General features: G+C 67.2%; 211 protein-coding genes, 1 tRNA gene and 2 riboswitches (2 of these 214 cut by a window edge). Of the genes, 119 read left to right on the top strand and 93 right to left on the bottom strand.

Annotated elements, in window-relative coordinates; genetic code table 11:
• A protein-coding gene (locus J2X58_RS11230; protein WP_310048252.1) for a TonB-dependent receptor crosses the window boundary here: on the bottom strand, positions 1–182 show its start. Its footprint begins 2839 nt before the window's first position; 182 of the gene's 3021 nt are visible here — the first part of the coding sequence; the start codon lies at positions 180–182; its stop codon lies off the left edge, out of view.
• A gap of 473 nt (positions 183–655) precedes the next feature.
• On the opposite strand from J2X58_RS11230, the gene xth reads away from it, so the two are divergent.
• From xth to J2X58_RS11210, 4 genes are all read left to right on the top strand, one after another.
• Positions 656–1522 carry an exodeoxyribonuclease III gene (gene xth / locus J2X58_RS11225; RefSeq protein WP_310048250.1) on the top strand — a complete coding sequence of 289 codons (867 nt, stop codon included), beginning with the start codon at positions 656–658 and terminating at the stop codon, positions 1520–1522.
• A 124-nt stretch (positions 1523–1646) separates the two neighbouring features.
• Positions 1647–3809: an ATP-binding protein gene (locus tag J2X58_RS11220; RefSeq protein WP_090056684.1), complete on the top strand. Its 2163-nt coding sequence runs from the start codon at positions 1647–1649 to the stop codon at positions 3807–3809.
• Positions 3806–4684: an alpha/beta fold hydrolase gene (locus J2X58_RS11215; protein WP_090056686.1), complete on the top strand. Its 879-nt coding sequence runs from the start codon at positions 3806–3808 to the stop codon at positions 4682–4684. Before J2X58_RS11220 ends, J2X58_RS11215 begins: the two co-directional genes overlap by 4 nt.
• A 66-nt stretch (positions 4685–4750) precedes the next feature.
• On the top strand, positions 4751–7789 hold the full coding sequence (locus J2X58_RS11210; RefSeq protein WP_310048246.1) for a two-component regulator propeller domain-containing protein: 3039 nt from the start codon (positions 4751–4753) through the stop codon (positions 7787–7789).
• On the opposite strand, the gene J2X58_RS11205 is transcribed toward J2X58_RS11210, so the two are convergent.
• Positions 7780–9567: a glycoside hydrolase family 97 catalytic domain-containing protein gene (locus tag J2X58_RS11205; RefSeq protein ID WP_310048244.1), complete on the bottom strand. Its 1788-nt coding sequence runs from the start codon at positions 9565–9567 to the stop codon at positions 7780–7782. The genes J2X58_RS11210 and J2X58_RS11205 overlap by 10 nt on opposite strands.
• 112 nt (positions 9568–9679) lie before the next feature.
• On the opposite strand from J2X58_RS11205, the gene J2X58_RS11200 reads away from it, so the two are divergent.
• Entirely contained in the window at positions 9680–10522 is an 843-nt protein-coding gene (locus J2X58_RS11200; protein WP_310048241.1) for a hypothetical protein, read from the top strand.
• Here the strand turns inward: J2X58_RS11200 and J2X58_RS11195 are convergent.
• From J2X58_RS11195 to J2X58_RS11185, 3 genes are all read right to left on the bottom strand, one after another.
• Positions 10472–11413: a hypothetical protein gene (locus J2X58_RS11195; protein ID WP_310048239.1), complete on the bottom strand. Its 942-nt coding sequence runs from the start codon at positions 11411–11413 to the stop codon at positions 10472–10474. The two genes, J2X58_RS11200 and J2X58_RS11195, sit on opposite strands and share 51 nt — an antisense overlap.
• Before the next feature lie 45 nt (positions 11414–11458).
• Positions 11459–11950, bottom strand: coding sequence for a hypothetical protein (locus J2X58_RS11190; RefSeq protein WP_310048238.1), 492 nt, complete (start codon positions 11948–11950; stop codon positions 11459–11461).
• Between the two features lie 102 nt (positions 11951–12052).
• Positions 12053–12883, bottom strand: a complete 831-nt coding sequence (locus tag J2X58_RS11185; protein ID WP_310048236.1) for a plasmid replication/partition related protein — start codon at positions 12881–12883, stop codon at positions 12053–12055.
• Positions 12884–13026: 143 nt separating this feature from the next.
• Between J2X58_RS11185 and J2X58_RS11180 the strand changes: the two genes are divergently transcribed.
• Positions 13027–14172, top strand: coding sequence for a beta-eliminating lyase-related protein (locus tag J2X58_RS11180; RefSeq protein WP_310048234.1), 1146 nt, complete (start codon positions 13027–13029; stop codon positions 14170–14172).
• 39 nt (positions 14173–14211) lie between these two features.
• Here the strand turns inward: J2X58_RS11180 and J2X58_RS11175 are convergent, their stop codons facing one another.
• Together J2X58_RS11175 and J2X58_RS11170 are read right to left on the bottom strand one after the other, a co-directional pair.
• The gene (locus J2X58_RS11175) at positions 14212–14961 is read right to left on the bottom strand and encodes an SDR family oxidoreductase (protein WP_310048232.1); all 750 of its coding nucleotides are present in this window, start codon (positions 14959–14961) and stop codon (positions 14212–14214) included.
• Positions 14962–15069: 108 nt separating this feature from the next.
• Positions 15070–15594, bottom strand: coding sequence for a hypothetical protein (locus J2X58_RS11170; RefSeq protein ID WP_310048230.1), 525 nt, complete (start codon positions 15592–15594; stop codon positions 15070–15072).
• Between the two features lie 100 nt (positions 15595–15694).
• Here J2X58_RS11170 and J2X58_RS11165 point away from each other — a divergent pair, with 100 nt between their 5' ends.
• Together J2X58_RS11165 and J2X58_RS11160 are read left to right on the top strand one after the other, a co-directional pair.
• Positions 15695–15958, top strand: coding sequence for a LysR substrate-binding domain-containing protein (locus J2X58_RS11165; RefSeq protein WP_310048228.1), 264 nt, complete (start codon positions 15695–15697; stop codon positions 15956–15958).
• Positions 15959–16044: 86 nt separating this feature from the next.
• Entirely contained in the window at positions 16045–16461 is a 417-nt protein-coding gene (locus J2X58_RS11160) for a DUF1801 domain-containing protein (RefSeq protein WP_090056706.1), read from the top strand.
• Between the two features lie 64 nt (positions 16462–16525).
• On the opposite strand, the gene J2X58_RS11155 is transcribed toward J2X58_RS11160, so the two are convergent.
• A complete protein-coding gene (locus J2X58_RS11155) occupies positions 16526–16795 on the bottom strand; it encodes a hypothetical protein (RefSeq protein ID WP_310048226.1) in 270 nt (89 codons plus the stop codon).
• A 175-nt stretch (positions 16796–16970) separates the two neighbouring features.
• Here J2X58_RS11155 and J2X58_RS11150 point away from each other — a divergent pair, with 175 nt between their 5' ends.
• On the top strand, positions 16971–17357 hold the full coding sequence (locus J2X58_RS11150; RefSeq protein WP_090056710.1) for a VOC family protein: 387 nt from the start codon (positions 16971–16973) through the stop codon (positions 17355–17357).
• Positions 17358–17367: 10 nt separating this feature from the next.
• On the opposite strand, the gene J2X58_RS11145 is transcribed toward J2X58_RS11150, so the two are convergent.
• Positions 17368–17781: a helix-turn-helix domain-containing protein gene (locus J2X58_RS11145; RefSeq protein ID WP_090056712.1), complete on the bottom strand. Its 414-nt coding sequence runs from the start codon at positions 17779–17781 to the stop codon at positions 17368–17370.
• A 105-nt stretch (positions 17782–17886) separates the two neighbouring features.
• Between J2X58_RS11145 and J2X58_RS11140 the strand changes: the two genes are divergently transcribed.
• A complete protein-coding gene (locus J2X58_RS11140) occupies positions 17887–18771 on the top strand; it encodes an SDR family oxidoreductase (RefSeq protein ID WP_310048223.1) in 885 nt (294 codons plus the stop codon).
• A 7-nt stretch (positions 18772–18778) separates the two neighbouring features.
• On the opposite strand, the gene J2X58_RS11135 is transcribed toward J2X58_RS11140, so the two are convergent.
• The 3 genes from J2X58_RS11135 to J2X58_RS11125 all read right to left on the bottom strand — a co-directional run bounded on the left by J2X58_RS11135 (position 18779) and on the right by J2X58_RS11125 (position 20830).
• Entirely contained in the window at positions 18779–19603 is an 825-nt protein-coding gene (locus J2X58_RS11135) for a DUF5694 domain-containing protein (protein WP_310048221.1), read from the bottom strand.
• Between the two features lie 118 nt (positions 19604–19721).
• Positions 19722–20504 carry an SDR family oxidoreductase gene (locus tag J2X58_RS11130; protein ID WP_310048220.1) on the bottom strand — a complete coding sequence of 261 codons (783 nt, stop codon included), beginning with the start codon at positions 20502–20504 and terminating at the stop codon, positions 19722–19724.
• Positions 20501–20830, bottom strand: a complete 330-nt coding sequence (locus J2X58_RS11125; RefSeq protein WP_310048219.1) for a nuclear transport factor 2 family protein — start codon at positions 20828–20830, stop codon at positions 20501–20503. The genes J2X58_RS11130 and J2X58_RS11125 overlap by 4 nt, the downstream gene beginning before the upstream one ends.
• 97 nt (positions 20831–20927) lie before the next feature.
• On the opposite strand from J2X58_RS11125, the gene J2X58_RS11120 reads away from it, so the two are divergent.
• From J2X58_RS11120 to J2X58_RS11090, 7 genes are all read left to right on the top strand, one after another.
• Positions 20928–21842: a LysR family transcriptional regulator gene (locus tag J2X58_RS11120; protein ID WP_310048217.1), complete on the top strand. Its 915-nt coding sequence runs from the start codon at positions 20928–20930 to the stop codon at positions 21840–21842.
• Between the two features lie 125 nt (positions 21843–21967).
• Positions 21968–22393, top strand: a complete 426-nt coding sequence (locus J2X58_RS11115) for a VOC family protein (RefSeq protein ID WP_310048215.1) — start codon at positions 21968–21970, stop codon at positions 22391–22393.
• A gap of 105 nt (positions 22394–22498) precedes the next feature.
• Positions 22499–23479 (top strand): tRNA dihydrouridine(20/20a) synthase DusA, encoded by a 981-nt coding sequence (gene dusA / locus J2X58_RS11110; RefSeq protein ID WP_310048213.1) that lies wholly within the window; start codon positions 22499–22501, stop codon positions 23477–23479.
• 33 nt (positions 23480–23512) lie between these two features.
• Positions 23513–24019 (top strand): GNAT family protein, encoded by a 507-nt coding sequence (locus J2X58_RS11105; RefSeq protein ID WP_310048212.1) that lies wholly within the window; start codon positions 23513–23515, stop codon positions 24017–24019.
• 192 nt (positions 24020–24211) lie between these two features.
• Positions 24212–24499, top strand: coding sequence for a hypothetical protein (locus tag J2X58_RS11100; RefSeq protein WP_310048211.1), 288 nt, complete (start codon positions 24212–24214; stop codon positions 24497–24499).
• Entirely contained in the window at positions 24499–25191 is a 693-nt protein-coding gene (locus J2X58_RS11095) for a response regulator transcription factor (protein ID WP_036115892.1), read from the top strand. The genes J2X58_RS11100 and J2X58_RS11095 overlap by 1 nt, the downstream gene beginning before the upstream one ends.
• Before the next feature lie 56 nt (positions 25192–25247).
• Entirely contained in the window at positions 25248–26633 is a 1386-nt protein-coding gene (locus J2X58_RS11090; RefSeq protein ID WP_090056734.1) for an ATP-binding protein, read from the top strand.
• On the opposite strand, the gene J2X58_RS11085 is transcribed toward J2X58_RS11090, so the two are convergent.
• The gene (locus J2X58_RS11085; RefSeq protein ID WP_310048210.1) at positions 26630–27403 is read right to left on the bottom strand and encodes a zinc-dependent peptidase; all 774 of its coding nucleotides are present in this window, start codon (positions 27401–27403) and stop codon (positions 26630–26632) included. The two genes, J2X58_RS11090 and J2X58_RS11085, sit on opposite strands and share 4 nt — an antisense overlap.
• Before the next feature lie 19 nt (positions 27404–27422).
• Positions 27423–27755 carry a hypothetical protein gene (locus J2X58_RS11080; RefSeq protein WP_090056738.1) on the bottom strand — a complete coding sequence of 111 codons (333 nt, stop codon included), beginning with the start codon at positions 27753–27755 and terminating at the stop codon, positions 27423–27425.
• A 202-nt stretch (positions 27756–27957) separates the two neighbouring features.
• Between J2X58_RS11080 and J2X58_RS11075 the strand changes: the two genes are divergently transcribed.
• The 4 genes from J2X58_RS11075 (at position 27958) to J2X58_RS11060 (ending at position 30658) form a co-directional block, all read left to right on the top strand.
• Positions 27958–28938, top strand: coding sequence for a biotin--[acetyl-CoA-carboxylase] ligase (locus J2X58_RS11075; RefSeq protein WP_310048208.1), 981 nt, complete (start codon positions 27958–27960; stop codon positions 28936–28938).
• The gene (locus J2X58_RS11070; protein ID WP_310048207.1) at positions 28935–29693 is read left to right on the top strand and encodes a type III pantothenate kinase; all 759 of its coding nucleotides are present in this window, start codon (positions 28935–28937) and stop codon (positions 29691–29693) included. Before J2X58_RS11075 ends, J2X58_RS11070 begins: the two co-directional genes overlap by 4 nt.
• 63 nt (positions 29694–29756) lie before the next feature.
• Positions 29757–30566 (top strand): SPOR domain-containing protein, encoded by an 810-nt coding sequence (locus J2X58_RS11065; protein ID WP_310048205.1) that lies wholly within the window; start codon positions 29757–29759, stop codon positions 30564–30566.
• A gap of 16 nt (positions 30567–30582) precedes the next feature.
• Positions 30583–30658, top strand: a tRNA-Thr gene (locus J2X58_RS11060).
• An 89-nt stretch (positions 30659–30747) separates the two neighbouring features.
• Here J2X58_RS11060 and J2X58_RS11055 read toward each other — a convergent pair.
• Positions 30748–31932, bottom strand: a complete 1185-nt coding sequence (locus tag J2X58_RS11055; protein WP_310048202.1) for a hypothetical protein — start codon at positions 31930–31932, stop codon at positions 30748–30750.
• A 196-nt stretch (positions 31933–32128) separates the two neighbouring features.
• On the bottom strand, positions 32129–33028 hold the full coding sequence (locus J2X58_RS11050) for a LysR family transcriptional regulator (protein WP_310048201.1): 900 nt from the start codon (positions 33026–33028) through the stop codon (positions 32129–32131).
• A gap of 95 nt (positions 33029–33123) precedes the next feature.
• Here J2X58_RS11050 and J2X58_RS11045 point away from each other — a divergent pair, with 95 nt between their 5' ends.
• The 4 genes from J2X58_RS11045 to J2X58_RS11030 all read left to right on the top strand — a co-directional run bounded on the left by J2X58_RS11045 (position 33124) and on the right by J2X58_RS11030 (position 37303).
• Positions 33124–34203 carry an L-dopachrome tautomerase-related protein gene (locus J2X58_RS11045; protein ID WP_310048200.1) on the top strand — a complete coding sequence of 360 codons (1080 nt, stop codon included), beginning with the start codon at positions 33124–33126 and terminating at the stop codon, positions 34201–34203.
• Positions 34204–34287: 84 nt separating this feature from the next.
• The gene (gene rocF / locus J2X58_RS11040) at positions 34288–35208 is read left to right on the top strand and encodes an arginase (protein WP_090180306.1); all 921 of its coding nucleotides are present in this window, start codon (positions 34288–34290) and stop codon (positions 35206–35208) included.
• Positions 35209–35574: 366 nt separating this feature from the next.
• Positions 35575–36975, top strand: a complete 1401-nt coding sequence (locus J2X58_RS11035; RefSeq protein WP_310048198.1) for a tryptophan--tRNA ligase — start codon at positions 35575–35577, stop codon at positions 36973–36975.
• A 1-nt stretch (position 36976) separates the two neighbouring features.
• Positions 36977–37303 carry a hypothetical protein gene (locus J2X58_RS11030; RefSeq protein ID WP_310048196.1) on the top strand — a complete coding sequence of 109 codons (327 nt, stop codon included), beginning with the start codon at positions 36977–36979 and terminating at the stop codon, positions 37301–37303.
• A 125-nt stretch (positions 37304–37428) separates the two neighbouring features.
• Here J2X58_RS11030 and J2X58_RS11025 read toward each other — a convergent pair whose 3' ends face one another.
• The 5 genes from J2X58_RS11025 to pdhA all read right to left on the bottom strand — a co-directional run bounded on the left by J2X58_RS11025 (position 37429) and on the right by pdhA (position 41974).
• On the bottom strand, positions 37429–37812 hold the full coding sequence (locus tag J2X58_RS11025) for a VOC family protein (RefSeq protein ID WP_310048193.1): 384 nt from the start codon (positions 37810–37812) through the stop codon (positions 37429–37431).
• Between the two features lie 64 nt (positions 37813–37876).
• Entirely contained in the window at positions 37877–38341 is a 465-nt protein-coding gene (locus tag J2X58_RS11020) for a DUF1456 family protein (protein WP_090056761.1), read from the bottom strand.
• Between the two features lie 173 nt (positions 38342–38514).
• Positions 38515–39891: a dihydrolipoamide acetyltransferase family protein gene (locus J2X58_RS11015; RefSeq protein ID WP_090180295.1), complete on the bottom strand. Its 1377-nt coding sequence runs from the start codon at positions 39889–39891 to the stop codon at positions 38515–38517.
• A gap of 13 nt (positions 39892–39904) precedes the next feature.
• Positions 39905–40885, bottom strand: a complete 981-nt coding sequence (locus J2X58_RS11010) for an alpha-ketoacid dehydrogenase subunit beta (protein WP_090056766.1) — start codon at positions 40883–40885, stop codon at positions 39905–39907.
• Positions 40886–40897: 12 nt separating this feature from the next.
• Positions 40898–41974 (bottom strand): pyruvate dehydrogenase (acetyl-transferring) E1 component subunit alpha, encoded by a 1077-nt coding sequence (gene pdhA / locus J2X58_RS11005; protein WP_090180293.1) that lies wholly within the window; start codon positions 41972–41974, stop codon positions 40898–40900.
• A 219-nt stretch (positions 41975–42193) separates the two neighbouring features.
• On the opposite strand from pdhA, the gene J2X58_RS11000 reads away from it, so the two are divergent.
• Together J2X58_RS11000 and J2X58_RS10995 are read left to right on the top strand one after the other, a co-directional pair.
• Positions 42194–43048: a tryptophan 2,3-dioxygenase family protein gene (locus tag J2X58_RS11000; protein WP_310048190.1), complete on the top strand. Its 855-nt coding sequence runs from the start codon at positions 42194–42196 to the stop codon at positions 43046–43048.
• 182 nt (positions 43049–43230) lie between these two features.
• Positions 43231–44736, top strand: a complete 1506-nt coding sequence (locus tag J2X58_RS10995) for a peptide MFS transporter (protein ID WP_090056770.1) — start codon at positions 43231–43233, stop codon at positions 44734–44736.
• A 115-nt stretch (positions 44737–44851) separates the two neighbouring features.
• On the opposite strand, the gene J2X58_RS10990 is transcribed toward J2X58_RS10995, so the two are convergent.
• Entirely contained in the window at positions 44852–45298 is a 447-nt protein-coding gene (locus J2X58_RS10990) for a MarR family winged helix-turn-helix transcriptional regulator (protein WP_090056773.1), read from the bottom strand.
• A gap of 88 nt (positions 45299–45386) precedes the next feature.
• Between J2X58_RS10990 and hppD the strand changes: the two genes are divergently transcribed.
• From hppD to J2X58_RS10975, 3 genes are all read left to right on the top strand, one after another.
• Positions 45387–46475: a 4-hydroxyphenylpyruvate dioxygenase gene (gene hppD, locus J2X58_RS10985; protein WP_310048188.1), complete on the top strand. Its 1089-nt coding sequence runs from the start codon at positions 45387–45389 to the stop codon at positions 46473–46475.
• Positions 46476–46580: 105 nt separating this feature from the next.
• Positions 46581–47891 (top strand): homogentisate 1,2-dioxygenase, encoded by a 1311-nt coding sequence (hmgA, locus tag J2X58_RS10980; RefSeq protein WP_310048186.1) that lies wholly within the window; start codon positions 46581–46583, stop codon positions 47889–47891.
• Positions 47892–47907: 16 nt separating this feature from the next.
• Entirely contained in the window at positions 47908–48888 is a 981-nt protein-coding gene (locus J2X58_RS10975; protein WP_310048185.1) for a fumarylacetoacetate hydrolase family protein, read from the top strand.
• A 119-nt stretch (positions 48889–49007) separates the two neighbouring features.
• Here the strand turns inward: J2X58_RS10975 and J2X58_RS10970 are convergent, their stop codons facing one another.
• Complete coding sequence (locus J2X58_RS10970; RefSeq protein ID WP_090056786.1) at positions 49008–49553, bottom strand: hypothetical protein; 546 nt, start codon at positions 49551–49553, stop codon at positions 49008–49010.
• 83 nt (positions 49554–49636) lie between these two features.
• A complete protein-coding gene (gene gap, locus J2X58_RS10965; RefSeq protein WP_090056788.1) occupies positions 49637–50653 on the bottom strand; it encodes a type I glyceraldehyde-3-phosphate dehydrogenase in 1017 nt (338 codons plus the stop codon).
• Positions 50654–50871: 218 nt separating this feature from the next.
• On the opposite strand from gap, the gene J2X58_RS10960 reads away from it, so the two are divergent.
• The 4 genes from J2X58_RS10960 to J2X58_RS10945 all read left to right on the top strand — a co-directional run bounded on the left by J2X58_RS10960 (position 50872) and on the right by J2X58_RS10945 (position 55004).
• Positions 50872–51696: a S1/P1 nuclease gene (locus tag J2X58_RS10960; protein WP_310048182.1), complete on the top strand. Its 825-nt coding sequence runs from the start codon at positions 50872–50874 to the stop codon at positions 51694–51696.
• 38 nt (positions 51697–51734) lie between these two features.
• Positions 51735–53204, top strand: coding sequence for a pyruvate kinase (gene pyk / locus J2X58_RS10955; protein WP_090056790.1), 1470 nt, complete (start codon positions 51735–51737; stop codon positions 53202–53204).
• Positions 53205–53434: 230 nt separating this feature from the next.
• On the top strand, positions 53435–53875 hold the full coding sequence (locus J2X58_RS10950; protein ID WP_090056793.1) for a hypothetical protein: 441 nt from the start codon (positions 53435–53437) through the stop codon (positions 53873–53875).
• 106 nt (positions 53876–53981) lie between these two features.
• Complete coding sequence (locus J2X58_RS10945) at positions 53982–55004, top strand: class I fructose-bisphosphate aldolase (protein WP_090056795.1); 1023 nt, start codon at positions 53982–53984, stop codon at positions 55002–55004.
• A 74-nt stretch (positions 55005–55078) separates the two neighbouring features.
• Here the strand turns inward: J2X58_RS10945 and J2X58_RS10940 are convergent, their stop codons facing one another.
• Together J2X58_RS10940 and J2X58_RS10935 are read right to left on the bottom strand one after the other, a co-directional pair.
• Complete coding sequence (locus J2X58_RS10940; RefSeq protein WP_090056797.1) at positions 55079–55660, bottom strand: porin family protein; 582 nt, start codon at positions 55658–55660, stop codon at positions 55079–55081.
• A gap of 219 nt (positions 55661–55879) precedes the next feature.
• Positions 55880–56608 carry a hypothetical protein gene (locus tag J2X58_RS10935; RefSeq protein ID WP_090056799.1) on the bottom strand — a complete coding sequence of 243 codons (729 nt, stop codon included), beginning with the start codon at positions 56606–56608 and terminating at the stop codon, positions 55880–55882.
• Between the two features lie 224 nt (positions 56609–56832).
• On the opposite strand from J2X58_RS10935, the gene tkt reads away from it, so the two are divergent.
• A complete protein-coding gene (gene tkt / locus J2X58_RS10930) occupies positions 56833–58845 on the top strand; it encodes a transketolase (protein ID WP_090056801.1) in 2013 nt (670 codons plus the stop codon).
• 193 nt (positions 58846–59038) lie between these two features.
• Here tkt and J2X58_RS10925 read toward each other — a convergent pair whose 3' ends face one another.
• Both J2X58_RS10925 and J2X58_RS10920 read right to left on the bottom strand, forming a co-directional pair.
• Complete coding sequence (locus tag J2X58_RS10925; protein ID WP_310048179.1) at positions 59039–59689, bottom strand: HAD hydrolase-like protein; 651 nt, start codon at positions 59687–59689, stop codon at positions 59039–59041.
• A complete protein-coding gene (locus J2X58_RS10920) occupies positions 59689–60870 on the bottom strand; it encodes a phosphoglycerate kinase (protein WP_310048177.1) in 1182 nt (393 codons plus the stop codon). Before J2X58_RS10920 ends, J2X58_RS10925 begins: the two co-directional genes overlap by 1 nt.
• A 174-nt stretch (positions 60871–61044) precedes the next feature.
• Here J2X58_RS10920 and maiA point away from each other — a divergent pair, with 174 nt between their 5' ends.
• Positions 61045–61698 (top strand): maleylacetoacetate isomerase, encoded by a 654-nt coding sequence (gene maiA / locus J2X58_RS10915; RefSeq protein ID WP_310048175.1) that lies wholly within the window; start codon positions 61045–61047, stop codon positions 61696–61698.
• Positions 61699–61825: 127 nt separating this feature from the next.
• On the opposite strand, the gene J2X58_RS10910 is transcribed toward maiA, so the two are convergent.
• A complete protein-coding gene (locus tag J2X58_RS10910) occupies positions 61826–62935 on the bottom strand; it encodes a PilT/PilU family type 4a pilus ATPase (RefSeq protein WP_175472867.1) in 1110 nt (369 codons plus the stop codon).
• A gap of 93 nt (positions 62936–63028) precedes the next feature.
• Between J2X58_RS10910 and J2X58_RS10905 the strand changes: the two genes are divergently transcribed.
• From J2X58_RS10905 to J2X58_RS10880, 6 genes are all read left to right on the top strand, one after another.
• Positions 63029–63550, top strand: a complete 522-nt coding sequence (locus tag J2X58_RS10905) for a DUF4398 domain-containing protein (protein ID WP_310048173.1) — start codon at positions 63029–63031, stop codon at positions 63548–63550.
• Positions 63550–64215: a DUF4398 domain-containing protein gene (locus J2X58_RS10900; protein ID WP_310048171.1), complete on the top strand. Its 666-nt coding sequence runs from the start codon at positions 63550–63552 to the stop codon at positions 64213–64215. Before J2X58_RS10905 ends, J2X58_RS10900 begins: the two co-directional genes overlap by 1 nt.
• A 356-nt stretch (positions 64216–64571) precedes the next feature.
• Complete coding sequence (locus tag J2X58_RS10895) at positions 64572–64799, top strand: YdcH family protein (RefSeq protein ID WP_090056810.1); 228 nt, start codon at positions 64572–64574, stop codon at positions 64797–64799.
• 184 nt (positions 64800–64983) lie between these two features.
• On the top strand, positions 64984–66354 hold the full coding sequence (locus J2X58_RS10890; protein ID WP_090056812.1) for a pyridoxal-phosphate dependent enzyme: 1371 nt from the start codon (positions 64984–64986) through the stop codon (positions 66352–66354).
• Positions 66355–66371: 17 nt separating this feature from the next.
• A complete protein-coding gene (gene glmS, locus J2X58_RS10885; RefSeq protein WP_310048169.1) occupies positions 66372–68201 on the top strand; it encodes a glutamine--fructose-6-phosphate transaminase (isomerizing) in 1830 nt (609 codons plus the stop codon).
• Positions 68202–68345: 144 nt separating this feature from the next.
• Positions 68346–69698: a phosphomannomutase gene (locus tag J2X58_RS10880; RefSeq protein ID WP_310048668.1), complete on the top strand. Its 1353-nt coding sequence runs from the start codon at positions 68346–68348 to the stop codon at positions 69696–69698.
• 25 nt (positions 69699–69723) lie between these two features.
• On the opposite strand, the gene J2X58_RS10875 is transcribed toward J2X58_RS10880, so the two are convergent.
• The 6 genes from J2X58_RS10875 to rfbB all read right to left on the bottom strand — a co-directional run bounded on the left by J2X58_RS10875 (position 69724) and on the right by rfbB (position 75419).
• The gene (locus tag J2X58_RS10875; protein WP_310048167.1) at positions 69724–70485 is read right to left on the bottom strand and encodes a class I SAM-dependent methyltransferase; all 762 of its coding nucleotides are present in this window, start codon (positions 70483–70485) and stop codon (positions 69724–69726) included.
• Positions 70486–70575: 90 nt separating this feature from the next.
• Entirely contained in the window at positions 70576–72000 is a 1425-nt protein-coding gene (locus tag J2X58_RS10870; RefSeq protein WP_310048166.1) for a mannose-1-phosphate guanylyltransferase/mannose-6-phosphate isomerase, read from the bottom strand.
• A gap of 5 nt (positions 72001–72005) precedes the next feature.
• Positions 72006–72938 carry a dTDP-4-dehydrorhamnose reductase gene (gene rfbD / locus J2X58_RS10865; protein WP_310048165.1) on the bottom strand — a complete coding sequence of 311 codons (933 nt, stop codon included), beginning with the start codon at positions 72936–72938 and terminating at the stop codon, positions 72006–72008.
• Positions 72935–73492: a dTDP-4-dehydrorhamnose 3,5-epimerase gene (gene rfbC, locus J2X58_RS10860; protein WP_310048164.1), complete on the bottom strand. Its 558-nt coding sequence runs from the start codon at positions 73490–73492 to the stop codon at positions 72935–72937. The genes rfbD and rfbC overlap by 4 nt, the downstream gene beginning before the upstream one ends.
• The gene (rfbA, locus tag J2X58_RS10855; protein ID WP_310048163.1) at positions 73489–74373 is read right to left on the bottom strand and encodes a glucose-1-phosphate thymidylyltransferase RfbA; all 885 of its coding nucleotides are present in this window, start codon (positions 74371–74373) and stop codon (positions 73489–73491) included. The genes rfbC and rfbA overlap by 4 nt, the downstream gene beginning before the upstream one ends.
• Positions 74370–75419 (bottom strand): dTDP-glucose 4,6-dehydratase, encoded by a 1050-nt coding sequence (rfbB, locus tag J2X58_RS10850; RefSeq protein ID WP_310048667.1) that lies wholly within the window; start codon positions 75417–75419, stop codon positions 74370–74372. Before rfbB ends, rfbA begins: the two co-directional genes overlap by 4 nt.
• Positions 75420–75607: 188 nt before the next feature.
• Here rfbB and J2X58_RS10845 point away from each other — a divergent pair, with 188 nt between their 5' ends.
• The 6 genes from J2X58_RS10845 to J2X58_RS10820 all read left to right on the top strand — a co-directional run bounded on the left by J2X58_RS10845 (position 75608) and on the right by J2X58_RS10820 (position 83865).
• Positions 75608–76792: a PLP-dependent aspartate aminotransferase family protein gene (locus tag J2X58_RS10845; RefSeq protein WP_310048161.1), complete on the top strand. Its 1185-nt coding sequence runs from the start codon at positions 75608–75610 to the stop codon at positions 76790–76792.
• 61 nt (positions 76793–76853) lie between these two features.
• Positions 76854–77678 carry an ABC transporter permease gene (locus J2X58_RS10840; RefSeq protein ID WP_310048160.1) on the top strand — a complete coding sequence of 275 codons (825 nt, stop codon included), beginning with the start codon at positions 76854–76856 and terminating at the stop codon, positions 77676–77678.
• A complete protein-coding gene (locus J2X58_RS10835; RefSeq protein WP_310048158.1) occupies positions 77668–79071 on the top strand; it encodes an ABC transporter ATP-binding protein in 1404 nt (467 codons plus the stop codon). Before J2X58_RS10840 ends, J2X58_RS10835 begins: the two co-directional genes overlap by 11 nt.
• A gap of 2 nt (positions 79072–79073) precedes the next feature.
• Entirely contained in the window at positions 79074–82424 is a 3351-nt protein-coding gene (locus J2X58_RS10830; protein WP_310048157.1) for a glycosyltransferase, read from the top strand.
• A complete protein-coding gene (locus J2X58_RS10825) occupies positions 82421–82843 on the top strand; it encodes a hypothetical protein (RefSeq protein WP_310048155.1) in 423 nt (140 codons plus the stop codon). The genes J2X58_RS10830 and J2X58_RS10825 overlap by 4 nt, the downstream gene beginning before the upstream one ends.
• Positions 82843–83865 carry an acyltransferase gene (locus J2X58_RS10820; protein WP_310048154.1) on the top strand — a complete coding sequence of 341 codons (1023 nt, stop codon included), beginning with the start codon at positions 82843–82845 and terminating at the stop codon, positions 83863–83865. The genes J2X58_RS10825 and J2X58_RS10820 overlap by 1 nt, the downstream gene beginning before the upstream one ends.
• Positions 83866–84359: 494 nt before the next feature.
• Here the strand turns inward: J2X58_RS10820 and J2X58_RS10815 are convergent, their stop codons facing one another.
• Genes J2X58_RS10815 through J2X58_RS10785 form a run of 7 tightly spaced genes read right to left on the bottom strand, consistent with a single transcriptional unit; the run spans position 84360 to position 90917 of the window.
• Positions 84360–85865 (bottom strand): hypothetical protein, encoded by a 1506-nt coding sequence (locus tag J2X58_RS10815; protein ID WP_310048153.1) that lies wholly within the window; start codon positions 85863–85865, stop codon positions 84360–84362.
• Positions 85865–87004 carry a dTDP-4-amino-4,6-dideoxygalactose transaminase gene (rffA, locus tag J2X58_RS10810; protein WP_310048152.1) on the bottom strand — a complete coding sequence of 380 codons (1140 nt, stop codon included), beginning with the start codon at positions 87002–87004 and terminating at the stop codon, positions 85865–85867. The genes J2X58_RS10815 and rffA overlap by 1 nt, the downstream gene beginning before the upstream one ends.
• Before the next feature lie 4 nt (positions 87005–87008).
• The gene (locus J2X58_RS10805; RefSeq protein ID WP_310048150.1) at positions 87009–87314 is read right to left on the bottom strand and encodes an EamA family transporter; all 306 of its coding nucleotides are present in this window, start codon (positions 87312–87314) and stop codon (positions 87009–87011) included.
• 53 nt (positions 87315–87367) lie between these two features.
• Complete coding sequence (locus J2X58_RS10800; RefSeq protein ID WP_310048149.1) at positions 87368–88348, bottom strand: glycosyltransferase family 2 protein; 981 nt, start codon at positions 88346–88348, stop codon at positions 87368–87370.
• Between the two features lie 33 nt (positions 88349–88381).
• Complete coding sequence (locus tag J2X58_RS10795; protein WP_310048146.1) at positions 88382–89149, bottom strand: GNAT family N-acetyltransferase; 768 nt, start codon at positions 89147–89149, stop codon at positions 88382–88384.
• Between the two features lie 57 nt (positions 89150–89206).
• The gene (locus J2X58_RS10790) at positions 89207–90148 is read right to left on the bottom strand and encodes an electron transfer flavoprotein subunit alpha/FixB family protein (protein WP_310048144.1); all 942 of its coding nucleotides are present in this window, start codon (positions 90146–90148) and stop codon (positions 89207–89209) included.
• A 22-nt stretch (positions 90149–90170) separates the two neighbouring features.
• Entirely contained in the window at positions 90171–90917 is a 747-nt protein-coding gene (locus J2X58_RS10785; RefSeq protein WP_310048142.1) for an electron transfer flavoprotein subunit beta/FixA family protein, read from the bottom strand.
• Positions 90918–91113: 196 nt separating this feature from the next.
• Here J2X58_RS10785 and J2X58_RS10780 point away from each other — a divergent pair, with 196 nt between their 5' ends.
• Positions 91114–92118: a glycosyltransferase family 2 protein gene (locus J2X58_RS10780; protein WP_310048139.1), complete on the top strand. Its 1005-nt coding sequence runs from the start codon at positions 91114–91116 to the stop codon at positions 92116–92118.
• Positions 92118–93050 carry a glycosyltransferase family 2 protein gene (locus J2X58_RS10775; protein WP_310048137.1) on the top strand — a complete coding sequence of 311 codons (933 nt, stop codon included), beginning with the start codon at positions 92118–92120 and terminating at the stop codon, positions 93048–93050. The genes J2X58_RS10780 and J2X58_RS10775 overlap by 1 nt, the downstream gene beginning before the upstream one ends.
• A 3-nt stretch (positions 93051–93053) precedes the next feature.
• Here J2X58_RS10775 and J2X58_RS10770 read toward each other — a convergent pair whose 3' ends face one another.
• Positions 93054–94661: an electron transfer flavoprotein-ubiquinone oxidoreductase gene (locus J2X58_RS10770; protein ID WP_310048135.1), complete on the bottom strand. Its 1608-nt coding sequence runs from the start codon at positions 94659–94661 to the stop codon at positions 93054–93056.
• Between the two features lie 146 nt (positions 94662–94807).
• On the opposite strand from J2X58_RS10770, the gene J2X58_RS10765 reads away from it, so the two are divergent.
• A complete protein-coding gene (locus J2X58_RS10765) occupies positions 94808–96208 on the top strand; it encodes an amidase (protein ID WP_310048134.1) in 1401 nt (466 codons plus the stop codon).
• A 17-nt stretch (positions 96209–96225) separates the two neighbouring features.
• Positions 96226–96840: an alpha-ketoglutarate-dependent dioxygenase AlkB gene (locus tag J2X58_RS10760; protein ID WP_310048666.1), complete on the top strand. Its 615-nt coding sequence runs from the start codon at positions 96226–96228 to the stop codon at positions 96838–96840.
• A 44-nt stretch (positions 96841–96884) separates the two neighbouring features.
• Here the strand turns inward: J2X58_RS10760 and J2X58_RS10755 are convergent, their stop codons facing one another.
• The 4 genes from J2X58_RS10755 to J2X58_RS10740 are packed head-to-tail and all read right to left on the bottom strand — an operon-like array spanning position 96885 to position 100384.
• Positions 96885–97499, bottom strand: a complete 615-nt coding sequence (locus J2X58_RS10755; RefSeq protein WP_310048133.1) for an ABC-type transport auxiliary lipoprotein family protein — start codon at positions 97497–97499, stop codon at positions 96885–96887.
• Positions 97496–98434 carry an MlaD family protein gene (locus J2X58_RS10750; protein ID WP_090180185.1) on the bottom strand — a complete coding sequence of 313 codons (939 nt, stop codon included), beginning with the start codon at positions 98432–98434 and terminating at the stop codon, positions 97496–97498. Before J2X58_RS10750 ends, J2X58_RS10755 begins: the two co-directional genes overlap by 4 nt.
• A 4-nt stretch (positions 98435–98438) precedes the next feature.
• Positions 98439–99248: an ATP-binding cassette domain-containing protein gene (locus J2X58_RS10745; RefSeq protein WP_310048665.1), complete on the bottom strand. Its 810-nt coding sequence runs from the start codon at positions 99246–99248 to the stop codon at positions 98439–98441.
• Positions 99242–100384, bottom strand: coding sequence for an ABC transporter permease (locus J2X58_RS10740; RefSeq protein WP_090056889.1), 1143 nt, complete (start codon positions 100382–100384; stop codon positions 99242–99244). Before J2X58_RS10740 ends, J2X58_RS10745 begins: the two co-directional genes overlap by 7 nt.
• A 169-nt stretch (positions 100385–100553) precedes the next feature.
• On the opposite strand from J2X58_RS10740, the gene gcvT reads away from it, so the two are divergent.
• Positions 100554–101660: a glycine cleavage system aminomethyltransferase GcvT gene (gene gcvT / locus J2X58_RS10735; protein WP_310048131.1), complete on the top strand. Its 1107-nt coding sequence runs from the start codon at positions 100554–100556 to the stop codon at positions 101658–101660.
• A gap of 67 nt (positions 101661–101727) precedes the next feature.
• Here the strand turns inward: gcvT and J2X58_RS10730 are convergent, their stop codons facing one another.
• Entirely contained in the window at positions 101728–102870 is a 1143-nt protein-coding gene (locus J2X58_RS10730; protein ID WP_310048129.1) for a DUF3103 family protein, read from the bottom strand.
• Positions 102871–103154: 284 nt separating this feature from the next.
• Between J2X58_RS10730 and gcvH the strand changes: the two genes are divergently transcribed.
• From gcvH to J2X58_RS10715, 3 genes are all read left to right on the top strand, one after another.
• A complete protein-coding gene (gcvH, locus tag J2X58_RS10725) occupies positions 103155–103556 on the top strand; it encodes a glycine cleavage system protein GcvH (protein ID WP_310048128.1) in 402 nt (133 codons plus the stop codon).
• A gap of 430 nt (positions 103557–103986) precedes the next feature.
• A complete protein-coding gene (metJ, locus tag J2X58_RS10720; protein ID WP_090056897.1) occupies positions 103987–104601 on the top strand; it encodes a met regulon transcriptional regulator MetJ in 615 nt (204 codons plus the stop codon).
• A 272-nt stretch (positions 104602–104873) separates the two neighbouring features.
• On the top strand, positions 104874–105905 hold the full coding sequence (locus J2X58_RS10715) for an energy transducer TonB (RefSeq protein ID WP_090056899.1): 1032 nt from the start codon (positions 104874–104876) through the stop codon (positions 105903–105905).
• A 53-nt stretch (positions 105906–105958) separates the two neighbouring features.
• Here the strand turns inward: J2X58_RS10715 and J2X58_RS10710 are convergent, their stop codons facing one another.
• Entirely contained in the window at positions 105959–107323 is a 1365-nt protein-coding gene (locus J2X58_RS10710; RefSeq protein WP_310048126.1) for a serine hydrolase domain-containing protein, read from the bottom strand.
• A gap of 204 nt (positions 107324–107527) precedes the next feature.
• Between J2X58_RS10710 and J2X58_RS10705 the strand changes: the two genes are divergently transcribed.
• A complete protein-coding gene (locus J2X58_RS10705) occupies positions 107528–108814 on the top strand; it encodes an MFS transporter (RefSeq protein WP_310048124.1) in 1287 nt (428 codons plus the stop codon).
• Here the strand turns inward: J2X58_RS10705 and J2X58_RS10700 are convergent.
• From J2X58_RS10700 to mtgA, 3 genes are read right to left on the bottom strand one after another with little or no spacing between them, the layout of a single operon-like run.
• Positions 108811–109239 carry a CBS domain-containing protein gene (locus tag J2X58_RS10700; RefSeq protein ID WP_090056906.1) on the bottom strand — a complete coding sequence of 143 codons (429 nt, stop codon included), beginning with the start codon at positions 109237–109239 and terminating at the stop codon, positions 108811–108813. The two genes, J2X58_RS10705 and J2X58_RS10700, sit on opposite strands and share 4 nt — an antisense overlap.
• 47 nt (positions 109240–109286) lie before the next feature.
• Entirely contained in the window at positions 109287–110258 is a 972-nt protein-coding gene (locus J2X58_RS10695; RefSeq protein ID WP_310048123.1) for a glycosyltransferase family 2 protein, read from the bottom strand.
• Between the two features lie 7 nt (positions 110259–110265).
• Complete coding sequence (mtgA, locus tag J2X58_RS10690; RefSeq protein ID WP_310048122.1) at positions 110266–111006, bottom strand: monofunctional biosynthetic peptidoglycan transglycosylase; 741 nt, start codon at positions 111004–111006, stop codon at positions 110266–110268.
• A gap of 110 nt (positions 111007–111116) precedes the next feature.
• Here mtgA and J2X58_RS10685 point away from each other — a divergent pair, with 110 nt between their 5' ends.
• The gene (locus J2X58_RS10685; RefSeq protein ID WP_256374593.1) at positions 111117–112079 is read left to right on the top strand and encodes an Hsp33 family molecular chaperone HslO; all 963 of its coding nucleotides are present in this window, start codon (positions 111117–111119) and stop codon (positions 112077–112079) included.
• 87 nt (positions 112080–112166) lie between these two features.
• Here the strand turns inward: J2X58_RS10685 and J2X58_RS10680 are convergent, their stop codons facing one another.
• Positions 112167–115055, bottom strand: a complete 2889-nt coding sequence (locus J2X58_RS10680; RefSeq protein WP_090056913.1) for an EAL domain-containing protein — start codon at positions 115053–115055, stop codon at positions 112167–112169.
• A 259-nt stretch (positions 115056–115314) separates the two neighbouring features.
• Here J2X58_RS10680 and J2X58_RS10675 point away from each other — a divergent pair, with 259 nt between their 5' ends.
• On the top strand, positions 115315–116253 hold the full coding sequence (locus J2X58_RS10675; RefSeq protein WP_310048120.1) for a hypothetical protein: 939 nt from the start codon (positions 115315–115317) through the stop codon (positions 116251–116253).
• A gap of 217 nt (positions 116254–116470) precedes the next feature.
• Here the strand turns inward: J2X58_RS10675 and J2X58_RS10670 are convergent, their stop codons facing one another.
• Both J2X58_RS10670 and J2X58_RS10665 read right to left on the bottom strand, forming a co-directional pair.
• Entirely contained in the window at positions 116471–116668 is a 198-nt protein-coding gene (locus J2X58_RS10670) for a YbdD/YjiX family protein (protein ID WP_217642661.1), read from the bottom strand.
• Between the two features lie 10 nt (positions 116669–116678).
• Positions 116679–118754: a carbon starvation CstA family protein gene (locus J2X58_RS10665; protein ID WP_090056919.1), complete on the bottom strand. Its 2076-nt coding sequence runs from the start codon at positions 118752–118754 to the stop codon at positions 116679–116681.
• 186 nt (positions 118755–118940) lie between these two features.
• On the opposite strand from J2X58_RS10665, the gene def reads away from it, so the two are divergent.
• Positions 118941–119477 (top strand): peptide deformylase, encoded by a 537-nt coding sequence (gene def, locus J2X58_RS10660; RefSeq protein WP_310048116.1) that lies wholly within the window; start codon positions 118941–118943, stop codon positions 119475–119477.
• A gap of 22 nt (positions 119478–119499) precedes the next feature.
• On the opposite strand, the gene J2X58_RS10655 is transcribed toward def, so the two are convergent.
• The 4 genes from J2X58_RS10655 to J2X58_RS10640 all read right to left on the bottom strand — a co-directional run bounded on the left by J2X58_RS10655 (position 119500) and on the right by J2X58_RS10640 (position 123738).
• Complete coding sequence (locus J2X58_RS10655; protein ID WP_139206108.1) at positions 119500–119883, bottom strand: DNA-binding protein; 384 nt, start codon at positions 119881–119883, stop codon at positions 119500–119502.
• A gap of 123 nt (positions 119884–120006) precedes the next feature.
• The gene (gene pyrF / locus J2X58_RS10650) at positions 120007–120819 is read right to left on the bottom strand and encodes an orotidine-5'-phosphate decarboxylase (RefSeq protein ID WP_310048113.1); all 813 of its coding nucleotides are present in this window, start codon (positions 120817–120819) and stop codon (positions 120007–120009) included.
• Positions 120820–120960: 141 nt separating this feature from the next.
• Positions 120961–122619, bottom strand: coding sequence for an energy-dependent translational throttle protein EttA (gene ettA, locus J2X58_RS10645; protein ID WP_090056927.1), 1659 nt, complete (start codon positions 122617–122619; stop codon positions 120961–120963).
• Positions 122620–122760: 141 nt separating this feature from the next.
• Positions 122761–123738 (bottom strand): hypothetical protein, encoded by a 978-nt coding sequence (locus J2X58_RS10640; RefSeq protein WP_310048112.1) that lies wholly within the window; start codon positions 123736–123738, stop codon positions 122761–122763.
• Positions 123739–123945: 207 nt separating this feature from the next.
• Here J2X58_RS10640 and glyA point away from each other — a divergent pair, with 207 nt between their 5' ends.
• The 12 genes from glyA (at position 123946) to J2X58_RS10580 (ending at position 134532) form a co-directional block, all read left to right on the top strand.
• Entirely contained in the window at positions 123946–125202 is a 1257-nt protein-coding gene (gene glyA, locus J2X58_RS10635; RefSeq protein WP_310048110.1) for a serine hydroxymethyltransferase, read from the top strand.
• A gap of 3 nt (positions 125203–125205) precedes the next feature.
• On the top strand, positions 125206–125721 hold the full coding sequence (gene nrdR, locus J2X58_RS10630; RefSeq protein WP_090056934.1) for a transcriptional regulator NrdR: 516 nt from the start codon (positions 125206–125208) through the stop codon (positions 125719–125721).
• Between the two features lie 38 nt (positions 125722–125759).
• Positions 125760–126827: a bifunctional diaminohydroxyphosphoribosylaminopyrimidine deaminase/5-amino-6-(5-phosphoribosylamino)uracil reductase RibD gene (gene ribD / locus J2X58_RS10625; protein WP_310048664.1), complete on the top strand. Its 1068-nt coding sequence runs from the start codon at positions 125760–125762 to the stop codon at positions 126825–126827.
• Entirely contained in the window at positions 126827–127819 is a 993-nt protein-coding gene (locus tag J2X58_RS10620; RefSeq protein WP_310048663.1) for a Gfo/Idh/MocA family oxidoreductase, read from the top strand. The genes ribD and J2X58_RS10620 overlap by 1 nt, the downstream gene beginning before the upstream one ends.
• Before the next feature lie 253 nt (positions 127820–128072).
• Positions 128073–128220: riboswitch (FMN riboswitch) on the top strand.
• 121 nt (positions 128221–128341) lie between these two features.
• Complete coding sequence (locus tag J2X58_RS10615) at positions 128342–128983, top strand: riboflavin synthase (protein ID WP_090056936.1); 642 nt, start codon at positions 128342–128344, stop codon at positions 128981–128983.
• Between the two features lie 13 nt (positions 128984–128996).
• Positions 128997–130088, top strand: a complete 1092-nt coding sequence (gene ribBA / locus J2X58_RS10610; protein WP_090180153.1) for a bifunctional 3,4-dihydroxy-2-butanone-4-phosphate synthase/GTP cyclohydrolase II — start codon at positions 128997–128999, stop codon at positions 130086–130088.
• Positions 130089–130163: 75 nt separating this feature from the next.
• The gene (ldcA, locus tag J2X58_RS10605; protein ID WP_310048106.1) at positions 130164–131096 is read left to right on the top strand and encodes a muramoyltetrapeptide carboxypeptidase; all 933 of its coding nucleotides are present in this window, start codon (positions 130164–130166) and stop codon (positions 131094–131096) included.
• 45 nt (positions 131097–131141) lie between these two features.
• Positions 131142–131609: a 6,7-dimethyl-8-ribityllumazine synthase gene (ribE, locus tag J2X58_RS10600; protein ID WP_310048105.1), complete on the top strand. Its 468-nt coding sequence runs from the start codon at positions 131142–131144 to the stop codon at positions 131607–131609.
• Entirely contained in the window at positions 131606–132055 is a 450-nt protein-coding gene (gene nusB, locus J2X58_RS10595; protein WP_090056944.1) for a transcription antitermination factor NusB, read from the top strand. Before ribE ends, nusB begins: the two co-directional genes overlap by 4 nt.
• Positions 132056–132101: 46 nt before the next feature.
• The gene (thiL, locus tag J2X58_RS10590) at positions 132102–133055 is read left to right on the top strand and encodes a thiamine-phosphate kinase (RefSeq protein WP_310048104.1); all 954 of its coding nucleotides are present in this window, start codon (positions 132102–132104) and stop codon (positions 133053–133055) included.
• Positions 133052–133552, top strand: a complete 501-nt coding sequence (locus J2X58_RS10585; RefSeq protein ID WP_310048103.1) for a phosphatidylglycerophosphatase A — start codon at positions 133052–133054, stop codon at positions 133550–133552. Before thiL ends, J2X58_RS10585 begins: the two co-directional genes overlap by 4 nt.
• An 11-nt stretch (positions 133553–133563) precedes the next feature.
• A complete protein-coding gene (locus J2X58_RS10580; RefSeq protein WP_310048102.1) occupies positions 133564–134532 on the top strand; it encodes an aldo/keto reductase in 969 nt (322 codons plus the stop codon).
• Positions 134533–134734: 202 nt separating this feature from the next.
• Here J2X58_RS10580 and J2X58_RS10575 read toward each other — a convergent pair whose 3' ends face one another.
• Complete coding sequence (locus tag J2X58_RS10575) at positions 134735–135469, bottom strand: 16S rRNA (uracil(1498)-N(3))-methyltransferase (RefSeq protein WP_310048101.1); 735 nt, start codon at positions 135467–135469, stop codon at positions 134735–134737.
• Between the two features lie 84 nt (positions 135470–135553).
• On the opposite strand from J2X58_RS10575, the gene J2X58_RS10570 reads away from it, so the two are divergent.
• On the top strand, positions 135554–136180 hold the full coding sequence (locus J2X58_RS10570; RefSeq protein WP_310048099.1) for a 2-hydroxychromene-2-carboxylate isomerase: 627 nt from the start codon (positions 135554–135556) through the stop codon (positions 136178–136180).
• Here the strand turns inward: J2X58_RS10570 and J2X58_RS10565 are convergent.
• Positions 136177–137547, bottom strand: coding sequence for an adenosylmethionine--8-amino-7-oxononanoate transaminase (locus tag J2X58_RS10565; RefSeq protein ID WP_310048098.1), 1371 nt, complete (start codon positions 137545–137547; stop codon positions 136177–136179). The two genes, J2X58_RS10570 and J2X58_RS10565, sit on opposite strands and share 4 nt — an antisense overlap.
• 56 nt (positions 137548–137603) lie before the next feature.
• Between J2X58_RS10565 and gspN the strand changes: the two genes are divergently transcribed.
• From gspN to mazG, 5 genes are read left to right on the top strand one after another with little or no spacing between them, the layout of a single operon-like run.
• Positions 137604–138377, top strand: a complete 774-nt coding sequence (gspN, locus tag J2X58_RS10560; RefSeq protein WP_090180130.1) for a type II secretion system protein N — start codon at positions 137604–137606, stop codon at positions 138375–138377.
• Complete coding sequence (locus J2X58_RS10555) at positions 138374–139162, top strand: inositol monophosphatase family protein (RefSeq protein WP_310048096.1); 789 nt, start codon at positions 138374–138376, stop codon at positions 139160–139162. The genes gspN and J2X58_RS10555 overlap by 4 nt, the downstream gene beginning before the upstream one ends.
• On the top strand, positions 139159–139716 hold the full coding sequence (gene nudE / locus J2X58_RS10550) for an ADP compounds hydrolase NudE (protein WP_090056962.1): 558 nt from the start codon (positions 139159–139161) through the stop codon (positions 139714–139716). Before J2X58_RS10555 ends, nudE begins: the two co-directional genes overlap by 4 nt.
• Entirely contained in the window at positions 139713–140531 is an 819-nt protein-coding gene (gene cysQ / locus J2X58_RS10545) for a 3'(2'),5'-bisphosphate nucleotidase CysQ (protein WP_310048093.1), read from the top strand. The genes nudE and cysQ overlap by 4 nt, the downstream gene beginning before the upstream one ends.
• Complete coding sequence (gene mazG, locus J2X58_RS10540; RefSeq protein WP_255364587.1) at positions 140528–141319, top strand: nucleoside triphosphate pyrophosphohydrolase; 792 nt, start codon at positions 140528–140530, stop codon at positions 141317–141319. Before cysQ ends, mazG begins: the two co-directional genes overlap by 4 nt.
• An 80-nt stretch (positions 141320–141399) precedes the next feature.
• On the opposite strand, the gene J2X58_RS10535 is transcribed toward mazG, so the two are convergent.
• A complete protein-coding gene (locus J2X58_RS10535; RefSeq protein ID WP_310048091.1) occupies positions 141400–141930 on the bottom strand; it encodes a hypothetical protein in 531 nt (176 codons plus the stop codon).
• A 167-nt stretch (positions 141931–142097) separates the two neighbouring features.
• Here J2X58_RS10535 and J2X58_RS10530 point away from each other — a divergent pair, with 167 nt between their 5' ends.
• Together J2X58_RS10530 and J2X58_RS10525 are read left to right on the top strand one after the other, a co-directional pair.
• Positions 142098–142868, top strand: a complete 771-nt coding sequence (locus tag J2X58_RS10530; RefSeq protein WP_310048090.1) for a hypothetical protein — start codon at positions 142098–142100, stop codon at positions 142866–142868.
• A gap of 73 nt (positions 142869–142941) precedes the next feature.
• Positions 142942–144045: an SLC13 family permease gene (locus J2X58_RS10525; protein ID WP_310048089.1), complete on the top strand. Its 1104-nt coding sequence runs from the start codon at positions 142942–142944 to the stop codon at positions 144043–144045.
• Positions 144046–144051: 6 nt separating this feature from the next.
• On the opposite strand, the gene phaZ is transcribed toward J2X58_RS10525, so the two are convergent.
• The 5 genes from phaZ to J2X58_RS10500 form a co-directional block, all read right to left on the bottom strand.
• Positions 144052–145335: a polyhydroxyalkanoate depolymerase gene (gene phaZ, locus J2X58_RS10520; protein WP_090056972.1), complete on the bottom strand. Its 1284-nt coding sequence runs from the start codon at positions 145333–145335 to the stop codon at positions 144052–144054.
• Positions 145336–145419: 84 nt separating this feature from the next.
• A complete protein-coding gene (locus J2X58_RS10515; RefSeq protein WP_310048088.1) occupies positions 145420–146184 on the bottom strand; it encodes a methyltransferase domain-containing protein in 765 nt (254 codons plus the stop codon).
• Between the two features lie 26 nt (positions 146185–146210).
• Positions 146211–148487 carry a molybdopterin cofactor-binding domain-containing protein gene (locus J2X58_RS10510; protein WP_310048086.1) on the bottom strand — a complete coding sequence of 759 codons (2277 nt, stop codon included), beginning with the start codon at positions 148485–148487 and terminating at the stop codon, positions 146211–146213.
• Positions 148484–149035 carry a (2Fe-2S)-binding protein gene (locus J2X58_RS10505; protein WP_090056979.1) on the bottom strand — a complete coding sequence of 184 codons (552 nt, stop codon included), beginning with the start codon at positions 149033–149035 and terminating at the stop codon, positions 148484–148486. Before J2X58_RS10505 ends, J2X58_RS10510 begins: the two co-directional genes overlap by 4 nt.
• Before the next feature lie 47 nt (positions 149036–149082).
• Entirely contained in the window at positions 149083–150396 is a 1314-nt protein-coding gene (locus J2X58_RS10500) for an amino acid permease (protein ID WP_090056981.1), read from the bottom strand.
• A gap of 377 nt (positions 150397–150773) precedes the next feature.
• Here J2X58_RS10500 and J2X58_RS10495 point away from each other — a divergent pair, with 377 nt between their 5' ends.
• The 6 genes from J2X58_RS10495 (at position 150774) to J2X58_RS10470 (ending at position 159722) form a co-directional block, all read left to right on the top strand.
• On the top strand, positions 150774–153386 hold the full coding sequence (locus J2X58_RS10495) for a bifunctional aspartate kinase/diaminopimelate decarboxylase (RefSeq protein WP_310048084.1): 2613 nt from the start codon (positions 150774–150776) through the stop codon (positions 153384–153386).
• A complete protein-coding gene (gene murL / locus J2X58_RS10490) occupies positions 153383–154732 on the top strand; it encodes a UDP-N-acetyl-alpha-D-muramoyl-L-alanyl-L-glutamate epimerase (RefSeq protein ID WP_310048083.1) in 1350 nt (449 codons plus the stop codon). Before J2X58_RS10495 ends, murL begins: the two co-directional genes overlap by 4 nt.
• Positions 154719–156071: a UDP-N-acetylmuramoyl-L-alanine--D-glutamate ligase gene (gene murD / locus J2X58_RS10485; protein WP_310048082.1), complete on the top strand. Its 1353-nt coding sequence runs from the start codon at positions 154719–154721 to the stop codon at positions 156069–156071. Before murL ends, murD begins: the two co-directional genes overlap by 14 nt.
• A 344-nt stretch (positions 156072–156415) precedes the next feature.
• On the top strand, positions 156416–158434 hold the full coding sequence (locus J2X58_RS10480) for a hypothetical protein (RefSeq protein WP_310048080.1): 2019 nt from the start codon (positions 156416–156418) through the stop codon (positions 158432–158434).
• Positions 158435–158760: 326 nt separating this feature from the next.
• Positions 158761–158958 carry a hypothetical protein gene (locus J2X58_RS10475; RefSeq protein WP_310048078.1) on the top strand — a complete coding sequence of 66 codons (198 nt, stop codon included), beginning with the start codon at positions 158761–158763 and terminating at the stop codon, positions 158956–158958.
• Positions 158955–159722 carry a hypothetical protein gene (locus tag J2X58_RS10470; RefSeq protein WP_310048076.1) on the top strand — a complete coding sequence of 256 codons (768 nt, stop codon included), beginning with the start codon at positions 158955–158957 and terminating at the stop codon, positions 159720–159722. The genes J2X58_RS10475 and J2X58_RS10470 overlap by 4 nt, the downstream gene beginning before the upstream one ends.
• Before the next feature lie 85 nt (positions 159723–159807).
• Here the strand turns inward: J2X58_RS10470 and J2X58_RS10465 are convergent, their stop codons facing one another.
• Positions 159808–160071, bottom strand: coding sequence for a hypothetical protein (locus tag J2X58_RS10465; protein ID WP_090056991.1), 264 nt, complete (start codon positions 160069–160071; stop codon positions 159808–159810).
• Positions 160068–161222, bottom strand: coding sequence for a flagellar hook-length control protein FliK (locus tag J2X58_RS10460; RefSeq protein WP_310048073.1), 1155 nt, complete (start codon positions 161220–161222; stop codon positions 160068–160070). The genes J2X58_RS10465 and J2X58_RS10460 overlap by 4 nt, the downstream gene beginning before the upstream one ends.
• A gap of 156 nt (positions 161223–161378) precedes the next feature.
• Here J2X58_RS10460 and tgt point away from each other — a divergent pair, with 156 nt between their 5' ends.
• The 4 genes from tgt to secF all read left to right on the top strand — a co-directional run bounded on the left by tgt (position 161379) and on the right by secF (position 165914).
• A complete protein-coding gene (gene tgt, locus J2X58_RS10455) occupies positions 161379–162509 on the top strand; it encodes a tRNA guanosine(34) transglycosylase Tgt (protein ID WP_090056995.1) in 1131 nt (376 codons plus the stop codon).
• Between the two features lie 143 nt (positions 162510–162652).
• On the top strand, positions 162653–163000 hold the full coding sequence (gene yajC, locus J2X58_RS10450; protein ID WP_089974384.1) for a preprotein translocase subunit YajC: 348 nt from the start codon (positions 162653–162655) through the stop codon (positions 162998–163000).
• 63 nt (positions 163001–163063) lie between these two features.
• Positions 163064–164938 carry a protein translocase subunit SecD gene (gene secD / locus J2X58_RS10445; protein WP_090056997.1) on the top strand — a complete coding sequence of 625 codons (1875 nt, stop codon included), beginning with the start codon at positions 163064–163066 and terminating at the stop codon, positions 164936–164938.
• 13 nt (positions 164939–164951) lie between these two features.
• Positions 164952–165914 carry a protein translocase subunit SecF gene (secF, locus tag J2X58_RS10440; RefSeq protein WP_090056999.1) on the top strand — a complete coding sequence of 321 codons (963 nt, stop codon included), beginning with the start codon at positions 164952–164954 and terminating at the stop codon, positions 165912–165914.
• 80 nt (positions 165915–165994) lie between these two features.
• On the opposite strand, the gene J2X58_RS10435 is transcribed toward secF, so the two are convergent.
• On the bottom strand, positions 165995–166234 hold the full coding sequence (locus J2X58_RS10435) for a hypothetical protein (protein ID WP_090057001.1): 240 nt from the start codon (positions 166232–166234) through the stop codon (positions 165995–165997).
• 204 nt (positions 166235–166438) lie between these two features.
• Between J2X58_RS10435 and J2X58_RS10430 the strand changes: the two genes are divergently transcribed.
• The 5 genes from J2X58_RS10430 (at position 166439) to J2X58_RS10410 (ending at position 170380) form a co-directional block, all read left to right on the top strand.
• Positions 166439–166717: a hypothetical protein gene (locus J2X58_RS10430; RefSeq protein ID WP_090180085.1), complete on the top strand. Its 279-nt coding sequence runs from the start codon at positions 166439–166441 to the stop codon at positions 166715–166717.
• 40 nt (positions 166718–166757) lie between these two features.
• Positions 166758–168122, top strand: a complete 1365-nt coding sequence (locus J2X58_RS10425; protein ID WP_310048067.1) for an ATP-binding protein — start codon at positions 166758–166760, stop codon at positions 168120–168122.
• Between the two features lie 81 nt (positions 168123–168203).
• Positions 168204–169058, top strand: a complete 855-nt coding sequence (gene motA, locus J2X58_RS10420; protein ID WP_090057007.1) for a flagellar motor stator protein MotA — start codon at positions 168204–168206, stop codon at positions 169056–169058.
• A gap of 6 nt (positions 169059–169064) precedes the next feature.
• Complete coding sequence (motB, locus tag J2X58_RS10415; RefSeq protein WP_310048064.1) at positions 169065–170075, top strand: flagellar motor protein MotB; 1011 nt, start codon at positions 169065–169067, stop codon at positions 170073–170075.
• A gap of 77 nt (positions 170076–170152) precedes the next feature.
• Positions 170153–170380 (top strand): hypothetical protein, encoded by a 228-nt coding sequence (locus tag J2X58_RS10410; protein WP_139206110.1) that lies wholly within the window; start codon positions 170153–170155, stop codon positions 170378–170380.
• A gap of 8 nt (positions 170381–170388) precedes the next feature.
• On the opposite strand, the gene murU is transcribed toward J2X58_RS10410, so the two are convergent.
• Both murU and J2X58_RS10400 read right to left on the bottom strand, forming a co-directional pair.
• Entirely contained in the window at positions 170389–171066 is a 678-nt protein-coding gene (gene murU / locus J2X58_RS10405) for an N-acetylmuramate alpha-1-phosphate uridylyltransferase MurU (RefSeq protein WP_310048063.1), read from the bottom strand.
• Positions 171063–172073 carry a phosphotransferase gene (locus J2X58_RS10400; protein WP_310048062.1) on the bottom strand — a complete coding sequence of 337 codons (1011 nt, stop codon included), beginning with the start codon at positions 172071–172073 and terminating at the stop codon, positions 171063–171065. The genes murU and J2X58_RS10400 overlap by 4 nt, the downstream gene beginning before the upstream one ends.
• Before the next feature lie 297 nt (positions 172074–172370).
• Between J2X58_RS10400 and J2X58_RS10395 the strand changes: the two genes are divergently transcribed.
• From J2X58_RS10395 to J2X58_RS10385, 3 genes are read left to right on the top strand one after another with little or no spacing between them, the layout of a single operon-like run.
• Positions 172371–173975, top strand: a complete 1605-nt coding sequence (locus J2X58_RS10395; RefSeq protein ID WP_310048060.1) for an FAD-dependent oxidoreductase — start codon at positions 172371–172373, stop codon at positions 173973–173975.
• On the top strand, positions 173972–174382 hold the full coding sequence (locus J2X58_RS10390; protein ID WP_310048059.1) for a cytochrome c: 411 nt from the start codon (positions 173972–173974) through the stop codon (positions 174380–174382). Before J2X58_RS10395 ends, J2X58_RS10390 begins: the two co-directional genes overlap by 4 nt.
• Before the next feature lie 2 nt (positions 174383–174384).
• The gene (locus J2X58_RS10385; protein ID WP_310048058.1) at positions 174385–174876 is read left to right on the top strand and encodes a RidA family protein; all 492 of its coding nucleotides are present in this window, start codon (positions 174385–174387) and stop codon (positions 174874–174876) included.
• A gap of 52 nt (positions 174877–174928) precedes the next feature.
• Here the strand turns inward: J2X58_RS10385 and J2X58_RS10380 are convergent, their stop codons facing one another.
• Together J2X58_RS10380 and J2X58_RS10375 are read right to left on the bottom strand one after the other, a co-directional pair.
• The gene (locus J2X58_RS10380) at positions 174929–176242 is read right to left on the bottom strand and encodes an ammonium transporter (RefSeq protein ID WP_090057024.1); all 1314 of its coding nucleotides are present in this window, start codon (positions 176240–176242) and stop codon (positions 174929–174931) included.
• The gene (locus tag J2X58_RS10375) at positions 176232–176570 is read right to left on the bottom strand and encodes a P-II family nitrogen regulator (RefSeq protein WP_090057026.1); all 339 of its coding nucleotides are present in this window, start codon (positions 176568–176570) and stop codon (positions 176232–176234) included. Before J2X58_RS10375 ends, J2X58_RS10380 begins: the two co-directional genes overlap by 11 nt.
• A 330-nt stretch (positions 176571–176900) precedes the next feature.
• Between J2X58_RS10375 and J2X58_RS10370 the strand changes: the two genes are divergently transcribed.
• The 7 genes from J2X58_RS10370 (at position 176901) to J2X58_RS10340 (ending at position 183163) form a co-directional block, all read left to right on the top strand.
• Complete coding sequence (locus J2X58_RS10370) at positions 176901–177353, top strand: SUF system Fe-S cluster assembly regulator (protein WP_090057028.1); 453 nt, start codon at positions 176901–176903, stop codon at positions 177351–177353.
• Between the two features lie 14 nt (positions 177354–177367).
• Positions 177368–178828 carry a Fe-S cluster assembly protein SufB gene (gene sufB, locus J2X58_RS10365; RefSeq protein ID WP_090057137.1) on the top strand — a complete coding sequence of 487 codons (1461 nt, stop codon included), beginning with the start codon at positions 177368–177370 and terminating at the stop codon, positions 178826–178828.
• 84 nt (positions 178829–178912) lie between these two features.
• Positions 178913–179698, top strand: coding sequence for a Fe-S cluster assembly ATPase SufC (sufC, locus tag J2X58_RS10360; protein ID WP_090057140.1), 786 nt, complete (start codon positions 178913–178915; stop codon positions 179696–179698).
• Positions 179695–181020: a Fe-S cluster assembly protein SufD gene (gene sufD / locus J2X58_RS10355; RefSeq protein ID WP_310048057.1), complete on the top strand. Its 1326-nt coding sequence runs from the start codon at positions 179695–179697 to the stop codon at positions 181018–181020. Before sufC ends, sufD begins: the two co-directional genes overlap by 4 nt.
• 17 nt (positions 181021–181037) lie before the next feature.
• A complete protein-coding gene (locus tag J2X58_RS10350; RefSeq protein ID WP_310048056.1) occupies positions 181038–182285 on the top strand; it encodes a cysteine desulfurase in 1248 nt (415 codons plus the stop codon).
• A 36-nt stretch (positions 182286–182321) separates the two neighbouring features.
• Positions 182322–182852 (top strand): GNAT family N-acetyltransferase, encoded by a 531-nt coding sequence (locus J2X58_RS10345; RefSeq protein WP_310048054.1) that lies wholly within the window; start codon positions 182322–182324, stop codon positions 182850–182852.
• Positions 182849–183163 (top strand): non-heme iron oxygenase ferredoxin subunit, encoded by a 315-nt coding sequence (locus J2X58_RS10340; RefSeq protein WP_310048052.1) that lies wholly within the window; start codon positions 182849–182851, stop codon positions 183161–183163. The genes J2X58_RS10345 and J2X58_RS10340 overlap by 4 nt, the downstream gene beginning before the upstream one ends.
• 7 nt (positions 183164–183170) lie before the next feature.
• On the opposite strand, the gene J2X58_RS10335 is transcribed toward J2X58_RS10340, so the two are convergent.
• Positions 183171–183935 (bottom strand): MipA/OmpV family protein, encoded by a 765-nt coding sequence (locus J2X58_RS10335; RefSeq protein ID WP_310048051.1) that lies wholly within the window; start codon positions 183933–183935, stop codon positions 183171–183173.
• A gap of 134 nt (positions 183936–184069) precedes the next feature.
• Between J2X58_RS10335 and J2X58_RS10330 the strand changes: the two genes are divergently transcribed.
• The 4 genes from J2X58_RS10330 to J2X58_RS10315 are packed head-to-tail and all read left to right on the top strand — an operon-like array spanning position 184070 to position 188103.
• The gene (locus J2X58_RS10330) at positions 184070–184786 is read left to right on the top strand and encodes an MtnX-like HAD-IB family phosphatase (protein ID WP_310048050.1); all 717 of its coding nucleotides are present in this window, start codon (positions 184070–184072) and stop codon (positions 184784–184786) included.
• Complete coding sequence (locus J2X58_RS10325; protein ID WP_310048048.1) at positions 184783–186186, top strand: aminotransferase class III-fold pyridoxal phosphate-dependent enzyme; 1404 nt, start codon at positions 184783–184785, stop codon at positions 186184–186186. Before J2X58_RS10330 ends, J2X58_RS10325 begins: the two co-directional genes overlap by 4 nt.
• Before the next feature lie 17 nt (positions 186187–186203).
• Positions 186204–187268, top strand: coding sequence for a GNAT family N-acetyltransferase (locus J2X58_RS10320; protein ID WP_310048047.1), 1065 nt, complete (start codon positions 186204–186206; stop codon positions 187266–187268).
• Positions 187246–188103, top strand: coding sequence for an arginase family protein (locus J2X58_RS10315; RefSeq protein WP_310048044.1), 858 nt, complete (start codon positions 187246–187248; stop codon positions 188101–188103). The genes J2X58_RS10320 and J2X58_RS10315 overlap by 23 nt, the downstream gene beginning before the upstream one ends.
• A 327-nt stretch (positions 188104–188430) precedes the next feature.
• Here J2X58_RS10315 and J2X58_RS10310 read toward each other — a convergent pair whose 3' ends face one another.
• Positions 188431–189444: a putative sulfate exporter family transporter gene (locus J2X58_RS10310; RefSeq protein WP_310048042.1), complete on the bottom strand. Its 1014-nt coding sequence runs from the start codon at positions 189442–189444 to the stop codon at positions 188431–188433.
• Between the two features lie 94 nt (positions 189445–189538).
• On the opposite strand from J2X58_RS10310, the gene J2X58_RS10305 reads away from it, so the two are divergent.
• On the top strand, positions 189539–190414 hold the full coding sequence (locus J2X58_RS10305) for a LysR substrate-binding domain-containing protein (RefSeq protein ID WP_310048040.1): 876 nt from the start codon (positions 189539–189541) through the stop codon (positions 190412–190414).
• A gap of 16 nt (positions 190415–190430) precedes the next feature.
• Here the strand turns inward: J2X58_RS10305 and J2X58_RS10300 are convergent, their stop codons facing one another.
• The 5 genes from J2X58_RS10300 to J2X58_RS10280 all read right to left on the bottom strand — a co-directional run bounded on the left by J2X58_RS10300 (position 190431) and on the right by J2X58_RS10280 (position 197485).
• Positions 190431–191411: a diguanylate cyclase gene (locus J2X58_RS10300; RefSeq protein WP_090051922.1), complete on the bottom strand. Its 981-nt coding sequence runs from the start codon at positions 191409–191411 to the stop codon at positions 190431–190433.
• A 5-nt stretch (positions 191412–191416) separates the two neighbouring features.
• Positions 191417–191986: a chemotaxis protein CheB gene (locus J2X58_RS10295; protein ID WP_090051924.1), complete on the bottom strand. Its 570-nt coding sequence runs from the start codon at positions 191984–191986 to the stop codon at positions 191417–191419.
• Positions 191983–192822: a CheR family methyltransferase gene (locus tag J2X58_RS10290; protein ID WP_310048037.1), complete on the bottom strand. Its 840-nt coding sequence runs from the start codon at positions 192820–192822 to the stop codon at positions 191983–191985. The genes J2X58_RS10295 and J2X58_RS10290 overlap by 4 nt, the downstream gene beginning before the upstream one ends.
• A 1-nt stretch (position 192823) precedes the next feature.
• A complete protein-coding gene (locus J2X58_RS10285) occupies positions 192824–196489 on the bottom strand; it encodes a response regulator (RefSeq protein WP_310048035.1) in 3666 nt (1221 codons plus the stop codon).
• Between the two features lie 99 nt (positions 196490–196588).
• Positions 196589–197485 (bottom strand): type II CAAX endopeptidase family protein, encoded by an 897-nt coding sequence (locus J2X58_RS10280; protein WP_310048033.1) that lies wholly within the window; start codon positions 197483–197485, stop codon positions 196589–196591.
• Between the two features lie 131 nt (positions 197486–197616).
• Between J2X58_RS10280 and J2X58_RS10275 the strand changes: the two genes are divergently transcribed.
• Positions 197617–199275, top strand: a complete 1659-nt coding sequence (locus tag J2X58_RS10275) for an FAD-dependent oxidoreductase (protein ID WP_310048031.1) — start codon at positions 197617–197619, stop codon at positions 199273–199275.
• Between the two features lie 793 nt (positions 199276–200068).
• On the opposite strand, the gene J2X58_RS10270 is transcribed toward J2X58_RS10275, so the two are convergent.
• On the bottom strand, positions 200069–201670 hold the full coding sequence (locus J2X58_RS10270; RefSeq protein ID WP_090051931.1) for a peptide chain release factor 3: 1602 nt from the start codon (positions 201668–201670) through the stop codon (positions 200069–200071).
• A gap of 127 nt (positions 201671–201797) precedes the next feature.
• Positions 201798–202823 (bottom strand): cysteine synthase A, encoded by a 1026-nt coding sequence (locus J2X58_RS10265; RefSeq protein WP_310048028.1) that lies wholly within the window; start codon positions 202821–202823, stop codon positions 201798–201800.
• Between the two features lie 184 nt (positions 202824–203007).
• A riboswitch (SAM riboswitch) is annotated at positions 203008–203121 on the top strand.
• Between the two features lie 94 nt (positions 203122–203215).
• On the opposite strand from J2X58_RS10265, the gene J2X58_RS10260 reads away from it, so the two are divergent.
• Genes J2X58_RS10260 through J2X58_RS10250 form a run of 3 tightly spaced genes read left to right on the top strand, consistent with a single transcriptional unit; the run spans position 203216 to position 206508 of the window.
• Positions 203216–204250: a homoserine O-succinyltransferase gene (locus tag J2X58_RS10260; protein WP_310048026.1), complete on the top strand. Its 1035-nt coding sequence runs from the start codon at positions 203216–203218 to the stop codon at positions 204248–204250.
• Between the two features lie 3 nt (positions 204251–204253).
• A complete protein-coding gene (gene metB / locus J2X58_RS10255; protein ID WP_310048024.1) occupies positions 204254–205444 on the top strand; it encodes a cystathionine gamma-synthase in 1191 nt (396 codons plus the stop codon).
• Positions 205441–206508 carry a homoserine dehydrogenase gene (locus J2X58_RS10250; protein WP_310048022.1) on the top strand — a complete coding sequence of 356 codons (1068 nt, stop codon included), beginning with the start codon at positions 205441–205443 and terminating at the stop codon, positions 206506–206508. The genes metB and J2X58_RS10250 overlap by 4 nt, the downstream gene beginning before the upstream one ends.
• A gap of 131 nt (positions 206509–206639) precedes the next feature.
• On the opposite strand, the gene J2X58_RS10245 is transcribed toward J2X58_RS10250, so the two are convergent.
• A complete protein-coding gene (locus tag J2X58_RS10245; protein ID WP_090051937.1) occupies positions 206640–208310 on the bottom strand; it encodes an APC family permease in 1671 nt (556 codons plus the stop codon).
• 160 nt (positions 208311–208470) lie between these two features.
• Here J2X58_RS10245 and J2X58_RS10240 point away from each other — a divergent pair, with 160 nt between their 5' ends.
• Positions 208471–208851 (top strand): hypothetical protein, encoded by a 381-nt coding sequence (locus tag J2X58_RS10240; RefSeq protein ID WP_090051939.1) that lies wholly within the window; start codon positions 208471–208473, stop codon positions 208849–208851.
• A 33-nt stretch (positions 208852–208884) separates the two neighbouring features.
• On the opposite strand, the gene J2X58_RS10235 is transcribed toward J2X58_RS10240, so the two are convergent.
• Positions 208885–210267, bottom strand: a complete 1383-nt coding sequence (locus J2X58_RS10235; protein ID WP_310048019.1) for an L-serine ammonia-lyase — start codon at positions 210265–210267, stop codon at positions 208885–208887.
• Positions 210268–210341: 74 nt separating this feature from the next.
• Between J2X58_RS10235 and J2X58_RS10230 the strand changes: the two genes are divergently transcribed.
• Positions 210342–210575 carry a glutaredoxin family protein gene (locus J2X58_RS10230; RefSeq protein ID WP_310048018.1) on the top strand — a complete coding sequence of 78 codons (234 nt, stop codon included), beginning with the start codon at positions 210342–210344 and terminating at the stop codon, positions 210573–210575.
• Between the two features lie 656 nt (positions 210576–211231).
• Here J2X58_RS10230 and J2X58_RS10225 read toward each other — a convergent pair.
• The 5 genes from J2X58_RS10225 to J2X58_RS10205 all read right to left on the bottom strand — a co-directional run bounded on the left by J2X58_RS10225 (position 211232) and on the right by J2X58_RS10205 (position 215900).
• Entirely contained in the window at positions 211232–212575 is a 1344-nt protein-coding gene (locus tag J2X58_RS10225) for a GTP-binding protein (protein ID WP_310048016.1), read from the bottom strand.
• 7 nt (positions 212576–212582) lie between these two features.
• Positions 212583–213143, bottom strand: coding sequence for a YceI family protein (locus J2X58_RS10220; protein WP_310048013.1), 561 nt, complete (start codon positions 213141–213143; stop codon positions 212583–212585).
• Positions 213140–213724 carry a cytochrome b gene (locus J2X58_RS10215; RefSeq protein ID WP_310048011.1) on the bottom strand — a complete coding sequence of 195 codons (585 nt, stop codon included), beginning with the start codon at positions 213722–213724 and terminating at the stop codon, positions 213140–213142. The genes J2X58_RS10220 and J2X58_RS10215 overlap by 4 nt, the downstream gene beginning before the upstream one ends.
• Positions 213708–214334, bottom strand: a complete 627-nt coding sequence (locus J2X58_RS10210) for a YceI family protein (protein WP_310048009.1) — start codon at positions 214332–214334, stop codon at positions 213708–213710. Before J2X58_RS10210 ends, J2X58_RS10215 begins: the two co-directional genes overlap by 17 nt.
• A gap of 99 nt (positions 214335–214433) precedes the next feature.
• The gene (locus tag J2X58_RS10205) at positions 214434–215900 is read right to left on the bottom strand and encodes a GTPase (RefSeq protein ID WP_310048007.1); all 1467 of its coding nucleotides are present in this window, start codon (positions 215898–215900) and stop codon (positions 214434–214436) included.
• Positions 215901–216012: 112 nt separating this feature from the next.
• Between J2X58_RS10205 and J2X58_RS10200 the strand changes: the two genes are divergently transcribed.
• Complete coding sequence (locus J2X58_RS10200; RefSeq protein WP_310048005.1) at positions 216013–219513, top strand: ATP-binding protein; 3501 nt, start codon at positions 216013–216015, stop codon at positions 219511–219513.
• On the opposite strand, the gene lptG is transcribed toward J2X58_RS10200, so the two are convergent.
• Positions 219510–220607 carry an LPS export ABC transporter permease LptG gene (gene lptG / locus J2X58_RS10195; RefSeq protein WP_090181124.1) on the bottom strand — a complete coding sequence of 366 codons (1098 nt, stop codon included), beginning with the start codon at positions 220605–220607 and terminating at the stop codon, positions 219510–219512. The genes J2X58_RS10200 and lptG overlap by 4 nt on opposite strands.
• A complete protein-coding gene (gene lptF, locus J2X58_RS10190) occupies positions 220607–221710 on the bottom strand; it encodes an LPS export ABC transporter permease LptF (protein WP_310048003.1) in 1104 nt (367 codons plus the stop codon). Before lptF ends, lptG begins: the two co-directional genes overlap by 1 nt.
• Positions 221711–221808: 98 nt before the next feature.
• Between lptF and J2X58_RS10185 the strand changes: the two genes are divergently transcribed.
• Together J2X58_RS10185 and J2X58_RS10180 are read left to right on the top strand one after the other, a co-directional pair.
• Complete coding sequence (locus tag J2X58_RS10185; protein WP_310048001.1) at positions 221809–223299, top strand: leucyl aminopeptidase; 1491 nt, start codon at positions 221809–221811, stop codon at positions 223297–223299.
• Between the two features lie 10 nt (positions 223300–223309).
• Positions 223310–223732, top strand: a complete 423-nt coding sequence (locus J2X58_RS10180) for a DNA polymerase III subunit chi (RefSeq protein WP_090051953.1) — start codon at positions 223310–223312, stop codon at positions 223730–223732.
• A 503-nt stretch (positions 223733–224235) separates the two neighbouring features.
• Here J2X58_RS10180 and J2X58_RS10175 read toward each other — a convergent pair.
• A protein-coding gene (locus J2X58_RS10175; protein ID WP_090051955.1) for a valine--tRNA ligase crosses the window boundary here: on the bottom strand, positions 224236–224730 show its 3' portion. The gene runs 2259 nt beyond the window's last position; 495 of the gene's 2754 nt are visible here — the last part of the coding sequence; its start codon lies beyond the right edge, outside the window; the stop codon is at positions 224236–224238.

The following is a 224730-nucleotide window of genomic DNA, read 5'->3' as shown; positions in this document are numbered from 1 at the left end:
TCGACCCCGACCTCACGACGGAAACCCGTGCCGCTTTCGAGGACGATCGTCTGGTTGCCGCCGGCCGGCACGGTACCGTTGAGGCCGCCGGTAGTGGACTGCGCATACGCGCCTGAAACGCCGCCCAGGCAGGTACAGACCGCCAGTGCGAGTGCGCTCCTGCGAAGAAAATACTTGTTCATGCCTTCCCCGAAATGTAATGCCCCGAAATAACGACGAAGGTACGGGGCCGCGGCGCCGGACCCCCGTCCGGTAGCACACGATGGAGCCTCGATGCCCCCGCCCGCGCTCCATCGCCACACCATCCATTTATCACGATCCAAATGGATAAGACGAACGGTTTACAGCACGGGATCGCGGATGTCCAGCAGGACATTGCGTGTCGCGAACGGCCGTCCAGCCGTCCAAATGGCATGGCGCGTCGCAGCAGAAAACGATGTAACTATGGGTTTTTGTGGACTTTCGTGCATGGGCATGCGGCTGCCGAAAACGTGCATATCGTTGGCCACTCCGGTCGCAAAAATTTATGCCCCGCCGGGTTCGTGCGGACGCGATCTCAGGTCGGTTTAGATCGAGGCAAATGTCATGCCAACGGCCACCGCTACGTTTTCACGCCATCACCGGGCGTCGACCGCCGCTCCCGGAAAGTCGCCGCATGAAGATCGCGACGTACAACGTCAACGGCATCCGCTCGCGCCTGCCCCACCTGCTCGAATGGCTGGAACGCGAGGCGCCGGACATCGCCTGCCTCCAGGAACTGAAGGCGACCGACGCCGGCTTCCCCATCGACGCCATCCACGACGCGGGTTACGGCGCCCTGTGGGCCGGACAGTCGTCGTGGAACGGCGTGGCGATCCTGGCGAAGGGCGTCGATCCGGTGGAGAGCCGCCGCGGCCTGCCCGGCGATCCGAAAGACTCGCAGAGCCGATATCTCGAAGCCGCGGCCCATGGGGTGCTGGTAGGGTGCCTCTACCTGCCCAACGGCAATCCCTGGCCGGGACCGAAGTTCGACTACAAGCTCGCCTGGTTCGAGCGGCTGATCAAGCACGCGAAGGGTCTCATCGCGTCCGGCCACCCCGTGGTGCTCGCGGGTGACTACAACGTCGTGCCCACGGACGAGGACATCTACGATCCGAAGCACTGGCGTCGTGACGCGCTCCTGCAACCCGAAAGCCGCGACGCGTACGCGCGCCTGCTGGCGCAGGGCTGGACCGACGCCCTGCGCGCGAGGCATCCGGACGAGCGCATCTACACGTTCTGGGATTACTTCCGCCAGCACTGGCCGCGCAACCGCGGCCTGCGGATCGATCACCTGCTGCTCTCGCCCGACCTCGCCGCGCGCCTCGAGGACGCCGATGTGGATCGCTGGGTCCGCGACCAGCCCAAGGCCAGCGACCACGCCCCGACCTGGGTGCGCCTTGGCAAGGCGGCGGGTCGCCGGAAGGCCACGAAGAAAGCGGCGGTGGCGAAATCGCCGACCGCGGCGAAGAAATCCACCCGTGCCAGGAAGGCGTCCGGTTGATCCGCAGGGCAGGTGTCCCAACGGAGTAAACGTTTTCGGCACGAGTTCTTACTGCGACCGCACTTGCCAGCACGGGCAGAGTTCATAGACTAGGCGGGTATCGGGGGAGTCGGACCAGGCACGCATGAAGATCGATGGCGGTAGCGGCAAGCGCGCCGGGCCAGTGATGCTCAGCGACGTCGCCGAGCGTCTGCGCAACCCGCGCATCGACCGCATCGTGGCGAGCTTCCGCGAATACCACGTCTCGCTGATGCGCACCGTCATCCTCGGCTTCATCGTCGTGTGGAGCGCCGCGTGGCTGCATGGCCCCGTGAAGATGGCCGTCGAAGCGAACCGCGTCGTCCCGGTGGCCGTGTCGCTCTTCGTCCTCAGCACGTTCTGGATGCTCGGCGTCCGTGCGGGCTCGCTGAGGCAGAGCAGCGCGATCGACGCCGTCGGCAGCATCGCGAACTTCGCGATGGTCGCGGTGCTGCTCAAGGTCGGCTTCATGCTGGTCATCACGCTGACCGCCGTGCTGCCCTTCCTTTCGGTCGCGCTCGGCGTGCGCTACAGCCGCCGCGTGTTCATCGCGGGCGTGGTGGCGTCCGTGGGCGTGCTGCTCGTGGTCGCACCCGATGGCTACTGGATCGCGCGCCCGGCCTATGCGCTGTATGCGCTGGCGCTCGTGATCGTGCTGCCGATGACGCTCTACCGCGTGATGGACGCGCTGCGCGAAGTGTCGGCGGAAGCGATCGCCTCGCGCGAAGCGCAGCACCGCTTCATCTCGATGATGAGCCACGAGATGCGCACGCCGCTCAGCACGGTGATCCACTCGGCCTCGCTGATCGACACCTCGGCGATGTCCGACGACCAGCGGCGTCTGGTCGCGTTGCTCTCGACGAATGCGAACGCGCTGCTGCACCGGGTGAACGCCGTCCTCGACGTGGCATCGTTCGCGGGAGGAAGCTTCACGCTGCGCCACCAGCCTTTCGCGTTCGACGAAGTACTCGCCACCGTCGGCGCCGTGTGCCGCTCGTTCGCGGCGGAGAAGCGCGTCGCTTTCAGCCTGGCGCGCGACGCGACCGTCGATGGCATCTTCGCCGGCGATCCGGGACGCATCGAGCAGGTGCTGTCGAACCTCGCCTCGAACGCGGTGAAGTTCACGCCGCCCGGCGGCGCGGTCGACGTGCGCATCGAACTGCTCGCGGGCATCGGTGGCCGGGATCCGACGATCGTCTGCACGGTCACCGACACCGGCATCGGCATCCCCGACGACGACAAGCAGCGCATCTTCGATCCGTTCCACCAGCTCAGCGCCGGCGAGGGACGGCGCCAGGAAGGCGTGGGGCTGGGCCTCTACATCGTGCGCAACGTGTCCGAGCAGATGGGCGGCACGCTGGAGGTCACGGACAACCCGATGGGCGGCTCCGTGTTCACCTGGCGCTTCTCGCTTCCCCACGCAGCGCCCGGTGCGCGCAGCGTCGCGGATACGCCGCTCGTGGAACTGCTGGACGATCATCGCGGGCGCGTCGCGTCGCAGCGTTGCCTCGTCGTCGACGACAACGCGGCCAATCGCGAGATCGTCGGACGCATCCTCGAACGCGCCGGCCACGTCGCGGTGTTCAGCGCGAGCGGCGACGAAGCCCTCGCCCGTCTGGCCGACGAACGTTTCGACATCATCTTCATGGACCTGCACATGCCCGGCAGCTCGGGCTGGGACGTGCTGGGCCGCATCGAGGGCGCGCGGCGCATCGGGGCCGTGCCGCCGATCGTGATGCTGAGCGCGGATTCGAGCCACGATGCGGTGCGCATCGCCTTCCGCGCCGGTGCGCGTGCCTACCTGACCAAGCCCATCGCCGCGCAGCGGCTGCTCGACGTCATCGAGTCGGTCGCCGACGAGCGCCGCCTCGACCATGCCGCGCGACGCTGGCAGGGGAATGCCGAGGCGGGCGACGAGCGGGACGCGAAGACGCCGCTGGACGACATGCGCGCCCTGACGAGCCCCGCGGAATTCGTCGGCTTCGTCGACTTGTGCGCGCGTACGGCCGACGACTACCTCGCCAGCCTGCGCGCCTCGGCCCTGGCGCACGACGTGGCGGTCGCGTCGGAATCGCTGCATTCGCTGCGCAACGTGCTCGGCAACCTCGGCGTTCCCGGCGCAGCGCACGTCTGCGACGACATCGGCGTGCTCATCGAGGCTGGCGGCGACATGCGCGCCGCGGTGCCTGAAGTGGACGCGCTCACGCGTTCCGTGCGCCGGTTCGTCGAAAGCCAGCGCGAAGTCACCCGGTCCGCCGTCGACGCATGACGGCACGCACGGAACTCGACGGTCTCGCCACGCGCATCGCCACCGGCGAGCTCGCCGTTCCGGGTCTGAAGCCCGACAACGAGGCGAGGATCGTTTTCCGGGGCGCGGCGCCGCACGAACGCCGCCCCTTGTCGGTGGTGTACCTGCACGGGTTCACGGCGAGCCAGGCGGAAGGCGCGCCGGCGCATCGCGCCATCGCGGACGCCTGCGACGCGCATCTCTTCCTCAACCGGCTGACGGGACACGGCAGCGCCCTTCCGGACGCGATGGCGGGCATCACGCCCGAGCGCTGGCGTGCCGATGCCGACGCGGCGCTCGACATCGGACTCGCGCTGGGCGAGCGCGTCGTGCTGGTCGCGACGTCCATGGGTGCGTCGCTGGCGCTCGACGTCGCCGCGCGGCGGCCGGAGGCGGTCGCCGCCGTCGTGGCGTGGTCGCCCGGCATCCGCGTGCACGACGCGGCGCAGCTGCGCGCGGCCGTGCTCCTCGAAGGTCCCGTCGAACCACCGGGCGAGCGCTCGCCGTTCCAGCGCCGCTACTGGTCCAGCATCGTCCATTCCGACGCCTATCGGGCGATCGCACGGCTGTTCCTCGAATGGATGCGGCCCGAGCACCTCGCGGCCGTGACGTGTCCCGTGTTCTTCGGCGTCTGGGACGGCGGTGAAGGCGACCGCGACACGCTGACTTCCGTGGCCGCCATGCGCGACGCGTTCGGCTGGCTCGGCACGGCGGCGGATCGCCGTCGGCTGGTGGCCTACGACCACGCCGCCCACGTACTCGCCTCGCCCGAGCGCTCGCCGGCCGCCGGTCGTGTCCTCGCCGATTCGCTGGCGTTCCTCCGCGACATGGGCATCGCCGCGCGCGAAGCGCCCTGAGGCGGCGACGGACGACCCTTGCGCGCGCTATCTTTGCGCTTCGCAACGATCGACGGGGTAGGGGCCATGCGGCGGCCAGTCGCGACATCGCCGTGGAGATGGCTCTGGACGCTGTGCGGCTGGATCGTGTTCGCCGCCGGCGCGTGGGCGATGGACAACCGCGACCGCGACATCGGCCAGTACTACCACACCGCATGGACGGTGCGCGAAGGCGCGCCCGGTCAGGTGACCGCGCTCGCGCAGACGGCGGACGGCTATCTCTGGCTGGGCACGCAGACGGGCCTTTACCGCTTCGACGGCGTCCACTTCGAGCGTTACCGGCCGCGTGAAGGCGGCGACTTCCTCGCGTCGAGCGTCGCCGCGCTCTACGCGCCGCCCTCGGGCGGGCTGTGGATCGGTTTCCGTTATGGCGTGGCGAGCTTCGTGAAAGGCGACCGGGCGACGCACTTCACGGCGGGGTCCGGCCTTCCATCGGGCACGGTGTATGCGATAGCCGGGACACCCGACGGCACGATCTGGGCGGCGACGTTCAACGGCCTGGCGCGTTTCGATCATGGGCGATGGACGGCGGTTGGGACGGCGCTCGGCCTTCCCGGTACGCGGGCGCGCAACCTCGCCGTCGACCGTCAGGGCCGGCTGTGGGTCGCCACGGAGGACGTCCTCGCGTGGCTGCCCCGCGGCGGGACGCGTTTCCAGATCGCGTCACGCGACGTGGGACGCATCAACCGGATCGCCGAAGCGCCCGACGGGGCCATCTGGGTCGCCGAAGCGGACGGCGGCGTGCGCCCCGTCTGGACAGCGACGGGCGATCCCGCCACGGCGGGGCCCGTGCTGCGGATCGCGTCGGCAGGCCTGCTCTTCGATCGCGAAGGGGCCCTGTGGATGCCGACGCTCGGCAACGGGATCCGCCGCGTTCCACGGGTGCACGAACTGGCCGCGAAGATCCTCGGGCCCGACGACACCGATGCCCAGCGTTTCGTGGAGCGCGACGGCATGAGCTCCGACTACACGAGCGCGGTGCTGCAGGATCGCGAGGGCAACCTCTGGTTCGGCGGTAGCCGCGGCCTCGACCGCTTCCGCGTCAGCCGCCTGCTGCCCGCCGCGCAACTGCCCGGTGCGACCGACTTCGCCATGGTCGCGGCAGCGTCGAAGGGCGTCTGGGTCGGCACGAAGAACCACCCCTTGAGCTATCTCGGGCTCGAGGGCATCACCCCGTCGAGGCTGACCCAGGCGATCACCGCGGCGAGCCGCGACGCCGACGGCACATGGCTCGGCGGACCCAACGGGCTATGGAAGCTTCGCGACGGCGTGCCCGAGCCGGTCGCCGCGCTGCCGTACCCCGACTATTCGGGCGTGCAGGCGGTGGTCGGCGACGGTCACGGCGGCGCCTTCGTCTCGTTGAACCGGCCGGGCATCTATCACTTCAGTGACGGCCGCTGGACTCACGATCCCCTCGCGACGTTCGCCAACGATCCGGCGCCGCTCGTCCTCGCCCGCGACCGTCGCGAGCGATTGTGGATGGGGTTCGCCCGGAACACGGTGCTGATCCGCGACGGCGCGAAGGACACGGTCGTCGGACTTCGCGAGGGCCTGTCCGTCGGTAACGTCACCGCCCTCCTGGAGGATGGCGAAGCCATGTGGGTAGGCGGCGAACTGGGCGTCGGCGCGATCATCGGCGACCGCGCCCACATGATCGTGACGCGCGGCGAACCGTTGCGCGGGGTCTCCGGCCTGGTGCGCGACCGCCGCGGCGATTTCTGGGCGAGCGCCGCGCAGGGCGTCGTCCGCATCGCCGGAGCGGACATGGCACGCGCCCTCGCGGATGCCGAGTATCGGCCGCCGGTGCGGGTGTTCGATTCCCTCGACGGCCTTCCCGGCACGCCCGCGCAGTTCCGCCCGCTGCCGACGGCGGTCGTCGCCGACGACGGCCGCCTGTGGTTCGCGACCACCAGCGGTATCGTGTCGATCGATCCGGCGGACGTCCCGCGCAACGCGCTCGCACCCTCGGTCTTCGTGCGCACCGTCGGCACGGACATGGGCACCTGGCCGGCGGACGCGGAGACACGGCTACCCCCACGAACGGAGCGGCTGCGCATCGCGTTCACGGCCACCAGCCTGACGATGCCGGAGCGTGTGCGCTTCCGCTATCGCATGGAAGGGCTCGACACGCGCTGGCGCGACGCGGGAGACGAACGCGAGGCGGTCTATACCGATCCGCCGCCGGGTCGTTACGTGTTCCGTGTGATCGCGTCGAACGAGGATGGCGTGACGAACGAGGCGGGAGCGTCCGTCGGCATCACCGTGGCGCGCGCGTTCTACCAGATGCCCTGGTTCTATCTGTTCTGCGCCGCGGTGACGGCGCTGCTGATCTGGGCCGCGTTCTTCGTCCGTCTCCGGCGGATCTCCGCCCAGCTGCGCGAACGCCTGCACGAACGGCACGCGGAGCGCGAGCGCATCGCGCGCGACCTGCACGACACCCTGCTGCAAAGCGTCCAGGGGCTCGCCATGCGCTTCCAGGCGATCGCCAACCGCGTCCCACCCGGCGATCCGCTGCGCGTGGCGATGGAGCGGGCGCTGGACCGTGCGGACGAGGCGATGGTCGAGGCGCGCGACCGCGTGCGCGACCTGCGCGCCCACGGGAGCTATTCGGGCCGTCTCGATGTGGCGTTACGCGACATGGCGGCCGCTTTCGCGACCGAGCACACCGTGCCCGTCGTGGTCGACGTGACCGCCGACCTGCGTCACCTCGACGGGTTGGTGCGCGACGAGCTTTACGGCATCGCGAGGGAAGCCGTGCACAACGCGATCACCCACGCGAACGCCTCCCGCATCGAGGTCGCGTTGCGCGTCGAGGGCAACGACCTGCTGCTCAGCGTCCGCGACGATGGTCGCGGTATCGACGAGATCGTGCTGCGTGACGGACGCTCGGGGCACTGGGGACTACGCGGCATCCGCGAGCGTGCCCTCGCTGCGGGCGGCGTCCCGTCGATCGCTTCGCGGATCGACGGCGGCACGGAGATCGCGGTGCGCATCCCTCTCGCCCGCGCGTTCCCGGGCCACCACACGCCGCTCCGGCGGTGGTGGCGGAGCGTGCGTCAGCGATAGCACCCGTTCTCGAACTGTCCCTTCGCCATGGGGCACAGGATCGCCGCGAAGCCTCCGTTGACCGGCACGTCGAACGACAGCGAACCGTCGGCCGTGACGTTCTGCCGCGTGTGCACGACATCGCCGCGACCGGCGCCGTCACGCACGATGTCGACGTGCCAGGGACCGACGCCCAGCGACGCGAGCGGCACGGTGAGCCGGCGGGGCGCGCCGGCCGCGATCGCGCCGATGTACCAGCGGTCGCCGCTGCGGCGGGCGAAGATCGCATCCTGCCCCGGCGTCCCGCCGAGCAGCTTCGTCTCGTCCCAGACGGTGGGAATCTGGTCGAGGAAAGCGAGCGCCTGTGGCCGGGCCTCGTAGGCTTCCGGACGGTCCGCGAAGTGCGTCCACCCGGACTCGAACACGATGGGCAGCGCCACTTCGTGGGCGATCGAGGCTTCCTTGCGTCCCGCGTCGAACGCGACCGGCGTGTAATCCATCGAACCCACGACATTGCGCGTGAACGGCTGGATGGTGTTACCCACGACCGGCGGATCGTTCTCCGCGCCGCGTACGCCCTCCATCGTCATCAGGTGCGGCCAGGTGCGCTGAAGACCGTGCGGGATGGTGGCGCCGTGGAAGTTCAGCATCAGCTGAAGTTTCGCGGTGTCGGCGAGCGTTTCGTCGTACCAGCGGTAACGCGCCTGCGAATCCGACTCCATGAAGTCGACCTTCACGCCCTTCACGCCCCAGCCCTTCACCTTCGTCAGTTCGGCCATGCGCTTGGCGGGCGTGTCGAGCTTCGACCAGTGGTACCAGAGGAGGATGTCGACGTGCTTCGCGTTCGCGTAGCGCACGAGGTCCGGTACCCATGCGTCCTTCCAGCCCTCGTCCACCAGCACGTAGGGAATGCGGTTCTTCGCCGCGAAGTCGACATAGGCCCGCTGGCGCGTCGCATCCGACGGGCTCGCGTGTTCGCTCAGCCACGACCAGGCCACCTTGCCCGGCCGGATCCACGACGTGTCGGAAAACTTCGCGGGATCGGCCAGGTCGTCGACGAGGGTCGATTCCGTCACGGTCGCGAGGTCGCCGATGATCGCCGTGCGCCATGGCGTGACGCCGGTGCTCTCCACGCGCGTGTCGGCGAGCGTCAGCGCGTAGTCTCCGGTGTTCGCCGCGTGCGTGAGGCGGCTGCCGTCGTAGCGGCCGTCCGCATTGGCTTCGGTGAGCAACACGTAGCTGTCGCCGATGCGGAACAGCGAGGGATAGCCGTACTGCCCGGGCGCCGCGCCACCGGCCGTCGTCTGGAAGCGTTCCTTCTCGTACTCGGGGCTGTAGGGCAGCAGCCAGGCCGGCGCGCTCGCGGGCACGGCGAACGACGTCGCCTCGCCCGTCACCGCCGCGCGTGTCGCGCCCGGCAGTTCGTAACGGAACGCGACGCCGTCGTTGCCGATACGCACGACCACGTCGAGCTTCTGGCCCTTCGCGTTCTGCAGGGCATAGCGCGTCTCGGAGAGGTTGGCGGTGCGGTCGAGCTTCTTGCCGACCGTCATCCGGTAATGCTCGGTGAGCTGGCGCTGCGTCGTGCCGATGAGGCGAAGATCGTGCGTCAGGTCGGCGTCGGTGGTGCGCAGGCCGAGGGTCTCATCCACCAGCGCCGCGCCGTGCGGATCGGTGATGCTCAGCACTGGCCGACCGCCGTCCCGGAACACGAGCGTGGCCAGCGGCGGCGCGGCGAGGGCGGGAAGGCTGACGAGGGTCGCGATGGCGGCGGCGAGACGGCGGGAGGCGTGCTTCATCCGGTGGTTCCTGTCGGCGGCGATGCCCGAGCATTCCACACGGTCCTTGCGTACTCAAGGACGCAGGGCACGTTTCGTCCCGCCTGCTGGGCCCTGTCGGCGATAATGCCCCATGGACTCCCTCGCCTCGGCCATCGCACTCCTCGAACACGAAGTCGCCTGGCGCGAACCCTCGTCGTTTCGCTTCCGCGCGGACGCGGCGGATCGTCTCGAGCTGCTCCTGATCGGCGCGCACGATCCGGCGCTCGTGTCGCGCGCCGTGGCGCTGATCGATGCGATGGCGTCCGTCGACGCGATCGGCTTCGACACGATGCGCGACGCCGTCCGCCGCGGCGAAGGCCGCATGGCCTTCGCGCCGTGGCTCGACGTGGGGGTGCCGACCGGACAGCATTACGACGTGCTCGACCACGTGCTCGCCGGCGTCCTCGCGCTCGAGGAGCCGGACGTCGCCCATCCGTCGCCGCCGCGCGAGATGGTCTTCTACCAGCCGAGTCCGGCGCGCCACATCGTCGATGGCATCGCGCGTGCGCGCATCGCGCGCGACGACGTCGTCATGGACCTCGGCGCCGGGCTGGGCCACGTGCCGATCCTCGTCAACGTGCTCACCGGCGCGCGCACGCTGGGCGTCGAACGGGAGCCGGCGTACGTCGAGCGCGCGATGGACGCCGCGCGGTCGCTGGGACTGGCCGACGTGCATCTCGCCACGGGCGACGCACGCGAGGCCGATCTTTCGGCGGCGACCGTGTTCTATCTGTTCACGCCCTTCATCGGCACCGTGTTGCGAGACGTGATCGCCGGCATCGAACGGCAGGCGCGCGAGCGTCCTTTGCGCGTCGTCACGCTGGGGCCCTGCACGCGCACGTTCGCGCGCATGCCGTGGCTGCGCAGCGACGATGCCGATCCGTCAGCCGACGACCGGATCGTCGTGTTCCACGCCGGATTTCGTGGCGGGTAGCTTCTGGATCAGGCGGCCGCGGAACACGCCCGCCAGTCGGTGAAAGCCCGCCTCGGTCGGATGCATCTCGTCGTTCCAGTCGGCATCGTCGGGCAACAGCCCGCGCAGATCGACGTAGTCGAACCGGCCGTGCAAGCGCGGATCGTTCTTCAGCGGCTCCAGCACCTGGTCGACGAAGCCGTCGATCAGCAGCCGCGCGAACGCGCGTCCCTTGACGATGTCGTCGCCGAGCGCCTGACGGATGTTCGGCCCGATCCACGGACCGATCGACTTCTTCAGCAGCGCGGCGACGCCGAGATTGCGCAGCCCGAACTCCGCCCGGCTGCCGATGAGGCGGGGATAGTCGTACGTGTGGGCGAGGAAGGGCACGTCGGGCCGCGCGCGATGGAACGCGCCGACGAAGAACGCGTACGCGTCGCGTACCTGGTCGAAGCGGCCGGTGGCCTCGATCGCCTCGAAGGCTTCCTGCGGCGTCAGGCCGCTGCGGCCCTTGAGCGCGTTCCCCAGCCATGTGTCGACGAAGTCGTTGCCGCCGGCGCTGAGCAGCACCGCGTCGAAGTCGAACTTCGTGAACCACCCGAGCAGGTCGTCGAGGTTCTCCTGCGTGAACATCGAGCGATCCGGGTGCTCGCGCTGCGGCGTGGCCTGGTCGCCACTGCGCTCGACGCGAAAGAACAATCCGCCCTGTCCGAACTGCGGCACGCCGCGTTCTTCGTCCTCCGGTGCGGGGGACACGATCCAGTCGAGCAGGTTCATCGCCAGCGGCGTGGAAAACCAGGAATCGCCTTCGCAGAAGATGACCGGCGTGCGATCGAGGCGTCGTTCGTCCTTCAGTCCCTTGTACATCGCGCGGAACTGGCCGCGCTGGGAAAGTGCGCTGGATTGGGGCATGGCGGGTGCTCGTCCGGGCGACCCGCCGATCCTACACCCGGTGCGTTACCAGCGGCCGCGCCCGCGGCCGAAGTTGTCCTGCCCGCCACCGATCGAGATGCTCACGCCGCCCTTCGGATGGTCGCAGCTGCCGAACGCCTGGCTCAGGTTCACGGTGCCGGCCTGGTAGCTGCCACCGTAACCGTGGCTGGCACTGACCACGCCGGTGCTCACGCTGCCGTGCACCTGCGGCTTGTTGTACGTGGCGTCGTCGCAGTCCGGGGTGTCGTCCGCGACATCGGCGCCCGCCATCCGGCCGCTGGTGTCGCCGTAGTACGTGCCCGGCGGGTCGAGAGGCCGCGACCGGGTGACCGCTACGCTCTCCTTACCGGATGCGCCGGGGGCCGCGCTGGTCGACGCCGGTGCCGGCGCGCTGCTGGCGGCGACCGGCGTCGGCGTGAAGTCCGGCGGCAGGTTGAGGTTGAGCGGCTTCTGCTGTTGGGCCACCGCGGCCGTGGCGAGCAGGGACGTGGCGGCGAGGGCGAGGATGGCTTTCATGGGAAACGCTCCGGTTCAGGCCTACGAACGCTCGAGGCCGCGTCCGGTGTACCGGGGCTTGGAACGCTGGCAGGCCGCCGGAGTTCCCGCCCCACCGACACCTTACTCCGCCAGCGCCTCGTCCGCGTCCTCGGTCACCGGTTCGCCCAGGCGCGAACGCAGGGCGTCGATCTCGCGGCGCAGGTTGCGGTTCTCCGCCTCGAGGTCGGCGATCTGCTCGCGCAAGGCCTTCACCTCGTCGGTCGGCTTCTCGCGCGGCTTGCGCTTCGACTCCCGGACCCGCTTGGCCGCTTCCTTCAGCTCGGCGTCCCCGGCGGTGGCGGCGGCGCGTTGCTCCTCCTCGGGCAGGCTGGCGACGGCGGCGGCCGCGCTGATCGAGAGGGTGCCGGACTTCACGGCGGCGACCACCTCGGGAGCGGCTTCCTTGCGGATCTTCTCGATCATGCCGACCTGGTTGCTGCTGATCCGGGCCTCGCGCGCGATGTCCTTGCGGCTCTCGGCCGGGTTCGGGCGGGCCTTGCCGGAGGCGGGCTGGGCACCCGTGGTGTCGAACGGTACGTCCGGGGCGACCTCGCGTCCCTCGGCCTCCGCTTCGGCGAGCTTCGCACGGCGTTCCGCGAGGATCTCGCGCTTGCGCAGGGCGAGCACGCCGCGCTGGAAGTCCGAGACGCTGCGTCGGCCCAGGTGCTGCTCGATCATCCACAGATGCACGTCTTCGATCGACTGGAACCGCTCGTTCTGCACCGTGCGGAAGGGGATGTCGTGCTTGCGGCAGATGCCGTAACGGTTGTGGCCGTCGACGAGCGTGTCGCCCCAGAGCACGAGCGCGTCGCGGCAGCCCTCGGTGAGCAGGCTGCGCTCCAGCGACTCGTACTCGTCCGGCGTGAGCGGGTCGATGTAGGCCTTGAGATCTTCGTTGACGACGATGTGCATGAGCGGCGGGAGTCGGACGGCGGCGGGGGCGGCATTCTAGTGCCTGCGGGGCGGGCGTGCAGGGACGGCACGTTGGCGCGGTCGCGCCGGGGCGTGCGACCCTTGGGGCAGCAGGCCTTCATGCCGCGAACGGGGAGAAACGGATGGTCAGTCGTCGACAGTTCATGCAGGCCGCGCCGCTGGGCGCCCTTTCCCTTGCCGGCCTCGGGTTGCCGATGGCGGCGCTCGCCGCGGCGCGCACCATCGAGGACATACCGCCCGACCGTATCGTCTCCTTCCTCGGCGACAACGTGCCCTCCCGGCCGGCGCAGCTTCCCGCCCGGCTTCTGGCCGCGATGAAGGGCAGGGAGGACATCGGCGACGTCTACCTCGCCGAGGGCGCCACCGGCGCGCTGGAGCGGCAGTTCGCGCGGATGCTCGGCAAGGAGGACGCCGCGTTCATGCCGAGCGGCACGATGGCGAACCAAATCGCGATCCGGCTGCATTGCGCCGGGCGCTCGCGCGTGTTGCTGCAGGAAGAGAGCCACGTCTACCGTGACGAATCCGATGCCGTCGCCGTCATGAGCTCGATCAATCCCGTGCCCGTCGCCGGCGGCGCCTCGGAAGGTTTGTACGACGGGATGCTGGCGGCCTTCGCACGCAGCGGCGAGGATCCCTTTCCGGTGGACGTCGGCGCGGTGTCCATCGAAAGTCCGGTACGGCGCCTCGATGGCGCCACCGTGAAGCAGGAGACGATCGCCAGGATCGCGGCGTTGGCGCACGGAAAAGGCGCGCGCATGCATCTGGACGGAGCGCGGCTGCTGCTCATGTGCGGCCTGCCGGGATTCGACCTGCGCAGCTATTGCGGTCCGTTCGACTCGGTGTACGTGTCGCTCTACAAATATCTCGGCGCGCCGTTCGGCGCGATTCTCGCGGGCGACAAGGCCTTCGTCGATAAGGCGCGGCAGGCGCGCCACGTGTTCGGTGGCGCGCTCTATCACGGCTGGACCGCGGCGATACTCGCCGCGAAGACGCTCGACGGGTTCGAAGAACGCTTCGCGCGCGTCCACTCCGCGGCCGAGGACCTGCTCGCGCGACTCGCGAAGAAGCCCGGCGTGACCGTCGAACGGGTCGTCGACGGCAGCAACATCGTGTTTCTGCGTTTGGACGAGAACGTCGCCACGGGTCTGCGCGAGCGCCTGACCGAGCACGACATCGCGATCCGCAAGGTGCGTGACGGCCGGCTCCAGCTGGTCTTCAACGAGACGATCCTGCGCAAGCCCGTGGCGTCGATCGCCGCGGCCTTCTGACTCGCCGACGCGCCTCCCACACGTCGTCGCGATTCCGTGTCAGGCCGCCGTCATGCCTCCGTCCGCATGCAACTCGGTGCCGTTGACGAACGCGCTGGCGTCCGAGGCAAGGAACAACGCCGCCTCCGCCAGTTCGTCCGGCGTACCCATGCGGCCCGCGGGAATCTGCGCGGTCACCGCATCGAGGAACGCCGGACGATCGGCGTCCGCCACCCCGAGCTTGTCAAGGATGGCGGTATCCACCGGGCCAGGGCTGAGTACGTTCACACGGAGCCGCCGAGCGCGGAACTCCATCGTCCAGTGACGGGCGAACGCCGCGATCGCCGCCTTGCTGCCCGCATAGACGGCATGGCCGTCGAGCGTGCGCGTCGCGGCGAGCGAGCTGGTGAGGATGATGCTGCCGCCGTCGCGCATCACGGGTGCGATCGCCTGGACACCGAAGAAGACCCCGCGCGTGTTCACGCCGAACTGGGCATCGTATCCCTCGGGCGTCACGTCTGCCGAGGGCTGGATGGTGATGATTCCAGCGTTGGCCATGTACACGTCGAGCGTGCCGAAGCGCTCGCGAACGGTGCTCGCGACCTGCGCGTGATGCGCGAGGTCCGCGACGTCGCCGACGATGCCGAGGGCGCCGTGGCCGATCACGGCGACCGCCTCGTCCAACGCGTCCTTTCGGCGTGCGGTCACGATCACCTGCGCGCCTTCGCGCGCGAAGAGGCGCGCCGCTGCCAGGCCGATGCCGCTGTTTCCGCCGGTGATCAGGGCGATCTTACCGTCCAAGCGTTTCATGGGAATGCCTCGTTACGATGATGATCGCCACGATATGCGGCGCATCCGCGGGGCCGGTAGCCAGCTCGCGGGCACTTCATTTGTGCCAGGAACTCCCAGATGTCCCACCTACTTCATCAGGCCGCCAATCTCGTCGCGTTCGTGCGCTCCGTCGAAGCCGGATCGTTCAGCGCGGCCTCGCGTATCACCGGGACGACGCCGTCCGCGGTTTCGAAAAGCATCGCGCGCCTGGAAGCCGAACTCGGCGTCCGGCTGTTCCGTCGATCGACACGGCAGCTGGACCTCACGCCCGATGGCCTCGTGTTCTTCAACCGGGTGGCGCCCTTGCTGCGCGACCTCGACGACTCCGCCGACGCCATCCGTCCGGAGGGCGAGGCGCGCGGGCGGCTTCGCGTAAGCATGCCGAGCGATCTCGGGCGATTGCTCATGCAGCCGCTGGCGACACGCTTCGTCGCCGCGCATCCTGGGCTCGAACTCGACATGGTGCTCGTCGACCGCCCCGTCGACGTGGTCGGCGAAGGCTTCGACGTGGTGTTCCGTGTCGGGCATCCCGCCGAGAGCGACCTGCGCTCCCGCCTGCTCGCGCAGCTCGACATGGCGCTCGTCGCGTCCCCGACCCTGCTTGCGACGCATGGCACGCCATCGACGGTCGATGAGCTCAGGGAGCTTCCTTTCGTGCGTTACCTCATGAGGGGCCGCTTATCCGCTGACGTTCGACGACGGGTCGACCTTCGTGCCGCGCGGGCCGGTGGGCGTGGACACGGGTGTCGCGCTGCGCGAGGCGGCCGTCCAGGGCATCGGCGTGGGCTACCTGATGGTCTGCACCGTGCGGGCGGACATCGATGCCGGCCGACTCGTCCGTCTCCTTCCCGCGCATGCCCTGCCGTCGCTTCCCTTGCATGCGCTGCATGCCTTCGGGCGCCTCACACCGGTGCGCGTGAAGCGACTCACCGAATTCGTGGCGGCCGAGGGCGTTCGGTTCGCTTCAGGCGCCTGAAAGCGGCGACGCGCCGTGCTCCTCCCTTGGTTGCGGCAATGCGTTACTGGTAGAAGAATCGTCCCCGACAAGAGAGGGTAGGACTCATGGCGACGACGAAGACGGCCGGTGGCGCATCGGCGTCCACGCTTATCGACGAACGCATCGCGTCGCTCGGCGACTGGCGGGGCGAGACGCTCGCGCGCATGCGTGGCCTCATCCTCCAGGCGGATCCCGCGGTCGTCGAGGAGTGGAAGTGGATGGGTACGCCGGTCTGGTCGCGCGACGGCATCATCTGCACTGGCGAGTCCTACAAGGCCAAGATCAAGCTGACCTTCGCGAAGGGCGCGTCGCTTCCCGACCCGACGAAGCTCTTCAACGCGAGCCTGGATGGCAACATGCGCCGGGCGATCGATATCGCCGAAGGCGATGCGATCGACGAGAATGCGTTCGTCGCGCTGGTCCGCGAGGCGATCGCGACGAACAGGGAAAGCAAGGCGAAGCGGAAGCCGTCTGCGCGGTAATTCCCGTCGGCTGGGCGCGCGCGCACGCGAACGGACTCGCGTCGCGCTTCACGTGCACGGTGCGTCAGGCGGCCGTCTCGTCCCCATCGTCGGCAGCGCATGTGACCCCGTCGTCGGGCTGGTCCATCCAGCCGCGCGTGAGGCCCATGCTGTGCTCGACACAGCGCGCGAACCACGTGTTGATGTAACTCCCCGTGGCCATCGCCTCGAGGCGATGGCCACCGATGGCGTTCCCGAGGTGGCGTGCCTGGGCATCGTAGGTGTCGATGCCGGATGCGGTGAGGTAGTGCAGGACGCGCTGGAGCCTGGCGCGACGTACGAGTTGCCTGGACATTGAACGGTAACGGTGCGGTAGCGGGATCGTCGTTGTGCGTAAGCACTTACTGATTATTACCTTGGCGAAGCGCCCGCGCTACATGACGAAGGTCCCGTGTCTTCACATCGGTGAAGCGGCCCGCGCGGCGACGGTGCATAGTGCGGCCCTGGGACTTATCGAACCGGAGGTAGCCATGGCACGTGTCACAGGTATCGGCGGCATCTTCTTCAGCGCGAAGGACCCGGTCGCCCTGCGCGGCTGGTACGTGAAGCATCTGGGTGTCGACGTCCTCCCATGGGGTGGCGCGGCGTTCCGCTGGACCGATGAGAACGGAGAGCCGAAGGGCGGCACGACGATCTGGTCGATCGGCGCCCAGGGAGAGGAGAACTTCCCACCAGGCCAGCCGGCCTTCGTGATCAATTACCGGGTCGACGACCTGGCGACGCTGATGCAGGCGCTCCGCGACGGAGGCTGCAATGTGCTCGATCGCACCGACGACGGCGAGTTCGGCAAGTTCGGCTGGGTCATCGATCCGGAGGGCAACAAGGTCGAGCTCTGGGAGGCGCCCGCCGGGATGTGAACCGGAACGGCTAAGCCGCGTGCTCCTCGTCGAACGCGCGCCGCGCCTCACGTACGGCATCGACGTGGCGTTCGGCCCAGTCGAGCAGTCCGCGGATCGGTTCGAAGATCGAACGTCCGAGGTCCGTCATGCTGTATTCGACGCTGGGCGGTCGCGTCGGGAAGACTTCGCGATGGACGTATCCCTCGCGCTGCAGTTCGTGCAGCGTCTGCGTGAGCATGCGCTGTGAGATATCGGGCACGAGGCGGCGCAGCTCGCCGAAGCGGTAGGGGCGTTCCGCCAGCGCCATGAGCAGGAGCGTGCTCCACCGGCCTCCGATGACATCGAGGACGTCGCGCACGGGGCAGTCGTTGATGTTGCCGGTGATCGCGCGCTGGCGCGCCAGCATCCGCGACACCCGGGTTTCCGGCGGGGTGGTTCCCATTTTGTGCCTATCGCCAGTCAAAGTGCCTCCTTTACGGAGGCCGTCACATGCCCGATCTTTCAGGCGCTCTCAAAAAGAGAGTATCACTCGACAGGATGCACAGGCATGAGCGACACGATCTTCATCACCGGCGCCGCCGGTCATCTGGGCGGCGCCGTCGTGCGCCATCTCCTCGACCGTCGCGTGGCACCGGAGCGCATCGTGGCCGGCACGCGTCACCCGGAGAAGCTCGCCGACCTGGCGGCGCGCGGCGTCACCGTTCGCAAGGCCGATTTCGACGACGTGCCGGGCCTGACGAGCGCGTTCGCGGGAGCCGGGACCGTGCTGATCATCTCCACCGACGTGCTGACGCAGGATGGGCATCGTCTGCGCCAGCATCGCAACGCCGTGCAGGCGGCCGTCGCGGCCGGTGTCCGCCACCTCGCCTATACGTCGCTGCCGGCGCCGGAGACGTCGCCGATCTCGTTCGCGCCGGATCACGCGCTGACGGAAGAAGCGCTGCACGCCACGGGTCTGCCGGTCACCGTGTTCCGCAACGGCTGGTACCACGAGAACCTCTTCATGTCGGTGCCGGCCGCGCTCCGGTCCGGTCACTGGTATACGGCCAGCGAGCAGGGCAGGACGTCGTACGCGGCGCGCGACGAGATCGCGGAGGCCATCGCGGCGGTGCTCGCCGAAGCGCCGTCCGGCAGCCGCACCTATACGCTCACCGGCAGCGAAGCCTTCACCGTCGAAGAGATCGCCGCGCTCGTGCGCACGTCCACCGGCAAGCCGCTCGACGTCGTACACGTCACGGACGATCAGCTCGCCGCGGGCCTTGCCGCCGCTGGCGTCCCCGAGGGCATCGTCCCCATCCTCGTCTCGATGGAAGTCGCGACGCGCGCGGGCAGCCTGGGCATCGTCACCGACGACCTCGCGACGATCCTCGGTCGCACGCCGACCTCGTTACAGGCATTCATCGCGGACAAGGCGGGTGCCTTGTCGGGCTGACGCATGCTCAACGAAGGTAATCGTTCGGCTCGACGAGCACGAAGCCCGGCGTTTCGCTGACGCACTGGCGAAGCAGGAACGCGTGGCCGGCGCCGAAGAACACGACGATTCGGTCGCCGGGCCGGCTGACCTGCAGCAGTTTCGCGCAGATCAGGAGGTTCCGGCGATACCACGCGCTCAGCAGATCGGCGCCGGGCTGGACGTCGCCCGAACCGACGAACAGCGCGGTCCGGTACCACGCGTTGTCCTTCGACAGTCGCGCGGCGTTGTTGAGATAGCGGAGCTCCGCGCCGATGCTGCCGGTCGCGAGGATGCGGCTTTCCTCGGCGAGGTCGCGCTCGATCGCGGCATCCTGCTCGTCGAGCATCGCCTTCATGCCGTGGGCTTCCGCGTATGCCTTGACCGGTGCGAAAGGAAAGTCGCCATCGGCATCGATGCCGAAGATCGACCTCGATCGCACCCGTTTCGCGAGCCGGAAACCGAGCTGGACGCGCTCGCTGCGCGAAGGCGCCAGACTTCCGTCGAGGTAGCTGGCGTATTGGGCGTCGGCCGCGTCCTTCGCCATCTCGATCGCCACCTTGTTGGGGCCGAAGCGGGCGATCTGTTCGGTCACCGCTTCGATCTCGGCCTGCCGCCTGGGAGCGAGCACGTCGTCATGCGTCATGTTGTGCAGATCGTGGCCGGGATTCGCCATGTGGGACACGCCCACGATCATGACGCGTACCGGATCCGGCGCTTCCCGCGCGAGGCTGGATAGCGGGGCGGAGACAAACGCCACCCCGCCGATCCAGCCGAGCAACGACCACACGTTTCGTCCTTTCCACGATCTCATCGGTATCCCCTGATCCATCGACTGGTATCCGGCCGGACGACGCACGTCCGGCTCCCGCGAGCCATTCGAAGATGCGTGGAGCAGGGAAAGGGTTTAAACGGGACGACCGCAGGCGAACCTAGAGTGTTCTGACGGTGCCGCCGTCGATGCGGTGTTCGGAACCCGAGATCGACGCGGCGCGCGGGGATGCCAGAAAGACGATGAGGTCGGCCACTTCGCGGGGCGTCGCGGGCCTACCCAGCGGGATGCCACCCAGTGCATCCATGATCATCCGCTTGCCACCCTCGTAGTCGGTTCCGGCGCTCGAGCCCAGGCGTTCCGCGAACGTGACGGACGCTTCCGTCTCGATCCATCCCGGGGCGACCGACAGCACGCGCACGCCCCGGGGCATGACTTCCTTCGCCAGCGATTTGCTGTACGTGGTGAGCGCCGCCTTCGCGGCGGCATACGCCGTGGTGGACTCCGGCAGGGGCATCACGCGCTGGATCGAACTCACGTGGACGACCACGCCCGAGCCTTGCGCAAGCATCGTGGGCAGCAGAGCGCGGTCGAGGCGTACGGCGGACATGAGGTTCAGATTCAGCTCCGCCATCCAGTGCTCGTCGGTGATGGCCGCGTAGCCGCCAGTGGGCGTGGCGGAGCCGCCGACCGCGTCGATCACGATGTCGACGGCGCCCCATTCCCGCAGAACGCTCTGCGCGAGATGGGTCACGCCTTCCGCCGTCGTCAGATCCGCGGCGATGTACGTGACGCCGTCGATGGGCGCGGCCGGCACGCCACGCGCCGAGGCGACCACGCGGGCGCCGGCATCGATGAGCGCCTGAACGACGGCCGCGCCAAGGCCCATCGTGCCACCGGTGACCACGGCACGCAGGCCGTCGAGCTGAAGGTCGAAGCTCATGCGGTGATCTCCAGGCTCGCGATCAGGCCACGTTCGAGGCGGAAGGCGAGCGTCATGTCGATCGGGCTGCCGGCGAAGTCGCCCTCGGTGTGGCTGCGCACCACGTGGAAGCCGTCGATCGTTTCCAGCGAGAAAGGCTCGTTCGTATAGGTGTAGAGCCGCATCGTGCCCGACTTCCACGTCGCGATGGCCCCGCGGCCGACGTGGGTTTCGCGCTTGTCCGTCACGACACCCTGCGGGGTGAAGCAGCGGGCGACGGCGTCGGGGCCTTGCGTGTCGGCGATGAAGTAGGCGGCGATCGGTTCGGGGAGGGTGAGGGTCGACATGGTGGACTCCGTGGTGAGGACGGTCCGAGAATGCGCGCTCGCGTCTGTTGAGAGAATCACCTAGTATCCGAATTGGCTATGTAGCTAACGATGCATAATGCGCGGATCCGATTTCGCCGAACTGAAAGCCTTCGTCGCCGTCGTGGAGCGGCAGAGCTTCGCGCGCGCGGCGGAACACCTCGGCATCTCGCCGTCCGCGCTCAGTCAGACGATCCGTCAGCTCGAAGGTCGTATCGGCGCGCGTCTCCTCAATCGCACGACGCGCAGCGTCGCGCCGTCCGCCAGCGGTGAGCGGCTCTACGCGCGGATCGCGCCGTTGTTCCGGGAGATGGACGTCGCCGTCGCGGAAGCCGGCGAGTCGACCGGGCGGATGAGCGGCACGCTTCGCATCAACACGCTGGGCATCGCCGCGCGCACGATCATCGCGCCACGGCTGTCACGCTTCCACCGGGTGCACCCCGACGTCGTGATCGACGTCGTGGTCGACGACGCGCTGGCCGACATCGTCAGCGGCCGCTTCGACGCGGGCATCCGCGTGGGCGGGCAACTGGAGAAGGACATGGTGGCCATCCGCCTGACACCGGATCTGGACATGGTGGCCGTCGCGTCGCCGGATTACCTCGCCCGTCACGGCACGCCGCGGTCACCTTCGGACCTGCATCGGCACGCGTGCATCAACTGGCGCCTGCAGATGGACGGCAGGCGCTACCGCTGGGAGTTCATGAAGCGGGGCAAGCGATTCGAGGTCGAGGTGGATGGCCCCGTGGTCACGAACCATGCCGACATCGGCATCGCCGCCGCGGTCGAGGGCCTCGGCATCGCCTATCACTTCGAGCGCGACGGTGTCGGCGAGCTGCTCGCCCAGGGACGCCTCGTGCAGGTGCTCGCGGACTGGTCGATCTCGCGCCCCGGCCTGTTCCTCTACTACCCGAACCGCGAGCACCGGCCCGCACCCCTCGCGGCCTTCATCGACTGCCTGCTGGACCGGGCGCCGTTCGATGGCGCCTGCTGAGTGCTGTGTCGCATGTTGCGCGAGCGGATTCGGCCCTGCAGCGAAGCGGGCGAGTATTCGCCAACGCTGGAGCGCGCCTCCCGCACTGCGGAAGTTTTCGACAAGCCGTTGGACCAGGTGTACGGTTGGACGACTGGCTCAGGCAAAGGATCCTCATGAGCATGGAAACCGTTGAAATAAAGGCCTTCGTTCCGGCGAGGGACTTCGAGCTGTCCAAGCGTTTCTATGCCGACCTGGGATTCACCGTGGCATGGTCGTCCGACGACCTCGCTTATCTGCATGCGGGCGAAACGAGTTTCCTCCTACAGAAGTTCTACGAGCAGCGACACGCCGAAAATTTCATGATGCATATGCTCGTGGTCGACGTGGAGGCGTGGTGGCACCACGTGACCTCACAAGGCCTGCCCGAGCGTTACGGCGTGAGGACCGTGCCACCGGGCGACCGCCCGTGGGGTATCCGCGACTTCGTGATCATCGATCCGTCCGGCGTGTTGTGGCGGATTGGCCAGAACACGGAGAAGGTGACGGAAGGCACATACGCGGCATCCTGAAGCCACCTCGCTTGCCGGCTCGTAGTGATTTTAAGGCGAGGCTCGAGGTCTGTGGGCTTGACTTAAGTGGATGCGTGGGTTTCGACGTCCGCTAGAATAGTCGCCATGCAACCGATGTCCTCCTCAGCCTTTCGCCTCAGCGTCGCCCCCATGCTCGACTGGACGGACCGGCATTGCCGGTACTTCCACCGGCTGTTGTCGCCCCATGCGCGTCTGTATACCGAGATGGTGACGAGCCCCGCGCTCGTGCGCGGCCACCAGATGCGTCTGCTGGAGCACAGCCACGAGGAGCACCCGGTGGCCCTGCAGCTGGGCGGGAGCGATCCCGTCGAGCTCGCGAAGGCGGCCGTCATGGGAGCGAACGCCGGGTACGACGAGATCAACCTCAACGTGGGTTGCCCGTCCGATCGCGTGCAGTCGGGAAAATTCGGCGCCTGCCTCATGCGCGAGCCGGAGCTGGTCGGCGACTGCGTGCGCGCGATGGCCGACGCGGTGGACGTGCCGGTGACGGTGAAGTGCCGCATCGGGGTCGACGACCAGGACGAATACGCCGATCTGCAGCGCTTCACCACCACGATGGTCGAAGCGGGCGTGCGGATCCTCGTCGTGCATGCGCGCAAGGCGTGGCTCGAGGGCCTCAGCCCGAAGGAGAACCGGGAGATCCCGCCGCTCGACTACCAGCGCGTCTACCGGCTGAAGCGTGAATTCCCCGAGCTGACCGTCGTCATCAATGGCGGCATCACGACCGTGGACGCCGTGCGCGAACACCTGCGACACGTGGACGGCGTGATGCTCGGCCGGGCCGCCTACCACGACCCGTTCGTGCTGGCGCAGCTCGAGGCCGCGCTGTACGGCACGCCCTTGCCCGATCGCGTCGACGTGCTGGAGCGCATGCGCATCTATATCGATGCCGAGCTGGCGCGTGGCACGCAGCTCAAGCACATCACGCGGCACATCCTCGGTCTGTTCCAGGGCGAGCCGGGCGCACGCGGTTTCCGTCGCCAGCTCTCCGAAGGCGCGCACCTTCCGGGTGCCGACTGGGGGCTGATCGAATCCGCGCTCTCGGCCTTCCGGCAGGCCGCTTAGTCACCCGTCGACGTCCATCAAGGCCAGGACCGCATGATCGTCACCGAACGCCTGATCCTCACTCCCTGCGCGCTCTCCGACTTCGACGATTGCAACGTCATGCGCAGCGATCCGAAGGTGATGGCGTTCATCGGTGGCAACGCGCTGCCGGAAGACACCTGGATCAAGCTGCTGCGCAACGTGGGGCACTGGACGTCCTTCGGGTATGGCCTCTTCACCCTCAGGGAGAAGCAGGGCGGACGCTACGTCGGCGAGCTCGGCCTGGCGCACTTCCATCGCGGACTCGGGGATCGCTTCGATCCTTTCCCGGAGGGCGCCTGGGCGCTGGCGAGCGCCGCGCAGGGGAAGGGCTATGGCACCGAGGCCCTGGAGGCGGTCCATGACTGGTTCTTCGAGCGGCGCGACAAGGGCCGCACCGTCTGCATCATCGATCCGGCCAATACGCCGTCGCTGCGCCTCGGCGAGCGGCTGGGCTACCGCCCGTTCGGCCAGGCCGAGTACCGCGGCAAGCCGGTGACGATGCTCGAACGGCTGGGCTGACGGAACCCGTTGGAGCGGACCTGGCCGCGATACGGCGTGGCCCGGGAGCCGCAGGACCCGGGCGCCTCGCGAAAAGCGGTCGCGGCCAGGTCCGCTCCAGCAGCCGGGCTGTATCGGGTTTCGTTCAGCTTGGGGCGGGTAGGGCGTCGGCATCATCGGCCGATCGAATCGACCGGCCGCCCCGCGCCAGACATGAAAATCACGTTTCGCCCGCTATTTTTCGCCGCACTCTGCCTCGCCTTGCCCGCCGCCGCCCTCGCCGACCAGTCGCTGACGCTGGAGCAGGCCGTGAGCAAGGTGCAGAAAGATACCGGGGGGAAAGTGCTGTCGGCGGATACGCGGCTCGTCGAGCGCGGCCGGATCACCGAATACCGGGTCAAGGTGCTCACCCTCGACGGACACGTGAAGGTCGTGCCGATCCGAACCGAAACCGCCAAGCCCCTGGACGCCAGCGCCGGGGATAACAAGGAGAAACATTGATGCGAATCCTGCTCGTAGAGGACGAGGCCCCGCTGCGCGAGACCCTCGCCGCGCGCCTGAAGCGCGACGGCTTCGCCGTCGATGCCGCCCAGGATGGCGAAGAGGGCCTGTACCTCGGTCGCGAAGTGCCGTTCGACCTGGCCATCATCGACCTGGGCCTGCCCAAGCTCTCGGGCATGGACCTGGTCAAGGCCCTGCGCGAGCACGGACAGCGCTACCCGATCCTGATCCTCACCGCGCGCGGCAGCTGGCAGGACAAGGTCGAGGGCCTGAAGCACGGCGCCGACGACTATCTGGTGAAGCCGTTCCACGTCGAGGAACTGCTCGCGCGCATCAACGCGCTGGTTCGTCGGGCGAGCGGCTGGTCCAAGCCGGTGCTGGCCTGCGGGCCGATCAAGCTCGACACCACGGCGCAGACGGTCACCGTCGAGGGCCGCCAGGTCGACCTCACCAGCTACGAATACAAGGTGCTCGAGTACCTGATGCTGCATGCGGGCGAGCTCGTCTCGAAGGCCGACCTCACGGAGCACATCTACCAGCAGGATTTCGACCGCGATTCGAACGTGCTCGAGGTCTTCATCGGCCGCCTGCGCCGCAAGCTCGATCCGGAAAGCGCGCTGAAGCCCATCGAAACCGTGCGTGGTCGCGGCTATCGTTTCGCGATCCCGCGCAACGAAGCGGACGAAGACTGATGGACTCGCGGGCGACGCGGCCAAGACGGCGCGTCGCCCCACGGTAATCTCGGAGCATGGACAACGCTTCACCGACCCGACGCCGGCCCCTCTCGCTGGCCGCGCGAGCGGCCCTCGCGACCGGCTTCGCGCTCGCCGCCTTCCTCGGCCTGACCGGTCTCGCCCAGAACAAGGCGAACTACGCGTCCGAGCTGTCGGCAATGCACGATCGCCTGCACAACTACGCCATCGCGTACATCACCGGCACCGACATCACGCGCGCCGGCAAGGTCACGACACCGGACAGCCAGCCGAACCCCGACTTCTCGCGTCCGGGTTCGGGCCTCTACGCGATCATCGTCGGCAACGACGGCTTCCGCTGGGAGTCGTCGTCCGCGCTCGGGCGCGACTTCGACTTCGTGCGGATGCTCTCGCCCGGCGAAACCGCCTTCGAGCCCGTGGAGACCCGCAGCGGCAAGCTCTACGTCTTCAGTTACGGCGTGTCGCTGGACAGCACGGAGAAGCGCAGCGTCCCGCTGACCTTCGCGGTGGCGCAGACCGAGGACCAGTTCGAGCGGCAGGTCGCCACGTACCGTCGCACGCAGTTCCTGTGGCTGGCCATGCTCGGCATGATGCTCATGCTGCTGCAGCTGTTCCTGCTGCGCTGGAGCCTGCTGCCGTTGCGCCGCGTGTCGAGCGATCTCGCGCACATCGAACGCGGGTCACGCGATCACCTCGACGGCCCGTATCCCGTCGAACTCACCGTGCTGACCCGCCGCCTCAACGCGTTCATCGACAGCGAGCGCGAGCAGCGCACGCGCTACCGCGACACGCTCGCGGACCTCGCGCACAGCCTGAAGACACCGCTGGCGGTGATCCGCTCGCAGCTGGAAACCGGTGGCGACGCGGGCAATCTTCGCGGCGAGCTGCTCGACCAGGTTCGCCGCATGGACGAGATCGTCGCCTACCAGCTCTCGCGCGCCGCGACGTCGGGCCGACGCACGATCGCGTCCGTCGAGCCCATCGCGCCGCACGCCGAGGATCTCGTGCAGAGCCTCGAGAAGGTGTACGCGGCGAAGAACGTGCTGTGCGAGTTCGAGATCGAGGACGGCGTGACGTTCCCGGGCGAGCAGGGCGACCTGCTCGAACTGATGGGCAACCTCGTCGAGAACGCGTTCAAGTGGGCGTCGCACCGCGTGCTGCTCACCGCGCGCTCGGTGGGCAAGATGCGCGGCCGCAGCGGCCTCGAACTCATCGTGGAGGACGACGGCCCGGGCATTCCCGACGACAAGATCGAAAGCATCCTGCAGCGCGGCGTGCGCGGCGACGAACGGGTGCAGGGCCACGGCATCGGTCTGTCGATCGTGCAGGACATCGTCAAGGCGTATCAGGGCGAGCTCAACGTCGATCGCTCGGAGGAACTGGGTGGTGCGCGCTTCTGCGTGAAGCTGCCGCCGCCCTAGCGGCCGCGCAACCCGGGCGCAGGCCCGTAGAAGGCCTCCAGCAGCGCCGCCACCGCGGGCTCCGCCTCCCGCAACGCCTGCGGCTGCGAGAAATGCAGCTCGCTCGTCACCGCGAAATACTCCTCCGGCGCCTCGGCCGCATACGGGTCGATCGTCGTATGCCGGCCACGGTCGAGCGCGTTGGACAGAGTGTCGAAACCGCGCTGCATCGTCGCGATCCATTCGCGTCGGTTCATCGTCGGCGGCAACGGCGGCACGCCGTTCGCCGGTCCCGCGAGCATGTCGAGCTTGTGGGCCATCTCGTGGATCACGACGTTGAACCCGTCCCACGGCGCTTCGAGGTCCAGCGCGACATCGGCCAGCGAGAGGATCATCGGTCCGCGATCCCACGCCTCGCCGATCAGCGTGTCGTCGCTGTCGGTGACGACGCCGGTGCGCGCGTCGCGATGGCTGCGCCGCACGTTGAACTCGCCGGGATAGACGAGCACGTTCGTCCAGCCCTTGAAGGCCCGCGGGCCACGGGGCAGGGCGGGGAGGCTGGCCTGCATCGCGATCGCCAGCCGCCAGAAGTCGTCCAGGGCGGCGTCGCCCATGGCGTGGAAACGCTTGGTGTGCAGGAACGTCGCGGCGAGCTGGCGCAGATAATGCGCGCGTGGCGCATCGAGGGCGCGCGCGAGCGGGACGCGCGCGATGGCCTGCTTCCACAGCGCATCGTCGATGGGCGGCACGGGCGCGCGGAAGCGCCCGATCAACGACTGAAGAAAGCCCACGACGATCGACCGGAACGAATCAGAGCATGGATCCCGGAAGCAGCGACTGCCAGCTCGGGACCGACGAGCGCAGGGGCGACACGTCGTCGCGCGACATGTCGGCATCCACGGGCGGTGCGACCGTGCCGGCCGAGGTGTCGCGGCGGGAGCTGGATGGGCGGGCGGGCACGATGTCGCCGCCACCGCCGTTGTCCCTGCCGGACTGCGCCGAGCGCGAGCTGCCTTCGAACGACGACGACGCACCGCTGCCGCTCGCGGAGAGCAGACCACTGGGGTCGATGTCGGAAGCGGCGGCGGTGCCGGCGGCACCGACGAGGCACAGACATCCGAAGATGTACGGTCTGGCGTTCATCGGTAAACCCTGCAGCCCCTCGAGGGACGAAGAGGGGGACGGCCGATCCTCGCAGAAATTTCACCCGGCTGCCAGTGCAGGACGTCGCCGGCGGTCGTCCCCGGCCCGATGCGGGCGAAATCCGCGCCGCTGCCCTAGAATCGGCGGATGTCCCGGACCTCCCCACCCCCGACAGCGGCCGCCTGACGGCCCACGGCACACCATGCTCGCACGCGACCTCCTCGATGCCCTCGCCGGTGGCGACGCCGTGTCCGGCGCGGCCCTGGCCCGCAAGGCCGGCGTGACGCGCGCCGCGGTCTGGAAACAGATCGAAGCCCTGCGACTGAAGGGCGTGCCCGTGGAGGCGAAGGTCGGGGGCGGCTACCGCCTGCCATGGCCGACCGAACTGCTGGACGGCCAGCGCATCCGTGCCGGGCTCGCGCCGGCGACCTCGGCGCAGGTCGGCATGCTCGAGGTGCACTGGGAGATCGACTCCACGTCGAGCGAGATCGCGCGCCGCATCCCGGTGCTGGACGACCTCGCGTTCGTCATGGCCGAAACGCAGTCCGCCGGGCGGGGCCGTCGCGGCCGCCCCTGGCTGTCGCCTCCCGGCATGAATCTCTACCTCTCCGTGCTCAAGCGCTTCGACGGCGGCTTCGCGTCGCTGTCCGGCCTGTCGCTCGCCGTCGGGGTGATGCTCGTGCGTGCCCTCGGCGATCTCGGGATCCGCACGGCGGGGCTGAAGTGGCCGAACGACGTGCTCGCCGGCAACGCGAAGCTCGCTGGCATCCTCGTCGAGTTGTCCGGCGAGTATTCCGGACCATGCGCCGCCGTGATCGGCGTCGGCCTCAACATCCGCCTTCCCGACAGCGTGCACGAACGGGCCGGCCAGCCGATCACCGACCTCGCCTCGATCGTCGGCGGCGACCCGCCGGGCCGCAACCACATCGCGACGGTCGTGGTCACCGAGCTGGCCGAGGGTCTGCGCACCTTCGAGCGCCATGGCTTCGCCGCCTTCGCTGACGAATACGCGGCGAACGACCTGCTGCACGACGTGCCGCTGCGCATCCTGGACCCCCGCGGGGACTTCGAGGCGGTGGGCGAAGGCGTCGACGAGCGCGGCGCCCTGCGCGTGCGCGTCGCCGACGGGTCGGTCGTCACCGTCGACAGCGCGGAAGTGTCCGTCCGCCGGAGCGCGCCATGATCCTGTTGCTCGACCTCGGCAACACGCGCCTGAAGTTCGCGCTGCTGGACGGCGACGACTTCGTGCATCGTGGCGCGTTCGGCTGGGACGCCGACATCGCGCACGAACTCGCCACGCTGTGGGCGACGTGGCCGGCACCGGAGCACGTCGTGGGCGCGTCGGTCGTCGACACCGCGCGGGAGACCGCCGTCGCCGTCGCGGCGGGCAAGGCCTTCGGTCGCGATCCCGTCTGGGTGCGCACACCCGCGCACGCCTGCGGCGTCACCAACGCCTATCCGGAGCACGCGCGGCTCGGCGTGGATCGCTTCCTCGCCATGGTGGACGCGTTCGCGGCGGGACGCGCGCCGTGCGTCCTCGCCAGCGTCGGCACCGCACTCACGCTCGATGCGCTGGACGCGACCGGTCGTCATCTGGGTGGCTGGATCGCGCCCGGGCCACTGCTCATGCAGCAGTCGGTGCTTGGCGCGACGGTGCAGGTCCGCCCCGATCGCGGCGGCAGCGTCCTCGACCTCGCCGACAACACGGCGGACGGCCTCGCCTCCGGTTGCTGGCAGGCTTGCGCTGCGCTGGTCGATCGCTTCGTCGATCGCACGGCGCCGATGCTCGGCGGCCATCCGGTCGTGACCCTTGGCGGCGGCGATGCCGACCTGCTCGCGCCGCTGCTCCAGCGCGACGTCGCGGTGGTGCCCGATGCCGTGCTGCGCGGACTCGCGGTGTGGGCGAAGTCGCATGTCGTTTCCGGCAATATCGCCTAGAATCCCGACGCCGCCGGTTCTGACAGGGGAACGCGCGCAGGCCCCTCCGCACCCGAGGCCACCATGCTGCTGCGTTTGCTGTTCGTACTGTTGATCGCCCTCAATATCGCGGTGGCCGCGTGGCTGCTGCTGGGCGATTCGGGTACGCCGGCGATCGATCCGAACGACGGCGGCGTGCCGAAACTCAAGCTGCTCGCCGAGCTACCGGAACCCGCGGCGACGACGCCGGCTCCGGCGACGTCCGCCCGCACCGCCGCACCCGCCGCGCCGGAGAAATCCACGAGCGTCGCGCTTCCCGCGATGCCGGCGAAGGCGGCGTCCGCGCCGCCAGTCGCTCCGAAGCCTCCGGCGACGGTCGCCAAGGCTGACGCGGCGACCGCCGACGCCCCCAACGCGCCGACCAGCCCGCGTCGCAGCTACCGCTGCCTCGCCATCGGTCCGTTCGCCAACCAGGTGGACCTCCGCGCCGCGCGCGGCGCCATCGCCTCGCGCACCGTGCGCAGCCGGCAGCGCCAGGAGCAGACCAGCGAATCGCGCGGCTGGCGCGTATTCCTCCCCGCGCAGCCCACGCGCGAGCAGGCGCTGGCGCAGGCGCGGCGCCTGGAGGCGAAAGGCATCAAGGATTACTTCGTCGTCACCGCGCAGGGCGAGCTGCAGAACTCCGTCGCCCTCGGCCTCTTCCACGACCCGGCCAATGCGCGGAAACGCCGAGACGAGGTGGTCGCCGCGGGTTTCCCGGCCCGCATGAGCGAGCGCACGGAAACGACGCCCGTCTGGTGGCTCGACGTCGTCGTCCCCGAGGAAGCCGGCGGCGACATCCGCCGGGGCATCCGCACCCCCGGCGTCGCGGCGCGAACGACCGGTTGCTTCTGATAGAATCCCCGCCTTCGCCGGCATAGCTCAGTTGGTAGAGCAACCGCCTTGTAAGCGGTAGGTCCCCAGTTCGAATCCGGGTGTCGGCACCATCCATCGTGCGACGTCGATCGTACGAAGTAAGGGCTCCCCGCCTTGGCGAGCCCTTTCTCTCCATCGACCGCTGGCCCGTCGTGGCGGTTCACCATGTAGCCCATGGCGGCACGATGAGCCGCTCGCGCCGGACCGGCCTTACGCTCAGTCTCATCCACGTATTGAGCAAGTAGCGTGGCGATCCGCCGAACGCGGTCGTGACTCCCATAAGTTGCTCCGCGTCGGGCACTGCGGGATTGCTCAGCCAGCAGTACATGGCCCAGTGAAAGGCCTGTGGGCCGAAATGCCTGAATGCGTCGGCCTCGGTTATCGGCGGCTGGTGCGGCGCGTACGGGAAGCCCTGCGGAACACTCGACGCGTTGTCGCCGTCCGCCTTGTCGTAGGCGTGTTCGATCCAGCGCTCGCCCGAGTTCAGATTTCGATAGAGAAGTTCACCGACGTCCAGCGCCGGGATGCCCCAGTCGCTGAAGCCGTCGATCGTGAGGCCACAGATGGCCTTCGCGATCGTGCTGTAAGGTTGGAGGGCTTCGGTGTTCGCCCGGCTATCCGTGCGATGCAAGATCTTCCGAAGTGGATGATTGGGATCCATCTCGTCGATGTCGTCGCAGATCGCACCGGCCATCTCGTACTGGCGTGGTGCCACGTAATTCTTGTAGAGCACGCCATTTTCCGACGTGATACCGAAGAAGAAGCCTCCGCCACCGGCCTCGCCGATGCGGGGGGCACCACGCACGGGGCGTGTCCGTCGCTGCGGGGTCGACCGGCGCCCCGCACCCGCGTGTCGCCCTTCGCGGCGGGGATGCCTCACCCGTTCGCGATCGGTCCGAAGGCCCTCGAGCAGCCGGCCGGTAGCTGATGAACGATCCACAAGCGGAATGTCTCCGTTGATGAGATAGCATCTGTGATGATCGTATTGGACGGCGATCCCGGTATAGCGGTTTCGCAGTCGCACCGAGAAGAAGGTGAGCTGCGACTGGCCTTCGGGTACCAGACCCAGGTAGCCCCAGGGCAGTTCCACGTCGATCGACGAAACATCCGGGTCGTACTGGAAATCGACCCCGAAACCGAAGAGATCCACCTCGATATCGAAGGTGGATGGGTCGGTCACGATGCCCCGGACAGTGCACACGATCGGCTCCCACGGCTTGGGAATCGTGCGGATGTCGAGTGCGTAATTCATCTCGCCGTTGCTGCTTTCGAACCACGGCACGAGGTCGAGCGGAATCGTCAGGTAGTCGAAGGCTTTGGTTACTGCGGTGCTGGTCGTAGGCATTGCAAGGTCTCCTCCATGAGATGGGTGCCTCGCGGTCGGTTCGCCGCGCGCGATCGATTGTCGACCTCGACCGCGGCCTTGTGCAAAGTGTCGGTTTGCATACGATTCCATGTACCCCAGTGGGGTACGCCGTTCGGACCGAATCCGCATCGAAGTTTTTCGATCGGGTAACGCCAGACCGGACGGACGCGCACGATCAACTTGCTGCGATGGCGCTCAATCTTTGCCGCAGGAAATCCCGCAGCCGCTGCACCGCCGGCGTCAGCTGCGAGCGGTGCGCGCTGACGAGATTCAGAGGCGAGCGTTCGCCCTGGTCGGGGAGCAGGTCGACGAGCCGGCCGGCGGCGAGATCGTCGGCGACGTCGATCTTCGACTTGTAGACGATCCCTTTCCCCGCGACGCCCCAGCGGCGCGTGACTTCGGCGTCGTCGCTGATGCGGTCGCCCGACACCTTCACCGTACGAGGGCCGCCTCGCAGGTCGAACGTCCAGCGGTCGTAGACGATGTCGCCCCAGACGAAGCACAGGCAATTGTGTTCGCCGAGATCGTCGGGATGGGTCGGCGTGCCGTGCTTCGCGAGGTAGTCGGGCGACGCGCAGAGCACGCGTCGATTGTCCGGGACGAGCGGCTGCGCGACGAGGCCCGAATCGTCGAGCGTGCCATAGCGGATCGCCGCGTCGATGGGATGGCGGTGCAGGTCCGCGGAGCGATCGCTGATGCGCAACTGCAGGCAGATGGCCGGGTGCTCGGCCTGGAACGCGTCGAACCATGGCAGCAGCACGTTGCGTCCGAGATCCGAAGGCACGGACAGCCGCAACGGGCCGGCGATCTCGCCGCGGCTCTCGGCCAGCGTGCGCGACCCACCCGCCAGCGCGTCGAGCATCGCACGCGCATGCGGCAGATAGCGCTCGCCGTCGTCGGACAGTCGCATGCTGCGGGTCGAGCGCACGAACAGCCGCGTGCCCAGTTCGCGCTCGAGCCGCTGCACGGCGTTGCTGACCATGGCCGGCGTGCTGTCGGCGAGCCGGGCGGCCGCCGAGAAGCTGCCCGCGTCGGCGGTCTGGACGAAGAGCTGCACGTCGTCGAGTCGGATCATTTTCGGCGCTTTGCGGAAAGTGTTTGCCCATGGTGCCCGTTTTTCGCACCTGCGCGGAAGACGACGATGGCCGCCTGTCCTTCCGGAGCCATCCCATGAACCGCCTGCGCCACGCCTTGCTCGCTCTGTCCCTCGCCGCGGCGCTGCCTGCGCTGGCCGGTGAGCCCGCCCTCCACGTCGTCGCCGAGACGCGCGACTCGGTGTGGAACGCGGTGGCGATCGACGACGCGAGTCGCGTCTACGTCGCCGGACCGCGCTGGACGGGTTCCCGCGGCCCATCGGTGGCGGCCGTCGACGCCGAGGGCCGTGCGCGTCCCTGGCCCGATGCCGCCTGGAACAGCACGGATGCATCCGTGCCGGTCGAGCGCCGGTTCGTGAACGTCAACGCGATCCACCGCGATCCGCGGGGTGGCCTATGGATCGTCGACACGGGCGTCGACGGATTCGGCGGCAGCGTGATCCCGGGGGCCGCCAAGCTCGTGCGGGTCGACCTCGCGAGCGGCCGGGTCGATCGCGTGATTCCGTTGCCTGCCGACATCGCGCGCACGCACAGCTACGTCGACGACATCCGCTTCCACGGCGACCACGCGTACCTGACCGATGCCGGCGACCCGGGCCTGATCGTGCTCGACCTGACCACCGGCAAGGCGCGTCGCGTGCTCGACGGCACGCGCTTCACGACCGCGAGCGATCGGGACATCGTCCTTGGCGGCCAGGTGGTGCGCGCGCCCGACGGCAGCGCGCTGCGCGTCAACGCCGATCCGCTGGAAGTGAGTCCGGATGGCCGGTGGTTCTATTTCGCCTCGCTGGAAGGTCCGTGGTGGCGCATCGAGACGCGCTATCTCGACGACGCGTCGCTCCCCTCGAAGGCGCTGGAAGCGCACGTGGAACCCTGGCTCGACCTGCCGCCGGTCGGCGGAACGACGATGGACGGCAAGGGCAACCTCTATTTCACCGATCTCGCGACGGACTCCCTGCGTCGCGCCACGCCGGACGGCCACATCGACACGATCCTGACCGACGCTCGCCTGCACTGGGTCGACGCCCCCGCGTTCGACGCGCAGGGGCGCCTGTTCCTCCCCGTGCCGCAGATGGATCGCGTCGCGCTGTTCCAGCACGGCAAGGCGACGACGCAATGGCCGGTGCGCGTGTATCGGCTGGATGTGCCGCGTTAGGCGACGGATGGACTGCCGCGCTGCAACGTGGCTGTTTCATGGGCGGGTGTAGACTTCGGGAGTTATCACCGAGCCGTCCCCTCCATGAGTCCTCTCACCCGTTCCGTCGCCCTCGTGGGCGCCCCCACCGATATCGGCGCCGGCCATCGCGGCAGCTCGATGGGGCCGGAGGCGCTTCGCGTCGCCCGGCTCGCCGAGCGCCTCGCGAAGCGCGGCATGCACGTCGTCGATCGCGGCAATTTGGCCGGGCCACTGAATCCATGGCAGCCCCCGGTCGACGGCTATCGCCACCTCGACGCCGTCGTGGCGTGGAACACGGCGCTGCACGACGCGATCTACGGCGAACTCCGCGAGGGCAGGCTGCCGATCCTCCTGGGCGGCGACCACTGCCTGGCGATCGGTTCGATTTCGGCGGTCGCGCGCCACTGTCGCGAGACGGGGAAGAAGCTGCGCGTGCTCTGGCTCGACGCGCACGCCGACTTCAACACCAGTGCGATCACCCCGTCCGGCAACATCCACGGCATGCCGGTGGCGTGCCTTTGCGGCCATGGCCCGGATGTGCTCACGCGCATCGGTGGCACGGTGCCCGCCACGTCGCCCGACGTGTTCCGGCAGATCGGCATCCGCTCGGTGGACGAGGGCGAGAAGCGCTTCGTGCACGAGGTCGGGCTCGACATCTACGACATGCGGTACATCGACGAGATCGGCATCAAGGCGGCGATGGAAGAGGCGCTGGCCGGGGTCGACGAGGACACCCATCTGCACGTGAGCTTCGACGTCGACTTCCTCGATCCGTCGATCGCCCCCGGTGTCGGCACCACGGTGCGCGGAGGGCCGAACTATCGCGAGGCGCAGCTCGTCATGGAGATGATCGCGGATACGGGCCGCGTCGGCTCGCTCGACATCGTCGAGCTGAATCCGGCCTTCGACAAGCGCAACCAGACGGCCAAGCTGGCGGTCGACCTCGTCGAGTCGCTGTTCGGCAAGTCGACCCTGATGCGCTGATCGAAGCATTGTGGGAGCGGACCTGGCCGCGACGGCCCCTTGCTGTGGGAGCGGACCTGGCCGCGACAGCCCCTTGCTGTGGGAGCGGACCTGGCCGCGACAGTTTTTCGCGGGGCGTCACAGGCCCTGTCGCTCCTCGCGAAAAGCCGTCGCGGCCAGGTCCGCTCCCACGGCGACACGCCGTCGCGGCCAGGTCCGCTCCCACAGCGACACGCCGTCGCGGCCAGGTCCGCTCCCACAGCGACACGCCATCGCCGCCAGGTCCGCTCCCACAGCGACGGGATGTCGCGGCCGCGGCCGCTCCCACAGGCCGCTCCCCGCGGGCTAGACTTGGACGGTTTCCGTCGTCAGGTTCGAAGGCTTCCCATGCACACCCGCGTTCTCACCGGCATCACCACGACCGGCACGCCGCATCTCGGCAACTACGTCGGTGCCGTCCGGCCGGCGGTCCTTGCCAGCAAGGATCCGAACGTCGACGCGTTCTACTTCATGGCCGACTACCACGCCCTGATCAAGAGCGACGACGCCGATCGCGTGGAGGCCTCCCGCCTCAAGATCGCCGCCACCTGGCTGGCCGCGGGCCTCGACCCGAACACGGCCACCTTCTACCGCCAGTCGGACATCCCCGAGGTGACCGAGCTCATGTGGCTGCTGACCTGCGTCACGGCCAAGGGCCTGCTCAACCGCGCGCACGCGTACAAGGCGGCGGTGGACCGCAACATCGAGAATCAGGAAGACGCCGATGCGGGCGTCACCGCGGGCCTGTACATGTACCCCGTGCTGATGGCGGCCGACATCCTCGCGTTCAACGCGAACAAGGTGCCCGTCGGACGCGACCAGATCCAGCACATCGAAATGGCGCGCGACATCGCGCAGCGCTTCAACCACACCTACGGTCGTGACTTCTTCGTCATGCCCGAAGCGCACATCGAGGAGCAGGTGGCGACGCTGCCGGGCCTCGACGGCCGCAAGATGTCGAAGAGCTACGACAACACGATTCCGCTCTTCGAGGGCGGCGCGAAGGGCATGCGCGAGGCGATCATGAAGATCGTCACCGATTCGCGCCTTCCGGGCGAACCGAAAGAGACGGACGACTCTTCGCTGTTCACCATCTTCAAGGCGTTCGCGTCGCCAGCCGAAACGGCCGCGTTCGCGGAGGCTTTGCGTGGTGGCCTCGGCTGGGGCGACGCGAAGCAGGCCCTGTTCGAGCGCGTGGAGGCCGACATCGGCCCGATGCGCGAGCGCTATGAAGCGCTGATGGCGAAGCCGGACGACATGGAGGACATCCTCCTTGCCGGTGCCGCGAAAGCGCGCGCGATCGCCGGCCCCCTGGTCGAAACGCTGCGGGAGGCCGTCGGTCTGCGCCGATCGAGCTCCGCATCGAAGGCGGCCGCGGCTCCCGCGGCGGCTCCGTCGATAGCGAAGGCGAAGCCGCCGCGCATCGCCAGCTTCCGCGATACCGACGGCAGCTTCCGTTTCCGCCTGTTCGGCGGCGATGGCGAGGAGCTGCTGCTGTCCAGCGCGTTCGCCGACCCGAAGGCGGCCGGCGCGGTGCGCCAGACGCTCGGCACGCTGGGCGGCGCGAACGCCGCCCTCGAGGCGCAGGGCGACGCGGTCGTCCTGTCGATCGACGGTAATGCGGTCGCTTCGGGTGCGTTGCCTGCCGACGAGGGCGCCCGTGCGGCGCACGTGCAGCGCGTGCGTGCCGCCCTCGACGCACTCGCCGCCGCGACGGCGGAAGAAGCGGCGGCGAAGCGGAAAGTCTGACATGCGCTACCTCGCGATCATGCTGCTGGCGCCGTGGTTGATCGTGCTGGGCTGGGCCTACTGGGCCTACCCGAAGTCGCTGCCGCGGAACGTCACGCGTCGCTCGTTCGACGTGCTCGCGCTGCTCGCGGCGACGGTCGCAGCGATCCAGTCGGCCGTGGTCGCGTACGACGCCGTCGAGCTGCCGGCCGCCGACGAATTCGGGCCGAAGAGCGGAGCGATCTGGCAGCAGGTCGTACCAGCCCTGTACGGCTACGGCGCCTTCCTCGCCGTGCTGCTCGTCGCGCTGATCGTCCGGCAGATGGTGTGGAAAAAGCGCGCAACCTAGACCTTCCATGTAGGAGCGCGCCCTGCGCGCGACAGCTCTTCGCGAGGCGCACAGGTCCCGCAGCTCACGGCACGGAGGCTGTCGCGCGCTGGGCGCGCTCCTACGGATCACGACATCGCCGGCGGCTACGGGCCCCACCGATTCACATGGGGCCCGAAGTCCTCGGTCTGCCTGCGCACGATGCAGAAGCGATGGCCCGTCGGCGCTTCCATCACCCACCAGCGCTTCACGAAGCCGATCCGCTTCGCCCCCAGCGCCTCCAGTCGCGCGGCTTCGGCGTCGAGGTCGTCCGTTTCGATGTCCAGATGCACACGGCTGGGATGATCGACGCACTGGATGAGGATCTTGAGCTCGTCCGGTGCCGTCCTCAGCGACGCGTACCTCCCATCGCCATCTTCGTCGGGATTTTCCACCGGCTTCCCGAGCGCGCGGCTCCAGAAAGTCGTGGCCGCGGCCAGGTCGGTGCCCTGGCAGTCGATGACGAGGTTGCAGAGCCTGCTGCGGTGCATGGTCGATGCCTCCGTGACACGGAACACCGACGCTAGCAGCGGCCGCGCGGAGACCGCGTGACGCTCAGGCGCCGCGCAGGCGCAGCGTCAGGCCCTTCAGGAAATTGCGCAGGAACTGGTCGCCGCAGAGGCGGAAATTGCTGTGCTTCGGCTGCCGGAAGAGGGCGTTGATCTCCCCCTTCGACACGCGGAAGCCGGCCTCGCCCATGATCGCGAGGATGTCGTCTTCCTTCAGCTCGAACGCCACGCGCAGCTTCTTCAGCACCACGTTGTTGTTGACGCGGGTTTCGACCGGGCGCGGCGGCTGGCTTTCGTCGCGGCCGCGACGATGGACGATGAGGCCATCGAGGAAATGCGCCATGGCGGCGTCGGGCATCTCGACGAAGCCCGGCTCGTCTTCCTTGCGCAACCAGGGTTCGACCTGTTCGCGCGTGGCGGGAAAGCCGGAGAGCTTCATGATCTCGACGACGTGGACGTCGCCGAGGTCGAGCATGTAGCGGACGCTACGGAGGGTGTCGTTGTTGAGCATGGCGGGAAGGATACCGCGCGAGCGGTGGCAGCGTCGCCGGCCCTTGCGTAACCTCCATCGGGACTTGTGACTCGCGGCCTCACAACATGTCGCGCGCAGGGCGCGCTCCTACAGTGCGGCGTTGTAGGAGCGCGCCCTGCGCGCGAATGAGGGCAGGGCGGCGTCGCCGCGTCTTACTGCGGCAGGCCCAGATCGTCGAGCATCGCCTTCAGGAAGCGCGCGGCTTCCCCGCCCGTGGCGGCGCGGTGGTCGAAGGTCAGCGACAGCGGCATGCGGCGGTGCACTTCGATGCCGCCCATCACGGCGACGACGTCGTGGCTGAGCTTGCCGGCACCGACGATGGCGACCGTCGGCGGCACGACGACCGGCGTGGCGTAGCGGCCGGCGAACATGCCGAAGTTGGACAAGCTGATCGTGTAGCCGGAGAGCTCCGACGCCGGAATGCTGCGATCCTCGACGGAGGTGCGCAGGCGCTTGATCGCGGCGCGGACGCCCGCGCCGTCGAGCACGTCGGCGTTGCGCAGGGCCGGAACGAACAGGCCGTCCTCGGTATCCACGGCGATGCCGACGTCCACGTGCGGGTGCAGCGTGCGGGTCAGCGTCTTGCCGTCGAACCACGCGTTGAGTGCCGGCACCGTCTTGCAGGCGACCACGATCGCGCGGATCAGGCGGGCGGTGATGTCCTGCTTGCCGATCCAGGCGTGCAGGTCGGCGTCGTCGACGAGCGTGGTCGGGACGACCTGCGCGTGCGCTTCGGCCATGACGCGCGCCATGTTGCGGCGGACGCCCTTGAGCTGTTCCGGCTGACCCATCGCGTCCTTGCCCGGGGGCGCGGTGCGGACGGCCTTGCCGGCGAGCGACACGGGCGTGCGTGTCGGTGCCGGACCCGGCTCGGGCAGCGTCGGCGCGAGGTGCTGCGCGGCGGCCGAACGGACCGGCGCGGCGCCCAGGGCGGCGCTGCCGTTGGCCGCGGCGGCCTTGACGTCGGCCATGGTGATGACGCCGCCGGCGCCCGTGGGCTGCACGCGGGTCAGGTCGACCTTGAGCTTCTTCGCGGCGGCGCGCACGGCCGGCACGGCCTTGACGCCGCCGGCACTGGACACCTGCTCCGTGTGCACGGCGTTGCCGCTGACCATGGCGCCGACGACGGTGCCTTCGTCTTCGCGCTCGCCGCCGGACTCGATCTCGCCACCGTCGTCGGACGCGACGACCTTGTGGCTATCGTCGGCCGCCGGGCTGCCGACGCCCTTCTTCGGGCCATGGTGGTGGCCGGTGGATTCGGCCTCGGCGCGCTGGCGGGCGTTCGGGTCGATCTCGAACTCGGCCAGCGGCGCGCCGGTCTCGATGATGTCGCCGGCGGCGCCGTGCAGCTTCTTCACGGTGCCGGAGTAGGGCGACGGCACGTCGACGACGGCCTTCGCGGTTTCCATCGACACCAGCGGGGCGTCGAGCTTGATGGTGTCGCCTTCCTTGACGTGCCACTCGACGACGGTCGCGTCGGGCAGGCCTTCGCCGAGGTCCGGCAGGAAAAAGGTCTTGATGTCGGCCATGGGTATCGGTTCCTCAGGAGGCGGCGAGCGTGCGCTCGGCGGCTTCGACGATGCGTTCGACGCTGGGGAGGTACTTCATCTCCAGGCGGAACAGCGGGATGTGGGTATCGAAGCCGGTGACGCGCTCGACCGGCGCGAGCAGGCTGTAGAGGCACTCCTCGGACAGGCGCGCGGCGATCTCGGCGCCGAAGCCGGCGGTCTTCGGGGCTTCGTGCACGATGACGCAGCGGCCGGTCTTCGTGACCGATTCCGCGATCGTGTCGAAGTCGAGCGGGGTCAGCGTCGCGACGTCGATGACTTCGGCGCTGATGCCCTTCTGCGCGAGCTCGTCGGCGGCCTCGAGGCATTCCTTCACCTGCGCGCCCCAGGTCACGAGCGTCACGTCGGTGCCGTCGCGCAGCACGAAGCAGACGTCGAGCGGCAGCGCCTCGCCGTCGTCCGGCACTTCTTCCTTGTACTGGCGATAGATGCGCTTCGGCTCGAAGAAGATCACGGGATCCGGGTCGCGGATCGCGGCGAGCAGCAGGCCGTAGGCGCGGGCCGGCGACGAGGGCATCACGACGCGCAGGCCCGGGATGTTGGTGAACAGGTGCTCGTTCGCCTCGGAGTGGTGCTCCGGCGCGCGGATGCCGCCGCCCCAGGGCGCGCGCCACACGGCGGGCACCGTGATGCGGCCGCGCGTGCGGTTGCGCATGCGGGCGGCGTGGCAGGCGATGTGCTCCATCATCGGGTAGATGAAGCCTTCGAACTGCGCTTCCGCGACGGGCTTCATGCCCTGCGCGGCGAGACCGACCGTGAGGCCGGCGATGGTGCCTTCGTCCAGCGGCGTGTCGATGACGCGCATGTCGCCGAACTGTTCCTGCAGGCCCTGCGTGGCGCGGAACACGCCGCCGTTGACGCCGACGTCCTCGCCGAGCACCACGACGCTGTCGTCGTTGCGCATCTCGTAGGCGAGCGCCTGGGTCACCGCTTCGATGAGAGTGATTTGTGCCATGGGAAGGGATCCTTACTTGCGATCGAGGGAAGCAACGAGCTCGCGCTGCTTTTCGAGGTCGGCCGGGAGTTCGGCGTACAGGTAGTCGAACATCGCCGTCGCCGGCTGGTTCTTCGTCTCCAGGTACGCGTTGACCTCGTTGTCCATCCAGTCGTCGCACTCGGCCTTCCAGGCCTCTTCCTTCGCGTCGTCCCACTTGCCCTTGGCTTCGAGCCACTTGCGCAGGCGCGGCACCGGGTCGCGTTCCCACGCGTCCTTCACTTCCTGCTCGCCGCGGTAGCGGCGCGCGTCGTCGGCCGTGGTGTGGTCGCCGAGGCGGTAGGTCACCGCTTCGATCACGCTGCCGCCCTGACCCGAGCGCGCGCGCTCGAGCGCGTCTTCCATCGCCTTGCGCACGGCGATGATGTCGTTGCCGTCCACCTGGATGCAGTACAGGCCGGCCGCGATGCCCTTCTGGGCCAGCGTGCCGGAACCGCTCTGGATGCGGCGGGGCACGGAGATCGCCCACTGGTTGTTCACGATCACCGCCACCAGCGGCAGCTGCTGCGCGCCGGCGACGTTGATGGCGCCGTAGAAGTCGCCCTTCGACGAGCCGCCGTCACCGATCGTGCAGACCGCGACGCGCGGTTCGTTGCGGATCTTGAACGCCAGCGCCGAGCCGGCGGCGTGCAGGCACTGCGTGCCGATCGGCACGCACCAGGCGAAGTCGTGGGCGGGCGCGTCGGCGAAATCGTTGCCGCGCTCGTCGCCGCCCCAGTAGGTGTAGACCTCGCGCGGCTTCACGCCGCGATACAGCTGCGCGCCGTACTCGCGATACGACACGGCGAGGGAATCCTCGCGGCGCATGGCGCTGCCGATGCCCACGTGCGCGGCTTCGTGGCCGAGGCACGAGGCGTAGGTGCCCAGCTTGCCGGTGCGCTGCAGCGCGATGGACTTGGCGTCGAACACGCGGGTGGACACCATGAGCTTGTAGAGCTCGACCATGTGGTCGAGGTCCTTGGCGAATTCGGGGAGTTCCTTACCGGTTTCCTTGCCGTCCTGGTCAAGGTATTGCAGGTATTCGATTTCGAACTTGGCGGCGATGGACACGACTCGCTCCCAGGGGAAGGTTAGAAACGACACGCACGAGTGGGGAAGCGGCCGGGCCCATCCAGCGGGGCGCGACTAGCTTTTGGGTTCTTGCGAGCCGGACTAGATATCAGGGGTATTATGGCCCGGCAAGGTACGGCGCAGCACGATCGACCCTGCGCAGGCGGCCGAAATGGCGGCGTGGCGCGCCCTGCGACCCCGTCAACCCCCGATGTGAAGATGCCCATGGCCAACCCGCAGCGCGACCTCGAACCCGGTATCCGCACCGATCTCGACGGGCGCCTCACCTATGGCGAATACCTGAAGCTCGACCAGGTACTCACCGCGCAGCACCCGCGCAGCGAGCCGGCGCACCACGACGAGATGCTCTTCATCGTCCAGCACCAGACCTCCGAGCTGTGGCTGAAGCTGATGATCCACGAGCTGGACGCCGCGCTGGCGCGCCTGCGCCGCGACGACGTCGACGGCACGCTGAAAGTTCTTGCGAGGGTGAAGCAGATCCAGCGGCAGCTCTACGAGCAGTGGGGGGTGCTGGAGACCCTCACCCCTGCCGAATACCTGCAGTTCCGCGACGTCCTGGGGCCTTCGTCCGGATTCCAATCGTTGCAGTACCGCATGGTCGAATTCCTGCTCGGCAACAAGCACGCCGACATGCTGCGCGTGTTCGAGCATGATCCCGTGGCGCACGATCGGCTCCGGACCGTGTTCGAGGCCCCGGGCCTGTACGACGAATACCTGCGCTACCTCGCCCGCCGCGGCCATCCCGTGCCCGCCGAACTGCTGGCCCGCGACCTGACCCAGCCATGGCGCAGCCAGCCCTCGCTCCTGCCCGTGTTCAAGCGCATCTACGAGGACACCGCGAACTTCTGGCCTGAGTACCATCTCAGCGAGGAGCTCGTGGACATCGAGGAAGCGTTCCAGCTCTGGCGCTTCCGCCACATGAAGACGGTGGAGCGCATCATCGGCTTCCGCCCCGGCACCGGCGGCTCGTCCGGCGTGGCCTTCCTGCGCAAGGCGCTGGAGCAGAGCTTCTTCCCGGAACTCATCGAGGTCCGCACCATCCTGGGCACGTGACCGCGTTCAGTGGGAGCGGACCTGGCCGCGACCGCTCTTCGCGGGAAGCGACAGGGCCTGCGACGCCTCGCGAAAAGCTGTCGCGGCCAGGTTCGCTCCAACCGTCGGTCGTCACCTTTCGATTTGACGCACGGGGCCGCTCCGGCTAAACACCCTGCACGCATTCGTCTTCAAGGGAAGCCATGACAGCCACCGCCCACGCCGCCGCGCGGCCCGTACCCGAGTATCCGCAGACCCTCGGTCATCCGCGTCCCCTGTGGATGCTGTTCATGACCGAGTTCTGGGAGCGGTTCGCGTTCTACGGCATGCGCTGGGCGCTGACGCTGTACATCGTCGCCGAATTCTTCAACGGCGACGCCTCGGGCCAGGGCTACGCCAGCCGCACCTACGGCGCCTATCTCGCGCTCGTCTACGCCTCGGCGATCTTCGGCGGCTACGTCGCCGACCGGATCCTCGGCTACCAGCGTTCCATCCTGCTCGGGGCCGCGGTGATGGGCGCCGGCCTGTTCATGGTGATGGTGCCGAACGAACAGGTGTTCCTCGCCGGCCTGGCCACCGTGATCGTCGGCAACGGCCTGTTCAAGCCGAACATTTCGTCGCTCGTGGGCCAGATCTACCCCGTCGGCGACGACCGGCGCGATCGCGGTTTCACCATCTTCTACATGGGCATCAACCTCGGCGGTTTCCTCGCGCCGCTGGTCACGGGCTGGCTCGCTTCCGTCATCACCGATACGCCGCTGCAGCAGAACTACAAGGCCGTGTTCGCCGCGACCGGCATCGGCATGGTGATCTGCTTCATCTGGTTCCTGCTCGGCCGTTCGCAGCTCAAGGGCGTGGGCGTGCCGCCGCCGGAACGCCACGAAGGCAAGAGCTTCGTCGGCGTGATCGTCGGCATCCTCGTCGCCATTCCGCTCGTCTACCTGCTGATGGCGAAGGCGGGCGCGATCTTCATCGCGTGGCTGCTCGGCATCCTCTTCATCGGCGTGGCCGCGATGCTCGTGATCGAGGCCGTGCGTCACGACCGCATCCAGATCCACCGCGTCGTGGCGATGCTGCTGCTCTTCACGTTCAACGTGCTGTTCTGGATGTTCTTCGAGCAGGCCGGCAGCTCGTTCAACTTCCTCGCGCAGAACATCGTGGATCGCCAGATGTTCGGCTGGGAATTCCCCACCGGCTGGTTCCAGTCGGTGAACTCCGCCGCGATCCTCGTCTTCGCGCCGGTCGTGGCGCTGGCGTGGGCGTGGTCGTCGCGCTTCCGCAAGGAGCCGTCGATCCCGCGCAAGTTCGGCCTCGGCCTGATCTTCAACGCGCTGGGCTTCCTGGTGCTGATGTACGCGCTGAAGGGCCTGGTGGACGGCCGCGGGCTGATCCCGTTCTGGCCGCTGGCGGCGTGCTACGTGCTGCAGACGATCGGCGAGCTGTGCCTGTCGCCGATCGGCCTGTCGATGGTGACCAAGCTGGCGCCGATCCGTGTCGTCGGCCTCGCGATGGGCGGCTGGTTCCTCTCCACCGCCATCGGCAACAACCTCTCGGGCCTGCTCGCCGGCCACATCAGCGGCGAGACCGGCATGACCGTGGACTCGGCGCTCTCGGGCTTCACCTTCAGCTTCGAGCTCCTCGTCGGCGCGGGCATCGTGCTCTTCCTGATCGCCCCGCTGATCAACCGCCTGATGCACGGGGTGAAATAAGGCGCGCGCGAAGCGGTAGGAGCGCGCCCTGCGCGCGACATGTTTTCGCCGGGAGCGACAGGCCCTGTTGCTCCCGGCCTCAAAAGATGTCGCGCGCAGGGCGCGCTCCTACGCCTCAGGCCAGCAGCTTGTCCAGGATCCGGTCCAATTGCACCCGTTCGGCCTCGTCCAGCTTCGCCAGCAGCTCCCGCTCGTGGGCGCGCGCCAAGGGCGCCACTTCGTCGTGGATCGCCCAGCCGGCGTCCGACAGCTTCAGCACCGAGCGGCGCTTGTCGCCGTCGTGCGTGCCGCGGTCGACCCGGCCCGCCTCGACCAGCCGGGCCACGGCGCGGCTCACCGCGACCTTGTCCATCGCCGTCCGCTCCACCACTTCACGGGCCGAGACCTCCGGAAAGCGCGCGAGAATCGTCATGACGCGCCACTCGGTCATGCTCAGCTGGAAGCGCTCCACGTACTCCGCCGCGATGCCCTGGCTCACCGTGTTCGACAGGATCGACAGCCGGTAGGGCAGGAAGTGCTCCAGTTCGAGCGGCGCGTGCGCGGGTACGGCTTCGGGAATCATGCTGCACAGGTCCTTGCAAATGGTTACAGGTGAAACTATAACGGGCATCATGACGGCGCAAGCCGTCCCCCAGCCAGGAGTATCGCCCATGAGCGCCCAGCCCAATATCGGTATGGAAGTCACCACCTTCGAAAACCCGCAGGGTGTCGATGGCTTCGAGTTCGTCGAGTTCGCCGCGCCGGACCCGGCGCTGCTGCATACCTTGTTCCCGAAGCTGGGCTTCACCGCGGTGGCGAAGCACAAGACGAAGAAGGTCACCCTGTACCGCCAGGGCGACTGCAACTTCCTCGTCAACGAAGAACCCGACTCGTTCGCCGCCGACTTCGTCGCGCAGCACGGCCCGAGCGCGTGCGGCTTCGCCATCCGCTTCAACCGCCCGGCGACGGACGTCCAGGCCACCGCGCTGTCCAACGGCGCCGAGAAGATCACGAACAAGCCGGACACGCTCGCGCTGGACGTCCCGACGATCCAGGGCATCGGCGGCTGCGCGCTGTACCTCGTGGATACCTACGGCGACAAGGGCGAGGTGTACGAGAGCGAGTTCGAGTGGATCCCGGGCGTCGATCGCCATCCGAAGGGTTTCGGCCTCACCTTCATCGACCACCTGACCCACAACCTGCACTTCGGCAACATGGAGAAGTGGTCGGAGTACTACGAGCGCCTGTTCAACTTCCGCGAGATCCGCTACTTCGACATCAAGGGCGCGAAGACCGGCCTCGTCTCGAAGGCGATGACGGCGCCGGACGGCATGGTCCGCATCCCGCTCAACGAATCGTCCGACGAGAAGTCGCAGATCAACGAATACCTGCGCGAGTACAACGGCGAAGGCATCCAGCACATCGCGCTGTTCACGGACGACATCTACGCGTCGGTGGAAGCCATGCGGGCGCTCGACGTGGCGTTCCTCGATACGCCGGACACCTACTACGAGGTGATCGACATCCGCGTGCCGGATCATGGCGAGGACATTCCGCGCCTGCAGAAGAACAAGCTGCTGATCGACGCCGACGACGAAACCAAGAAGAAGCTGCTGCTGCAGATCTTCACGCAGAACAACATCGGCCCGATCTTCTTCGAGATCATCCAGCGCAAGGGCAACGAGGGCTTCGGCAACGGCAACTTCAAGGCGCTGTTCGAGTCGATCGAACGCGACCAGATGCGCCGCGGCGTGCTTTGATAGCCTAGCGGCGCGTAGGAGCGCACCTGGGCGCGATCGGGGGTCCGCGCGAGCCTCATCGCGCCCAGGTGCGCTCCTACAAAAGCCGATAACCGGACACCACCGATGACCCACACCGACGATACCCGCGGTTACCAGACCGGTTTCGCCAACGAGTTCGCCACCGAAGCGGTGGAGGGCGTGCTGCCCACGGGCCAGAACTCGCCGCAACGCGTGGCGAAGGGTCTCTACGCCGAGCAGCTCTCGGGCAGCGCATTCACCGCGCCGCGCCACCGCAACCTGCGCAGCTGGCTCTATCGCATCCGGCCTGCCGCGCAGCATTCGCCGTTCACGGAACTGGCGCATGCGAGCTTCCACAACCGCTTCGACGAAGCACCGCCCACCCCGAATCAGCTGCGCTGGGACCCGCTGCCCGCGGCTCCCGCCGGCACCGATTTCCTCGATGGCCTGTTCACCATGGGCGGTAACGGCGGCGCGGCCGATCAGGCGGGCATCGGCATCCACCAGTACGTCGCCAACCGTTCGATGGAAGGCCGCTACTTCTACGACGCGGACGGCGAACTGCTGCTCGTGCCGCAGCAGGGGCGGCTGCGCATCCGTACCGAGCTCGGCGTGCTCGACGTCGCGCCGTACGAGATCGCCGTCGTGCCGCGCGGCATCCGGTTCCTGGTCGAACTGCCGGACGGCGAGGCGCGCGGCTACGTCGCCGAGAACTTCGGCGCGCCGCTGCACCTGCCGGACCTCGGCCCCATCGGCGCCAACGGACTCGCGCACCCGCGCGATTTCCTCGCGCCGGTCGCGGCCTACGAAGACCTCGAAGGCGACTTCGCGCTGATCGCCAAGTTCCAGGGTCACCTCTGGCAGGCGTCGATCGATCATTCGCCGCTCGACGTGGTCGCGTGGCACGGCAACTACACGCCGTACAAATACGACCTGCGCCGCTTCAACACGATCGGCTCGATCGCGGTGGACCACCCGGACCCGTCGATCTTCACCGTCCTCACGTCGGCGAGCGATACCCCCGGCGTCGCGAACATGGATTTCGTGATCTTCCCGCCGCGCTGGCTCGTGGCCGAGCACACGTTCCGGCCGCCGTACTTCCATCGCAACGTGGCCAGCGAGTTCATGGGGCTGATCGACGGCGCGTACGACGCGAAGGCCGGCGGCTTCGTTCCCGGCGGTTCGAGCCTGCACAACTGCATGAGCGGACACGGCCCCGATGCGGCGAGTTTCGAGAAGGCCTCGCACGCGGACGTCTCGCGTCCGGATCACATCGTGGGCACCATGGCGTTCATGTTCGAAACACGCAAGGTCATCCGCCCGAGCCGGCAGGCCCTCGAGTCGAAGGCGCTGCAGGGCGACTACTACGAATGCTGGCGCGGTCTGAAGAAGCACTTCGACCCGTCCGCCGTCTGATCGGAAAAGGAAACGCATGAAACTCGCTTCGCTCAAGGAAGGCGGCCGCGACGGCACGCTCGTCGTCGTCAGCCGCGACCTCACCCGCGCCGTGAAGGCGACCGGCATCGCCGCGACGCTGCAGGCGGCGCTGGACGACTGGCACACGCTGGCACCGCGCCTGAACGCGCTGTCGGAAGCGCTCGACGAGGGCACGGCGCAGGGCATCTTCGACCTCGACGTCGCGGCGCTGGCGGCACCGCTGCCGCGCGCGTACGAGTTCGTCGATGGCAGCGCGTACCTGCCGCACGTCGAGCGTGTGCGCAAGGCGCGGGGGGCCGAAGTGCCCGAGTCGTTCTACACCGACCCGCTGATGTACCAGGCGACCAGCGCCGGTTTCCTCGGCCCGCGCGACCCGGTCGTCGTCCGCAGCGAGGAATACGGCATCGATCTCGAGGCCGAGGTGCTCGTAGTCACCGACGACGTCCCGATGGGCGTCACGCCCGCCGAGGCGGCGGGGCACATCCAGCTCGTCGGCATCGTCAACGACGTATCGCTGCGCGGACTGATCCCCGGCGAACTCGCCAAGGGCTTCGGTTTCCTGCAGTCCAAGCCGCGTTCCGCGCTGTCGCCGGTGTTCGTCACGCCCGACGAGCTCGGCGACGCGTGGCAGGGCGAGAAGTTGCACCTGCCGATGCGCACGTGGATCAACGGCCAGTGGTTCGGCGAAGCCGAATGCGGTGTCGACATGCAGTTCGACTTCGCGCAGCTGATCGCCCACGCCGCGAAGACGCGCCCGCTCACCGCGGGCACGCTGGTCGGTTCGGGCACGATCGCCAACCAGGACACCGCGAAGGGCGCCTCCTGCCTTGCCGAACAGCGCACCGTGGAAGCGCTGCGCGACGGCAAGGCCTCCACGCCGTTCCTCGCCTTCGGCGACACGGTCCGCATCGAGGTGACGGACCAGAACGGCGCCTCGATCTTCGGCGCGATCGAGCAGCGCATCGCGCAAGGCTGATTCTCGCTAGTGGTGGGAGCGCACCTGGGCGTTTATGCCCTTCGGGTACGACGGCTTTTCGCGAGGAGCAGCAGGGCCTGATGCTTTTTCGCGAAAAGCTATCGCGCCCAGGTGCGCTCCTACAAAGCGGCATCGGCCTCCATCGCCTCGCGCACCGAGCGCACCTTCGCCGCGACGTCCGCGTCGAGCCGCGCATCGGGCGCGACGCGTCTCGCGATCCGCGCATGCAACGGCGCGACGCGCGCGGGCGGTGCGCCATGTATCTGCACCTCCACGCGCGACCACATCGCCGCTTCGTAAAGGTGCCCATCGGCCAGCTCGAGGCGCGCGAGATCGTGCATCGCGTGACGGCGCCCGCGGTTCGCCGCCGCCGTCAGCAGGCGGCGGGCGCGGTCCAGGTCGCGCGGTAACACGTTGCCCTTCCTGGCGGAGCCCTGGAAATACAGCTCGCCGGCGAGCTCCTGGCTCGACGGATTGCCGGCGAGAGCGGAGCAGAGCAGGCGGTCGGCGAGGCGCTTGCGCTGCCCGGGCGACGCCGACGGGGAAAGCAGGCCGCGGTCGACGATCTCGGCGGTGGTCGGGTGCGATGCCGTGCAATGCATCGCGAGCGCCGTCATGGGCGGCATCATGGCGAGGCATGCGGCCATCAGGGCGCGGTGGTCCATGGGTGGTGATCTCCGGGCAAAAAAAGAGGGGCCCGCATCGCTGCGGGCCCCCCGTGGCCGTACTTATTGCGTTGTGGCGCGGCTTACTTCGCCGACATGAGCGCCTTGGCCATGTCGAGCATGCGGTTCGAGAAGCCCCACTCGTTGTCGTACCACGAAAGCACCTTGACCAGCGTGCCTTCCATGACGCGCGTCTGCGTCGAATCGTAGATCGACGAGTGCGGGTTGTGGTTGAAGTCGATCGAGACCAGCGGCTGCGTGTTCACCGCGAGGATGCCCTTCAGCGAGCCGTTGGCGGCTTCGTTGATGGCGGCGTCGATCTCTTCCTTCGTGGTCGCGCGTTCGGCGGTGAAGGTCAGGTCGACCACCGACACGTTGATCGTCGGCACGCGCATGGCGAAGCCGTCGAGCTTGCCGTTGAGTTCCGGCAGCACCAGGCCCACCGCGGCGGCGGCGCCGGTCTTGGTCGGGATCTGGCTGTGCGTGGCGCTACGGGCGCGGCGCAGGTCGGAGTGGTAGACGTCCGTCAGCACCTGGTCGTTCGTGTACGCGTGGATCGTGGTCATCAGGCCGTGCTTGATGCCGATCTTCGCGTGCAGGACCTTGGCCAGCGGGGCCAGGCAGTTCGTGGTGCACGACGCGTTGGAGATGACTTCCAGGCCCGAGTGCAGCTTGTCGTCGTTGACGCCCATGACGAAGGTGCCGTCCACGTCCTTGTCGCCCGGGGCGGAGATGATGACCTTCTTCGCGCCGCCGGCGATGTGCGCGCTCGCCTTGGCCTTGGAGGTGAAGAAGCCGGTCGACTCCATCACGACATCGACGCCGTGCTCGCCCCAGGGCAGCTTCGACGGATCGCGCTCGGCGAACACCTTGATGCGGTCGCCGTTGACGATCAGGTCGCCACCGTCCACCGACACGTCGCCCGGGAAGCGGCCATGGGCCGTGTCGTACTGGGTCAGGTGGGCATTGGTTTCGGCGTTGCCGAGATCGTTGACGGCGACGATCTGGATGTCCTGGCCGTTCTTCTTGGCTTCGTAGAGCGAGCGCAGGATGTTGCGACCGATGCGGCCGTAACCGTTGATGGCGACCTTGATGGTCATGTGCAGCCTCCGGGTTGGGAATTGCTAACGAAGTAGGGGCGGGTGGCACAAAACTCGATGATAACGGATCGTCGTCGCGGCGGGCTGCTCCCGCGCCCCGGCCCCGCCCAGAAAGGTGAACGCGCGCAGCGGGTAGATCGATCTAAATTTCTGGTCCGGAGGCGGGGCGCGCTGTGGCACACTTGGGCGTTCGACCGTCCGGAAACGTTTACCGCCCCATGAAGATCGCCTCCAAGCGCCGCGTCGCCGCCGCCCTGCTGGCCCTGGCCATCCCCGCGTTCGCCAGCACCGTGCAGGCCTGGGGCGACATCGGGCACCGCATCGTCGCGGAACTGGCCTGGCGCCAGCTCGATCCGTCGGCCCGCAAGGAGGTCGAGCGACTGCTGCAAGCCGATGGCGCGGATTCGCTGGCCGATGTCGCCAGCTGGCCCGACCATCTGCGCAACGAGTCGGGCAAGGAGGCGCTGGGCAAGGCGACGGGACCGCTGCACTACATCGACTTCCGCGACGGCAAATGCCACTACGTGCCGCCGCGCGATTGCCCGGACGGCCGCTGCGTCGTCGGCGGGCTCGAAAAATACGTCGCCATCCTCGGCGACAGGCACAAGTCCAACGCGGAGCGCGCCGAAGCGCTGAAGTTCGTCGTCCACTTCGTCGGCGACGTGCACCAGCCGCTGCATGGCGGCAGCCGCGACGACAAGGGTGGCAACGACTACCAGGTCCAGTTCGACGGCAAGGGCACCAACCTGCACCGCGTGTGGGACTCGCAGATGCTCTATACGCGCGACCTCAAATGGAACGCGTACGCCGACCGGCTCGCGGCCGAAGGTCCGGTGAAACTGCCGAAGCCCATCGCGCCGTTCGACAACCCTTACGCCCAGTGGGCCGAGGAGTCGTGCATGGCCACGCTCGCACCAGGCTTCTACCCCGACAGCCACCGCATCGACGACGCCTACGTGGCGCGCAACCTCCCGATCGCCGAGACGCGCCTGCGCGAGGCGGGCAAGCGCCTGGCCGATCTGCTGAACACCACGCTGGACTGACCGGCGCCCCACGCATTCAAGACCAAGAGAAAGCACCGATGACCGATATCCAGGTACGCCGCACCAAGATCGTAGCCACCCTCGGACCCGCCACCGACGTTCCGGGCATGCTCGAGAAGATCCTCGAGGAGGGCGTGGATATCGTCCGCCTGAACCTCTCGCACGGCACGCCGGACGACCATCGCGCCCGCGCGAACGCGGTACGCGCCGCGGCCGACGCGGTGGGTCGCGAGGTCGGCATCCTGGCCGACCTGCAGGGTCCGAAGATCCGCATCGAGAAGTTCGTCGACGGCCCGATCGACCTGCTGCCGGGCGACAGCTTCGTGCTCGACTGCCGTCCGGACGCTCCTCCGGGCGACCAGACCCGCGTCGGCGTCAGCTATTACGACCTGCCGCGCGACGTGGTCGCCGGCGACATCCTGCTGCTCGACGACGGTCTGGTGGCGCTCGCCGTCATCGACGTCGTCGGTAGCGAGATCCACACGCGCGTCGCGATCGGCGGCCGCCTGTCCAACCGCAAGGGCCTGAACCGCCAGGGCGGCGGCCTCAGCGTCTCCGCGCTGTCCGACAAGGATCGCAACGACATCAAGCTCGCCGCCGAAATGGGCGCCGACTTCCTCGCCGTCTCGTTCGTGCGTTCGGCGGAAGACCTGCACGAAGCCCGCCGCCTGCTGCGCGAGGCTGGCGGTGACGCCGCCATCGTGTCGAAGATCGAACGTGCGGATGCCATCCCCGTCCTGGGCGAAATCATCGACGCCTCCGACGTGGTCATGGTCGCCCGCGGCGACCTCGGCGTGGAAATCGGCGATGCCGAGCTGCCGGGCCTGCAGAAGAAGATCATCCGCGAGTCGGTCATGCGCAACCGCTCGGTGATCACCGCCACGCAGATGCTGCAGTCGATGGTGCGCGCGCCGATCCCGACGCGCGCGGAAGTGCTCGACGTCGCCAACGCCGTGATCGACGGCACCGACGCCGTGATGCTCTCGGAAGAAAGCGCCGCCGGTGCCCACCCGGACAAGGCCGTGGCCGCCATGCGCCGCATCTGCCTGGGTGCCGAGCGCCAGTTCGAGCCGCGCGACGACCTGCGTCCGGGCACGCACTCGCTCGACCGCTCCGACCAGGCCATCGCGCTCGCCGCGATGCTGCTGGCGGCCCAGGTCGGCGTCCGCGCGATCGTCGCGCTGACCGAGTCCGGCGCGACGGCGCAGTGGCTGTCGCGCTACCGCTTCGCCGTGCCCATCTACGCGATGTCGCCGTCCGCGGTGGCCCGCCGCCGCATGCTGATGCTGCGCGACGTGCAGCCGGTGGACTTCGAGCAGAGCAACCTCGACCCGGCGCACACCGCGCGCGCCGCGCTCCAGCACCTGTTCGCACTGGGCAAGCTGACCAAGGGCGACCGCGTGATCCTGACCCACGGCGACCACATCGGTCGCGGCGGCGGCACCAACACGCTGAAGCTGCTGGTGATCGGCGACGACGGCATCGCGGATAGCCTGCGCGACCTTTGATCGTCACGCGATCGGTGATCGCTGGTAGGAGCGCGCCCTGCGCGCGACAGCTCTTCGCGAGGGGCGACAGGCCCTGCGGCTCGTCGCGAAAGGCTGTCGCGCGCAGGGCGCGCTCCTACACGATCGTCGGTACCAGACGCCGGGCGGGGGCGAACGACCGCACGATTTCACACGCACCCCATCCCCCGGCGGGAGTAAACTCGGCGCGCTGACCTACCTACGAGGGCGCCATGATCCGAATCAGCCTCCGCAGCGGTGCGATCGCCGCCGCGCTTCTCCTGACCGTCGGCGCCGCCGACGCGCAGAATTTCCGCAAGGTCGCGCCGGAACGGCTGCCTTACTACTGGACGCTGACCAACACCAGCGTCGACGCCGACGTGCCGAACACCGGCAAGAACCTCAACCAGCCGGGCTGCACCGCGACGACGTTCATGATCGGCTCCAACGGCCTGCCGCAGAACGTGGTCGCCGCGAAGACCGTGCCCGAGGGCGACCTCGCCCAGGTCGGCGTCAGCATCGTGAAGAACTTCCGCTACGGCCCGTCGGGCGTGAACCGCAATGGCGATCCCGTGCTGACGTACTACGTCGCCGGCTACAACCTGCCGGACGATCCCGCGCAGAAGGCGAAGATCCTCAAGCAGTGCGAGCTGCCGGGCTACCAGACCACTTGATCGCGCCGCACAACGGCTTTCGCGGAGTCGTCCCCTATACTCCGCCGGTTTTTGCTTCGGCCCCGCCGCAAGAGCGGGGCATACCACTTACTTCCATGGAGTCCTCATGAGCATCGAAAACCTCGAACAGATCGCGCAGGCGATGGTGGCACCCGGCAAGGGCATCATCGCCGTCGACGAATCGGCCTCGACCATCAAGAAGCGCATCGAGGCTGTCGGTCTCGAGAACAATGAAGAGAACCGCCGCGCGTACCGCGAAATGCTGCTGACCGCGCCGGGCCTTGGCGAATACATCTCGGGCGCCATCCTGTTCGACGAAACGATCCGCCAGAAGACCGCCGACGGCCGCACCATGGTCCAGGCGATGGAGCAGGCCGGCATCATCCCGGGCATCAAGGTCGACAAGGGCACGCACCCGCTGGCCGGCTTCCCGGGCGAAGTGGTGACCGAAGGCCTCGACGGCCTGCGGGAGCGCCTGCAGGAGTACGCGAAGCTGGGCGCGAAGTTCGCCAAGTGGCGCGCCGTGATCAAGATCACCGACGACACGCCCACCTCGGCCGCCGTCGAAGCGAACACCCACGCGCTGGCCCGCTACGCCGCGCTCTGCCAGGAAGCCGGCCTCGTCCCGATGGTCGAGCCGGAAATCCTGATGGACGACAAGGAGAACACGCAGGACCTCGACACGAGCTTCGCCGTGCACAAGGAAGTCCTGCAGAGCCTGTTCGCCCAGCTCGAGCTCAACAACGTCGAACTCAAGGCCCTGATCCTGAAGGTCAGCATGGTCATCCCGGGCAAGTACGCGCCGAAGGAAGACCAGGTGGACGCCGAGGACATCGCCGAGGCCACCGTCAACGTGTTCCAGTACGCCGTGCCCGCCGCCGTGGCCGGCATCGTGTTCCTCTCGGGCGGCCAGGAAGACCAGCAGGCCACCGAGAACCTCAACGAGATCAACAAGCTCGGCCCGCACCCCTGGCCGATCAGCTTCTCGTACGGCCGCGCGCTCGTGTCGGCGGCGCTGGAGAACTGGGCGAAGGACCAGAAGGGCAACCTCGCCTCGGCGCAGAAGATCGTCGTCGAGCGTGCCAAGGAAAACAGCCAGGCCGCCAAGGGCATCTGGAAGAAGGGCTGATTCCCTTCACGAAAAAACCCGGCGCCGCGAGGCGCCGGGTTTTTTTATGCCGCCGGTGAAGCCGGCGGGTTCGATCAGAAGCGGTATTCCGCCGTGACCGAGGTCATGTTGGTCGAAAGGTCCAGACCATCCTTGCGGGCATCGTAGTGATCGAAGTTGATGCCGAGGCTCCAGTTCTTCGAGAAGTCGTAGCCCACGCCCGCGCCGGCGTACCAGCTGGTCTTGTCGAGGTTGCGGCGATCGAAGTCGTCGCTCTCGGTGCCATGGCCCTTCCATCCGTAGATACCGGCACGGCCGCTGATGTACCACTTCGGATCGATGTTGAAGTGGCCGTTCACGCCGGCGGTCCAGCCATGCAGTTCCGACTTGCGGCGATCGACCACGCGGTTGCCGTTGAAGAAGCTCTTGGCGTTGATGTTGCCGAGGTCGTTGTAACCGGCCTCGACACCGAGGGCGGCCCACGGGCTGACGGTCCAGCGGTAGCCGCCGTTGAGGGCGTAACCGGTGTCGTGGCCGTCGTAGCGGTCCTTGTCGACGGAAGTGCGACCGACGCTGCCGTTGACGAACCAGCCGGCACCGTTGGCTTCCTGGGCGAAGGCCGGGGCGGCAACGGCGCCAGCGGCAACCAGGGCGAGGGCGATAAGGGTCTTCTTCATGGTGGATCTCCGGAATGCTTTTTTTCTTTTTCGGCGCCGCGGCCCTGGGGTGTGGGGGAGGCCGTCGTCGCTGCCGCAGGGCCGGTCTGCCCTTGCGTGAACACTTAGATTGGGCGGGCCGGAATAAATTCAACACCGACCAGTTCAGTATTAAGAAACGATTAAGCCACGGTGAGGGGGCACCGTGGCTCAATCGATCGCTGAAGGGTTTTTCTTAACTCAGAAGCGGTATTCGCCGGCCAGCGAAACGATGCCGGTGGAGCGCTTCAGGCCACGCGTGACCTCGCCGGTCTCGTTGTTGCGGACCTTGCCGGCGTCGGCGTGGAAGTAGTCGTACGCGACACCCACGCTGAAGTGCTCGGTGGCGTCCCAGCCGGTGCCGATGCCGCCGTACCAGCTGCCGCGGTCGGCGCGACCGCCGCTCGAGAAGCCGAGGTCCTGGCCCACGCTGTTGTTGTAGTTCTGGTTGTTGTCGTTGGCGCGGAAGTAGCCGCCGTGCGCGCTGATGTACCAGCCCGGCACGAGGTTGAGCTTGCCGTTCACGCCGACCATCCAGCCGCGCAGGGCGTTGCGCGTGGACTTCTGGTTGACGTCCTGATCCGATTCGAAGACGTTCTTGACGCGGTAGTTGCCGAGGTCGGCATAGCCGGCTTCGACGCCGAGGCCGAGGTCCGGGCCCACCTTCCAGCGGTAGCCGCCGAGGACGCCGTAGCCGGTGCGACGGCCCTTTTCGCCCTTCAGGAAGTTGAAACCGCCGGTGTTGCTGCCGAAACCGCCGTTGTCGCTGCCGTTGGTGCGACCGACGTTGGCGCCGATGAACCAGTTGCCGCTACCGACCGACTGGGTCGGCTGGTAATTGCCGGACACGGCCGTGTTGTCCTGTGCGAAGGCCGGAATGGCCGCAAACGAAGCGCAAGAGACCGCAAGGGCAAGAGCTGCCTTTTTCATGGGAATGTTCCTCTTTTTTTCGGGGCGGCCGCCACGCGTTGGGGGTGGGGGATCGGTGGTGGCCGTGGTCGATTAAAGACCTTCGAACCTGAAGAAATTCAAAAAACGAGGTCAAAAGATTAAGGCCGGGTTAACTTCCGCGCCGCGACATGAACGTCCACGACATCTTTTCGCCGATGCGCGACAATCGTCGTTTTCCCCCGCCTGCTATCTGGAGAACGCCGATGACGACACGCCGCGAACGCGCCAATGCGATCCGCGCCCTGGCCATGGATGGTGTCGAAGCTGCCAAGTCCGGCCACCCGGGCATGCCGATGGGCATGGCCGATATCGCCGAGGTGGTGTGGGGCGATTTCCTTCGCCACAACCCCACGAACCCGCATTGGGCGAACCGCGACCGCTTCATCCTTTCCAACGGTCACGGCTCGATGCTGCAGTACGCGCTGCTGCACCTCACCGGCTACGACCTCGGCATCGAGGATCTGAAGCACTTCCGCCAGCTCGGTTTCCGCACCGCGGGTCATCCGGAATACCACCACACGCCGGGCGTCGAGACGACCACGGGCCCGCTGGGCCAGGGTCTCGCCAACGCCGTCGGCTTCGCGCTGGCCGAGAAGGTGCTGGCTGCGCGCTTCAACCGCCCGGGCCATGAGATCGTCGATCACCACACGTACGTGTTCGTCGGCGACGGTTGCCTCATGGAAGGCATCTCGCACGAGGTCTCCTCGCTTGCCGGCACGCTCAAGCTCGGCAAGCTCGTCGCCATCTACGACGACAACGGCATCTCGATCGACGGCGAAGTCCACGACTGGTTCACCGACAACACCGCGGAGCGCTTCGAGGCCTACGGCTGGAACGTCGTGGTGGGCAAGGACGGCAAGCCTGTTGACGGCCACGACGCCGATGCCATCAAGGAAGCCATCGGTCGCGCCACGTCGCAGAGCGAGAAGCCCTCGCTGGTGATCTGCAAGACCATCATCGGTTTCGGCGCGCCGAACAAGGAAGGCAAGGAGGAGTCCCACGGTGCGGCGCTCGGCCCGGCCGAAGTGCAGGCCGCGCGTGAGCGCCTCGGCTGGAACTACCCACCGTTCGTGATCCCCGAGGAGCTCTACTCGTCGTGGAACGCGAAGGACGCCGGCGGCAAGGCCGAGCAGGAATGGAACGCGAAGTTCGACGCCTACGCGAAGGCGTTCCCGGAACTCGCGGCCGAACTGAAGCGCCGCCTCGCCGGCGACCTGCCCGCCGACTTCGCCGAAAAGGCGAACGCGTATATCGCCAAGCTGCAGGCCGAAGGTCCGGTCGTGGCCTCGCGCAAGGCGTCGCAGATGTCGCTCGACGCGTTCGGTCCGCTCCTGCCGGAACTGATCGGCGGCTCGGCCGACCTCGCTCCGTCGAACCTCACCATCTGGAAGGGTTCGAAGAACGTCGCCACCGGCGGCGCCGAAGGCAACTACATCCATTACGGCGTGCGCGAGTTCGGCATGACCGCGATCTCCAACGGCATCGCGCTGCACGGCGGCTTCATCCCGTACGACGCGACGTTCCTGGTGTTCTCGGATTACGCCCGTAATGGCGTGCGCATGTCCGCGCTGATTCCCGCGCACACCATCCACGTGTACACGCACGATTCGATCGGTCTCGGCGAAGACGGCCCGACGCATCAGCCGGTGGAGCACCTGGGTTCGCTGCGCCTCATCCCGAACAACCGCGTGTGGCGCCCGGCCGATGCCGTGGAGTCGGCGGTGTCCTGGAAGAAGGCGATCCAGCGCGCGGGCAACCCGTCGTGCCTGATCTTCTCGCGCCAGAACCTCAAGCACAATCCGCGCACGGAAGAGCAGGTGGCGAACATCGAAAAGGGTGGCTACGTGCTGTGGGAGCCGTCGGAGAAGTTCAAGGCGATCATCATCGCCACGGGCTCCGAAGTCGGCCTCGCCGTCGAAGCCGCGCAGGCGCTCGGCGACCAGGGCGTCCCCGTCCGCGTCGTGTCCATGCCCTGCACGGAAGAGTTCGACGCGCAGCCGGTCGAATACCGCGAAGGCGTCCTGCCGTCGTGGTGCCGCGCCCGCGTGGCGGTGGAAGCCGCCAGCGTCGATTTCTGGGCCAAGTACATCGGCCTCGACGGCAAGGCCATCGGCATGACGACGTTCGGCGCCTCCGCCCCGATCGACAAGCTCTACGCCCACTTCAACATCACCACCACGGCGGTGATCGACGCGGTGAAGAGCGTCATCAAGTAAATCCGTTCCGCTGAAACGAAAAGCCCCGGGCGCGAGCCCGGGGCTTTTTTTATCGGGTTTCGGTGATCGCCCGCCGATAGGGGATCGGCCCGCGATACGCCGGTCCGTAGTAGCCGTGAATTTTCCGCCGCTGCAGGTCATGCGCGCCCGTTCGCGCGTGAACGCGCTCCCACCCGAGGGTAGGAGCGCTTCGTCAGCCGGCGACGAAGGAATCCGCGAGCAGGGCGATCTCGGCCGGGGCTTCCACCACCTTCCATGCGCCCGCAGTTTCCAGTTCCTCGCGGTCGCCGAAGCCCCAGAGGACGCCGACGCCGCGCACGCCATTGGCGACCGCGCCTTCGATGTCGTAGAGGCGGTCGCCGATCATCAGGGTGTCGTCGGGCGAGGCGCTGAAGTCGGCGAGCGCGGCGGCAATCATCGTGGCCTTCTCGCTGTGCGCGGTCTCCGGCCCGGGCGCGTAGACGCGTTCGAACGCCTTGCCGAAGGGCAGGTGGGCGATGATCGGCTCCGCGTGCGAGCGGGTCTTGCTGGTGACGACGGCGAGGCGGTGTCCGCCGTCGACGAGGCTGGCGATCATGTCGGCGACGCCGTCGTACACCGTGTGCTCGGACCAGCCCACCGCGCGGAAGCGCTCGGAATACGCGGCGACGGCGGCTTCGATGCGCTCGCTGTCGTCGCCGAGGATGTCGCGGTAGCTCACCCGCAGCGGCGGTCCGATCCACGAGCGCAGCGCCGCGTCGTCCGGCGCTTCGGCGCCGACGGCCGCCAGGGAATGGCGGACGCCGGCGAAGATGCCGAGCGCGGAATCGATCAGCGTGCCGTCGAGGTCGAAGAGGACGAGCATCAGCGCTTTTCCGCCCGCGCCTTCAGCGCGGCGACGGCGGGCAGTTCCTTGCCTTCGAGAAACTCCAGGAACGCACCGCCGCCCGTGGAGATGTAGGAGACGCCGTCCTCGATGCCGTACTTGTCGACGGCCGCGAGCGTGTCGCCGCCGCCGGCGATCGAGAAGGCCTTCGACGCCGCGATGGCGCGCGCGAGCGTCTCGGTGCCCTTGCCGAAGGCGTCGAATTCGAAGACGCCGACGGGACCGTTCCACACGACGGTACCGGCCTTCGCGATGAGATCGGCATAGCGCTTCGCGGTGTCCGGGCCGATGTCGAGGATCATCTCGTCGTCGCCCACCTGATCGACGGCCTTGACCGTCGCCTTCGCGGTGGCCGCGAACTCGGTGGCGACGACGACGTCGGTCGGCACCGGCACGTCGGCACCACGCGCCTTCGCGTCGGCCATGATCTTCTTCGCGGTGTCGAGCAGATCGGCCTCGACGAGCGACTTGCCCACCTTGTGACCCGCCGCGAGGATGAACGTGTTGGCGATGCCGCCGCCGACGATCAGCTGGTCGACGCGGCCGACGAGGTTCTGCAGCAGCTCGAGCTTGGTGGAGACCTTCGAACCCGCGACGATGGCGAGCAGGGGCTTGTCCGGGTTCTCGAGCGCCTTGCCGAGCGCGTCGAGCTCCTTCGCCAGGAGGGGACCGGCGGCCGCGACCGGCGCGAAGCGGATCACGCCGTGCGTGGAGGCCTGGGCGCGGTGGGCGGTGCCGAAGGCGTCCATGACGAACACGTCGCAGAGCGCGGCGTACTTCTTCGACAGGGCTTCGTCGTCCTTGCCTTCGCCGACGTTCATGCGGCAGTTCTCGAGCACGACCACTTCGCCGTCGGCCACATCGACGCCGTCGAGGTAGTCGCGCACCAGGCGGACGTCCTTGCCGAGCTTGTCGCCCAGCCATTCCGCCACGGGCTTCAGCGACGAGGCCTCGTCGAACTCGCCTTCCTTCGGCCGACCCAGATGCGAGATGACCATGACCTTCGCGCCGGCGTCGCGCGCGGCGACGATCGTGGGCAGCGAGGCGTCGAGGCGCTGCGTGGAGGTGATCTTCCCGTTCTCCACGGGGACGTTGAGGTCCTCGCGGATCAGCACGCGCTTGCCGCGCAGGTCGAGGTCTTGCATGCGGATGACGGACACGTTGGACTCCGGCTTCTGTGTAGGAGAAACGCCGATTGTCCTTGGGTGGACCGCGTCGGCGCAAATCCGGCATCGGACCGGTGGGAGCCGATCGCATCGGCGATCCGCGCGGCAGCGCGGCAAGGCTTCCGGAAGGCGCCCCGCTAGAATCCCGGCTCGGCCGAAGGAAGCCCCATGTCGCTGATCCTGTACACCTACTGGCGCTCCAGCGCCGCCTATCGCATCCGCATCGCCCTGAACCTCAAGGGCCTGGCCTATGAGGCGCGCCCGGTCTCGTTGATCGCCGACGGCGGGGAGCACCTGAAGCCGGCGTACCGCGACGTCTCGCCGCAGGCCCAGCTGCCCACGCTCGTGGACGACGGCCACGTGGTGAGGCAGTCCGTGGCCATCCTGGAATATCTGGAGGAGACCCGGCCGGCACCGGCCCTGCTGCCCACGGATGCGCGGGGAAGGGCGAAGGTGCGCGAGCTGATGCTGGCCGTGGCCACCGACATCCATCCGCTGGGAAACCTGCGGGTGCTCAAGGCCATCGAGGCCGGTTTCGGCGTCGACCAGGCGGGCAAGGAAGATTGGTCGAGGCGTTGGATCGGCCACGGCTTCGACGGCATCGAGAAGCTGCTGGCCGAGAAGGGCGTCGCGGGGCGCTTCTGCTACGGCGACACGCCGACGCTGGCCGACGCGTGCCTCGTGCCCCAGTTCTACAACGCGGTGCGCTGGGGGCTGGATCTGGCCCCGTATCCGACGATCCGGCGGGTGGCCGAGGCGTGCCAGGCGATGGAGGCGTTCCGGAAGGCTGCGCCCGAGGCACAGCGCGACGCGCCTGTGTAGGAGCGCGCCCTGCGCGCGACATGTTTTAGGGCCGACCCACGGAGCTGGCGCGCTAGCCCCATGGCTGAGGCGAAGAGCTGTCGCGCGCAGGGCGCGCTCCTACCGAGCGCGGCCGGATTCCGTATGCTCAGACCCCGATACCGTACGGATCGCTCGAAGCGAACTCGTTGCCCGTCGCGCCTTCCGACAGGCGGATCTTCAGTGCCAGGCCGTCGCGCGAATCGGCCTTGTTCAGGCACTCGTCGAGCGAGATCAGGCCGTCCTTGTACAGGCGGTAGAGCGACTGATCGAAGGTCTGCATGCCTTCCTGCAGGCTGCGATCCATGGCTTCCTTGACCTCGTGGATCTGTCCGCGGCGGATCATGTCGCGGATCAGCGGGGTGTTCAGCAGGACCTCGGTGGCCGGCATGCGGCGGCCGTCCTTGCCGATGACGAGGCGCTGGCTGATCACCGCGCGCAGGTTCAGCGCGAGGTTCATCAGCACGTTCTTGTGCGCCGACTCCGGGAAGAAGTTGAGGATGCGTTCGAGCGTCTGGTCCGCGTTGTTCGAGTGCAGCGTCGCCAGGCACAGGTGACCGGTTTCCGAGAAGGAAATGGCGGCCTCCATCGTGTCGGTGTCGCGGATCTCGCCGATCATGATGACGTCCGGCGCCTCGCGCATCGCGTTCTTCAGGGCCTCGTGGTAGCTGTGCGTGTCGAGGCCGACCTCGCGCTGGTTCACGATGGACCGCTTGTGCCGGTGCAGGTACTCGATCGGATCCTCGATGGTGAGGATGTGGCCCGAGCTGTTCGTGTTGCGGTGATCGAGCATCGCCGCGAGGGTGGTGGACTTGCCCGAGCCCGTGGCGCCGACGACGAGGATGAGGCCGCGCGGTTCCATGACCAGCTCGCGGAAGATCGTCGGCAGGCGGAGTTCCTCCAGGGAGGGGATCTCGCTCTTGATGGCACGGATCACCATGCCGATCTCGCCGCGCTGCTTGAACACGTTGATGCGGAACCGGCCGGCTTCCTTCACGGCCAGGGCCATGTTGAGCTCGAGGTCGCGCTCGAACTGGGGCACCTGGCCCTCGTCCATCAGCGAATAGGCGATCTTCTTGACCATGCCGCTCGGCAGGCCGGTGTTACCAAGCGGGTAGAGCTTGCCCTCCACCTTGATGTTCACGGGGGCGCCGGTCGTCAGGAACATGTCCGACGCGCCCTTGTCCACCATCAGCTTCAGGAAATAACCGATATCCACCTAAACCCCCGGGCGTTCGCATTACAATCGAGTAGACGGTCTCACTGACCTGTATATCGACAATATCTCGCAAATCTGTAAGAGGAACGAGTGATGGTGCACATCTTGCCGTCGAAAGCCCTGTACCGGGGCCGCCGGCTCATCGGCCTGGCCGCCCTGGCCATGGCTATCGCCACCCTCGCTGGCTGTGCCAGCGCGCCCCCGCCCGACGGCGCCATGAACCAGGCGCTCGCCCAGTTGCAGGCGGCGCGCGATGCCGGTGCCGCCGATTATGCGCCGGTCGACCTCGACTACGCGCAGTCCAAGTTCCGCCAGGCCCAGGCGGCCATGGCCAGCCGCAAGTACGACGACGCGGCCCTGCTGGCCGACGAATCGCGTGCCGACAGCGAACTGGCGCGCGCCAAGGCCCGCCTGGGCGCCGCCCGCGCCCAGAATTCGGCCAAGAGCCAGGAAAACTCGCGGATGCGCGTCGAGATGATCGACAACCACGCGAACGACACGGTGCCCATCCCGAACAACGTGCAGGAGACCGAGACGGTCCTGCCGGAAGCCACGGACACCACCCCGCCGCCGATCGGCGGCCAGACCGAACCCCTTAAGGACGGAGGCCAGTGATGAAGCGCCACACCATCCTCTTCTCCGCGCTCGTTCTTGCCGTTTCCGCGGGCGGCGCCCTGGCGGCCACCGACGACCTCGACGTCCGCCGGCTGAATTCCAGCCTCGACCAGCTCTCGTCCGATCCGACGCTGGGCGGTTACGCCCAGGGCGAGCAGGCCCGGGCCCGCGAAGCCATCAACCAGCTGGGCCAGTTCAAGCCCAAGGACAAGCTGCACGGCCATTACCTCTACATCGCCGAGCGCCGCGTGGACACCGCCAAGGCCGTCGCGCAGTTCCAGGACGCCCAGGCCAAGAGCGCCCAGCTCGACCGCGAGCACGACGCCATCCTGCTGGAATCCAGCCGCCTCGACGCCGAGATGGCCCGCCGCCAGCTGGAACAGCAGCGCATGCAGAACCAGATGATCCAGGAAGAGGCCGCGCGCCTGCAGCAGCAGGGCGTGGAGTATTCCCAGGCGCTGGAGCAGGCCAAGGCCGAGGGTGACAAGGCTCGCCAGGTCGCCGCGGCTCAGGCCAAGGTCGCCAACGCGGCCAAGAAGCAGGCCGCCCTGGCCGAAGCCGCCGCGCGCGCCATGCGCGACCTGAACTCCTCCGACGGCGGCGCGCCGGCCAGCAGCCCGGCCACGACCACCCCGAAGAAGTCGAAGAAGTCCGGCGGCAACTGAGCCAAGGAACCGCCGTAGGAGCGCACCTGGGCGCGATCGGGGCTTGAGGTATGCCCATCGCGCCCAGGTGCGCTCCTACGAGCCAGGCCCGGAACCTGCCACGCAAGTCGTTGCGTCAGCAACCATTTTTTCGTGCGGCGTTTCAGAAAAATCGCCCTTGCACGCCTCCGGCAGCCGGAGTAGCTTCGGTAGCCCGTCACGGAAAAACCACGTGGCGGCCCTGCCGGAGCATGCGTACGTTCACCCAGGCACATCGCATCGCCAGATCCGCTTCTTCCGATGCGAAGGAAGTGCCCGCATGGCTCCCCTCACGACCGTCCCGCAGCCGGGGCGGCCCCACCGCGAGGAGTTTTGCTATGTTCGAAAACCAGCAGCGCGACGACGTCGAGAAGTTCATCCACGCCAACGCGGAAACGCGTCGCCTCTTCTACCGCCACCAGGAACTCGATACCAAGCTGCACGACGCCAACATCGGCTGTCTGCCCATCGACGATGCGAGTCTGGCCGGCCTCAAGAGAGAAAAGCTGCAGGCGAAGGAGAGGCTCCAACGAATGTGGGACACCTGGCAGAAATCCCCGCACTGAACTCGCCTGAGGGTTTGGCGGCAAGGAAAACGGGCACGGGAACGTGCCCGTTTTTTTGTGGTCGACCATACGCCCTTTCGGCTCGGCCGATCAGCCGGGCATCGGTTCAGCGCCGCAGCCATTATCATGTCGGCCCAACAGGTGGCGGTCGAAGGGGCCGCGCCGGATCAATCACGGAGTTCCAATGAGTGTTCATGACAGCGTCCTCGACCTGATCGGTCGCACCCCGATGGTGCGTGCCCAGCACCTGGATACGGGTCGTTGCGAACTGTTCCTCAAGCTCGAGAGCGCCAACCCGGGCGGTTCCGTGAAGGACCGCATCGGCATGTCGATGATCGAAGGCGCCGAGCGCGCCGGGAAGATCAAGCCGGGCGACACCCTCGTCGAGGGCACCGCCGGCAACACGGGCCTCGGCCTGGCGCTGGTCGCCCAGCAGAAGGGCTATCGCCTCGTGCTCGTCGTGCCCGACAAGATGAGCCGCGAGAAGATCTTCAACCTCAAGGCGATGGGCGCCGAGGTGGTGCTCACGCGTTCGGACGTCGCCAAGGGCCATCCCGAGTACTACCAGGACATGGCCGAGCGCATCGCGCGCGAAACGCCCGGGGCGTATTTCATCAACCAGTTCGGCAACCCGGACAACCCCGCCGCGCACGTTCAGACCACGGGCCCGGAGATCCTCGAGCAGCTGGACGGCAAGGTCGACGCCATCGTCGTCGGTTGCGGCTCGTCGGGCACGATGAGCGGCCTCACGGCCTATCTGCGGGAGCATTCGCCCAACACGGAGATCGTGCTGGCCGATCCGGTCGGTTCGATCCTCGCGCAGTACATCAACGAGGGCACGCTCTCGGAGAAGTCGGGCAGCTGGATGGTGGAAGGCATCGGCGAGGACTTCCTGCCGTCGATCAGCGATTTCTCGATGGTGAAGAAGGCCTTCGCCATCAGCGACAAGGAAAGCTTCCTGGCCGCGCGCGAGCTGCTGGCGAAGGAGGGTGTGCTGGGTGGCTCGTCGACCGGCACGCTGCTGGCTGCCGCGCTGAAATACTGCCGCGAGCAGACGACGCCCAAGCGCGTCGTGACGCTGGTGTGCGACACCGGCAACAAGTACCTGTCGAAGATGTACAACGACTACTGGATGCTCGACAACGGCTTCATCGAGCGCGAGCAGTACGGCGATCTGCGCGACCTGATCCTGCGCCCGTACGCGAAGCGCGACACGGTCGTGGTCAAACCGGACGATCTCCTCGTCACCGCGTACAACCGCATGAAGCTGTACGACGTCTCGCAGCTGCCGGTGATGGAGGGCGACCGCATCGTCGGCATCCTCGACGAATCCGACGTGCTGCTGCACGTGCACGCCGATGAAACCAAGTTCCGCGACCCGGTGTCGACGGCGATGATCGCCTCGCCGGAAATGATCCAGGTGACGTCCTCGATCGAGTCGCTGATGTCCGTCTTCGAGAAGGGCCACGTCGCCATCGTGGTCGACGGCGAGCAGTTCCTCGGCCTCATCACCCGCATCGACCTGCTCAATTACCTGCGTCGCAAAGTCAACTAAGCAACAGGGGAAGCACCATGTGTGGAATCGTGGCCGCCGTCGCGCAGCGTGACATCGCTCCCATCCTCATCGCGGGCCTGAAAGCCCTCGAATACCGCGGTTACGATTCCGCGGGCATGGCCATCGCCGACGCCGGCGAGATCCGCCGCGTCCGGGCGAAGGGCAAGGTCCGCGAGATGGAAGCGCTCTACGATGCCGATCCGGTACCGGGCGGCACGGGCATCGCGCACACGCGCTGGGCGACGCACGGCGTGCCCAGCGAGAAGAACGCGCACCCGCACGTGCAGGGCCGCATCGCCATCGTGCACAACGGCATCATCGAGAACTACGCCTCGTTGCGCGAATCGCTCCGGGCCAAGGGACGCGAGTTCCATTCCGAGACGGACACCGAAGTGATGGGCGCCGTCATCGACGAGCATGTGCAGTCCGGCAAGGGCCTGCGTGAAGCGGTGACCGCCGCGGTGCGCGAACTGGAGGGTGCGTACGCCATCGCCGTGATGAGCCTCGACGAGCCCGAGCGGATCGTCGGCGCGCGCCGCGGCTGTCCGCTGCTGGTGGGTATCGGCATTGGCGAGCATTTCCTCGGCTCCGACGCGCAGGCGCTCATCAAGGTGACGAACCGGATGATGTACCTGGAGGAAGACGACGTCGTCGAGATCACCCGCGACAGCGTCTCCGTGTACGGCCTCGATGGCCGGCCTGTGGACCGCACCGCCCACGAGAGCGAGATCAGCGCGGACTCGGTCGAGCGCGGCGAGTACCGCCACTACATGCAGAAGGAAATCTTCGAACAGCCGCGCGCCGTGGCCGATACGCTCGAAGGCCGCATCGGCCCGCACGGCGTGCTGCCGAACATCTTCGGCATCGATGCCGACCCGATCCTCGACAAGACCCGCGGCATCCACATCGTCGCGTGCGGCACCAGCTACCACGCGGGCATGGTCGCCAAGTACTGGATCGAGCAGCTCGCGCGCATCCCGGTGGTGGTGGAAGTCGCCAGCGAGTACCGCTACCGCGACGTCGTGGTGCCGGAAGACACGCTGTTCGTCGCCGTGTCGCAGTCGGGCGAAACGGCCGACACGCTCGCCGCCATGCGCGAATCGCGCCGGCGTGGCTACCTCGCGACGTTCGCCATCTGCAACGTGCCCGAATCCTCGGTGGTGCGCGAATCCGACCTGCGCCTGATGACGCGCGCCGGCCCGGAAATCGGCGTGGCGTCGACGAAGGCGTTCACGACGCAGCTGGCCGCGTTCGCGCTGCTGGCCCTCGACCTCGGCCGCCGCCGCGGCCTCGACGAGGCGCGTTACCTGGAGCACTGCAAGGAGCTCCAGTCGCTGCCGCGCTACATCGAGAACGCGCTGAAGAGCGAGCCGGAGATCCTGACGATCGCCGATCATTTCATCACCAAGCAGCACGCGCTGTTCCTCGGCCGCGGCGCCCAGTTCCCCGTGGCGCTGGAAGGCTCGCTGAAGCTCAAGGAGATCTCGTACATCCACGCCGAGGCCTACCCGGCAGGCGAGCTCAAGCACGGCCCGCTGGCGCTGGTGGACGAGAACATGCCCATCGTCGCGGTGGCTCCGAACGGCCCGCTGCTCGACAAGCTGAAATCGAACCTGCAGGAAGTGCGCGCACGCGGCGGTGAGCTGATCGTGTTCGCCGACGAGCGCGTGGACATGGATGCCGATACCGGCACCCTGGCGACGGTCCTGGTGGACGGCGGCGGCGACCTCATCGCGCCGGCCGTGTTCACCGTGCCGATGCAGCTGCTTGCGTACCACGTGGCGGTGTTGCGCGGGACGGATGTGGATCAGCCGCGGAATCTTGCGAAGTCGGTGACGGTGGAGTGAGGTTCGTGTGCCTTTCGTCGGTCGGCCGCGTCGTCGGTGCTACACGGCGATAGGGCCGGGCGTCGCTCATAAGGCGTTTGCCCGGCGCGTGTTGAGCCCCGGGAGCTCGTGTCGGACAATGGAACCCGGTCACACTCCGGGTACATCCCAATGAAGTGCTTCAAAGCCTACGATATTCGAGGCCGCGTTCCCGACGAACTGGACGAAAACGTCGCCTACCGCCTGGGAAGGGCTTTCGCGCGTACGGTGGACGAAGGTGCCGTGGCCGTCGGCTATGACATCAGGCTGGACAGCCCCGCCTTTGCTGCCGCTGTTGTTCGAGGTCTCAACGACGAAGGGCGCGATGCGGTCGACATCGGACTTTGCGGCACCGAAGAAATCTATTTTCAAACGTTTCACCGCGGCCTTGCAGGCGGCATCATGGTGACCGCGAGCCACAATCCGATCGACTACAACGGGATGAAGCTGGTCCGCGAAGGCGCGCGGCCCATCAGCGGCGACACCGGCCTGCGCGAAATTGAGCGAATGGTCGAAGACGACGCCTTCGGCGAACCGGTCGCCTCACGCGGCCGCGTCGTGCACGATCACGACAAGTCGGCCTACATCCAGCACTTGCTGGGTTACGTCGACGTCGCCACGCTGCGGCCGCTGAAGATCGTGGTGAACGCGGGTAACGGTGGAGCCGGAGCGGTGGTCGACCTGCTCGCGCCCCATCTCCCATTCGAGTTCATACGGATCAACCACGAACCCGACGGCACGTTCCCGAACGGGATCCCCAACCCGCTCCTGCCGGAGAACCGCGATGCGACCGCCGATGCCGTGCGCCGGCATGGCGCGGACTTCGGTATCGCATGGGATGGCGATTTCGATCGCTGCTTCCTTTTCGATGCCGCGGGCGAGTTCATCGAGGGCTATTACATCGTTGGACTGCTTGCGGCGCAGCTGCTCGAAAAACATCCCGGGGCGAAAATCATCCACGACCCGCGCCTGACCTGGAACACGATCGACATGGTCGAGGCGGCAGGCGGTGTGCCGATTGAAAGCAAGACCGGTCATGCGTTCATCAAGGAGCGCATGCGCGCCGAGGACGCCATCTATGGCGGCGAGATGAGCGCTCACCACTATTTCCGCGAGTTCGCGTATTGCGATTCCGGCATGATCCCGTGGCTTCTAGTCGCCGAACGCATCGCGAAAACGGATGTCGATCTCGCGGCGATGCTTGCAGAACGCATGGCAGCATATCCGTGTAGCGGCGAGATCAACTTTGTGGTCAGCAACGCGGCTGCGGCAGTCGAACGCGTCCTACACTTTTATGCTGACGACGCGCCGCAGCTCGAATGGGTTGACGGTGTAAGCGCCGACTTTGGCAACTGGCGTTTTAATCTGCGTTCGTCAAACACTGAGCCTCTGTTACGCCTAAACGTCGAAACACGCGGCGATCGAACGCTCATGTCGCGCCGGACGGCAGAGATCAAAGCGAACATCCAACAGAGCTAGTGCGATGGAACCTCTGCAGGGATATCTAGAAATCGTGGTGCTTCCCGAGATCACGCCAATTCTGGATACGCTCGCAATAGACGAACATCCGTTCATCGGCCTCATTCTCGACAGGGTTCGATCGTCCGGCGCCTTGCATCAAGCTGCCCTTCACGGTCCAGCCGCAGCGCGCGAGTAGGGTCTGGAGACCCATCGGCGAGAGAATCCAGTAGTTGGTGGGATCGTTATTGGCTTCGCGGCACCGAAGAAAATAAGCGACTGAGTGCTTCTCTATGTTGGTTCCGTCGGGAAGATACCGAAACACGCGGGTGGAGAGGGCGAGACGTTCAGCATGCATCGCCAACGTCAAAAGTAGGTTCATCGGGTTTCGCAGGTGATAAAGTAAACCGAGCGCGAATGCCATGTCGTACTGACGATCGAGCGTGAACGCGTGGTCGATATCCCTGACAAGCAGCTTAGACCTGCTTCCTGTCAGTTCTGCGAAAGTTGATATGCCTCGGCAGTCGTTGAAATTGGTCGACGGGTTATCAAGCATGTCGACGTGACATCCGAGGGTTTCGAAAAAGAACCCTACGTCTCCGTCACCAGCACCGATATCGAGCACGTTCCAATCGAGGTCCGCACTAGCAAATCTGTTGATCAGCTCGGCGGGCATGTATTCAGACATCAGATCGACATTGTGCAATGAGTCGTACGGATACCAGTCCATGGCCCGTTTCGATTTGAGGGCGGCGATATGGTTGCGGAACTCGTTACAACGCTCCTGAAGCATGTTGCTTTGCAGCACTGTAGTACTCCGTCGTCGCAGAAAGTTGCGTTGTAGCACCCTTTTATGCGAGACGGAATATCACCTCTGAACCGCGCATCGCGGCGAGACTCATCCTGAGGTGCCAGCTCGACCGTATACATCGTCGAAGCGCACGATGTCATCCTCGCCGAGGTAACTTCCGGACTGTACCTCGATCAATTCGACGGGCACCTTTCCTGGATTCCGCAGACGGTGCTTGCTACCTAGTGGCAAGTAAGTGCTTTGGTTCTCAGCAAGTAGAAACACCTTGTCATCACAAGTGACCTCGGCGACGCCCTTGACGACGATCCAGTGTTCGGCACGATGATGGTGCATCTGCAAGCTGAGTGCGGCACCTGGTTTCACGACGATTCGCTTGACCTGGAATCGGTCCCCGCTTTCCAGCGAGTCGTAGCTACCCCACGGCCGACGTACAACGCGATGCAGATCGTGCTCCGTTCGGCCCGCTGCTTTCAGTTCTTCGACGATTCGCTTGACGTCCTGAGACCGGTCGCGGCGAGCGACGAGGGTTGCGTCTGGCGTCGTGACTACTACTACGTCGTCGAGCCCCACGGTGGCAACAAGATGGCGGGCGTGCGAGTGGATCAACGAGCCGGTCGTATCGAGGGTGATGACGTCGCCCTCGGCGTGGTTTCCGTTCGCATCTTTTTCGGTGGCAAGCCAGAGGGCGTCCCACGAGCCGATGTCGCTCCAGCCGCATGACACGGGAACGACGGCGGCGCGTGACGTCTTCTCCATCACCGCGTAATCGATCGAATCGCTCGGGGATGCGCCGAATGCTTCGGCGTCGAGACGCACAAAGTCAAGGTCGACATTGGCCTTCATGTAAGACGTGCGCGCCGCCTCGAGCATTGCCGGTGCATGCTGCGAAAGTTCTTCAAGGTACGTTGCGGCACGAAACAGGAACATGCCGGAGTTCCAATCATACTGACCACTCTCGACATAACGCTCTGCAACATCGAATGCGGGCTTCTCAACAAACTGGCTTACCCTGAAAACATCTGCGTTCAGTGCCTCACCACGTTGTATGTACCCGAAACCAGTTTCGGGGCGGTCGGGGCGGACGCCGAAGGTTACCAGCCACCCCTGGTCGGCTAGCGGTCGAGCTTTCGCAACTGCTTCGTTGAATGAGCGATCGTCGCCAATAAGGTGATCGGCGGGTAGCACAAGGATGAGTGCATCTGCCGACTTCTCCAGTGCACGGAACGCTCCCACCGCAATGGCTGGCGCGGTGTTGCGCGCGACGGGTTCGAGCAGGATGCTGGCATCGTTGGCGTTCAACTCCTGCAACTGTTCGGCCGCCAGAAAGCGGTGATCGTCGCTTGCCACGACGATTGGCGCGCCGGTGTCGGGAAGCGACGTTGTTCGCCTGACTGTCTGCTGGAAAAGAGTGTCCGAGCCGGTGAGCGAAAGGAACTGCTTGGGCAGGTTCCGGCGGGAAATAGGCCAGAGGCGCGTGCCACTGCCGCCGCTGAGAATGAGAGGAATGAGCATGGGCGTTATTCCGGTTCGGATATGGCTGTCAGGACGTGCTCTATGCCGTCTTGCCACTGGGGAAAACTGATATTGAAACGGGATGCGAGCCGCGACGTATCCAAGACGGAATAAGCGGGGCGCCGGGCCGGCGTGGGGAATTCCGCGGTCGAAATGGGCGTGATCCTCGGCGCGTTTTCGATAAGGCCCCGCTCAGCCGCTTGCATCAACACCGCTTCCGCGAAGCCATGCCACGTAGTGTCGCCTGACGCCGTCAGGTGATAGGTGCCTTGCAGGTTGTTCTTTTCCACGGCGTCCACAGCGTGCCACTGACGAAGCGCTGCCACCGTCGCTTCGACGATCAACCCGGTGTCGGTAGGCGTGCCACGTTGATCGGATACAACCCTTATCTCGTCACGTTCCCTACCCAAGCGCAGCATCGTTCGCAGAAAGTTCTGCCCCACGGCGGAATAGACCCAAGCGGTGCGGAAGATGAGGTGCGCGGCGCCGCTTGCTCGCAATGCTTGCTCGCCGGCAAGTTTGCTGCGTCCATACGCTCCGGTTGGCCCAGTTGGCGCGTCTTCGTTGTACGGAGCCGTAGCTCTTCCATCGAATACATAATCAGTAGAGTAATGGACGACGAGGGATTTATGGCTCACCGCCCACTGTCCGATGACAGAGAGGGCGTAGCCATTGATGCGCGTGGCCAGGTCTTCTTCATGTTCGGCCCTGTCCACGGCAGTATATGCAGCAGCATTGATGATGACGCGCGGACGCTCCGCGTCGAGGAGGGCGATCAGGGCCTCCGGGTCGGCGAGATCAGCGGCGAGCGCAGCGCCGCCATCGTGCAAAGTGCCGTCACGACTGGCGGCCTTCAGGTCGCCCAAGCGCTGAAACCCTTCGTGGCCGAGGAAGGCCTGACCGAGTTGCCCTTTTGCTCCAAGCAAGAGGATGGTCACGGCAAGTATTCCGGGAGTCGCTCAAGGGGAAGTTCTGCCAGCGAAGGAGCCCTTGCATCCTTATCGGACAGCACTGGCGAGCTGATGGGCCAATCGATTCCTATCTCGGGGTCGTCCCAGCGGATCCCGCCATCAGCCGTAGGTGAATACAGGTCGGTGCACTGGTAGCTGAAAGTTGCGTAGTCCGACACGACGCAGAAGCCGTGGGCAAAGCCCTCCGGAATCCAGAAGTGCCGATGGTTGTCCGCCGTCAACATGGCGGCTGCCCACTTGCCGAACGTGGGGGAGCCCCGGCGGATATCGACGGCAACATCGTACACCTCGCCTTCGAGGACGCTTACAAGCTTGCCTTGCGGATGCGGCCATTGGTAATGCAGCCCACGCAAGACGCCACGGGAAGACCGAGACACGTTCGATTGCACGAAGCGTCGTTCGATGCCGGCATCGCGAAACGTCTTCTCATTGTAGCTTTCGTAGAAAAAACCGCGAGAGTCGCCGAAAACGCGCGGCTCGAGCACGAGAACGCCCGGCAAGGATGTTTCGATTGCCTTCATTTCACCAGGCCGTGTGTAACAAGGTTCTGCAAGTATTCGCCATAACCGGTTTTGGCAAGTGGCTTGGCGAGCGCCAGCACCTGCTCAGCATCGATCCACCGGTTGTTGAACGCGACCTCCTCCGGACAACAAACCTTGAGCCCCTGGCGATTCTCGATAGTTTCGATGAAGTTGCCGGCCTCCATCAACGATGCATGGGTTCCAGTGTCGAGCCACGCATATCCGCGACCCAGTTGCTCAAGCATGAGCGATCCATCGTCGAGGTAGCACCGATTCAGATCGGTGATCTCGAGTTCGCCACGAGGCGATGGCCGGAGGTCGGCGGCAAAGTCGCACGCGCGGCCGTCATAGAAATACAGGCCGGTCACTGCGTAGTTTGACTTTGGCTGGGCCGGCTTCTCCTCAAGCCCGATCACTCTACCCTCTACATCGAACTCTGCTACACCGTATCGCTCGGGGTCGCGCACCCAGTAGCCGAAGACCGTGGCCCCGGAGGGGCGACTGGACGCTCGCTTCAGCCGTTCGGTCAGTCCAACGCCGTAGAAGATGTTGTCGCCGAGCACCAGGCAACTCGGTTGCCCGTCGATGAACTCCCTTCCAATGAGGAACGCCTGAGCCAAACCATCGGGAGAAGGTTGCACGGCGTAGCTGATGTTAATGCCCCACTGAGATCCATCGCCCAGCAGCCGTTGAAACAGAGCCTGCTCGTGCGGCGTGTTGATGATCAACACGTCCCGGATGCCGGCCAGCATCAGTGTGGCAAGCGGATAATAGATCATCGGCTTGTCGTAGACCGGTAGCAACTGCTTACTGACAGCCTGAGTGATCGGATACAGCCGTGTGCCGGACCCGCCAGCGAGGATGATGCCTTTCGTCGTCATGCGCCCAGCCGCTCCATGCGGTAGCTACCGTCGAGGATCGAGCCGACCCAGGGCTGGTTGGAGAGGTACCAGTCGACGGTTGTCTCGATGCCAGATTCGAAGGTCTGCGTGGGTGACCAGCCGAGTTCATTCTGCAGCTTGCTTGCGTCAATAGCGTAGCGTCGGTCGTGCCCGGGCCGGTCGCGCACATAGGTGATCAGCGACTCACGTGGCGCCCCTGAAACGAGCGGCTCGCGCCTGTCGAGAATCTGGCAGATCGTGCGAACCACGTGGATGTTCTCTTGCTCTGCGTTACCACCGATGTTATAGGTCTCGCCGAGTCGACCGGCCTCTAGCACGCGCCGGATCGCTGCGCAATGGTCGCCTACGAAAAGCCAGTCGCGCACATTCTTTCCGTCGCCGTATACCGGAAGGGGCTCGCCTTTGAGGGCCTTCTGAATGGTCAGCGGGATGAGCTTTTCTGGAAACTGGAACGGCCCGTAATTGTTCGAACAGTTCGTCGTGAGGACCGGAAGTCCATAAGTGTGGTGGAAAGCTCGGACCAAGTGGTCGGACGCAGCCTTGCTTGCCGAATAAGGCGAATTCGGTGCGTAGGGAGTGGCTTCGGTAAACTTACCCTCTGCCCCTAGCGAGCCGTACACCTCGTCGGTGGAAACGTGCAGAAACTTGAACGCATCCCGCGCCGTACCCTCGAGACCGCGCCAGAAGTCGCGAGCCTCCTCTAGGAGTGCGAGTGTACCGACGACGTTAGTTTCAACGAAGGCTGCCGGGCCATCGATCGAGCGGTCGACATGCGACTCGGCGGCGAAATTGATGATCGCTTCCGGTTTGTGCCGGGCGAGCAGTTCGCCAACGAGGGTTCGGTCGCCGATGTCTCCGTGCACGAAAACGTGGTTTGGATCGCTCTCGACAGATGCCAGGGTCCCCAGGTTGCCGGCATAGGTGAGCTTGTCGAGATTGACGACACGGATGCCGTCGGCAATAGCCTGAAGCACGAAATTGGCGCCAATGAAGCCGGCACCGCCTGTCACTAACAGTGTTCTCATCAAAATTTCGTCCTTCATGTTCATTCCCAGGGAGGTCACGCCGCCGGAAAACACCCGTATTCACGGCGTATACGAGCCGGGACAGGTACCGTCCAGGCGGGTACCCGCAGCGCTTGGAGCGGCAAGTGTAATATGTACCGCCGTTTGCGAGCGATTGCCGTTGAACGGCTCATGAATCCTTGGGACTAATGCAAGTGAAAAGAAAGACTTACACAAAGAATGCCTCCAAGGGCCACGGCCTAGGAACGCTTGCCATCCATGCCGGCCAGTCGCCAGATCCCTCGACTGGCGCGATCATGACGCCGATCTACGCCACGTCCACGTATGTGCAGGAAAGTCCCGGTAAGCACTCGGGATTCGAGTACTCGCGAACTCAGAACCCGACGCGTATGGCGTACGAGGCCTGCGTAGCCGCACTTGAGGGTGGCACGCGGGGCTTCGCATTCGCTTCGGGGCTAGCTGCTGCATCTACCGTCTTGGAGCTATTGGACGCAGGCAGTCATGTCATCGCCATGAATGACCTGTATGGCGGCACTTATCGGTTGTTTGAACGCGTCCGACGCCGGACCGCTGCCCTTGAGTTCGACTTCATCGACCTCAACGACCCCGTCGCTCTGAAAGGCGCGCTGAAGCCGAACACCCGAATGCTCTGGGTGGAAACACCGACCAATCCGATGTTGCAACTGGTCGATCTCGCGAAGGTTGCCGCTTTTGCGAAGAAACACGGCCTCATCTTGGTAGTAGACAATACATTCTGCTCTCCAATGTTGCAGCGTCCCATCGAGTTCGGCGCGGACCTTGTGCTGCACTCCGCAACAAAGTATTTGAACGGACATTCCGACATTGTCGGCGGCATCGTCGTTGCCGCTAATGCAGAACTTGCTGATCAGATGGCGTTCCTGCAGAACTCCATCGGGGCTGTCGCTGGACCCTTCGACTCCTTCCTCGCAATGCGTGGCCTGAAGACCTTGCATCTCCGGATGCGCCAGCATTGCGAGAGCGCGCTTTCGCTTGCCTCGTGGCTGGAGAAGCATGACGCTGTCGAGCGGGTCATTTATCCGGGGCTGCGCAGCCACCCTCAGCATGCGTTGGCGCGTAGGCAAATGAACGGCTACGGCGGCATCATCTCCGTTGAAGTGAAGGGTGGGAAGGCGCGCGCGCGTCGCGTGCTCGAGCGGTGCGAACTCTTCGCACTTGCCGAGTCCCTCGGTGGTGTCGAGAGCCTCATTGAGCATCCGGGTATCATGACCCATGCATCCATTCCAGCGGCCACCCGAAAACGCCTCGGCATTTCGGACGGGCTGATTCGCCTTTCGGTGGGCGTTGAAGACATCGATGACCTGCGCGGCGAACTCGCGGAAGTGCTGTCTTGAAGGATCGGGTTGCGCAACGTGCGCTTTTTCGCGCGTTGCAATGGTGTCAGGAGTACATGGTGTGAGCGACTCGTATCAACTTGGCAACCCATTGAGTCCGATCGTTGCTTTCGCGCGACATCGAACCTTGGTCGGTCGAATGGCTAAGCGTGAAATCGTGGGCAGGTATCGGGGATCCTTTATCGGGATATTCTGGTCGTTCTTTACACCGCTGTTCATGCTCGCGGTATATACGTTCGTCTTCGGATTTATTTTCAAATCCCGTTGGACGGGGCCAGCGGCAGGTAAATTGGACTTCGCCGTGATTCTGTTTGCAGGGATGAACATGCATGCGTTGTTTGCTGAATGCGCAATCAGGGCACCTACACTGATTATCGAGAACAGTAATTTCGTCAAGAAGGTCATCTTCCCGCTCGAAACGCTGGCATGGACATCAGTTGCTGCTGGACTGTTCCATTTGCTGATCTCGACGGTCGTACTTCTATCGTTTTCGTTGCTGGTTCGGGGATTCTTTCCTTGGACCGTCATCCTTTTCCCTGTAGTGGTGCTTGCATATCTTCCTTTCCTCGCCGGCGTGGTCTGGCTTTCTGCATCCCTTGGCGTCTATCTCCGGGATCTCAAGCAGGCTGTCGGGGTCATCGTGCCCGTACTGATGTTTCTCGCTCCCATCCTTTATCCGTTGGAATCCATTCCAGCCGACCTGCGGTGGCTCCTCTACCTCAACCCATTGACGGTTGTTGTTGAAGCCGCGAGGGATGTACTTATTTGGGGTCGGATGCCGGATTGGGGGCTCTTGGCAGAGTACGCAGTGGCGAGTCTCTTGTTTGCATGGGGCAGTTTCGCCTGGTTCGAGCGCAGTCGATCGGGGTTTGCCGATGTCCTCTGATGATTTCGCGCTTATTGCCGACTCTTTGAGCAAGCGCTATGAGATCTACGAGTCGCCGCGGGACCGTCTGAAGCAGATGATCGTTCCTCGGCTTCGTCGAATGATCGGGCTGGCGCCGAAGACCTACTACCGCGATTTCTGGGCGCTTCGCAGCGTGTCGGTCGATATCCGGCGCGGCGAGACCGTCGGCATTATCGGTGCAAATGGCTCCGGGAAATCGACCTTCCTGCAGTTGGTGTGCGGAACCCTCAGCCCGACGGAAGGGCGCGTAAAAGCGTTCGGCCGGGTCGCGGCATTGCTGGAGCTCGGTGCCGGGTTCAACCCGGAGTTCACCGGAGAGGAAAACGTGTACCTCAGCGGTCTCCTTTATGGGATCCCTGAAGTCACCTTGCGTGAGCGTTTCGAATCCATTGTCGCTTTCTCAGAGATTGGTGAGTTTATCCATCAGCCTGTGAAGACTTATTCGAGTGGCATGTATGTCCGGCTGGCTTTCGCCATCGTCGCGCACGTCGATGCCGATACGCTCATCATCGATGAGGCGCTGAGCGTGGGCGACATTCGCTTCACTCAAAAATGCATGCGCTTCCTCCGTGAGTTCCAGCGCCGCGGGACGCTTTTATTCGTCAGTCATGACTCTGCGGCGATCCTCGGGCTGTGTAGCCGAGCAGTTTGGCTCTCTCATGGCGAAGTGCGGATGGACGGACCGTCCCGCGAGGTCATGGAGCGATATCTGGCCTTCCAGCATGCTGCTGATCGTGACGGAAAGGATGATGGCCCCATGGTGACTCTTTCTCCCGTCGCCGAAGGGTCGGCAGAGGGTAAGAGTCGACCTGCGTCGGATGTCCTGGACGTGAAGGACTTCCGCCTTGAAAAATGGCGGGAAGCCGGGCCGGTAAACGTGATCGAGGTATTCGACTTCGCGGAGCCTGACGGGGCCGCATCGTTTGGTGCCGGCAAGGCCCTTATTACAGAAGTGGGCCTTCGGGACGTCGCTACCGGGAGCAAGGAGCTGTTTGAGGGTGGAGAGCTCGTTGAGCTGACTATCCGCGCTGAGGTGAAGGACTCCTTGGAGAGCCCGATCTTCGGATTCTATGTCAAGGATCGTCTCGGGCAACGGCTGTTCGGAGACAACACCTATGGCGTGCATCGGGATTCGATTGGCCAAGCGGGTCCTGCGAGTATCCTCTCGGCGACTTTTCGCTTCAGGTTTCCGGTGCTTCCAGCGGGCGCATATTCTGTCGACGTAGCCCTTGCGACGGGCACGCAGGACGACCACACCCAGCAGCATTGGATTCACGACGCGATTCATTTCCGCGCAAGCGAGAGCACCATGCGGTCGGGGCTCGTTGGTGTACCTATGCTGTCCATCGATCTAGACAAGTCGGAAGGCTGACTGTGAAATTTACTGGCGAGCGTTACATTCCTTCTGAACAGGGTGAAATTCGACAGGAGCACTTGCACCGATACGCATGGTGCCGTTCTTTGGTCGACGGGAAGGATGTTCTGGATATTGCGAGTGGCGAGGGCTACGGAAGTGCGCTCCTCGCGGAGTTGGCGCGCCAAGTTACCGGCGTGGATATTTCGTTTGACGCTGTCCGCCACGCGTCGGCGACATACGCTGACATTTCCAATCTCTCATTTCTAGAAGGATCGGCCGCGAAGATTCCTGCACAGGACAATTCTTTCGACGTCGTCGTGTCGTTCGAAACTATCGAGCACCACGACCAACATGAGGAAATGATGGCGGAGCTCCGTCGAGTGCTCAGGCCTGATGGTGTCCTGGTCATCTCGTCGCCTAACAAGGCGATCTACTCGGACGAGGCGGGCTACCACAACGAGTTTCATGTCAAGGAGCTCTATTTCGATGAGCTCGACACGCTGATTCGCAGACATTTCGACCGCGTGCGCTACTTCGGCCAGCGTATGACAAGTGGGTCGATGATCGCACCCATAGAGAGGCTTGACGAGCAGGCGGGCCTGCAATCGCTTGTGGACGGGGAGCGAGGCGTCATTTCAGCATCCCCCGTATCATCCCGGCCGGTGTACTACGTTGCCGTTGCCAGCTCTCTGGCCGCGCCAGATGTAGCCGTATCGGCGTCCCTGCTCTCGTCTGAAATCGATGACATCTATGGCCGTCATCAAATCGTCGCTCGTTGGGCGCAGTCGCTTGATGCCGAACATCGAGATCTCGAGCGCACACACCTCGCATTGGTCCACGAGCATGATGAGGTTGCGAATTGGGCCCGCAAGATCGACGAAGAACGGGCCCAACTCGAAGCCGAGCGTGTGGACTTGAACGCGGGCATTCAGACTCTCTCTCAGCAGTGCCAGGCACTGACCGCGTCCAACGAGCAGCTTTTGGCTGAGCGAGACCAGCTGAAGGCTCGTCTCGATTCACAAGGCAAAGTGCTGGAGCGCTTCGCTGAAGAGGCCGCAGAGCAATTCCGTCTGCCTCACAGTCGCTCCGTGTCAATCGAAAATGTCGATAGTTTTGCCAAGGAGCTCGCTGACCTACGGTCTATCTTCGACACTGTCGTTAACTCCCATTCCTGGAAGGTCACTAAGCCTCTGCGTTTCATGATGCGCGTCGTTCGACGGGACTGGCGTGGGGTAATCCAGTCTCTGAGGTCTGCAGGTGTCACGCGCTGGCCCATTCCTGCGCCTCTCCGGGCGCTCGCTCGCCGTTTCCTCATGAAGCGTTCTCTCATGAGGCATGCCGAGCAGGCCCGCTTTGTTCTCGACCTGAAACTTCACTCGGTCGATGATCCGATGGATCTGCTGGAGGGCGTGGCCTTCGCGACACTGGAGGCGCCAGTGGTATCCATCATCATTCCTGCCTATGGTCGTCTCGATTTCACAGCCGCTTGTGTGCGCTCTATTTACGCAAACCTTCCGGCAATTTCGATTGAAGTCATAGTGGTGGAGGACGCTTCCGGCGATCAGGACATCGCCAGGATTGCATCGGTTCCTGGCCTGCGCTATGTCGATAACCCAACTAATCTTGGGTTTCTTCGGTCGTGCAACAGGGCGGCGGGGATGGCGCGCGGTGATTACATATATTTCCTCAATAACGACACAGAAGTAACCGCCGGTTGGCTCGACGCACTTTTTGAGACGGCAGAGCGCTGGCCCGCTTGCGGGATGGTCGGATCGAAACTCGTTTATCCAGACGGCCGTCAGCAGGAAGCGGGCGGTATCGTGTGGAAAGACGCGAGCGCGTGGAACTACGGCCGGCTCGACGATCCTTCTCTTAGTGTTTACAACTATACGCGCGAAACGGACTACATATCAGGCGCGTCGATCATGCTCAAACGCAGTCTATGGGAGACACTAGGCGGCTTCGATGAGCTCTACCTGCCCGCTTACTTCGAGGATACGGATCTCGCATTCAAGGTCCGGGCTGCCGGCTTGAAAGTCGTGCTCGAGCCTAAATCGGTAGTGGTTCATCACGAGGGCATTTCCCACGGTACGGACACAAGTGCGGGTATCAAGGCGTATCAGGTAGAAAACCAGAAAAAGTTCCGCGAGCGTTGGGCTGAGGTTCTAGAGCGCGAGCACTTCGAGAATGGCGATCGACCCTTTCTGACCCGGGATCGGAGTCAGCTCAAAAAAGTAGTGCTGGTAATCGATCATTATGTTCCCCAGCCCGACCGGGATGCCGGATCCAGGGCCATGTACCAGCTGCTCATGCTCCTTGTGAAGCGCGGCTATTCGGTAAAGCTTTGGCCAGAGAATCTATGGCACGACGTCGCGTACGCCCCACCGCTGCAGGATGCAGGTATCGAGGTGATATATGGTGGGGAATACGTCGGCCGGTTTGACCGATGGATCGCTGACAATGGCGCGTCCATCGATGCCGTGATCTTCAGCAGGCCGACGGTCAGTGTGAACTTTGTCGATTCAGTTATCCGACATAGTAAGGCCGCTCGCCTCTACTACGGCCACGACATTCATCATCTTCGCCTTGCGGAGCAGCTGAAAGTCGCTCCCTCGCAGGAGATCGAGGCCGAGATGAAGCGGCTCAAGGACATCGAGCACACGCTCTGGCAAAAGATGGACGGAATCTACTACCCGTCGAGTATTGAAACCGAGCATGTCCGGAATTGGACCGCGAGCCAGGACATCGCTCCAGCTGTCCGGACCGTACCGCTGTATGCATATGAAAGCGTGAGTCAGGCGGTTTCGGAAAATCTGCCCGATCGGGATGGGATACTATTCGTAGCCGGATTCGCGCATCCGCCCAACGTGGACGCGGCTGTCTGGTTCATCCGCGACGTTCTCCCTTTGATCAGACGGCGCCTGCCGCACGTGAGGGTGACGCTTGCAGGATCGAACCCGTCCCGCAACGTTCTCGAGCTTGCAGGCGATAATGTCGTTGTGACGGGATTTGTCTCTGACGGCCAGCTCGACGAGCTTTATAACAACTCGCGCGTTGCGATAGCTCCGCTCCGTTTCGGCGGAGGCATGAAAGGGAAGGTTCTCGAGTCGATGCGCCACGGCCTGCCTCTGGTCACGACCACTACCGGCATGCAAGGGCTTGCCGGCGCTTCCGATTTTGTGTTCTCTGCCGATACCGCTGAAGAATTCGCGGCCTGCGTTCTTCGGCTTATTGATGATGACGTGGAATGGAAGCGACGCTCCGCGGGCGCTCAGCGCTTCATCGAAGAGCATTTCTCGCCGCAGGCCGTCTTCGACGCGCTTGCGAACGAGCTTCCTTCGTCCGGGGCGGGCTCGGAAAGTCGATGAACGCTAAAATCTCCTTAGTCCTCGTCCTTGGCCTACTTGCTGCTTGCGGCCGGACGATGTGCGAAATCCCAGCAGAAGGTGCGGGCTCCGGCCCGAATGGACAGATTGAGGCGATACCTCAAAATTTCAGCATTGTTGATTACGGGCCGCGCGCAGCAAAAATAAACGTCGCTTTCAATCAGCAGCCTGACGGATCGTCGGCAATGTGGTTCAAGCTAAACGAGGACGTGCAAGGAACCATGGTCCGCGTGCACATAGGTGCGAGCGTTATCCGCGGAGACATCGCGCGCGATGTCGTGACTATAAAAGTGCCATCTGAAATCCTCACAAAGGAAGGCTCGTTGATCATCTATCTAGAGAAATTCGAGGGCCGGGATATTAGCAGGAGCGATACGGTGAAACTCGAGGTATCCAGGTGATGATCCAATCGCGAGATACATTGCTATTCGGGGTGGGAGCATGGCGCTTCTTGCTCGCAACGCTGGTGGCAGCCTCGCATCTCTGGGTTGGCATGATCCAGGGGTACGCCGCGTATGCGGTTTGGGCGTTCTTCGTGCTCAGCGGATACCTGATGACGTTTGTAGTCAAGCATAAGTACGGGTTCACCCGAGGCGGGCTAAGAGATTTCTGCTACAACCGGATGCTGCGCATCTATCCTGCATATTTTGTGGCCCTCATCTTTGGCGTCATCGTCATAAAATGGCTTGCATACAACTGCGTTGAGGGTCACGAGCTCAATCCGGAACTCTCGATGCCGCACGGTTGGGGGTGGCTCAATCCGCTTACGCTTCTGCCGATCTTTCCGAGGGACGGCCTCCCTGTGGCCGTATCAAACGCACTTTCTGTGGAGATCGGTGCCTATTTCCTTATTCCACTCATGGCGCGGTCGGCATCGAGTGCCTGGATCGCACTCATAGCATCCATAGTGGCCACCTGGAATATTGGACTCAGCACTGCAACGTTTGCCGATCGATATGTCCTTTTTCTTCCGTGCCTCATGACGTTCGCGACAGGCAGTTTGATCTGTCACTACCGCGACACGCTCCTGCGGTTCGCTATGCCGAAGGTGAGCGTGTTCATCTGGATATTTCACGGAGCCCTTTGGATCAAATGGGATTGGATTCCGTGGACGGTTGGCTTGTACTCGTCCATGGTGCTTTCGGCTTGGGTGACCATCTCGCTGACGGCTTTCAAATCGAGCAAGTTTGATGCTCTCTTGGGTGATATGTCCTACCCCGTGTACTTAATCCACACGAGCATCGGTGCACTCTTCCTGATTCAGTTTGGCTACGGTCGATCGTTTACGTTCTTCGCATATGCATTTGCGACTACGATAGCGGCGTCCTGGCTCATGGCAGTACTTCTGGAGCGTCCGCTCCACAAACTGAAGAAACGGGGGCAGGTTCGCGACTCGGACACCGCGCTAGCGTCGCAACAATAGATCCGGTCGGAGGCACCGGCTGCGAGTCCGCATCCGTTGTGTCCTCGGGTCGTTAATCGTGCGAGTTGGACGCGCTTCCCCGCCAACTCGCCGTGAATGCGCGTCCTGCCACGTGGGTTATCGAGCTGGCAATTCGGCGAAGTCGCGATCAGGCGCGGCAGCCATCGGGCGTCAGGTCTTGCCGCATTAGGGTGCGTGCTGACGCAGGAGAACATGAGCGCGCGGAACGTCGACGTCCGACAGAAGGGCAATCCACTGCTGGCGCGCTAGGATCTGCGACGGTGTATCGGACGCCCCGCTGGTCGGTCGGTACCGAGGGGAGCACCGGTGAGCGGCCGCTTTTGATGCCCGGATTCTATGGACTTTAGCCTGCCCACGCGGCCGTGCGTCCTCTCACGGATCGGCCCTGCCGGCCGCAGTTCTATCCTATCCGCCTCCAAGTCAGCGCCGCCAGACGCGGAATCGGCAACGTTCGGGCGTCTACGTGGGCCAGGTTAGCGCGAGACCGGCTGATGCGGGTCGTCGCTCCAATGGATGCCGTGGCGGTGTCGAAAGCTTGGAACGAATACGTTCCACGGACCGTCCTCCAGTGTCTTCATTACGTCGACGCGAGTGGCGGGCGTCCATGAGCATGGAAAAATGTTAGGGGAGCATGGGTCGGGAGTGGAATTCGGATCGCGCCAGATAGCGTAAATCTGGTCTGCGAGTTGCTGATTGTAGGCTCTGACCGAGCCTTCTTCCCTAGCGGTGAGTCTCGCATAGGCAAGCCAGAGACCTAGGGTGACAATAGCTCCGGCACTGATGAGTGACTTCCCAAGGCTACGCACCGAATTCCAGTCGCAGGATGCCATCATAAGCAGGGCGACTAACTGCAAGTTGTAAAACATCGTGTATCTGGGCTGCAGAAGGTAATCAAACCCGTACATGGGTACGCGGATCAACAGCACCCCAGCTATCGATCCATAAGCGATCAGCATCACGCCTGCTGCGGTAAATGCTGAAGCGCGCGCCCGGTAACGGAAGGCCGACATCCAAAACCACACAGAGAGAAGCAACATCGGGAGCGCGATGGCGAAAAGGATCGGCCAGACAACTCCAGTTGCCGACGTAGACAGTCGCGAGGTGGAGGCGACAGCCCCAGCCAGCGGTACAACCAGCGCTTTCCACGCATCTGGCCACGCATGTAGAAAATATGTGATCGGACCTGCATCTGGCTGTGGGATTGCCACCTTCTCCACTGGAAACAAAACAGCGTATCCGAGCTTGTAGACGATGGTTGGAAATATCAACGCTGCTGCAGCCAACAAGCGATTGCGATAGTTACGATTGCCCGTCGGCACGGTTGCCAGCGGCAGCAATATCAAAAGAGCAACGACGGCGATAATGGCGACTGTGTCCATAAGGGCACAGGCGATAAACGTTGCGATGGCGAGCCGAAGGAAGCGCAGTCCTCGAAGGCAATGGTACGCGTACGTAACGAGTAGAGTTGCGCCGAGGATGTCCGCGAAGGCCAATGTTACGAGTGACCAGTCGAAGACGCTGCGTGCGCTCAGCGAAAAAACGCTGGCGAATAGCGCGACCCGGAACAGCGCCGACCCTGTACTACCCGGGCTACGTACCTCAATCTCCTTCGTTACCAGGTGGCTACAGAATCCAGCGAACGCAGCCGCGAAAAGACAACCGATCGCGCCCTCTACGCCAAAATCCATGCGAAAGAGTGTCATATGGAGCCACAACACCGCTCGCTGAATGGGCTGAGAGTGGTCATAGCCCAGGGGGCGTTTCCCGAAGAAGTCCTCGGCAGTCAGCGTCCCGGCGTTGTAGTGACTCACGAATCCTCTTACGAAGTCCCATGAATCTGCCGCCACCACAGAAATGCCGGCGCGGTAAGCGTATCGACCGACAAACAGGACCATAGCCATGGCTATGATCCACGACCCGACCTTGGCAACGTCCACATGGCGCGTTCCCAAGACGTTCTTTTGAAACTGCCACGCCATCACGCTGCTCGCTCTTGGCTCATCACTCGCTCGATCGCGTCAGTTATCCGCTGTTGAGCAGATTCGATTCCGAGCCAGAGTGGCAAGCGGACCAACGTATCGCTCACTTTGATGGTAACCGGCAGATCTCCGTGTGCACGGCCATAAAGCCTCCCGGCAGGAGACGAATGCAGAGGTAAGTAGTGGAACACAGCCTGGATGCCACTCTCGCGAAGCCCTGATATGAGATGCGTTCTCGCGTCGAGACTTTCGGTGAGAAGGTAGTACATGTGTGCGTTGTGCGTGCACGCGTCTGGAATAACTGGACGCCGAATCGCGAGGCTGCTCGATGTCGCCCAATTGTCATAGTTACTCCACACGCCCATTCGACCGGCAGTGATCGCTGCGCCTGCGTCGAGCTGAGCGAGGAGGAACGCTGCCGTGATCTCACCAGGCAAGAATGACGAGCCGACATCGACCCACGTGTATTTGTCAACCTGGCCACGAAAAAAGCGGCTACGGTTAGTTCCTTTCTCTCGGATGATTTCTGCACGCTCGGCAAGACGCTCGTCGTTTACAAGAAGTGCGCCGCCCTCTCCCGAGATAATGTTCTTGGTTTCGTGAAAACTCAGCGCTGCGAGGTGGCCGATGCTGCCAAGCGCGCGGCCCTTGTATGCCGAGAAGATGCCTTGTGCTGCATCTTCGATGACGTAGAGCCCGTAGCGCCCGGCGAGATCCATGATCGAATCCATTTCACAGCTCACTCCGGCATAGTGAACTACACAGATGGCCTTCGTCTTCTCGGTGATCGCGTTTTCGATGAGGGTCTCATCAATATTCAATGTATCTTCGCGGATATCAACGAACACAGGGATCGCGCCCCGGAGGACGAACGCATTCGCCGTAGAAACGAATGTGTACGACGGCATGATCACCTCGTCGCCCGGCGCAAGGTCCAGCAAAATTGCTGCCATCTCTAGCGCGGCGGTGCACGAATGGGTCAGTAGCGCTTTTTTCGTGCCAACCAACGCCTCGAGCCGGGCGTGACACTCGTGGGTAAACGGGCCGTCGCCAGAAAGGTGTCCATTTGAATGGGCCCTAGCGATGTTGTCTAACTCTTTTCCCGTCATGTATGGCTTGTTGAAGGGGATTTTTTCCATGTCATCAGGTCCGGGTAAAGAAGATAAGGCCGACAATGATCAGTGCGAGACCGATGATTTTCGAGGATGTGAGCGCTTCCCCGAATAAAGGGATAGCGGTTAGACCAACCACCACAAAATTCAGGGCCATGAATGGATATGCGCGACTCAGCTCCATCTTGCTTATGGCGGCCATCCACGCGAGTGATGCACCAAACGCGGCGGCGAATGCGCTAATCACCCACGGATTCAATAAAAGGCGCACATAGAACATCAAGCCGATCGGCGCGCCAGGAACTGGTGCGTGAATCCCCACCTGCCACTTCAGCATCAGTTGGCCGTAGACGGTCAGGAGAATCGTAAGTCCAATAAATACGTAGGCCATCATCGCGAGGAAGCAGTGTTGATAGGGGGCGTAGGAAAGCCGGTCTCGTCGACGGTACTCTTGGCCACGATATACACTGGTCGCCCTTTGGCGCTCTCGTATACCCGCCCAAGATAGAGCCCGAGTACCCCGAGGCAGAACAGGATGATACCGCCCAGTAGCCACACCGAGAGAATCAAGCTCGTATAACCCGAGACCATAACTTCTCCGGCTAGATAACGAGCAAATACTACTGAGCCGTAAACGAGTGCGCCGACCGCGAAAACAAAACCGAGATAAGCTGAGAGTCGTAGGGGCTTGTCTGAGTACGATAGGGTGATATCCACCGCGAGCTTCAGGAGCTTCCTCAAGCTGTAGCTACTCTTTCCCTCCGCTCGGGCATCATGCTGCACTTCAATTAGTGTTTGTTTGAATCCTGCCCATTTAACCTGAATGGGGAATGCGCGATTTGGCTCAGGCATACGCCGGAGAACGTCAATTACTTGTTTGCTGAAAATGCCGAAATTGGCCGTCCGCGCGTCGTGATGGGCATCGCTGAGGTAGTTCAAGATGCCATAGAAGGTCCGGGATCCAGCCCTCTTTAGCGCGGAGTCCTGTCTTTCAGCCCTGGCCCCAAAAACTACATCGTAACCCTTCATCGCCTCAGCATAGAGACGAGGAATTTCCTCTGGCCTATCTTGTAGATCACAATCCATCACGATGATCCAGTCACCGCGTGCCGCGTCCAGGCCGGCGGTGATTGCGTAGTGCTGGCCAAAGTTTCGGGACAGGAGAAACCCTCGCACGCGCGAATCCTGTGCAGCGAGTTGTTGGATCACCGGCCAAGAGTCGTCCGGACTTGCGTCGCAGACAAGTACGATTTCGTAGTCGGGTGTAATTTCCGTCACACTTGCAACGATGCGCGAGTGAAGGTCGATGAGGCAATTCGCACAGCAGTAAACCGGTGAAACGACTGAGAGTTTAGGACTTCTGGCAGGCATGGTTATTCCATCGCCGACTTCGCGGCTGTGCTATTAGGCTCGGCCATGTGAGAGCATGGCATTGATATGCCAGGTGTCGAATGCATGCGACAGGCGCATTCCTTCACGGCTCCAGACTCGTTGGACCGCGTAGTTGCCGACCTGGGTCGATACGCTTATTGCCCGCATACCCATTTTGGCGAAGTTTGCTTGCGCGATCCGGACCAAATCGCCGTATATGCCCTTTCCTGCATGTTCACGGAGTACTCCGTTAAGCACGATTTCTGCTGTTCCTGCTTCCCTGTCAAAGCTGCAACAGATAAAGCCGATGATGCTGTCTTCATGCGTCGCAACCCAGGTTCGGGTCGCGCCTCCGGGGCGCAGGTGATTTGCTGCCCATTCCTCGTAGCCAGCCAAGATCAGGCTCGGTGGGAATAGGGGATTCGCGTGATAGTGGTTTTGATAATCTGAAAAGACCCTAGCGGTCACGTCGCGTAACTCGGGGGCGTCATTCTCGTTGCCTTCCCTGTAGAGCTGGGGGTTCCGTGTCACTGGCGGGATAGCGGTTCCACCAAGATCTCGCGAGTAGTAAACGAGTGTATCGGCGTGAATAAGGAGGCCACGCGGTCCCTGAAATTGGCTCATCGCCCGAATATCTTCAGCAGGCGTTCTGAATATGGCGACATCAGGCTGCGAAAGGCTGATTTCTTGCCAGAGCCCAGAGAGCTGACTGCCACGCACGTGTCCTCTCCAGATCTCGAGTCCGAAGCGCGCGGAATCCAATGGCGATCGCATCAGCAATGGTTGCAATTTAGCCGTCATGTGCGTTCGTTGTGCCCCTGGGTAAAAGCGACACCCGTCCGGGGTGCCGCTACAAAATCAACCGAGTGCCGATTCCAGCTCCGGCAGGATCTTGAACAGATCCCCCACCAGGCCGATGTCCGCGATCTCGAAGATCGGCGCTTCGCCGTCCTTGTTGATCGCGACGATCGTGCCGGCGTCCTTGATGCCCGTCAGGTGCTGGATAGCGCCCGAGATGCCGATGGCGATGTAGAGCTCCGGCGCGATGATCTTGCCGGTCTGTCCCACCTGCATCTCGTTCGGCACATAGCCAGCGTCCACGGCGGCGCGCGAGGCGCCCACGGCCGCGCCGATCTTGTCGGCGAACTTGTAGATGACGTCGAAGTTCTCCTTCGAGCCCACGCCGCGGCCGCCGGAGACGACCTTGGGCGCGCCCTGGAGGTCTGGACGATCGCTCTTGCCCTGCTGCAGGCCGATGAAGCGGGTGTGCGAGGGCAGGGTGGCATCGACGGAGAGGGCTTCGACCGGCGCCGAGCCGTTCGAGGCGGCGGCGGCCCAGGAGGCGGTACGGATGGTCGCGACGACGACCGAAGCCGAATCGACCTCCACCGTGACGATCGCGTTGCCCGCGTAGATCGGGCGCTTGAAGCTGTGCGGGCCTTCCACGGTCATCACGTCGCTGACCTGCGACACGCCCAGCAGGGCGGCCACGCGGGGCGCGAGGTCCTTGCCGAAGGTGGTCGAGGGAGCGAATACGTGGGTGTAGCCAGCCGCGGCCTTCGCGACCTGCGGGGCCAGCACCGCGGCCAGCGCTTGGGCGTTCTCGGCGCGGGCGACGGTGAGCACCTTGCTGACGCCGTCGATCTTCGCGGCGTCGGCGGCGACGGCGTCCGGCGCGTCGGACAGGACGATGACGTCGATGGCTTCGGGTTTCACGGCGGCTGCCGCGCTCACGGCGCGGGCCGTGGAGCCATTGAGCTTGCCGTCGAGGTGTTCGGCGATAACGAGGATCTTGGACATGTCGGGTCTCCGGTCGGCTGCCTTACAGCAGGCCCTTCTGCTTGAGGGCCGCGACGAGCTCGGCGGCGTCCTTCACCATCACGCCCTTGCTGCGCTTCGGCGGGGCGGCGTAGTGGGTGGTCTTGATGTGGTCGGCGGCGTCGACGCCCAGCGCGCCCAGTTCGATCACGTCGATCGGCTTGGACTTGGCCTTCATGATGTCCGGCAGCTTGATGAAGCGCGGCTCGTTGAGGCGCAGGTCGGTCGTGATCACGGCCGGCAGGTCGGCCTCGATGGTTTCCAGGCCGGCGTCCACCTCGCGGGTGACCGTGGCCTTGCCATCGGCGATCTCGACCTTGCTGGCGAAGGTCGCCTGCGGGCGGTCCCACAGGGCGGCCAGCATCTGGCCGGTCTGGTTGGCATCGTCGTCGATGGCCTGCTTGCCCAGGATCACGAGACCCGGCTGTTCCTTCTCGACCAGCTTGAGGAACGTGCGCGCGGCGGTCAGCGGCGACACGGCATCGCCGGTCTGGACGTGGATCGCCCGGTTGGCGCCCATGGCCAGGCCGTTGCGCAGGTGGGCGGTCAGGTCGGCCGGGCCGATGCCCACCACCACGACTTCCTCGGCCACGCCCTTCTCGCGCAGGCGCAGGGCCTCCTCGAGGGCGATGTCGTCGAAGGGGTTGGCGGACAGTTTCACGCCGTCCGTGACGACGCCGCTGCCGTCGGGCTTCACCTGGATGCGGACGTTGTAGTCCACGACGCGCTTGTAGCCGACCAGAATCTTCATTCGGGGGTTCCTGTGCGGGAAGGGCTCCCGCGTGTCGCGCGGGGGCCTCGGAGTAGACTCGGTATTCTAGCGAATCTGCGGCATGTCGTTTGACGCATCGCGGGAGAGGGCGAGATTGCCAGCTTCAGCGTGACGGGGCGGGCCCGGTGCAATATCTGGGATAATCGGCGGATTTCTAGAAGGACCGACCATCGCCATGGCCCAACCCTCTCTCGAGCTTCCAGGCGGTGCGTCGGTCAGCACCGTCGTCTGCACGTTCAATGGCGCAGCTTGGGTCGGCGAGCAGCTTCAGACGCTGCTTACCCAGAGTCGCCTCCCGACCGAGATCGTTATCGGGGACGACGGCTCGACGGATGGAACCTGGGACCTGATCGAGGCTTTCGCGGTGCAGAGTCGAGTGCGGGGTATCGAGATGAAGGTCTTCCGGAACTCAGACAGCCTCGGCTATGTCGAGAATCTCGCACGTACGCTTGCTCATGCCACAGGCGACGTCGTCTTCCTCTGCGACCAGTACGATGCTTGGCATCCAGACAAGATCGCGACGATGATGGTCCGTTTCGAGGCGGACTCTAGCCTCACGTTCATACATTCTGATGCGCGCCTCGTCGATGCCGAAGGCAGAGATACCGGACATGGGCTATTCGAGGCGGTCGCACTCGGACCTTACGAGCGCGAAAGCGTCCGCTCCGGCGACGCCTTCATCACCTACCTCCGCCGCAATCTCGCGACAGGCGCGGCATCGGCGTTCCGCCGGTCGCTACTGGACATCGCGCTGCCGCTGCCGCCCGACTGGGTGCACGACGCCTGGCTTGCCACGCTGGCCGCCGCGGTGGGCAAGGTGGACATCATCGACGATGCGCTCGTCGACTACCGGCAGCATGGCGGCAACCAGATCGGCATGGCCCGGCGCACTCCGAAGCAGCGCGTCACCGACATGTTCCGGCCGCGCAACGAGACGATCCGCTCGGACGCCGCCCGCCTCGACGCCCTCGCCGAGCGCCTCGAAGGCCGCTGCGCGGACGATGCCTGCATCGAGGCGACGCGCTCCATGCGCGAACACCTGCGTGCTCGCTTGGCCATTGGCGCACAGCCTGCCTGGCGCCGCGTCCGAGGCGTGCTGCGCGAGTGGAGCAGCGGACGTTACGGCCTCTTCGGCACCGGTGCGCGCTCCGCGGTGCGCGATCTGCTGAGGATCGGCTGATGACCGGCACCTCGCGGCACGTGGCGATCCTGCTCGCCACCTACAACGGTGCGCGCCACCTGCCGGAACAGATCGAATCGATCGTCTCGCAGACCCATGGCGACTGGACGATCCACGTGTCCGACGATGGTTCCTCGGATCAGACCCTGGCGATCCTGCTCGACTATCGCGAACGACTCGGTGCCGAGCGTCTCGTGCTCTGGGACGGGCCGCGTGCCGGCTACTCGCGCAACTTCATGTCGATGCTCCATCGCGAGGGTATCGACGGCGACTACATCGCCTTCAGCGACCAGGACGACATCTGGGATCCACGGAAGCTGGAGATCGCGCTGGCCGCCGTGGCAGAGCTGCCTGCGGAGGAGCCGTCGCTTTACTGCGGACGCTCGCGTCTCGTGGACGACGAGGGCGTGGCCTTCGGCATGTCGCCGCTATTCGCGCGGCGTCCCTCGTTCGCCAATGCGCTCGTGCAGAGTCTCGCCGGCGGAAACACGATGCTGCTCAACCGGCGCGCGCGCGAGCTCATGTGCCGTGCGCGCGCGGACGCACGTGTCGTATCGCACGACTGGTGGGCTTACCTCGTCGTCTCCGGTGCCGGCGGCCATGTCGTCTACGACCGCGAACCGACGATCGGCTACCGTCAGCATGCCGAGAACGTCATCGGCTCCAACGCAGGCATCGGTGCGCGCATGCGCCGCATGGCCGACATGGTCGGCGGTCGCCACCGCGAATGGAACGACGCGAACATCGCCTTGCTCGTCGGCATGACGGACGACCTCAGCGCCGACAACCGGCACCGGTTCGAGCGGTTCGTGCGCGGGCGTAACCGTTGGCTCCTGCCGCGAATCGTGGCCTTCGCCCGCGCCGGTCTCTACCGGCAGACCACGATCGGCAACGCGGGACTCGTGCTCGCCGCGTTGCTCGGTCGTCTCTGACGCTCACAGACCCTGGTAATTCGGCCCCGAGCCACCCTCGGGCGTCACCCAGGTGATGATCTGGTACGGGTCCTTGATGTCGCAGGTCTTGCAGTGCACGCAGTTGGCGGCGTTGATCTGCAGGCGACGGCCCGACTCGTCCTGCACCATCTCGTAGACGCCGGCGGGACAGAAGCGCTCGCACGGATTGCCGTATTCGGTGGTGCAGCGCTCGACGCAGATGCTGGTGTCCGCGACCTTCAGGTGCACCGGCTGGTCTTCGTCGTGCTCCGTCGCCGCGAAATAGACGCTGGCGAGGCGGTCGCGCGGGGCGAGGGTGCGCTCGACATAATCCTTCTTCGGCGCTTCGTACTGCCCGAGCTTGCCGAGCGCCGACCAGTCGGCGTGGTTCTTCAGCGTCCACGGCGAGCGGCCGCCCGTGACGGTTTCCCACGCGGCGTTGATCAGTCCGCGCCAGAGGCCCTTGTTGAAGCCGGGACGGATGTTGCGCACCTTGTGCAGTTCCGCCATGACGGCCGAACCGCGCAGCTTCGCATCCCAGCCCGCGGGAGAGAGCTGCGTGGCCACGAGGTGTTCGGCGGCGAGCATGCCCGAGGCGATCGCCTGGTGCGTGCCCTTGATCTTCGGCACGTTGACGAGGCCGGCGGAATCGCCGATGAGGATCGCGCCGGGCATCTCCACCTTCGGCAACGACTGCGCGCCGCCTTCGACGATGGCGCGGGCACCCGCGGAAACGATGCTGCCGCCTTCGAGCAGGCCCTTCACGTTCGGGTGGTGCTTGAACTGCTGGAAGGCTTCGAACGGCGAAAAGTTCGGGTCCGGGTAATCGAGGCCGACCACGAAGCCGACGGCGACGCGGTCGTTGTCGAGGTGATACAGGAAGCTGCCGCCATACGTGTCGTTCGCCAGCGGCCAGCCGAGCGTGTGCACCACCTTGCCCGCTTCGCCTTTGCCCGGCGCGAGCTGCCAGAGCTCCTTGATGCCGATGCCGTAGGTCTGCGGATCGCTGTTGGCGTCGAGGTCGTATTTCTTGATGAGCGTCTTGCTGATGTGACCGCGGCAGCCTTCGGCGAGCACGGTCACCCTCGCGCGGATGTCGATGCCTTCCGTGTAACCCGGCTTGTGCGTGCCGTCGCGGGCGATGCCCATGTCGCCGATGCGCACGCCGTTCACGGCGCCGCTGTCGTCGAACAGCGCTTCGGCCGCGGCGTAGCCGGGGAACACGTCGACGCCCAGTGCTTCGGCCTGCGGCGCCAGCCAGGCGCACAGCGCACCGAGGCTGACGATCACGTTGCCGTGGTTGTGCATCTGCGGCGGCGTCACCGGGCTCCTTGTGGCGGACGCGTGGTCGCGGAAGAACCAGAATTCGTCCTTCGTCACCGGCACGCAGACCGGCGGCGGCGCCTTGCGCCAGTCGGGCAGCAGGCGGTCCAGCGGCGCGGTCTCGATCACCGCGCCGGAAAGGATCTGCGCGCCGATGGTCGAGGCCTTCTCGATCACGCAGACCGTGGTCTCGGGATTGAGCTGTTTCGTACGGATCGCGAACGCGAGTCCCGCGGGGCCGGCCCCCACGACGACGAGGTCGTATTCCATGGTTTCGCGTTCGCTCATGGCTGGCTCACTCAACGGCTGGCTGCGGGGGTCGACCCGGCATTGTCCGTTTTCGCCGCGGCGGCGGCAAATCACATCGAAAGCGGAAGGGCTTGCACGATCTTCACAAAGCGCGTTCATAATCGTCCCAAGCGCAAGGAGACTTCATGAATACGATGCCGCCGGTCGCCGATGTCGACATGCGACGGGCCACGCTTCTGCAGATACTGCATTGGCTGGCCATTGGACGGACCCAGCCCCAGGCCCTGTCCGACGTCTACCAGGACGCCATCGAGCGCCTGAATCCGAAACTCAACGCCTTCGTGGATTACAGCGTGTCGCTGATCCAGGAGCAGTCGCTCGCCGCCGATCGCCGGCGACGCGATGGCGTCATCGGCCGGCTGGACGGCCTGCCGATCGCGATCAAGGACAACTTCGACGTCGCCGGCGTGCCGACGCGCGCGGGCATGCGGCGGCGCAGCGTGGTGCCCGAGGAAGACGCGCACGCCATCGCGCGCCTCCGTGCGTCGGGTGCGGTGCTGCTGGGCAAGACGAACATGGACGAGGGCGCGTTGGGCCTCACGACCAACAACCCCTTCCATGGCGCGACGCACAATCCGCATCGGCTGGGTTACACCGCCGGCGGATCGTCGGGCGGTGCGGCCGCTGCCGTGGCGGCTGGTCTGGCCGTCGCCGCCATCGGCTCCGATACCCTCGGATCGATCCGCGTGCCGGCGAGCTACTGCGGCGTCTACGCCCTGAAGCCGACGCACGGGGAGATTTCCGCGCGCGGGCTCGTGCCGGCGGCGCGTCGCCTCGATGCCGTGGGCCTGCTGGCGCGCGGCGTGGACGACCTCACCGTGCTGCTGCAGACGCTGGCGGGCTATGACGCCGACGATGCGCGTTCGCGCCGTCGCCGCGTGGCGTTCTCGCCGCCGGACTGGGAGCCGGGCAATCTGCGGGCGGGTTTCCTGCCCGATCTCGCGGCGGTCGGTGTGGAGCAGGACGTCATCGACGTATTCAACGAGGCGCTCTCGAAGCTCGGTGGCGAGCTCGGCGAACGGCGCACCGTCGACTTCTCCGACTGGGATTTCGCGCGCACGCGTCGCGCGGGCCTGCTGATCATGGAAGCCGAGATGCTCAACACCTTCGCGACGGAGCTCGCGGACGAGGCGTATCCCGTCTCGCCTGGCTTCCGCGAGATGGTGAATTTCGCGGCGCGGAAATCCGCGGCGGATTACGTCGCGGCGGACCTCGTCATCGACGCGGCCACGCTCAAGATGCGCCGCCTCTTCGCGCAGGTCGACGTGCTGGTCATGCCGACGACACCGCAGGGTGCGTTCCCGCTCGATGGGCCGGTGCCTTCCTCGCAGGCCGACCTGTGCAGCTTCGCCAGCCTGGCCGGCTGTCCCGCCGTCAGCATCCCGATGGGCACGCTGCCCAACGGCATGCCCATCGGGATGCAGCTCGTCGGCGCGCGGGGTTCCGACCTGCGCCTGCTCGAGCTCGCGGCCGTCTGCGCGTCGTCGCTCGACGCGGAGCCCGCCTATCCGGTCGAGCCCGCCTGACCGCGAAGTGGTCCCGGATCGACCTTCCCGGCGCGGACGTCACGTTCGCGCCCGCCTGGCTGGATGCCGACGAAGCGGACCGGTTGCTCGACCACCTCCGGCAGGCGTTGCCTTGGGAGGTGCATCGCATCCGCATGTTCGGGCGCATCGTGGACTCGCCGCGCCTCAGCGCCTGGATCGGTGACGACGACGCGGCATACCGCTATTCCGGCACGCGTTTCGTGCCGCATCCCTGGACGGCGGAACTGCGGGCGTTGCGTGATCGCGTGGCGGAAGCCTGCGACGCGCCGTTCAACAGCGTGCTGGCGAACCTCTACCGGGACGGCGCGGACCGCATGGGATGGCATAGCGACGACGAACCCGAACTCGGTGCACGGCCGGTGATCGCATCGCTGAGCCTCGGCGCGGAGCGCACCTTCCGGTTCCGCCCGAAAGGAGGTGGCGAATCCGTCGCGATCGAGCTGCCGCACGGCAGCCTGCTGACGATGGCCGGCGACACGCAGCGTCTGTACAAGCACGAACTGCCGGCGCGGAAGCGGGTGACCGGTCCGCGCATCAACCTTACCTTCCGGAACATCGAGCCGCCCCGCGACATCCGATCGCCGATACGATCGGCTCCCACCCGCTGCTAGCAGGCCACCTACCGAAGGGGTGGGAGCCGATCGTATCGGCGATTTCAGGGTTGCCGCTGCGCCGGTGCCGACTGCAGCGTCCAGCCGACCACGTCGCCCGATAGCTTGTTCATCGCGCGGCCGAAGGCCTCGACGACCTGCGGCACTTCCTTCCCGTCGACGGGCTCACGCACCTCAAAGCGGCGGCTCGCGACGATCTGGTGCCTGCGCGTGCCGGCGAGCGTGGCGTCGTAACGCACGACCACTTCCGGCTTGCCGCCGGCGTATTGGGTCTGGAACGCGGCAAGGCTGCCGCCCAGTTCGTAGTCGGCGGCGAGGTTCGCCTCGTCGGTACTGATGGCGGCGACGCGACCGCTGTCGCGGAACGCGTCGGCGAGGCGGTCGCGGAACAGGCTCGGCACGCCGTCGGCCCAGCGCGCGCCGGCATAGACGGTGATCGTGTTGGCGTCGGGCATCACGGCGATGCGCGAATTGTCGAGCACGCGCGGCACGCCGGGGGCCACGATGCGCAGGGCCCAGTCCACCTGCGCGGGCGCCATCGGGCGACCACCGGGCGCGGCGGGCAATGTATAGATGTGCGGGCTTTCGGCCTTGGGCAGGATCGAGCACGCCGACAGCAGCGCGATGACGAGCGGGGCGACGTGGCGGGCGCGCATCATGGGGTGAACTCCTTGGTCTTCTCTCGGCCGAACAGGTAGCCGCTGGGGTTCTCGTCCAGGCGGCGGGTGATGGATCGTAGCGATCCCAGGGTGTCGCGCAGTTCGCGCAGCGCGGGGCCGAGGTCGCCCAGGCTCGCGGCGCCGCCGTTGATCGCATCGCTGTTGTCGTTGAGCAGGCGGTCGATCGACGCCATCGAATGTTCCAGCGAGGCCATCGCGCGCTGCGCGCTCTCGAGCGTCGCCTTGCCCTGACCCTCGACCAGTCCATTGGCGTTGTGCACGAGAGCGCGACTTTCGGCCAGTGTCTCGTTCGCCTGCCGGGTAGCCGTCGACAGCTCCTTGATCAGCGAACGGATGTCCTCGCGCTCGTCGGCGATGACGCTGGTGGTCTTCTCCAGGTGGTCCAGCGTGCGTCCGATGCGCTGCACGTTCTCCTTCGAGAGCAGCTCGCTCGCGCGCGCGGCGGCCTGGTTGATGTTGGTGATCAGGTCCTCGCCGTTGGCGAGGATGCGGGCGAACGGCGACGGATCCGCGACGATGGTCGGCACCTCGCCGTCATGCCCGACGAGTATCGGGCTGCCGGGGGAGCCGCCCGACAGCTGGATGATCGCGACACCCGTCACGCCGGTGAGTGCCAGCTTGGCGTGCGTGTCCTTGCGCAGTGGCGTATCGCCTTCGACGCGGATGCGCGCGAGCACGCGGCGCGGGTCTTCCGGATCGAGCTTCAGCTGCATGACGTCGCCGAGGCGGATGCCGTTGTACTGCACGGCGCCGCCACGGGACAGGCCTGTCACGGCCTCGTTGAACACGACGTCGTAGTAGTTCCATTCCTGGTCCGAATGCGCCTTGGCGAGCCAGACGCCGAAGCCGAGGCCGAACAGCACGACCAGGACGGTGAACAGGCCGATCAGGATGTGGTGGGCACGGGTTTCCATGGGTCTACTCCCTGCCCGGATGGGCGGCGCGAGTGGCCGCGCGGCCGCGCGGTCCGTTGAAATAGGCCTGTACCCAGGCGTCGTCCGTCTGCGCGACCTCGTCGATCGGCGCGGCGGCGAGCACGCGGCGCTGCGACAGCACGGCGACGCGGTCACAGGTGGAGTAGAGCGTGTCGAGGTCGTGGGTCACCAGGAACACGGTGAGACCCAGCGCGTTGCGCAGCGTCACCAGCAGGCTGTCGAACGCGGCCGCGCTGATCGGGTCGAGGCCCGCGGTGGGCTCGTCGAGGAAGAGGATTTCCGGATCGAGCGCCAGCGCGCGCGCGAGTGCCGCGCGCTTGATCATGCCGCCCGACAGCTGCGACTGATACTTGCGCCCCGCGTCGACGGGCAACCCGGCCAGCGCGAGCTTGACGCCCGCCAGGCGGGTGGCGTCCACGCGCGGCAGGTGCGCGTGTTCGACGAGGGGCAGGGCGATGTTCTCGGCCACGGTGAGCGAGGAAAACAACGCGCCACTCTGGAACAGGACGCCGAAGCGGCGCTCCACCTGCGAGCGACGTTCGGCGGGAAGGGCGAGCAGGTCCTCGCCGAACACGCGGACCTCGCCGGCCTCCGGGCGCACCAGCCCGATGATCGTGCGCAGCAGCACCGACTTGCCGGTGCCCGAACCGCCCACGATGCCGATGATCTCGCCGCGGTAGACGTCGAGGTCGAGGTTCTCGTGCACGGTCTGCGTGCCGAAGCGATTGGTGAGACCGCGCACCTCGATGACCGTTTCGCGAGAGGGCGTGGGGGCGACCTGTGCGTTCACCAGTCCATCTCCATATAGAAGAGTGCGGCGAGGGCGTCGAGCAGGATCACGACGAAGATCGACTGCACCACGGCGGAGGTGGTGTGCTCGCCGACCGACTGCGCGCTTCCCGACACCTTGAAGCCCTCCATGCAGCCGATCACCGCGATCATGAAGGCGAAGACGGGTGCCTTCGCGATGCCGACGAGGAAGTGCGTGATCCCGATGTCCGCCTGGAACATGTTGAGGAACATCGCCGGGGAGATCTTCAGCGCCACGAAGCAGACGACGCCACCGCCGACGATGCCGGCGACCATCGCGATGAAGGTCAGCAGCGGCAGGCCGATCAGAAGGGCCAGCACGCGCGGCAGCACCAGCAGTTCGATGGGATCGAGGCCGAGGGTGCGGATCGCGTCGATCTCCTCGCGGGCCTTCATCGATCCGATCTGGGCGGTGAAGGCGCTGGCGGTGCGTCCCGCGAGCAGGATCGCCGTGAGCAGCACGCCGAATTCGCGGAGGAAGGCGATGCCGACGAGATCGACGGTGAAGAGGCTCGCGCCGTAGCTCGCCAGCGCGGTCGAGCCCAGGAAGGCCACCACGCAGCCGACCATGAAGGAAAGCAACGCGAGGATCGGCACGGCGTCGAGGCTGGTCTGCTCGATGTGCGACACGAGCGAGGTGACGCGCCAGCGGGCGGGCCGCCATACGGTGGCGCCGAATCCCTGCAGGGTGATGCCGATGAAGCCGAGCAGCTTGAGGGTCTGCTTCCAGAAGCCCGACATCGCCTTGCCGATGCGTTCCAGCATCACCACGAAGCCGGCGTCGCGCGGCCGCTTGATCCCCTTGCAATAGGTGTCGATGGCGTCGCCGACCGTCTTGAGCAGGGCGCGACGTGCCGGCGGCAGCGTCTCGTCCTGCGCGAGGGCCTGCGTCCGGGCGCTGCCAAGCAGCTCGGCCACCACGAACGCCCCGGAGGTATCCATGGCACCGAGGCCGGCCGTATCGACGGCCGTCGCCGCGTCGACCGAACCCGCCAGTTCGGTGGCGCGCTGCTGGAGACGCTCGTAGTGGGGCAGCGTCCAGTCGCCGGCTAGCACGAGGCGCGCTCCGCCCGGGTCGCGGGTGAGCGTGGCGGTACCGGGCGCGGATGGGGTCGTCATGCCGGAAGGCTAGCAGGACTCATGGGCGAAATCGTGGTCCGGATTGGCGCCGCGGCGGCCCCGTGGCGTTTCCTTCCGCGGCCGTTGCTGCGCCTGCGCTTGGACGCCGGGCCGCGCGGGGTCGATAATGCCGGGCTGATCCCACCGCCATCCCCCTCAAGGTAAGACGATGACCGACAAGACCGAACTCAACGCCACCCACCGCGAGCTGGGCGCCCGCATGGTCGACTTCGGCGGCTGGGACATGCCCATCGCCTACGGTTCGCAGATCGAGGAGCACCACGCCGTCCGCAAGGACGCCGGCATGTTCGACGTCTCGCACATGACCGTCGTCGACCTCACCGGCGAGCGCACGCGCGACTTCCTCCGCAAGCTCGTCGCCAACAACGTCGACAAGCTGGCGAAGCCGGGCAAGGCCCTATACACCTGCATGCTCAACGAGACGGGCGGCGTGGTCGACGATCTCATCGTCTACTTCCTGCGCGAGGACTTCTTCCGCCTCGTGGTGAATGCCGCGACCCGCGTGAACGATCTGGCCTGGATCGAAAAGCATGCGGGCGAGTTCGGCGTCACGGTCCGCGAGCGTCCGGAGTTCGGCATGATCGCCGTGCAGGGCCCGAACGCGCGCCAGAAGCTGATCGACCTGCTCCCGGAGGAGGTTCGCGAGAAGGCGACCAAGCTCGGCAAGTTCGCCGCGATCGAGGTGGAAGGACCGAACGGCATGCCGCTGTTCCTCGCCCGCACCGGCTACACCGGCGAAGACGGCTTCGAGGTCGTCGTGCCCAACACGCGCGTCGTGGAACTGTGGAAGCTGCTGCACGACGCCGGCGTCACCCCGGCGGGGCTTGGTGCCCGCGACACCTTGCGCCTGGAAGCGGGCATGAATCTCTACGGCCAGGACATGGACGAATCGGTCACGCCGTGGGAAGCCGCGCTCGCATGGACGATCTCCCTCGACGAGGGACGCGACTTCATCGGCCGCGCCGCGCTGGAGAAGCAGAAGGCCGATGGCGTGCCGCGCACCATGATCGGACTGGTGATGGACGAAAAGGGTGTGCTGCGCCACGGCCAGAAGGTGCTGACGTCGGCGGGCGAGGGTGAGATCCTCTCCGGCGGTTTCGCGCCGACGCTCGGCAAGTCCGTCGCGTTCGCGCGCGTCCCGGTGGGCGACCTCGGCGACGTCCGCGTGGACATCCGTGGCAAGGAAGTGCCGGTGCGCGTGGTCAAGTTCCCGTTCGTGCGCGATGGTCAGCCGATGGCGGGTATCGCGGGCTGATCTCGACACACTATATATATGCGTGACTCAGGAGGGCGGCCCATGGCCGCCCTCCTGCTTTTCTTCGTCAGCGACCTTTCACCGTATAGGGTTCCAGAACGATGCTGGCGTTGTTGGCGGCACCTTTGCGGGGCTTCGCGCGGGTGCCATAGTCCTTGCCTTTCTCGATGACGTAGAACGAATCCAGATAATCGTCGTCGTTCCTGAGCCAGCGATTCGGCATCGCGTCGATGATGGCCTTCGTCATCCCGGAGACGACGGTGATCGGGAGCGCATACGGACCGCCGAACGCCGAGAGCTGGCTCACCGCGCCGGCCACCGCGGAAGCGACTTCCTTGAAATCGGTGTCGTCCTTTTCGTAAAGCGTGAATCCCACGTAGTTGCTGCTGAACTCGCGCCAGTTGATCAGGTCCTGCCCGGGCGTGTACCAGACCTTGTCGTATGCCAGCCACGGCATGTCCTTGAAGACGACGTTCGCCTTTCCGTCGTGGCCGACGCCGTTGACGATCGCATAGACCTCCGAGCGGGTGAGCCCTTCAGTCACACTGTCATGTTCCCCGTCGTAGGCGAGGTGGATCTCCTTGAGGACGGTGAGGTCCTCGTCGCCCGTGGTCACCTCGTCGGGCTCGGGTCCCTGCAGACCCAGGTCGCGCAGGGTCTCATTGACCATCGCGATGCCGGCGCGCGTGGCCTCCGGACTGTTGGTGTCCACCACGAGCATGGGTACGTCCGGAATCGCGTCCATCGCATAGCGGTGCGGCTTGCCGTCGGGGTCGAAGGCGACCAGTTGCTCCTGGCCCGTGGTGGCGTCCACCGTCTTCGCCGCGGTCCAGAAGTCGGAGGGGTCGATCGTCCGGGCCGCGCCGTGTGCGCCGAGCACACGGAGGTTGAGAAGTCCGTCGATGCGCCCGTCGAGTCCGCGCAGACGCGTGGCCTGTCGCTCGAGGTCGCGGAGCGCGGCGGTGCTGTCGCCGCGGGCCGCCGTCCCGTCGTGGTTCCTGTAGCTGCGGATCACGTCGACGAGCGGGGTGCGTTGCTTGCCCAGGTTTTCCTTCAGTGCGGCAGCGAAGGTCTGATCGTCGAGCAATTCGGCGAGTTGCTTCGCTGCGTTCTCTCGCACGTCGCCGATCGCCTGGCGGTCACCCGCCATGGCGGGCAGGGACATGGCGAGGGACGCGGCGAGGGCGGTGGCTTTCAGAATTCTCTTCATGACGTGTTGCTCCTGATGGGGGGACTCATAGACGCCCGCGAAGGGCAGTCGGCGGCCGCCCCGGATGGGGATGGGCGGACGCTTCTACGGCGTAGGAATCGCTCGCCGTGGTGCCAAGGTAGCCGTGGCTACGGCGTCGCCGATGTCGGTTCCGGTTTCTCCGGCTTGTCGGCGTTTGCCGATTCGTGCCTCGGTTCACGGCGACGTCGCCCCCGAACGTCTGCGGATCAGTACAATTGCCCGACCCACCACCCGCATCCGTCCGAAGACAGCGAGGCCTACCTATGAGCAACAACGAAATTCCCGGCGACCTGAAGTTCGCGAAGTCCCACGAGTGGGTGCGCGTCGAGCAGGACGGCACGGTCACCGTCGGCATTTCCGACCACGCGCAAGAGGCGCTGGGCGATCTGGTTTACGTCGAGCTGCCGGAAGTCGGCGCCGAGGTTGAAGCCGGCAAGGGTGCTGCCGTGGTCGAGTCCGTCAAGGCGGCGTCCGATATCTACGCGCCGGTGTCGGGTGAAGTGATCGCGGTCAACTCCGATCTCTCCGACAAGCCGGAGACGATCAACGAGGACGCGTGGGATGCCGGCTGGATCTTCAAGCTGAAGATCAAAGACAAGTCCGAACTCGACAATCTTTTGACGGCCGACGAGTACGCCGACCAGGTCGAGAAGGAAGACAACTGATTCCTTCCGGCAAGTCCGGAACCGATGCCGGTCCCTCGCGACCGGCATTTTTTTGTCCGCGGGAGGGGTTCCCGGCAAATTTTTTTTGCCCCCAGTTGAACTCCGTTCATCCCCGGAACGACCGCCGCCGACGTGTCTTCGCGGATCGCAACGGCTGGGCGCGAAGGCATCGCCCGCGCCACGCGATGTTTCGCCGGCACGCACCAAACACCTTTATTTAAGGCATTTGCTGAACGCTTTTTCTGAGGCGGTGCGATTACTCATGCGCTCGATCGTTCGTCGCGATTATTCGGAAAGCGTCCTGATCGACCGTCGGGCGACGCGTGAGCGCCATGATTGCCGGCCGCAACGTCTTCAATTTAGAGCCAAAATTTATTGACAGCGGAAATGTTCAGGAATAGCTTTTGCGTCAATTGACGGGGAACCGGAAATGGAAAGAGATCAATTCATCAGGCCGTATGTGGAGCATGGTTCGAAAGCAGGTTCGGTTCGCAAGATCACGGTATCGATTCCGCTGCATGTTCTCCGCCTGCTTTCCGATGAACGCACACGCCGCCAGGTGAACAATTTGAGGCACGCGACGAACAGCGATCTGCTGGTTGAAGCGTTCCTCCACGCTTTTACTGGGCAACCACTGCCAACTGATGAGGAGCTGAGAAGAACTATGGCCACTGCCAAGAAAGCCACTGCCAAGAAGTCCGCCGCCAAGAAGGCGACGAAGAAGTCGACCGTGAAGAAGACCGCCGCCCGCAAGTCGCCGGCGAAGAAGGCCTCGACCCGCAAGGTCGCGACCAAGAAGGCTGCAACCCGCAAGTCGCCGGCCAAGAAGGCTGCTGCGAAGAAGTCCGTCCGCAAGGCACCGGCCCGCAAGGTCGCCGCCAAGAAGGCGGTGAAGAAGGCCGTCAAGAAGGCAACCGCGAAGAAGACCGCGCGCAAGGCTTCGCCGCGCAAGGCCGCTTCGAAGAAGGTCGCCGCCGCCAAGGTCGTTCGCGCGACCAAGGCCGCCAAGGCACCGAAGGCCCCGAAGGCCGCCAAGGCGAAGTAAGCGTCACCTTCCAATAAGAAACTCGTTGTTGCGAATTAGCTCCCCGCGGTGCCCAGCGCGGGGAGTCACTTCGAAAACTTGACCCCGGCCTGGCCGGGGTCGTTCGTTTCCGGGGTTCGCCCACCGGACCGGAAAACGTCCTAGGCCGTCCAACTGGATTCACGCGTCCATTACGGTTACCTTGTCGCCACATCGCGCTGCGGGGACCGGGGGGGTCTTCCGCGTCAAGCCATCATCGGCGCGCGCCTTCGCGGAGTCCGTTACGAACCGCCATGGACAATCGTCATCGTCTTAGTGCCCGCCCTCGTGCGCGCGGCGCCGTCAATCCCGTGACCCTCGCCGTCGTCGCCATCGTCGTGGCACTCGCGATCGCGGCCTGGTTCCTCATCATCAAACCGTACCGCGACGCATCGGCCGGCGTGACGCCCGTGCCCACCGGCGCGCAGAAGGCGGCGGCCGCTCGCGAGACACCGCCCGCGAATGTGGACGCCTTGAGCGTCGATCAGCTGTTGTCCGAGGCGCGCACCGCGATGAACGAGCAGCGCCTGGTGGCGCCCGCTGGCAACAACGCTTTCGAGTTCTACATGAAGGCGCTGCAGAAGCAGCCCGGCAATCAGGTCGCCGCGGACGCCTTGCGCGAGACCTTCTCGTACGGCGCGGCCGCGACCGAGCAGACGATCAATCAGCGCGAGTTCGCCGAGGCCCAGCGCGAAATCGACCTGCTCGCGAAGGCCGATCCCGAGAATTACACGCTGACGATCCTGCGCTCGAAGCTGGACGCCCAGCGCAAGACGCTCGACCGCGAACAGCAGCAGGCGCTCGACGCGCAGAAGGCGCAGCAGCTCGCCCAGCAGAACGCGGCGGCCGCGGCGCGGCAGCAGGCTGAGCAGGCCGCCGCCGCGGAAGCGCAGCGTCAGCAGGCGGCGCGCGAGCAGGCGTCGCGTGTCGCGCAACAGCAGGCGCCGGCCGCGGCCGCTCCCGTCGCGTCGCGCCCGGCGGCACCGGCCGCGCGACCGGCGACCTCGGACGCCATCAGCGACGCGGTCCTCATCCGTCAGGTCAGCCCGCGCTATCCGACCGCGGCCATGCGCGCGAACCAGGAAGGCTGGGTCGACGTCGAGTTCGCCGTCGGAACGGACGGCGCGGTCGCCAACGTGACCGTGGTCGACTCGCAGCCGAAGCACGTGTTCGATCGCTCCGCGGTCGACGCCGTCAGCCGCTGGGAGTACAAGCCCGCCACGCGCAATGGCGAGCCGATGACGGTGACCCTGCGGCGACGGTTACAGTTCAACCTCGGCAGATAAGACAACGGCCCCGAAAGGGGCCGTTTTTCTTTGGATGCTTCCGGGCGAACGAGCTACTCCGGCTTCTTCTTCTTGGTTGCCGTCTTGGATGCCGTTTTCTTCGGCGTGGCTTTCGTTTTCGACTTCGCCGTGGCCTTCGCCTTCGGCGAGGTCTTCGCCGGCGCGGCCTTCGCGACGGGCGCGGCCGCGCGGACCGGGCCGTCGACGCCCGCCCAGTCCATGTGCGGGAGGCCGAGCAGGCTGTCGAAGACCATCGGCATGAGGCCGGCGGGGACCGGGCCCGCGCCGTTCCACATCGTGACGACGCCCGCGTGGTACTTCGGAAAGAAGCCGATCATCGTGCGGTAACCCGACACGGCACCCGCGTGGTACACGAGGTCTTCGTTGGCGTACTTGAAGACGCGCCAGCCGAGCGCGTAGTGCGCGTCGGTCACGCGCGCGCGGCGCCACGGCTGGGAGCGCTCTTCTGACGGCGTGGACACTTCGGGCGCGTGCAGCACGTCGAGCAGCGGGGTCGGCAGCACGTCGGGGCGACCGCCCATCTGCGCCATCAGCCACTGCTCCATGTCGCGGAGGCTCGCGTTGACACCGGCGGCGGGGGCCACGCGGTAGTAGCTGTCGTTCGGCTCGTACGGAATCCAGTTGTGCGGACCGCCGCGATGGGGGCGTGCCCAGCTCTTGCTCGCCTCCAGCGCGTCGCGGCCGTAGCTCGCGGTGGTCATGCCGAGCGGCGCGAAGATGCGGCGCTCCACCTGGCGGAAGAAGTAGTCGCCGGTCTGCGCGTAGATGACGTCGCCGATCATGCTGAAGGCGACGTTCTGGTAGCCGTAGCAGGCGCCCACCTTGCAGGAGAGGTCGACCTCGTCGAGCTTGCGCACGAGTTCCTCGTACGGCGCGTCGGCCTCGAGCATCGCGTCGTAGGTATTGCGCGGCAGGCCGAGGCGCTGACCGAGGATGTCGCGCACCGTGGCCTGTTGCGCGGACTGCATGTCCTTGAGCTTGAAGTAGGGCAGGGTGTCGACGAGCTTCGTGTCCCAGCTCAGGAACCCCGCACGGACGAGGACGGCGGTGACGCCGGTGGCGAAGGCCTTCGACAGCGACGCGAGACGGAAGACGGTCTCGGGCGTCGCCGGTTCCTTCGTCTTCGCGTTCGCGTAGCCGATGGCGCGCTCGTAGACGACCTTGTCGTCGACGATGACCGCGGTGACGATCGCCGGCGCGGCGTTGCGGGCTTCCGCGGCGTCGAGCCAGCGCTTGTAGTTCTCGACGGTTTCCTTGACGCGCTCGGGCGGCAGCTTCGCGGCTTCCGGGTCCACGTGGACGACGGGCGGCTTCTGCGGCTGGGCGGCGAGAGCGAACGGTGCGGCGACGGTGCAGGCGAAGGCACAGGCGAGCAGTGAAGTGAAACGGAACGACATGCTTTTCTCGCGGCTACGAGGCGTGGGGACACGCCGCGACGGATGGGAAGGCCGGCTGCTCCGGCGTTTCGTCTGGCATTGTCATGCAGTTCCCGTTCCGCGACAACGGATCGCGCCTTGACGTCCCTGAACACGTCCGGGCTCGCGGCGGCGCAACATGGGCGTGCTAGTCTTCGTCCAACCCCACCGGACACCCCGGCCATCGTGAATCCACCTGCAGGCGCAGCCCGGACCGGGGGCCTGACCCTGGCTCTCTCGGTCATCGGCTTCTTCCTCGTCCTGACCTCCTATTACGTCCTGCGCCCCGTGCGGGACCAGCTCGTGGGTGCCGCCGGGTCGTCGTCCCTGCCGATGTTCTACGCGGTCGTCTTCGTCGTCATGCTGGCGCTGACCCCGGTGTTCGGCTGGCTGGTCGCCCGTTTCCCGCGGCGCCGCGTGCTCCTGGGGAGCTACCTTTCGTTCGTGCTTTGCCTGTTCGCTTTCGTGCCGGCGTTCGTCGCGCAGGATCGCATCGGCGCGGTCGCCCTGGGCCAGGTCTTCTTCGTCTGGGTCAGCGTGTTCAACCTGTTCGTCGTCTCGCTGTTCTGGAGCCTGATGGCCGACGTGTACCGCAGCGCGGAGGCGCGGCTGGTCTTTCCGATCATCGCCTTCGGCGGCATGGCCGGCGCGCTGCTCGGACCGCTTCTGACGCGCCTGCTCGTGGTCCGGGTTGGCGTGCCGTCGATGTTGGTCGTCTCGGCGGTGACGCTGCTGCTCGCGCTGGGCGCTCTGCTGGTGGTGCTGCGGCGCGCGGACGCGAACGATCGCGGCGAGAACGCGCCACTGGGCGGGTCGATCATCGAGGGCGCGAAGGCGGCGATCTCGCAGCCGTTCCTCCGCTACATGACCCTTCTGATGCTCTTCAGCGACGGCATCGCCACGATGGCGTACGCGCTGATGGCGGATTACACCAAGGCCCATTTCACCGACAACGCCGCGCGCACCGCCTTCTATGCCGACCTCGACCTCTGGATCAACGGGCTCGGGGCGGTGCTTCAGCTGACGCTGACGCCGCTGCTGATGCGCCGCGTCGGCACGGCATGGGCGCTGGTGCTGCCGTCGGTGGTCAATTGCGTCCTGCTCGCGTGGCTGGCGTTCCATGGCCCCGGCGATACCATTTTGTTTGGATTCGCGGTGCCGCTGATCGCGATCGTGCAGATCGCCACGCGGGGGCTCACCTTCGGCATGTCGAAGCCCGCGGTGGACGCGCTCTACACGCGCATCCCGCGCGAGGCCCGCTACAAGGGCAAGAACTTCATCGAGACGACCGTGTGGCGCTTCGGCGACCTGCTGGTCACCAGCGGGCTGCAAGGGCTGCGCGCGCTCGGCGTGGGCATCGCCGGCATCGGCATCCTCTGCGCGACGCTCGCCGCGCTGGCCGTCGAGGTAGCCCGGCGCGCCGCGACCTCGCCGGACCTGGAGCCGGAGTCGGACGAACGCCGGCGAGGCTAGCCGGCGATATAGCTCTCGAGCTGGTTGATCGTTTCCTGCTGCTCGGAGATCGTGGCCTTGACCAGGTCGCCGATCGATACCATGCCGACCAGCGTGCCGTCGTCGAGCACGGGCAGGTGGCGCAGGCGTCCGTCCGTGCACAGCCGCATGCATTCGTCGACGGTGGCGTCGAGCGCGACGGACACGACGCTGGCGGTCATGATCTCCGCCACGCGGGTCTCGCGCGACGAACGGTCCTTCAGGATCACCTTGCGCGCGTAGTCGCGCTCGGAAACGATGCCGACGAGCTGGTCGCCCTTCTTCACCGCGAGCGCACCGACGTTCTTCTCGGCCATCAGCTGGATCGCCTCGAAGACGGTGGCGTCCTCGGCCACCGAAAACACGGCACGGCCCTTGATTTCAAGGAGATGCTTCACCTGGCGCATGCTGCCACTCCCCGGTTGGATGCGGCCCCCGCCGCGATGGCGTCAGTCTAGCGCCGGTCGGGAAGCGTGGAGTAATCGCTGGGTGAAGGACGGCCACCGCGGTGCTCGTCCACGTAGTAGAGCGGACGACGCTTGGACTCGGAATACGTGCGCCCGACGTATTCCCCGATCACGCCGAGCGCGAGCAGCTGCGCGCCGCCCAGGAAGAGGATCACGACCATCAGCGTGGGATAGCCGCGCACGGGATCGCCCCAGAGCAGCACCTTCAGCACGATCCACAGGCCGTAGAGGAACGCCAGCGTCGCCGCCGAGACGCCGACCCAGGTGGCGAGGCGGAGCGGCGCGGTCGAGAACGAGGTGATGCCCTCGATGGCGAGGTTCGTCAGGCGCCAGTAGTTCCACTTCGTCGCGCCCGCGCGACGTGCTTCGCGGTGGTAGGTGACCGACGTCTGCCGGTAGCCGATCCAGGTGAACAGGCCTTTCATGAAGCGCTGGCGCTCGCGGAGCTGGCGCAGCGCATCCACGGCGCGCCGCGACAGCAGGCGGAAGTCGCCGGTGTCGCGGGGCAGCGGCGTGTCCGAGAGACGCTCCATGACGCGATAGAACGCCGCGGAGGTGAACTTCTTCGTGCGTGTCTCGCCGTCGCGTTCGCCGCGCGTGGCGTAGACCACGTCGAAGCCTTCCCGCCAGCGGGCGACGAGCGCGGGGATCAGTTCGGGCGGATCCTGCAGATCGATGTCGATGACGACCACGGCGTCCGCGTCGGCGGCGTCGAAGCCGGCCGTCATCGCCGCCTCCTTGCCGAAGTTGCGCGACAGGCGGATCGTCTCGACGCGCGCATCCCGCTCGGCCACGGCGCAGAGCGCCTGCCAGGTGCCGTCCTGGCTGCCGTCGTCCACGTAGATCACCCGCGACGTCGCGTCGATGCCGTCGAGCACCGCGGACAGCCTCGCGTGGAAGATGTCGACCACGGCGGACTCGTTGTATGCGGGGACCACGATGGCGAGCGAGAAGGTCATGCGGGCCTCAGCGGACGCGGCCGGAAACGGGCGCGGGACGGGAGAGATAGGCAGGGCCGCCCAGCTGACCCGCCTGGCGGACGATCCACGCGGTGCGCCGCTCGACGTAGGCGCTGGGGGCGTCGACGCGGAAGCGGCGCGGATTCGGCAGGACCGCGGCGAGGCGCGCGGCCTGCGTCGCGTTCAGCCGGTCGGCGGAGGTACGGTAGAAGGTTTCGGCGGCGGCGCCGACGCCGTAGATTCCGTTGCCGAGCTCCACGGTGTTCATGTAGACCTCGAGGATGCGCTGCTTCGGCCAGAAGGTCTCGATCAGCACGGTGAACCAGGCCTCGAGGCCCTTGCGGACGAAACTGCGCCCGTTCCACAGGAACAGGTTCTTCGCGACCTGCTGGCTGATCGTGCTCGCGCCACGCAGCCGCCTGCCCTCGTCGGCGGCATCGATCGCGTCCTGGATGGCATCGACGTCGAAGCCATGGTGGTACGGAAATTTCTGGTCCTCGGCCGCGACCATCGCGATGCCCACCTGCGGCGAGATGCGCTCCCACGGCACCCAGGTGTGCCGGAACGTGAAACCGTCCTCGTGCGTCACCAGCGCCTCGACACGGCGCTCCATCATCATCGCGCTGGTCCACGGCGGCACGAAGCGGAACGCGATCACGACGACGCACGACAGCGCGAGCCACGCGAGGACGAGCAGGCCGACGATCTGGGCGAGGCGGCGAAGGGGAGAACGAGGCGTCTGGCTCATGTCGGCGCGATGACGGAGGATGGCGCAGTATAAGGGCCGTCGGCCGGCATGGGCTTGTCGCTGCCCGGGCGAGGCCCCACCTTTCGTCGGATCACCAGGAGACCCTCACCGTGACCGATCAGATCGTCGATACCCTCGTGTCCGAGGACGTGCTGCACCGCTTCATGCTCGAGAAAGCGGGCGTGCGCGGCGTGCTGGTGCGGCTCGGCGCCAGCTGGAAGGAAATCGCCTCCCGCGCGGAATACTCCACGCCGCTGCGTGCGACGTTGGGTCAGGCCGTCGCCGCGAGCGCGCTGCTCACGGGCAACATCAAGTTCGAAGGCTCGCTCTCGATCGAGTTCAAGAGCCAGGGGTCGTTGCGCCTGCTGTTCGCCGAGTGCACGGACAAGGGCCGCCTCCGCGGACTCGCGCGAGTCGACGAGAACGAGCCGGGCGCGCTGGCCGATGCCGTGAACCTGGCGCGCGCGCCGGAGGCGCTCCTCGTCATCACGATCGGCCAGGCCGATCGCGGCCGCTATCAGGGCATCGTCGACCTCGCGGGTGACGGGGCCGAGGCGTCGACCCACGAGGGCCCGTCGTCGCAGCTCGCCGCCGCGCTGGAAGGTTACTTCGAGAAATCCGAGCAGTTGCCCGCGCGTATCCTGCTGGCCGCCAACGGCGATCACGCGGTGGGACTCATGCTGCAGCCGGTGCCGGGCGAGGGTGGCCACGGCGCGGCCGAGCAGGACGACGACGCATGGGATCGCGTGGGCCACCTGACGGCGACGCTGAGCGCCGCGGAAATGCTGGCCACGCGTCCCGAGGAACTGCTCTACCGCCTGTACCACGAGGAGACCGTGCGGATGTACGAGCCGCGCGCGCTCGAGTTCGGCTGCACGTGCTCGCAGGAGCGCGTCGAGGGCATGCTCCGCGCGCTGGGCCGCACCGAGGTCGAGGCGGCGCTGGAGGATCGCGCCGGTGAGATCGAAGTGGTGTGCGAGTTCTGCGCCACGCGCTACACGTTCGACCGCGTGGACGCCGAACGGCTGCTCACCCAGGCCGAAACGCCCCCGTCACCCTCGACACTCCAGTAAGGACAACGGTAGGAGCGGCCCCGGCCGCGACAGCTTTTCGCCGAAACTGCGAGCTGGCGCGGCCAGGTCCGCTCCTGCCGTGTCGGGTCAGGCGTCGAGCGACAGCGGGGCGCCCAGCCATTTGCTCGCCGGCTGGGGTTGCGCGAACAGGAAGCCCTGGCCGAAGCGGCAGCCGATGCGGCGCAGCGCGCGCATCTGCGATTCGGTTTCGATGCCCTCGGCGATCACCTGCATGCGCAGCGAGTCCGCCAGCGCCTGGATCGCACGCACCACGGCGGTGCTGTGCGCCGTGCTGTCCTCCGCCGGTAGCTCGGTGACGAACGAGCGGTCGATCTTCAGGGTCTCGATCGGGTACTGGTGCAGGTAGCTGAGCGACGAATAGCCCGTGCCGAAATCGTCGAGCGCGATGCCGACGCCGTGATCGCGCAGGTTCTCGAGGATCCGCTTCACCTGCGCCGGGTTCTCCAGCAGCGCCCGTTCCGTCACTTCCACGCGGATGGAGCGCGCCGGGACGCGATGTTCGGCGAGCAGGTCGAGCAGCCGCTGGTCGAGGTCGGGCGACCGGAAGTGGCTGCCCGATACGTTGATGCTGATGAAGCCTTCGTCGCCGACGAGGGCGCGCGCCTGTCGCGCTACCTGCTCGAAGATCTGCCAGTCGATCGCCTCCGAGCAGCCGGTGTCCTCCGCCACGGCAAGGAACTCGCCGGGCGGCAGCAGGCCGCGCTCGGGATGGCGCCAGCGCAGCAGCGCCTCGTAGCCGACCACGCGGGTGTCCTCGAGGTCGACGATCGGCTGGAAGAACGGGACGAACTCGTTGCGGGTCAGGGCGCGGCGCAGATCGCCCTCCAGTTCCAGCAGCGAAAGGGCCTCGCGGCGCAGGCGGTCGTCGAACACGGCCGCGCGGTGGCGCCCCTCGTCCTTCGCGCGGTACATGGCCGAATCGGCGTCGCGCAGGAGCTCTTCCGGACGCGTGTACTCGGGCGTCGGCAGGGCGATGCCGATCGAGGCGGAGGTGAAGATCTCCTTCGCGCCCAGCCGGAACGGCGTCTGCAGCTGCGCGATGATGCGCTCGGCGATGTGCGTCGCGGCCTGTGGATCGACGATGCCCTCGACCAGCACCGCGAATTCGTCGCCGCCCAGACGCGCGACGACGTCGCGCGTCTTCAGGCAGGCACGGATGCGTCCGCCGACCTGGAACAGGAGGTCGTCGCCGACGAGGTGGCCGACCGAATCGTTGATGACCTTGAAGCGGTCGAGGTCGATGAACAGCACGGCGAACAGGTCGCCCGGATTCTCACGGTAATGGTTGAGCGCCTGCTCGAGGCGCTGCAACAGCAGCGTCCGGTTGGGCAGGCCCGTCAGCGAGTCGTGCAGGGTCTCGTACTTCAGGCGGCGCTCGACGCGCTCGCGCTCGGCGATCTGCTCGCGCAGGTCGCGGTTGGCCAGCGCCAGCGCGCGGGTGCGCTCTGTGACGCGACGCTCCAGGCTCGCGTACGCCTGCTTCAGCGATTCGGTCGTGTACTTGCGCTGCAGCGCGTTGGCGATGTGGTAGCTGACGAAGGTGAGCAGTTCCTGGTCGCGCGCGCTGTACGTGTGCTCGGGCGTGTAGCTCTGCACCGCGAGCACGCCCATCGATTTCTCGTTCCAGATCAGCGGCACGCCGAGCCAGTGCAGCGAGCGCGCGCCCGAGGTGGAGAGCACCTGGTCGCGGTTGAGTCGGTCGATCTCGTCGCGATCGGCGAGCAGCGCCTTGCCGTTGCGCAGCACGTATTCGGTCAGCCCGCGGCCGAGCTCGCGCGGCTCGCGCACGCCGTCGAGCTCGTCGACGGAGTAGGGGAACGTGAGCTTGTTCTGGTCTTCCGAAAGCAGCGCGATGTAGAAGTTGCGCGCGTAGAGCAGGCCACCGATGACGCGATGCACGGCGGCGTAGAAGTTCTCGATGCTGTCCGAGGTGTTCGCCAGCTCCGCGATGCGGAACAGCGCCGCCTGGAGCCGCTCGCCGCGCTGGCGCTGCAGCACCTGCTGGCGCAGTACCCGGTTCGCTTCGCGCAACGCCGCGGTGCGCGTGGTGACGCGCCGCTCCAGTTCCTCGTGCGCCTGGCGCCGTTCCAGCGCCGTCTGCACGTGCTGGGCGACGTAGGTGAGCAGGTCGCGGTCGTTCTCGGTGTAGCGCGTGTCGTCGCGGTAGCTCTGCACCACCAGCGCACCGACCACGTCGTCGCCACGCTTCATGGGCACGCCCAGCCAGTCGTCGCTCGGCGGACCGATCGGCACGCGGGGGCCCGGGAGGTTCTTCTCGAGCTCGCTGCTCGCGCCCATCATGGCGCGGCCGCTCTGCAGCACGTGCCAGGTGAGCGTGTTCTCGATGGCCTCGATCGCGCGGATGCCTTCCGGATCGGGGATGTCCTTGTCTTCCGTGTCCACGAAATACGGGAACCGCACGGTGCGGTTCTGCGCGTCGTAGAGCACGATGAAGAAATTCTCGGCGTACATGAGGCTGCCCACGATGCCGTGGAGCGCGCTCATCATGTCCTTCATGTTGTGCTCGGCCCCCGCCTGCTCCGCGATCGCGTAGAGCGCACGCTGCAGCCGCTCGGCCAGGGCGAGCCGCGAGATGGCCTCGTAGAGGTTCGCCGTCTCCGCCAGCTGCCGCAAGCGTGCGGCGGCGAGGCGGCTCAGCCAGGCGAGCATGTCGGCGGCGGCCGCCAGCTCGACCCCATCGGCGGAAACGTCGACGTAACGCTCGTTCTGTGGATCGATCGCCAGTTCCCGCGCGCCGGCGGCGATAGGGTTGGCGGCGGGACGCCAGGAGACGACGGCGCCGGGCAGGAGGAAACGGACGAAAGCCTCGCACTCCGTACGGACCGACTCGGCGTCCGCGGCGCGGAGCAGGCGCTCGACGGCTTCCTGCAACGGCGCGGCCTCCGTGTGACCGGGTGCCTGCAGGGTCGGGCTTTGGGATGGAGCGAAGGTCATCGCCTGACGGGGTTCCGGTCGTGGTCGATTGCAGTCTATATGCGTTGCGGCGGCGGCGCGATGGGGCGCCGTGGCGCGCTTCCGGGAGCCGCCGCCCCCGGGCGGCCGCCCCCTCATGGACATAAACGGCAACGGACGGCGTTCCTTAAGGGAGACTCGCCGGGGTGTTAGTAAAAAGTAAAACGGGGTATACTCGGGTCGTTCCCGTCAGGCTGAGGCGGGACGCGGGGAAACTCAGCCGTTGCAGAGCACGAACTCCATGCGCCGTTCCTTACTGACCATGCTTCTGTTGATGCCGCTCGCCGCGGCAGGACAGGTGGCGCCGGTCGGGCAGGACGCCACGGCCAACCGTCTGCTCGGCGCCGGCGGCCCGACCGATCCGTCCAGCGTGCCGCTCTGGCGCGCTCCCGACGGTCGCGCTCTCTCGCTGCGGTCCGACGATCGCGCCGATCCGACCCAGCCCCTGGCCCTGCGGCCGGTGGAGTCCGGTCCGGCGTTGACCAGCGGCCTCCAGTACGACATCGGCCCGCGCGTCCAGGCGCATGCCAGCGTGAGCGGACAGGGCTGGATCAATTCGGCCGAATCCTGCGGCGCGGGTAGCCGCGGCGATCGTTGCAGCACGCCGGGGGCTCCTCCGCGCATCGTCGGCAGCGAAGTCGGGGCCACGTATCGCGGCTCGGGCTACAGCGTCGGCCTCGGCGTGGGTTCCAGCCGCCCGACCGGCACGGGCGCGGCATTGCCGCGCGTGCTGCCTGGTCTGGCTACCGCTTCGGGCCTCCCGATCGGCGCGCTCTCGTCCAGCACGGAATTCAACGCGCACGGCCGGGTCGATCTCGGCGCGCGCAGCGGCATCGACCTCGGCGCGAGCATCGGCCGCATCCGGCTCCTGCCGGGCAACCTGCTCGGCATCGGTTCCGTCGACCAGAAGGCCTTGAGCTTCGGCGTGGACCGCGGTCCGCTCTCGGGCCTCATCACCGGCCGCACCATGCAGCCGGAAGCCAACGCGGTGAACGGCCTGAATCCGGACCGTCGCTGGAGCGCGATCGATCTCGGCGTCACGTGGCGCCTGCCATGGCGCGGCGAACTGTCGGTCGGTGCGCAGAACGTGTGGTCGTCGGGCAACGCGCCCAGCGGCCCGGTGGGTCCGGAGCCCGATCAGTCGCGTACGCCTTACGTGCAGTATCACCAGGATCTCTGAGGCGCTTCTCGCGCGTCGGAACAAAGAAAAGCCCGGCTCTCGCCGGGCTTTTTCGTATGGCGCGTCGCGAAGACCGATCGCCCCGGCGTGCGCCGGGGCGACGTGAGGAGGGCGGGAGCGGTTCGAGCCGCCTCGCCGTCATCCCGGTGCAAACCGGGATCCACCGCCGGGCGACCGGTTGTCGCGAGCGGTTCGCATCGGCTCCTGCCCGAGAAACTCAGCAGCAGCGCCCGCCGGTCCCTCGATAGCGCGCCTCCTGTCGCTCGCGGAAGAACTCCCCGTAGGACGGCACCGCCCGGTCCGGGTGGTGCTCGCGAAGATGCTTCACGTACACGTCGTAGTCGGGCACGCCGCAGCAGAGCCGGGCGGTTTGCACCGCCCAGCGCCATAGCGATCCCGGATGCATGGTCGCCATGATCCGCTCCTCAGCCCGTCACGCTGGAGAGGGCCACGTACGGCTCTTCCTGCGCGGTCGGCCGGTTGGCCTTCCATGCGCGGACGATCGAACGCAGGGAGAAGAACAGCATCGTCAGCACCAGCAGCATGAACAGGCCGGTGAGGACCATGTCGACGCGGTTGTTCGTGATGATCCGCTGCATTTCCTCGGCGGTCTTCGCCGGCGCGAGGAGCTTGCCCTCGGCGGCCGCGGCGGCGTACTTGTTCGCGGCGGCGGTGAAGCTGATCTTCTCGTCGAAGAGCTTCTGCCAGCCGGCGGTGAGGGTGCAGATCACCAGCCACGCGGCGGGCACCGCCGGAACGAGCACGTACCGTTCCCGCTTGAGTTTGACGGTGACCACCGTGGCCAGCATCAGCGCGATCGCGGCCAGCATCTGGTTGGCGATGCCGAACAGCGGCCACAGCGTGTTGATGCCGCCCAGCGGATCGACCGCACCCTGGTACAGGAAGTAACCCCATAGTCCGACGCAGATGACCGTGGCGACGACGTTGCCGAGCCACGACTCCGTCTGCTTCAGCGGCGCCCAGGCCATGCCGGCCAGTTCCTGGATCATGAAGCGGCCGACGCGCGTGCCGGCATCGACGGTGGTGAGGATGAACAACGCTTCGAACAGGATCGCGTAGTGGTACCACAGCGCCATCATGTCCTTGCCCGGCATGACGTTGTGCAGCAGCTGCGCCATGCCGACGGCGAGCGTGGGTGCGCCGCCGGCGCGGCCGAGGATCGTCCCTTCGCCGATGTTGCGGGCCGTGTCGGTCAGTTCGGCCGGCGTGACGAGGAAGCCCCAGCTGCTGATCGTCTGCGCGGCCTGCTCGGCCGTGGTGCCGACGAGGGCGCCGGGCGAATTCATCGCGAAGTACACGCCGGGGTGGAGCGACGCCGCGGCGATGAGCGCCATGATCGCGACGAAGGCTTCCATCAGCATGCCGCCGTAGCCGACGAGGCGGGCTTCCCCTTCGTTCGCCAGCAGCTTCGGCGTGGTGCCCGAGGCGATGATCGAGTGCCAGCCCGACACGGCGCCGCAGGCGATCGTGATGAACAGGAACGGGAACAGGTTGCCCGCGAAGACCGGGCCGGTGCCGTCGACGAACTTCGTGATCGCCGGCATCTGCAGCGTCGGCGCGGCGAGGAAGATGGCCAGCGCGAGCAGCAGGATCGTGCCGATCTTCAGGAACGTGGAGAGGTAGTCGCGCGGCGCGAGCAGCAGCCACACCGGCAGCACCGAGGCGAAGAAGCCGTAACCGATCAGCAGCCAGGCGAGGGCCTTGGCGTCGAAATCGAACAGCGCCGCGACGGCCGGCGTGTCGTTGACGACCTTGCCGTACCAGATGGATGCGAGCAGCAGGATCAGGCCGATGATCGATACTTCGAGGATCCGTCCCGGACGGATGTAGCGCAGGTAGACGCCCATCAGCAGCGCGATGGGAATCGTCGCCGCGACGGTGAACGTACCCCAGGGGCTGTGGGTCAGCGCCTTGACCACGACCAGCGCCAGCACCGCCAGCACGATCATCATGAGGACGAGCACGCCGACCATCGCGATCACGCCGGGCACCTCGCCGAGCTCCGCCCGCAGCATGTGGCCGAGGGATCGGCCGTCGCGGCGAAGGGAGAGGCCGAGGATCATGAAATCCTGCACCGCGCCGGCGAAAACCACGCCGACGAGGATCCACAACGTGCCGGGCAGGTAACCCATCTGCGCGGCCAGGACGGGGCCCACCAGCGGACCGGCGCCCGCGATCGCGGCGAAGTGGTGACCGAAGACCACCCACCGGTCGGTGGGCACGTAATCGAGGCCATCGTTGCGCAGCACCGAGGGCGTGGCCCGGGTGGGGTCGAGCTGCAGCACCCGGTTGGCGATCAGCCGGCTGTAGAAGCGGTAACCGATCAGGAAGACGGCGATGGACGCCGTCACCAGCCAGATCGCGTTGATCGGTTCGCCGCGGCGCAAGGCGACGACGCCGAGACACCAGGCGCCGACGATGGCGATGGCAGCCCACAGGAGCTTGCCCGCGGGACTGGGTTTGGGAATGGCGCTGTTCATGGTGTTTGGAGCTCCCCGTGCGGATGAACCAAGGGTCGTCCCCGTCGGCGCGGGGGTCAATCGCCGCGCGGGGTTTCACGTATTAGCCATTGGTCGAATGGCCGCGGGACCGGCGGCGTGCCTCCGCGCTTGAGCGGTGGGCGTTTCGGCGCCATGCTGGAGGCTCCCCCATTCCCCGGGACCCCCATGATTCGCGAGATCCTGAAGATGGGCGACGAGCGCCTCCTGCGCATCGCGCCGCCCGTGCCGCCCGAGATGATCGGTTCACCCGAGCTCGATGCGCTGATCGGGGACATGTTCGAGACGATGCACCATGTCGGTGGCGTGGGCCTGGCCGCGCCGCAGATCGGCGTCGACCTGCAGCTGGTGATCTTCGGCTTCGACAGCAGCGAACGGTATCCCGATGCGCCGCCGGTGCCGGAAACGATTCTCCTGAACCCGACGATCGTGCCGCTCTCGGACGAGATGGAGGAGGGCTGGGAAGGCTGTCTGTCGGTGCCCGGCCTGCGCGGCGTGGTCGCGCGCTACGCGAGGATCCGCTACACCGGTGTCGATCCGCAGGGCGCGCCCATCGACCGTGTCGCCGAAGGATTCCATGCGCGCGTCGTCCAGCACGAATGCGATCACCTGATCGGGCGCTTGTATCCGTCGCGGATCACGGACTTCTCGCGCTTCGGATTCACCGAGGTGCTCTTTCCGGGGATGGATGTCGCGGACGACTGAGCGCGCGCGACACCCCGCGTTCTTATTCGGCGTCGGCCAGCGCTTCGATGATGACCAGCAGCGCCTTGCGGCGCTCCTTCGGCATGCGGCTGACCAGGCCCACGAGACGTAGCTGCTCGCGGGAATCGGCGCGATAGAGGGCGGGGCTTTCGCGGACGCCCGTGGCGCCGTTGGGCGAGCCACGGCCGGTCGCGAGCCATTCGAAGTTCACGCCGAAACGGGTCGCCATGTCGATCTGGCGCTCGAGTTCGGGCAGGCCGAGATCGCTGAGCCATTTCCGGGCGGTTTCGCGGCTGACGTCGAACAGATCGGCCAGCTGCGTGATTCGGCCGCGGCCTTTCTTCACGCCAGCCATGTCCAGCGCGACATGCAGGCGTTGGGAAAAACCTCGGTTGGTAAGTGGCATTGACAACTCCGGTGGAACGCTATGGCGCTTCTAGCCCGATATTGTTCGATAGCGCGGAGTAGCAGCGTAAGCCTTTTGCAGTTGCTAAATCGTACAATTTGCGACTGCTATTCGCTTGTAAGCTTACGATAAGAAAGAGTTGACCGATTTTCTCATTTCTTCCGCCGCCCGATGTGCTACGTCGGCGAAATCCGAGCCACTGCCGGCGTAGAGGATGGCGCGAGACGAGGAAATCATCAGGCCTGTGCCGCCGGCGGTCCTGCCCTCGCGAACCACCGCTTCCACATCGCCGCCCTGGGCGCCGATGCCGGGAACGAGCAACGGCATGTCGCCGACTTCCCTGCGAACGCGGCCGAGTTCTTCCGGCCAGGTGGCGCCCGTGACCAGCGCGCAGTTGCCGTTTCCGTTCCATTCGCGCGCGATGGTCTGCGCCACGCGGATGTACAGCGGTTCGCCGCCGCAGTCGAGCGCCTGGAAATCCTTGCCGCCCGGATTGGACGTACGGCAGAGCAGGATGACGCCCTTGTCCGCGCGTTCCAGGAAAGGCGCGACGGAGTCGTGCCCGAGGTACGGATTCAGGGTGACCGCGTCGGCGTCGTAGCGTTCGAACGCTTCCATGGCGTAATGCTTCGCCGTGGACCCGATGTCGCCGCGCTTCGCGTCGAGGATGACCGGGATGCCGGGATGGCGATCGTGGATGTGCCGGATCAGGCGCTCGAGCACGTCTTCGGCGCGCTGCGCGGCGAAGTGCGCGATCTGCGGCTTGAAGGCGCAGACCGAACCGGCCGTCGCGTCGACGATGTCCCGGCAGAATTCGAAGATGCCTTCGGTGCCCGAAAGACCCGCCGGCAGGCGGCCCGGCTCCGGGTCGAGTCCCACGCACACCAGGGAGTCGTTGCGACGCCAGGCGTCCTTCAGGGCGGTCATGAAGTTCATGGATTTACTCGCGGCGTCGGGTGGAGGCGGTGGGAGCGGACCCGGACGCGACAGCCTTTCGACTCACCGCGACAGGTCCTGCCGCGTATCGCGAAAAGCTGTCGCGGCCGGGTCCGCTCCTGCACCGAAGGCAGGTCTGCGTCAGACCAGCTTTTTGTACTTCACGCGCTTCGGGCCGGCGTCGTCGCCGAGACGGCGCTTCTTGTCGGCCTCGTACTCGTTGTAGTTGCCCGGGAAGAACTCGACGTGCGAATCGCCTTCGAACGCGATGATGTGCGTGGCGATGCGGTCGAGGAACCAGCGGTCATGCGAGATGACCACCGCGCAGCCCGGGAATTCGAGCAGGGCGTCTTCGAGCGCGCGCAGCGTTTCGACGTCCAGGTCGTTCGACGGTTCGTCGAGCAGCAGCACGTTGCCGCCCTGGAGCAGCGTCTTGGCCATGTGCAGGCGGCCACGCTCACCGCCGGACAGCTGGCCGACGATCTTCTGCTGGTCGGTGCCCTTGAAGTTGAAGCGGCCGATGTAGGCGCGCGACTGGATTTCGAAGTTGCCGATCGTGAGAATGTCCGAACCGCCGGAGACTTCCTGCCAGACGTTGTTCTTCGGATCGAGGGCGTCGCGCGACTGGTCGACGTAGGCGAGCTTGACCGTGTGGCCGAGCTTCACTTCGCCGGAGTCCGGCGATTCCTTGCCCATGATCATCTTCATCAGCGTCGACTTACCGGCGCCGTTCGGACCGATCACGCCGACGATGGCGCCGGCCGGGATCTTGAACGAGAGGTCTTCGATCAGCACGCGGTCGCCGAACGACTTGGTGACGTTGCGGAACTCGATCACTTCCTGGCCCAGGCGCTCGCCCGGCGGAATGAAGATCTCGTTGGTTTCGTTGCGGCGCTGGTACTCGACCGAGTTCAGCTCCTCGAAGCGGTTCAGGCGCGCCTTGCCCTTCGACTGGCGCCCCTTCGCCGCCGAGCGCACCCATTCCAGTTCCTTCTTGATCGCCTTCTGGCGCGACTTTTCCTGGTTGGCTTCCTGCGCGAGACGCTGGTCCTTCTGTTCCAGCCACTCGGTGTAGTTGCCCTTCCAGGGAATGCCGCGGCCGCGGTCGAGCTCGAGGATCCACTCGGCGGCGTTGTCGAGGAAGTAGCGGTCATGCGTGACGGCCACGACGGTGCCGGGGTAGTCGTGCAGGAACGTTTCCAGCCAGTCGACGGATTCGGCGTCGAGATGGTTGGTCGGCTCGTCGAGCAGGAGCATGTCCGGCTTGGAGAGGAGCAGGCGGCACAGGGCCACGCGACGCTTCTCGCCGCCCGACAGCGGGCCGATCTTCGCGTCCCACGGCGGCAGGCGCAGCGCGTCGGCGGCGACTTCCAGCTGGCGCTCGAGGGCATGGGCGTCGTTCGCCGCGAGGATGCCTTCGAGGGCCTCCTGCTCCTTGGCGAGCTTGTCGAAGTCGGCGCCTTCCTCGGCGTACGCGGCGTAGACCTCTTCCAGACGCTTCTGGGCGTCGAGCACTTCCGAGACGCCTTCCTCGACCGCTTCACGCACCGTCTTGTTCGGGTCGAGGTCGGGCTCCTGCGCGAGGTAGCCGATCTTGGTGCCCGGGTTGGCGCGCGCCTCGCCCTGGAAGTCGGTGTCGACGCCGGCCATGATCTTGAGCACCGTCGACTTGCCCGCGCCGTTCAGGCCCAGCAGGCCGATCTTGGCGCCCGGGAAGAAGGAGAGCGAGATGTCCTTGATGATCTGGCGCTTCGGGGGGACGATCTTGCTCACCCCGTTCATGGTGTAGATGTATTGCATGGGTGCTCCGTCAGGCAAAGCGGGCCGGGGGAGCACGAGCGTGCTCCGGGCAGGCAAACCCCGATTATAACCGGTCGGGGTGACGGGGCGGTGGCCATGCGCGGTGCCGGGACCCCCTCCCGAGGGCCCCGGGGACGTGCGTCAGAGCAGCGGCGTAAGGAACTCGCGGATGTTTCGCTGGTTGGCCGAGGTGTACCAGCGGCAGCTGATGGTGGCCAGCACGTAGCCCGCCATGCTGCTGGCGCAGGGGAAGGTCTGCGCGTGCTCGTGGACACCCCCGATCGTGTGGCCCAGTTCATGCGCGACGATGTGCCGGGGGCCGGTCCTGCTCGCCATGGCCGACTTGCCCCGGTCGAGGGCGACCCCGACCGCGTTCGAGCCCCAGTTGCCCGCCGGCTTGTCGACGAAAAGCATGTAGCGGGTCAGCAGGCCGGGGTGTCCGCCGACGCCGTCCACGTATTCGAAGCCCCTGAGGTGGACGTCGTGCAGTCGATCGACCTGGGTGCCGGCGTGGTAGTCGAGGTCGGTGAGGCCGGGAACGTGCGTCTTCAGGAACACCCGGACGGGCTTCCCGGGAATCACGTCGTTCTTCATCTCCTTGAGCCACCAGGCCGTGTACCAGTTGACGAAGCGCGCGTGGTCCGGCTCGTTCGCGTTGTCGTGGAGGAATATCCAGACGTTCAGGCCGTCGCCACCGGGCTGGTCGGCTTCCGGATCGGGTGGGTTTTCGTCGTCCATGCCCGCAAGGTCGTCGAGGCCGGCATAGTCGGCGATCCATTCGCCGGAGCGCTTCGCCCTGTCGGCCGCGGACGGTTTCTCGTCGTCGTAGGCGATGTCCAGCCGATCGCCGAGCCGTACGATCGTGGCCGGCCGACCGTCGACCTGCGCCGCGTAGATGGCTCCGGGCTGGCCGTCGGGACCTTCGAGCTCGATCTCGAGCCGGTCCAGACCCGCGATCCGATGCATGACGCCGTCGTATTCCAGCGCGAACGCCGGGGCGTGGCCGGCGGCCAGGGCGGCGTCGAACGCCGCCGTGGAGGAGCTGGCGTTCGCCGCCGGGCCGGTCGCCAGGCAGCCCGCGGCGAGCGCCAGTGCAAGGGGGAGGTGTCGCAGTCGCATGGTGTCCATTCCTGGGGAGGGGGAGGGTGGGCGTTAGGGCGCCCGTGGTCAGCCTAGGTGCCGCGCCCGTGGGGCGGAGTCGGCCCACTGCTTGTCGGGACGTAGGGGATCGCTCAAACCGGCGTTCCGGCCCTTGTCCGGCTGGCTGCAAACCCCCACGTCGGCTACACTTTTCCCCTTTCCCATGGCTCCCCGCACGAGGTTCAGATGTTCCCGAAGGATGCAACGATCGCCGGTTACGACGACGAGCTCGCCCAGGCCATCGCGGGCGAGGCCCGCCGCCAGGAAGACCACGTCGAACTGATCGCCTCCGAGAACTACGCCAGCCCGCGCGTGATGGAAGCCCAGGGCTCGGTGCTGACGAACAAGTACGCCGAGGGTTATCCCGGCAAGCGCTACTACGGTGGCTGCGAATACGTCGACGTCGCCGAGAAGCTGGCGATCGACCGCCTGAAGAAGCTCTTCGGCGCCGATTACGCCAACGTGCAGCCGCATTCGGGCTCGCAGGCCAACCAGGCCGTCTATTTCGCCCTGCTCAATCCGGGCGACACGATCCTCGGGATGAGCCTCGCCCACGGCGGTCACCTCACGCACGGCGCGAAGGTGAACATGTCCGGCAAGCTGTTCAACGCCGTGCAGTACGGCATCGACCCGGACACCGGCCTCGTCGATTACGCCGAGATCGAGAAGCTCGCGGTCGAGCACAAGCCGAAGATGATCGTCGCCGGTTTCTCCGCCTATTCGCAGATTCTCGACTGGGCGAAGTTCCGCGAGATCGCCGACAAGGTCGGCGCGTACCTCTTCGTCGACATGGCGCACATCGCCGGCCTCGTCGCCGCGGGCGTCTATCCGAACCCGGTGCCGCACGCGCACGTGGTCACCTCCACCACGCACAAGACGCTGCGCGGTCCGCGCGGCGGCATCATCGTGGCGAAGGGCCTGGGCGAGGAGCTCGAGAAGAAGCTGCAGTCGATCGTCTTCCCGGGCATCCAGGGCGGCCCGCTGATGCACGTGATCGCCGCCAAGGCCGTCGCGTTCAAGGAAGCCCTCGAGCCGGCCTTCACCGATTACCAGAAGCAGGTGGTCGCCAACGCGAAGGCCATGGCGAAGACGTTGATCGAACGCGGCTACAAGGTCGTGTCCGGCGGCACCGAGAACCACCTCATGCTGATCGACCTGATCGGTCGCGACGTCACGGGCAAGGACGCCGAAGCCGCGCTGGGCAAGGCGCACATCACGGTGAACAAGAACGCCGTGCCGAACGATCCGCGTTCGCCGTTCGTCACGTCCGGCCTCCGCGTCGGCACGCCGGCGATCACCACGCGTGGCTACAAGGAAGCCGAGACCATCGAACTGGCGACGTGGATCTGCGACGTGCTCGACGCGCCGGGCGACGAGGCCGTGATCGCGGCCGTGCGCAAGAAGGTCACCGAGCAGTGCGCGAAGTTCCCTGCCTACGGCTGATCGATGCACTGTCCGTTCTGCCAGCATGAAGACACGCGCGTCATCGACTCCCGCCTCACGGAGGACGGGAGCACGGTGCGTCGCCGCCGTGAGTGCCCGCAGTGCGGCGAACGCTTCAATACGTTCGAAACCGCCGAACTGAAGCTCCCGGCGATCGTCAAATCCGGCGATCGCCGCGAGCCGTTCGACGAACACAAGCTGCGCGTGAGTTTCGAGCGCGCCCTGCAGAAGCGCCCGGTGGCGAGCGACGCCGTGGACACCGCCGTTCGCGCGGTGGTCGACGACCTTCGCCGCAGCGGCGAGCGCGAAGTGCCGTCGCGCCAGGTGGGGGAGCTCGTCATGCGCGAACTGAAGAAGCTCGATCAGGTCGCTTACGTGCGCTTCGCTTCCGTCTACCGCCGCTTCGAGGACGTCCACGCGTTCCGCGAGGAGATCGAGAAGCTGGAGCGCGACCTGCCGTCGATGGAAGGGCTGCAACTGCCGCTGCTCGAGGCGGCCAGGCGAGGACGCAAGTCCTGATGTCGCGTCCGTTCTTCCCCGCCATGGACCATGTCCACATGGCGCATGCGCTGCGTCTCGCCGCGCGGGGCATGCACACCACCCAGCCCAATCCGCGCGTCGGTTGCGTCATCGCTCGCGGTGAGACGGTACTGGGTACCGGCTGGCATCCGCGCGCGGGTCAGCCGCATGCGGAAATCTTCGCGTTGCGCGAGGCCGGCGAATCGGCGCGCGGCGCCACCGCCTACGTCACGCTCGAGCCCTGCGCCCACTTCGGCCGCACGCCGCCCTGCGCGGATGCGTTGATCGCCGCGGGCGTCGGTCGCGTCGTGATCGCGCACGAGGATCCGTTCGACAAGGTCGACGGTGCGGGCATCGCGAAACTGCGCGAGGCCGGTATCGGGGTGCAGGTCGGCCTGATGCGCGATCAGGCGCGTGAACTGAACATCGGTTTCTTCAGTCGCATCGAGCGCGGACGTCCCTGGGTTCGCGTGAAGCTCGCGATGAGCCTCGACGGGCGCACGGCGCTGGCCGATGGCTCGTCGAAGTGGATCACCGGTGAGCCCGCCCGTGCGGATGTGCAGCGCTGGCGCGCTCGCGCGTCCGCCATCCTCTCGGCCAGCGGTACCGTCCTCGCCGACGATCCGCGACTCACCGTGCGCCTGCCCGGCGACGAGCCGTTCGTGCCGCCGCTGCGCGCGATCCTCGACAGCCGTCTGCGCACGCCCGCCGGTGCGAACGTGCTCGACGGCGCGGCGCCGACCCTGCTGCTGCACGCGCCCGACGCCGTCGTGCCGGCGCATCTGAAAACCGTCGAGCGCAGCACGGTCCGCCGCGACGATCACGGCGGCCTCGACCTGCGCGCCGCGCTCCACACGCTCGCCCTGCGCGACGTCAACGAAGTGCACGTCGAGGCAGGCCCCGTCCTGTGCGGTGCCTTGCTGGCCGCCGGCCTGGCCGACGAGTTGCTCGTGTACGTCGCGCCGATCCTGCTCGGCAGCAGCGCCCGGCCGATGCTGACGCTGCCGCCGCTGGACGACATGGCGGCGCGCTGGAAGCTCGAGACCGTCGATCGCCGTCAGGTCGGCGACGACACGCGACTGCAGCTTCGGCCGCTGGCCCGGTGATTCCGGCGCGTCCGCTCGCGCAGGTCCGCTGGGGCATCGTCGGATGCGGGGCGGTCACCGAAGTGAAGAGCGGCCCCGCGTTCCAGAAGATCCCCGGCTCCTCGCTCGTGGCGGTCATGCGCCGCGATGGCGAGAAGGCGCGTGACTACGCGATGCGCCATGGCGTGCCGCGCTGGTACGACGATGCCGCCGCGTTGATCGCCGATCCGAAGGTCGACGCGATCTACGTCGCGACGCCACCTTCGAGCCATCGCGAGTACGCGCTGATGGCGATCGCCGCGGGCAAGCCGGTCTACGTCGAGAAGCCGATGGCGATCGATCACGCCGAATGCCAGGCCATCATCGATGCGGGCGAAGCGGCCGGCGTGCCCGTCTTCGTCGCCTATTACCGCCGCATGCTGCCGCGTTTCCGGCGCATCGCGGCGTTGCTCGCGGAGCATGCGATCGGCACGCCGCGCCTCGTCAACGTCCTGCTGCACCATCCCTTCGAAGCGCGTTATCGCGATCCGGCGAACCTGCCCTGGACCGTGCGCCCCGAGATCTCCGGCGGCGGCATCTTCGTCGACATCGGCTGCCACACCCTCGACATCCTCGACTTCCTGCTGGGGCCGATCGTCGACGCGCGCGGCATGGTCTCGAACCAGCTCGGCGCCTATCCCGCGGAGGACACGGTGGCGATGGCCTTCCGCTTCGACAGCGGCGTGCTCGGAACCGGGCTGTGGAACTTCGCGGCCGACCGTCGCGAGGATCGCGTCGAGATCGTCGGCGATCGCGGCCGCCTCGTCTTCGCCACGTTCGGCGACGGGCCGATCCGTGTCGAGACGGACGGTCGCGTGGACGACATCGTCGTCGCCAATCCCGAACACATCCAGCAGCCGCTGATCGCGTCCATCGTCGCGGAACTCACGGGGCAGGGTACCTGCCCCTCGACCGCGCGCACCGGTGCGCGCACCAGCTGGGTCATGGACCAGGTGCTGGGCCGCTTCGCGTAATCGCCGAGGAGCGCCTGCATGGCCGCGAGGCAGGCCGGGTGATGGCGCGTACCGCAGCGGCGCTCTGAGCTGTGCCGCCTACCGAAGGGTGGGAGCCGATCGCATCGGCGATCCCGCGATAGCGGGCAATCCTGAGGCGAGCACCCAATCGCCGATACGATCGGCTCCCACCTGTCGCGCCCCCTTTTTTTGGGTCCACGCCGCCCCCACTGGATCGGGTGCAAGGCGGGCACATGCTATCCTTGCGCCTCCACAGCGTCTTCAGGGCGGGGTGCGACTCCCCACCGGCGGTAGGTTCCGCGAGGAACGAGCCCGCGAGCGCTTCCGGCTCCGTCGGAAGGTCAGCAGATCCGGTCCGATGCCGGAGCCGACGGTCATAGTCCGGATGAAAGAAGACGGTCTCCGCACGCTCCGGCAGGGGCGCGCGCAGGCCATGCCTTGGGGCGTTTTTCGCTCACCACCGCGGGAAACGTTTCATGAAAACCGAAATGCGCGTCGCCTCCTTCCGGGGAGGTCGCTGACATGTTCACCGGCATCATCCAGGCCGTCGGCCGCATCGCGCGCCTCGAGCCGCGTGGCGGCGACGTCCGCCTCACCGTCGATACGTCGGGCCTCGACATGGCCGACGTCGCCCTCGGCGACAGCATCGCCGTCTCCGGCGTCTGCCTGACCGTGATCGACTTCGACGCCGCCAGCTTCGCGGCCGACGTCTCGAACGAAACCCTCGCTCATACCACGCTCGGCAGGCACAAGGCCGGCGATCCCGTGAACCTCGAGAAGGCCCTGCGCCTCGCCGATCGCCTCGGCGGGCACCTCGTGTCCGGCCATGTGGACGGCACCGGCAAGGTCGTCTCGGTGGTGCCCGATGGCCGCTCGTTGCGCTGGACCTTCGAAGTGCCTTCGGACCTGGCGCGCTACATCGCGCACAAGGGCTCCGTGTGCATCGACGGCACCAGCCTCACGGTCAATGAGGTCGAGGGCAACCGCTTCGGCGTCAACCTGATTCCGCACACGGTGGAGCACACCGCGTTCTCGGCGCGCCGCGCCGGCGACGCCGTGAACATCGAGGTCGACGTCGTGGCGCGCTATATCGAGCGCCTGCTCAGCAGCGGCGGCAGTCCGCGCCTCGACGAGGCCTTCCTCAAACAGCACGGCTTCGCCTGAGCGGATACGACCCATGCCCTTCAACACCATCCCCGAGATCCTCGAAGACCTGCGCCAGGGGCGCATGGTCGTGATCCTCGACGACGAAGACCGCGAGAACGAAGGCGACATCGTAATGGCCGCCGAGAAGGTGCGTCCGGAAGACGTCAACTTCATGGTCCGCGAGGCACGCGGCCTGATGTGCCTCACGCTGACCGAGCAGCGCACGCGCCAGCTGGGCCTGAAGCCCATGGTCAGCGACAACAATTCGCCGTACCACACCAATTTCACCGTCTCGATCGAGGCCGCCGAAGGCGTCACCACGGGCATCTCCGCGCACGATCGCGCGCGCACCGTGCAGGTGGCCGTGGCGAAGGACGCGAAGCCGGCGGACATCACCATGCCCGGGCATGTGTTCCCGCTGACCGCGCAGGCGGGCGGCGTGCTGACGCGTGCCGGCCACACGGAAGCGGGCTGCGACCTCGCGGCGCTGGCGGGCCTGGAGCCCGCGTCGGTGCTGATCGAGATCCTCCACGACGACGGCTCGATGGCGCGCCGCCCGGAGCTCGAAATCTTCGCCGCGAAGCACGGGCTGAAGATCGGCACGATCGCGGACCTGATCCGCTACCGGCTCGAAACCGAGAAGACCGTCGAGCGTGTGTTCGCCGACGACGTCGACACCGAGTTCGGTCGTTTCCGCCTCGTCGCCTTCCGCGACGCGATCCGCAACGGCCTGCATTTCGCGCTCACGCGCGGCGACATCGCCGACGGCGAGCCCGTGCTGACGCGCGTGCACGTGCGCAACACGCTCTCCGACGTGCTGCACCTGAAACGGGAAGACCTCGGCCAGACGGTGACCGACGCGTTGCGCCGTATCGACGCGGAGGATCGCGGCGTGCTGCTGGTGCTTTCCGGCGCCGATACGCCGGAAGCGCTGCTGGCGCGCCTGAAAGGCGACGCGGCGCCGATGCCTGCGCCGAAGGACGACCAGGAGTGGCGTCAGCTCGGTCTGGGCGCGCAGATCCTCGCGGAGCTGGGCGTCAGGCGCCTGCGCGTGATGGGTACGCCGCGCAAGTTCGTCGGCATCGCGGGCTTCGGGCTCGAGGTGGTCGAGCAGGCGGGGTGAGCCAGCGCACCTTCGGGTTGCCATCCTGGTCCCCAGCCTTTATTCCTTGACCATCGAAACACGGCTCAGCACGCAATGGCCTTTCGCTACGACATTCGCCTCATCGCACCCTCCGGCTATCCGCACATCCCCGAAGCCATGCAGCGCGGCATCGAACGACTCGAGGCCGCGGGCCACCGCGTCGACGGCGTCGAGGTCCTCGAACGGCGCGACCTCCGCTTCGCGGGCACCGATGCCGAGCGGGCGGCGGATATCAACGGCCTCGGCGACCCGCGGCGTCCGCTCCCGGACGTGGTGCTGGCCATCCGCGGCGGGTACGGCGCCCATCCGCTGCTGCCCTTGCTCGACTATGACGCGCTGGGCCAGCGCCTGCGCGGGGCGCCCGTCGCGCTGATCGGCCATAGCGACTTCACGGCGCTGCAGTGCGCGCTCTTCGCGCGCGCGGGAATCGTCACCTACGGTGGCCCCATGCTCGGCCCCGACTTCGGCGCCCCGGAACTGGACGCGTTCACCTGGGAACACCTGTGGCGCACGCTGCGTGACGACGAGGCCGTCGGCGAGTGGGAAGCGCCGGGCGCGGGCACCCTCGCGGCCGAAGGGACGCTCTGGGGCGGCAACCTCGCGATGCTCGCGGGCCTCGTCGGCTCGCCGTATTTTCCGGCCATCGACGGCGGCCTGCTGTTCGTCGAGGACATCGCCGAACCGCCGTACCGGGTGGAGCGCATGCTCTACCACCTGCTGCACGCCGGCGTGCTGGGCGCGCAGAAGGCGCTACTGGTGGGCGACTTCACCAGTTATCGGGTCGCCGAGTACGACAACGGCTACGACCTAGACACGGTGTTCGAGCGCATCGCCGCGGCGGCCGGCATCCCGGTCATCCGCGGTCTGCCGTTCGGGCACGGGCCGGCCAAGCTCACCCTGCCGTTCGGGGTCGCCGGGCGCCTGCAGGTCGCCGACGGTCGCGCGACCCTCCGATTCAGCGGCCACCCCCGGCCGAAAACCTCGTAAAATACCCGGTCGCGCGGCGACCATTCCGCCCAGGATTCCCCGAACATGAAGATCATCGAAGGCGATTTCGCCACCCCCAAGGGCCGTTTCGCCATCGTGGCCGGCCGTTTCAACGCGTTCGTCGTCGAACCGCTGGTCGAAGGCGCGCGCGACGCGCTCGTCCGCCACGGCGTGAAGGACGACGCGATCGACCTGATCCGCGTGCCGGGCGCGTGGGAGATCGCGCAGGCCGCTTATAAGGTCGCCAACACGGGCCAGTACGCCGCGGTGATCGGCCTCGGTGCCGTCATTCGTGGCTCGACGCCGCATTTCGACTACGTGGCCGGCGAAGCCGCCAAGGGCCTCGGCCAGGCCGCCTACGCCTCGGGCGTCCCGGTCTGCTTCGGCGTCCTGACGACCGACAGCATCGAGCAGGCGATCGAGCGTGCCGGCACCAAGGCGGGCAACAAGGGTGCCGACGCCGCGATGGTCGCCATCGAGATGACCAACCTCTACGCGAAGCTCGGCCAATGACCAGCACGCCTCCGCACGGCATCGATCTCGCCGCGCGCTCGCGCGCCCGCCGCCGCGCCCTGCAGGCCCTCTACGCCTGGCAGATCGGCGGCGCGAAGATGGGCAGCGTGATCGAGCAGTTCCGCCACGAGCAGGACATGGTCGTGGCCGATCTCGAGTACTTCGAGGACATCCTGCGCGGCGTCGAGAAGCACGTGAAGGAACTCGACGACGGCATCAAGCCGTTCGTCGACCGCGAAGTCGCGCAGATCGATCCGATCGAGCTCTCCGCCCTGCGCATGGGCGCGTACGAGCTGAAATACCGGCCGGACGTGCCATACCGCGTCGTGATCAACGAAGCGGTCGAAGCCACGAAGCGCTTCGGCGCCGACCATGGCCACAGCTATGTGAACGGCGTGCTCGACAAACTCGCGACGCACTGGCGTACGGCCGAGAAGCGATCCTGACCCCGGCGTCGCGATTCCCGCGCGCTTTCTCCTCCAAGGAAACCGCATGGAATTCGACCTGATCGACCGGATCCGCCGGCATACCGAAGTCCATCGCGACGACGTCGTCACCGGCATCGGTGACGACGCCGCGGTGGTCGCGGTACCGGCCGGCCGCGAACTGGCGATCGCCGTCGACACCCTCGTCGCCGGCGTGCATTTCCCGCACGGCACCGACCCGGCCGATATCGGCTGGAAGGCGCTCGCCGTGAATCTGTCCGATCTCGCCGCGATGGGCGCCACGCCCGCGTGGGCGCTGCTCGCCCTGTCGACGCCCGATGGCGACGAGGCGTTCTTCGACGGCCTCGCGCGCGGCTTCGCGGAACTGGCGACACCCTATCGGCTGGCGCTCATCGGCGGCGACACCACGCGTGGCCCGCTGACGGTCACGGTGGCCGTCCACGGCTTCAGCGCACCGGGCGAGGCGCTGCTGCGCTCGGGTGCCCGCGTGGGCGACGTCGTCATGGTCACCGGCACGCTCGGCGATGCCGCCGCGGGGCTGCGCTGCCTCGCCGAGGCCGACCCGGCACCCTATGCGTCGCTGATCGAACGCCTCAATCGGCCGACGCCGCGCGTCTCGGCGGGCCAGGCGTTGCGTGGCATCGCCACCGCCTGCATCGACATCTCGGACGGCCTCGTCGCCGACCTCGGCCACATCTGCGCCGCGAGCGGCGTGGGCGCGGATATCGACGCGCCGATGCTGCCGCGGTCGTCCGGCCTGCTTACCCATTTCGCCGACGTCGACGCGCTCGATTTCGCGCTGGGCGGTGGCGACGACTACGAGTTGTGCTTCACTGTCCCCGCGGATCGCGCGGGCGAGGTCGGTGCCACGCTCGCCCGCCTCGGCTGCGGAGCGACGCGCATCGGCCGCATCGTCGAGGGAGCGGGCGTGCGCGTGCTGGACGGCGACGGCGCGGCGTTCGAACCCACGCGTGCCGGCTGGAACCATTTCGTCGCATGAGCACGAAGTACGTCCTCGATCCGGCGGATCGGCGCCGCCTGCTCGCGACGCCCGAGGGCTGGCTCGCCACGGGATTCGGATCGGGTCTGACGCCGAAGGCGCAGGGCACGTTCGGCTCCCTCGCCGCGATCCTGCCGTGGCTCTTCCTGCGCGATCTCACCGTCATCGCCTGGCTGGGCGTGATCGTCGTCGCCTTCGCCATCGGCGTCGCGGCGTGCGACGCGGCGGGCCGGATCCTCGGCGTCGCGGATCACCGCAGCCTCGTCTGGGACGAATTCGTCGGCCAGTGGATCGCCCTGATGCCGGCGTTGCACGGTCCCTGGTGGTCGGTCGTTTTCGGGTTCGCGCTGTTCCGCCTGTTCGACGTCTGGAAGCCCTGGCCGATCGGCTGGTTCGACCGGCGCGTGAAGGGCGGCTTCGGCGTGATGCTCGACGATCTCATCGCGGGCGTCTTCGCCGCCGTCGTCCTGTTCCTGATCCTCCACTTCATCGCCTAGGAGTTTCCGCCATGGAATACCGTCGTCTCGGTTCGACCGGCCTCAAGGTCTCCGCGCTGTCCTACGGTGCCTGGGTGACGTTCGGTCGGCAGGTGGGCCGCTCGGAAGCGCGCGAGCTGATCGCGCTGGCCTACGACCATGGCGTGAACTTTTTCGACAACGCCGAGACGTACAACGCCGGCGACGCCGAGAGGCTGATGGGCGACGTGATCGCCGACCTGCGCCTGCCGCGCGAAGCTTACAGCGTTTCCAGCAAGGTGTACTTCGGTGCGACGACCGATCCGAAGCCGACGCAGCGGGGGCTGTCGCGCAAGCATGTGTTCGACGCCTGCCATCAGGCGTTGCAGCGACTGCGTGTCGATTACCTCGACATGTATTTCTGCCATCGCGCGGATCCGGAGACGCCGATCGAAGAGACCGTGCTGGCGATGGACGCGCTCGTGCGCCAGGGCAAGGTGATGTACTGGGGCACGAGCGAGTGGTCGGCCGAGCAGATCGAGGAAGCCCACCGCGTCGCGCGCGAGCGCAACCTGATCGCGCCGTCGATGGAACAGCCGCAGTACAACCTGCTGCACCGCGAACGCGTCGAGCGCGAATACGCGTCCCTGTACGAAACCTATGGCATGGGCACCACGATCTGGTCGCCGCTGGCCTCGGGCCTGCTCACCGGCAAGTACAACGATGGCGTGCCGGACGATTCGCGGCTGGGTCATCCGGATTACGCGTGGCTGCGCGACGCGTTGCTCGAAAACGATGGCGCGCGCCTGAAGGCCGTGCGGGCGCTGGCGCCTATCGCCGCCGACCTCGGCATGCCCCTTGCCCGCCTCGCACTCGCGTGGTGCCTGAAGAATCCGCACGTCTCCACGGTGATCCTCGGCGCGAGCCGCACCGCCCAGCTGGCGGAAAACCTCAAGGCGCTGGATGCCGTGCCGCTGCTGGACGCGGACACGATGCGGCGCATTGACGCCGCGTTGGGCTGATTGCGACCCGTCACCTCGCCGTGCACACCGGCGTGCGCCGGTGCGACGGTGCCTTGGTAGCACTCGTCACCCCGGCGAACGCCGGGGTCCACGTCCTCGGTCCACACACATGCGCGATCGCACCATCGGTTGCCCCGCCGTGGGCACCGGCGTGCGCCGGTGCGACGGTGCCTCTCCTTGGTCCACCGTGTACCTCAGGCGGTCAGATATCGCCGTAGATCGCCTGTAGCGCCGCGATCGCCGCGAGACCGGCCGTTTCGGTGCGCAGGATGCGTGGTCCGAGTCGAAGACCGTTGAAGCCGGACGCGGCGAGTGCCGAGCGGTCGCGCTCGCCGAAACCGCCTTCCGGGCCGATGGCGAGGATGGCGGCGTCCACGGTTCCGAGTTCCGACGGGCGCGTCGTGCCTTCCGGGAGGAGGGCGAGGCGCATCGGGCCGCCCTCGTCGAGCGATTTGAGCCACGTCGCCAGCGGGAGCGCCGGCTCCACCACCGGTACCGTCGCGCGTCCCGACTGCTCGCACGCGCTGGCGGCCACGGCGCGCCAGTGGATCAGGCGTTTCTCCGCGCGCGCCGCGTCGAGCTTCACTTCCGAGCGCTCGGTGACGATGGGCACGATCCGGGCGATGCCCAGCTCCGTCGCCTTCTGCACGATGAGGTCCATCTTCTCGCCGCGCGCCACGCCCTGTGCGAGCGTGAGGCGAAGGGGCGACTCGTTCGTCACTTCACGACCCACGCCGACCGAAGCCACGACCTCGCGCTTGCCGACGCTGGCGAGCGTGGCGTCGTATTCCATGCCATCGTGCCCGGAGAAAAGCACCACCGGCGCGCCCGCTTCCAGCCGCAGCACGCGTGCGACGTGCTCGCCGGCCTGGGAGGGCAGGGTGATGTCCGCGCCGCTCGCGAGCGGTGCGTCGACGTGGATGCGGATGGTGCGCATGGCGGAACCTTCTGTCACGGAACGTGCATTGTAGCCAGCGACTGCGGCCGTTATCGTCGGGCGGTGCGCCTGATGGAGTCCCCCATGCCGATCGTCTGGTACTTCGATTTCGTATCGCCGTTCGCGTGGCTGCAATGGCCTTCGGTCCGCGAGCTGGCCGCGACGCACGAGGTATCGCTGCGTCCGATCCTCTTCGGCGCGCTGCTGAAGCAGATGGACCACCGGGGCCCCGCCGAAATCCCGCGCAAGCGCGAATTCACGTACCGCTACGCGCACTGGCGTGCCCGGCAGGCGGGCATGCCGCTGACGTTTCCGCCGACCCATCCCTTCAATCCGCTGCCGGCCCTGCGTCTCGCGATCGCGGCGGGTACCACCATCGGGGCCGTCGGCGCGATCTTCGACTGGATCTGGGCGCATGGCCGCGCGGCCGACACGCCGGAGGCGATCGCACCCCTCGCGGCGTCGCTCGGCATCGACGATGTGCGCGGGGCGCTGTCGGCACCCGAGGTGAAGGCGGCGCTCCAGGCCAATTTCGAACACGCGATGCGCCAGCAGGTGTTCGGCGTGCCGACGCTTGCGATCGGCGAGGAGCTGTTCTGGGGCGCCGACGCGCACGCCTTCGCGCTGGATTACCTCGCCGACCCCGGCCAGTTCGACGAGGGCGAGATGGCGCGCCTCGGCACGCTACCCGTCGGACTCTCCCGACTCTAGGCCACCGCTCTCGCGATGCCCGCGATCGCCGTATCGACCATGAAGTCGATCTCGTCCTCCGTGACGACGTAAGGCGGCATGAAATAGACGATGTTGCCGAGCGGACGTAGCAGCGCGCCGTGCTCGAGGCCGTGGCGGTAGACGCGAAGACCGCGCCGGTCCGCGGCGGGGAACGGCGTGCGCGCGGCCTTGTCGGCGACGAGCTCGATGGCGGCGATCATGCCCGTCTGGCGCACGTCGCCGACGTGCGGATGATCCGCCAGTGGCGCGATGCGCGCGGCCATGTGCGCGGCGAGCGCGCGGTTGCGCTCCAGCACTGGGTCGTCGCGGAAGATCTTCAGCGTCGCCGTCGCCGCGCGGCAGGCGAGCGGGTTGCCGGTGTAGCTGTGCGAGTGCAGGAATGCCTTGCCGGCTGCGTATTCGGCGTAGAAGGCCTGGTAGACATCCTGCGTCGTCAGGACCGCCGAGAGCGGGAGGAATCCACCCGTGAGCCCCTTCGACAGGCACATGAAGTCGGGCGAGACGCCGGCCTGCTCGCATGCGAACAGGGTGCCCGTGCGGCCGAAGCCCACGGCGATCTCGTCGGCGATGAAGTGCACGCCGAACTCGTCGCAGAGCGCGCGCAGGCCGGTGAGATACGACGCGTCGTACATGCGCATCCCGCCCGCGCACTGCACCAGCGGCTCGACGATGACGGCGCAGGTCTCATGCGCGTGGCGCTCCAGGATCGCGCGCATCTCGCCGAGGCGCCGCGCGGCGATCTCGCTCGGCGATTCGCCGGGTTCGCCTTCGTACGTGTCCGGCGAGGGCGCGAGTTCCGGCGTGAGCAGCAGCGGAGCGTAGGTCTTGCGGTAGAGCGCCACGTCGCTGACGGAGAGCGCGCCCAGCGTCTCGCCGTGGTAGCTGCCAGTGAGCGCGATGAAGCGGGTCTTCTCGCCATGGCCGCGATTGAGCCAGTAATGGAAGCTCATCTTCAGCGCGACCTCGATGGCCGCGGAGCCGTTGTCGGCGAGGAACACGCGCTCGAGGCCGGGCGGCGTGATGCGCACGAGTTCCTCGGCGAGTTCGACGGCGGGCTCGTGGGTGAACCCCGCGAAGATCACGTGCTCCAGGCGGTCGAGCTGGTCCTTGAGCGCCGCGCCGATCCGGGGTTCGGCGTGACCGAAGAGGTTCGTCCACCACGAGCTCACGGCGTCGAGGTAGCGCTTGCCGTCGGCGCCCACCAGCCACGCCCCTTCGCCGCGCACCACGGGTACCATGGGCAGGGTTTCGTGGTCGTGCATCTGGGTGCACGGGTGCCAGAGGACGGAGAGGTCGCGGGCGACGAAGGCGTCGCTCGCCGGGGACGTGAAAAGGGCATCGGTCATCCGCCCATGATCGCCCCGCGTTCTTCCGTGCTCAAGTCGAGAGGTGAGGTGATGGTTTGAGAGGGTTTCGTTGGTTCGCCGCGATCGTCGTGCTCCTCGTGGCCGCCGCGGGTGTCTTCTACTGGTTCCTGCCGGCCGGGATCGCGGTGCCGCTGCTGGCGCGCAAGGCGCCTGGCCTGGTGCTGGGCGACCTCTCCGGTACGCTGTGGGACGGCCGCGCGGGCCGCGTGGCCACGGCCGACGGGCGGGAACTCGGTGCCGCGACCTGGCGTCTCGGGCGTGACGCGATCCTGGGCCGCATCCACCTCGATCTTCACCTTGACGGCCGCGCCGGCCGGTTCGACGGCCACCTCGACCGCACCGGACCGGACGTCGTGACATGGTCCGCCGTCGATTTCCGCCTCGACGCGGCGGCGGTGGCCGGCGCCATGTTGCCGGCCGGCACGGTGCCCGCGGGTGTGGTCGAAGGGCGTGTGCCCCGCGCCGAGCTGCAGGGCAACTGGCCGGTCGCGCTGGACGCGGACGTCGCGTGGCGCAAGGCGTCCGTGCGCACGCCCGAAGGGGACGTGACGCTGGGTGGCATCGCCCTGAAGGCGAACGTCGCCTCGGGCGTCATGCGCGCCACCGTGGGCGACGATGGCTCCGGCTCGCTGGCCGTGGACGCGGTGCTCGCCGCGTCGCCCCTCGGCTGGCGGATGGAAGGAAAGCTCGTCCCCCGCGTGTCCGACAGCGCGCTGACGCGCCTGATCGCCCGTTTCGGCCCCGTGGCCCGGGACGGTTCCGTCAACCTGCAACGCAAGGCGGGCCTCGCGCCCCGGATCGAGCCATGACCGACATTCTCGACAAGGCGCTGGGCGCCGCGCGCGACGCGGCCGGTACGGCCGCGGAGATCATCCTGCATTACTGGCGCGCCGGCGTGGACGTGATCGTCAAGGGCGACGACACGCCCGTGACCGTCGCGGACCGCGAAGCCGAACTCGCGATCCGCGGCATCCTCTCCGCCGCTCTGCCCGAGGCGGGCATCTACGGCGAGGAGTACGGCGCGGACGATACCTCGCGCGAGTACCTGTGGCTGGTCGATCCGCTCGACGGCACCAAGAGCTTCGTGCGCAGGACGCCGTTCTTCTCCACGCAGATCGCGCTGATGCATCGCGGCGAGCTCGTGCTCGGCGTGTCGTCGGCGCCGGTTTACGGCGAACGCATGTGGGCCGTGCGGGGGCGCGGCGCCTACTTCGACGGCGAACGCGTCCAGGTCGCCTCCACGGCGGCGATGCGCGACGCGTCGATCTCCACCGGCAACGTGAAAACGCTGACCGGCGACGCGCGCTGGAACGCGCTCGGCGCCATGATCCGCGACAGCAACCGCATTCGCGGTTACGGCGATTTCTGCCACTACCACCTGCTGGCGCGCGGCGGCCTCGACCTCGTGGTGGAATCCGACGTGAGCATCCTCGACGTGGCGGCGCTCGCGGTCATCGTGCGCGAGGCGGGCGGCGTCTTCACCGACATCCACGGCGGGGCACCGACCCTCGAATCGCGCAGCGTGCTCGCCGGAACCCCGGCCATCCACGCGGAAGCGCTCGCGAGGCTGACCGGCGCTACAATCGACCGATGAACAAACGACCGACGATCCTCGCGACGCGCGACGCGCCCGACAGTGCCCTCCGCAAGGCCGAAGAGGTCGACCTGGAGTTCTCGAACGGCGAGCGCCGCACGTACCAGCGGCTGAAGGGCAGCGGGTTCGGCGCGGTGCTGATCGTCGCGATGCGCGACCCGGAAACGGTGCTGCTGGTGCGCGAATACGGCGTGGGCGTCGATCGCTACGAGCTGGGCGTGCCGAAAGGCCGCCTCGACCGCGACGAGACGGCCGAGCAGGGCGCGGATCGCGAACTGAAGGAAGAAGTCGGCTACGGCGCGCGCAAGCTGAAGATCCTCGGCACGCTGTCGATGTCGCCCTCGTACATGACCCATCTCGCGCACGTCGTGCTGGCGGAGGATCTCTACCCGGAGCGGCTGCAGGGGGACGAGCCGGAAGAGCTCGAAGTGGTGCCCTGGCGCATCGACAACCTGCACGAACTGATCGCCCGCGACGACGTCACGGAAGGCCGCTCCATCGCGGCGCTGTTCATGGCTCGCGAGTATCTCGCCGGCCGCTACCGCCCCGCGTGAGCGTGCCGCTCGACCAGTGGCTCGATCCCGTCTGCGCGATCGCGCGCCGTGCGGCCGACGCGATCCTCGCCGTCTACGCGCAGGACTTCGAGGTGATCTGCAAGGAGGACGATTCGCCGGTCACCGCCGCCGATCTCGCCGCCCAGCGGGTCATCGAGGAAGGCCTGCACGCCCTCGCGCCGGGCATTCCCGTGATCTCCGAGGAAGCCCTCGCGGCGCCGTGGTCCGAGCGGCGCACGTGGCGCCGGCACTGGCTGGTGGATCCCCTCGACGGCACGCGCGAGTTCGTCAAGCGCAACGGGGAATTCACCGTGAACATCGCGCTCATCGAGGATCACCGAAGCGTGCTCGGCGTGGTGCTCGCACCCGTCACCGGCGATCTGTACGCCGCCACGCGTGGCGCGGGCGCCTGGCGCCAGCGCATGCCCGAAGGTCCACGCGAGCGCCTCGCCACGCGACGTGCCGACGGTCTGCTGATGGTGACGGGCAGCCGTTCCTACGGCACGGGTCGCACGATGGCGCTGCTCGACCGGCTCGGCGAGCATGAAACCTTCGCGCTGGGCTCGTCGCTGAAATTCTGCGTGATCGCCCGCGGCGAGGCCGACATCTACCTGCGCCTCGGCGCGACGTCCGAATGGGACACCGCGGCGGCGCAGTGCGTGCTCGAAGAAGCCGGCGGCGCGGTGCTGGATCTCGCGGGGCGTCCGTTCCGTTACAACACGCGCGATTCGCTCATCAATCCGGAATTCATCGCCTGCGGCGACACGACGGTGGACTGGGCCGCGCGCCTCATCGATCCCGAGGACGACGCGTGACGCGCCACGTCGAGGAACTGATCGCGATCATGGCCCGTCTGCGCGATCCGGTGAACGGATGCCCGTGGGACGTTCGCCAGTCCTTCGCCACCATCGCGCCCTATACGATCGAGGAAGCGTACGAAGTCGCCGACGCCATCGATCGCGGCGACATGCACGACCTGCGCGACGAGCTCGGCGACCTGCTGCTGCAGGTGGTGTTCCACGCGCGCATGGCGGAAGAGGCCGGCGATTTCGCGTTCGGCGACGTCGTGGCCGCGATCTGCGACAAGATGGAGCGGCGCCATCCGCACGTGTTCGGCGACGTCACGCACGAGAGCGACGCGGCGCGTTCGCGCGACTGGGATCGCCTGAAAGCCGAGGAGCGCGCCGCGAAGGGCGGCGAAGATACCAGCGCCCTGGCCGGTATTTCGCGCGGCCTGCCGGAATGGCAGCGCGCGGTGAAGCTGCAGAAGCGCGCGGCCAACGTCGGTTTCGACTGGCCGGACCACCGGCCGGTGCTCGACAAGATTGCCGAAGAGATCGAGGAAGTGCGGCACGAGTTCGATCACGGCGCCGACGAGGAACGCCTCGCGGACGAGATCGGCGACGTCCTTTTCGTCGCGGCGAATCTCGCGCGGCATGCGAAGGTGGACGTATCGCGCGCGCTGCGCGGCGCCAATGCGAAGTTCGAACGTCGCTTCCGCGCGATGGAGGCGATCGCGGCGTCCGAAGGACGCGAACTGTCGTCGTATTCGCTCGAAGCGCAGGAGGCGCTGTGGGTGCGCGTGAAGCGCGAGGGTGCGTGACATCGCCGATGCGATCGGCTCTCGCCGTTCGGTCGGCTGGATGAAAGAACGGGGCCCGAAGGCCCCGTTCCTGTCACGCCTTACTTGCTGGACGTGCCGCCCGCCGAAGCGCGCTGCTGCATCCGCTGCCTGAAGGCTTCCATCTCCTGGTGACGCTTCTGATCCTGGGCGAGGCTCTCGTCCAGGCTCTTGCGCATCGTCGCGATCGCCGCGTCGACGTTCTGCGGCTGCATCTGCGCGCGTGCCAGGTGGCGATAGGCATAGTCGCGGACCTTCGGGTTCTGCGACTTGGCCAGCACCTCGTTGTAGAGCGCCGGCAGTTCCTTGCTGCGGCCGCTCGTCACGTACAGGCGCTCCAGGGCGCGAAGATCGCCGATCACGCCGCCGCGCTCGCCGTCGCGGCCGTGGCGGGCCCAGCCGCCGTGGTCGCCACGACCGTGGTCGCGGTCGCCGTGGCCCCACTTCGGGCCCTGCTGCGGCGGTGCCGGCTGGCTGGAGCGCGCCGTCGGCGCGGCGGGGGCCTGCGGGGCGGCATCCTGCGCATACGCGAAGGCGGCCGAGCCGGCGAGGAGGAGGAAAGCGGCACTGGCGAGAAGGGTCTTGCGTTGCATAGGGTGTCTCCCGGTTGGACTTGCACCGGGAAAAACGTGCCGGCCCGGACGCGGTTGACGACGCCGTTGCCATCCGCTCAGCTTCGTGAGGACGTGCGGTTGCAACCTTTTCCTGCGTAGCGGCATCCATCACCGGCACACCGCCTTCCACGATAGGGGATCACCCAATGCGTTCTCTGCTTCTCGCTTCGCTCCTGCTGCTGCCCGCCGTCGCCATGGCCGACGAGCCGCCGTGCCAGTTTTCCGCCGACCGCAACCTCGACCTGGACCTGCGCGACGTCCGCTCGGTCCGCTTCGCCGTCAACAGCAACGACCTGCACGTGACCGGTGGCGCGGCGTCCGGCAAGGGCACCGTACGTGGCAAAGCCTGCGCGTCCGACCAGGAGGCGCTCGGCGATCTGGTCGTGACGCAGAGCAAGGAGGGCGATGCGCTGATCGTCGAACTGACGAACAAGCACAACGGCTGGTCCGGCTTCGGCGACCACTACGCGAATCTCCGCGTGGAGGCGAGCGTGCCGGCGAACATGCCCGTCTACGTGCGCGTGGGATCGGGCGACGCGAAAGCCCGCGGTGTGCAGCTGGCGGAAGCCAGCGTCGGATCGGGCGACTTCGAGGCGCGCGACACCACCGGTTCCTTCCGCGGCAAGGTCGGGTCGGGCGACATGACGCTCGAGGGTTCCGGCCCGGTCCAGATCGATACCATCGGCTCGGGCGATTTCGCCGCCCGTCGCGTCAACGGCGACGTACGCATCGGTTCGGTCGGGTCGGGCGAGGCGAAGCTCGCCGACGTCACGGGCAACGTCGAGGTCGGCACGGTCGGCTCCGGCGACGTGGACGTCGACGGCGTGCGCGGCAACTTCACGGTGCGCAGCCTGGGCAGCGGCGACATCGACCAGAAGGGCGTGACGGGCCGCGTCGACATTCCGAAGGAGCGTTAACGAGCCGCGCCGTTCGACGAAATCTGCATCCTCGTGACGCTATGATCCGCCATCCCCCGGCAGGATCCGTTCGATGACGTGGTTGCCCGATTCGCTGCGTCACCTGCGCCGCGACCTTCTGTTCCTCGTGCTGCTCGGCCTCGCGATCGTCTTCGCGATCGCGTTGCCGGGCCGGCTGCGCGAGTGGCCCGGCCTCGTGGACTGGCCGACCATCGGCGCCCTGACCGGCCTGCTCGTGCTGACCAAGGGTGTGGAAAGCAGCGGCGCGCTGGACATCGCGGGCCGCTGGCTGATCGATCGCACGTCGACGCGACGCGTCGCGGCGCTCGGCCTCGTCGCCGCGACGGCGCTGCTGTCGATGCTGCTCACGAACGATGTCGCGCTGTTCGTGATGGTGCCGCTGACCTTGAGCATGTGCCGTATCGCGCGCATGCCCGCGACGCGGCTCGTCGTCTTCGAGGCGCTCGCGGTGAACGCCGGCTCGATGCTCACGCCGATCGGCAATCCGCAGAACCTGTTCCTCTGGCAGCAGTGGAACAACGGGTTCGGCGCGTTCGTCTGGACGATGCTCCCGCTGTCCGGGATCGCGCTGGCGTTGCTACTGGCGCTGACCGCGGTGGCGTTTCCGTCGTCGCCGCTTGAAGTGCACGAACGCGCCGACGACGGCGTGGATCGCACCATGCTTCTCGCGGCCGCCGTGCTCTACATACCCTTCATCCTGCTCGCGGACCTGCGCCACGTGGGCTGGGGACTGGCCGGCGTGCTGGCCGTCTTCCTCGTGCTGCGTCGGCGCGTCGTCGCCAGCATCGACTGGGGCCTGCTGCTGACCTTCGTCCTCATGTTCATCGACCTGCGCCTGCTCGCGGGCCTCGACGCCGTGCGCTCGTTCGTGGCCGGCCTGGGGCTGGACCAGGCGACGCACCTCTACGCCACCGGTGCGCTGGCGTCGCAGGCCGTGAGCAACGTGCCCGCGGCGATCCTGCTCGCGGAGTATTCGCACGACTGGCGCGTGATCGCGTTCGGCGTGAACGTGGGCGGCTTCGGCCTTCTGCTGGGATCGCTCGCGAACCTCATCGCCCTGCGGCTGCTCGGCGAGCGCAAGGCGTATGGCAGCTTCCACCTGTGGTCGCTGCCGTTCTTCGCGGTGATGGGGCTCGTCGGCTGGCTCCTGCTGTAGGAGCGCTCAGGCCTTGCGCGTGCCCTGCGCGCCGGTGTTGCTGTTGCCGCGGTCGTACGCCTTGATGAAGTCGCGCACGTCCGGGTAGACGATGTCGCGCCAGCGGCGGCCGCTGAAGATGCCGTAATGCCCGGCGCCTTCGACCGTGATGTGCTTGCGACGCTTCTTCGCGATGCCCTTGCACAGGCCGTGCGCCGCTTCGGTCTGGCCCGGACCCGAGATGTCGTCGAGCTCGCCTTCGATGGTGAGGAGCGCGGTGTCCTTGATCTTCGCCGGCTGCACCAGCTCGCCGTGGACTTCCCACGTGCCCTTGGGCAGGCGGTGTTCCTGGAACACGGTTTCGATCGTGTCGAGGTAGTACTCGGCGGGCATGTCGAGCACCGCGTTGTACTCGTCGTAGAACTTGCGATGCGCTTCGGCGTCGTCGAGGTCGCCCTTGCGCAGGTTCTCGTAGAAATCCCAATGCGACATCACGTGGCGGCTGGGATTCATCGCCAGGAAGCCCGCATGCTGCAGGAAGCCCGGATACACGTCGCGGCCGGCGCCGGGATACTGGTACGGCACCTTGTGGATCAGCTGGTTGCGGAACCACGACAGCGGGCGCGTGGTCGCGAGGTTGTCCACGCTGGTGGGGCTCTTGCGCGTGTCGATCGGGCCGCCCATCAGCGTGAGCGTGGCGGGCGTGGTCTCGCCGCGCGCCGCCATCAGCGACACGGCGGCGAGCACCGGCACGGTCGGCTGGCAGACCGACACCACGTGCGCGCGATGCGCGCCCACGTGGCGGATGAATTCCTCGATGTACGACACGTAGTCGGCGAGCGAGAACGAGCCTTCGTCCAGCGGAATCATGCGCGCGTCGACCCAGTCGGTGATGTACACCTTGTGGTCGCGCAGCAGCGTGCGGACGGTGTCGCGCAGCAGCGTGGAGTGGTGCCCGGACAGCGGCGCCACCACGAGGACGGCCGGGTCGTTCTTCATCCGGTCGACGGTGGCCTGGTCGTCGGAGAAGCGCTTGAAGCGCTTCAGCGTGCAGAACGGCTTGGCCATGGAGACCTGCTCGACGATCGCGACGTCATGCCCGTGCGCATGGACGCTGTGGATGTCGAAGGCCGGCTTCTCGTACGCCTTGCCGAGCCGGTACATGAGTTCGTAGCCGGCGGCGGCTCGGTCGGCACCCGGGACGCGGGCGAAAGGGCTGGCGATATCGCCGAACATCTTCGCCCCGGCCTCGGCCCAGTACGACAGCGGGCTGAGCATGGAGCGTTGCCATTCGTGCATCAGATAGAGCATGCCGCGTGCTTCCGGGGACGGGAAAGGTGGCGCATCATAACCAGTTGCGCCGCGCCATGTGTAAAGCCCCTGTTTTTGCTCGATTTAGGTTCCGGTCTTGCGGCAGACCAGCAGTACCTCGTCGACCCCGGGGCCCGGCGCGAAGCCGGGTGTGAAGGTCAACGGCTTCTGGAAACGGACCCCGAGCGGCATGAACACCCGGTTGTACCACCACATCGCGCGCGCCCGCTGGTGCGTGAGGAAATACTGGCCGAGGTCGAGCAGCCGGGAGGATTTCGGCTGCATGCCGTACACGGCGCTGCGCTCGATGACGAACCCGTGGCGGGCCAGCAGGTCGCGGATCGCCTCCGGCTCGTACCGGCGGTAGTGCCCGACGAATTCGTCGAAGGCGGTCCAGGCGTTCGGGTCCAGCGGCACGGATAGCAGCAGCCGCGCATCCGGTTCGGCGACACGGGAAAGTTCGCCCAGCGCGCCTTCGTCGTCCACGACGTGTTCGAGGATGTCGAACGCGCACACGAAGTCGAACGACGCGTCGCGAAACGGCAGGGCGCCGATCATCGCGTTGGCGACGCGCGCGCCGTGCCGGCCGAGTTCGGCGAGCGCGGGCAGGCTCAGATCGACGAACTGCGTGCCGGGGAGGGGCAGGCGGGGACGCAGGCCGGGCGCGACCTCCAGCCGGCGCGACGTTTGCGCGGCGATCTCCGCCACCAGCGGCCAGGTGTTGAAGCGCTCCGGCGAGAACAGCTTCGCGTCCGACCACAGCGCGTCGTAGAAGCGCTTGTTGCTGCCGATGAGGTCGGCGTCGGTCCGCGGCGCGGGCTTCTCCGAGGTGAACGATGCGATGGTCATGCGATACCTCGGGTGGATGGGCCGGACTAACGCAGTCGCGCCAGCTCGCGCAGCAGGGGAAGCCGGCGGACGCGGACCGCGGTGGCGCGGAACACGGCGTTGGCGAGCGCGGGAGCCGCCGAGGGTACACCGACGACGCTCGCACCGGACGGATCCGCGGCGGACGACACGATCACCGTCTCGACCTCGTACGGCAGGGGCGCCGTCGAGGCGATGGGGTAGTCGCGGAATCCGGTCTGCTGCACCTTACCGTCCTTCACCGTGATGGCGAGGTTGAGGGCGGTGGACAGCGCATCCATGGTGGCGCCCTGTAGCTGGGCTTCGAGGCCCAGCGGATTGATCGCGCGTCCCACGTCGGCGACGCACACGACCCGACGGATGTCGATGCCGTCGTTGGTCGGCGCGACCTCGACGGCATGCGCCACGTAGGCGCCGAACACGTAGGCGCAGGCGATGCCCAGGCCGTTCTCGCTGCGCAGCCAGCGGCTCCAGTCGAGTTTGTCTGCCGCGAGACGCAGCACGTTGGCCATGCGTGCCGTATCGATCGGGCCGCCGCGGCCGCCGTAGGGTAGCTGGCGTGGATCGCCGAGCAGCGCGAGGCGGAAGTCGAGCGGGTTGGCCTTCACCGCGTGCGCGAGTTCGTCGATGAAGCTCTCGCTGGCGAACGTCGGCGTGACGTGCGGCGAACCGCGCCACTCGCCGCGCTGGAGCTTCGACGGCAACGGATACCAGTCGCTGCGGAAGTTCGGCACGAGCCCCGCGGGCAGGGCGTCGGCGACGAGCTCCGACTGCCACAGGCGGTTTTCCGGCGTGCCGCGCCCCGCGAGCGCCGACGGGCTCGCCATGCGCTGGTGCCAGCCCGCGATGGCCTTCTTGCGATCGAGCGACGCGTTGAGGCGGTGCACGGCCATCGGGCGGTAGTAGTCGCGCGCCAGGTCGTCGTCGCGTGTCCAGAGTACTTTCACCGGGCGGTTGCGGATCTCGTCGGGCTTCTTCGCCAGCGCGATCGCCATGGCCTCCGCGACGTAGTCGGCTTCGAGCCTGCGCCCGAAACCGCCGCCGCCGCGCGGCACCTGGATGTCGATCTGTTCCGGGCGGAACCCGGTCATCCGCTGCACCACCGCGTAGACCTGGCGCGGCGACTGCGTCGCGGCGATCACGGTCACGCTGGTGTCGGGGTCGAGGCGCACCACACAGTTGGGCGTCTCCGCCGTCGCATGCGCGATCCACGGCTGGAAGTACGTGGCTTCCAGCGCGCGGGCCGCTTTCTTGCGCGCGGCGAGGACATCGCCGTCATTGCGCACGGTGCTCGGCACGACCGCTTCGTCGGCGAACGCCTCGAGTGCCTTCTGCTCGAGCGCGGACGTCGCGGGTTCCGGCTCGTCGCCGGCTTTCCAGGTCGCCTTCAGCGCGGCGCGTCCGGACAGCGCGGACCAGGTGTCGCGGGCCAGCACCGCGAGGGCGGGGGCCTGCGCCGCGAGTCCGGCCGGTTGCCCCGCTTCCGGCGTGATGTCGATGACGTCGTAGACGCCCGGGATCTTCTTCGCGGCCTCGCGATCGGCGCCGTCGAGCGTGCCGCCGGGATACGGGCAGCGCGCGAGCACGGCGATCACCGGGTCGCCGATCGTCTCGTCGAACGCGTAGCGCAGCGTGCCCGTGACGGCGGCACGCGCGTCGACGTCGCCGGCCGGCTGGCCGACGAGGCGGTAACGATCGGACGACTTCAGCGGCGGTGGCGTGGACGGCGCGTCGATGGTCGCGGCCGTCGACGCGAGGTCGGCGTAGGAAAGGCGGCGGCCGTCGGCGGTGATGGCGAAGCCGTTTTCGCCACGCAGCTGGTCGGCCGGCAGGCCGAGCCGGCGCGCGGCGGCCTGCAGCAGGAGCCAGCGACCGAGGGCGCCGGCCTGGCGCAGGTCGGCCCAGGCGGCCGGGATGCTGGTGGCGTCGCCGCTGCGCTGGCGGCCGTAGGTGAAATTCGGCTGGCCATTGCCCGGCGTGATGCCCAGGCCGAGCGGTTCGACGATCACTTGCGACCAGTCGGCGTCGAGTTCCTCGGCGATGATGCGGGCCAGGGAAGTAGCGGTGCCCTCGCCGTTGTCGGGATCGCGCACGCCGATGTAGATGCGCCCGTCCGCGGCGATGCGCAGGTAGGGGCCCACCTGGGACCACGCGTCGCCGAGCAGTCCGAGCGGCGGCGGACGATCCACCGCGCCGACCGTGCCGACGCCGATGACGAGCGCGCCGGCGGTGCCGGCGGCGTACTTGAGGAAACGGCGGCGCGAGAGACGGACCTCGCCGCTCATGCCTTCGGTTCCTTCATGGCGGAGGCGGCGCGCTTGATTGCCTTGCGGATGCGGCCATAGCTGCCGCAGCGGCACAGGTTTCCGATCCGGTCGATGTCGGCGTCCGAGGGGTTCTTCTGGCGCGAGAGCAGGTCGACGGCGGCCATGATCTGGCCGGGCTGGCAGAAGCCGCACAGGATGGCGTCCTCGTCGATCCACGCCTGCTGCACCGGGTGCAGGGTGCCGTCGGCGGCGGCGAGGCCCTCGACGGTGGTGACGCGCTTGCCGGGCAGTTTTTCCATCTTGGTCTGGCAGGCGGCGACCGCCTTGCCGTCGACGATGACGGTGCAGAAGCCGCAGTCGCCCTGGTCGCAACCGTATTTCGCGCCGGTGAGGCGCAGGACGTCGCGCAGGTACCACAGCAGCGGCATGTCCTTCGCGCCGGTGTGCCGGTAGCGTTTGCCGTTGACGATCAGGTCGATACCTTCACGTACCGCGTTGGGCGCCGGCTGACTGGCGTCCTGGCGGGTCGGGGCGGGTACGGGCGACGTCGGGCCTTGCTGTGCCATCTGCTTTCCTCAGCTGAACCGGGTCATTGTGGCATCCGTGCCCGGGATCAGCGAGCGACTTTACTGAACAGGTGTCGCCACACCGCGTAGACGGGGAGTCCCGCGAGGACCACGGCGCACACGACGGCCGCGCTCGCGGGCTTGTCCCAGGCATAGGCGACCACCACCGCGATCACCACGGCGAGGAAGGTCAGCGGCAGCAGCGGGTAGGCGGGAGTGACGAACGCGGGGCGCCCGGCCGAATGGCGGCGATACCAGAAAAGCGTGGCGATGGTGACCGCGTACGCGGCCCAGTCGCCGAAGGTCGCGAAATCGAGAAGCTGGCCGTAGTTGGCGACCAGCACGAGGACGATGGCCCAGACGGAGAGCGCCATCAGCGCGATGTTCGGAGTGCGGTAGCGCGGATGCAGCTTCGCGACGCTGGCGAAGAACAGGCCGTCGTCGCCCATCACCTGGAGCACGCGCGCGCCGGCGACGAGCGTGATGTTGCAGAAGCCGAGCGTCGAAATCGCGATGCCGATGGCGATGAGCTTCGCGCCCGCCCCGCCGAACACGCGGCTCATCACGTCGGCGGCCGGCGCCTGGCTCGTGGCGAGGCCGTCGTGACCGAGCACGGCGAGGTACGCGTAATTGGTCAGGACGTACGCGGCGATCACCACCAGCATGCCGAGGATCAGCGCGCGCGGCAGCGTGCGCTGCGGGTCGCGCACCTCGCCGGCGAGGTTGTTGAGGTAGCTGAAGCCCGAGAAGGCGAAGAGCACCGGAAGGAGCGCTCCGGCGAGGCTTCCCGCCACGTGCTCCGGCGATGGCGTCATCGCCTGGGTGGTGCCGGCCCCGGCGAAGGCGAGGCCCGTGACCACGAGCACCGCGATCGCCGTCAGCTTCAGGATCGCGAAGACGTTCTGCACCTGGGCGCCGAAGCGGATGCCGAACAGGTTCAGGCCGGTGACGAACACCAGTGCGCCGACCGCGAGCGGCTTGACCAGCGTGGGCGACAGGCCGAAGACGTTGGTCGCGTAGCTGCCGAAGATCGTCGCCACCGCGGCCGCGCTGCCGCTGTAGATCACCAGCAGCATCGTCCAGCCGAAAAGGAAGCCGGCGAGCTTGCCGAACGCCTCGCGCAGGTACACGTAGCTGCCGCCCGCTTCCGGCCGCCGCGCGCCGAGTTCGGCGTAGCACAGACAGCCGATCAGCGTCAGGAGGCCGCCGCCCACCCACAGGGCGAGCAGGACCAGTCCGGAGTCGGTGCGCTGCGCGGCGATGCCGGGATTGAGGAAGATGCCGCCGCCGATGATGCCGCCGACGACGATGAGGGCCGCGTCCATGAGCGTGAGGCGTCGGGCGTAAGTGGTGGTTTCCATGCGAGCGTTCGTTTGGGGCAGGCGTGGAGGATGGCGTGCGGCGCGAGGGATGGGAAGGGGGCGACGAGCGGGAGATGGGGGATGGGAGTTGGGAGGTGGGGATGGGAGTTGGGAGGTGGGAATTGGGGGCGCGATTCCGGCGTTCGCCCGAGGGGACTGGAAACACAGCGCCTGCCTCGCGCCCGTCGACACGTCTCCGACCCCCTCGAGCGCACGCCGGAAATACGCCCCCAATTCCCAACCCCCATCTCCCAGCTCGTCGCGCCCCCAATTCCCATCTCCCACCCCCCCGCTCGTTTGCCTTTTTCCCGTTGCGGCGCAACACTTCGGCGGATACGTCCCACCGATTCCTTCCCTCCCACGACACAAAGAGTCCCGTGAGCGAAATCGCAAACGCGCCGTTGCCCGTCAACGCGCCCTGGATCGTCATGAAGTTCGGCGGCACCTCCGTGGCCACCGCCGCACGTTGGCGAAATATCCTCGAGCTGGCCGCCAGCCGCCGCGCCGAAGGCGCACGCGTGCTGATCGTGGTCTCGGCCCTGTCCGGCATCACCGACGGCCTGAAACAGCTTTGCACGCACACGGATTCGAAACGCCGCTCGGACGCGGCCTCCGCACTGGCCGATCGCCATCACGCCCTGCTCGCCGAGATGTCCCTGGCGATGCCGGAGACGTTGGGCGCGCGGCTGGCCGACCTCGCGCAGCTGGCCGCGTCCGGCGCCGCCGAACTGGGCGAGCTGGCCTGGCAGGCTCGCGTGCAGGCGCACGGCGAGCTGATGTCCAGCGCGCTGGGTGCCGCGTTCCTTTCGGCCCACGGCCTGCCCACCACGTGGGTGGACGCGCGCGAGTGCCTGCACTCGGTGGCGTTGCCCAACCAGAACGAACGTACCCGACTGCTCTCGGCGATGGTCGAGCCGCACCACGACGCCGCGCTGTCCGCGGCGCTGGCGTCGCGCGGCGAGGTGTTCATCACCCAGGGCTTCATCGCGCAGGACGAGGCCGGCCGCACCGTGTTGCTGGGCCGCGGCGGGTCCGATACGTCCGCCGCGTACTTCGGCGCGCTGCTCGCCGCCGCGCGCGTGGAGATCTGGACGGACGTCGCGGGCATGTTCAGCGCGAATCCCCGCCAGGTGGCCGGTGCGCGTCTCCTGCAGCGTCTCGACTACGAGGAAGCCCAGGAAATCGCCTCCACGGGCGCGAAGGTGCTGCATCCGCGCTGCCTTTCGCCGCTGCGCGAACCGCGCGTGCCGCTGCTGATCAAGGACACCAACCGGCCCGAGCTGGAGGGCACCGCGATCGGTCCGGAGGTCCGCGAGCACGCGCCGAGCATCAAGGCGATCAGCGCGCGCAAGGGCATCACGCTGATCTCGATGGAGTCGGTGGGCATGTGGCAGCAGGTCGGCTTCCTCGCCGACGTGTTCGACGCGTTCAAGCGCCACGGTCTTTCCGTCGACCTCATCGGTTCCGCCGAGACGAACGTCACGGTGTCGCTCGATCCGACCGAGAACCTGCTCGATTCCGATGCCATCGCGGCGCTCGCCGCCGACCTGGCGCGCGTGTGCCGCGTGAAGGTGATCGCGCCCTGCGCGGCCATCACGCTGGTGGGCCGCGGCATGCGCTCGATGCTGCACAAGCTCTCGGGCGTGCTCGCTGAGTTCGGGCAGCTGCGCGTGCACCTGATCTCGCAGTCGTCCAACAACCTCAACCTCACCTTCGTGGTCGACGAGGACGTGGTCGACGACATGCTCCCGCGCTTGCACGAACTGCTCATCGGCGCTGGAGCGTTGCGCACCGACGACAGCATGGTCTTCGGCCCGTCGTGGCAGTCGCTGTACGGCAGCGGCGAGACGGCCGCGCCGGGCGCGGCCTGGTGGCAAGGCGCGCGGGCGACGCTGCTGACGCTGGCCGACGAGCGCACGCCGCGCTACGTCTACCACCTGCCGACCGTGCGCGCGCAGGCGCGCCGCGTGAAGTCGCTCAAGGCCGTCGATCGCGCGCATTACGCGGTCAAGGCCAACACCCATCCGGGCATCCTCAAGGTGCTGGCGGAAGAAGGCTTCGCGTTCGAGTGCGTGTCGCCGGGCGAACTCGCGGCCGTCTCCGCCGCCGTGCCGGACGACGTGCCGCTGCTGTTCACCCCGAACTTCGCGGCGCGCCGCGATTTCGAGGCGGCGCTGCGGACGCGCGCGACGATCACCATCGACGCCATGCATCCCATCGAGCACTGGGGCGACCTGTTCGCGGGCCGAGAGATCGTGCTGCGCGTCGACCTCGGTCGCGGCCTCGGTCACCACGACAAGGTCAAGACCGGTGGCACGGGCAGCAAGTTCGGCGTGCCCATCGAACACGTGGACCGTTTCCTTCGTCTCGCCGACGCGGCGGGCGCGAAGGTCATCGGCCTGCACGCCCATCTGGGGTCCGGCATCCTCGACCATGCGCACTGGGGCGAGGTGTACTCGCAGCTGGCGGCGCTGGCCGAGCGCATCGGCACGATCACGGTGCTGAACATCGGCGGCGGCCTCGGCGTGCCCTCGCATCCCGGCGAGTCCGCCCTCGACATGGCGGCGCTCGACCGCGTGCTCACCGCGGTGCGCCAGGCCTACCCGCAGTTCCAGCTGTGGATGGAGCCGGGTCGTTACCTCGTGGCCGATGCCGGCGTGCTGCTGGCGAAGGTCACGCAGGAGAAGGAGAAGGGCGTCAACGTGCGCTACCTCGGTCTCGACACGGGCATGAACAGCCTGATCCGTCCGGCGCTCTACGACGCGTGGCACGAGATCGCGAACCTCTCCCGCCTCGACGAGCCGGCGACCACCATGTACCAGGTGGTCGGCCCGATCTGCGAGTCAGGGGATATCCTCGGTTCCGACAGACGCCTGCCCGAGTCGAAGGAGGATGATGTGGTCCTGATCGCCCAGGGTGGTGCGTACGGCGCCGTGATGTCGTCGCGCTACAACCTGCGCGACGAGGCCGACGAGGTGCTGCTGCCGTGACGTCCCCGCTTTCCGATCCGCGCCAGAGCCGCACGTTCCGGTTCGTTCGCCATGCGTACGCCGATGGCGTCGCCGAACTCGCTTACGCGTTCGACGACGGTGCCGAGCTGGTCGAGCGCATCACGTTCCCCGGCGCGCCCGCGGTGCCCGCCGGTCGCGAGGCCGCCTTCGCGGCGGCGCTGCGCCTGCTGCACCTCGTCGCCGGTGTCAGCTACTACAAGGCGGGCATCCCGGAGACGATCGTCGTCGAAGGCGAGCCGCTCGACGAGGAGAGCGCGACGCTGGCCGACGCGCTCTACCTCCACGGCCTCGCCGAGTTCGCCTATCGCAACGGCCTGGACCTGCGCGGCCGCATCCGCTTTCCGTTCTCCGCGCCGCGCCCGGCGCCGCCGCCGGCCATCGGCCTGCCGAAGCGTTCGCTGCTGCCCATCGGTGGCGGCAAGGATTCCGTGGTCGCGGTCGAGGCGGTGAAGTCGATCGGCGCCGACGCGACCGCCGTCTGGGTCGGCAATTCGCCCCTGATCGCGGAGTGCGCGGCGCGCACCGGACTGTCGACGCTCAACATCTCGCGCGAACTCGCACCGGGCCTGTTCGAACTGAACCGGCTCGGCGCGTGGAACGGCCACATTCCGGTCACGGCGATCAACTCGGCGATCCTCGCGCTGGCGGCGATCCTCTACGGCTACGATTCGATCGTGTTCGCGAACGAGCGCTCGGCGTCGGTCGCCACGCTGGAATACGAAGGCCAGCAGGTGAACCACCAGTGGAGCAAGGGCTTCGGTTTCGAGAAGACCCTGCACGACTACCTGCATTCGCACGTGGCCGCGGATCTCGATTACTGCTCGCTGCTGCGGCCGTGGTCCGAGCTGGCGGTGACCAGCGCGTTCGCGCGCCTGGGCGGCGATTATTTCAACGTGTTCTCCAGCTGCAACCGCAACTTCCGCATCCTTGGGCCCAAGCCCGCGGATCGCTGGTGCGGGCAGTGTCCGAAATGCCACTTCGTGTTCCTCGCGCTCGCGCCGTTCATGGCCAAGCCGCGGCTCGTGTCGATCTTCGGGCGCAACCTGCTCGACGACGAGGCGCTGGCCGGCGCGTTCGACGCGCTGCTGGAATACAAGGACCACAAGCCGTTCGAGTGCGTGGGCGAGGGCGCGGAAGCGCGTGCCGCGCTCGCCGCGCTCGCCGAACGCCCGGAGTGGCGCGAGGACGCGCTCGTCGCGCGCTTCCGCCGCGAGATCCTGCCGCAACTCGACAAGGCCGAGCTGGCCCTCGAGCCGTGGCTGACCCCGGGCGCATCGCACCTCGTGCCGGAGCGGTTGCGCGGAGCGCTGGATGCGCTGGGCTGATCTGGAAGGACGGCGCATCGCCGTCTGGGGTTTCGGCCGCGAAGGTCGCGCCGCGTTGCACGCGCTGGCTCGCCGGCTGCCGGGGCAGCGCGTCGACCTGTATTGCGCCGCCGACGAGGCCGGTGCGGCGCGCACGGCGTTTCCCGATGTCCTGGTGCACGAGGTCGCGCCCGACGCCGACGCGCTGGCGAGCTACGACATCGTCGTGAAGTCGCCGGGCATCTCGGCGTACAAGCCCGAACTGCTCGCGGCGAAGGAGCGCGGCACGCGCTTCACCTCGGGCAGCGCGCTCTGGTTCTCGGGTCACGAGGACGCGCGCACCATCGCGGTGACGGGCACCAAGGGCAAGAGCACGACCTCGGCGCTGATCGCGCATCTTGCGCGTTCGCTGGGCGTCCGCACGGCGCTCGCCGGCAACATCGGCATGCCGCTCCTCGAACTCGACGAGTCGCACGCCGATCTGTGGGTCATCGAACTGTCGAGCTTCCAGACCGGCGAGGCCTTCGGCGTCGATCTCGGCGTGGTGACGAGCCTGTACGAAGAACATCTCGACTGGCACGGCTCGCGCGAGCGTTACGTCGACGACAAGCTCAAGCTCCTGGCGGCGAGCGCGCGCGTGCTGGTCAACGCCGGGCAGCCGCATCTGCTGGCGCGCGCCGAGCGGCATCCGGGTCTGCATACCTTCGGCGATGCCTCCGGCTGGCACGTGCACGACGGCTGGATCCAGCGGGGCGACGAGCGGATCATCGACGCGCATCGCGTGTCGGCTCCCGGTCTGCACAACGCGACCAACGCATGCGCGGCGCTCGCCGCGCTCGAGATCATGGGGTTCGACGCACGCGCGGCGGCTCCCGCGCTGTCCACCTTCGTGCCCCTGCCGCATCGCCTGCAGCCGCTCGGCACACGCGATGGCGTGGCATGGATCAACGACTCGATCAGCACCACGCCGCTGGCCAGCCTCGCCGCGCTGGAAAGCGTCGGCGCGAAACGCGTCGCCCTGATCGTCGGCGGTCACGACCGCGGCCTCGACTGGACACCCTTCGTCGAGGCGATGCGCGTGCACGCGCCAGCGGCGATCGTGTGCCAGGGCGCGAACGGCGGCCGCATCGCCGACGCGCTCGATGCCGCGGGCATCGGCCGAGTCCACCGCGTGAACGATCTCGCGGAAGCCGTGAATACGGCACGCCGGGCGCTGGCCGGCGACGGCTGCGTCGTGCTTTCGCCGGGCGCCCCGAGCTTCGACCAGTTCCGCGATTACGCCGAGCGCGGCAAGCGCTTCGCGGAGCTCGCGGGCTTCGAAGCCCATGCAGCAGGCATCCGCGGACTGGGCGTCGAGTAAATATAGGCCTCGCCCCAGTCTGTTGGGAGCCGATCGTATCGGCGATCCCGCGGCAGCGGGCAACCTCGCCCCAGTCTGGTGGGAGCCGATCGCATCGGCGATCCCGCGGCAGCGGGCAACCTCGCCTCAGTCTGGCGGGAGCCGATCGTATCGGCGATCCCGCGACAGCGGGCAATCTCGCCTCAGTCTGGTGGGAGCCGATCGCATCGGCGATCCCGCGGCAGCGGGCAATCTGGCGACAGCGCAGCGCGGGCGACCCGCAGCCCGCTCACGCGCCGTCGCCCGACATACCCGAACACCGCCGCCTCCTACGTTGCTGGTTCCTGTCCCACGAGGAGCCTTCAATGCAACGAAAAATCCTTTGGAGCGGCGTCGCGCTGCTCATGCTTACCTGCACCTGCGGCGCCCACGCACAGTCCGCGATTACCGGCGCAACGTCCCCACCGGTTCCCGGCTGCGAAACCATGGCCATCGGCCCGGTGTACGACGCGTCGATCGACGCGAACGCGACCACTGCCTGCTTCCAGATGGTCACGCCCGAGGCCCCCGCGTCGATCAAGCTCGACGTCAACATGGCCGGTTTCCCCCAGGGCGCGCTTCACGACATCAGCCTCGTACGCGTGGATGCCGACGGCACGACACATGCCGTGGCATCGGATGCCTCGACCGACTCGTATCGCATCGTGCAGGCCATGAGCGCTCCGTCGACGCGCTGGCTACTCCTCGTGGGCCGCCCCGCCGGTGGTGCGAAGGTGCCGTTCCAGCTTCAGGCCGCGCTATCGGAAGGAAGCGACCGCTTCGAGCCGAACGACGCGTTCGCAAAGGCGACGACCCTCCAGGGGAATCAGGTGATCGCGGCCAACCTCGACAACCCGGGCGATGTCGATAACTACCTGGTTTCGTTCCGCAGTGACCAGCGAGAGGCCATTCTTTCGCTGGAGGGGCCAGGTTCGATCTTGGCGGACATAGTCGACGGTGCGAACCGCACAGGCACCCTCGGTGCGGGCCGACAGTTGCGGGTAGACACCTCGCGGCCCGTGTTCGTCAGCGTCCGTGGTGAACAAGCGGAAGCCAACTCGGCGTACACGTTGCGTGTCAGTGATCCGAAGGCGAATGCGGTCGTGTCGTCGTACTACAGCAATGAAAACATCAGCCACCTCGCACCCGGTCTGATACCGGGGGTGCGAGGGGCGGCGAACGTAGCGCGCGAGATGCAGGTCGAAGTCACGGCCTTCGAGGGTGATCATGAAACGCGGCTTGGGGGGGCATCGAGTGAGGATCTACGCTCACGACAGGGCATTCGCAGGCAACACTGGAACCAGCTGGGAGGTTGGTGTCATCGATGCTGTGACGGACGAGCACGGCGTCGCTCGCGCGACGATGTCCATATCGGAGTGTCGTGGTGGGGTCGTCGGACCGATACGCGTTCAACCACGCCTCGAGCATCCCGACGTCTGGTACATCACTTACAACCCGATATCGTTGGTCCACGCAGTGGTGCTCGGCGCCGACCCGGACGCCCAGATAAAGGCAATCGAGCGAAATCAGACGTTTCAACACGTCTGCAAGGAGACTGTGACTCTCGAGAGGAACCACTGATGAACGTGAACTTTTCAGGACACTGCAAAGGTGCGGAGACTTCGCTTGTGCCCAAGAAGGGAACGGTCTTCGACACACTCGCTGCCCGCGCTGGCGCCGCGCCAGGCCAACTGGTCGCGATTGATGGGAAGACGTACGAAGATGCTCTGGACGAGCGGTATGAGGCGCAAGGGCATGATCCGGACATCATGGTTAATGACCAGGTGCGAATGGGCGACGCGTTCACGCGCTTCGCGGAAACTTTGGTCCCGATGCTGGCTCGGCTCGCTGTCGAACGGCCCGATGTGATGGCGAAGTCGTTCGATCTGCGAAAGGAAGGGCAGTCGCTCAAGGTGATCGATGCCGACATGGACGGCGAAGAAGCAGCGTGGCTCGAGGCGCGTCTCAACGATAAGCCAGAGCTGATCAGCCTCGTGTCGGAATTCAATCGCTCGGTCGCATACGCATACGGTGACGGGAGTCGCGACTATTACCTGACCGAGACGGTAACCGGACACATCGGCCATCCGCCGGTGGCGAACCTCGACGCGACGGTCGATCGCGACGTGCGGTTCATGTCCTTGTTGCGCAGTGTCCGCGATGCGGATGTCGATAACGAAAACGTGTACCTGCTGCGCGACCACTACAAGACGAACCCGTATGCCCTCGCGGCGATCAAGGTTCGCGATTTCGTGATTCCCGCCGACACCTATCGGCCTGTGCCGGGTGGCGGTCTCGCCGTCTCGAAGGCGGTCGCCGGTCCGATGCTCTCGACGATGGCGTAAAGCGTCATTGGGATGTGCGCTCGCGGCGAGCACCCGTTCGCGCGCGAGCGCGCTTCCCACAGGATCAAGAAATCCCTTGGGTGCCAATCCGTCGCTGGAGGCGACTACGTCGCGATCGGCGGGTCTAGCTGCGGTGCGACCTTCTCGTCCGAAGAGGCCTGGCCCCAGTCTGGTGGGAGCCGATCGTATCGGCGATCCCGCGGCAGCGGGCAATCTGGCGACAGCGCAGCGCGGGCGACCCGCAGCCCACACGCGCGCCGTCGCCCGACATACGCGAACACCTCCGCCTCGTACGTTGCTGGTTCCTGTCCCACGAGGAGCCTTCGATGCAGCGAAATATCCTTTGGAGCGGCGTCGCGCTGCTCATGCTGACCTGCACCTGCGGCGCCCATGCACAGTCCGCGACTGCCGGCGCAACGTCCCCACCGGTTCCCGGCTGCGAAACCATGGCCATCGGTCCGGTCTACGACGCGTCGATCGACGCGAACGCGGCCTTGGTGACCCGCGAAAGGAGCCAGTCATGAACGTCACCTCTTCAGGTCATTGCAAAGGTCCCGATGCATCACTGGTCCCGGCCAAAGGTACCGTCTTCGCTGCACTCGCGATGCGGGAAGGGCAGCGACCAGGCGACACGCTGATGACCGTGGACTCGAAAGCGTACGCGGAGGCGCTTGACGAGCGCCATGAGGCGCAGGGACATGATTCTGCGATCATGGCTAACGATCAGCTGCGGATGGGGAGTGCCTTCACGCGATTCGCGGAGGCCCTCGTTCCCATGCTGGCCCGACTGGCTGTCGAGCGCCCGGATGTGGTGTCGAGGACGTTCGATCTTCGAAAGGACGGCCAGTCGCTCAAGGTCGTCGATGCAGATCTGGATCCGGACCAAGCGGCTTGGCTCGAGGCGCGCCTCAACGAGTTACCCGATCTCCTCTGCCTGGCAACGGAGTTCAATCGCTCGGTCGCATACGCTTACGGGGACGGAAGTCGCGACTATTATCTGACGGAGACGGTAACCGGATACATCGACCATCCACCCGTCGCGAACCTCGACGCAACGGTCGATCGCGGCGTGCGGTTCATGTCCTTGTTGCGCAGTGTCCGCGATGCGGATGTCGATAACGAAAACGTGTACCTGCTGCGCGACCACTACAAGGCGAACCCGTATGCCCTCGCGGCGATCAAGGTCCGCGACTTCGTGATTCCCGCCGACACCTATCGGCCTGTCCCGGGTGGCGGTCTCGCCGTCTCGAAGGCGGTCGCCGGTCCGATCCTCTCGACGATGGCGTAATGCGTCATTGGGATGTGCGCTCGCGGCGAGCACCCGTTCGCGCGCGAGCGCGCTTCCCACCGGATCAAGAAGTCGCCGGTCGCGCCTATCCGTCCGTGGCGGCGAGCAACGTCCCGACCACGGCCGACAGTGCCGCGTAGAGTTCCGGCGGCACGTCGTCACGCAGGCGTACCGCGGCGAGCAGCGTCGCGATCTGCGGATCGAGCTGCGGTGCGAGGCCTAGTGCCTGCGCGCGTTCGAGCATCGTCTTCACGCCGTGGGCGTCGATGCGCTGGCTGTTGCCGTTGCTCGTGGGGGACGCGAGGCGCAACGTGACGCTGCGCCGGGGCGAGGGGAGGGCCGTCGTCATGCGCGGGCTTCCAGCAGGACGGCGCTGTAGGCGCTGCTCGGCGTCGGCAGGCCGTGCATGCAGCTGAAGTGGTCGAGGATGAGGCCGCTCTTTTCGAGCAGGCGGCGCAGCACGACGAACGCGTTCTCGAGATGCGCGACCGTTTCGGGACGCTGTGCCCACAGGCGGACGGAAACACGCGGCACGCGGAGCTGGATCTCGCCCTGCACGGCGCCGAGCGACGGCGGATCGATGGCGAAACCCACCGTCCACGGGCCCTCGGTGTCGCCAGGCAGCGGCTGGCCTTCCTCGATACGAATCTGCAGCACGTCGTAGCCGCGCCCTGCGGCGAGCGGCACTTCGATCATCCACACGCCCGCCTGCGGGTGCGATTCCAGCTGCGCGATCTCGACGCGCGACAGGGCCGCGCGCGTGTCCGTACGCAGCTGGCCGACGACGGCTTCGATGTCGTCGTCGCCGAGGCTGAGTTCGGGGGCTCGCGGCTGGGCGACGAGCGCCCGCTGCACAAGCGGCGGTGGCGTGTCGCTGGCTGGCCGGGCGAGCTGGGTGCCCGGCCGGCCGGTGGGAATGTCGGCGAGCGCGCGGCGCAGGGCGAGCAGCGCCGCCTTGAAGTCGTCGGCGGCGGGCGTCTCGTGCTTCGGCTCCGCGAGATGGGCCTCGAGGAACGCGCCGCTCTTCGCGATCGCCTCCTTCATGCCAAGCGGCGAACTGACGTCGGACGGTTTGCTGATGGCGGCTTCGAGGGTGGCCAGCGCGGCGCGCAGTGGCGCCGGCAGCATCCGTGCGACGGGGCGACGACCGAGCGCCGCGAGGACGCCGAGCAGAGGCGCGTAGCCGTTCTGCAGCGGCAGGCGTTCACGCAGGCCCTGCATGGCGACGCGTTCGTCGGTGTTGCCCGGGACGATCTCGAGCTGCGGCTGCGCGCCCTGGGTCAGCACGCGCACCTGGAACTGCTGTGGCAACTGGCCGCCCGGCGCGTCGGCTTCGACGGTCATCCCGCCGATGTCGAGCAACAGCTTGCCGATGTCGGTCTGCCCCATGATGCGCGCCGACAGCAGGGTCCCGACCCGCCAGCTGTCCGCTGCGGCCGTGGTGCCCGCGGCCGCGCCGGCCCAGAGCTGGGCAGCGAGACTGGTCGGCTGGATGATCAAGGGGGATGCCCTCCCGGCGCCAGGCGCACCCTCGGTGGGCACGCTCCTGTGTCCCAAGGGATCGGCGGGTTTTTACGAAACTTTAGGTCGGGCGCGCCCTTGGACCATGCCTTATCGGCAAACCTCCGCCCCGCGCCGGCAGGTTAGAATGGGCGGATGACCCAGCTCCCTTTCGACCTCCTCGCCACCGATGGCGCGGCCCGGCGCGGCCGTCTCCGTTTCGGCCGCGGCACCGTGGAAACGCCGGCCTTCATGCCCGTGGGCACCTACGGCTCCGTGAAAGCCATGACCCCGCGCGATGTCCTCGACACCGGCGCGGAGATCATCCTCGGCAATACCTTCCACCTGTTCCTGCGCCCGGGTCTGGAGATCGTCGGCGAGTTCGGCGGGCTGCATAAGTTCATCGGCTGGGACAAGCCGATCCTTACCGATTCCGGCGGCTTCCAGGTCTTCTCGCTGGCGCACAAGCGCAAGATCACGGAAGAAGGCGTCACGTTCGCCTCGCCGGTCGACGGCTCGAAGGTGTTCCTCTCGCCCGAGGAATCGATGCGGATCCAGAAGGTGCTGGACTCCGACGTCGCCATGATCTTCGACGAGTGCACCCCGTATCCCGCGACGGAGCGCGTCGCCTCGGACTCCATGGAGCTGAGCCTGCGCTGGGCCGAGCGTTCGCGGCGGGCCTTCGACGACCTGAAGAACCCAAACGCGCTGTTCGGCATCGTCCAGGGCAGCACGTTCGAAAACCTCCGCCGCCGCTCGGCCGAGCGCCTGATCGAGATCGGCTTCGACGGATACGCGGTGGGCGGTCTGGCCGTGGGCGAGCCGGAAGCCGAGCGCAACCACACGCTCGATTTCACCCTGCCGATGCTGCCGAAGGATCGCCCCCGTTACCTCATGGGTGTGGGCCGGCCGGAAGACATCGTGGAGGCGGTGCGCCGCGGCATCGACATGTTCGACTGCGTCATGCCGACCCGGAACGCCCGCAACGGCTTCCTCTTCACGGCCGCCGGCACCCTGCGCATCCGTAACGCGAAGTTCGCGACGGACACCCGCGTGATCGAGGAAGGCTGCGACTGCTACGCCTGCGCCAACGGTTTTTCCCGCGCCTACCTGCGCCACCTCGACCGTTGCAACGAGATCCTCGGCAGCCAGCTGGCGACGATGCACAACCTTCGTCATTACCAGAGGCTCATGGCCGGACTGCGTGGCGCCATCGAGGCCGGCGGTCTGGAGGACTTCGTGGCGGCGTTCTATGAGGCGCGTCGCAAGGGCGCCACCGACGGCTGATCCGGCCTTGCAGGGGTGCCCTGGCGCCCCCAACCCCTTGACGGGGTGCGGTACATAACCGCCGGGGTGCGTGGCATAATCCACGATCTTTTTACGTGAACGGCAGCTTTTCCTTGGCCGTTCCATGACTTGCGAGAAATCCGATGAGCCTTCCGACGTTCGCTGCCATTGCCCAGGCCACCGCTCCCGCCGCCGGCGCCGCTCCGCAGGGGGCCTTTGGCTTCTCGCCGCTGATCATGATGGCGGTGCTGTTCGGCATCTTCTATTTCATGATGATCCGGCCGCAGATGAAGCGGCAGAAGGAGCACCGCGCGCTTCTGGCCGCACTGGCCAAGGGCGACGAGGTGGTCATGAGCGGCGGCATGGCCGGCCGCATCGAGGACGTGGGCGAGTCGTTCGTCCGTGTCGAGATCGCCCCGGGCACCGTCGTCCAGGTGCAGAAGGGCTCGATCACCCAGGTCCTGCCGAAGGGCAGCCTGAAGAAGTCGTAAGACTTTCCTCTTCCATAGCGTCAGCCGCGGCCGGTGCTCGGCCGCTTTCACGGAATGTAAGGCATGAGTGATTTTCCACGCTGGAAGTACGCGCTGGTCGTGATCGTGTTGCTGTTCGGCATCGTGTATGCGTTGCCGAACGTCTTCCCGCCGCAGCCCGCCGTGCAGATCTCGGGCAACCGCGGGGCCGCCGTCGACCCCGCGCTGAAGACCAAGGTCGAGGGCATGCTGGCCACCGCGAAGGTGCCGGCGACATCCCTGGAGCTCGACGAAAAGGGCACGCGCCTGCTGGCGCGCTTCCCGAGCGTGGACGCGCAGGCCAAGGCGTCCGACGCCCTGCGCACGGGCCTCGGCGAGAACTACACCGTGGCGCTGAACCTCGCGTCCACGGTACCGGGCTGGCTGCGTTCGATCAACGCGAACTCGATGCCCCTGGGCCTCGACCTTCAGGGTGGCGTGCACTTCCTGATGGAGGTCGACCAGAACGCCGTGATCGACGCGCAGGAAACGCGCTACGCCGACGACATCCGCTCGCTGCTGCGCGACAAGAACGTCTCGTACGACGCGGTGAACCGCAATGCGCGCGGCCAGGGCGTCAGCGTCGTGCTGCGTTCGGACGCCGACCGCCAGCAGGCGGCCACGCTGATCGGCACCGATTACCCGGACCTCGCCGTCAACGACGGTCCGACCACCGGTAACCGCTTCATCCTCAACGCCACGGTCAAGCCGGCGAAGCTGCGCGAACTGGCCCAGAGCACCATCACGCAGAACGTGACCACGCTGCGCCAGCGCGTGAACGCCCTCGGCGTGTCCGAGCCGCTGATCCAGCAGCAGGGCCCGAACCAGATCATCGTCGACCTCGCCGGCGTCCAGGACACCGCCGAGGCCAAGAAGATCATCGGTGCCACCGCCACGCTCGAATACCGTGCCGGCCTGTACACGCCGCAGCAGGCCGTGGACGCCGCCCGCTCGGGCAGCGTGCCGCCGGACGCCAAGCTGTACTACGGCCGGGACGGCCGTCCGTACCTGCTGAGCAAGAAGGTGATCGCGAAGGGCGACGAGCTCACCAGCGCGGTTTCCGGTCGCGATCAGCAGAACGGCACGCCGAACGTGAGCGTCTCGCTCAACAGCGCCGGCGCGCGCAAGATGCAGGAGTTCACCAACGACAACGTCGGCAAGCCGATGGCGGTGCTCTACATCACGCGCACGGTCGAGACCAAGACGGTCGACGGCAAGGAGATCAAGACGCCGAAGATCACCGAGGAGGTGATCAACTACGCGAACATCAGCTCGCCGTTCGGCAAGCAGTTCTCGACCAACGGCCTGCCGAACGACCAGGAAGCCTCCGAGCTCGCGCTGCTCCTGCGCGGCGGTTCGCTCGCGGCGCCCGTCGACATCGTCAGCGAGAGCGTGATCGGTCCCAGCCTGGGCGCCGACAACATCGACAAGGGCTTCAAGGCGGTGATGCTCGGCCTCGGCCTCGTGCTGGTGGCCGCGGCGATCTACTACAAGCTCTTCGGCCTCGTCGCGGACATCGCGCTGTTCTTCAACCTCGTGCTGCTCGTCGCCGTGATGTCGCTGGTCGGGGTCACCCTGACCATGCCGGGCATCGCGGGTATCGTGCTCACCCTCGGCATGGCGATCGACGCCAACGTGCTGATCTGCGAACGCATCCGCGAGGAACTGCGCAACGGCTCGTCGCCGCTGGCGTCGATCCGCACGGGTTACGACAAGGCGTGGGCGACGATTCTCGATGCCAACGTGACGCATCTGCTCGCGGCGCTGGGTCTCATGACCATGGGCTCGGGTCCGATCAAGGGCTTCGGCGTCACGCTGTTCATCGGTATCCTCACGTCGATGTTCACGTCGGTGACGGTGACCCACGCCATCACCGCGCTGATTCACGGCGGCCGCAAGCTCAAGACCCTGTCGGTCTGACGGGAGGGACGCCATGGAAATCTTCAACCACAATTCGAACTTCAACTTCCTCGGCCTGCGCAAGTACAGCATCGGTCTGGCGATCCTGCTCATGATCGGCTCGGTCGCGCTGATCCTCACGAAGGGCTTCAACTACGGCCAGGACTTCCTCGGCGGCGTCGCTGTCGACGTGCAGTACGCCTCGCCGGCCGAAGTGAACGACGTCCGCGCGGCGCTCGAACACGCCGGCCTGGAGAATCCGCTCGTGCAGGCCGTCGGCGGCGCGCGCGAATTCTCCGTGCGCCTGCAGCCGAAGGACGACAAGGGCGCGGCGAACCTCAGCAACGACGAGGCCGCGTCGCGCGTGGCCGCGGACGTCGTCGCGGCGCTCAAGGCCACCCGTCCCGACGTCACGATGAAGAGCCGCTCGTTCGTCGGCCCTCAGGTCGGCGAAGAGCTGCGCAGCGACGGTATCGTCGCGGTGATCTTCGTCATCGTCGGCATCATGGGTTACCTGTGGATCCGCTTCGAGAAGCGCTTCGCGATCGCGGCGCTGGCGACGGAAGTGCACGACGTCCTCGTCACGCTCGGCATCTTCGCGCTGACTCAGCGCGAGTTCGACCTCACGGTGCTCGCCTCGGTGCTCGCGGTGGTGGGCTACTCGATCAACGACAAGGTCGTCGTGTTCGATCGTGTGCGCGAACTCTTCCGTTCCAGCCGCAACGCCACGCCGGAAGAAGTGCTCAACCGTTCGATCAACAGCACGCTGTCGCGTACGATCATCACGTCGCTGTTCACCGGCATCACGATGGCCGCGCTGTTCTTCATCGGCGGTCCGGTGGTCCATGGCTTCGCGATCACGATGCTGATCGGCATCCTGGTCGGTACGCTCTCGTCGATCTTCGTCGCCAGTCCGATCCTCCTCTGGCTGGGCGTGTCGAAGCAGGACCTGATGCCGCGCACCAAGGAAGACCCGGAGCTCGAGCGTCGCCCCTGATCCGGCGATGCTCCCGCGCCAGAAAAAAAGGCCCGTCGCGAGACGGGCCTTTTTTCTTGAGCCATCCCTCATCCCTGGGATCAGAAATCGTCACCGTCCTCGGTGGCGCCTTCGGCGTCGTTGGCCAGAGTGACCACGACGTACGCGGAGCCGACCAGTGATGCGCAGAGCCAGGCGTAGACCATCTGGATGCCCGTCCTCGGGATCGCGGCCGCCACCTGCGGCGCGAGTGCGAGGCCGACGATGCCGGCCAGGGCGAGTACGGATGCGACGGCCCACGCAAGACGCCGGGACGGCGACGCGGTGGTGATGAGGTTCATGCTGCGGTGCCCCTGTGTTTCCCCTGTTTCGCGACGCCGTGAAGACGGCGTGACGTCGCTTGACGTACGGAATACCGTAGAACGACGCATGAGGCAAGTGCGAGGTTGTTCAACATTGTATTGATTGATAAGGCTTTTTGTGCGGGAAATGGGCCAAGCCTCTGGCTGAGCTAGACTTTCCGTTCCTTACGAGGCACCGGCCCCATGGCAGCACGCGACTTCCCCCGTTTCACCCTCACCAGCGGCGCGACCCGAGAGGGTTCCCGCTATACCGCCCTGCTGATCTCCCAGCCCGCGGACGGTGGCTACCCGAGCTATTTCGCCGTCTACGAGAACCGCAGTTTTCGCGACGAGGCGAGCGCCGCTCAGGCGGCCGAGAAGGCCCTGGGACTGGTTCTCGGCGTCGAGGACGACGGGGCGCCCGTCTTCGCCGAGGGCGAAACCGGCTTCGATGACGACGTCGACGCCCAGGCGGAACGCTGATCCGGCGACGTGCGTGAAAATTCCGTCTTGACAGCGACCCGTGGCGCGGCGCGTCATATCCCTCATTCAGGGTGACGAGCGGCGATACGCCATGAGTGATTGGGACGGGCGGTACCGGCAGTTCGTGGAGGCTTCCTCCGACTGCATGAAGGAACTCGACCGTGACGGCGTGATTCGCTTCGTGGCGGGCCTCGGTTGCGCGGCCCTCGCGCCGGAGGGAGCCGATCGGCTCATCGGACGGCACTGGCTCGAGCTCTGGCCGCCCGAAGCGCAGGACATGGTCGCGCGCGTCCTCGATCGCGCGGCTGCCGGCGAGCGTGTCGACTTCGTCGGATCGCGCAACCCCGGCGCCGGCTCGGCGCGCTGGTGGGAGGTGATGGTCGCGCCGGTCGTGGCCGACGACGAACTCGATCACTTCATCGTCATCAGCCGGGACGTCACGGAGCGCGTCGAGCTGCAGGCGTCCCTCGAATCGATCATCGAGATCATGCAGGACCGCCTCAACCAGACGGTCGCGAGCACCGCCACCGCTTCCACCCGTTACGGCACGCTGATGGAACGGCTCGAGTCCGAGCACGGCGCGCGGCGGGATGCGGAAAGCCGGCTGGCGGGGGTGCGCGAGCAACTCGACATGGCCAACCGGGCGCGGCAACTGGCGGAGGCGGGCGCCCGGCAGGCCCAGAAACAGCAGGCCATCGGCCAGCTCGTCAGCGGCATCGCCCATGACTTCAACAACATGCTGCAGACGGTGATCGTGAGCCTCTCCGGCCTGCAGGATGACTGCGAGGAGCTCGCGCCGCGCCACCGCCGGATGGTCACCTACGCGGTGGAAGGCGCGCGGCACGCCACCGCGCTCACCCGCCGGCTCCTCGCCTTCGCCCGCAACCAACACTCGCAACCCGAGGCGGTGGACCTCGGCGACCTGGTGATGGCGTTCGCCGACTTCGCCCGCCATGCGCTCGGAGGGCGCGTGGGGGTCGAGGTGTTCCGCCAGCCGGGGGCGCTGCCCGTGTGGGTCGACCGTCACGGCCTGGAGCAGGCCCTGATGAACGTGTGCCTCAACGCGCGCGACGCGATGGACGGGTTCGGCCAGGTGGTGATCGAGGTCGGCGAGCGCGAGGGAGGCCCCGTGCTATCCGAGTTCGCCCGGGACGCCGCGACGTACCGCCAGGTTTTCGTCAGCATCGCGGACACCGGCGGGGGCATGCCGGAGGAGGTCCGGCAGCGTCTGTTCGAGCCCTACTTCACGACGAAGGAAGGCGGCTCCGGGCTGGGCCTCGCCCAGGTCTACGGCACGGTCGCGCAGGCCGGCGGCGGTGTGGAGATCGAGAGCGAAACCGGCGTCGGGACGCGCATCCGGCTGGTCTTCCCGCGCTACCCCGGGCCCCTCGATGGCGAGGAGTGAAAGCTGCCAAAAAGACATGGTGCACCGCCTCAATTTCGTCCCGGCCCTGCCGATATGTGAAAGGACTGGGAGGAAGTAGTCATGTTGGTCATCATCGGTTCCATCGTCGTCCTGGTCTCCGTACTGGGCGGTTATGTGCTTTCGCACGGCGAAATCGCCGCGCTCTGGCAGCCTTACGAGCTGCTCATCATCTTCGGTGCCGCCCTGGGCGCGTTCGTGAGTGCGAACTCCATGGACGTGGTGAAGGGTTCGGCACGCGACGCGCTGGCCCTGTTCAAGGGCCCGAAGTACCGCAAGCAGGATTACATCGACCTCCTGTCCCTGCTCTATGACATCTTCACGAAGATGCGCAAGGAAGGTCAGCTGGGCATGGAGGCGCACATCGAGGATCCGGCGAACAGCTCGCTGTTCTCGGCGTACCCGCGCCTGGTCGCCGAACACCACCTGATCGACTTCATCACCGACTGCCTGCGCCTCATCGTCGGCGGCAGCATGGACCCGCACGAGCTCGAGCAGCTGCTCGAGGTCGAGCTCGAAACGCACCACCACGAGGCCATGGTGCCCGCGCTCGCGGTGCAGAAGATGGCCGACGCGCTGCCGGGCTTCGGCATCGTGGCGGCGGTGCTGGGCATCGTCATCACGATGAAGTCGATCGACGGCGACGCGGCCGTCATCGGCGAGCACATCGCGGGTGCGCTCGTCGGCACGTTCCTCGGCATCCTGCTGTCCTACGGCTTCATCGGCCCGCTCTCGGCGGCGATGGAAGCCCGCGTGAACACCGACGGCAAGGCCTTCGAGTGCGTCAAGGTCGCGCTCATGGCGAACCTGCGCGGCTACAACCCGATGGTGTCGGTCGAGTTCGCGCGCAAGTCGCTGAAGTCGAGCAGCCGCCCGTCCTTCCAGGACCTCGAAGCCCATCTCAAGGCGGCCCGGTAAGCGGCCATGAGCGACCTGAAACAGATCATCGTCGTCCGCAAGAAACGGGGCGGGGGCCACGGTCACCATGGCGGGGCCTGGAAGGTCGCCTACGCGGACTTCGTCACCGCCATGATGGCGTTCTTCCTCGTGATGTGGCTCGTCGGCGCGGGCACGAAGCAGCAGCGCGCCGCCATCTCGGAATACTTCAAGAACCCCAGCATGACGCCGGGGCAGTCGACCATGGCGCCGTCGGGCAAGATGGGTCCGGGCGGTGCGAGCACGAGCATGATCAAGCTCGGCGGCGCGCTCGACCTCCCCAAAGGCCCGGGCGACCAGCAGGCGTTCGCGAAGCCGAGCGACGCCGAGATCGACAAGCAGGCGAAGGCGCAGGAGAAGCGCCGCCTCGAACAGCTGATGCGGGACCTCCAGGAGGCCATCGCGAAGAGCCAGGCCATGGCCCCGTACAAGGATCAGTTGCTGCTCGACATCACGTCGGAAGGCCTGCGCATCCAGATCGTGGACAAGCAGAACCGCCCGATGTTCGATACCGGCAGCGGCGTGATGAAGAACTACACCGTGCAGATCCTGCATGAGCTGGCAGGCTTCGTGAACCAGGTACCGAACGCCATCAGCATCTCGGGCCACACGGACAGCGCGCGCTACGTGAGCGCGGACAGCGCGTACGGCAACTGGGAACTCTCCGCCGATCGCGCGAACGCCGCGCGTCGCACGCTCGTCGAAGGCGGCATGCAACCCGACAAGGTCGCGCGCGTCGTCGGACTCGCCGCATCGGTGCCCTTCGACAAGGCCGATCCGGCATCGGCGATCAATCGCCGCATCAGCATCGTCGTCATGACGAACGAAGCGCGGAAAGCCGCGTTGTCGTCCGACGTCGTGGCGGAGCCTGTGGCGCCCGAGGCGCCGGCGCATCCGGCGGAGGCCGAGCATGTCGGCGCGGGCATGCCCGGCACGCCCGGGCCGGCGACGAATGCCGCCCCGGCCAACACGGTCGCCCACGTCGGCGACGGCGGTTAGGCCGGACAGCCATCGTCCGGTCACTTGCAACCGTCATCTTCCCCCGGCAGTATCGAGGCACAGGGGAGGGAGACGCAGTGGAAAATCACAGTAAGTACCGGGTAGTCGCCAAGGCGGTGAAGCACCATGGCGACGCGGGCGAGCAGCTCTACCGCAGCAGCTACCGCATCCTCGATCACATCGGCGAAGAAATCGAAGCGGGGACCGGGTCCCACGACTTCGCCGACATCACCAGCGCCTTCAACGAAGCTTTCACTCTCGGACACGAGCGCTTGCGCGAACTCGGCGTCGAGACGGTGCAGTAACCGATCGTCTATCGACCGACGGCGCCGCGCAGCTCGTCGAGCTGCGCGGGTGTCCCGACATTTCGCCAGAAGCCGTCGAAGCGTTCGCCGGCGAGGCGGCCTTCCGCCATCGCCTTGCGATACATGGGTAGCAGCTTGAAGCGCCCAGGGGCTTCGCCTTCCACGATCTCACGGCGATACACGCCGACGTTGCCGAACGTCAGGCGCTCCGCGCCGTCCGGACCCTCGCCCTCGAACAACCGTCCCGCCGCCAGCGCGAAGTCACCGGCTGGATGGAAATCCGGGTTGGGAACCATGACGAGGTGCGCAACGCCCTCCGGCTCGCGGGGAAGCGCGGCATAGTCGATCTCGCTCCAGATGTCCGCGCTCACGACGATGAACGGGTCCGGGCCCAGCAGGGGCAGGGCGGCCAGCATGCCGCCTCCGGTTTCCAGCGGCGTCGGACCTTCGTACGAATAACGGATGCGGACGCCCCAGCGCGAACCGTCGCCCAGCGCGTCGGGAAACTGATCGGCGAGGTGCGACGTGTTGATCACGATGTAGCGCACGTCGGCGGCGACGAGCTTCTCGATGTGATGCACGATGAGCGGCTTGCCGGCCACCTCGAGCAGCGGTTTGGGTGTCCGTTCCGTGAGCGGACGCATGCGCTCGCCGAGCCCGGCGGCAAGGATCAGCGCGTGCCTCATGCGTCGCGCGCCACGGTGATGTCGCGACCGCCGATCTTCGCCTCGATGTAGTCGGCCAGCGGCGCGACATCGGCGTGACGCCGCGCGGTGTCGAGCACGTAGCGCAGCACGCGCGGCAGATCGGCGAGGTAGCCGGGCTTGCCGTCGCGGTAATGCAGGCGGCAAAACAGTCCGAGGATCTTGATATGCCGCTGCAGGCCCGTGAGGTCGAACCAGCGGCGGAAACGATCGGTGTCGACCGTCTCGTCGATCAGTCGCGCGTCGAGCAGGCGCAGGCGATAGGCTTCCACCCAGCCTTCCACGCGTTCGTTGTCCCACACGATGTACGCGTCGCGCAGCAGCGAGGCGAGATCGTAGGTGACCGGACCGGACATCGCCCCCTGGAAATCGATGATGCCCGGCGAGCGCTCGTCCGTCACGAGCAGGTTGCGGCTGTGATAATCGCGGTGCATGAAGGCACGCGGCTGTTCGGCGATGACGTGCATGATCGCGGTGAACGCCTGCTCGATGACGTCCCACTCCTCGCAGGCGACGTCGACGCCGAGGTGCTCCTGCAGCAGCCAGCGCGGCATGATCTCCATCTCCATGGTCTGCCATTCACGGTTGAAGGCGGGCAGGCCTTCGGTGTCCATGTGCAGCTGCATGCGCAGGAGCGCGTCGAGCGCGTCGCCGTAGAGCGCGTCGACGGTGCCGTCGTTCAGTTCGGGCAGGTAGGTGCGCGTGCCCAGGTCTTCGATCAGCAGGAAGCCGCGCGCCGCATCCGCCACCATCACCGTGGGGACGTGGAGGCCCGCGGCGGCGAGCCGCTTTCCGATGGCGATCCACGGCGCGGGATCTTCCTTCTCGGGCGGTGAATCCATGACGATGACCGGCTGGCCGTCGACGTGGCCGCGCCAGTAGCTGCGGAAGCTGGCGTCGGAGGAGGCTGGTTCGAGGACGAGAGTGGCATCGCCGGTGGCTTCGCGAGCCCAGGCGAGACGTGCGGCGGAACGATCGGTGGCGGTCATGCGGTCTTCGCGTATGCGGTGCTGCGCACGAGCTTAGAGCCTTTGCCCGCAGGTGTCAGCGACGGTCTTCAGCCCTGTTGGAGCGGACCTGGCCGCGACAGCTTCAGCCCTGTTGGAGCGGACCTGGCCGCGACGCCTTTGAGGCCGTGAGCCACAGGGCCTGTTGCTCTTCGCGAAAAGCTGTCGCGGCCAGGTCCGCTCCCACAACACTGTCGCTGCCAGCTCCGCTCCCAACCCAGTTGTTCCGCAGCGCAACATCTGGGATGCTGCCGACAGGGGTTCCTTCGGGGTAATGCGATGGCGAACGAGACGAGCACGGCTTCCCTCACGCGCCGCGATCTGTTGCGCATGATCGGACTCGCCGGCGGGGGCGCGGTGATGTACCAGGCGATGAGCAGCCTCGGTATCGCCGCCGAATCGACCTACCAGCGGCCGCCACCGCTGCAGGGCACGGGGAAGGGCACCGTGCTGGTTCTGGGGGCGGGCCTCGCGGGTCTCGTCGCCGCTTACGAGCTCGGGAAAGCGGGCTACAAGGTCAAGGTGCTCGAATACAACGCGCGCGCCGGGGGGCGTACGTGGACGCTGCGAGGCGGCGACACCTTCACCGAGCTCGGCGGGCATCGCCAGGTCTGCCGCTTCGACGACGGCCTGTACTTCAACCCGGGACCCTGGCGGCTCCCGTATCACCATCACGGCATCCTCGACTACTGTCGACGCTTCGGCGTGACGCTCGAACCGTTCCTGCAGGTGAACCAGAACGCGTACATCTACGGCAAGGACGCGTTCGGCGGCAAACCGCAGCGCATGCGCGAAGTGCAGGCGGATTTCCATGGCGGTATCGCCGATCTGCTCGCCAAGGTCGCGGGGAAGGGCGGCCTCGACGACCTCGTGAGCAAGGAAGATCGGGAAATCCTCCTCGAATCGCTCCGCCAGTTCGGCGGCCTCGACGCGCAGTATCGCTACGTGCAGGGCCCGGACAGCAGCGCGCATCGCGGGTACGCGAAAGACGCCGGTGGCGGCCCCGACGGCGCGCCGAAGTTCTCGAAGCCGGTGGGCTTGTCCGACGTGCTCAACGCCCGCTTGTGGACGGGACTGGGCATGGCAGAGATCTACGATTACCAGCCGACGATGCTCCAGCCGCGCGGCGGCATGGATGCGATCGCGAAGGCGTTCGCGCGCGAGATCGGCGACGGTGTGATCCAGTACGACGCGAAGGTCACGGCGATAGCCCAGGACGATCGCGGCGTCACGGTCAGCTATGAGGACGCCAAGGCACCGGGCGCCACGCGTCAGGAGAAAGCGGACTGGTGCGTCTGCACGATCCCGCTGTCGATCCTCAGCCAGATTCCGATCCAGGTCTCCGCCGCGAAACAGGCGGCGATCGCGGCGGTGCCGTACATGTCGTCATCGAAGGTCGGCCTCCAGTTCAAGCGGCGCTTCTGGGAGGAGGACGACGCGATCTATGGCGGCGTGACCATGACCGACCTGCCGATCGGCATGATGGCCTACCCGAGCCACGGCATCGGCACGAAGAAAGGCGTGATGCTGGCCTCGTACGCGTTCTTTCTCGAGGCCTACGAATTCACGTCGCTCGATCCGGAGACGCGCATCCGCAAGACCATCGAGTACGGCGCGAAGGTGCATCCGCAGTTCCCCGAGGCGTTCGAGAACGGGATGGCGGTGGCGTGGCATCGCGTTCCGTCGACGCTCGGCTGCTTCGGCTGGTGGACGGACGACGCGCGCGAGAAACATTACGCGGACATCTGCTCGATGGACGGCCGCATCGTGCTCGCGGGCGAGCACGCCTCCTACCTGCCCGCGTGGCAGGAAGGAGCCATCCTTTCATCCCTCGCGGCCATCGACATGCTGCATCGTCGCGCCGTCAACGGAGCAGGCGCATGAAGCCGCTGGCATTCGTCCTATTCGCGGTCGCCTCGGGCGCGTCGGCGCAGTCCATGGATCCGACCTTCGTCGATCAGAAGCAGGCGGCGCAGGTCACCGGCGAGCAGATCTTCCAGCACATCTGCCAGGGCTGCCACATGCCCGACGCGAAGGGGGCGGTCGGCGCCGGGCACTATCCAGCACTTGCGAACAATCCAAAGCTGGCCGCGCGGGCCTATCCTGTCGCGATGGTCATGGGCGGCCGCGGCGGCATGCCGCCGTTCGGCATGCTGCTGACCGACGCACAGGTGGCCGACGTCGTGAACTACGTGCGCACGCACTTCGGCAACCACTACACCGACGCCCTCACGGCCGAGGACGTCAAGCCGTTCCGTCCACCGACTCCGACCCCGTCCCGAGGCCACTGACCATGACCCGATCGATTCTCGTCGCCGCCACGCTCCTCGCCATGGCCGCGCCCGTCGCCGCATCCGATGTGGTGCGGCACAAGCTGCCCAACAGCAACTTCCCCATCGCCGGCGCCGTCGAAGTGCCCGCGGGCAAGACGCTGGTGTTCGTCAGCGGCGCCGTTCCTCCGATAGCCGATGCGAACGCGCCCAAGGACAGCATCCAGGCCTACGGCGACACGAAGACGCAGGCGCTCGGCGCGCTCGGCAACATCGAAAAGCAGCTCAAGGCCATCGGCCTGACCATGGGCGACGTGGTGAAGATGCAGGTCTTCCTCGTCGGCGATCCGGCGAAGGGCGGCAAGCTCGACATGGCCGGCTTCACTGCCGCGTACAGCCAGTACTTCGGCACCGCCACGCAGCCGAACCTGCCCGCACGCTCCACCATGCAGGTCGCCGCCCTCGTCAGCCCGGCGTTCCTGGTGGAGATCGAGGTCACGGCCGTGCGGCCGTGATCTCCTGGGCGAAACGCCCGGTCGCTGCCGGGCGTTTCGCGAGACGCATCGCTCAGGACAGGTTGTAACCCCGTTCCTCGTGCAGCGCGATGTCGAGGCCGATCTGTTCCTGTTCCTCGTCGACGCGCAGGCCCATCGTCACGGCGATGCCCTTGAAGATCGCGTAGCTGAGCACGGCGCTGTAGACGACGGTGAACGCGACGCCCTTGAACTGGATCCACAGCTGCAGGCCGAGTTCGGTCACGGTGCCGAAGCCGCCGAGCGCGGGCGCGGCGAGCGGGCCGGTGAGCAGGGCGCCGAGGATGCCGGCGACCGCGTGCACGCCGAAGACGTCGAGCGAGTCGTCGTAACCGAAGTAGCGCTTCATGCGCGTGGCGCAGAAGAAGCAGACCACGCCGGCGACGAGGCCGAGCACGAGCGCGCCGCCAGGGCCGCAGGTGCCCGCCGCGGGCGTGATGGCGACGAGGCCCGCGACCGCGCCGGAAGCGATGCCGAGCACGCTGGGACGACGATGCGTGAGCCATTCCACCACCGTCCAGCCGATCGCCGCGGCGGCGGTGGCGATCTGCGTCACGAGCATGGCCATGCCGGCGCTGCCGTTGGCCGCGACGGCGGAGCCGGCGTTGAAGCCGAACCAGCCGAGCCAGAGCATGCTCGCGCCAACCAGCGTGTAGCCGAGGTTGTGCGGCGGCATGGGCGTGGTCGGATAACCGCGGCGCTTGCCGATCACGAGGCAGCCGACCAGGCCCGCGATGCCCGCGTTGATGTGCACCACGGTGCCGCCGGCGAAGTCGAGCACGCCAAGATCGCCGAGGAACGAACCGGGGCCGCCCCAGACCATGTGCGCCACGGGCAGGTAGACGAGCGTGAACCACAGCGCGGTGAACACGAGCAGCGCGGAGAACTTCATGCGCTCGGCGATCGCGCCGACGATGAGCGCCGGCGTGATGATCGCGAACGTCATCTGGAACATCACGAACACCGCTTCGGGGATCGTGTTGTAGAGGGAGCCGGGCGCGAGACCCGCCAGCATGGCGTGGCCGAAACCGCCGACGAACGAATGCAGGTTGGTCGTTCCGGCGCTCATGCCGGAGGCGTCGAACGCGACGGAGTAGCCGTAGACCACCCACAGCACGGTGACGAGCGCGGTGATCGCGAAGCACTGCATCAGCACGGAGAGCAGGTTCTTCGCCCGCACCATGCCGCCGTAGAAGAGGGCGAGGCCCGGAATCGTCATCAGCAGCACGAGCATGGTCGCCGTGAGCATCCACGCGGTGTCGCCCGAATCGAGCTTCGGCGTCGCGGCCTGCGCGAACGCGAGCGACGGGAGGAGGGCGGGCAGGGCGAGCAGCGATTTAGAGCGCATCGGCGTCGACCTCCTGCGTGCGGATGCGGATCGCCTGCTCGAGGTCGATCACGAAGATCTTGCCGTCGCCGATCTTGCCCGTGCGCGCCGCGGTGCCGATCGCTTCGACCGCGCGTTCCACCTGATCGTCGGTGACGGCGATCTCGATCTTCAGCTTGGGCAGGAAGTCCACGACGTACTCGGCGCCCCGATAGAGCTCGGTATGCCCATGCTGGCGACCGAACCCCTTCACTTCCGTCACCGTCATCCCCTGCACCCCCACCTCGGCGAGCGCTTCGCGCACGTCGTCCAGCGTGAAGGGCTTGATGATCGCGTTGATCCATTTCATGGCTGCGTTTCCCCGTTGGCTGGCCTGAGGGGTGAGAGCAGGATGCGTGCCAGCCGGCGGAGGCCTTGTGCGGTGCGGCACGAGGTTCCCATGGTCGGGAATATGCACCACATAGAAACTACAATTGCCCAAATCAGGTGCAATAGTGCGCTGTAGGAGCGGACCTGGCCGCGACGGCTTTTCGCGAAGCCCTGAAGCTGCCGCGCGAGATTGCAGAACCGCGGCTAACGGCGTCGCGGCCAGGTCCGCTCCTACGAGCGCGAGCGCCGCGTTGCAACGCGGGAGCGAAAACAGTACCATTTTGGTCTGGTTTCCAAGACCCCTTCCCCGATGCTCCGTGTCAGCCGACTGACCGACTACGCGACGGTGGTGATGACCTGCATCGCCGCGCACCCCGACGACGTTCTGAGCACCGCCCAGATCGCCGAAGAGGCGCGCCTCGAGCTGCCCACCGTCTCCAAGCTCCTGAAGCTGCTCGGCCATGCCGGGCTGGTGGAGTCGTTCCGCGGCGTCAACGGCGGGTACCGCCTCGCGCGGCCGGCGGAGGCGATCAGCCTCGCCGACATCGTGGTGGCGATGGAGGGCCCGATCGGCATGACCGAATGCAGCACGGCCCATGGCCAGTGCGATCGCCAGTCGCAGTGCGGCGTCAGCGGCAGCTGGCGGTCCGTCTCCGGCGCGATCGACAACGTGCTGCGCGGCATGACGCTGGCACAGATGCTGGCCGCGCGCCCCAAGGCGCCGGCCATGGACGCGGTCCCCACCGCGCAGGCGAACGTATGAACGAGAGCGAGAACATGACACGCGAAGTGGCAGCGCCGGTGCGCGACAACGCCGAGGTCGAAGCGGCACTCAACCGCCGTTACGAGGCCGGCTTCGTCACGGACATCGAGTCCACCAGCCTCCCGCCGGGCCTGAGCGAGGACATCGTCCGCCAGCTCTCCGCGATCAAGGGCGAGCCGGAGTGGATGACCGAGTGGCGCCTCGCCGCCTACCGTCACTGGCTGACCATGCCGGAGCCCGACTGGGCCAAGCTCGACATCGCGCCCATCGATTACCAGGGCGTCAGCTACTACTCGGCGCCCAAGGCGGGCCCGAAGTCGCTCGACGAGGTCGATCCGAAGCTCCTGGAAACCTACGAGAAGCTCGGCGTGCCGCTGCACGAGCGCGCGAAGCTCGCGGGCGTGGCCGTCGACGCGGTGTTCGATTCCGTCTCGGTCGGCACCACCTTCCGCAAGGAGCTGGCCGAAGCGGGCGTGATCTTCTGCTCGATGTCCGAGGCCATCCGCGAGCATGGCGACCTGGTGCGCGAGTACCTCGGCAGCGTGGTGCCCGTCGGAGACAACTACTTCGCCGCGCTGAACTCGGCCGTGTTCTCCGACGGCAGCTTCGTGTTCATCCCCAAGGGCGTGCGCTGCCCGATGGAGCTGTCGACGTATTTCCGCATCAACGCGATGAACACGGGGCAGTTCGAGCGCACGCTGATCGTGGCGGAGGACGACTCCTACGTGTCCTATCTCGAAGGCTGCACCGCGCCGATGCGCGACGAGAACCAGCTCCACGCGGCCGTCGTCGAACTGGTCGCGCTCGAGCGCGCGCAGATCAAGTACTCCACCGTGCAGAACTGGTACCCCGGCGACGAGAACGGCGTCGGCGGCATCTACAACTTCGTGACCAAGCGCGGCGACTGCCGCGGCGCGGATTCCAAGATCAGCTGGACCCAGGTGGAAACCGGCTCGGCCATCACGTGGAAGTATCCCAGCTGCGTGCTGCGCGGCGACCGCTCGGTCGGCGAGTTCTATTCGGTGGCGCTGACGCATCACCGCCAGCAGGCCGATACCGGCACCAAGATGATCCACATCGGCAAGGGCACGAAGTCGAAGATCGTCGCCAAGGGCATCAGTGCCGGCCGCAGTTCGAACAGCTACCGCGGCCTCGTGAAGATCGAGAAGGGCGCGGACGGCGCACGCAACTACACGCAGTGCGATTCGCTGCTCATCGGCAAGAAGTGCGGTGCGCACACGTTCCCGTACATGGAAGTGAAGAACCCGGGCGCCATCGTGGAGCATGAGGCCACCACCTCGAAGATCTCGGACGACCAGCTGTTCTACTGCCTCTCGCGCGGCATCGGCGAGGAAGACGCCGTGTCGATGATCGTCGACGGCTTCTGCAAGCAGGTCTTCCGCGAACTGCCGATGGAATTCGCCGTCGAGGCGAAGAAGCTTCTCGAAGTATCGCTCGAAGGCGCGGTGGGCTGAGCCAGTCCATCCCCCGCCCCGTCACCGCGCTCGCAGCGCGTTCGTAAACCACGCCCCGATTCCCTGGACCGCCACGTCATGCACATGCTCAAGATCGACAACCTCCACGCCCGCGTCGAAGGCAAGGAGATCCTCAAAGGCCTCTCCCTCGACGTCCGTCCGGGCGAAGTGCACGCCATCATGGGCCCGAACGGCGCCGGCAAGTCCACCCTCGGCAACGTGCTGGCGGGACGCGACGGCTACGAGGTCACGCAGGGCTCGGTCGAGTTCGCCGGTCGCGACCTGCTGGCGCTGGAGCCCGAGGAACGCGCGGCGGTCGGCGTGTTCCTGGCCTTCCAGTACCCGGTCGAAATCCCCGGCGTGAACAACACGTACTTCCTGCGTGCCGCGCTCAACGCGCAGCGGAAGTTCCGTGGCGAGGACGAACTCGACTCCATGCGCTTCCTCAAGCTCGTGCGCGAGAAGCTCAAGGTGATGCAGATCTCCGACGAGCTCCTGCACCGCGCGGTGAACGAAGGCTTCTCGGGTGGCGAGAAGAAGCGCAACGAGATCTTCCAGATGGCGGTGCTCGAGCCGAAGCTGGCGATCCTCGACGAGACCGACTCCGGCCTCGACATCGACGCGCTCAAGCAGGTCGCGGAGGGCGTGAACGCCCTGCGCTCGCCGGATCGCTCGTTCGTCATCGTCACCCATTACCAGCGCCTGCTCGACTACATCCAGCCGGACTTCGTCCATGTGCTCGCGGGTGGGCGCATCGTCGAAAGCGGCGACAAGGATCTCGCGCTGAAGCTCGAGGAGCAGGGCTACGCCTGGCTCGCCGAGAAGCACCCGGAACTGCGCAAGGCCGATCTCGCGGGAGAGCCGGCATGACGAGCGCGCCGTCCCCGTTCGTGCGGGCGGCGCTCGATGCCGCCGCCGCGCTTCCCGGTACCGGCATCGCATGGCTGGATGCCGCGCGTCGCGAGAATCTCGATGCATTCGCCGCGGGTGGACTTCCCGAAAGCCGTGAAGAGGCCTGGAAATACACGCCGCTGCGCGCGCTCGCGCAGCGCGGGCTCGCGCTTGCCGACCGCGAAGCCGCGGCCGCGTTCGCCGTCGACGCGGCGCGTCTCGCCCTGCCGGGTGTCGACGGCGACCGCGTCGTCTTCGTCGACGGCACCTTCCGCGCCGATCTTTCGTCGCTGACGGGCGCGACCGGCGTCTCGCTGGAACCGCTCGCCGCCGCGCTGGCGCGGAATCCCGAGCCGTTGCGCTTCGCGCTCGCCAATCGTTACCGGCATGGCGCCGCGGACGCGTTCGCGCACCTGAACGCCGGTCTCGCCGTCGACGGCCTCGTGCTCCGCGTCGCGGACGGCGTCGCCGCCACGAAGCCCGTGCACGTCGTGCACGCGTCGAGCGGTGCGCAGGCGGACACGTCCTCGCACGTGCGCCTGCTGATCGAGGTCGGCAAGGACGCCAGCGTGGACGTGATCGAGCACTACGTGACGCTGGGCGATGCCACGCAGCTGGGCACGGTCGTATCGGACATCGTCGTCCGGGAGAACGGCCGGCTTGGTTTCGTGCTGTTGCAGGACGCCTCGTCGGCGACGACACTCGTCCGCCGCAACCATGCGCGTCTCGACGCGGGTGCCGCGGCGACCGTGCACGCGCTGGAACTGGGCGGTGCGCTGGTCCGCCACGAGCTTCAGGCCGAACTCAACGGCGACGGCGCGCGCTTCGATTCGCGCGGTGTGTTCGCCCTCGCGGGGCGCCAGCACGTCGATACGCAGCTCGAAGTGCGTCATCAGGCGCGCGATACGTCCTCCGACGCGTTGTGGCGCGGCATCGCCGACGGCCGTTCGCGCGGCGTGTTCCGCGGCGCGATCGTGGTCGCCGAAGGCGCCGACGGTACCGATGCCTCGTTGAGCAACAAGAACCTCCTGCTTTCCGGCCAGGCCGAGATCGACACGAAGCCCGAACTCGAGATCTACGCCGACGAGGTCAAGGCCGCGCATGGCGCGACCATCGGCCAGCTGGACGAGCGATCGCTGTTCTACCTGCGTTCGCGCGGTATCCCGCTGATCCAGGCGCGTAGCCTGCTGACGCTGGCCTTCTGCCGCGCGGCGCTGGAGTCGCTGCCGAACGAGGCGCTGCGCGACCATCTGGGCGAGCTGCTGGTGGCGCACCTGCCGACCGGCCCCGCCGCCGAATGAGCCCCACGGAGCCCGCCATGAACGCCAAGCCCGAGACCCTCGCCGCGCCGCTGGACGTCGAGCGCATCCGCGCCGACTTCCCGCTGCTGTCGCGCACCGTGCACGGCAAGCCGCTCATCTATTTCGACAACGCCAACACGGGGCAGAAGCCGCTGGCGGTGATCGAAGCCGTCGATCGGCATTACCGCGAGCACAACGCGAACGTATCGCGCGCCGTCCACCTGCTGGGCGAGGAGGCGACGGCGGCCTACGAGGGCGCCCGCGACGCCATCGCGCGGTTCATCAACGCGCCGTCGCGCGACGAGGTGATCATGACCTCGGGCACGACGCAGTCGATCAACCTCGTGGCGTACAGCTACCTCATGCCCCGGCTGAAGGCCGGCGACACGATCCTGACCACGGTGATGGAGCACCACGCCAACATCGTGCCGTGGCAGCTCGTGGCCGAGCGCACCGGCGCCACGGTGAAGGCGGCACCGATCGACGAGAACGGCGAGCTGATCGTCGAGGCCTTCGTCGAGATGCTGACGCCGGACGTGAAGCTCGCCTGCGTGACGCATGTATCGAACGCCCTGGGCACGGTCAATCCCATCCGCGAGATCGCCCGCGAGTGCCGCAAGCGCGGCATTCCGCTGCTGGTCGACGGCTCGCAGGCGGCGCCGCATCGCGCGATCGACGTCCAGGCGCTGGGCTGCGACTTCTACGCGATCACCGGGCACAAGATGCTCGCCCCGACCGGCACCGGCGCGCTGTGGGCGAAGCGCGAGCACCTGATGGCGATGCCGCCGTTCTTCGGTGGTGGCGAGATGATCCGCGAGGTGCGCTTCGAGGGCACGGTGTTCGCGGATCCGCCGCACCGTTTCGAAGCCGGCACGCCGAACATCGCGGGTTTCGCCGGCGTCTCCGCGGCCATCGGCTACCTGGAAGGCATTGGCTTCGAGCGCATCAAGGCGTACGAGCAGGAGCTGCTCGCGTACGCGACCGACGCGATGGACGCCATTCCCGGCCTGCGCATCTTCGGGCGCGCGAAGGAAAAGGAACCGGTGATCTCGTTCCTGATCGAGGGAGCGCACGCGAACGACATGGCCACGCTGCTCGATCTGCAGGGCGTCGCCGTTCGTTCGGGGCACCATTGCGCGCATCCCCTGATGCAGTTCTTCGGCGTGCCCGCCACGCTGCGCGCGTCGCTGGCGTTCTACAACACCAAGTCCGAGGTGGACGGATTCATCGAGGCGATCGGGCGGGTGCGCAAGCTGTTGCTCTGAGCGTCGTCACTTCGGCGAATGACCTACAATCCGGCGATGGACCCCAAGCACACCTTCCGCCAGGCCACCGCCGCCGACGCCCCGCTCATCGCCGCGCTGGTCGAATCGGCCTACCGCGGCGACGCCAGCCGCGTCGGCTGGACCACCGAAGCCGACTTCCTCCACGGCCGTCGCACCGACGTCGACGAGATCGAAACCCTGCTGGCCGGCGAAAACGGCCGCTTTGTGCTTTTCGAACGGAACGGCGCGGTCCTCGCCTCCTGCTACATCGAACGACGCGACCGCACCTGCTACTTCGGCATGTTCTCCGTGCATCCGCCCGCCCAGGGCACGGGCATCGGCCGCCTCGTGATCGAGGAGGTGGAGCGCATCGCCCGCGAGGAATGGAATTGCGGCCAGGTGGAAATGACGGTGATCGACGTCCGCGCCGAACTCATCGCGTGGTACGAACGGCGCGGTTATCGCCGCACCGGACGCCACGGCGCGTTTCCGTACGGCGACGAACGCTTCGGCATTCCCCAGCGCGACGACCTGCGCTTCGAATACCTCGTGAAGGATCTCGCATGAACGGCTGGGTGAGGGTCGGCACGCGCAGCGAACTGCTGCCGGGCGAATTCCGGGTGGTGTGGGACGGCGACACGGCCATCGCCGTGTACAACGTCGACGGCGATCTCTACGCCATCGAGGACGTGTGCACGCATGACGGTGGCGAGCTCGCCGGGGGGGCGGTCGTCGGTCACGAGGTGGAGTGCGTGCGCCACGGCGCGCGTTTCGACCTGCGCACGGGCGACGTCACCTGCCCGCCGGCCTACGAACCGGTGACCGTGTTCCCGGTCATAGAATCCGACGGCGCCATCTGGACTCGCGACGACCGCTGAGCCGGCGTCAGAAGTGATAGACGAACGCCAGCGTCTCGGTCACCTGTCGCGTCGACCCGAAGCGGCGGACGAGCGGGCTGTCGCCCGCATCGCCGAATAGACGTCCATACGACACCGCCAGCGCGAATCCGGTGTGCTGCGACGTCGGAACGAAGGCGTCGTACTCCACGTTGGCGGATTGCCAGCCCGCACCCGGTCGCCAGGTGGAGGTGCCCAGCGCCGCGGCCTCGCCGGGCCTGACGCCGAAGAAACGCCGCATCGCGGGCCCGTTCATGCCTTCCACCTGCACCTCGAGCGAGTGCTGGATGTACCACACGTCCGGTAGCTGATAGTCGGCATAAACCGCGGCGTACCCGCCCGCGCCGTCCGTGTCGTGCGCGACGTGGGTCCCGACGCTGAAGCGCTTGTCGAACGCGTATTCGAGATACCCGCCCGCCTGGAAGCGGGGCGAGAGCGAGGCGACCTTGCCACCCAGCGGACCCAGATCGCCGCGCGTGCGTCCCCAGAGCCAGTTGCCGTAGGCGCCGCCGTGCCAGTGCTCGCCACCGATCGCGTCGAGCGTGAGGCCGTCCGCCGTGGATAGCTCGCCGACGCCGGGAAGGTCGATGTCCACGTACGGGATCGCCTGGGTGCGCTGGTCCTTCGCGCCTTGCCACGACGGCATGCGCTGCGCGCCGGCGCCGAACGCGTAGGTCGGGGCGTCATCGTCGACCGCGTGCGCGGCGAACGGGGCCAGGAGCAGGGCGGCGATGGCGGGGCAGGAACGACGCATGGGGGTGTTCATCGCGGGGGACGAGCGCGAGCGTGGCACGCAAAGCCTTACGAAAGGCTTTCGAAAACGGGAAAGGGGTTCGAAAGGATGTACGCCTAGGCTCCGTCTCCATGTTGGCCGATGGCGCAGACGACGTGCTCACCACTCCTTCCTGGAACATCCTGTGCGATTTCGACGGCACGATCGCCGTCGAGGACGTGATCGACTCGTTGCTCGACCGCTACGGTCGCCCCGGCTGGGAAGTGCTCGAGCGCGACTGGCGCGCCGGGCTCATCGGCTCGGCCGCGTGCATGGCCGGACAGGTGGCGCTCCTCGACATGAGCCGAGAGGAACTAGCCGGTCACCTCGATGGCCTCCACATCGACCAGGGTTTCGCCGCCTTCGTCGCGGCGACGATCGAGCACGGCATCCCGATGGAAGTCGTCAGCGACGGCCTCGATCACGCGATCCACGCCATCCTCGCGCGACACGGCATCGACGGCCTGCCGACCGTCGCCAACCGCCTCGCGCAGTCGGACACGCGCGCATGGACGCTGACCTCGCCCTTCGCCGCGGACGGCTGCCGCAGCGGTACGTGCAAATGCGCGCGCGTCGACGCCGCACGCCGTCGCGGCGGGAAGACGCTCCTCATCGGCGACGGCGCGTCCGACTTCTGCGCCGCCGACCGCGTCGACTTCGTCTTCGCCAAGAACCGCCTGATCGAACATTGCCGCGCCGCCGGCATCCCGTACGCCCCCATCGCCAGCTTCGACGAAGCGCTGTCGTTGCTTCCCGACCTTCTCGACGGGCGCCTGCCGCCGCGAACCGTCATGCCCCTCCACGCGGCGAGCATCCAGGAAATTCCCGCATGAACATCCTCACCAAGCATCCCGAACTGGTCATCGACGACGCGACGCTGCTCGCGGACGAGGCGAAGTACTGTTCGTTCGGCGACACGGTCCACTACGTCGACCCGCCGAAGATCTTCCGCCACGCGGAAGGCAGCTACATCTACGACAGCGAGAACATCCCGTTCCTCGACCTGCAGATGTGGTACTCGGCCGTGAACTTCGGTTACGGCAACAAGCGTCTGAACGATACGCTGAAGGCCCAGATCGACCTGTTGCCGCAGGTGGCCAGCCAATACCTGCACCAGGGCAAGATCGAGCTCGCGAAGACGATCGCCGTGGACGCGAAGCGCAAGTTCGGCCTCGACGGCCGCTGCCACTTCAACGTCGGTGGCGCGCAGGCGGTGGAGGATTCGCTGAAGCTGGTCCGCAACGCGCGCGGCGGCAAGAGCCTGATGTTCGCCTTCGAAGGCGGCTACCACGGGCGCACGCTCGGCGCGTCCTCGATCACGTCGAGCTATCGCTACCGCCGCCGCTTCGGCCACTTCGGTGAGCGCGCCCAGTTCATTCCGTTCCCGTATCCGTTCCGCCGCCCGAAGGGCATGACGCCGGAGGAGTATTCCGACGCGTGCGTGCGCCAGTTCGAGCGCCTGTTCGAGACCGAATACAACGGCGTGTGGGATCCGAAGGTCAACGAGGCCGAGTACGCCGCCTTCTACGTCGAGCCGATCCAGGGTACGGGCGGCTACGTGATCCCTCCGAAGAACTTCTTCATCGACCTCAAGAAGGTGCTCGACAAGTACGGCATCCTGATGGTGGTCGACGAGATCCAGATGGGCTTCTGGCGCACCGGCAAGCTGTGGTCGATCGAGCATTTCGGCGTGACGCCCGACGTTATCGTGTTCGGCAAGGCCCTGACCAACGGCCTCAACCCGCTCTCGGGCATCTGGGCGCGCGAGGAACTGATCAATCCGACGATCTTCCCGCCGGGTTCGACGCATTCGACGTTCAACTCCAACCCGCTCGGCACGGCCCTCGGCCTGGAAGTGATCCGCATGGGTGACGAGCTCGACTACGAGACGAAGGTGGCGGAGAAGGGCAAGCACTTCCTCGACGGCCTGCGCGATCTGCAGAAGCGTCACAAGGAGATCGGCGACGTCGACGGCCTCGGTCTGGCCCTGCGCGCCGAGATCTGCACGGACGACGGTTTCACGCCGAACAAGGCGCTGCTCGACCGCATGGTCGACATCGGCCTGGCCGGTGGTCTCACTCACGAAGGCAAGAAGATCGGTCTCGTGCTCGATGTCGGCGGCTGGTACAAGAACGTGATCACGTTCGCCCCGTCGCTCGACATCAGCCACGAGGAAATCGACCTCGCCATCGCGCTGCTCGACCAGCTCCTGACGCTGGCCAAGCGCGGCTGATACCCGGCAGCCAGCCGATGGCATTCGTGAACCAGCTCGAGCCGGATGGTTTGCTCGGGCACTTCGAGCGCCATCCGCCGCAGGGCTTCACGCCCGTTCGCGCGGCGGATGGCGCGCCACTTTTCGTGGCGCCCTTCGATCTTCTGACCACCGCCGACGACGACCTGCGCCGGCGCGTGGATGCGTCGCCCTTCCGCGGTTGGCTCCGCCGGTTGCTGACCCTGCGCACGTGCTTCGCGGGTACCACCGTTTCCGAGTACGCGTTGTTCGACGCCCGGCACGATCCCGCCGCGGTTCCGCGTGCCTGGGCGCACGCGCAGGGAAGGCGGCAGCCGTTGTTCATCGTCAAGGACATCGCACTGGACTCGCCGCTGACGTCGCCGGCCGAGCGCGCCTGGACGGCGCGTTTCGTGGACGCCGCGCGCGACGCCGGTTACGTCATGGTCGAAGGCCAGGCGCTGGCCTACGTGCCCATCGATTTCGCCTCGATCGACGAGTATCTGGCGCGGCTCTCGTCGTCCCGCCGGAAGAACCTGCGCCGCAAGCTGCGTTCGCGCGATGGCCTGCAGGTGGCCGAGGTGCCGACGGGCCCGGCGTTCGCGGACGACGCCGTCGTCGACGCTTTCTACGCGCTCTTCGAGAACGTGCACGCGCAGAGCGACATCCATTTCGACAAGCCGACCCGCGAATTCTTCGCGGCCGTGCTGCGCGACGCCGGGGGGCTCGTCTTCACGTACCGCGTGAACGGCGAGCTGATCGGCTGGAACCTCTGCTATGAACATGCCGGCAAGCTGCTCGACAAGTACGTGGGGTTCGCCTATCCCGCCGCACGCGAGGCCGACCTCTACTTCGTCAGCTGGTTCGTGAACCTCGAGTACGCACTGCGACGCGGGCTGTCGCATTACGTCGCCGGCTGGACCGACCCGGCCGTGAAGGCGTCGCTCGGCGCCCGCTTCCACCTCACCCGTCATGCCGTCTACGTGCGCAACCCGTTGCTCAGGGCCGTACTTCGCCGCTTCGCGCACCGTTTCGAAGCGGACAGCGCCTGGGGAGCATCCGATGCGATCGCCGATCGTTCTTGATCTGGACGACTCCGTCGGACCGTTGCCCGGCGGATCGATCGTGTCCCTGCGCGCGTGGGAAGAGGCAATCCGGTTCGGTTGTTCGCTGCGTTCGCTCCGTCATCTCGTCACCGCGATCGGTCCGGTCCTTCCACGCGAGCACGGCACCGTGTTCCTGGGCAGCGGCGACTTCCATCACCTGACCTGGCCGCTGGTCGAGCGCGTGCCTGGTGACGGGCCCCTGCAGGTCGTGGTGCTCGACAACCATCCCGACAACATGCGCTTTCCTTTCGGCGTGCACTGCGGCTCGTGGGTCCGGCGCGTCGCGATGCTTCGCCGCGTGTCGCAGGTGCACGTCGTCGGGATCACGTCGCAGGACATCGGGCGCGCGCATGCGTGGGAGAACTACCTCGGCCCGCTGCGGTCCGGAAAACTCACCTACTGGTCGACCGGCGTCGACGTGAGTTGGGCGACCCGGCTCGGCCTGGCCGCGCGTTTCCGTGCCTTCGCCGACGCACGGTCGCTGGTCGACGCGTTCGTGGGCAGCCAGCGCGGACAGAAGGAACCGGTCTACCTGTCGATCGACAAGGACGCGTTCGCCCCGGAAGTCGCGATGACGAACTGGGATCAGGGCGTGATGACCGAAGCGGATGGCGCGGCGATCATCGGGGCGCTGCGGGATCGCATCGTCGCCAGCGACGTCACCGGTGAGATATCCCTCTACCGGTACCGCACCTGGTGGAAGCGCCGCCTCAGTGCGATGGACGGCCAGTCGGAACCGGACGCGGCCATGCTGTGCGAGTGGCAGGCGCAGCAGCATGCGTTCAACCTGCGGCTGCTATCCCTGCTCAAGTAGGAGCGCGCCGTGCGCGCGACATCTTTTGAGGCCGTGAGCCTCAGGTCCTGCGGCGCCTCGCGAAAACATGTCGCGCGCAGGGCGCGCTCCTACGGTGGATGAGCCCGAACGGCAGGCGTGTCACCCACACGTCGAGGCCGAGCAGGATCGTCGCGGTCCGGTGGAGGCGATGCCGAGAAACCGATGGCGGTCAGCACGCCCAGGTAGGAGCGCGCCGTGCGCGCGACATCTTTTGAGGCCGTGAGCCTCAGGTCCTGCGGCGCCTCGCGAAAACATGTCGCGCGCAGGGCGCGCTCCTACGGTGGATGAGCGGGAGCGGCATGCGCGTCACCAGCGCCCGATCAGATGCTGCACCAGCAGGCTCGTCAACGCGACGGCAGCCCATACACCGAGACCCAGCAGGATCGGTCGCGGTCCTGTGGAGGCCATGCGGCGCAGGTCTGCGGAGAGACCGATGGCGGTCAGCGCGACGATGATCAGGCACTCGGCGACGAAGTGGATGACCGGCAGGGCGGCGTCGGGGATGACGCCGGCGGTGCGGATCGCCGAGGCGACCAGGAACCAGAGGATGAACCACGGAAAGATGGACGCCAGGCGGAAATCGGAGGCGCCACCGCGCTTCTCACGCCACGCCACGATCAGTGCGATCGCGAGGCAGATCGGAATGATGAGCGTGGCCCGGGTCAACTTCACGATGGTCGCGTAGTCGCCGGCGGCGTGGCTGTAGCTGTAGCCGGCCGCGACCACGGACGAGGTGTCGTTGATCGCCGTGCCGGCCCACAGGCCGAACCCGAGGTCGGACAGGCCGAGCCAGTGGCCGAACGCGGGGAAGGTCAGGACGGCGACCAGATTGAAGAGGAAGATGGTCGAGATGGCGAAGGCGGTGTCGTGCTCGTCCGGCTTGACGATGGGCACGACCGCGGCGATGGCCGAGCCGCCGCAGATGGCGGTACCCACGCCGATCAGCAGCTTCAGCGTGTCGTGGACGCGAAGCAGGCGCCCCAGTCCCCACGCGGCGAGACCCGCCGCGGCGACGGTCGCGAGCGTCACCGATAGCGACTCCAGGCCGGTCTTCGCCACCTGGGTGATGCTCAGGCCGAACCCGAGCGCGATGATCGACCACTGCAGGACCTGCTTCGACGCGAAGCGGATGCCGGGCAGGAACCGGGAGGAGGGCGGGGCGAACTGGCGCACCAGGATGCCCAGCACGATGCCGCAGACGGCGCCTCCGACGAGCGGCATCAGGCGGCCGAGCCCGAAGGCGATGGCGGCGACGCCGAATGCCAGGAGCAGGCCCGGCACGCGCGAAGGGGTTGGCGAGGTGGCGGTGACGGCGGACACGGCAGGGGATTTCCGGATTGCGAAGGCTGCATTGTCGGTTGCCGTGCCTGATAAGGATATTGAAAATGGCTTATCGACGGTATAAGAAATATTGATGCATGCGATCAGTCCCCGCCAGCTCGACGTGTTCGTCGCCATCGCCACCACCGGCAGCGTGCGCGCCGCGAGCGAACGCCTGTTCCTTAGCCAGCCGGCCGCGAGCATGGCGCTGGCCGAGATGGAGCGTCAGCTCGGGGCGCCGTTGTTCGCGCGCGAGCGCGGCCGCCTGTCGCTCAACGACCGGGGGCGCGAATTGCTACCGCTCGCCCGTGAACTGCTCGAGCGCCACGCGGAGTTCGCCCGGCGGGCGCAGGGGACGGCCACCGAACTGGCGGGCGAGATCGGTATCGGCGCCAGCAACACGGTGGGCAATTACCTCGTGGGCGAGCTGCTCGGCGATTTCGCGGCCGCTCATCCGGGCGTGTCGCTCCGCCTCGGCGTCGCCAATACCGCGCGCATCGCGCAAGGCGTCCTCGATCACGATTACGACGTCGGCTGCGTCGAAGGTCCGGTGACTCATCCATCGTTGGAGGCGAGGCCGTGGCGGGACGATCGCCTCGTCGTCTGCGCGCGGCCCGATCACCCGTTGGCCGAAAAGAAACGCCTGCGTCGCGAGGATTTCGCCGGCGAGCGCTGGGTGCTGCGTGAGCGTGGCTCGGCCACGCGGGCGTTGAGCGAGCGGGCGCTCGCGGAGCTGCCGGAGGGAACGACCGTGCTGGAGCTGGATCAGTCCGAGGCGATCAAGCAGGCGGTGATCGCGGGCCTGGGCATCGCGTGTCTCCCCGAGGTGGCCATCGGGGACGCCGTGCAGGCGAGGCGCCTCGCGGTGTTGCCGACGCCGTTCCTCGACCTGCGACGGACCCTCACCGTGCTGCTGCACCGGCAGCGCTATCGCGGCGCGGTGCTGGAAGCGTTCCTGGCCAGCCTGTGAAGGCAGGTTAGCCGCATCACGCCAGCACGCAGCGATTTTTCCCACTGCGCTTGGCCGTATACATCGCACCATCGGCGGCGGCGACGATGTCGTCGTAGCCGGCGCCGGGATGGAACAGGGTGACGCCGATGCTCGCGCCGATTCGGGCGGGCACGCGTTCACCGCTCACGTTGAGCGTGTACGGCTCGGCGACCGCGTCGCAGAGCGACTGGCAGCGGCCCAGCGCGCTTTCGGCGTCGTCGGCACCCTGCAGCAGCACGGCGAACTCGTCGCCGCCGAGGCGGGCCACGGTGTCGGTGCCGCGCGTGCGGCCGTCGATGCGCGCCGCGATGGCCTTGAGCAGCTCGTCGCCTGCCGCGTGCCCGTGCCCGTCGTTCACGCCCTTGAAGCCGTCGATGTCGATGTATGCGAGCGCGAACGGATCACCGCCATCGCTGGCGCTGGCGATCGACGCTTCGAGTCGCTCCCGGAACAGCAGGCGGTTGGGCAGGCCGGTGAGGGCGTCGTGCGTCGCCTGATGGCGAACGAGCTCCTGCATCCGCGTGCGTTCCGCCACTTCGCTGGTCAGCTGCGCGTTGCGCACCGAAAGCTCGTCGAGCGCCTGTTGCAGCAGTGCGCGGGCACGGTAGAGCTCGAGGAAGATCTTCACCTTCGACTGCAGGATCACGTCGTTGATCGGCTTGGCGATGTAATCGACCGCGCCCGCGGTGTAGCCCTTGATGCGGTTGATGTCGTCGGCATAGGCGGCGGTCACGAAGATGATCGGCGTCTCGCTCATGTGGTCGGCTTCGGAAATGAACTGCGCCACCTCGAAGCCATCCATCTCCGGCATGTTCACGTCGAGCAGCACCAGGGCGAACTGGTGGTCGAGGCACAGCGCGAGGGCTTCGTTGCCGCCGGCGGCCTCGTAGATATCGGCATCCACACGCGCGAGCAGGCGGCGCATGGCGACGAGGTTGGCGGGGGTGTCGTCGACGACGAGGATCTTGGGACGCATCGTACTCATGGCAGGCAAAGGGAATTGAGGTGGGCGGCGATGGCGTCGAGGGGGAGGCAGGCGTCGGCGCCCGCGATCTCGAGCCCGGCGCGGGGCATGATGTCGGACTCGGCGTCCTCGGGATCCTGCACGACGGCATGCCCGCCGGCGCGGCGCACGGCGGCGAGACCGCGCGCGCCGTCAGAGTTCGCGCCGGTCAGGAGCACCGCGACGAGCCGTTCGCGCCAGGCATCGGCGGCGGTCTGGAAGAGCACGTCGATGGACGGCCGCGACCACGCGACCTTCTCGTCGACGCTGAGCGAGAAATAGTGATCTTCCTCGATCAGGAGGTGGTAACCGGTGGGTGCGACGTGCACCATGCCCGGCGTGATGTGCGACCGTTCCAGGGCTTCCGCGACCGGGAGCGCGGAGACCCGCGCCAGCAGCTCGACGAGCAACGAGACATCGGCGGAACCCGTGTGGCAGCAGACGATCACAGCCGCGGTCAGATTCGGCGCGAGGCCGGGCAGCAGTCTCTGTAGCGCGGTCAGGCCTCCCGCGCTACAGCCGATGACGATGGCGTCGTGCCGGCTCATCGCGTCAGTGGCCTCGCGCCGATGCCACCGACCTGGTAGATGCGCAGCGCGTGGTCGACGTCGGTGAATCCGCTGGCGGCGGGGGAGAAGTCGATGTTCTCGCGCGTGCCGAGGCAGAGGAACCCACCGCGGACGAGGCTGTCGCGGAAGAGGCCGAGCGTGCGGTCCTGCAGCGTGTTGTTGAAGTAGATGAGCACGTTCCGGCAGAGGATCAGGTGCGCCTCGCAGAAGACCACGTCGGTGACGAGATTGTGGTTGAAGAACGTGACGTTGCGGCGCAGCCGCTTGTCCAGCTTGATGAAGTCGTAGCGCGCGCTGTAGTAATCGCTGAACGACAGCGTGCCGCCGGCCTCGAGGTAGTTGCGCGACCAGTCGCGCGCGTCGCGCGCCGCGTAGATGCCTTCGCCGGCGGCCGCGAGCGCGGCGTCGTTGAAATCGGTGGCATAGATGCGCGAGCGCTCGTAGAGGCCGGCCTCCTCGAGCAGGATCGCGAGGGAGTAGACCTCCTGACCCTGGGCGCACCCCGCCTGCCAGATGTTGATCTGCGGATAGGACGCCAGCACCGGCAACACCTTCTCGCGCAGCGCGCGGAAGACCTGCGGATCGCGGAACATCTCCGAGACCGGCACGGAGAGGCCCTGGATGACGTGGCCGACGAAGCCGTCCTCGTGGAGCACGCGGCGATTGAGTTCGCTGATCGTCCCCGTACCGTGTGTCTGCACCAGTTGCAGCACGCGGCGCTTCAGCGACGCGGGGGCGTAGTCGCTGAAGTCGTGTCCGTGGCGCAGCTGCATGGCCCTGACGAAGAGCTGGATCTCGATGTCCTCGACGTCCACGTCAGACCTTCGCCGGCAGCCAGACGCGGATCATGGACAGCAGGCGGTCGACGTCGATCGGCTTGGACAGGTAGTCGTTCGCACCGGCCTCCAGGCACTTCTCGCGATCGCCGCGCATGGCCTTCGCCGTGAGCGCGATGATGGGCACGCGTGCGACGGCGGGTTTCGCCCGGATCTCGCGCATGGTCTCGTAGCCGTCCATGACGGGCATCATGATGTCCATCAGCACGAGCTCGATGTCGGCGTCCTTGTCGAGGGTGTCGAGCGCCTTGCGGCCATCCTGCGCCATGACCACCTCGATGCCCTTGGCGCGCAGCACCTTGCTGAGCGCGAAGAGGTTGCGCATGTCGTCGTCGACGAGCAACACGCGGCGGCCGCGCAGGTCGCCCTCGTCCGGCTCGCCGCCGCCTCCCCTGACGGGCGCGGAGGTGTCCGGCTTCGCGCTTCCGCCATGCCGGATCGAATGCAGGAAAAGGCTCACTTCGTCGAGCAGGCGGTCGGGCGAACGGGCGCCCTTGACCACGATGCTGTCGGTGTACTGCCGGATCCGCATGCTTTCCTCGCGCGACAGGTCGCGTCCGGAGTAGACCACCACGGGCGGCGTGTGCTGGCCCTGCGAAAGGCGTTCGAGGAATTCGAAGCCCGACATGCCCGGCAGACCGAGGTCGAGCACGATGCAGTCGTAGGTCGTCTGGGTCGTCTTCGCGAGCGCTTCCTCGCCCGAACCGGCCTCCTCGATGACGACGGCGTCGTCCTTGAGCAGGCTGCGGACGGCGGCGCGCGCGCTCGGGTCGTCGTCGACGACGAGCAGGTGGCGCGTGCGGCCTTCCGCGAAGTGCAGCAGGCGCTCGAAGGCGGTGGTGATCGATTCGCGGCTGACCGGCTTGGTCAGGAAACCCACCGCGCCGAGTTCGAGGCCGCGGGTGGCGTCGTCGGTCGCCGAGATGAAGTGCACGGGAATGTGCCGCGTCGCCGCGTCGCCCTTCAGGCGTTCGATCACGGTCCAGCCGTCCATGCCCGGGAGCATGACGTCGAGCAGGATGCCCGTCGGGCGGTAGCGACGCGCGAGGGCGAGGCCGGACTCGCCATCGGCGGCCGCCAGGACGCGGTGCCCCTTGCGATGGATCATGTCCGCGAGGATGCGTGCGAAGGCGGGATCGTCCTCGACGATGAGGATGGCGGTATCGCCCGGCTGGATCGCGTCGCGGTCGTCGTCGATGCCGTCGGCGATCAGCGACGGCGACAACGGCAGCGTGGCTTCCGCGGCGGCGCGTTCGAGCGGAACCGGTTCGGGACGCGCGCCGCTCTCCGGCGCTTCCTCGGGTAGGTAGATGGTGAAGGTGCTGCCTTCGCCGGCCTTGCTGCGCAGCACGATGTCGCCGCCGAGCAGTTCGGCGATGCGGCGCGAGATGGCCAGCCCCAGCCCGGTGCCGCCATATTGCCGGCTGGTGCTCGCATCCACCTGTTCGAACGCGTGGAAGACGCGCTGGAACTTGTCTTCGGGGATGCCGATGCCCGAATCGGTCACCGCGATGGCGATCGCGCGCGACGCGTCGAGTCCCGCGGGAAGCGGGGCGTCGGCGGCGGGCCGCGCGATCTCGACGTCGACCCGGCCGCTGGCCGTGAACTTGAACGCGTTGCTCAGCAGGTTGTTGACCACCTGTTCGAGCTTGCCACCGTCCGTGCGGATGGAGGCGGGCAGGCCAGGCTGCAGCCGGACCTCGAAGGCCAGCTTCTTCTCCTGCGCCACGTGGTTGAACGTGCGGCCCAGCGTGCGCGCGAGATCGGCGAGCGGGAACGCGTCGACGACGAGTTCCATCTTGCCCGCCTCGACCTTCGACAGGTCGAGGATGTCGTTGATGAGGCGAAGCAGGTTGGAGCCGGCGTCGTGGATGATCCGCGCCGATTCGACCTGCTCCTCGTTGAGGTTTTCCTCGTCGTTGTCGGCGAGGCTGCGCGAAAGGATCAGCAGGCTGTTCAGCGGCGTGCGCAGCTCGTGCGACATGTTGGCGAGGAACTCGGACTTGTACTGGCTCGCGCGGGCCAGTTCCTCGGCCTTTTCCTGCGTTTCGCGCTGCAGGGCCTCGAGGGCGTCCTTCTGCTCGTTGAGCGTGAGGCTCTTCTCGCGCAGCTCCTCGTTCGAGGCGTGCAGCTCCTCGGTCTGCACCCGCAGTTCCTCCTCGGACGCGACGAGGCGCTGCGACTGTTCCTGGAGTTCGGCGGTCTTGGCCTTGAGTTCGTCGTTGGTGCTGCGCAGGTCTTCCTGTTGCCGGCGCATCGCTTCCTCCGACGCGCGCAGTTCATCGGCCTGGCTGCGGGTCTGCTCGAGCAACGACGCGGTGCTGATCGCCCGTCCGAGGTTCTCCAGCGACAGCGCCACGATCGGCGTGAGTTCGTCGAGCAGCTGTTCCTGCACCATCGTGAGCTGCGCGAAGCTCGCGACCTCGATGACACCGAGCAAGGTGTCGCGCGACACCACGGGAACGACCACGACGCTGCGCGGCGGCGCCTCGCCGCTGCCCGAGTGGATGCGCGTGTAATCCGACGGCACGTCCTGCAGCACGATGGTGCGCCGCTCGATGGCCGCCTGGCCGACGAGGCCCTCGCCGAGCGCGTAGTCCGCCGTGACGTGGCGGCGTTCCTTGTAGCCGTAGCTGCCCAGCAGCTCGAGCCGGCCGGTGCCTTCGCGCAGGAGATAGAACACACCGAAGCCGGCCTTCAGGCAGGGCACGAGCTCGGACATCAGGGTGGTGGCGAAGTCGCGATAGGTGGTGGCCCCCTGGAGCCGGTTGGAGATCGCGGTCACCGAGCTCTTCAGCCACGTCTGGCCCGCCGTTTCGACGGCCATCTCCTTGAAGACCTGCAGCGCGCGGGCGATTTCGCCGATCTCGTCGCGGCGCGTGAGCTGGCGCACTTCGATGTCGTGGTCGTGGTTCGCCAGCCGCGTCATCAGCCCCGTCATCTTCACGATCGGGCGAGTGATCAGGCGGAAGGTCATGGCGATGACCAGCGCGCCGATGACCAGGCACAGCGCGAGCGAGGCGAGATCGATGTAGCGGGTCGTCTCCAGCTCGCGATCGAGCTCGGCGTTGCGCTTGTCGAGCAGGGCGTGTTCGGTCGCGGACATCTGGCCGATGAAGTCGCGGATCTCGCTCATGCGCACGGTGCGATTCTGGAAATACGTGCCGCGGATGGATTCGCGCGCGACGACGCCCTCGGGTGTCTGCGCGTTGCCGATCGCCCGCATCGGTTCCAGGCCGCCCTTGAGCACTTCGACTTTCCAGCGATCGAGCATCTCCTGCAGGCGGTCGAGGCGCGACTGCTGCAACGGATTGTCGACCGTGAGCTGGCGAAGGCTCGCCATCGCCCGCGCGAGTTCGCGATCCGCGGTTTCGAAGTCGGCGTACTCGTCGCTGGACTGGTTCAGCAGGTACCCACGCGCGCCGGCCTGGCGGGCCTGCGCCGCGTTGCTGACGTCGGCCAGGGTGAGCAGGACGACGTACGTATGGGACGACCAGGCGCGGGCGTCCTTCTCCCGCGTGAGCGAGGTCAGGTTGCCCAGGCTCGCCGCCACGAACAGCACGAGCAGCGAGGCGATGGCGATGACGATCTTGCGTTGCAGGGGCTGGTCGGCCAGCCAGGATCGCGTCTTTTCGTTGGAAGACATGCAAGGACCAGTGAGAAGTGGAACGGGGCTGTCGCTCGGTAACCAGTACACCGGCGACGAGGTCGCCAGCGTGACGTCCGGCTCAGGGTGTGACGCCGGTCACGCGATCGCCGGGTCCTTCCGCCGCCACGAGGGTGCGACAAGTGTGCCACGGCGGACGGCGATCGCCAGGCAGGCGGCGGTCACCACCGAGCACAACCCCAGCGCCACCACCGACGCTTCGGCGCCGAAGGCGCCCCCGGTCAGCCAGTCGGGCCCCTGCATGTGCGAGACGAGCAGGCCGTGCTGCTCGAAGCCCGACACGGGGATCCCGTAGAACGGCCCCTGCATGACGTTCCAGGCCGCATGGGCGCCCATGCAGACCCACAGGGAGCGGGTGACGTGATAGAGCAGACCGAAGAGCAGCCCAGCTTCGATGGCGATGGCCAGCGCGCTCCACGTCGTGGCGTTGGGGTTCCAGATATGCAATCCGCCGAAGACGGCCGCCGACACCAGCAGGGCCGCCCAGGTGCCGAGGCCTTCCTCCACGATCCGGAAGATCACGCCCCGGCTGACGATCTCCTCGCCCACGCCGGCGCCGACGCCCACCACGAGCACGGGGCCGAGCCAGGCGATTCCCGTGTCGACCCGGTCGACCGCGTAGGCCCCGAAGCTCCACAGGCTGCCGACGATGAGCGAGAACAGCAGCGCGCCGCCGAGGAGGCCGGCGACGAGGTGCGGCAACGCCTTGCGTGCCGCGAGCTCGTCTAGCCGTCGGTGTTCGATGAAGCGCACCAGCAGCCAGTAGGCGAGCACGGGCGGAAGGAGTCGAAGGGCCTCGATGGAGGGCGTCACGTCCGCCCACGGGATGTCGCCATGGGGAAGCCCGAGGGCGTCGCGCACCAGCCGCGTCGCGGCGCCGATCGCGACGAGCAGGACGAAAAACGCCACGATCCGCCCGAGTGGCGAACGCAGGAGGCGCAGCGGCAGCGTCGGGGCGGGTATCGCGTCGGTCATGGCGGCGTCATGTGGTGGCTCGCGCGCAGTCTACGCAGGCATGATGGTGCTCCGATACAAGATCGTGCGAAGCCCGTTCCGGTAACGTGCCCGGCGTGGGCGCCTGCCCGGACCCTCCCTGGAAACCGTCGATGGCCATCCCCTCCGAAAACGACCCGTCGAGCCCGCAGAACCGGCGCGAGCAGACCTTCCCGCAGCTGAGCGAGGACATGGCGTCGCGCCTGGTCAGGTACGGCGTCGAGGAAACGGTGCCCGCCGGGACGATCCTGTTCCGCCGCGGCGACCGCCAGAGCGACTGCTTCTTCGTCATCGAAGGCCGCATCGACATCTACGACTTCGACCAGAACGGCGAGCCCGTCGTCTTCGTCGAGCATGGCCCGAACCAGTTCACGGGCGAGGTGAACCAGTTCAGCGAGCGGCAGATCATGGTCAGCGCCCGCACCGGCGTCGACTCGCGCCTGGTGCGCCTCGACACGCGCTCGTTCCGCCGCCTGATCACCGGCGAGCCGGACATCGGCGAGGTGATCATGCGCGCGTTCATCCTGCGCCGCGTGGGCCTGCTGCAGACCGGGCAGGGCGGCATCACGCTGCTCGGCTCCTCGCATGCCGCCGACACCGTCCGGCTGCGCAGCTTCCTGATCCGCAACGCCTATCCGCACCGGTTGCTCGATACGGACGTGGACGACGAAGCCCGTCACATGATCGAAGGGTTCGGCCTCACGCCCTCCGAATGCCCCGTGGTCATCCTGCCGGACCGCCGCGTCCTGCATTGCCCCACCACCACCGCGCTGGCCGACGAACTGGGCATCACGATCGTGCTGGACAGCGCGCACGTGCACGACGTGGCGGTGATCGGCGCCGGACCGGCGGGCCTCGCCGCGGCGGTGTACGCGGCATCGGAAGGCCTGGACACGCTCGTCCTCGAGGCGCTGGCGCCGGGCGGGCAGGCGGGCACCAGCTCGAAGATCGAAAACTACCTGGGCTTCCCCACGGGCATCTCGGGCCAGGCGCTCGCGGGGCGCGCGCAGGTGCAGGCGATGAAGTTCGGCGCCCACATGGCGATGGCGCGGACGGTCACCGGCATGGATTGCACGCGGCACCCGTACCGCCTGCTGCTCGACGACGGTACGACCGCCAGCGCGCGCGCCGTCGTCGTCGCGACCGGCGCGCGCTACCGCAAGCTCGACCACCTGGACTACGAACGCTTCGAAGGGCAGGGTATCCAGTATGCCGCGACGGCGATGGAGGCGGCGCTGTGCGCCGGTCAGGAGGTCGTGGTCGTCGGTGGCGGCAACAGCGCCGGCCAGGCGGCGGTCTTCCTCGCGCGCACCGTGGCGCATGTCCACATCATCGTGCGCGGCGACGGCCTCGCCGCGACGATGTCGGATTACCTGGTCCAGCGCATCGAACAGTCGCCACGGATCACGCTGCACCCGCGCTGCCAGATCGATTACCTCGAGGGCGACACCTACCTGCGCGAAGTCGGCTGGAAGTGCGCCGATGGCCAGTCGGTACGCGTCAAGGTCGGCAGCCTGTTCGTGATGATCGGGGCCGAGCCGAACACCGCCTGGCTCCACGATTGCCTCGATCTCGATCGCAAGGGCTTCGTGCTCACCGGTCGCGATGGCGACGGCTATGCCACGCCGTCACCGTATGCCACCACCTTGCGCGGCGTCTTCGCCGTGGGCGACGTGCGCTCGGGTTCCATCAAGCGCGTGGCGTCGAGCGTCGGCGAGGGATCGGTGGTGGTGCAGGCCATCCACCGGTTCCTGAATCCCTCGCCGGTTTAGGAGGGCACTGGGTCTACATGGTGCGGAAACGCGTTCGCCGGACCGTATGCGGTGTGTTCGGGACGTGCGTGAACGGGTAGAAGCTCCTGGGCGATAGCGATCCCGTCGCAGATGGTCGACGGATCGATCGCGGCCAGTCCGGTGTGTACGGCGTACTGGCATCGGAGGCGATACGCCAGTGGATAGCGTTGCCCGTACCCTGTATCACGGTGCTTTGGTAAATGTTGACCGCCGTGGCCGAGCGAAACGCCGGCAAGGGTTCGGATGCCAGCGAGTCGGTGGATGAGTGGCGTGACGCTACCCGGGAGCCTCGGGTGGTGACCGATGAATTCGTCGCCGAACTCAGTCGTCGGCTGTGTTGACGAAGGAACTCCTCGCTGCGATAGATGATGAGCTCGTTGTCGAAGCCCTGTACGGAAGCGGCGAATGCGACGTTTCGGACCTCGTAGTGGCCGGGGAGCAGCTCGCTGGCATGCCGCCGACGGCCTTCGGGAAGCGTTATCGGACGCGGAAGGGATAATTCTCCTGCGTTGGTCGGAAGCGATCCGCGCCGCGGCTCGATAGCGACGGTGTTTCTTGCGCCCTGGACCGAGACGCCACCGAATGCCCCGACGAGTGAGTATCCGGTAGGGCCTGAGCCACTCGGAAGATCGCCCGTCGTGGCCCGCCTGCTGGCATGCGCCTCATGGGACAGGCCTTGTGGAAGATCGATCGGCAACATCGCTGAGGTCCCTCTCGCATGCCTCGATAGTATGGCTGTCGCGAACAAACGCCATCTGCCTTGCGTCGTAGGTCACACCTCGATGGCAGCCGCATGCTCCCGCGTTGCCGAAAAACGCACCGTCGGCCAGCGTTCCTGCGCGAGCTGCAGGTTGACGCGCGTGGGAGCGAGGTAAACGAGTTCGCCCGCCGCGTCGATGGCCAGGTTGCCGGCATTCTTCTCGCGGAACTCCTCGAGCTTCTTCGCATCGTCGCAGTGGATCCAGCGTGCGGTGGCGACGCCGACCTGCTCGAACGTTGAATCGACGTTGTATTCGTCCTTGAGGCGATAGGCCACCACGTCGAACTGCAGCACGCCGACCGCGCCGAGAATCAGGTCGTTGGACATCAGCGGGCGGAAGAACTGCGTGGCGCCTTCCTCGGACAGCTGTGCCAGGCCCTTCTGCAACGCTTTCATCTTCAGCGGATCGCGCAGGCGCGCGCGTCGGAACAGTTCGGGCGCGAAGTTCGGGATGCCGGTGAACGACAGCGCCTCGCCTTCGGTGAAGGTGTCGCCGATCGTGATCGTGCCGTGGTTGTGCAGGCCGATGACGTCACCCGGATACGCGCGTTCGACGATCTCGCGATCCGACGCCATGAACGTCAGCGCATTTGCGATGCGCACTTCCTTGCCCGTCCGCGTCTGCTGCATCTTCATGCCGGCGGTGTAGGTGCCTGAGCAGACGCGCATGAAGGCGACGCGGTCGCGGTGCGCCGGATCCATGTTTGCCTGGATCTTGAAGACGAAGCCGGTGAGCTTCTCTTCCTCGGGCTTCACTTCGCGCGTGAGCGTGTCGCGCGAGCGCGGCGACGGCGCGTGCTGGACGAAGAAGTCGAGCAGCAGCTGCACGCCGAAGTTGTTGACGGCCGAGCCGAAGAACACCGGCGTCTGCTTGCCGGCGAGATAGGCCTCGAGGTCGAACGGATTCGATGCGCCCAGGACGAGTTCCAGTTCGTCGCGCAGTTCGTCGAGCGCCGCCTGGCCGATGCGTTCCGCGAGTTCCGGATGATCGAGGCCCTTGAAGATCGTGGAATCCTGGCGCGTGAAGTTCTTGCCCGGTTCGAACACGTGGACCTCGTCGAGCAGCACGTGGTAGACGCCCTTCAGGCGCGACCCCATGCCGATGGGCCAGGTGAGCGGAGCGCAGGCGATGCCGAGCACCGATTCGACTTCGTCGAGCAGTTCGATCGGGGCGCGTCCCTCGCGATCGAGCTTGTTGATGAAGGTCATGATCGGCGTGTCGCGCAGGCGGCACACCTCCATGAGCTTGATCGTGCGCTCCTCGACGCCCTTCGCGCAGTCGATGACCATGAGGGCCGAGTCGACCGCCGTGAGCACGCGGTACGTGTCCTCGGAGAAGTCCGCGTGGCCCGGGGTGTCGAGCAGGTTGACGATGGCGTCGTCGTACGGGAACTGCATCACCGACGAGGTGACCGAGATGCCGCGCTCCTTTTCCAGGGCCATCCAGTCGGACGTGGCGTGGCGCGCGGCCTTGCGGCTCTTCACCGATCCGGCCATCTGAATGGCGCCGCCGAACAGCAGCAGCTTTTCGGTCAGCGTGGTCTTGCCCGCGTCGGGGTGGCTGACGATGGCGAAGCTGCGCCGCCGGCGCGTTTCGGTAAGGTGGCTGGACATCGGTGCGGAGTCGCTGGTGTTGGCTAACCCATTATTCTAACAGGGTCTGGCGAGGTCAGATCGCCGTGGGAGCGCACCTGGGCGCGATGCACGCTTGCCTCGGTACCCATCGCGCCCAGGTGCGCTCCTACGGCGCGGTCGGGTAGGCAGCGTCCAGCCATTCCGGCACCGGGATGCCCTTGTCGCGGAGGAACCCCGGGTTGAACAGCTTCCCCTGGTAGCGCATGCCGCCGTCGCAGAGCACGGTCACGATCGTGTGGCCAGGGCCCAGATCGCGTGCCATGCGGATGGCCCCGGCGACGTTCACGCCGCTGGAGCCCCCGACGCAGTAGCCCTCCCGGTGGAGGAGATCGTGCAGGAGGGGGACCGATTCGTCGTCCGGGATCGACCAGGCCACGTCGATCGGCGCGGCCGTGAAATTGGCCGTCAGGCGGCTGTTGCCGATGCCTTCGCTGATGGACGAGCCGGAGGACGCCACGGCCTCGCCGGTGGTCGCGTAGCCGGCGAAGATCGATCCGGCCGGGTCGGCGAGGCCGATCCGGATACCCGGGCGGCGGGCCTTGAGGGCGGCCCCGACCCCGGCGATCGTGCCGCCGGTGCCGGCCGCGCAGACGAAGCCATCGACGCGGCCGCCCGTCTGCTCCCAGATCTCGACGCCCGTATGGGCCTGGTGCCAGGCGCGGTTGGCCGGGTTGTCGAACTGGTCGGCGAACCAGGCGCTGCCGGGCTCGGTCGCGTTCATCGCCTCGGCCATGGCCCGGGCGACCCGGGCGTAGTGGTTCGGGTCCGTGAACGGCACCACGGGCACGAGGCGGATCTCCACGCCCATGACCCGCAGCGTGTCGATCTTTTCCTTGCTCTGGGTGTCGGGCATCACGACGACCGTCCGATACCCGCGGCTGGCGCCGAGCAAGGCCAGGCCGATGCCCGTGTTGCCCGCGGTGCCCTCGATCACGGTCGAGCCGGGCCGCAGCAGTCCGCGCCGTTCGGCGTCAGCCATCAGCCCCAGGGCGGTGCGGTCCTTCACGGAGCCGCCCGGGTTCATGAACTCGGCCTTGGCGAGGATCTCGCAGCCGGTCGCCTCCGAGGCATCGCGGAGGCGAAGGAGAGGGGTGTTGCCGATGGCGGCGGCGAAGGAGTCGTGGATGGTCATGGGGTCATCGTAACCGAGGTCCGTGGGTGAATGGACGCTCGAGGCGAGCACCCGTTCGCCCGCCAGCGGGCTTCCCACAGCGGATTCCTCGATCCCACGGAAGTTCGTCACATATTGGACATCTAGCCATCTGGACGTCTAAACGGCTGTTGACACGGCGTCGATCGGTGCGTATCGTCGATCGCACTCATCGAGACCGGCTGAGGGACAGGCCCTTTGAAGCCGGGGCAACCTGCGGATTTCCGCGACGGTGCCAACTCCTGCGGGGCGTGTTCGCACGCCAGCCGATAGATGGGAATGTCCGCTCCGGGCGTGCGTTTCGCGCACCCGTCGTGCCGACAGTCCGCCTCACGGTCCCGCGAAAGCTCGATCCCGACCGCAGGAAACCGGACATGTCAGCAGAGCCCGCCACCGTGATCTCCTTCCCCGATACGGCCCCCGCCGCGGCCCGCCGCGCGAACGACCTGAGCGAGCAGCGCGGCACGCGGCGCGTGAGCATCACCCCGAAGTACGGTAGCGATCCCGTCGAGGTCGACGTCCGCTACCTGTGGTGCGGCGCGCCGCATGCCCCGACGATCGTCGTGCAGGGCGGCATCTCGGCCGACCGCGACGTCTGCGCCGGCCGCGATCGCGCGACGGGCTGGTGGCAGGAACTCGTCGCCGAGGGCGGCGCGATCGACCTGGCCGAATGCCGTGTGCTGTCCATCGACTGGCTGGTGCCCGCCGACCTGGGCGATGTCTCCTCGATCTCCAGCGAGGACCAGGCCGCGGCGCTCGCGGCGTTGGTCGACGAACTGGGCATCGGCCGGGTGCATGCGTTCATCGGTTCGTCGTACGGTGCCATGGTGGGGCTCGCCTTCGCCGCGGCGCACCCCGCGAAGGTGAAGTCGCTGGTGCTGCTGGCGGGCGCGCACCGTCCGCATCCGCTCGCGACCGCGCAGCGCTCGGTGCAGCGTGGCATCGTTCGCCTCGGTATCGGTTCGGGCCGCACGGACGAGGCGCTGGCGCTGGCGCGTCAGCTGGCGATGACCACGTACCGCGGCAGCGAGGAGTTCTCGCGCCGTTTCGCCTCCGGTCCCGAGCTGCGCGACGGTCGCTTCCATTTCCCCGTCGAGGATTACCTCGAACACGCCGGTCGTCGCTTCGTGGAGCGTTTCGATCCCGAGCGGTTCCTCGCGCTGTCCGAATCCATCGACCTGCACGACATCCAGCCCGAGCGCGTCGCCGCGCCGACGGTGCTGGTCGGCTTCCCGTCCGACCGCCTCGTCCCGCTCGCCGACCTGTTCGAACTGCAGCGCCGCCTCGGTGGCACCGCCACCCTCGAAGTCGTGGACTCGCCGTACGGCCACGACGCCTTCCTCAAAGAAACCGTGCAGCTCGCCCCCGTGCTGCGTCACGCACTCAACGACTGTCGCGGAGACCGCTAAGCCATGACCGATACCCGCCTGTGTACCCGCGCCGTCCGCGCCGGCATCGAATCCGACACGCAGCACGGCGCCGTGGTGCCGCCGCTGCACCTGTCCACGAATTACTCGTTCGACGGCTTCGGCCGCAAGCGCGCCTACGATTACTCGCGCAGCGGCAACCCGACGCGCGACCTGCTCGCCGAGGCGCTGACGGAACTGGAAGAAGGCGCTGGCGCCGTCGTGACGGGAAGCGGCATGTCGGCGGTCGCGCTGGCCCTCGAACTCGTGCCCGCGGGTGCACTCGTGCTCGCCGCGCATGATTGCTATGGCGGTACCTGGCGCCTGCTCGATGCCTGGGCGAAGAAGGGTCGCTTCAGCGTGCGCTTCGTCGACTTCACGGACCCGGCGGCGCTGGCGGAGGGCCTCGCGGCGAAGCCCGCGCTGGTCTGGATCGAAACGCCGTCGAACCCGCTGCTGCGGATCACCGACGTGCGTCACGTGGCACAGGCCGCGCACACCGTCGGCGCGCTGGTGGTCGTGGACAATACGTTCCTTTCGCCGGCGCTGCAGCAGCCGATTCGCCTCGGCGCCGACATCGTGGTGCACTCGACGACGAAGTACATCAACGGTCACAGCGACGTCGTGGGCGGCGCCGTGATCGCGGCCGACGCGGCGGTCGCCGAGCAGCTGAAATGGTGGGGGAACTGCAACGGCCTGACCGGCTCGCCGTTCGACAGCTTCCTGACGCTGCGCGGCGTGCGCACGCTCGCCGTGCGCCTGCGCGCGCACGAGGAGAACGCCCATCGCGTGGCGGCATGCCTCGACGCGCACGACGTGGTCGAGCGCATCTACTATCCCGGCCTGGCGACGCACCCGGGCCACGCGCTCGCGCAGCGCCAGCAGAACGGCTTCGGCGCGATGCTGAGCTTCGAGATCGCCGGCGGCACCGACGCGATCCGGGCGTTCGTCGACGGGCTCCGTTATTTCTCCCTGGCGGAGTCGCTGGGAGGCGTGGAAAGCCTCGTCGCGCATCCCGCCACCATGACGCACGCGTCGATGGCGCCTGAGGCGCGTCGCGTCGCCGGTATCGCCGACAACCTCCTGCGCCTGTCGATCGGCATCGAAGACGGCGACGATCTGATCGCCGACATCGAGGCGGGCCTCGCGCGCGCGGCCGCCGTGGCGCCGGCGGCCAAACGCAAGGTCGGCGCATGAACGCCGTGGCGATCGCGCCGCAGGCGCAGTCGGCGCCCCGCACGGCGGTGGTCTTGCTCGGTACCGGCGTCGTCGGCCGCGCGCTGCTGACGTTGCTCGGCACGCCGGCCGCGCGCTCGCTGCGACTGGTCGGTGCCGCGAACTCGAAGCGCCAGCACGTGCTCGCCGAGGGCGTCGCGCCGGCCGACGTCGCGCAGCATCTCGCGCGTGGCAGGGAAGGGCGCGACAACGCGCCGTTGCTCGCCGCGCTCGACGCGGCCGGGGCGGACCGCAAGGTCGTCATCGATGCGACGGCGTGCGCCACCGAGGCGAGCCGCCACGCCGAATGGCTCGCGGCCGGGTACCACGTCGTCACGGCGAACAAGGCGCTCGCTGGCGGCCATCTTTCGGGCTGGCGCGCCCTCCAGCAGGCGACCTCGACCGGGTCCGTCTATGGCGACGCCGCGACCGTCGGCGCGGGCCTGCCGGTGCTGTCGACCCTGCGCCGCCTGCGCCACTGCGGCGACAGCCTGCTGACGCTCGAGGGCGTGTTCTCCGGCTCGCTGTCGTGGCTGTTCAACCAGTACGACGGGAGCCGGCCGTTCTCGGCGCTGCTGCGCGACGCGCGGCGGCTCGGCTTCACCGAGCCCGACCCGCGGTCCGATCTTTCCGGCGAAGACGTCGCGCGCAAGCTGCTGATCATCGCGCGCAACGCGGGTTTCGCGCTGGGCAGCGACGAGGTGGAGGTCGAAAGCCTCGTGCCCGAGGCGCTGCGCGGCGTCGACACGGCGACGTTCCTCGGTCGCCTGGAGGAACTGGACGAACCGCTGCGCGCGCGTCACGCGCAGGCGGCGGCGAACGGCAAGGTGCTGCGCTATCTCGCGCGGCTGAACCAGCGCGGCCGCGCACGGGTCGGGCTCGTCGAAGTGGGGCCGGATCACCCGGCCGCGCGCCTGTCCGGCACCGACAACCAGTTCGCGCTGACGACGACGCGTTATCACGCGACGCCGCTGGTGATCCAGGGACCGGGCGCCGGCCCGGAAATCACCGCGCAGGCGTTGCTCGGGGACGTGCTGGCGCTTTAGGCGCCCTGGACGACGTGCCCCGCCGCCAGCGCGGAGCTTCCGGTGCCCTCGGGCGCACGCCGGCCATACCGCCCCCGCTTCCCATCCCCCACCCCCAAAAAAAACCGCCCCTCGGGGCGGTTTTTTTCGTATCAGCGATGGCCGGTGACGCGTTCGGCCTCGTCCGCGCTGGGCGGGAGGTCCGGCTGGCCGGGAAGCACCTCGTCGTGGTGGAAGCGCGCGGCCTCGACCATCGGCGTGCGCCAGCCCGTGGCGATGCCCCAGAAGTAGAAGATCGCGCCGAGCACGGCGACGAGGGCGAGGTCGTAGCCGTAGGGGATGTAATCGTGGCCGCCGAACGTCTTGCTGCCCGCCCACGACACCAGGGCGATGACCGGCAGGTAGACGATGAGCCACCACGCACCCCTGAGGTGGCGACGGAAGTCTTCCCAGCCGCTCTTCGCGGTGTAGTAGAAGTAGATCGGCAGCGCCACGACCATCAGCAGGATGATCTCGCCGGTCAGCGGCCACTTCGCCCAGTAGAGCAGTTCGGTGGCGAAGATGAAGGCCAGCGCCGCCAGGATCGGGAGGCCCGGAATGCGCAGCGGGCGCTTGAGTTCCGGCGCCGTGCGGCGCAGCGTCATCACGCTGACCGGGCCCGTGAGGTACGAGATGATCGTCGAAACCGAGATCACCGCCGCCAGCGTGCCCCAGCCGCGGAAGAAGAACAGGAAGATGAAGCTCACCACGAGGTTGAGCCACATCGCCGGGCGCGGAATGCCGAAGCGCGGGTGGATGTGGCCGAAGATCTTCGGCAGCTGCCCGTTGCGCTCCATCGCGTAGATCATGCGCGCGGTGGTCGCGGTGTAGGTGGCGCCGGTGCCGCTCGGGCTGACGAAGGCGTCGGCGTAGAGCAGGATCGCCATCCAGTTGATCATCAGCGCGGTCGCGAGCTGCGCGAACGGCGAGGCGTACTCGAGGCCGGCCCAGCCATTGCCGAGCTGGTCCGGCGGCACCGCGCCGAGGAACGCGACCTGCAGCAGCACGTAGACGACGGTGGCAAGCAGGATCGAGCCGATCACCGCGAGCGGCACGCTGCGGCCCGGGTTGCGCGCTTCGCCGGCGAGGTTCACCGGGCTCTGGAAGCCGTTGAAGCTGAAGACGATGCCCGAGATCGCGACGGCGGTCAGGATCGACGAGATGTCGATCGCATGGTTGCCGCCGTGGGCGCCGATGTGGAAGTTGCCCGGGTTCCAGCTCGTCGCGATGAGCGCGACGCCGGTCGCGGCCGGCACCACGAGCTTGAAGACGGTGATCGCCGTGTTGCTCTTGGCGAACAGCTTCACGCTCCAGAAGTTGAGGAAGAAGTAGACCAGCACCAGCACCACCGCGATCGCGAGACCGGGCGGCGTCAGTTCGCCGTGCCCGTTCGTCACGACGTAGAGGTCCTTGGTCCATGCCGCCCATTCCCACGGCCAGGAGGCCATGTACTGGACCGACGCCTCGGCCTCGACCGGGATCACCGATACGATCGCGATCCAGTTCGCCCAGCCCGCGATGAAGCCGACGAGCGACCCGTGCGAGTAGTGGCCGTAGCGGACCATGCCGCCGGACTCGGGGAACATCGCGCCCAGTTCCGCGTAGGTGAGGGCGATGAACAGGATGATGACGGCGCCGATGATCCAGGCGTAGATCGCCCCGGGACCAGCGAGCTGGGCGGCGTGCCAGGCGCCGAACAGCCAGCCGGAGCCGATGATCGAGCCCAGGCCGGTAAGCATGAGGGCAAAGGCGCCGACGTCGCGGCGGATAGCGCTATGGGACATGGTGACTCCGGTCGGACGGGACGGGTTGGACCCCGGCCCGGGGCGGCACAAGGGCCGGATGATGACAGCCCCGGCCGCGCCTGTCAGCCTGCACCCGCCCAATACAAGTGGCGCCGCGTCGATATACACTGACCGACGCGGTAGGGATGAAGGGGGTCGGATGCGCTCGAAGGTGGTCGCCAGCGGCATGTTGCTCGTTGCCTTGACGGCATGCGGCGTCGCCGCGGCGCAGGAGCAGTGGAGCGACAAAGGGCGGCTGATCGATTCGGAGTCGTACGACCGTACCGCCAAGGGTTTCTACTTCACGCTCTACCCCGGCGAAGACCCGGTGCAGGCCGTGCGGCGCTGCGCCATCGCGATGCGCGAGCTGGGCCGCCTCTCGTCCGTATCGTGCTTCGCGTACACGAGCCGGCAGCGCTTCGAGACCCGTCGCGGCAAGCTGCGGGTCTGCTATTCGGCGGTCGCCAACTGGTGGGGCGAGGACGAACCGGTGCGCGTCGAGACGGTCGACCGCCTGCCGCGCCTCTGTCCGGTCCGTTGATCGCCATGCCGCCGACAGGGACGGCGGCCCGATTCAGCACTCGATGACGTTGACCGCGAGGCCGCCGCGCGAGGTTTCCTTGTACTTGTCCTTCATGTCGCGGCCGGTGTCGCGCATGGTGGCGATGACCTTGTCGAGCGAGACGTGGTGCTTGCCGTCGCTCTTGAGCGCCATGCGGCTGGCGTTGATCGCCTTGACCGCGCCCATGGCGTTGCGTTCGATGCAGGGGATCTGCACGAGGCCGCCGATCGGGTCGCAAGTGAGGCCGAGGTTGTGCTCCATGCCGATTTCCGCGGCGTTCTCCACCTGCGTGACGCTGCCGCCGAGCGCGGCGGCCAGGCCGCCGGCGGCCATGGAGCAGGCCACGCCGACCTCGCCCTGGCAGCCGACCTCGGCGCCCGAGATCGAGGCGTTTTCCTTGTAGAGGATGCCGATGGCGCCGGCGGTGAGCAGGAACTGGATGACGCCCTCTTCGGACGCGCTGGGGCAGAAGTGCCGGTAATAGTGCAGTACCGCGGGGACGATGCCGGCCGCGCCGTTGGTCGGCGCGGTGACGACGCTGCCGCCGGCGGCGTTTTCCTCGTTCACGGCGAGCGCGTAGAGGTTCACCCAATCGAGGATCGTGAGCGGATCGCGCAGCGATGCTTCCGGCTGGGCGCGCAGTTCGGCGGCCATGGCCGGCGCGCGGCGGTTGACCTTCAGCCCGCCGGGCAGGACGCCCGGCGAGCGCAGCCCGCGCGCGACGCAATCCTGCATGGCCTTCCAGATGCGCAGCAGGCCCGCGCGCGTTTCGGATTCCGGTCGCCAGATGCTTTCGTTGCGCATCATCAGTCCGGCGATCGTGAGGCCGTGTTCCTTGCACAGCGCCAGCAGCTGGTCGCCGGTGGAGAACGGGTACGGCTGTTCGCTCGTATCGGCGACGATGCGGTCTTCGGCCGCCTCGTCCGGGTTGACCACGAAGCCGCCGCCGACGGAGTAATAATCGCGCGTGGCGAGCTCGTTGCCGTCGGCGTCGTACGCCGAGAAGCGCATGCCGTTGGTGTGGAACGGGAGCTTCTGGCGCTTGTTGAAGACGAGGTCGGCCTTCTCGTCGAACGCGATCTCGTGGCGGCCGAGGATGCGGATGCGCTTCGTGCCGCGGATGCGTTCGAGCGTGGCGGGGATCGTGTCCGGATCGACGCGGTCGGGCCACTCGCCTTCGAAGCCCAGCAGCACGGCCTTGTCCGTGCCGTGGCCGCGGCCCGTCATCGCCAGCGAGCCGAACAGCTCGCAGCGGACGCGGGCGACGCGCTCCAGCACCCCTTTCTCTTCGAGCCAGTGCTCGGCGAAGCGCGCGCCCGCGCGCATCGGGCCCACCGTATGGGAAGACGACGGGCCGATACCGATCTTGAAGAGGTCGAAAACGCTGACTGCCATGGCTTCGGGGTGTGGCTTGGGGGAAATAGCCCGCTATTCTACGCTGCCACGTCTTCCGGCCCATACACCCGCGCATGTCCGCCTTCACGTTGTTCCAGCGCGACGACTGCCATCTCTGCGACCAGGCCCTGGCCGTGCTCGCCGAGGCGCGCTTGCCGGAATTCGAATCGGTGTGGATCGACGACGACGACGCGCTCGAGGCGCGTTACGGCATCCGCGTGCCCGTGCTGCGCCGCGGCGACGGCGAGGAGCTGGAGTGGCCGTTCGATGCCGCGACGGTGCGCGCGTTCGCATCGCACACCCGGTAGGAGCGCGCCCTGCGCGCGACATGTTCTGAGGCTGTGACCTGGAGCTGGCGCGCGAACTTGGGGACACCTGTGGGAGCGCACCTGGGCGCGACATGTTTTGAGGCCGTGGCTGGGAGCTGGCGCGCCAGCTTGGGGACCGGGGCGAAGAGCTGTCGCGGCCAGGTCCGCTCCCACAATCGCACTGTAGGAGCGCGCCCTGCGCGCGACATGTGTTGAGGCCGTGACCTGGAGCTGGCGCGTCAGCTTGGGGACCGGGGCGAAGAGCTGTCGCGGCCAGGTCCGCTCCCACAGCGGCCTCGCCGCCACCTGTGGGAGCGCACCTGGGCGCGACATGTTTTGAGGCCGTGGCTGGGAGCTGGCGCGCGAACTTGGGGACTGCGGCGAAGAGCTGTCGCGGCCGGGTCCGCTCCCACAAGGGCTTCGCATCCATCGACATGGTTTGAGGCCGTGGCTGGGAGCTGGCGCTAGCTTGGGGACCGGGGCGAAGAGCTGTCGCGGCCGGGTCCGCTCCCACAGCGGCTTCGCCGCCACCTGTGGGAGCGCACCTGGGCGCGACATGGTTTGAGGCCGTGGCTGGGAGCTGGCGCGCTAGCTTGGGGACCGGGGCGAAGAGCTGTCGCGGCCGGGTCCGCTCCCACAGCGGCTTCGGCTCCAGCCTACCTGCGCAGGCGCTTGAGGATTTCCTCGCGGGCCTCGCGCAGGATCGAATCGCGGTCGAGGCTGGCGACGACATCGGCGACGGCGCGCTTCGCACCATGCTCTCCCCACGATTTGCCGGCGACGAGGTAATGCTCGGCGGCGCGGCCGATCAGCACCGTGGCGTACCAGCCGAGCGCGCCCTGCGCCGCGGCGGTGACGACCACGGAGAGGCCGCCGCTGATGCCCTTCAGCGCGGATGCGACCAGCTGCACGCCCCAGACCGCGCCCATCAGCGCGGCGAGCTGCGTGCTGATCACGGCGACGAGGCGGCCGGATTCGCTGCGTGTCAGCGGCAGGCCGTAGACGCGGCCGAGCTGCACGACCATGGCCGCGTCGAGGCCGCCCGCCAGCAGCAGGTCGGCCACGGGCACCGGGTTCAGTGCGACGGCGACGGCCTTGGCGATGCAGTACTGGCGAATGACGCCGCTGCCCACCTCGCGCCGGGTGGCCGCGATGCGCTGGCTGACCTGGTCCGTCAGGCGTCCCGCGAACAGACCCGCGTTGATCGCCGATAGCGCCTTGCCCTCGCGCTCCGCGATCGCGAGCAGACGCGACTTCAGCGCGGCGACATCGGCGGGGCGCGCTTCGCTGCGTCGCCGCTCGTTGCCTTCGGCGTCGATGTCGACGACCTGGCGTGGCGAGGGGAGCGCGGCGACCGCGACCACGTCTTCGCGTCGCACGAGGCTCGCCGTGTGCTGGCGCAGGCGTTCGAGGAGGCCCTCGCGTTCGTCGTCGCTGTAACGGTCGGCCTTGTTGAGCACGAGCAGGAGCGGGCGTCGCGTCGAGGCGAGGGCGCGCAGCGCGTCGCGCTCCTCGCGCGTCAGGTCGCCATCGGCGACGAAGACGATGAGGTCGCTGACCTCGGCGACTTCGAAGGCCAGCTTTTCGCGCGCTTCGCCGCCGAGTTCGTTGATTCCGGGCGTGTCGATCAGGACGAGGCCGGCGGCCGCGGCCTCGTCGAGTCGCGCCGCGTCGGCCTCCGTCGTGGTGCCGTGGAGCACGCCGACCGTGAAGGCCTGGCGCCCGAGCAGCGCGTTGCCCAGCGCGGATTTGCCGGCGGACACCCTGCCGAAGACGGCGACGTGGAGCTCCTCGTTTTCCAGGCGATCGAGCATCTGCTCGACGCGACGGAAGTCGGAACCCATCGCCTCGCGAACATCGGCCGGGATCGACGGATCGTCGAGCAGGCCGCGCAGGCTCGCCGCCACCGCGCCGCCGCGCGCGTCGTTCGCCCGCACGGGGGCCTCGCCGCGGCGGAAGCGGCCGGCGAAACCACGCAGGCGTTCGCGCCAGGCCGCCATGCCGGGCTTACTTCGGCAGGAGGTTCAGCGTGCCGTTGACGAGCACGTCGTCGGCGATGGTGCTCGTGTCCTTGTACTCGCCGCTGCCGACGCCGAACGCGAGGCGCTTGAGCGACCCCGTCACCGAGAGGCGCGCGCCGCCGGCGGCGGGATTGAAGACGACCTTCAGCTGCACCGGCTTCGTCACGCCGTGCAGCGTGAGGTTGCCGTTCGCCAAGACGTCGCCCTTGGCGTCCTTCGTGAATCCGGTGGTGACGTAGTGCGCCTTGGGAAACTTCGACGCGTCGAAGAAATCGGCCGTGGGCAGCGCGTTGTCGCGGTCGGTGTCACCGGTCTTCGCCGTCGCGACATCGACGGTGACGTCGAATTTCGCCGTGGCGAGGTTGGCCGGGTCGTAGCTGATCGCGGCGTCGAACTTGCCGAAGCTGCCGTCGAACTGCTGGCCCTGGAACTTGCCGCTGAAACCGAGGGTGCTGCCGGGGCCGACCTTGTAATCCGCCGCGGTGGCGGCGAAGGGCAGGGCGAGCGCGAGGCCGAGGACGGAGAGGCGGCGGATCGTCGGGTTCATGGAGTGTCTCCGGGTGGGGTGGGGGAGCCTTGTTTCGCGCGGCCGAACGGCAGCATGCGGCGCAACGTATCGTCGCGATCGACGATGTGATGCTTCAGCGCACCCGCGATGTGCGGTACGAGCACGAGCAGCAGGAACCAGAAAAGATACTCGTGCACGTTGCCGAGGACTTGCGAAAGCGTGTCGTTCTTCTCGACGAGCGCCGGCAGGTTGAACTGCTTGAAGTACTGCAGGGGATAGCCGTGCGCGGAATTGAACGCCCAGCCCGTCAACGGCAGCGCGACGATCAGCAGGTAGAGGAAACCGTGCACCGCGCTGGCGGCGAGCGCCTGCCAGCGCGGCGCCGGAGCATGCGGCGGACGGCGGTCGATCGCGCGCCAGAGCACGCGCAGCAGGAACAGCGCCAGCACGGTCAGGCCGATCGACTTGTGCAGGGCGAACATGTTGATCTTCTGCAACGACGGCTTGAGGCCGTCCATCCACAGCGCGAACGCGCCGTTGCCGAGGATCAGCAGGGCCATGACCCAGTGGAAGGTCTTCGCCGGCGTGCTCCAGCGGGTGTGGTCACTGCGCAGGGGCATCGGGTGTCTCCTTGGAGGTGTCGCGTGGTGCTCCTTCACCGCGGATGGCCTCGATCTCCAGCCAGATCGACACGTCGGTGCCGATCGAGTTGGGGTTCGAGGTCATGCCGTAGGCGGTGCGGTCGAGCGTGAGGTAGGCGGAAAAACCGGCCACGGTGTGCAGGCCGTAGATCGTCTTGCCGATCCGGTTCACCCGGAACGGGATGTCGAGCGGAAGCGTCACGCCGCGCAGGGTGAGCTTGCCGTGCGCGATGCCTTCGTCGTCGCCGCGTTTCTCGACCGACTCGCTGATGAAGCGGGCGGTCCGCGCGCGATCGCTGTCGAGCAGGCTGGCGCCGCGGACGGCCTTGTCCCAATCGGCGTCGCCCATGTCCACCGACGCGAGGTCGACGGTGGCCTGGACGGAGGAACGGCTCCAGTCGTCCTTGTCGAACGTGACCGTGCCGTCCTGGATGCGCAGGCGGCCGAACGCGCGCGAGAACCCGTTGTGATCGACGTTGAAGACGACCTGGCTGTGCACCGGGTCCATGCGGTAGGTGATCGCTTCCGCGTGCGCCACGAAGGGCATGCTCGCGAAGAGCAGGATGAGGACGTTACGGACGTTACCCATGCGTGATGGCCTGCCGCGCCGGGGTCGCGAGGCGACCGGTAGGCGAGAGTGTGGCCGAGCCACGGGGCCTTGTCAGCCCGTTCCGCGCGAACGCATCGTTCACTGCGCGCGTCCCTGCCGGTCGCGCAGGGCGTCGCCCGTGAGTTCCGCGAGACGGCGCAGGCGGGACTGGCCCGCGTCGCCCAGGAGTTCGCGCATCCGCTCGCCGGCGTCCGCCTGATCGAGCGTGTGGCGTTCGGCGAGCGTGGCCGCCAGCGCCCTGCCGAAGCTGTCGAAGATCAGCGCATAGGCGAACGCATGCAGGATGCCGCCGCCGAGCGTGCCGAGGCCCGGAAAGGCCTTCAGCGCGTTCCCCGAAATCGCGAGCACCAGCGACGTGCCCGTCCGCAAGGTCATGCGGACCTGGCGCAGGAGCTGGTCGATCTCCACGTCGGTCACCCGCACGTCGTGCAGCGATGCCAACGCGCGGACCATGCCGGTGGCGAGCGCGCCCTGGATCACGAGGTCGCTGCCCGGCGCCACGGCCGCCATCGCGCCGACGATCGCGCGGCGGGCGTAGCGGGCGACGATGCGCTCCGCTTCGCTGGCGCGCCACTCGGCTTCGCGTTCGCCGGTGCGCTCGTGCAGGCCGGCGAGCACGGCGTTCTCGCGCAGGCCCTCCAGCGCGGCCGCGCCCGGCGCGAGCATGCGTCGCAGCGCGTCGACCAGGGGCCCGATGTCCGCCGCTCGCCGCCGGACGACCTCTTCGCTGCCGCCGTCCGCCAGGCGGCGCGTGAAACGTTCCTCGCCGCCGGCGCTGATCGCGACGACGGCATCGGGCAGGCCTTCCGACTGCTTCCGCACGTGCGCGACGATGTCGGCACGCTCCGTGGCCGTCCATTGATCGGCCTTGTTCACCGCGAGCACCAGCGGCTTGCCGAAATCGCCGAGCCAGCGCAGCTCCTCCGCCTGCGTCCGCGTGAGATCGCCGGCGCAGACGTAGACGACCGCATGGGCGCGGAGCGCCTCTTCGCGTGCCATGCGCTCACGGGCATCGCCATCGGCCTCGGCGGAGCCGGGCACGTCGGCGACGGTCCACGAGGCGCCCCACGCGTCGGTCGCGTAATGCGCGACCTCGCGCGTCGTTCCGCCGCGCGCGTCGCGCGCCGGGACGTGCCCCGGCGCGAGCGCCGAAATCAGCGTCGACTTGCCAGTGGAGATCTCGCCGAACACGGCGACGTAGAGCTGCTCGCTCGCGCGACGGCGGTCCAGTTCGCCCAGTTCGCTACGAAGTTCCTCAACGTCGGCGTGCGCGTCGCGCAGTTTTTCGATGCGTGCTTCGAGCGATGCGCGATCGGGAGCGGCGACGGGCGGACGAGGGCGCCGCGGGCGCAGCCACCAGGCCGCCGCAGCGACGACGAGCGCGACGCCGAGCACGCCGATGCCGGCCACGAGCCAGCGCAGGCCTTCGGGAAGCCCCATGAAACGCTGGCCGAGCGCGATGGCGCGGTCGATCGCGGCCAGCGTGAGCCAGACAAGGGCGACGAACCCGGTGATCGCGACGAGTAGGCGGAGTCGACGGGACATGCGCCATTCTAGAGGCACATTGTGGGTGCATTCCTACATGGCTCCCGGCATGGGGCGCTTATCCGCCACCGGACCGCATGGCATGATCGGGTCTGCACCAGGAAGCCAGCGTATGCGCCACACGCTCACCACGAGATGGACCCTCGTGATCGCGATCGTCCTGATCGCGATCGCGCCCGCCGCCGCGTCGGCGGCCACCATGCCGCCCGTCCCCACGCCGCAGTTCCGCCGCTACGGGCTGCTCGAAGGCCTTCCCAGCAGCAAGGCGCACGCGGTCGTGCAGGATGCGCGCGGGTTCATCTGGATCGGCACGTCGGTCGGCGTGTCGCGCTTCGACGGCGTGGAGTTCGTGTCCCCGGGCGTGGGGCCCGGAAAGGCGGCGCCCTTTCCGACCGGCGAGATCGGCACGCTCATGGTCGACGCGGACGATCGTCTCTGGATGGGCGGTCCGGATTTCGGTCTCGGGCGCTACGACCCGGAGACCGGCGAGTTCCGTCACTGGCAGGACGAGCTGGTCTGCGACGACGTGCGCGCCATCGCGCAGGCGCGCGACGGAACCGTCTGGGTGGGCACGGGCGGAGGCCTCATGCACCTTCGTCCCGATGGCAGTGGTATCGCCAGGCATCCCGCGGGACCGGACGGACCCTCGGGATCGTCGATCCGCGCCCTCCATGCGTCCGACGACGGCCGGGTGTGGATCGGCTCCGACGCCGGCGTGGACATGATCGACGTCGCGGGGCGGATCACGCCCGTGGCGTTCGAGGATGGAACGCGCCCGCGGGTCGTGCGGATCGACGGTCACGCCGCCGAACTGCGCGTCGCGACTGACCGCGGTCTCTACCGGCTTTCGGAAGGTGGCCAACTCCGTCGCGACCGGCGGCTTCCCGCGCTGGCGTTCGGGGCGTCGCTCGCGGACAGCCACGGCAGCCTCTGGCTCGCCGGACCGGAGGGGCTGCTGGCCTTCGACCGCTACGGTCGCCTGCACGCCGTGCCCGGGTCGTGGACGACATCGGGCGGCCTGCCGGGGCGCGTCGTGCGCGACATCCTCGAGGATCGCGAGCATGGACTGTGGTTCGCCCTGAGCGACGGCGGCCTCGCCTACCTCGGACCCGCCTGGGAAGACTTCACGCGGTTCGCCCACGTCGCGACCGATCCGCACAGTTTCCCGGGCCGCACGGTGACGGCCGTGGCGTTCCATGGCGGGACGCAGCTCTGGGTGGGTGGACTGCGCGGATGGATCCGCGCGTTCGATCCGGCGACCGGGCGCACGGAGTCCGGCTTCGACGTGGGCGACCTGCGCGTGCAGTCGTTGCTCGAGGTGCCGCGCGGCCTGCTGGTGGGCACCGCCGAAGGCCTCCATCTCGCGCGCAAGGGCGCGGCGCGGCCATGGCTGCGGGGCGTCATCGACCGGCCGGTCACCACCCTGGTGGAGGGCCCGCGCGGAGTCGTGTACGCCGCTGTCTTCGGGGAAGGCCTGTTCGCGATCGATCCGTCGCTGCGTACGGCCAGACCGATTCCGTTCGCCACCAGCCGCCGCGGCGACGCCGACACGCGTCAGATCGAAATGCTCGGTGACGAACTCTGGCAGGCGAGCCTGGCGGGCCTCGCGCGCCTCGACGCGGTGACGGGAGCGATGACGCCGGTCGACGGTGTCGCTCCGGGACGCATCCATGCCTTCGAACCCGACGATGGCGGCCTCTGGATCGTGCGTCCGGGCTCGATGGAACATTACCTGTGGGACGGACGTCACGCGGTGCTGGATCGGACGATCGGCCGCGACGAAGGCTTCCCATCGGCCGACATCCTGAACATCCGGCGCGACGTCGCGGGCCGCCTCTGGCTGTTCGGGCATACCGGCGTGTGGCGCTACGATCCGGGCACCGGCGCGTTCCGCCCGTTCGGCCTCGCCGACGGCCTGGCGAGCGGCGAGTTCACGAACGCCACCACGGTGCAGCTCGACGACGGCACGATGTACGGCGCCACGCTCGGCGGGCTGGTCGGATTCCGGCCTGACCGGCAGCACGATCACTCGCTCAAGCCCGCCATCGCGTTGCTCGGCGCGTCGGTGTCCCGCGACGGCGTCCGCCAGCCGTTGCCGATCGACGGTGGCCGACTGCACCTGGCCTGGAACGATCGTGAGCTCGTCGTCGCCGCGCGGGCGCTGTCCTACGTCAACCCCGACCGCAATCACCTGTCGTTCGCGCTCGAGTACCGCGGCGAGACCACCCGGACCCGGGCCGGCAAGGACGGCATGCAGAACTTCGGGCAGCTCCGCGCCGGTACGTACCGCCTCGTGATCTCGGGGGCCGGGCGCGACGAGGTCACCGGCGAACTCGCCCGTCCGCTGTCGATCGTCGTCGACCCGCCACCCTGGTTGAGCGGTTGGGCATGGCTCGCCTACGCGATCGCGGTCGTGGCGAGTCTCGTCGCGGTCGTCTCCGGCGCGCGCCGCCGGGTTCGCCACACCATGCGGCTGCAGCTCGCGGAGCAGCAGAAGCGACTCGCCGAGGAGGCCAACGCGGCGAAGACCGAGTTCATGGCGACGCTGGGTCACGAGATCCGCACACCGATGACGGGCGTGCTCGGCATGGCGGAGCTCATCGCGCGCACGCCGCTCGACGAAACGCAGCGCGCGTACGTCGAAGCCGTCCGCCGTTCGGGCAACACGTTGCTCCGCCTCGTCAACGATGCCCTCGACATCACCCGCATCGAAGCGCGGCGACTGGTGCTCGAGTCCGAATGCGTGTCGCTTCGTGCGATCGCGGAAGAAGTGGTGGCGCTCGCCGCGGCCCGCGCGCGAGAGAAGCAGCTCGAACTGACGTCGTCGGTGCATGCCGGCGTGCCCGCCTCGGTGCGCGGCGACGCGATACGCCTGCAACAGATCCTGCAGAACCTCGTGAACAACGCGGTGAAGTTCACCGATCGCGGTCGCGTATCGCTGCATATCGCGCAGGACGTCGACGGCATCGTGATCACGGTGAGCGATACGGGCCCGGGCATGTCACCCGAGCTCAGCGCACGCGTCTTCTCGCGCTTCGAGCAGGGCGGTTCGCCCCAGCGCGGCGAGGGCACCGGCCTCGGCCTGGCGATCTGCCACGAGCTGTGCGTGCTGATGGGCGGCACGATCACGGTGGCGAGCGAACCGGGACGCGGCAGCGATTTCATCGTCCGTCTGCCGCTGGTGTCCTGTGACTGCGGCGCCTGTGCGGGCGCCGCGACGGAGTCCACGGGCTCCGTTGCGGGCCGGAAACTGCTGCTCGTCGAAGACGATCCGGTGGTGGGCGATGTGCTCGTGGGTCTTCTGCGTCAGCGCGGGCACTCGGTGGTGCTCGAAACGGACGGCCTGTCGGCGATGACGTCGCTCGCGCGCGACACGTTCGACGCGATGCTGCTGGACCTCGACCTGCCCATGATGGACGGCTTCCAGGTGGCTCGCATGGTCAGGCGCATGGCAAGTCATGCCACGATGCCGATCGTCGCCGTGACGGCGCGTTCGGCGGGCGACGAGGCGGTCGCAATACGCGAAGCGGGCATGGACGCCCTGCTGCGCAAGCCGATGACCGGCGACGACCTCGATGCCGTCCTCGAATCGGTCTGCGCTACGGACGTCTAGCCGTAGCGCCGGAAGTAGGCGAGCGCGCCGCCTATCAGGAGGATCGTCGGCAGCAGGTTCGCCAGGAGGGGCGGAAGGCCGTAGACGGTACCGAAGTTCACCATCGCGCCCTGCAGGAAGTACCAGCCGATCGCGAGGATGATGCCGATGAAGAGGCGCTTGCCCAGGCCGCCGGAACGCAGCGAGCCGAAGGCGAACGGCATGGCGCACAGCACGAGCACCAGCGTGTTGACGGCGAACAGGGCGCGACCCCAGAACGCGACGGCGTAGGCGCCGGGGTTCTGGCCGTTGGCCTCGAGGTAACGCATGTTGCGACGCAGGTCGCCCATCGAGAGGTATTCGGGGTGGATCACCGATTGTTCGAGCACGTGCGGGTTGAGGCGCGACTGCCAGGCCTGCGTTGCCTCGCGCGCGGAGTGCGTGCCGTCCTTGTCCAGCGTGGTCGTGCGGACGTTGGTCATCACCCAGCGGTTGCCGTCGTGGATGGCGCTGTCGCCATGCGCGAAGGTGCTGACCTGGCCGTCTGGCGTCATGGTGTACACGCGCACGTCGACCAGCTTGACCGTGGTGCGGTCGCCGTCCTGCGTGGCGATGGCCGACTTCGCGTTGATGATCTTGCCACCGTCGCGCGCCCACAGGCCGCTGCTGGTGGATCCGAGGTTGCTCGAGCGCATGCGCACCTGGATCGCCTGCGCGTGCTGGTCGCCGTAGGGCGCGGCGGTTTCGCCCATGACGACCACGCCGATCGTGAGCACCGCGATCACGCCCGCCGCCGACGCGGCGATGCGCAGCTTGGACATGCCCGCGGCACGCAGCGCGGTGAGCTCGCCGGTGGCGGCGAGGCCGCCGAGGCCGAGCAGGCCGCCGATCAGCGCCGCGTTGCTGAACATCTGGTAGAGCCGACGCGGCACCGTGAGCATGATGTACGCGATGGCGTCGTACAGCGTGAAGCCGTTCTTGCCGATGTTGCCGAGCTGGCGAACGAACTGCGTCAGGGCGTCGAACCCCGTCAGCACCAGCCACACCAGCAGCAACGTGCCGAGGACGCTCGCGCCGATGAGGCGGTCGGCACGCTTGACGGTCAGCGTGGCCATCAGCGGGCTCCCTTCATGCGGCGCGGCGCGTACTGGCGCCAGAAGTACCAGGCGGCAATGCCGAAGACGATCGCATGCACCACCCAGATCGGCGCCGACGTGTGCAGGTGGCCCTTGATGATCTGGGCCCGCGCGATTAGCTGCCAGACCACGTACAGGAAATAGGCGAGCACGGCGATGAGCAGGCGGCCGTAGCGCGCGTCGCGCGGCGCCTGCCGCGACATCGGCAGGACCATCATCATCAGCACCAGCGTGCTGACCGGCGCGGCGAAGCGCGAGACGATCTCGCCGAGGGCGTCGGCCGTGCCGGCCTTGAAGAGGTCGGTGGTGGTGGACTCGTGGGCGGGATCCGAATCCTCGTCCTCGTCCGCGATGCTGGACAGCGAGATGTCGTTGCGCTCGTACTTCATGCGGCGCCAGTTGTCGCCCGCGAGCGGGATTTCGAACTGCCAGCCGTTGAACAGGGCGAGGAAGCGGTTCTGGCCGTCGCTTTCCTGGTACATGCGCCCGTTGTCGGCGTTGACCACGCGCACCTGCGGATTGCCGTCGCCGTCGACGCGGTCGGTGGCGATGAACGTCTTGCCCAGCACGGTGCCGTCCCGGCTCAGCGTGTCCACGAAGATGATGCCGCCCTTGCCGGGCAGCTCGGTGAAGCGGCCGGCATCGAGGCCGGCGGCGATCACGGACTTGTTGGCCGCGGCGATCACCTGGTCGGCCGTGCGGGCGGAGAGCGGGCCGAGCCAGAGCGAGACCACGCCGACGACGACCGTCGCGACCACGGCCAGCAGGGTGACCGGGCGCAGCATGCCGCGCGGACCCATGCCCGACGAGGCCAAGACGTGCATCTCGCTTTCGCGGTACATGCGCCCCAGGGCGATCAGGGTGCCCAGGAAGGCCGACATGGGGAGCAGGGTGGAAAGCAGGTCCACCATCTGCAGGCCGAGGACCTCGAACATCACGCTCGGCTGGATGCTGCCGTTGGCGACCTTCTGCAGCACGGACGCGAACGCGCCGCCGGCGAAGATCACCAGTAGCACGATGGCCGTCGCGAGCACACCATAGGCAAGTTCGCGCAGGAAATAACGGTCGAGGATGCTGAGCATTTGATAGAATTGGCGGTTCGTGCCGCGTCAGTCCCGGCCGGCAAACCACAAGTCTAGCCTGTCCGGACCCCGGACGGGCTTACGCAGGACAGTTAGCTATGACGGTTCAGTTCAGCCTCGGTTCCAATGCTCCCGAATCGACCGCCACCCCGGTGGCCGTGGTCGGCGTCTACGAGAACGGTGTCCTGACCAGCGCCGCGGCGCGGATCGACACCGCGGCCAACGGCGCCATCAAGCGGCTGGTCGAGGCCGGCGACGTGACGGGCAAGGTCGGCAACATCGTGACCCTGCTGCAGCCGGCCGGCGTGGCCGCCGCCCGTGTGCTGATCCTGGGCCTCGGCGCCCAGAAGACGTTCGACGCCGCGCGCTACCAGCGGGTGACGCTGGAGGCCGCCCGTGCCATCGGCCGCCTGCCGGTGACCGAGGCCGTGAGCTGGCTGCCGGAGATCGACGTCCCGGGCCGCGATGCCGCGTGGCGCGTCCGCGTCGCCGCCCTCGCCACCGATCACGCCGCCTACCGCTACACGGCGACGGTCAAGCCGCGCGACAAGGCCGCCCCGGAGCTGGCCAGCGTCACGCTCGTCGCCCCGGCCGAGGGCGAGTCCGGCCTCGCCGAGGCCCGCGCCATCGCCGAGGGCGTCCGCTATGCCCGCGAGCTGGGCAACCTGCCGCCCAACATCTGCAACCCGGACTACATCGCCGACCAGGCCCGCGCGTTCGCCGAGGCCAACGAGGGCGTGACGTTCGAGGCCCTCGACCGCGCCGACATGGAACGCGAGGGCTTCGGCTCCCTGCTCGCCGTGGCACGCGGATCGGCCAACGCGCCCCGCCTCGTCATCCTGCAGTGGAACGGCGGCGCCGAGGGCGATCGTCCCTACGCGTTCGTGGGCAAGGGCATCACCTTCGATACCGGTGGCATCAGCCTCAAGCCCGGCCCGGGCATGGAGGAAATGAAGTTCGACATGTGCGGCGCGGCCGGCGTGCTGGGCGCGTTCGTCGCGGCGGTGAGGCTGAAGCTTCCGGTCAACCTGGTCTGCGTGGTGCCGGCGGTCGAGAACATGCCGGACGGCTCGGCCTACCGTCCGGGCGACGTCCTCACCAGCCTGTCGGGCATCACCATCGAGGTGCTCAACACCGATGCCGAAGGTCGCCTGATCCTCTGCGACGCCCTGACCTACACGGGCAAGCGCTTCGATCCGCACACCATCATCGACGCCGCCACGCTCACCGGCGCGTGCGTCGTGGCGCTGGGCAAGCACGCCAGCGGCCTGATGACGAAGGACGAATCGCTCTCGGCCGAGCTCCTCGCCGCCGGCGAGGCGACGCTCGACCGCGCCTGGCGCCTGCCGCTGTGGGACGACTACCAGAGCCAGCTGGAATCGGGCTTCGCCGATGTCGCGAACATCGGCGGCAAGTACGCCGGCGCCATCACGGCTGGCTGCTTCCTGGCCCGCTTCACGGAGGGTCGCCGCTGGGCGCACCTGGACATCGCCGGCACCGCCTGGGACGAGGGCCGCAAGGGCCTCGCCACCGGCCGCCCGGTGCCTCTGCTGACGCAGTGGCTGCTCGATCGCGTCGCGGCCGGCTGATCCCCGCCCGATGCCCCGCGCCGATTTCTACCTGATCGACAAGCCGCGGTTCCGCGAGGATCCCCTGCTGCTGGTCTGCGAACTCGCCAAGCGCGCGTTCGCCGCCCAGCAGCCGACGTTGATCCTGACGCGCGATTTCGAGCAGGCCGAGGCGATCGACGAGTACCTCTGGTCGTTCGACGAGGACAGCTTCATCCCCCACCAGCTCGCTGGCGACGACGACGACGCGGACACCGCCGTTCTCATCGTCCCGCCGGGTGTGGAAACGGCCGATCGCCCCATGGTGATCAACCTGCGCGACGTCTGCGCCCCGGGCAGCTTCGAGCGCGTGCTCGAAGTCGTGGCCGCCGATCCGGCGGAACGCGAAGGCTCGCGTTCGCGCTGGACGCAGTACAAGAAGGGCGGGTTCGAGGTGAACAAGCACGATATGTAGCGGGTCGCTGTGGGAGCGGCCTTGGCACAATTGCACCTGTGGGAGCGCACCTGGGCGCGACATGTTTGCGGCCGTGGCTGGGAGCTGGCGTGCGAACTTGGGGGCCGGGGCGAAGAGCCGTCGCGGCCGGGTCCGCTCCCACAATTGCACCTGTGGGAGCGCACCTGGGCGCGACATGTTTGAGGCCGTGGCTGGGAGCTGGCGCGCGAACTTGGGGGCCGGGGCGAAGGGCCGTCGCGGCCGGGTCCGCTCCCACAATTGCACCTGTGGGAGCGCACCTGGGCGCGACATGTTTTGAGGCCGTGGCTGGGAGCTGGCGTGCGAACTTGGGGACGGGGCGAAGAGCCGTCGCGGCCGGGTCCGCTCCCACAATTGCACCTGTGGGAGCGCACCTGGGCGCGACATGTTTTGAGGCCGGGACAGAGAGCTGGCGCGTCAGCTTGGGGATTGCGGCGAAGAGCTGTCGCGGCCAGGTCCGCTCCCACAGCCTGGCGCGTCGTTGCTTACCCCAGCTTGCGGGCCTGCTCGCGCATCGCTTCCGCCTGGCGCGTCCAGTCCGCGATGCGCTGGCGCTCCTGCTCCACGACTTCCGCCGGCGCGTTGGCGACGAAGTTGGCGTTGCCCAGCTTCGCTTCGCACTTGCGCACCTCGCCTTCCACGCGGGCGATTTCCTTCGCGAGGCGCGCCTTCTCGGCGTCGACGTCGATGAGACCGGCGAGCGGGATCAGGACACGCATGCCGCCGACGACGGCGACCGCGGCCGCGGGCTCCTCGCCCGACACCCAGGTCGGCGATTCCACGCGACCCAGGAACGCCACCTGCGCGGCGAACTTCGTGGCGCGTTCGCGATCGGCGGCGTCGCCGTCGGCGAACAGCAGGGGGATGACCTTGCCCGGCGCGATGTTCATCTCGGCGCGGATGCGGCGCACGCCGGTCAGGACGTCCTTGACCCATTCGATCTCGGCGGTCGCCGTCGCGTCGCCTTCGACGTCGGTCGC

The organism is Luteibacter sp. 3190, from assembly GCF_031456385.1.
GTDB lineage: Bacteria > Pseudomonadota > Gammaproteobacteria > Xanthomonadales > Rhodanobacteraceae > Luteibacter.
The sequence above is the reverse complement of the archived record's forward strand: the minus strand, read 5'-3'. Positions and strand labels throughout refer to the sequence as shown.

What these genes read in the sequence shown, in the direction of transcription:
- xth (WP_310048250.1), top strand. Translation starts at nt 656, where the DNA reads ATGAAGATCGCGACGTACAACGTCAACGGCATCCGCTCGCGCCTGCCC.
- J2X58_RS11220 (WP_090056684.1), top strand. Translation starts at nt 1,647, where the DNA reads ATGAAGATCGATGGCGGTAGCGGCAAGCGCGCCGGGCCAGTGATGCTC.
- J2X58_RS11215 (WP_090056686.1), top strand. Translation starts at nt 3,806, where the DNA reads ATGACGGCACGCACGGAACTCGACGGTCTCGCCACGCGCATCGCCACC.
- J2X58_RS11210 (WP_310048246.1), top strand. Translation starts at nt 4,751, where the DNA reads ATGCGGCGGCCAGTCGCGACATCGCCGTGGAGATGGCTCTGGACGCTG.
- J2X58_RS11205 (WP_310048244.1), bottom strand. Translation starts at nt 9,567, where the DNA reads ATGAAGCACGCCTCCCGCCGTCTCGCCGCCGCCATCGCGACCCTCGTC.
- J2X58_RS11200 (WP_310048241.1), top strand. Translation starts at nt 9,680, where the DNA reads ATGGACTCCCTCGCCTCGGCCATCGCACTCCTCGAACACGAAGTCGCC.
- J2X58_RS11195 (WP_310048239.1), bottom strand. Translation starts at nt 11,413, where the DNA reads ATGCCCCAATCCAGCGCACTTTCCCAGCGCGGCCAGTTCCGCGCGATG.
- J2X58_RS11190 (WP_310048238.1), bottom strand. Translation starts at nt 11,950, where the DNA reads ATGAAAGCCATCCTCGCCCTCGCCGCCACGTCCCTGCTCGCCACGGCC.
- J2X58_RS11185 (WP_310048236.1), bottom strand. Translation starts at nt 12,883, where the DNA reads ATGCACATCGTCGTCAACGAAGATCTCAAGGCCTACATCGACCCGCTC.
- J2X58_RS11180 (WP_310048234.1), top strand. Translation starts at nt 13,027, where the DNA reads ATGGTCAGTCGTCGACAGTTCATGCAGGCCGCGCCGCTGGGCGCCCTT.
- J2X58_RS11175 (WP_310048232.1), bottom strand. Translation starts at nt 14,961, where the DNA reads ATGAAACGCTTGGACGGTAAGATCGCCCTGATCACCGGCGGAAACAGC.
- J2X58_RS11170 (WP_310048230.1), bottom strand. Translation starts at nt 15,594, where the DNA reads ATGCGTCGCAAGCAGGGTCGGGGACGCGACGAGCGCCATGTCGAGCTG.
- J2X58_RS11160 (WP_090056706.1), top strand. Translation starts at nt 16,045, where the DNA reads ATGGCGACGACGAAGACGGCCGGTGGCGCATCGGCGTCCACGCTTATC.
- J2X58_RS11155 (WP_310048226.1), bottom strand. Translation starts at nt 16,795, where the DNA reads ATGTCCAGGCAACTCGTACGTCGCGCCAGGCTCCAGCGCGTCCTGCAC.
- J2X58_RS11150 (WP_090056710.1), top strand. Translation starts at nt 16,971, where the DNA reads ATGGCACGTGTCACAGGTATCGGCGGCATCTTCTTCAGCGCGAAGGAC.
- J2X58_RS11145 (WP_090056712.1), bottom strand. Translation starts at nt 17,781, where the DNA reads ATGGGAACCACCCCGCCGGAAACCCGGGTGTCGCGGATGCTGGCGCGC.
- J2X58_RS11140 (WP_310048223.1), top strand. Translation starts at nt 17,887, where the DNA reads ATGAGCGACACGATCTTCATCACCGGCGCCGCCGGTCATCTGGGCGGC.
- J2X58_RS11135 (WP_310048221.1), bottom strand. Translation starts at nt 19,603, where the DNA reads ATGAGATCGTGGAAAGGACGAAACGTGTGGTCGTTGCTCGGCTGGATC.
- J2X58_RS11130 (WP_310048220.1), bottom strand. Translation starts at nt 20,504, where the DNA reads ATGAGCTTCGACCTTCAGCTCGACGGCCTGCGTGCCGTGGTCACCGGT.
- J2X58_RS11125 (WP_310048219.1), bottom strand. Translation starts at nt 20,830, where the DNA reads ATGTCGACCCTCACCCTCCCCGAACCGATCGCCGCCTACTTCATCGCC.
- J2X58_RS11120 (WP_310048217.1), top strand. Translation starts at nt 20,928, where the DNA reads ATGCGCGGATCCGATTTCGCCGAACTGAAAGCCTTCGTCGCCGTCGTG.
- dusA (WP_310048213.1), top strand. Translation starts at nt 22,499, where the DNA reads ATGCAACCGATGTCCTCCTCAGCCTTTCGCCTCAGCGTCGCCCCCATG.
- J2X58_RS11105 (WP_310048212.1), top strand. Translation starts at nt 23,513, where the DNA reads ATGATCGTCACCGAACGCCTGATCCTCACTCCCTGCGCGCTCTCCGAC.
- J2X58_RS11100 (WP_310048211.1), top strand. Translation starts at nt 24,212, where the DNA reads ATGAAAATCACGTTTCGCCCGCTATTTTTCGCCGCACTCTGCCTCGCC.
- J2X58_RS11095 (WP_036115892.1), top strand. Translation starts at nt 24,499, where the DNA reads ATGCGAATCCTGCTCGTAGAGGACGAGGCCCCGCTGCGCGAGACCCTC.
- J2X58_RS11090 (WP_090056734.1), top strand. Translation starts at nt 25,248, where the DNA reads ATGGACAACGCTTCACCGACCCGACGCCGGCCCCTCTCGCTGGCCGCG.
- J2X58_RS11080 (WP_090056738.1), bottom strand. Translation starts at nt 27,755, where the DNA reads ATGAACGCCAGACCGTACATCTTCGGATGTCTGTGCCTCGTCGGTGCC.
- J2X58_RS11075 (WP_310048208.1), top strand. Translation starts at nt 27,958, where the DNA reads ATGCTCGCACGCGACCTCCTCGATGCCCTCGCCGGTGGCGACGCCGTG.
- J2X58_RS11070 (WP_310048207.1), top strand. Translation starts at nt 28,935, where the DNA reads ATGATCCTGTTGCTCGACCTCGGCAACACGCGCCTGAAGTTCGCGCTG.
- J2X58_RS11065 (WP_310048205.1), top strand. Translation starts at nt 29,757, where the DNA reads ATGCTGCTGCGTTTGCTGTTCGTACTGTTGATCGCCCTCAATATCGCG.
- J2X58_RS11055 (WP_310048202.1), bottom strand. Translation starts at nt 31,932, where the DNA reads ATGCCTACGACCAGCACCGCAGTAACCAAAGCCTTCGACTACCTGACG.
- J2X58_RS11050 (WP_310048201.1), bottom strand. Translation starts at nt 33,028, where the DNA reads ATGATCCGACTCGACGACGTGCAGCTCTTCGTCCAGACCGCCGACGCG.
- J2X58_RS11045 (WP_310048200.1), top strand. Translation starts at nt 33,124, where the DNA reads ATGAACCGCCTGCGCCACGCCTTGCTCGCTCTGTCCCTCGCCGCGGCG.
- rocF (WP_090180306.1), top strand. Translation starts at nt 34,288, where the DNA reads ATGAGTCCTCTCACCCGTTCCGTCGCCCTCGTGGGCGCCCCCACCGAT.
- J2X58_RS11035 (WP_310048198.1), top strand. Translation starts at nt 35,575, where the DNA reads ATGCACACCCGCGTTCTCACCGGCATCACCACGACCGGCACGCCGCAT.
- J2X58_RS11030 (WP_310048196.1), top strand. Translation starts at nt 36,977, where the DNA reads ATGCGCTACCTCGCGATCATGCTGCTGGCGCCGTGGTTGATCGTGCTG.
- J2X58_RS11025 (WP_310048193.1), bottom strand. Translation starts at nt 37,812, where the DNA reads ATGCACCGCAGCAGGCTCTGCAACCTCGTCATCGACTGCCAGGGCACC.
- J2X58_RS11020 (WP_090056761.1), bottom strand. Translation starts at nt 38,341, where the DNA reads ATGCTCAACAACGACACCCTCCGTAGCGTCCGCTACATGCTCGACCTC.
- J2X58_RS11015 (WP_090180295.1), bottom strand. Translation starts at nt 39,891, where the DNA reads ATGGCCGACATCAAGACCTTTTTCCTGCCGGACCTCGGCGAAGGCCTG.
- J2X58_RS11010 (WP_090056766.1), bottom strand. Translation starts at nt 40,885, where the DNA reads ATGGCACAAATCACTCTCATCGAAGCGGTGACCCAGGCGCTCGCCTAC.
- J2X58_RS11000 (WP_310048190.1), top strand. Translation starts at nt 42,194, where the DNA reads ATGCCCATGGCCAACCCGCAGCGCGACCTCGAACCCGGTATCCGCACC.
- J2X58_RS10995 (WP_090056770.1), top strand. Translation starts at nt 43,231, where the DNA reads ATGACAGCCACCGCCCACGCCGCCGCGCGGCCCGTACCCGAGTATCCG.
- J2X58_RS10990 (WP_090056773.1), bottom strand. Translation starts at nt 45,298, where the DNA reads ATGATTCCCGAAGCCGTACCCGCGCACGCGCCGCTCGAACTGGAGCAC.
- hppD (WP_310048188.1), top strand. Translation starts at nt 45,387, where the DNA reads ATGAGCGCCCAGCCCAATATCGGTATGGAAGTCACCACCTTCGAAAAC.
- hmgA (WP_310048186.1), top strand. Translation starts at nt 46,581, where the DNA reads ATGACCCACACCGACGATACCCGCGGTTACCAGACCGGTTTCGCCAAC.
- J2X58_RS10975 (WP_310048185.1), top strand. Translation starts at nt 47,908, where the DNA reads ATGAAACTCGCTTCGCTCAAGGAAGGCGGCCGCGACGGCACGCTCGTC.
- J2X58_RS10970 (WP_090056786.1), bottom strand. Translation starts at nt 49,553, where the DNA reads ATGGACCACCGCGCCCTGATGGCCGCATGCCTCGCCATGATGCCGCCC.
- gap (WP_090056788.1), bottom strand. Translation starts at nt 50,653, where the DNA reads ATGACCATCAAGGTCGCCATCAACGGTTACGGCCGCATCGGTCGCAAC.
- J2X58_RS10960 (WP_310048182.1), top strand. Translation starts at nt 50,872, where the DNA reads ATGAAGATCGCCTCCAAGCGCCGCGTCGCCGCCGCCCTGCTGGCCCTG.
- pyk (WP_090056790.1), top strand. Translation starts at nt 51,735, where the DNA reads ATGACCGATATCCAGGTACGCCGCACCAAGATCGTAGCCACCCTCGGA.
- J2X58_RS10950 (WP_090056793.1), top strand. Translation starts at nt 53,435, where the DNA reads ATGATCCGAATCAGCCTCCGCAGCGGTGCGATCGCCGCCGCGCTTCTC.
- J2X58_RS10945 (WP_090056795.1), top strand. Translation starts at nt 53,982, where the DNA reads ATGAGCATCGAAAACCTCGAACAGATCGCGCAGGCGATGGTGGCACCC.
- J2X58_RS10940 (WP_090056797.1), bottom strand. Translation starts at nt 55,660, where the DNA reads ATGAAGAAGACCCTTATCGCCCTCGCCCTGGTTGCCGCTGGCGCCGTT.
- J2X58_RS10935 (WP_090056799.1), bottom strand. Translation starts at nt 56,608, where the DNA reads ATGAAAAAGGCAGCTCTTGCCCTTGCGGTCTCTTGCGCTTCGTTTGCG.
- tkt (WP_090056801.1), top strand. Translation starts at nt 56,833, where the DNA reads ATGACGACACGCCGCGAACGCGCCAATGCGATCCGCGCCCTGGCCATG.
- J2X58_RS10925 (WP_310048179.1), bottom strand. Translation starts at nt 59,689, where the DNA reads ATGCTCGTCCTCTTCGACCTCGACGGCACGCTGATCGATTCCGCGCTC.
- maiA (WP_310048175.1), top strand. Translation starts at nt 61,045, where the DNA reads ATGTCGCTGATCCTGTACACCTACTGGCGCTCCAGCGCCGCCTATCGC.
- J2X58_RS10905 (WP_310048173.1), top strand. Translation starts at nt 63,029, where the DNA reads ATGGTGCACATCTTGCCGTCGAAAGCCCTGTACCGGGGCCGCCGGCTC.
- J2X58_RS10900 (WP_310048171.1), top strand. Translation starts at nt 63,550, where the DNA reads ATGAAGCGCCACACCATCCTCTTCTCCGCGCTCGTTCTTGCCGTTTCC.
- J2X58_RS10895 (WP_090056810.1), top strand. Translation starts at nt 64,572, where the DNA reads ATGTTCGAAAACCAGCAGCGCGACGACGTCGAGAAGTTCATCCACGCC.
- J2X58_RS10890 (WP_090056812.1), top strand. Translation starts at nt 64,984, where the DNA reads ATGAGTGTTCATGACAGCGTCCTCGACCTGATCGGTCGCACCCCGATG.
- glmS (WP_310048169.1), top strand. Translation starts at nt 66,372, where the DNA reads ATGTGTGGAATCGTGGCCGCCGTCGCGCAGCGTGACATCGCTCCCATC.
- J2X58_RS10870 (WP_310048166.1), bottom strand. Translation starts at nt 72,000, where the DNA reads ATGCTCATTCCTCTCATTCTCAGCGGCGGCAGTGGCACGCGCCTCTGG.
- rfbC (WP_310048164.1), bottom strand. Translation starts at nt 73,492, where the DNA reads ATGAAGGCAATCGAAACATCCTTGCCGGGCGTTCTCGTGCTCGAGCCG.
- rfbA (WP_310048163.1), bottom strand. Translation starts at nt 74,373, where the DNA reads ATGACGACGAAAGGCATCATCCTCGCTGGCGGGTCCGGCACACGGCTG.
- rfbB (WP_310048667.1), bottom strand. Translation starts at nt 75,419, where the DNA reads ATGAGAACACTGTTAGTGACAGGCGGTGCCGGCTTCATTGGCGCCAAT.
- J2X58_RS10845 (WP_310048161.1), top strand. Translation starts at nt 75,608, where the DNA reads ATGCAAGTGAAAAGAAAGACTTACACAAAGAATGCCTCCAAGGGCCAC.
- J2X58_RS10835 (WP_310048158.1), top strand. Translation starts at nt 77,668, where the DNA reads ATGTCCTCTGATGATTTCGCGCTTATTGCCGACTCTTTGAGCAAGCGC.
- J2X58_RS10825 (WP_310048155.1), top strand. Translation starts at nt 82,421, where the DNA reads ATGAACGCTAAAATCTCCTTAGTCCTCGTCCTTGGCCTACTTGCTGCT.
- J2X58_RS10820 (WP_310048154.1), top strand. Translation starts at nt 82,843, where the DNA reads ATGATCCAATCGCGAGATACATTGCTATTCGGGGTGGGAGCATGGCGC.
- J2X58_RS10815 (WP_310048153.1), bottom strand. Translation starts at nt 85,865, where the DNA reads ATGGCGTGGCAGTTTCAAAAGAACGTCTTGGGAACGCGCCATGTGGAC.
- rffA (WP_310048152.1), bottom strand. Translation starts at nt 87,004, where the DNA reads ATGGAAAAAATCCCCTTCAACAAGCCATACATGACGGGAAAAGAGTTA.
- J2X58_RS10805 (WP_310048150.1), bottom strand. Translation starts at nt 87,314, where the DNA reads ATGCTGAAGTGGCAGGTGGGGATTCACGCACCAGTTCCTGGCGCGCCG.
- J2X58_RS10800 (WP_310048149.1), bottom strand. Translation starts at nt 88,348, where the DNA reads ATGCCTGCCAGAAGTCCTAAACTCTCAGTCGTTTCACCGGTTTACTGC.
- J2X58_RS10795 (WP_310048146.1), bottom strand. Translation starts at nt 89,149, where the DNA reads ATGACGGCTAAATTGCAACCATTGCTGATGCGATCGCCATTGGATTCC.
- J2X58_RS10790 (WP_310048144.1), bottom strand. Translation starts at nt 90,148, where the DNA reads ATGTCCAAGATCCTCGTTATCGCCGAACACCTCGACGGCAAGCTCAAT.
- J2X58_RS10785 (WP_310048142.1), bottom strand. Translation starts at nt 90,917, where the DNA reads ATGAAGATTCTGGTCGGCTACAAGCGCGTCGTGGACTACAACGTCCGC.
- J2X58_RS10780 (WP_310048139.1), top strand. Translation starts at nt 91,114, where the DNA reads ATGGCCCAACCCTCTCTCGAGCTTCCAGGCGGTGCGTCGGTCAGCACC.
- J2X58_RS10775 (WP_310048137.1), top strand. Translation starts at nt 92,118, where the DNA reads ATGACCGGCACCTCGCGGCACGTGGCGATCCTGCTCGCCACCTACAAC.
- J2X58_RS10770 (WP_310048135.1), bottom strand. Translation starts at nt 94,661, where the DNA reads ATGAGCGAACGCGAAACCATGGAATACGACCTCGTCGTCGTGGGGGCC.
- J2X58_RS10765 (WP_310048134.1), top strand. Translation starts at nt 94,808, where the DNA reads ATGAATACGATGCCGCCGGTCGCCGATGTCGACATGCGACGGGCCACG.
- J2X58_RS10755 (WP_310048133.1), bottom strand. Translation starts at nt 97,499, where the DNA reads ATGATGCGCGCCCGCCACGTCGCCCCGCTCGTCATCGCGCTGCTGTCG.
- J2X58_RS10750 (WP_090180185.1), bottom strand. Translation starts at nt 98,434, where the DNA reads ATGGAAACCCGTGCCCACCACATCCTGATCGGCCTGTTCACCGTCCTG.
- J2X58_RS10740 (WP_090056889.1), bottom strand. Translation starts at nt 100,384, where the DNA reads ATGACGACCCCATCCGCGCCCGGTACCGCCACGCTCACCCGCGACCCG.
- gcvT (WP_310048131.1), top strand. Translation starts at nt 100,554, where the DNA reads ATGACCGACAAGACCGAACTCAACGCCACCCACCGCGAGCTGGGCGCC.
- J2X58_RS10730 (WP_310048129.1), bottom strand. Translation starts at nt 102,870, where the DNA reads ATGAAGAGAATTCTGAAAGCCACCGCCCTCGCCGCGTCCCTCGCCATG.
- gcvH (WP_310048128.1), top strand. Translation starts at nt 103,155, where the DNA reads ATGAGCAACAACGAAATTCCCGGCGACCTGAAGTTCGCGAAGTCCCAC.
- metJ (WP_090056897.1), top strand. Translation starts at nt 103,987, where the DNA reads ATGGAAAGAGATCAATTCATCAGGCCGTATGTGGAGCATGGTTCGAAA.
- J2X58_RS10715 (WP_090056899.1), top strand. Translation starts at nt 104,874, where the DNA reads ATGGACAATCGTCATCGTCTTAGTGCCCGCCCTCGTGCGCGCGGCGCC.
- J2X58_RS10710 (WP_310048126.1), bottom strand. Translation starts at nt 107,323, where the DNA reads ATGTCGTTCCGTTTCACTTCACTGCTCGCCTGTGCCTTCGCCTGCACC.
- J2X58_RS10700 (WP_090056906.1), bottom strand. Translation starts at nt 109,239, where the DNA reads ATGCGCCAGGTGAAGCATCTCCTTGAAATCAAGGGCCGTGCCGTGTTT.
- J2X58_RS10695 (WP_310048123.1), bottom strand. Translation starts at nt 110,258, where the DNA reads ATGACCTTCTCGCTCGCCATCGTGGTCCCCGCATACAACGAGTCCGCC.
- mtgA (WP_310048122.1), bottom strand. Translation starts at nt 111,006, where the DNA reads ATGAGCCAGACGCCTCGTTCTCCCCTTCGCCGCCTCGCCCAGATCGTC.
- J2X58_RS10680 (WP_090056913.1), bottom strand. Translation starts at nt 115,055, where the DNA reads ATGACCTTCGCTCCATCCCAAAGCCCGACCCTGCAGGCACCCGGTCAC.
- J2X58_RS10675 (WP_310048120.1), top strand. Translation starts at nt 115,315, where the DNA reads ATGCGCCGTTCCTTACTGACCATGCTTCTGTTGATGCCGCTCGCCGCG.
- J2X58_RS10670 (WP_217642661.1), bottom strand. Translation starts at nt 116,668, where the DNA reads ATGGCGACCATGCATCCGGGATCGCTATGGCGCTGGGCGGTGCAAACC.
- J2X58_RS10665 (WP_090056919.1), bottom strand. Translation starts at nt 118,754, where the DNA reads ATGAACAGCGCCATTCCCAAACCCAGTCCCGCGGGCAAGCTCCTGTGG.
- def (WP_310048116.1), top strand. Translation starts at nt 118,941, where the DNA reads ATGATTCGCGAGATCCTGAAGATGGGCGACGAGCGCCTCCTGCGCATC.
- J2X58_RS10655 (WP_139206108.1), bottom strand. Translation starts at nt 119,883, where the DNA reads ATGCCACTTACCAACCGAGGTTTTTCCCAACGCCTGCATGTCGCGCTG.
- pyrF (WP_310048113.1), bottom strand. Translation starts at nt 120,819, where the DNA reads ATGAACTTCATGACCGCCCTGAAGGACGCCTGGCGTCGCAACGACTCC.
- ettA (WP_090056927.1), bottom strand. Translation starts at nt 122,619, where the DNA reads ATGCAATACATCTACACCATGAACGGGGTGAGCAAGATCGTCCCCCCG.
- J2X58_RS10640 (WP_310048112.1), bottom strand. Translation starts at nt 123,738, where the DNA reads ATGCGACTGCGACACCTCCCCCTTGCACTGGCGCTCGCCGCGGGCTGC.
- glyA (WP_310048110.1), top strand. Translation starts at nt 123,946, where the DNA reads ATGTTCCCGAAGGATGCAACGATCGCCGGTTACGACGACGAGCTCGCC.
- nrdR (WP_090056934.1), top strand. Translation starts at nt 125,206, where the DNA reads ATGCACTGTCCGTTCTGCCAGCATGAAGACACGCGCGTCATCGACTCC.
- ribD (WP_310048664.1), top strand. Translation starts at nt 125,760, where the DNA reads ATGGCGCATGCGCTGCGTCTCGCCGCGCGGGGCATGCACACCACCCAG.
- J2X58_RS10615 (WP_090056936.1), top strand. Translation starts at nt 128,342, where the DNA reads ATGTTCACCGGCATCATCCAGGCCGTCGGCCGCATCGCGCGCCTCGAG.
- ribBA (WP_090180153.1), top strand. Translation starts at nt 128,997, where the DNA reads ATGCCCTTCAACACCATCCCCGAGATCCTCGAAGACCTGCGCCAGGGG.
- ldcA (WP_310048106.1), top strand. Translation starts at nt 130,164, where the DNA reads ATGGCCTTTCGCTACGACATTCGCCTCATCGCACCCTCCGGCTATCCG.
- ribE (WP_310048105.1), top strand. Translation starts at nt 131,142, where the DNA reads ATGAAGATCATCGAAGGCGATTTCGCCACCCCCAAGGGCCGTTTCGCC.
- nusB (WP_090056944.1), top strand. Translation starts at nt 131,606, where the DNA reads ATGACCAGCACGCCTCCGCACGGCATCGATCTCGCCGCGCGCTCGCGC.
- thiL (WP_310048104.1), top strand. Translation starts at nt 132,102, where the DNA reads ATGGAATTCGACCTGATCGACCGGATCCGCCGGCATACCGAAGTCCAT.
- J2X58_RS10585 (WP_310048103.1), top strand. Translation starts at nt 133,052, where the DNA reads ATGAGCACGAAGTACGTCCTCGATCCGGCGGATCGGCGCCGCCTGCTC.
- J2X58_RS10580 (WP_310048102.1), top strand. Translation starts at nt 133,564, where the DNA reads ATGGAATACCGTCGTCTCGGTTCGACCGGCCTCAAGGTCTCCGCGCTG.
- J2X58_RS10575 (WP_310048101.1), bottom strand. Translation starts at nt 135,469, where the DNA reads ATGCGCACCATCCGCATCCACGTCGACGCACCGCTCGCGAGCGGCGCG.
- J2X58_RS10570 (WP_310048099.1), top strand. Translation starts at nt 135,554, where the DNA reads ATGCCGATCGTCTGGTACTTCGATTTCGTATCGCCGTTCGCGTGGCTG.
- J2X58_RS10565 (WP_310048098.1), bottom strand. Translation starts at nt 137,547, where the DNA reads ATGACCGATGCCCTTTTCACGTCCCCGGCGAGCGACGCCTTCGTCGCC.
- J2X58_RS10555 (WP_310048096.1), top strand. Translation starts at nt 138,374, where the DNA reads ATGACCGACATTCTCGACAAGGCGCTGGGCGCCGCGCGCGACGCGGCC.
- nudE (WP_090056962.1), top strand. Translation starts at nt 139,159, where the DNA reads ATGAACAAACGACCGACGATCCTCGCGACGCGCGACGCGCCCGACAGT.
- J2X58_RS10535 (WP_310048091.1), bottom strand. Translation starts at nt 141,930, where the DNA reads ATGCAACGCAAGACCCTTCTCGCCAGTGCCGCTTTCCTCCTCCTCGCC.
- J2X58_RS10530 (WP_310048090.1), top strand. Translation starts at nt 142,098, where the DNA reads ATGCGTTCTCTGCTTCTCGCTTCGCTCCTGCTGCTGCCCGCCGTCGCC.
- J2X58_RS10525 (WP_310048089.1), top strand. Translation starts at nt 142,942, where the DNA reads ATGACGTGGTTGCCCGATTCGCTGCGTCACCTGCGCCGCGACCTTCTG.
- phaZ (WP_090056972.1), bottom strand. Translation starts at nt 145,335, where the DNA reads ATGCTCTATCTGATGCACGAATGGCAACGCTCCATGCTCAGCCCGCTG.
- J2X58_RS10515 (WP_310048088.1), bottom strand. Translation starts at nt 146,184, where the DNA reads ATGACCATCGCATCGTTCACCTCGGAGAAGCCCGCGCCGCGGACCGAC.
- J2X58_RS10510 (WP_310048086.1), bottom strand. Translation starts at nt 148,487, where the DNA reads ATGAGCGGCGAGGTCCGTCTCTCGCGCCGCCGTTTCCTCAAGTACGCC.
- J2X58_RS10505 (WP_090056979.1), bottom strand. Translation starts at nt 149,035, where the DNA reads ATGGCACAGCAAGGCCCGACGTCGCCCGTACCCGCCCCGACCCGCCAG.
- J2X58_RS10500 (WP_090056981.1), bottom strand. Translation starts at nt 150,396, where the DNA reads ATGGAAACCACCACTTACGCCCGACGCCTCACGCTCATGGACGCGGCC.
- murD (WP_310048082.1), top strand. Translation starts at nt 154,719, where the DNA reads ATGCGCTGGGCTGATCTGGAAGGACGGCGCATCGCCGTCTGGGGTTTC.
- J2X58_RS10480 (WP_310048080.1), top strand. Translation starts at nt 156,416, where the DNA reads ATGCAACGAAAAATCCTTTGGAGCGGCGTCGCGCTGCTCATGCTTACC.
- J2X58_RS10475 (WP_310048078.1), top strand. Translation starts at nt 158,761, where the DNA reads ATGCAGCGAAATATCCTTTGGAGCGGCGTCGCGCTGCTCATGCTGACC.
- J2X58_RS10470 (WP_310048076.1), top strand. Translation starts at nt 158,955, where the DNA reads ATGAACGTCACCTCTTCAGGTCATTGCAAAGGTCCCGATGCATCACTG.
- J2X58_RS10465 (WP_090056991.1), bottom strand. Translation starts at nt 160,071, where the DNA reads ATGACGACGGCCCTCCCCTCGCCCCGGCGCAGCGTCACGTTGCGCCTC.
- tgt (WP_090056995.1), top strand. Translation starts at nt 161,379, where the DNA reads ATGACCCAGCTCCCTTTCGACCTCCTCGCCACCGATGGCGCGGCCCGG.
- yajC (WP_089974384.1), top strand. Translation starts at nt 162,653, where the DNA reads ATGAGCCTTCCGACGTTCGCTGCCATTGCCCAGGCCACCGCTCCCGCC.
- secD (WP_090056997.1), top strand. Translation starts at nt 163,064, where the DNA reads ATGAGTGATTTTCCACGCTGGAAGTACGCGCTGGTCGTGATCGTGTTG.
- secF (WP_090056999.1), top strand. Translation starts at nt 164,952, where the DNA reads ATGGAAATCTTCAACCACAATTCGAACTTCAACTTCCTCGGCCTGCGC.
- J2X58_RS10435 (WP_090057001.1), bottom strand. Translation starts at nt 166,234, where the DNA reads ATGAACCTCATCACCACCGCGTCGCCGTCCCGGCGTCTTGCGTGGGCC.
- J2X58_RS10430 (WP_090180085.1), top strand. Translation starts at nt 166,439, where the DNA reads ATGGCAGCACGCGACTTCCCCCGTTTCACCCTCACCAGCGGCGCGACC.
- motA (WP_090057007.1), top strand. Translation starts at nt 168,204, where the DNA reads ATGTTGGTCATCATCGGTTCCATCGTCGTCCTGGTCTCCGTACTGGGC.
- motB (WP_310048064.1), top strand. Translation starts at nt 169,065, where the DNA reads ATGAGCGACCTGAAACAGATCATCGTCGTCCGCAAGAAACGGGGCGGG.
- murU (WP_310048063.1), bottom strand. Translation starts at nt 171,066, where the DNA reads ATGAGGCACGCGCTGATCCTTGCCGCCGGGCTCGGCGAGCGCATGCGT.
- J2X58_RS10400 (WP_310048062.1), bottom strand. Translation starts at nt 172,073, where the DNA reads ATGACCGCCACCGATCGTTCCGCCGCACGTCTCGCCTGGGCTCGCGAA.
- J2X58_RS10395 (WP_310048060.1), top strand. Translation starts at nt 172,371, where the DNA reads ATGGCGAACGAGACGAGCACGGCTTCCCTCACGCGCCGCGATCTGTTG.
- J2X58_RS10390 (WP_310048059.1), top strand. Translation starts at nt 173,972, where the DNA reads ATGAAGCCGCTGGCATTCGTCCTATTCGCGGTCGCCTCGGGCGCGTCG.
- J2X58_RS10385 (WP_310048058.1), top strand. Translation starts at nt 174,385, where the DNA reads ATGACCCGATCGATTCTCGTCGCCGCCACGCTCCTCGCCATGGCCGCG.
- J2X58_RS10380 (WP_090057024.1), bottom strand. Translation starts at nt 176,242, where the DNA reads ATGCGCTCTAAATCGCTGCTCGCCCTGCCCGCCCTCCTCCCGTCGCTC.
- J2X58_RS10375 (WP_090057026.1), bottom strand. Translation starts at nt 176,570, where the DNA reads ATGAAATGGATCAACGCGATCATCAAGCCCTTCACGCTGGACGACGTG.
- J2X58_RS10370 (WP_090057028.1), top strand. Translation starts at nt 176,901, where the DNA reads ATGCTCCGTGTCAGCCGACTGACCGACTACGCGACGGTGGTGATGACC.
- sufB (WP_090057137.1), top strand. Translation starts at nt 177,368, where the DNA reads ATGACACGCGAAGTGGCAGCGCCGGTGCGCGACAACGCCGAGGTCGAA.
- sufC (WP_090057140.1), top strand. Translation starts at nt 178,913, where the DNA reads ATGCTCAAGATCGACAACCTCCACGCCCGCGTCGAAGGCAAGGAGATC.
- sufD (WP_310048057.1), top strand. Translation starts at nt 179,695, where the DNA reads ATGACGAGCGCGCCGTCCCCGTTCGTGCGGGCGGCGCTCGATGCCGCC.
- J2X58_RS10350 (WP_310048056.1), top strand. Translation starts at nt 181,038, where the DNA reads ATGAACGCCAAGCCCGAGACCCTCGCCGCGCCGCTGGACGTCGAGCGC.
- J2X58_RS10345 (WP_310048054.1), top strand. Translation starts at nt 182,322, where the DNA reads ATGGACCCCAAGCACACCTTCCGCCAGGCCACCGCCGCCGACGCCCCG.
- J2X58_RS10340 (WP_310048052.1), top strand. Translation starts at nt 182,849, where the DNA reads ATGAACGGCTGGGTGAGGGTCGGCACGCGCAGCGAACTGCTGCCGGGC.
- J2X58_RS10335 (WP_310048051.1), bottom strand. Translation starts at nt 183,935, where the DNA reads ATGCGTCGTTCCTGCCCCGCCATCGCCGCCCTGCTCCTGGCCCCGTTC.
- J2X58_RS10325 (WP_310048048.1), top strand. Translation starts at nt 184,783, where the DNA reads ATGAACATCCTCACCAAGCATCCCGAACTGGTCATCGACGACGCGACG.
- J2X58_RS10320 (WP_310048047.1), top strand. Translation starts at nt 186,204, where the DNA reads ATGGCATTCGTGAACCAGCTCGAGCCGGATGGTTTGCTCGGGCACTTC.
- J2X58_RS10315 (WP_310048044.1), top strand. Translation starts at nt 187,246, where the DNA reads ATGCGATCGCCGATCGTTCTTGATCTGGACGACTCCGTCGGACCGTTG.
- J2X58_RS10305 (WP_310048040.1), top strand. Translation starts at nt 189,539, where the DNA reads ATGCATGCGATCAGTCCCCGCCAGCTCGACGTGTTCGTCGCCATCGCC.
- J2X58_RS10300 (WP_090051922.1), bottom strand. Translation starts at nt 191,411, where the DNA reads ATGCGTCCCAAGATCCTCGTCGTCGACGACACCCCCGCCAACCTCGTC.
- J2X58_RS10295 (WP_090051924.1), bottom strand. Translation starts at nt 191,986, where the DNA reads ATGAGCCGGCACGACGCCATCGTCATCGGCTGTAGCGCGGGAGGCCTG.
- J2X58_RS10285 (WP_310048035.1), bottom strand. Translation starts at nt 196,489, where the DNA reads ATGTCTTCCAACGAAAAGACGCGATCCTGGCTGGCCGACCAGCCCCTG.
- J2X58_RS10280 (WP_310048033.1), bottom strand. Translation starts at nt 197,485, where the DNA reads ATGACCGACGCGATACCCGCCCCGACGCTGCCGCTGCGCCTCCTGCGT.
- J2X58_RS10275 (WP_310048031.1), top strand. Translation starts at nt 197,617, where the DNA reads ATGGCCATCCCCTCCGAAAACGACCCGTCGAGCCCGCAGAACCGGCGC.
- J2X58_RS10270 (WP_090051931.1), bottom strand. Translation starts at nt 201,670, where the DNA reads ATGTCCAGCCACCTTACCGAAACGCGCCGGCGGCGCAGCTTCGCCATC.
- J2X58_RS10265 (WP_310048028.1), bottom strand. Translation starts at nt 202,823, where the DNA reads ATGACCATCCACGACTCCTTCGCCGCCGCCATCGGCAACACCCCTCTC.
- J2X58_RS10260 (WP_310048026.1), top strand. Translation starts at nt 203,216, where the DNA reads ATGTCAGCAGAGCCCGCCACCGTGATCTCCTTCCCCGATACGGCCCCC.
- metB (WP_310048024.1), top strand. Translation starts at nt 204,254, where the DNA reads ATGACCGATACCCGCCTGTGTACCCGCGCCGTCCGCGCCGGCATCGAA.
- J2X58_RS10250 (WP_310048022.1), top strand. Translation starts at nt 205,441, where the DNA reads ATGAACGCCGTGGCGATCGCGCCGCAGGCGCAGTCGGCGCCCCGCACG.
- J2X58_RS10245 (WP_090051937.1), bottom strand. Translation starts at nt 208,310, where the DNA reads ATGTCCCATAGCGCTATCCGCCGCGACGTCGGCGCCTTTGCCCTCATG.
- J2X58_RS10240 (WP_090051939.1), top strand. Translation starts at nt 208,471, where the DNA reads ATGCGCTCGAAGGTGGTCGCCAGCGGCATGTTGCTCGTTGCCTTGACG.
- J2X58_RS10235 (WP_310048019.1), bottom strand. Translation starts at nt 210,267, where the DNA reads ATGGCAGTCAGCGTTTTCGACCTCTTCAAGATCGGTATCGGCCCGTCG.
- J2X58_RS10230 (WP_310048018.1), top strand. Translation starts at nt 210,342, where the DNA reads ATGTCCGCCTTCACGTTGTTCCAGCGCGACGACTGCCATCTCTGCGAC.
- J2X58_RS10225 (WP_310048016.1), bottom strand. Translation starts at nt 212,575, where the DNA reads ATGGCGGCCTGGCGCGAACGCCTGCGTGGTTTCGCCGGCCGCTTCCGC.
- J2X58_RS10220 (WP_310048013.1), bottom strand. Translation starts at nt 213,143, where the DNA reads ATGAACCCGACGATCCGCCGCCTCTCCGTCCTCGGCCTCGCGCTCGCC.
- J2X58_RS10215 (WP_310048011.1), bottom strand. Translation starts at nt 213,724, where the DNA reads ATGCCCCTGCGCAGTGACCACACCCGCTGGAGCACGCCGGCGAAGACC.
- J2X58_RS10210 (WP_310048009.1), bottom strand. Translation starts at nt 214,334, where the DNA reads ATGGGTAACGTCCGTAACGTCCTCATCCTGCTCTTCGCGAGCATGCCC.
- J2X58_RS10205 (WP_310048007.1), bottom strand. Translation starts at nt 215,900, where the DNA reads ATGTCCCGTCGACTCCGCCTACTCGTCGCGATCACCGGGTTCGTCGCC.
- J2X58_RS10200 (WP_310048005.1), top strand. Translation starts at nt 216,013, where the DNA reads ATGCGCCACACGCTCACCACGAGATGGACCCTCGTGATCGCGATCGTC.
- lptG (WP_090181124.1), bottom strand. Translation starts at nt 220,607, where the DNA reads ATGGCCACGCTGACCGTCAAGCGTGCCGACCGCCTCATCGGCGCGAGC.
- lptF (WP_310048003.1), bottom strand. Translation starts at nt 221,710, where the DNA reads ATGCTCAGCATCCTCGACCGTTATTTCCTGCGCGAACTTGCCTATGGT.
- J2X58_RS10185 (WP_310048001.1), top strand. Translation starts at nt 221,809, where the DNA reads ATGACGGTTCAGTTCAGCCTCGGTTCCAATGCTCCCGAATCGACCGCC.
- J2X58_RS10180 (WP_090051953.1), top strand. Translation starts at nt 223,310, where the DNA reads ATGCCCCGCGCCGATTTCTACCTGATCGACAAGCCGCGGTTCCGCGAG.